This is a genomic window from Enterococcus sp. XAF26B05_ASV22 (assembly GCF_056727285.1).
In genome coordinates this window covers 749,727-980,412 of record NZ_CM161538.1, presented here as the reverse complement: position 1 = coordinate 980,412, position 230,686 = coordinate 749,727, and the positions used below count along the sequence as shown (strand labels likewise).

Genomic DNA, 230,686 nt, shown 5'->3' with positions numbered 1-230,686 from the left:
TGAAAAAGCAGAAGTCTCCAAACCCCAAAAAGCAAAAAAAGTCATGGATTTAAAAAAGAGCAAAGAAGAAATCAGCTGGACATATCCTAATGAACAAATAAAGGTCAAAATAAAAAAAGAGAAAAACCATCTTGCTGTTGCTCTTACTAGCTTGTCTGATGAAGATATCTCTTTTACATGGCCTAAACTAGATGCAAAAAATTATGTATTGCCAATTGCTGAAGGAAAAACGATTCCTAACAATCAAAACGAGTGGCTTGCTTACTTTAAACAAAATGAAGAATTATCGATGAGTGAAGCTTTTTCAATGAGTTTTTTCACAACCAACCAAGAAACATTCGCTACAACATTTGTCATGGACAATACTTTTAATAGTGATCTTTTAACGAAAACCGAGCCTCATCTTACGTTGGAAGCCAGTCATAATTTTATTGGCTTCGACAAAAATAAAACTATGAATTACCGACTTTATGTTACCGATAACGATCCTGTCGCTATCGCCAAAACCTACCAAATGGATAGAATTGATTTAGGTGAATTTAGAACCTTAGATGAAAAAGAAAAAGATATTCCTGAAATAAAAAAAATGCGTGGTGCTATCCAAGTTTATTACTGGAACAGTCGAATTTTAAACACAGAAGATATTACCTGGAGCAAATTACCTCAAGTAGTTGATGAACCTATTTTCCAATGGATCGGTGAATTATTAGCCCAATATGGCGAAGATGGTTCTGAGGAGTATCTAAAAGCACTAGCGGCATTTAAAAATGATGAAGGCTATAAATATGAAAAAAACACCTTCTTAACATCGATCAATTATGTCCTACTTTATCCACAATTTTACAATAAAGACATTTTCAAAAATCCCGATGCACAAGCGCAAAAACTGCTTAACAAAGGGATTGATAAACTAAGCGAACAAGAACGTTACGACTTAAATAAACATCTATTAGCTGGTGTACTTGATAATGTAACTCCACCACTTGAACACTGGGGACAAGCAACGTCATCTGATGTGTTTAAAGAAATGAAAGCATCTGGCATTGAAAATGCTTGGGTTGGTCTGCCAAATTGGGCAAACGGCTTAATGAATCCTGAGATGGTCAAAACAGCTGTTAAACAAGACTACCTGATCGGGCCTTATGATTCTTATCAATCGATTCAAGAGAATGCTAGCATCGATTGGAACACGGCTTCTTTCCCTAACAACACACTATATGAAAACGCAACAGTTACGAAGAAAAATGGTGAAAAAGTTGCTGGTTTCTTAGGCAAAGGCCGTAAATTAAATCCAACGCTGATTTTACCTGATGTTGAAGAACGATTTACTGGCATTATGAAAGAGAACATTCCATTTAATTCTTGGTTTTTAGATACGGATGCCGCTGGAGAAATTTATAACGACTATACCCCTGATCACTTAACAACACAAAGTGAAGATGTCGCTGGACGTTTGAAACGACTGAATTACTTTAATCAAAAGGGTCTTGTTGTCGGTTCTGAGGGTGGAAATGACTTTGCTTCAAAAGATATGGTTTTCGCTCACGGAATCGAAACACCTGTCATTATGTGGTCTGATCCTGATATGCGTGAAAACAAAGAAAGTGAATACTACGTAGGAAGCTATGCTTCATTAGATGGCGGTATTCCAACAAAATACAAAAAAGTTGTCCCCATCAAAGAAGAATACAAAGCAATCTATACAGATCCAGCTTTCTCTCTGCCACTTTATAAGCTTGTTTACAACCGTTCTGTAATCACTTCTCATCAATGGGAATGGGACAGCTATAAAATCAAAGATCAAGTTGGCGAGCGTCGTATGAAAGAATATCTATATAATACACCACCAATGATGCATATCGATAAAGCTACTTGGGATGAACAGAAACAAGATATTTCAGAAAACGCTAAAATTTGGAGTCCTTTCCAAAAAGCTGCTCTACAACACGAAATGACTGATTTCAAGGTACTGACAGAGGATCGCTTGATTCAAAAAACGGAGTTTGGCGAAAACTTGTCTGTCATTGCTAATTTCTCAGACCAAGATTATGAAGCGGATGGGCTAAAAATTGCCCGACAGACTGCTTTGATCATGAATGATGGGAAAGAAACCGTTATAAAAACGGAAGGATAATAAATTAAGCAAGAGCTTATAACGTAAGTTTAAATCTATAAAAAGCAGAAGTCTGGGACAGAAGCGTTTAATCGCATCTAGGGTGTGAAACAGAAGTGATTTTTACGTTTGTCCCACAGCCCTGCTTCTTTATATTTTGAAAGTCCACAGTTCATTTCCTTATAGTGTTTTTGAAAATGAGGTATAACTCAGAAATCCAGTTTATAGAGAATGCTTTGATGAATGCAATAAATACTTTCATTGCTAGTGCTATTTGAGAAGCTGTCCCTCTGGCTATACTAGAGCTCTATCTACAGCATCGAATACAATATTAGCTCATTTTAATAAAGGATTTAGACTTGCACATATCTTTGCATAATGTTTTGAAAAAATTGATGGCACTTGATCTCACTACATTCGTTGCTAAATTCTGAATCTTAACAATACTATTATTGTCCCAGTAACAATTTTTGTTGCAATATTATGACTTTGAGGTTTTCAAAAGTAATCGGATTCTTGAGTAGCAGGTAATAACTCAATGAGAGCATCTATCACAATAATTGAATCAGCCAAAGCTAAACTTGGAACAAAAAAGAACTAAGTAAATGACGACTGACAAACTAATTAACATTTTTTTAGTTTCAGGATTATATACCAACTTTTAGTTTATTTTCTCATTACGAATTAGACGACTTTACAATACTAAATATTCGTTTTAATGCAAAGCTTTTTCTGGCAATAAACTATAATAGGTAAACATTTATTGTAATCAATACTACTTTTAAACACATAATTTCATCCTCCTTCTATTTTATCTAGTCTTTTTACGCTAATAAATATATCCTAGTTCTACAAAAAAGATTCAGATACCAATCATTTTCGATTGCGACCTGAATCTTTTTTATTATTCCTTCTCATCCACTTCTATGGTTTCAGCTTAAACGTCATTTCAACTGGATTATGATCTGAATTGTTAAACTCAGCATCAATCACTGTTCCACTAACATTCTCAACATTATCTGAAACGATGAATCCATCGATTAACGCTACAAATGACTCGCCTTTTTTATAAGGTTTATCTAAATTGCGGACTGAAGGTATTGGAATTTTCATTTCACTCAACGTTGCAACTTGTAAATCTTTCGGTAGCTCTTGCTTTGGAAAAGGTTGTAACCATGTGTATTCTTCTGTTGTGTCATTTTTAAATGTTTCAGTTGAAGAATCGAGTAGATCATGATTAAAGTCTCCACCACCAACAACGTAATTCCCTTTTTTGTATTCATTTTCCATATGATCGAATAATTTATGCATTTGTTCTTTTTGGATTTTTTGGTCTTTGATATACGCTGATAAATGAACATTATACAGCATTAGATATTTGCCGTTCTTTGCTGGGATTTTTGATACGGTGAAGGCTCGATCTAAATCAAAAAATTTATTGAGATTCGTTTCGATCGGTAAACTATAGCGGGTGCTTGTTTCAATATCATTATTACTCAAGGTTAGGATACCAGATGTCGATTTTCCAATTGGATCTAGAATCGGGTACATTAAAAATGCTGAATCATAATTCGTGGCAAATACACTAGAATAATCGTTAAATTGCTGCTTGATTTGCGCTACTTCATCCACACCACGACTACGAGTGGCGTTTTTATCAACTTCTTGGAACAAAGCAAAATCTGGCTGTCTCTTTTTGGTCGTGTCGATCACGCCCGAGATATTTTCAATAACACTCTCTTTACTCACTGCTTTTGATTGTTTGCCACCATCCATAAAAAACGTGTAATCAGGCGTATAAGATCCATAGCCAATATTAAAGGTTGTGATTTTATATTCTTTATCAATTGCTACTTTTTTTCCTTTTGTCCTTTGATTAATTTCGACAGGTACATCATCAGCGATTCTAGAATAACTGAAATAAACATAGCCAATATAAGCTAAAATGATTGCGATAATTATGCCTAAAATCCCTAAAAAGATTTTAATACTTTTTTTTAACTTCATTATTTTCTCAACTTTCTATTGTGTACTTTCTTCCATCTACAAATAGTACTCTAGTTTTTTTGCTCTACAACGAACGAGCTATTTTTTACTTTAGTTTAACCATAATTGCTCTAACACTATACATGTAACCGTTCATTCTTTAAATCCATGTTCTCAAAGTGTTCTTTCAAGGTTGCCATGACTACTCGATTTTTCCCGCCGAGATTGACTCCTGGTAATAAAGCAATGTACCTTACCTTTATAAAAGCTTCCAATCTAATAAATCATTTTCTTCAACGGCATACCTATATTATAATAAAGAAAAGAATAACTAAAAAGAAAAGAGGGAAATAAAAATGAAAGATATAAATGAATTTTTATCAAACATTAGTGAACCAGCACATCGTGATCGAGTAAAAGAGTTATTTGGCTGGACGGAAAAAACATTTCCGCAACTTAAAGTCGTAATAAAGTGGAACCAACCTATGTTTACCGACCACGATACTTTTATTATTTCCTATAGCGCTTCTAAAAAGCACCTTTCAATTGCACCTGAAACAGCTACTATTACAGCATTCAAAGAGGACATTGCAAATTCTGGCTATCAACACACGGACAATATTATCAAAATCACTTGGGATCAAACGATCGACTATACATTATTACAAAAGTTAATCGATTTCAATGTGCAAGAAAAACTACATTATACCAAATTTTGGAGAGAATAATTTTTAATTAATGGAACCTTATTCAAAAAAGTTTCATCGATAAGAAATTATTGAAGTAGTAAAATAAGGTAAAATCTATTATGATTTAGACATAGAGAGTTACTTAATTATCTTCCCCAAAGATAAAATAAGAATTGATCCCACCTCAATAGAGATGGGATTTTTTTAACCGAACAAAAGATTAAGAATTTCTTTAGTAACAAAATACTCATTCTTATGATTCAAGGCTTTTTTTTACTCTCTCAATTTATTTTTTACTATTTCTAAAAATCCCATTGACTAAACTCCTACCTTTAAGTTAAGATAATATTACAAAATCAAATAAAAAAAGGCGCTCTGCAGGAGGACAGCAAATCATCCCGCAGAGCCCTGTATTATCAGCCAGAACTAATAATACAAGTTGCCTCCGTCAATAGTTTATTGACTATTATCATTGTACTAAAAGTAAGAAAAGATTACCAGTCTTTTTTACACATTCAATGTATTTAGTCGATGGTTATTTAGCGAACGCTTCATGGTATTGGTTCCTGACTAATACCATTTTTTTGTTTTGTATTTTTTGAGTAGATAATTAGAGCGAAAAACAAAATAAACAGGCACTCTAGTAAGAAGACAGCAATCCTCTTACAAGAGCCCTGTATCGTCAGCCAGAACTGACAATACAAGTTGCCTGAGTCAATGCGCATTGACTTATTCATTTTACCTAACTTTTGTAAGAAATACTAGTGTTTTTTTACAAAAATTTAGTAATTTGAATAGTTGATGGTTATTCATTGCACTCTTGCGCGGTATTGGTTGGTGGCCAATACCGTTTTTTTCGCTCTTTTTATAAATTGTAAACACTAAGTTCTCCTTTTTTCTTAACTCTTTCCAAAGAACTACCTTAGTGTTTACAAATTCGTGTTACTAGAATCAATCGTTCACCATGCTTTTCTATTCACTCTAAAGGTTGCCGTATAAATGTGTATAAAATAATTAAAAATAAACATGCAAACAAATAATTTCCTAGATCTACAAGATTGAATAATGAAAAGCAACGAATGATTTCTAGTGCACTAGTACTTATTAGAATCTATCTGGCGGAAGATACATTCTAATTCTCTAAAAAATAGCAGGTTTGCAGAGTCTGCTATTTCAAATAACTGTTTATCCAAAATGCTATTCCTTTTCTGTAGATTACCATCCCAACCATTTTATCAACAATAGGATAAGCAGTTGTTTGTTTTTTATACGATTTATTTATATCACTTCTTCTATAGTAATTTCAGAGTATTTATTTCAATATTCTCTATAAATTTTATCTTTATTCTCCTCAATATTTAGTTGCTACATTTTAAAGGTTACGTTAACCTCTTTGGGCTACCAATGTTCTTTGTAAGAATATTGATAGTCCATTTAATTTTTTACATAACTTTTCCACCACTACTATTGTACATATCATGTGTCGCTGTATATGTATCCATCCTTGCGCACTAAAAATGAATCACTGCTAGACTCGCTTCTGAAGCAAACTCTTCTCCCGAATACTCTTTCTTTAGTCCAAACCAAATTAAGGCGTTCACTAAAACAGATTAGAAAATAATAGCGACCCGTTTTCTGATAGGTAGATATAATTGAGCTTTTGTAGAATTTCTTAGTGTCCTCTATGTCGTTCGTTGGATAGTATAAAACAATTGAGAAAATTGCACTAGCAAAAAAGACCATAGCCAAACGAAATAATCTGAAGTAAGCCCCAATAGTTAGATCAGAAACTCTAACTTAGGGGGGCTCACTTCAATCCGTTCGACTATGCTCTTTAACCTAAATTTAAAGCAATGGGGTGTTGTTTATTTATTATAAATCTTCGGACCTTTACGCATGTTTTTACGATCATTTTTAGGCGTCTCCATTTGTTTCGAGCGACCGCCACTTTGTTTCTTCTTAATCAATTCTAGCATTTTTTTCTTTGTATCCATTATTGCACCGCCCTTGTCAAGAGAGTAACAGACTCGATATGAGTCGTTTGCGGGAAGTTATCCACTGGTTGCACTTCTTTGACTTCAAAGCCGCCTTCAACAAGTAGGGCAAGATCACGTGCTAATGTTGCAGGATTACAGCTTACATACACGATACGTTTAGGTTTTGTTTCGATCAAGGTTTCTACCAAACTTGCTTCTAAGCCTTTACGTGGTGGATCAACGATGACAACATCTGGTTTGATATCATTTTCGATCATTCGCGGTAAAGCTTCTTCAGCTAACCCTGCTGTAAATGTTGCATTTGTGATGTTGTTTAGTTTTGCATTACTTTCAGCATTTTTAGCCGCTTCTTCGATTACTTCCACACCATAAACGTGTTTTGCATCTTTTGCTAATGTTAAACCGATTGTACCGATCCCACAATATGCATCTACAACAATTTCTTCACCTGTCAACGCCGCGTATTCTTTAACTTTGTTATACATTACTTCTGTTTGTTGTGGATTTACTTGATAGAATGAACGAGAAGAAATTTCAAATTTCAAATCAAAAATCGTATCGATCATTTTATCTTCACCGTGTAATAGAATCGTCTCATCCCCAAAAATCACGTTTGTCTTTTTAGCATTGACATTTTGCACAATGCTAACAACTTCAGGCAACGCTTCTAGAATATCCGGAATAATTTTACTAGTTGGGAATAATTTTGGTGTTCTAGTAATTAAAACAATCATCATTTCCCCAGTGTGATAGCCACGACGAACAACGATATGGCGTAAGTTACCCGTATTATCTGATTCGTTGTAAGGTTTGATGCTGTAACGTCTCATGATATCACGGATTTTAATGACAGCTTCGTCAATTTTAGGATCTTGAATATAGAAATGTTCTAAGGGAATAAGATCATGGCTATTTTTTCTGAAAAATCCTGTTTGCAGTTTACCCTCGATTTTTCTCACTGGAATTTGAGCTTTATTGCGATATCCCCAAGGATTGTTCATGCCTAAAGCGTCTAAAACTGGAACGTCTGGTAATTTTGCTACACGTTGCATCACGTTTTTCACTTGGTCTGTTTTGAATGTCAACTGTGCACCATACGCTAAATGTTGTAATGGGCTGATACCGACTTTGGTAAAGTTAGCATCTTTGACTGGTACACGGTCTTCGCTTGATTTTAAGATAGTCAAGACTTTACCGTAACCAAAACTTTTACCGACTTTCAAGACTTTGATTTCGATTTTTTCACCTGGTAAGGCATTTTCTATAAAAAGTGGGTAGCCATCAACTTTAGCAACACCCATTCCTTCATGTGTCAGATCAATAATATCAACTTCGATTGTTTCATTTTTGTTCACTGGAAAATTATTCATAAGTCGCTCCTTCTTTTATGCGCTTCACTCATTCTAATGAAAAAATGCTAGAAAAGCAATAGAGAGTTTGTTTCGACAGCTAAAAGTAGCAAAATTTAATCTTAGAATCTAATCGATTTCAGCTAGTTTATTCTCAATAAACTGAATCACTTGTTTTTTTGCTTCTTCACTTTCGATAAAATCATACTTATCTCCATCAATTTGGATTTTAGGGCTCTCGTTGTATTCTTCAAACCATTTTTCGTAACGACTATTCAATTCTTTATAATAGTCATATAATGAAGGATCTTGTTCTACTTGCTCATAAGCACGTCCTCGGCGTTGAATACGTTCCAACATTTTCGGAAAAGATATTTTAATATGAACCAATAAATCTGGACGTTTTTTATGAGCCGCATAAGGTAATTCTTGCAGCATATTTTCTAATAAAGAATCATACACTTTTACTTCAGTCTCATTCGCTCTTCCTAAGTCAGCGTTTAAATGAAATAATAAAGAATCTTCATATATCGAACGATCCAATACATTATTTTCATGAGAGAGCGCTTGTTTAATACTATCAAATCGCTTATTTAGGAAATAAATTTGTAATAAAAATGCATATTTTTTAGGATCAGCATAAAATAACGGTAAGACTTCGTTATCATCAACGGATTCATAAAAAGCTTCTGATCCTAAATGTTCTGAAATAATTTCTGTTAAACTTGATTTCCCTGCACCAATTGTACCTGCTAAAACGATCACTGCCATCGAACTCCCTACCTAATTAATTATTGTTTTTTTGATTTTCAACCAATGAACCATGCCAAAAATAGAATTGACAGTATACATGCAGTACATGACAAATAAGGCATAATCTCCCCCTGCATGGGTTCCTGCTCTAAACCATAATACTATGGAAAAAAGATTACCTAACAACCAAAAAATAAATTGTGACTGGTACCTTTTGATCATCAATAACATCGCTGTGGCGGAAACGCTGAAAGTGATAGCATCAAGCATTTGTTGTGCATCATTGACAAACCCTAAAACTGAATAAGCAACCATTCCAATTCCTAACCACACGACACACGCATATAACCATTGAATTCCTTTCAACGTTTTTACCTCTGTGACATTACCTGACCCATCTTCGCTGACTTTTAACCATGTATACAAGCCTGCAATATCCATAATTACATAAAAGCTTTGAAGTAAAACCTCAGCATAGACTCGTGTTTTAAACCCAAAATAACCTATGATCAATGCACTTATAAACCCAAATAGGTAATTGCTAGCCTTGCCTTGAGCAATTAAATTGACGCAAACAATACCTGATATCCCAGCTACTAATGTAATCCAACTAGAAGGATTGAAAATGAACGCTACTAATTGTACAACAATCATCGCGAACAAAAAAAGATAGTTTTTTCTTTGCCAGCCTTTAAAATCATTTATAATAACATTTAAACCCAAATCAAACAAACCTTTCATTTGCCAGTATTTATCATTTTCTAATGAGATGACGACTTATTAAATTTACCTCTGTTTCAAGATCAAGTCAATCTGAATTCTATCCAATTATTGATTATGAGACATTTTTATACAATATATTGTGTTTCCTAATAGTTTACATCTATATATAGTATAAAGAAATTGCAATGATGCTTTCAATTTTTGTATTTTAAGTCTACTCAGCCAAAGCTGATTTTTATGCTGTTGTTCTATCTGAGTCGCTGCACCAAAAAAGCATCCGAGACAATCTTGTCTTAGATACTTTTTTTGGTGCTTTTAATGATCAGCCAATTTTTCCATTATGATCGATATCTTCATCGGTCAAACGCTCGACTTCTTTAACGAACTCTTTACTCGTTTCTAGATACTCATCTTCTTCATCATAATCATCCAAGATGGAGCCCATGATTGCATTCGATGGAATCGCATCTGCATTCGCAAACATTTCAATGTGCTGATGTAAATTTGTGAATTCCATTGGTGCATCACCACCATATTCGCCATCTAAGTTGATCATCATTCTACTGTTCGGTTCAAGCGTCTCTGCACGTAAATGACTCGTTTTCGTGTATATCAGTCGGTTATCTTCGATATGTTTACCACCGTTTAACATTAGTGCAGCTAAATGCAAAATCTCAAAAACATTGGCTGTTTTCACTATAATCAATGAAAATTTTCCATCATCAAGTTTTGCGTCTGGTGCAATTTTTTCAAAGCCACCAACAGAGTTAGTCAAGCCCAAGAAAAACATAGAAGCATTTCCTTCATAAACACCTTCGTCATACTCCATTAGCATTTTAACTGGTTTCACTCGAGGTAGCATTTCTGCACCTTTCGCTAAATAAGCAAGATAACCAAAAATACTTTTAAGTTCTGACGGGACTTCATAAGTCAATTCAGTTAAATGACCACCAGCCGCTATGTTGATGAAATAACTGTCTTTTGCTTTGCCGATATCCATTTTGACCGTTTGATTTTTTTTGATAACTTCTGCTGCTTTGACAATATTATCTCTTGGAATTTTTAAAGCTCTTGCGTAATCATTGGTTGTTCCAGCAGGAATGATTGCCATAGACGGCCGTTTTTCTAAAGGAGCAATACCATTAACGACTTCATTGATCGTTCCGTCACCGCCAGCCGCAACAATTAGGTCGAAACCTAATTCTGCAACTCGGCGAGCTTCGTTCTTAGCGGAATTTTCTTCTGGAGTTGTGGCAAAAGCACTTGCTTCATATCCGCATTCTTCCACAATAGAAAGAATATCAGCTAGATTTTTTTTGACTAGCTCTTTACCTGAAGTGGGATTATAAATGACTCTTGCTTTTTTCATAATCATCTGCTGCTTTCTAGCGTTTTGCCAATTCTTCTTGTAACAATTTGTTCACAACACCTGGATTAGCTTGGCCTTTCGTTGCTTTCATGATTTGACCGACTAAAAAGCCCACTGCACGATCTTTTCCGTTTTTGAAATCATCGACAGATTGTTGGTTATTATCTAAAACCTCATTGATGATTGGTAACAATTGTGATGGATCAGATAATTGAACTAAGCCTTTTGCTTCGACAACCTCTTTCGCATCGCCACCATTTTCAATCAATTCTTTGAACACTTTTTTAGCGATTTTAGAGCTAATCGTACCATCTTCGATCAACGTAATCATGCCTGCTAAGTTTGCAGGTGTTAATTTTGTATCCGGTAATTCGATTTTTTCACTGTTCAAATAAGCTGAAACTTCACCCATCAACCAGTTAGACACTTGTTTTGCATCTGCACCTTCAGTTAATGCTGCTTCAAAGAAATCTGACATTTCTTTTGTTAACGTTAGAACCATTGCATCGTATTCCGGCAATCCTAATTCTTTGATATAGCGGGCACGACGTGAAGCTGGCATTTCTGGTAGGCTGTGGCGAACACGCTCAATCCACTCATCATCGATTGCAAAACGTGGAACATCTGGCTCTGGGAAGTAACGGTAGTCACTTGATCCTTCTTTAACACGCATCAATAATGTTTTATTCGTTGTTTCATCGAAACGGCGTGTTTCTTGTTGGATTTCGCCACCAGATAATAACACTTTCGCTTGACGTTTTTCTTCAAAGGCAAGACCTTTTTTAACAAAACTCATTGAGTTCAAATTTTTAAGTTCTGCCTTTGTTCCAAATTCTTCTTGACCATACGGACGTAAAGAAATGTTGGCATCACAACGCATTGAACCTTCTTCCATTTTTACATCTGAAACGCCAGTAAATAGGATGATTGAACGAATGGCCTCTAGATAAGCATAGGCTTCTTCTGGTGAACGCATATCCGCTTCTGAAACGATTTCGATCAGAGGTGTTCCTTGACGGTTTAAATCAACGTATGAGTAACCTCCATCACCGTGAATATTTTTCCCAGCATCTTCTTCTAAATGCACACGTTCGATACGAATGCGTTTTGTTTTGCCTTCCACTTCAATATCGATCCAGCCATCATGACCAATTGGTTGATCGAATTGAGAAATTTGGTACGCTTTGGGATTATCTGGGTAAAAATAGTTTTTACGGTCAAAATGTGTATCTTTAGAGATTTCACAATTTAAGGCAAGTGCTGCTTTCATACCAAATTCAAGTGCTTGTTTATTCATAACTGGTAATACGCCTGGGTAACCCCAGTCGATCACGTTTGTATTGCTGTTTGGTTCTGCTCCAAAGTGTGCTGGTGCAGGCGAAAAGATTTTAGAGTTTGTTTTTAATTCTACATGGACCTCAAGTCCGATGACAGTTTCAAAGTTCATTAGTCATTCCCCCCTAAGATCACAGGTTTTTTCGTATGGAAATCAGTTGCTTGTTCAAACGCATACGCTGCTTTATACATCGTGCTTTCATCAAATGCTTTCCCAATGATTTGTAAACCAACTGGTAAGCCTTCTGAAAATCCTGCTGGTATTGACATACCAGGTAATCCAGCTAAGTTAACTGGAATCGTTAGTAAATCATTCATATACATTGTGATTGGATCATTGATATTTTCACCTAATCCAAAGGCTACTGTCGGTGAAGCTGGGCCAATGATGATATCATATTTTTCAAAGACATTGTCAAAGTCTTGTTTGATCAATGTTCGAACTTGTCCCGCTTTTTTAAAGTGTGCATCATAATGTCCAGCACTTAATGAGAATGTCCCAAGCATGATACGGCGTTTTACTTCTATACCAAACCCTTCAGAACGTGAATTTACATAAACATCTTCAAGATTTTTTACGTTTTCAGAACGGTAGCCATAACGAATCCCATCAAAACGTTGTAAGTTGGAGCTTGCTTCCGATGAAGCGATGATATAATACACAGCTACCCCATATTTAGAATGTGGTAAGCTCACTTCTTCTACAGTTGCACCAAGAGCTTTAAATGTTTCTGCTGCTTTAAGAACTGCTTCACGAACGCCAGCATCGACACCCTCACCAAGATATTCTTTTGGCAAAGCAACTTTCATCCCTTTGATATCTCCTGTTAATTCAGCAGTGAAATCAGGAACTGAAACACCAGCAGAAGTCCCATCTTTTTCATCATAGCCGCTGATTGCGCTTAAGGCTAATGCATTATCTTTAACATTTCTTGTCAAAGGACCAATTTGATCCAAACTAGATGAAAATGCGATCAACCCAAAACGAGACACACGTCCATAGGTTGGCTTCATTCCAACGATTCCGTTAAATGATGCAGGTTGGCGAATACTACCACCTGTATCTGTTCCTAAAGAAACGGGAACTTGACCAGTAGCAACCGCCGCAGCTGATCCACCAGATGATCCGCCAGGAACTTTCGTATGATCCCACGCATTTTTTGTTTTCTTAAAGTAGGATGTTTCAGTACTTCCACCCATCGCGAATTCATCCATATTCAATTTTCCTACTGGAATCATATCTGCTTGATAAACTTTATCCATAGCAGTTGCATCGTAAATTGGCTTAAAGTTATGAAGCATTTTTGATGCTGCAGTTGTTAAAATGTCTTTCGTTACAATATTGTCTTTGATCCCGATTGGAATACCTGCTAAAGGATTTGATTCAGTAATCCCTTTAAGATCGATTGCTTTTGCTAATTCAAGTGCTTTTTCATCATTGATTGTAATGAATGAATCCACATCTTTTTCCGTTTCGTTGATACGGCTCAATGTCGCTTGAGTCAAATCAGTTGCAGTGATTTCTTTTGAAACGAGTAAATCATGCAGTTCTGTTAGTGACTTATCATATAATTTTTCCATTATGCACCAGCCTCCCCGTTGTCGATAATCGCTGGCACTTTGATATAGCCATTTTCTGATTCTGGTACGTTTTTCATCAATTCACTGCGATCCATACCTGGCGTTGCTACATCTTCTCTCATTACATTGATTGATTGTGCCACATTAGAGGTAAATGGAATCCCCTCTGTATCTACTTCTTCTAATAATTCCACCATATCGATGATTTTGCCTAATTGATCAGTAAAGTCTTTTAACTCCTCATTTGAAAAAGACAGTTTAGACAATTTGGCTACATGTTTTGCTTTTTCTTCACTGATTGCCATGGATACCCTTCTTTCCTTTAGAAAAACTCAATCAAGAGTTCACTAGTTCATTTTTTATGACTGTTACACGATAGTTCACGTTAAAAACAGCTTTTTTCTTATTCTATCATAAATTTCTAAGAATTTTTGAAAGAGATTGAAGAAAATAGACTGAAAATGTAAAAATAGCGCTGAAACCCATTTTATTATGCTTTTTAGGCTATTCGTTTGTTTCTTTTGTATAACTATTATCCAATGCAGTCACCATTTGTTGTTCGTCCCATACCTCGATACCAAGGTCTTGGGCTTTAGTCAGTTTGCTACCCGCATCTTCACCTGCAACAACAATGTCCGTTTTCTTTGAAACACTACCGGTTACTTTGCCGCCTAGATTTTCGATTTTTTCTTTTGCTTCTTCTCTGTTATAATGGGTAAGTTTTCCTGTTAAAACGACTGTTTTATCTTTGAATGGTGATTCTACAGCATCTAACTGAGAGGTGCGAATCCCTTTATAATCAAAATTCACTCCAGCTTTTGTCAGTTCATCCATTAATTCATGGACTTCTTCATTTTCAAAGTACGTGACTAAACTATCCGCAATCGTCTCACCCATCGAATCTAGTGCTACGACTTCATCTTTAGTTGCTTTACTGATCGACCGTAGATCTCCAAAATGTTCAGCTAAAACCTTTGCAGCTTTAGAACCAACATGGCGAATACCTAATCCAAAAATCAACCGTTCAACAGAGTTATCCCGGCTTGCATCAATTGCTTTGTAAATATTATTCGCAGATTTTTCTTTGATTTTTTCCAATGTCATCAATTGCTCTTGGGTTAAAAAGTAAAGGTCAGCTACATCAGCGACTAACTCTTTATCATACATTTGTTCCAGTACACGAGGGCCTAAACCATCGATATTCATCGCATTTCTAGATACAAAATGATTAAGTCCTTCTTTGATTTGAGCTGGGCATTTTGGATTGATACAACGCAAAGCAACTTCCTCATCCAGATGCACTAATTCACTATTACAGACTGGGCAATGGGTTGGAATCAAATACGGCTGGCTGTTTTCATCCCGCTTTTCGGCCAAGACATGTGCGACTTCTGGAATAATATCGCCAGCTTTATAAATAATTACTGAATCATTCAACCGAATATCTTTCATTGCAATGAAATCAGCATTATGCAAACTTGCTCGACTAACTGTTGTACCTGCTACACGAACTGGCTGCATCACAGCAGTTGGCGTTACAACGCCTGTACGTCCAATCGTCCATTCGATTTCTTCCACGATTGTTTGAGCTTCTTCAGGTGGAAATTTATACGCAATGGCCCACCGCGGAGCCTTAACAGTAAAGCCTAATGCATCTTGAATCGTGAATTCATCTGTCTTGATTACAATCCCATCAATTTCGTATGGTAATTCTGATCGTTTTTCATGATATTCTTCTATATACGCCCAAACTTCATCAATTGTTTGGCATAGTTTCTTTTCAGGATTGGTTCTAAAACCAATTTCCGATAATTCATTTAACGCATCAAACTGAGTTTGTGCCGTCATTGGTCCAAAATCTGCCACTGTATATAAGAATGTGCTTAGATTTCTTTTCGCAACCATACTTGTATCTAGTTGGCGCAAACTACCTGCTGCTGCATTTCTTGGATTTGCAAAGACATCTTGTCCAGCTTCTTCGCGCTCTTTATTCAAATTGACGAATGATTGTTTTGGCATGTAACATTCACCGCGAACTTCAACTGATATTGGTTTTTTTAACTCTAAAGGAATCGACTTCACTGTTTTTAGATTTTCAGTGATATTTTCACCAACTGTTCCATCACCTCGGGTTGCCCCTTGAACGAATCTGCCATTCTCATATTTTAATGAAATAGCTAGTCCATCGATTTTCAACTCACAACAATAACTGACAGGCTTTCCAGCTAATTTTTGGACACGTTCATCGAAATCGTAAATATCTTCTTTACTAAAACCGTCATTCAAGCTATACATTTGCACTTCATGTGTCACTTTTTCAAATCCTTGTAAAATCTTCCCGCCAACACGTTGCGTTGGTGAATCAGAAGTGATTAAATCTGGATATTCGGTTTCTATGTCTGATAATTCTTTATAAAGCCGGTCATAAACATAATCTTCTACGGTCGGTTTATCAGCAACGTAATATTCATGGGAATACTGATTTAACTGTATCCGTAGTTCTTTTGCTTTCTCTGTCGCTTCGGCTAATGTTAACGGTATTTCTGCCATAATAACTCCTCCTAATTTAAAAGCATAACAGGCTCATATAGCCTTGACAGAAAAACAGGAAATTATGAATAAGGCGCTTTTTGCCTCTTTCACATTTTATATTTTTTCAATCGGAGCAAATGCTGCTAATAAGCGCTTAATCCCTTTTTCTGGAAAAGCGACGTCTAGTTCTAAGTCTTTCGCGCTACCGCCAACTCGAACAACTGTGCCTGTTCCCCACGCTTTATGTCTGACTTTATCCCCTGCCTGCCACGCCATTGATTCTCCACCACTGGCAACTTTATCTGTTACAGGTTGTTTCGTAGGCTGGGCATAGGCCGGTTTAAATACTTTGGGTTCAAACGTTCTTGATGGTGTTTTTGGTGCTGCAATCGATCCTTGTAAATCTAATAGTTCTTCATCGATTTCATCTAAGAAACGACTTGGACGATTATATTGTGTTTTCCCATATAAGGTTCTTGAAAACGCATTGGTGATAAACAATGTTTCTTCTGCTCGAGTAATACCCACATATGCAAGTCGGCGTTCTTCTTCTAATTCGCTTTCTTCTAACATCGCACGTGATAATGGGAAGACACCTTCTTCTAGTCCAATCAAGAAAACAACTGGAAACTCGAGTCCTTTTGCTGCATGCAATGTCATTAAGGTCACTTGAGACGTGCTCTCTTCTAAATTATCTAAATCAGACACTAACGCCAAGTCGTTTAAAAATACTGCTAGTTTTTCTTCTGGAGCATCTGCTTCTTCTTCACCTTGACGTTCATATCGTTTATCAAATTCTTGGGTAACCGTTAAAAATTCATCCAAGTTTTCTAAACGTGCTTGAGATTCTAAATTATTTTGTCTCACTAATTCTTCACGATACCCACTACGATCGAGCACTTCTTTCACTAGTTCAGTGATAGTTAAATACGGAATCATTTGTGTCAAATCTTGAATCATCATGCCAAAGCTGCCTAACTCTTTTCCTGCTTTTCCTGAAATATTTGCTAAATCCACATTTTGAGAAGCTTCGAGTAACGACCAGCCGTGCATCTGAGAAAAGCTTCTTAATTTTTCAACAGAGCTTTTGCCAATACCACGTTTTGGTTCATTCACTACACGCTCAAAACTAAGTGAATCCATAGGGTTAGAAATAATATTTAAGTAGCCTAAAATGTCTTTGATTTCTTTGCGATCGTAGAATTTATGTCCGCCGACCATCGTATATGGAATATTTGATTTTAGTAACATTTCTTCCATTACCCGTGATTGGGCATTCGTACGATATAAAACAGCAAAATCTCCATAAATGCGTTCGTTTTCACGCATTTCTTTTTGGATTTGGCCTACGATAAATTGTGTTTCATCTCGTTCATTGTCGCCTCGATAATAAACAATCTTTTCGCCGTCATTATTTTCTGTCCATAATTGTTTATCACGACGATTACGGTTGTTTTTGATCACATTATTCGCTGCATCTAAAATTTTCTTAGTTGAGCGATAATTTTGTTCCAACAGGATGACAGACGCATTTGGATAATCTTTTTCAAAATCCAAAATATTCTGCATATCTGCTCCACGCCAGCCATAAATACTTTGATCGGCATCTCCCACAACACATAGATTTTTAAAGCGCTCCGCTAGCATATTGACTAAGGTGTATTGAGCATGATTGGTATCTTGATACTCATCTACATGGATATAATGAAACTTATTTTGATAATAATTCAATGAATCTGGATGTTCGTTAAACAAACGTATTGTATTCATAATCAAATCATCAAAGTCCATACACTGATTGTTTCTTAATTCTTTTTGATACATTTTATAGCATTTTGCAACAACTTCTTCATACGGTGTGCCTTGCAATTCTTCAACCTTTTCAGGTGTCTGCAACTCATTTTTAGCATTACTGATCGTGCCCAGAATCGAGCGAGGATCGTATTTCTTTATGTCGATATTTAGTTCGTTTAAAATACGTTTCATCAACGTTCTTTGTTCAGACGTATCGATGATCGTAAAATTACGATTATAACCTATATGATCAACATCGCGACGTAAAATTCGTACACACATCGAGTGAAACGTCGAAACCCAAACATCGTTTCCACCGATTTCTAATAATTTCCCAACCCGTTCTCTCATTTCTTTTGCGGCTTTATTAGTAAATGTGATTGCTAAAATATTCCATGGATTCACATCTTTTTCTTCAATTAAATAGGCAATACGGTGTGTTAGAACTCTCGTCTTTCCGCTGCCTGCTCCCGCCATAACCAATAAAGGCCCTTCTGTATGTAGAACGGCTTCTTTTTGTCTCGGGTTCATACCTTGGATCAAGGCGTTTTCTTGTGCCATCATCAACGTCCTCTCTCTTTTTTCAATCTTATACATTATACCAAAAATAGGAAGAAAATTCTTTAATAATGATGGAATTTTGTAGAACAATATTTCTTTTTGATTTGACGAGTATCTTTTGATAAACGGGAAAGATAAATCGTTCTGTTTTAACGATTGGTAAATAGATGATTGAAGAAAAAATCTCACTCGATAAAGAGTGAGACAAAATAATTTACTAACTCCAGTCTACGATCGAAAAATTTCAATCCACTCACTCAATAAAGAGTGAGACTAGCTCGACTAGTTAGCACTAGCAAACAAACGATAATATTTCAATCCACTCACTCAATAAAGAGTGAGACGCTGTTTCTAATGAACGTCTGTTGACCAGTGCTATTTCAATCCACTCACTCAATAAAGAGTGAGACCGTGAAAAGGGACGAAATATATACATATCTGTCACTTTCCAACCATAATCATAGTAAAAAATGTGAATTCAATGAGAAATAGTCGCTTTTCCATTCCATTATTACCAAGAAATTGGTGCGGATCTCCTAGCGATTTCATGTGCACTTATTATTCGCACTTAAACTATATATAGTAAAACGCTTTAACTCTCTCTCTAATTATAAGTATTCTAGTAACAGAAGTCACGGTTAATTTCAAAAAGTTATCTTCTTTTCTCTACAATTATCTATTCAAATAATCATAAAATAATGAAATCAATGTCCCAAAGCTATCGATGTAATGCATCCATTTTCCAAGCCCACCATTCCAATAGTCTCCGACCATCAATAAATCCGTTTCTTTCCTTTTATTTTATGCAATTTTTTACTATTCCAGTCAAATATTACCAATGCTTGCCATCAGTTGGAAAATACCATTCAAATTCTTGCACTATTCTGCAAATACTCATACTTATCTCTATAATCTTACCTCAACTCGTTAGGCAAAAAAATAATCATCTTAGTCAAATGATAGAACTCTAAGTTTGAAACACCTGGGTTGATTGTTTTTATTTGAAAATGAATGTTTTTGACCGTTTTAGATTGCATCTACAAATTAAGTGTGCTATTATAATCAATGAAAAGAGGTGTGAAAATGCTTACAGAGGAAAGACATCAAGCAATTTTACGTTTTTTAGATCAACAATCTGTCGTCAAATCTCAAGAATTATCTACTATATTAAATGCCTCTGAATCGACTATACGTCGTGATTTACAGGAATTAGAAAATGCAGAATTATTAGAACGCGTTCATGGTGGTGCAAAACGTATTTTAAATTTAGGCTTTGAACAAGATATGACTGAAAAAACAGTCAAAAACACGCAAGAAAAACAGATTATTGCTTCATTAGCCGCTCAATTTGTTCATGATGGTGACGTTATTTATCTGGATGCAGGATCGACCACTTTGGAGATGTTGCCATTTTTATCGGGCAAAACAATCACAGTTGTTACAAATTCAGTCCATCATGCTGCAAAACTTGGTGATTTAAATATCAATACCGTTATTCTTGGTGGATCGCTAAAACTTTCAACAAAAGCAATCACAGGCGCAACTGGCATGGAGCAGACTTAGTCATTTCCGTTTCAACAAAGTTTTCATGGGCATGAATGGTGCTCATCTTGAATTTGGTTTAACAACACCAGATCCTGAAGAAGCCGCTCTAAAACGTTTGGCTATTGCTCAAGCTGAAGAAGCATATGTCCTGATCGATCAAACAAAATTAAATAAAGTAACATTCACAAAAGTAACCGAACTTGAGGATGTAATCATTCTCACGAATCATTGTTCACCAGAATTATTTGAACAATTTCAGAAAAAAACAACGATCAAGGAGGCAATACAATGATTTACACAGTAACTTTAAATCCTTCCATCGACTATATCGTTCATGTGAACGGACTTAAACTAGGTGACCTAAACCGTATGACCAATGATTTTAAACTACCTGGCGGCAAAGGCATCAACGTATCCAGAATCTTAAAAAGAATTCAAGCTGAATCAACGGCACTCGGATTCTTAGGTGGCTTTACAGGTAATTTCATTTCCGACTGGCTGAAAAAAGAAAAAATCCAGACAAAATTTACCACAGTTCAAGAAGACACTCGAATCAATATCAAATTAAAATCAGAATCCGAAACTGAAATCAACGGCTTGGGGCCAGCTATCAGCAACGAAGAAATGCAAGACTTAAAACAAACTTTAAGTATGATTTCAGCTGGAGACATTGTCGTTTTATCAGGAAGTACACCGGCTACACTTCGAGAAGGTTTTTACGAAGAGCTAATTCAAATTATCAAAGACAAAGGGGCTGATTTTGTCATTGATACCACTGGTAAAGACTTATTAAATGCTCTACCGCAAAATCCTTTGCTGATCAAGCCAAATAACCACGAATTAGCCGAACTGTTTGATGTAAAATTTAAAACTATGGAAGATATCTTACCCTTTGGTGAACGTTTATTAGAAGACGGGGCACAGCATGCGATCATTTCAATGGCTGGTGATGGTGCTTTGTTATTCACTAAAAACGGTATCTATCGTTCAAACGTGCTAAAACGTCCCTTAAAAAACTCTGTTGGCGCAGGGGATTCAATGATTGCTGGTTTTGTAGGAATATTTGCTAAAAAAGAAGATCCGATTGAGGCATTTAAATGGGGGGTTGCCTGCGGAAGTGCTACTGCTTTTTCAGATGACTTAGCATCTATCGATTTAATCAATGAATTAATCTCAGAAGTAGAAATAGAAAAAATCAAATAGGATTACTCTTATTTCGCTACATTGGCTACACTATAGAAATAGCTCATTCAGCTTTTACTTTGAAACATGATAGTGAAAAGTACAAGCTGAAGTGAAACGGAACACTGTTACTTATATATTTAGGAGGAAAAACAATGAACATCAAAGACTTACTAGTCAAAGACGTTATGATCATGGATCTGCAAGCTACTGATAAAAAAGCAGCCATTGATGAAATGGTTCAAAAAATGTATGATGGCGGTAGAATTTCTGATATTGACATCTATAAAGAAGGAATTCTAGCTCGCGAAGCACAAACATCAACTGGTCTTGGAGACGGTATCGCGATGCCCCATGCCAAAAATAGTGCTGTCAAAGAAGCTACTGTTTTATTTGCCAAAAGTAACAAGGGCGTTGATTACGAGGCATTAGATGGACAGCCAACCTATTTATTCTTTATGATTGCGGCTCCAGAAGGCGCAAATGATACTCATTTGCAAGCTTTAGCTGCCCTATCTCGCCTATTGATTGATCCTGATTTTGTTGCGAAACTAAAAGAAACAAAAACGCCAGAAGATGTTCAAAACTTATTTCAATCCGCTGAAGAAGCAAAAGAAGCTGAAGAAAAACAAGAACAATTAGAAGAAGCTTCTAATACTAATCACAATACAGATCGTAAATTCGTTGTGGCTGTTACTGCTTGTCCAACTGGAATCGCTCATACTTATATGGCAGAAGATGCGCTAAAGAAAAAAGCGAAAGAAATGGGCGTTGACATCAAAGTTGAAACGAACGGATCTGAAGGGATCAAAAATCGATTAACCGCTGAAGATATTGCTCGTGCTGATGGTGTTATCGTTGCAGCCGATAAAAAAGTTGAAATGAATCGTTTTGATGGTAAAGAATTAGTCAATCGTCCCGTTAGTGATGGGATTCGTAAAACAGAAGAATTAATTACGTTAGCAACTAGTGGGACAGCACCGACTTTCCATAGTTCTGAATCAGATACAAGTGAAGAGGATGGATCAGCTGACGGTTCAGTAGGTTCAAGAATTTACAAAGATTTAATGAATGGTGTTTCACATATGCTGCCATTCGTTATCGGTGGTGGAATTGCCATTGCCCTTTCATTCATGATCGACCAATTTATTGGTGTTCCACAAGACCAATTAAGTATGCTTGGTAATTATAATCAAGCAGCCTCTTGGTTCAATCAAATCGGTGCCGCTGCATTTGGTTTCATGTTGCCCGTTTTAGCAGGTTTCATCGCTTCAAGTATTGCTGATCGTCCAGGATTGATCGTCGGTTTTGCTGCTGGTGCGTTAGCGAATACAGGTGGTGCTGGTTTCTTAGGTGCTTTGGTTGGTGGTTTCTTAGCCGGTTATGTCATTATTTTCTTGAAAAAACTGTTCAAAGGATTGCCTAAATCTCTTGATGGAATCAAAACCATTTTATTTTATCCGGTATTTGGTTTACTGATTACTGGTGGTTTAATGCTTTTAGTCAATGTTCCAATGAAAGTTATCAATGATGGATTAAATAATTTCTTATTAAGTTTAGATGGAACTAATGCTGCACTTTTAGGAGCCTTACTTGGTGGTATGATGGCCATTGACCTTGGTGGTCCGATCAATAAAGCAGCTTATGTATTTGGTACAGCATCGATTGCTGCCACAGTTACTGAAGGTGGAAGTATTATCATGGCATCCGTTATGGCCGGTGGTATGGTTCCTCCATTAGCTATTTTTATTTCAACCTTGATCTTTAAAAATAAATTTACACAAGACCAAAAAGACGCTGGTTTGACCAACTTAGTGATGGGCTTATCTTTTGTAACTGAAGGTGCGATTCCTTTTGCTGCAGCTGATCCATTACGTGTTATTCCAAGTTTCGTCGTGGGATCTGCGTTAGCTGGTGGGTTAGTTGGTGGGTTTGGTATTCGCTTGTTGGCTCCTCATGGCGGTATCTTCGTAGCCCTATTGTTAAGTCACCCACTCTTATATCTATTGTTTATTGCCATTGGTGCAGTCGTTTCTGCAGTGATTTTAGGTATTGTAAAAAAACCAGTCGCTCAATAAATTTCTTATAACTACTCAAGCCTCAAATAATGTAGATTTCGGTCGCATTCATTTGAGGCTTTTTTCTTGATGAAAAACTTATCATTTTTTGGTCTATATCATTAGCTTAAAAAAAAATTCTATATTAAACTTATAAATAAGAAGTGCACATTCTTTACAAGTTAACCAGTTCATTTTTAACAAGGACACTATTTTTAAAATAATCAAGAGAGGATAACTATGATGATTTTACATTATAGCGGTTTTTATTATGAATAGATTATTAGGTAAAGTAATGTTGCTTACAGACGCCCAAAGTAGTATTGGTATTGCAACTGCTAAATCCGCTGCAAAAGAAGGAGCAATTGTAGTTTGTACAGCTAGACGTTTAGACAAGATCTCAACCGTTATTTCAGAAATAACGCAATCGGGTGGCATCGCAACTGCTTTCAAACACGATGTTAGCTCTAGTGGCAGCTGGCAAAAAGTCATTTCTAATACAATAAACAACTACGGAAAAATCGATATTTTAGTCAACAACGCTGGGGTTTCCTCCCCGAAAATGTTGTTAGATTTAACGAAGGAAGACTGGGAAAAAATTCAGGCTGTTGATATAAATAGTCTTGTTTTTGGTTTACAAGAAGTAATTCCACCAATGATAAAAAATGGTGGTGGCTCGATCATCACGATTTCTTCTCTGGAAGGATTAGTAAATTTATCGGATAACAATCCTTACGCAGCAGCCAAAGATGTTATTCGCTCACTTTCACTTGATGCAGCATTTGCATATGCTAAAGATAATATTCGGGTAAATTCAATTTGTCCTGGAGTTATTTATACGCCTATGATTGAAACTACTTTTCCAGCCATCAGTCAAAATTATAAAAAGTCCGTTCCATTTCCTTATATAGGAAAACCTGAAGATTTCGCAAATGGTGTTATTTACTTAGCCTGTGATGAAGCTAGTTTTGTAACTGGTGCTGAATTGGTGATAGACGGAGACCGTATTACAATGTAAATCACATCTCTATTTTGTAAATTAACAAAACTGAACCAATACGTCTTTAGACTTTTCACATTATTTATTCAAATTTTAAGGGGCTGTCATATAACTTTTTGCGTTATATGACAGCCCCTATTTAAAAAACTACTCACTGATATCGATTGTCTGATTAAGTGTTTCTAAATAACTCGAATCCAAAAATACAACACGCAAATGGTTCTTAGCCTTTTGCAAATCAAAACGTGTCGATGCTTCTTTTTTCTTTAAATTACTTATATTCACATCACATAATTTCTCCCACAGCGCTTCGAGTGGAACTTGCTGAATCGCTTCTTTTGGCAGATAAAAACGCAAGACCGAAACAAACTCGTCATATTTTTTATCCAAAACATCGATTTCTAAAAATTGTCGTATATAAAATTCATACGCGGAAAGTCCATCATCAATTGCCATTTCAGGGTTCAACACACGATAATTCATCATCTTGCGACTTTTCTCGTCGATCCAAGGGAAATAGGCTTGCGCATTTAATATCCCTTTTGTACGGTTTACTCTATATTTTTGATGAAGCAGATCGTAACTTCTCGTTACAAAATACGTTGCATTTCTCTTTTCAACTGGTTGATAGTAATTATTTTGGTATTGAACCGTCTGTGTAACCTCTTTAACAAAAGCATATTCAATGTATGGAGCACGTAAAACACCCGTTCCATTATTCCAAGCCAATTGGTCATACCCTAGCTGATCTCTGAATAAACGTTGATACTTTAAATTAACGGGCATATTCCAGTTAAATGGATTTTTGAATAAAGTAACTTTGATGACTTGATTCGCTATTTCCTCAACGGAATGAACTTGTTGCACTTCCAAAAAAATCGGTTTAGGAATAATTTGATAGTACAAACTTGAATAATACATTTTCCAACATGAAGTTAAACACAAACCTTTGAAATAAATATCATAACCAGCAAGTTGATTACAATCGACAATGATAGATTTTTTACTATCGTATCGTTTCGGTAGTTTAGCAATTTCAGTATCTGTTTCGAATGTCCTTTTTTTGATATTTTCAACATTATTATATAAATAGTCATCCAATGACCTAATATACCCATAGACGCCATTTTTAACCATACGAGTTTCACAATAATCTTCAATCATATTTTGATTCTCGATAAAAATTGTGCCATCTAAAATCGTCCGTTCATGAAGCGCCAACTTAGAAATATGGAGTTGGAATTCTCCCCCTCGGCTGTTCACTTTGAGCCATAAATTTTCTTCTTCTGTAAGTTGCTGAATTTGATAAATCAAGGCTTGCAGATCAAATTTTTGCGATTCTTCCTCACCAAAGCGATAACTTTTAGGATTTGTCACGATACGCAAAAAACTTAACCAATCAAAAATATCTTGTTTCAATTCTTCTAAAGAAAAATCAGCCCGAGCGAATACCATATATATTTTCTCTGTTTTCTCCATTTGCTCCACCTCATTTCTTTCATTAAGTATAACGAAAATAAAGTCAGACTTCATCTAATATACTTGAAGAATCGAAAAGTTGCCTCTAAATAGCAAAAAACATCTTTTTCTTTCATCTGGGGAAACGATAGAAAGAAGATGTCTTTTTTTATGTGTGATCAATCGAGGATTTTTTTCTTCTCTCCCATAAAACGATTAATCAAATAAAATAAACTAGTGCCAATTCCTATAATGAGAATCGCTAAGTAAAATGCATAAATCTTTGATCCAGTGAGATCAGAAATTTTTCCTGTTAAAGATGGAACAATGACTGAAGCTGACATACCAAAAAAATTAAACACGCCGTACATTGTTGCAATGCTCCCTTTTGGTGCTGATTCTCCTAACCAAGAAATAATGATTGGCTCAACTGCTAACTTTCCAAAAAATCCGTATGCCATAATACCAACTACTAAAATCGTTTGATTTGTTGTCGTCACAGTGATCAACAGCACACTAGCCGCTACTATCTCAAGCAAGATAATCAATTGGACTTTCTTTTTAGGTATACCATCTGCGATCCGGCTAAAAATAAGCGCACCAGGGATTGCTGTAAAAAATACTAATGAAGAAGCTAGACCGACAGAAGTACCAGAAAACCCTTTTTCCGTTTCTAAAAAGTTGGGTAGCCACGTATCAATCAAATAGTAAGTATACAACGTTGAAAAATACAATATATACGCTGAAATCATACGCGGTTTAAAAAGCTCTTTGAGTGATGATTGTTTTTTCACGTCTGCTTTTGTATTGTTTATAGTTTTTGGGTTTTCTATTCGAATAAAATAGAAAAACATAACCGTAGCTAACAGAATCAACATAACGGTTACAAAAATCAACGCTTGCCAAGGCAAGACACCCGTTCCAACTAAATAACTAGACGAAACCAGACCTAGACCGCTCCCTATCGCTGTTCCACTATTGACGATTGCTGTCGATAAGCTTCTTTTCGATACCGGTACATATTCAGAAGTTAATGAATACGCTACACCATAATAGGTACCACAACCTAATCCAGCTAAAACACTTCCAATAAAGACCAGGCCAATATTTTGTGCTACCCCAACAACCAATGCACCTAGACTAAATAATAAAAAACCAGGAATCAGAATTTGTTTTTTTCCTACTCTATCTACTAATATTCCTGAAGGTATTTGCATACAAACATAGCCTAAAAAATAGAAACTTGAAATATGACCAAGCTGAGCATCCGTCGCACCACCAAAATATTCACTAATAATCGGATAAATAGGCGTCAAAACTGTTCGATAAATCCAAATAACGATCCAACCAATCGTTAATACATAAATAATCTGTTTCCAATATGGCATTTGTCTGTTCAGTTTTTTTTGTCCCTCCATAGTTCACTCTCCTTGATTAAACTAGGCCACTATACGAGTCCTCATCACAAATAAGAAAGATCAGACATTAAAAACAACTATTTTCATGTCTGATCTCACTTTCATTCTATTCACTTGTTTATTTCTTGATAAAGTCCCCAACAAACTCATTCGAAACGCCAGTATCTTTCGAATAGATAACATGACCTCTTAAAACCGTTTGTACAACTTGCGCTCCAATTTCACGCCCGATATAAGGACTGATTTTATTGCGGTACTCCAAATCTTCTGCTTTTAATGTATAAGGAGCATTCGGTTTGATCAAGACAAAGTCAGCATCTTTGCCAATACTGATTCGTCCTTTTTGATCCAAATTATAACGATCAGCAGGATTTGTAGCAATAATATCTGCAAATTGTGTTAACGACATACCTCTTTTTTGAACCCCTTCATCAAAAAGAACATCAACATTATTTTGAACTCCAGAGATTCCACCCCATGCTTCAAAAGCATTTTCTTTGTCTTTTAAATCAGGTGTACATGGAGAATGGTCAGAAGTCACAAAATCGATTTCCCCTGATAGTACTTTTTTCCACATGCCATTTTGATTTTCCTTATCACGAATTGGCGGTGAACATTTTACCACAGGGCCAATTGCATCTAATTCATCTGTATCAAAGTAAAGATAATGAGTACACGTTTCACACGTCACATCAACACCAGCTGCTCTTGCCTTCGTTACTTCTTCCACACCTTCTGGACAAGCAATATGGCAAATATGGATGCGACAGCCAGTCTCTTTAGCTAATACTATTGCTCTGCGAATAGGTTCCACTTCAGTGAAAACTGGACGACTTGCAACATAAGCTTTTAAGGTTGTTTCTCCATTTTTATAAGCAAGTTCACCTAATTTATCTGTAATTGCAGCATTTTCCGCATGAATTGCTAGAACCTTACCTGTTTTAGCAACTTGTTTCATCCCCTCATATAGAGAATAGTCATCGACATTCATGAAATCACCATCAATGCTACGATCTCCACAAGTCGCCATAAAACATTTATACGCCGCAACTCCGCCATCATTTAATTCTTGAATACCACCTTTAAGATTAAATGGTACTAGACCACCAAATGAGCCAACGTCTGATTTCAATTTGCCTTTTCCAGCAGTATATTTTATTTCTAATGATTCACCATCCACTGTTGCTGGAACTTGGTTCAAAGGCATCTCCATAAATGATGTCACTCCGCCTTTAGCACATGAGGCTGTTCCCGTGATATATCCTTCCCATTGATCGCGATAACCACCGCCAGGATCTGTAATATGCACATGCGCATCCACCATACCTGGACTAACAACTAGACCTGTTGCATCAATGACTTTATCCGCCTCACTAAGATCATTCCCGATAGCTGCAATCAATCCATCTTTTACGGCAACATCTGTCTTAACCTCTCCCGACTCCAGAATAACTAAACCATTTTTGATCAATAAATCATATCCCATTTGCTTTCCTCCTAAATTTTAAAGCCAAAAGAACCTAACTATCCTTTACAAGAAAACAGAAAAATATCTAAGGAGTTGCTTTTCTCATTTTATTTTTCGCTTTCCCAAAGGCAAACTCTTTAAGCTACGTAATATAAAGTAACGACCTTCTATTTTACAAAAACTTGTTCTACTTTAGTTTTTATCAAATACTTTTCTTAATCCTAAATATAAACCAAAAGCAGATACAAAACCAGAAATCCACGAAATATCAGAAATCACTTTTAGAGCAGGAATAAAATTACCACTTAAACAAATAACTAGTGCCACAATCGTAGCAATATAAGCTGGCTTATTCAGACCTTTGTAAATATTATGACTATTATCAGCTTTTGGATTCATATACAATTGATTCAAGTCAATTTTTTGTTTCTGAACAAAATAGTAATTAGCAATCATCGTTCCAGCTACTGGACCTAATACGGCACCAATCGTGTTCAAGAAAATAAAAATACTATCTGCATTTTCCATTAGTTTCCAAGGCATGATCAGAAAACTTATTACACTGGCAATTAAGACACCTTTTTTATAATCGATTTTCTTAGGAAATAATGCACATAACTGATAAGCAGCAGGAATGATATTCCCTGTTGCATTAGTAGAAACCGTTGTTAATAAGAAGACAAGCATTGCAACAATAATTGCAAATGAATTATCCCATCGATCAACGATATTCAAAATATTCCATTCTTGAATTCCATAACGAATAGAACCCCCAATCAAAATCACAACACTTGAAAAAGCAAATATGCCATAACCGACTAGGAAACTAGCTGTTTGGCCAATCGTTTGATCTTTGGTAGATTTTGCATTTTGGGTAAAATCTGACACACTCGCACCAGGCGCTGCCCAGACTGCTAAAACTGAATTTATAATCATAAAATAAACAAAAACAGGCGAAATACTATGTGATGCTCCCGCAACATCATAAGATAAAATCGGTCCTAAACCACCTGCTGCTCCAATTGCCCAAATTGCCATACCACCGAACACAATATAAATTAGAGGACTTAAAATTGCTGTAAACTTATTCAGAATCTTTCCTCCACCGAAGCCAATCAACATATTCACTGCCCAAAAGATCGTGAAAGAAATTAACCCTGGAATAGAAATTCCCAAGATCATCGTATTTCCGCCAAGCGTTAAAAATCCTGGCCAAACCTTACCAATCAAAATCAGCAACGCTAACGAACCCGTATAATTCTGTAACCCAAACCAAGCGATCGCAGCTACGCACCCTCTAAGAAATCCTGGTAACTTTGCTCCAATATCTCCGTAAGTTGAGCGTAAATGAATGGCAAAAGGAATGCCATATTTTGATCCGGCACGACCGTTAAAGGTCATAAAAAAAGCAACAGCCAAAGCACTTATCACCAAAGCCAACATAATATTGATTGGTGAAAGTCCTAGAAATAAAAATCCTCCGACCGCTGTGTAGTTGGGGATATTATGAACTGAACCCATCCATAGCGTGAAATAGTTCAACTTTCCCATCATTCTTTTTGATAACGGTTTTGGAAGCAGATCTTCATTATAGCCCCGTTCTTGAAAACGTTGAAGTTCTTCTTCGGTAATTTGATAATCCTGGTTTTCCATCGTTTCGCCTCCTTCTAAGCGCTTCCATACACTATAGTTAAAACAGCACATTCTTTACCTATATCCCTTTAAAAAAATAAGATGCGCTTAGTTTCTATCCACTATATTTAGTTTCAGAAGCTAAACACATCCATTATTTATTTCTTAAGATTAAAAATGCTTACTCAGCAGTTGCTTTCTTTTTATTCAAGTTTGCTAATAAGAATAATGCCGTTCCAACTACTAATAAAATAACTGAAATGTAAAAGCCCATCTCTTTCGAACCAGTCGCATCAGATATAGAACCAGTCAATGTTGGTGCAATAACTGAAGACATCATTCCGAAAAAGTTAAATACACCAAGGGTTGTACCAATACCAACTTTAGGTGCATTTTCCCCAAGCCATGAAATAATGATTGGTTCTACAGCAAGTTTCCCTAGGAATCCGTATAAAATCAAACCAATTAATAACAGCGTTGAGCTTGTTGCTTGTACAGTTAATAATAACATAGCTGCTGCTAAAAATTCTAGTATAACAATAAATTGTACTTTTTTGTGCATAAATTTATCTGCTAAACGACTAAAGAAAAGCGCACCTGGAATTGATGCGAAGGCTACAAGAGAAGCAGAAAATCCAATTGCTGCTCCTTCGAACCCACGTTCTGTTCCCAAGAAGTTTGGTAACCAAGTAACCGTCATATAATACGCATAACAAGTAGCAAAGTATAAAATGTAGGCAAATAGCATTTTTGGAGAAAATAATTTTTTGATTGAAACATGTTCTTTTTCAACAACAGGAGCTTCTGGTGCAGCAGCCGCTGCTTCAGCTGCCTCTGCCGCTTCAGATTGTGCTAAAAATTCAGCATCTTCTTTATTATTACGAATAATTGCAACAAATGCCACTAACATCACAGCAATCAATGCTACAGAAATATACATCATTGTTTGCCATGGGAATTTTAATTGAACAACTAAAAAACTAGATAAAATCAAACCTAAACCAGAACCAACAGCTGATCCGCTGTTTACAATTGCAGTAGAAAAACTTCTTTTTTCACGTGGAATATTTTGAGAAGTTAATGAATAAGCTGATCCATAGAAAGAGCCACACCCTAAACCTGCAAAAACACTACCAACGTATATCATTTGAATATTCGTTGCTTGAGAAATCAATAGAGCTGCTAATCCAAAAACAATAAAGCCTGGAATCAGTACTTTTTTCTTCCCAATTTTATCTACTAAGAAACCTGCTGGGATTTGCATTGCTACATATCCAAAAAAGTAACATGTAGAAATAAAACCTAATGCTGTATCCGTAATATTACCGCCAAGTGATTCATTAATCTGTGGATACGCCGGTGATAAAGCTGAACGATATACCCAGATTGTTACCCAGCCAGCACATAACAAAATAACGATTTTTTTCCAATAATCCATTCCTGAACCCTTACTTTTTACATCCATGTCATTTCCTCCATATGTTATTTTTTTGTATGCTTGACGCCAAAAAAGTTTGTGCAATTTCGGAATTAAACATCAAAAAAATAACTTCTTATTCGTTTTAATTGTAAGCGGTAGCAAACTTTCACGCATCATTATTTTTCACAAACTTGTTAAAAAGTTTGTGCAAAACGAACAATCACTTGTTCTTTCACACAAACAATTTTAATTTTTTTTATTTTTTATAAATCGCTAATGCTGCTTTTACAGCCTCGCCTTTATTGATATTTGCACCATAATAATTAAGGGCGCCTTCTAAGGCAGATAATACATGGAGAACATTAGATTTTCTGCTGCTGTAGCCCATATTCCCGATACGCCACACTTTCCCTTGAAGTGCACCAAATGATGACGCAATTTCCACACCAAACTCGTCTAACATAAGAGCACGAACTTCTTCACCATCAATTCCTTTAGGAATCATGATTGGTGTAACAGTTGGCATCTTAGTCGTCAAATCACCGTAAAACTCTAAGCCCATCGCTTTTATCCCCGCAACAATTGCTTGATCATTTTGAGCATGTCGTGCATAAACATTATCCATTCCTTCTTTGATCATCATTCTAAGGCCTTCATGAAGTCCATAGACCATGCTTGTCGCTTCTGTGTGATGGTTGATTCGCTCTTCACTCCAATAACGCTGCAACTGGCTTAAATCAAGATAATTGCTACTGATATGGTTTTCATTACGAACATCCTTACTTAACCCTAATTCTTTTTGATAACGACTAGTAAGTACTTTTTCTACTCGATCATTGTAAGTAATCAAAGATAAACCTGAAGGGACACTCACACATTTTTGTGTTCCTGCAATTGCAATATCCACTCCCCACGCATCTACTTCTATAGGAACCCCACCGTATGTTGCAACCATATCTACAACAAAGAAAATATCATTTGTTTGGCAGTGTTGTCCGATTTTTTCCATTGACTGCATTTGTCCGTTAGCTGTTTCACCATGAACCATAGCCACTATTTTTGGTTGAACCTTTTTGATTTCTTCAATTATTGTTTCTTGCTCAAATGGTGCATCCCATTCTTTTTCAAGGTAATGAATCTCTGCTTTCGCACGTTCACAGATTTCTCCTAAAAGATAAGCAAACCGACCGTATACTGGAATCAAAACTTTGTCTCCTGGTTCGATCAATCCAATCAATGCCGCTTCGAGGCCAGAACGAGATGTTCCATCTACCGCAAATGCTTGCTCATTTTTTGTACCGAAAGGAATTTTGATCATTTCTTTGACTTCGTTCATAATTTGTAAGAAAGCTGGATCAAATTGACCCAAAATAGAAGCAGACATTGCTCTCAAAGCCACTGGATGTGCCTCAACTGGCCCTGGCGTCATGATTGTTCTGCTTGGCACTGATATTTCTGAAAACATAATTATTTCCTCTTTTCCGTTTTAATTTTATCCTACCCTTATATTTGAAAAAGTCATTGTCACTTTTGAATAAAAAAATAGAATTTCCAGTCATTATGTACAAACCTTTCTTGAATGTAAATACACTATCATTTAGAATAGAGATACGTAAATAAATACAACATCATTAAAGATTTATCATAAAAAACTATTTTACCTTACACTACCTAGCTTAACAGAAAAAATTAAAATTTGCTTGTAGCCAAAAGTAGTATACTGCTAGTTTTTAATTTCTCTGTTCAGACTGAACAAGCCTGTTTGACTTTTAACTTTAACTAGTTGCACAAATCATTTCTTGGGAGAGCTAGGAAATTAATCGATTTGTTCCACTTTTACTATTAGGAGGGAATCCAATGACAACTTTAGAAGATTTATTAAAAATACCAAGATTTTCTGATCTAAAATTATTAACAAATCCTACAAAAGCGAATACTATTGTTGAGAGTATCGAAATTTCTGAAACACCTGACGTAGCAAATTTTATTCCAAAAAAGATCTTCCTTTTGACAACTGCAATGGTTTATAAAGATAATCAACAAGAATTGATTACTTTAATTGATTCGTTAAAAGAACAAGAAGCTGCTGGAATCGGTATTAAAGTTGGCCGTTTTATTGAAACCATTGATCCTGAGGTCGTGGCTTATGCAAATAAAATCAACTTTCCTGTTGTTCAAGTGTCTAGTACTCAACCTTTAGGTGCTGTCTTGCATCAATTATTAAATTATTTATGGGATACTAAAACAGAGCAATTAAGCTACGCTTTAGACATTCAAAAACGATTTTCTAATTTGTTGATTCATGATGTGAGCATTGCACGCTTTGTCGCTGATTTCGGTAAAATGATCAATACTCCAGTGATTTTATTAAGCCCTTATCGTAAGGTCATTGCCCACTCTAAACACTTTACTCAGACGTCAAAACCAGCTGAATATTATGTTGAGCAACTTATTACTAAATATGCTAATTGGAATGAAGATAGCAACACTTCATTTATGATCGATGATTTAAATCGAGAGCCGATGCAGATTGCTGGTTTCCCTGTTACTGTGAATAGTTATTTCCCACACTACTTATTGATTTTAAATCCGCAACAAGTTCCATATCCAATGTCAGAATTCGCAGTAGAACAAGCTTGTTTGGTCTTGTCATTTATGTTGTATAAAAATCAAAAAGTGCAAGAATCGCTTGATTTTCTTAAAAGTGATTTTCTAGGTCAACTAGTAGAATACCAACAAGCGCCTCACCAGTCAAAACGAGATTGGCTTGATCTAGGTACAAATTATGGGTTAAAGAAAAGTACTCAATATCAAGTCGTCTACGCCGTTTGTAGTCAAACAAAAACCACTGCAACAAAGATCAAGTATCAACAAGAAGAAAGTGATGTTGCTTTTCAATGGCTATCTGAAGCACTACCTCCTAGAATCAAAAATATTAGTATTTTTAAAGTGAAGAACACGAACCACTTAGCCATTTTGATTCAAAGTAAAGTGGATGATTTAGAAAAAATTTTAACTGAGTTGTCATTAGAATTAACTGAAAAGTTGCCGATTACTTTGACTTTTGCGTTGGGAAATTCATATGAAACGGTTGAACAAATCGCAAGTTCTTTCATCGAAGCCAAAACTGCTTATGAAGAGATGCTAACAATGACTGACGTTGTGCTTACCCATGGCTATCATCCTAAAGGAATGAAAAGTTTATTTGAAAAAATGAGCCTTGAAGATATTCATTACTTCTGCGAAACGACGCTTAAAGAACTTGCCTATCCTGTTGAAGATTCATTTATCGAGCTTCGCAAAACACTTCAATGTTATTTAAGTTTTCAATGCGAAATCTCAAAAACAGCCAAAGAGATGTATCTACATCGTAATACGATCAAATATAGAATTGATCATTGTGCGAAGATACTTGGGAAAAGCATTCAAGATCCGACAAATAGTTTAAATCTGCGTTTAGCATTAGAGTTATCAGAACGATCGAATCAACATCAATAAATAAAAAGAGAAGTTGGAAGAAACAGGTAGCGTTTCTTTCAACTTCTCTTTTAGTGATTTAACCTACGATTCTTGTTCCTGCTCTTCCTAATAAAGCCTGGTCAGCATCTTCTAAAGAACAAATGATTGCTGTTTTTCCTTGTGATGCAAATCCGATAGCAGCTTCCATTTTTGGTCCCATACTACCGTCAGCAAAATGACCCTCGTCCATGTATTGTTGTGCTTGTTTTACAGAAATAGTTTCTAATTTTTCTTGATTTTCTTTTCCGTAGTTAATATACACATTGCTGACATCCGTCAACATCATGAAGACATTTGCATCGATTTGCTCCGCTAATTTTTTACCGGTACGGTCTTTATCAATAACAGCTTCGATTCCTTTTAATAATCCATTTTGATCACGAACGACTGGAATTCCACCACCGCCACCAGCAATAACGATTGTATTCCGATTTAATAAATTAACAATTGCATCTACACCATGGATCGCTTTTGGTTGTGGAGAAGGTACAACACGACGGTAACCACGACCAGCATCTTCCATCATTACCCAATTTTTCTCTTGTTCCATTTGTTTCGCTTCTTCTTCTGTATAAAAAATCCCGATTGGTTTGTTTGGATTATTAAACGCTTCGTCTTCAGCTGAAACTTCCGTTTGCGTTAATAGTGTAATAACATTACTCGTTAACCCTTTCGTTTCTAACGAATTTTTTAAGCTTTGCTCTAACATATATCCAATAAAACCTTGTGATTCAGCATTACATACATCCAAAGGAAATGGTGGAACTACATCTTTTGCTTCTTCATTTTGTCTTAGAATATTCCCAACTTGCGGACCATTCCCGTGAGTTAAAACGATTTCATAATCAATTTCTTCTATCTTTGCAACCAACTCTGCACTTAGTTTGACATTGTCTAGCTGTACCTCAAGTGTAGCTTCCTGGTTTGGTTTTAAAATTGCATTGCCTCCCAATGCGATTACGACACGATTTGCCATAAAAATCCTCCTTCATTTACTGCTTAGTATTTTAGTGGTCGTTATGAAGCCTGCCAATAAATCAACACCTGATGTGTGCCCTACCGAGATGACTTCTTTAACTATTTGTTCAATTTTTTCTTCACTGCTAGTTGTTGATAATCCTTCAATTAATTTAAGAACAGGTTCACTAAATCGCCCTGATAGTGCGCATAACAAATAATGCTTACTGATATCTGTTGTCACAGACTGTTCTGCTAACAGATTAGTAAGTAGTAAATTCATTAATAGAGAACTCTTTTCATTCAATAAAAACCTTGCAGCAAGGTGTCCAACGATCATGTCATCTCCAGACGGGGTTAAACCCATCCCTCTACCCATCAGAAAATCCAGCCCTGATTTTTGTTGTGAGTGATTTTCAGAACACAGCGCAACAATTGATTCTTTAAATGGATTTGCATCTTCTAAAAACTGAGCGATTGATTGCTGACTCCCAGTTTCTTTTACGAGTGAGTCTGAATAGGATAACAAGTTTTCTTTACTGGTTTCTATCAGGCTACTCGGTCCTGTATCTACTAAAGATGAATATGTTTTTGCGTGTATCAGTAATAAATGGTTTTTAGAAAAATGCACGCAGTTATGGTTCCATGTAATTTGTTCTCCAATTTCAATTGTGGATAACATTTGTGAAAAAGAATCGGCTTGTAAGTAAATACCGTTTGGCATAAAAGGATAGTTAGTGGTCGTGATGACCACTAACTGTTGTTTCCTCTCATCTTGAATATTGAAACTATTCTTATACTTACTGTGAACATGCCATTTTTTTTCTTCAAAGTTATCGGTTAAAAGAAACTGATCAATAAAACAAGCATTAACGAACAATATCTTCACCTTTTATTCTGTAAAACCTAATTTTTTCGCATAAGCTAAGACTGCTTTTTCAAAACAGTCGATCGGTGGCGTTACTGTACCTGCTCCGATTTGGCCTAAACCTGCTTTTTTATTTGCAATCCCTGTATTGATTACGGGAAGAATTCCTGTTTCTACCACTTTTCTCGCATCGATTCCTAAACAAATTCCTTTGAAGTCCCAAGTTGGAACTGGGAAATTAGGGTTAGTATCAATACAGATTTCAGTCATTTCATTACTTGTATTCAACGCATCATAAAAGCCGCCTGAACCAACAAAACGAGTAACAGCTGGGGCTGCGATCATCGCCATACCACCGACACCAAACGTTTCAGTGATCGCACTATCCCCCATATCAGGTGCAGCATCAGCTTCGCTAAACCCTGAGAAGTATAAGCCTTGAGGCGTGTTAACTGGTCCAGTAAACCATTCATCCCCCATTCCAGCAATACGAATACCAAATTCATGGCCATTTCTACACATTGCCGTTACAATTGTTCCTTCTTGAATTTGTCTTGCACCATCCATGACAGCTTTCGCTGATGCCATCATGATGTTTAAGAAAAATTGATCGGTATCTGCTAAGAACTGAACAACTTCTTCACGCTTCGTTTGGTCGATTTCTGTCAACCCAACAATGATTGGTGCCATTTCTTTCAAGAAAGCGAGAGATGCAGCAATATTACGTTGGTGGAATTCATCCCCCATTGCAATCGCTTTTGCAACTAATACATTGATGTTTAAGCCATCTTCTTTTGTTTTCAATGCCGCACTTAAAACAGGAGCTAAAGTATCTCTCATCCATCTTAAACGAGTAATTACTTCATCAGAATAGGCACCAAATCGTAATACTGCGCCAATCCCTTCGTTCATTGTGCAGAACGCACGATTCCCGTCTGTTTTGTTTTCAACAACTAAAACTGCCATATTCGCTGATGTGATCCCACCCATTGGTCCAACCGCATTTACATGATGACATGGAATTAATTTAACTTCACCAGATTCCAGCATTTTTCTGGCTTCTTCTTCGGTTTCACACCATTCTTCAAATAATGCTGCTCCAACACAAGCGCCTTGAATCGGGTCAACCATTTTATCATAAGTGATTGGAGGTCCTGCATGAAGTAATACTTTTCCTTCGTTTAATTCTGGAATTACTGATTTTGCTGGTACTACATCTAATAAGAAAGGAGAACCAGCAACGATTTTTGCTGCTACCGCTTGGTTTGCTTCATCGATTGTTTTATATGCCATTTTGATTTTCCTCCGTTAAAAGCTAAATGAGCTTGATCAGCTCCGACTGAAAAATAGGAAAAATAGAAGGTGGTGCTTTTTACCACAATCTATTTTTATCTTTTTTCTGAGGAGCTAGCTCAGTAAGCTGGATAATTTATTTAGCTAACGCTACTTTATTCAAGAACTGTAATGCTTTTTGCAGTGTAATGTTTCCGCCAGCAACTGGCTGCCAGTCGTATTGAACAACCTTACCACCATGATTGATGATTGCTTCAGAGAAACTACGTAAACCAATATTAATAAATCCTTGATTCGTTAATAATGCTAACATCGCTTCTGTTGGTTCAATCGCGATCGGATTCACTGCTGGTGCTGCTTCGATTGCTTTATCTGTTTGAGTCAATGGATGATCTAAAATAGCTAATGCTAAACGTACTGCTTGCGCGTTACTATCGCAAAGGATCACACCAGCCTCTTTCATAATTGTTTCTTGTTCATGAATATTCTGAGGATCTTCATCCGTTCCAACAATCGTACCGATCACAAATAATTCTCTGCCATCAGAAGCCGCTTTAGCTTTGATCTCTTTGATGGTTGGTGCTAGTTCTTGCGCCATGTTAGCATGAGAACCGTAGCCTAATACAACATCTAAAAGAATGATTGCTGTTTCAGGATCTTTTCCAGCTTCTTCTAACATTTCTTTGCGTTTTGTTGGATCGATCATTGGGTGAGGTTTGCCTTGAGTATAAACATCGTCCCCTAAGTCAATGATTTCATGACCTTGATTTTGTAAGATAAAACCTTCAGGGGCATGTTCGTCACCTGTTAATGCTAAACCTTCTTTGATCAACATTGCCGCTTCATAAGCAAGCGTTCCACCAGAGTATAAACCTTTAACATATTTTTGTTCTGGTTTGAAAGAATGTGTTGGTACAGATAGTGTTTCTTTCACTGCTGTAACAGCTTCTTTATTCAATAATTGAACTGCTGTTTGAGCCGCTTCTTCTAATGTATAAGCACGATAAAGGTTTTCTTCGTGAGACGTTGGTTTTTCGCCTAGGAAAATCGTTACAGCAGGTTTCGAGATACTTCTTAAAAGATTTAAAACTTCATCACGAACTTCTGGTGCAGGTGGTTTAGAAATCACAACAACCACTTCAGTATTAGGGTCTTTCTCTAATGTCATAATGCTGTCTTTTAAAGTGATTCCGCCAATTTCAGCTTTTAAGTCACGTCCGCCAGTACCGATTGCATTCGTTACTCCGCCCCCTAATTTATGGATAATTGTCGTTACTTCTTGAATACCAGTTCCAGAAGCACCTACAACACCAATTTTTCCTTTACGAACAGCATTTGTAAAGGCAACAGGAATACCATTGATGATACCAGTACCACAGTCAGGGCCCATCAATAATAGACCTGCATCATGTGCTTTTTCTTTGAGGCGTTTTTCATCTTCTATCGCAACATTGTCGCTGAAACAAAAAACATGTTTGCCTTCATCTAACGCTTTCTCAATTTCAAGTGCTGCATGCGTACCAGGAATCGAGAAGACAACTACACCAGCATCTTTACCAAGCTCAAATGCTTTATCCCAAGTTTTTACGACTTCTTCGCCTGAAGCGTCGCCGCCACCTTTTGTTTGTTCTTCTAAAAATACATCGATTTCTGTTAAGACTTGTTCGATCAACGAATCATCTTCAATGTCTAATACGATTACCATATCATTTGATGAAGCTTTTTCTAACTCGTCTGTGTATAAACCACCCGTTTTAAAGATATCTTTATTTGCAGGTGTCCCCATCATAACGGAAACATTATGAACGCCATCGATTGTATTTAATTTGTTCGTCAATAGCATCAATACGATTGAATCTTGATAGCTATTTGCTTTTATAATTGTGTGCAGCATTGAAATTCCTCCTTAAATTATATGAAACAATGTTCCGCTTTGTACTTTTCACCATTCGTTCATTTCATTCATTATGGTTCAAAGTAAACGTGTAGTGAGCTCGCCATGTCTCAACTAAAAATAGGAATTGACGAGACTGAAGCAGAGCGTAGTGACTTGAGCGCGAAGCTAGATAATTTTTTTAGCAAAATATCATTCCGCAAATTTATTTTTGTGATCATAACGATCATAATGAATAGCATCACTGATCAAATATTCGTAGATATCATCTACGATTTCAATGCCATTTTCTTCATAATTTTTTTCTCGTGCGCGTCCGCGTTCTCCAGGATAATTGACTTCTGTAAAACCAGGACTTGGGCTAATTTCTTTTAATTCGTCTAACATTGTCGAAATATTCTTTTTGAAAACATCTATTCCAATAAAGAAATCTGGGTTGATTACAATATGGAGCTGACCTAATTCACGCCCTTTTGATAGGTCATGATACATAGACGAAACATGTTTACCAAATGGCACTCCTAGTAAAATCCCAGATAGAATATCTACCATCATCATCAACCCATAGCCTTTTGGTCCAGCGATTGGAAGTAATGCATTGACTGCTGTTGAATCAGTTGTCGGATTTCCTTTGGCGTCAACTGCCCATGTATCTGGGATTGCTTCTTTTTTTGAACGAGCGTGAAGGATTTTTCCCCAAGCCTGAACAGTTGTCGCCATATCAAACGTAATTACACGGTCATCATTACTTGGGGCAGCAAAAGCAATTGGATTGGTTCCAAAATAAGGTTCACTTCCTCCAAATGGTACAACCATTGGATCAGATTGACAAACAGAAAGAGCTACCATGTTTTGTTTTGCTGCTCGTTCAACATAATAGGCAAGCGCTCCACTATGAGAGATATTACGGACTCCAACAACAGCTACCCCATTTTTCTTTGCCATTTCGATTGCTAGATCCATTGCTTTTTCTGCTGCAACAAACCCAGAACCATTGTCACCTTCAAACATACCACAACTAGGAGCTGTTTGGTTAAACGAAAAAGTCGGGTCGTTGGTGATACCGCCTTTTGCAATTCTTTCCGAATAATATTCCACGCGCATCGCACCGTGAGAATGAATTCCTCTTGCATCTGCAAAGGTTAAAACATCACTTACGATTCTTGCATGTTCTTCTGACAAACCAGCTTTTTGTATTTTTTCTTTGATTAGTTGATGTAAATCCGCTTTTTTTACTCTCATTTTAAAACGCCTCCTTATTTTAAAGCGAAGCGGGCTCGTTCAGCTTCGACAGAAAAATAGGAAAAATTGACTGAGGTGCTTTTCGCCTCATTCAATTTTTATCTTTTTTCCGAGAAGCTAGCCCGCGTAGCTAGATACCATACGACAACAATTCTCCGCTCCGCTAATACTTATAAAACCAAACAACACTTTTGTGAAGCATCATAGTTCAAAAAATTTTATTTTTTCTCACCAAAAGCATTCGTATTTTCATATCGATCAAAATGAAGTGTATCACTCTTTAAGTAGTCATAGATATTCTTAACGATTTCGATACCCTCTGACATTGATTTTTCATAATTGATTTGATTGATCTCACCTGGATAATACACTTGCTCAAATCCATCAGCTGCTGGAATTTCATGTAGCTCTTCTACCATACCGTCCACTGATTCTTTAAACATCTCTAAATCAGTGAAGCGTTTTGGATCAATCAAAATATACATTTGTCCAACATTACGTCCTTTACTAATATCGTCATACATTGAAGAAACGTGTTTTCCAAATGGTAAGCCTAAAAGCATACCTGATAAAATATCTACCATCATCATCAAGCCATAGCCTTTTGGTCCTGCAATCGGTAATAATCCATTGACTTTGTGAGGATCAGTTGTTGGTTTCCCTTCTTTATCAACTGCCCATGTATCGGGTATATCTTTATTTTTAGAACGAGCATCTAAAACTTTACCCCATGCTTGGACCGTTGTTGCCATATCAAAAACCACTGGCTCATGACCTTTTCTAGGTGCTGCAAAAGCAATTGGATTGGTTCCAAAATAATTTTCTTTGCCACCAAATGGTACAACCATCGGATCGGATTGACACATTGCTATGGCAATCAAATCTTGTTGCGCTGCTTTTTTCACGTAATAAGATAACGCGCCACTGTGGCTGATTTTAGAAATCCCGACTGCTGCAACTCCTGATTTTTTTGCCATGTCAATAGCATAACCCAATCCGACATCCGCAACGAATTGTCCAGCTCCATTTTTACCGTGGACGATTCCTGAACTTGGTCCAGTTTCTTCGAATTCTATTTCTGGTTCAAGCGTTACGCCGCCTTTATCGATTTGTTCTGCATAATATTCTACTCTAACAGCTCCATGTGAGTGGATGCCGCATGCATCTGCAAATACTAAATGTCTTGCCACTTCATCTGCATGTTCTTGTTTTAAACCAGCTGTTGTCAATTTTTTTTCAATTAAATCATGCAATTCTTCTGGTTTCACTAAAACAGTTTCATTCATTCTTAAACTTCCTCTTCAAATTAAATTTCTGGATCACGATTGCAATCTTTTGAATAAACGTACATTAAAGGCTCGTCACGACCTACAGCATACGCTGCTTGTTGAACATATGAACTCATGAAAATGTAGTCCCCTTTTTCGACTGGCATCCATTCATTGTCTAAGTTGTACATTCCTTGTCCAGAAAGTAAATATGCACCATGTTCTTGATAATGTGTTTCAATATAACCATGACTTGCTCCTGGTTCAAATGAAAGAATGTGGAAGTTCATATCAAAGCCTAAATCTTTAGGTAAGAAGTCCCATAAAAGTACGTCTTTCATGCCTTCGTACTCGATTGGTTCCATATCATTCACATTACCGACTACTTTATGCGCTTCGTAGCCTTCCAATGGTTGATAACGTTTTTTGTATAAGAAAATTTCAGTATCTGCATCTTGCCCATTTTCTAGGTACATCAACGTACTTGCAGGAAGATATGCATAACCACCTTTTGTTAGTTCATGTGTCTCAGAACCATCATTGACTTTTAAAATACCATCGATTACATAGACGATAGTTTCAACACCTTCTCCGCCGAAACCACGTTGGTTTTTTCCTTCTTTATGCATTGTAATGATATAATCAACAAAGTTTGCTCCTAATTGTTTAGAACCTAAAATCGAGCAGTCGCAATTTTCAAATCCAGGAATCACGTTATTTACTAAACCATCATGAGGAATCAATGCATAATTATTTTTTTTAATAACAGCTCTAGAGGATAATAAACCATCTAAATAACCTGTTTGATTATTTTTATAACCCATTTTTATTTCTCCTACTTTCTTTTATTTATAAGCTAATTCATATAATGTGCTCGCCAAAACTTTAACACCGTTCACTAAATCATCAATATCTGTCGCTTCTGCAGGATTATGACTGATTCCATTGATACTTGGTACAAAAATCATTGCTGTTGGGAAATTTGGCGCAATAATTTGAGAATCATGTCCAGCTCCGCTATGCATTACTTTGTATTTCATATTTTCAGCAATAGCTGCCGTCTCGATTGCTGTTACAATTTCTTCGTTCATTGGAACTGGTGCTTCGTCCATCCATAGGTCGATATCGATTTCTAAGCCATGTTTCGCCGCAATATCTTTCATTAGTTGTTCAATTTCTGCCGTAAATGAATAAAGTTCTCCACTGTCTGTATGACGACAATCCATTGTAAACAGAACTTCACCTGGTACTACATTAACTGTATTCGGTTTCGGTTCAACTTTACCGAATGTCAATACAAGAGGATCGCCAACTTCTAATGCACGATCGATCGCTTGTGAACAAATCTTAGCGAAAGCGTAAACAGCATCTTTACGGTATCCCATTGGTGTTGTTCCAGCATGATTGGCTTCACCTTTCAAGACAATCGTATAACGTCTTTGACCTGCAATATTATTCACGACACCAATTTGCAATTGCTCTTTTTCAAGAACCGTTCCTTGCTCAATATGAATTTCTACGAATGCTTTGATATCCTCTCTAGATGCTTTAGTCTCATCTCTAAAATCAAAACCATGACGTCTCATTTCTTCAACAAACTTCAATCCTTCAAAGTCAGCGATATCAATGACATCTTCTTTTTTCGCTTCGCCAACGAAATTTTTACTTCCCCAGAATACTGTTGGGAAACGGCTCCCTTCTTCTTCCGCCATTGAAATAACTTCTAATGAACGTTTTGGTTTACCGTGAGTTTCTAATAAATATTGAATTGCAACATACGCTGCGATTACACCAAATTGACCATCTAAATTCCCACCATTCACAACGGTATCGATATGCGAACCAGATAAAATCGTTTCTTCCGGATGTTCTGTACCTTCTACTCTACCAAAGAGGTTGCCGATCTCATCAAATGAAGCTGTCATACCGATAGCTTCTAATTTTTCTTTTACAGATTTTTGCGCTTCCAACCAAGAATCTGAATACAATAATCGTGTCATTCCACCCGTTGGATCGTTGCCAATACTTGATAAGTGATCAATATTTTCTTGTAAAACGTTTTTTAAATCCATTTGATACATCTCCCTCTTTTATTATCCTATTCATTGTAAGCGGTTGCCCGTTTTCATACACTATCCATATTTCACAAATTAACCACCATCTTTGTGCGCATTAAACATAAAGACTGGGGCTATTTGGGTTAAAATAGAAATAAGTTAGTGAAATTTATTTAGATTTGTAAACTAATTCTTCAAAAAATGGTAGAATGCAGATAAGTCAAAAAGCTTCTCAGTCATTTTTGAGAAAATGTTACCATGCTACTCATTTGCTTTGCAACGTGTAAAAAACACAATGTAATTAGAAATTGCTATTGATTGCGCCTGAGATTGTTCTTGCACCAAAGGACTTGGTACACGGTCTAGTAGAGCGGTGCGTTGTTACATAAAATTCAAGGAGGACTTTTAATGATAAAACAAACATTTCTTTACAGTAAACTAGATGAGTTAGATTTATCCATGACTTTTTACTCAAATCCAAACGGGTCTTCTGCAAAAGCGACTCTTCTCTACTTCCATGGTGGTGGACTTCTTTACGGAACCAAGGATGATTTGCCAGAAATTTATTGTAAACTTTTGGTAGAAAATGGTTATAACTTATTGGCTGTCGATTATCCATTAGCTCCTGAAGTAAAACTGCCAACTATTATTACTTGCATAAAAGAAGCAATTAATTGGTTCTTGGAACATTATCAAACAGCATTAGGTCTAGAAAATTCTGATTATTTCTTATTTGGACGTTCCGCGGGTGGTTTTCTTTCTTATTTACTATCTGCTCGCTATCCTTGTCCAGAACAAAAAGGCTTAATTAGTTTTTACGGCTATTATGATTTAACAAATTCGGCATTTAATCAGCCTAGCAGCTATTATAATCAATTTCCAAAAATAGCCCCTCTGACGGCCCAAGAGTTGATTTATCCTAACCCCATTACAGAAGTTTCTATTAATGAACGGTTCTCACTTTATTTATCTGGTCGACAGTTTGGCAATTGGTTAAGTTATCTTGTCAAAACTCCTAGTGAAAAAGAAACCTTTAGTCTAACGGACGTGGAACTTGCTAAACTTCCTCCTGCATTTTTAGCCCATAGTGCAGCCGATCAAGATGTGCCCGTTGAAGTTTCTCGTATTGCCAGTGAAAAACTTTCCAATGTAACGTACGAAGAAGTTGAGCATCTCCCCCATGATTTCGATGGTGACATTACTAAAAATGAAGGACTTCAAACTTATAATGCTCTAATTAAATGGTTAGATAGCCTAGTATCTACTGCTTGATTTTAACATAATTATTTCCTTCTATTAATCTAGAAAAAGACATTCCCGATTATTCAGGAATGTCTTTTGTAGTATCTTTATTTTTCAGTTGCAGTTTCAGTAATAACTTCTACTGCACGTTTCATGCGGATATCATGTTTCAACATATCTTCAGTTAAAACTTTTTTCACTTGATCGATTGGCATATTGTATTGTTCAGATAATTCTTTGATTTCATTGTCAATATCTTCTTGAGATACTTCAATATCTTCAGCTTTAGCAATTGCTTCGATCACAAGGTTTGTTTTCGTACGAACTTCTGCTTCTGCTTCAAATTGTTTGTGCAAGTCAGCTTCAGTTGTTCCAGTTAATTGATAATACATATCTGGAGCGATTCCTTGACGTTGCATGTTGTTTAAGAATTCATCCATTGAACGGTGAACTTCGTCATGTACCATTACATGTGGAAGGTCAACGATTTCAGCATTATCAACAGCCTGACGGATAGCTGCTTCGTCTTTTGCTTCTATTGCAGCAGCTTCTTTAGATTCTGTTAATTCTTTACGGTATTTTTCTTTTAATTCGTCTAATGATTCAACTGAATCGTCAACGTCTTTTGCAAATTCATCATCTAATGTTGGTAATTCTAATGCCTTCACTTCGTGAACTTTCACTTGGAAAACAGCTTCTTTACCTGCTAAATCTTCAGCTTGGTAATCTTCTGGGAATGTTACTTTTACTTCAACTTCTTCGCCTGCTTTTTTACCAACTAATTGTTCTTCAAAGCCTGGGATGAAAGAGTTAGAACCTAATTCAAGAGAATAGTTTTCGCCTTTTCCACCTTCAAAAGCTTCGCCATCTTTAAATCCTTCAAAATCGATTACGACAGTGTCGCCTTCAACAGCTGCTTCATCTTCTTTGATTACTAATTCAGCTTGTGCATCTAATTCACGTTGGATGCGTGCATCTAAGTCTTCGTCTGTTACTTCACGGTCTTGTTTTTCAACTGTTAAGTTTTTGTATTCGCCTAATTTAACTTCAGGTTTTACAGTCACTTCAGCAGTTACAACCCAATCTTCCCCTTTATTCATGCTTTCAACATCAATTTTTGGTTGAGAGACAGGATCAATTCCAGCTTCTTTCACAGCTGCTTCATATACTTCTGGTAATACTGCGTTCAAAGCATCTTCATACAATGCTTCTTCGCCATACATACGGTTGAATACTTGACGTGACACTTTTCCTTTACGGAATCCTGGGACGTTAAGATTTTTTTTGACTTTATCGAATGCTTGTTTCAAGCCTTTTTCAATTAGAGTTTGATCAACTGAAAAAGTTAACACACCATCATTGGTGCCTTTTTTTTCAAATTTCGCAGACATTTGTTTCCCTCCGAATAACTTAATTTTATACATGAATTTATGTTATGCATACCTTTAAATAGTACACTATCACTGGTTAAATGTAAACATTTTAGGTGAGAAGAAGGGAAATAATACCGAAATTTCTTTGATTGCTTTTAAAATTGATTCCTTCTATCTACTTTTACAGCAAATAGGATTGCTACATTTTAATAACTCCCTTCAGTTCATTGGCAGTTTAATAACAAGCGAGAAGTTCTACTATTTATTGGAACCCCAAACTTCATCAGCCACATCAATCACTAATTTCAGTTTCTTCCACTGATCCTCCTCCGTTAAAATATTTCCCTCTTCTGTTGAAGCGAACCCGCATTGTGGACTTAAACTCAAGCGTTCCAAAGGCACATATTTACTTGCTTCTTTGATTCTTTTTACTACTGTTTCTTTCTCTTCTAATTGCCCATCTTTACTTGTTACTAATCCAAGGACCACATGTTTTTCTTCTGGTACAAAGCGTAACGGCTCAAAATCTCCAGAACGTTCATCGTCAAATTCTAAGAAAAATGCTTCAACATTTTGATTCCCTAATAATGTGTCTGCAACAGGTTCATATCCACCAGAAGTGGCCCAAGTTGAATGGTAATTTCCACGACATACATGAGTTGTTACATGTAAATCTTCCGGTAAATCAACAATAGCATCGTTATTCAAACGCAAATATAACTCTTGTAATGCTTGCGTATCATATTCGCCATTGGTCATCGTTGTCCAAAAATTTTTATCTACTAACATGCCCCAAGTACAATCATCTAATTTTACATCTCGACACCCTAAATCATACAAAGCCAAAATCGTTTCGCGATATGCTTTTGCAATATCTTGATAAAACGCTTCTCGGTCTGGATAAAATTCATCGACTTTCTCTTCGTTAGAACCACGAACTAATTCCGCTACTAACTGGGCAGGTGCTGGAATACTCTGGCGAATTGGTGTCCCATCAGCAATTTCTGTTAAAAATTTATATTCTTCTAAAACTGGATGATCTGGATTAAACTCGACTTTTCCTGTTAGGCGAGCTGAATCTGCGCGTGTCTCTTCTCCATGAAATAAATAGCCTTGATCCATCACATTATGTTCGACACCTTTAAAGCCCCAGAAAAAATCAAGATGCCAATAACTACGACGGAACTCACCATCACTGATCACTTTTAATCCAATTTCTTTTTGCTTTGCAACTAGCTCACGAATCGCTTGATCCTCGATTGTTTTTAATTCATCTCCTGAAATCACACCAGAAGCAACATCTTCCCTTGCCTTTTTCAACGATTCCGGACGTAAAAAACTTCCTACGATTTCATAATGATGTACTGAATTTTTACACATAACTAAATTCCCCCTCTTTATTTAAATAGAAAACAAAAAAATCCCTAGAACAGTCAAAGACTCTTCTAAGGATGTATTAAACATACATGGTACCACCTTAATTCACAAAAATCCTACGATTTTTGCCTCTACTCTAATACGCCGCGAACGCTTTATATTAGGATTCTTGCTAACGGGAATAACCGTGCATCTCTAAATTAATATCTCGAAATGCCCACTCAAAAGCCATTTTCAAATTCGTTTTCTTTCACCTCTTTTCAGCTACCAAGGCTCTCTTTTAGAAATTCCACAGAATTTTACTTTCTTTTTCTACGTGTTTTTTTATTTATTTTTAATTATAATAGCAGATGAAGTGGTGGGTGTCAAATGGATCATTAAAAAAATAAAGCCACATAGCATAGTAATCGTTTATACTATGTATCAGGAGGATGAAAATGAACGATAAACTAAAAAGGAAAAAGATTTCCATCATTATTGGTTTGCTTGTAATAATAGCCACTAGCCTTTTTGCACATTATTACAGTACTTATCACTCTGTCGAGGAGCTATTTCTAAAAATCGATCTTGCTGATAACAATAGTACTAAGAACATCCAGGCATTGCAACGGTTTGGCGAAAAAAATAATTATTCCAGTATTATCCCAAATAAGCAAGAAGGAACGATTACATTGACTAATTTGGAAAAAGAAAATGATCTTTCAACATTTACTCAATTAAATTTTGATAGTTCAGAAGAAGATTGGGAAATCCTGACTTTTTCTATTACTGATCCAGAACATCTTTCGACTGTGAATGATGAAACAATTTGGAAAATTAAAGAAGGGGATTCCTTAAAAAAGGCAATCAATATCTTTGGTATTCCAAATAAGATGAGAAAAAATAAAGAAGGCATCATTAAAGCTACTTGGTTATGGGAAACTCAACTTTTTGGTGTCGAGTTGACGCTTGAAAATAATCGAATCACTAACATCATGATTTAATGGAAAAGTCCTCAATATGGGGCTTTCTTTTTGAATATAAAATAGCTTTTGTTTAGTTTTTAACTCTCTTTCGTTAGATTGAAAATAGAGCATAGAAAAAATTTTTTTGTTATTTTTTCTTATATATAAGGGAGAGGGTTTTAGGTGTTATTTAATTGAGGAATGTAAGATTTTTTATTGCGAACAGCTGTTTTTTTCGGTATACTAATAGCCATAGGATAGAAATAATTAACAATGAGAACAGCGATTATATACTTAGCCAGAAATAAGTGTACGATAAGGCTGTTGCTCCTAACGATAAAACTAAATAATTGGCACTTCCTGATCTGGCTACCAACCAAACTAGAGAAGTTTTGATTGAACAGTGCAACCTGCTTAAGCAAATCGCCAATAGTGTAAGTCATATTCTTATTTTTACATACTTTTGTCTACCAGAAGACCGCAATTCTTCTCCTTCCAAGCACAAATGCGTAAAAATAACCTTTTTTTGACGTGCCTATTGTCAACGATTGCAGGTGTAACTGTAGTCGTTTTTTTGTTGCTATCCTATAGACTTTGAGAAAAATAATTGACAATATGGTGACAACGTTCATTTTATTCACCTTGTACTTTTTATCATCTGCTCTGTCTTATTGCCAATCGCAGTGATTCAAAGCAAAATAGGCACTTCATTTACTGGTACCACCCTGTAAATGAAGCCCGGAATAGACATCACAACCTATCTATCCAAGTTGCCTGATTACTAGTACCGTAGCACTAGCTTCTTTATTGTACCTAATTTTTGTAAGAATTTCTAGACAGTTTTTGAAATTTCTTCAAATTGGGCTAAGAAACGCGCTATAGTCTGTTAGTCATCCCAACGATAGAGGCGGCAATCTCTATCGTTTTTTCTTTTTCTCATCTACTGATTGATGCTTAAATAAACTCTAAAAGGAGAATTTACTTATGAAAAATTCCGCACGTTGTATTAAAGCTGTTCCTTATCAGGAAATTATTGACCTTAGAGATACAGTTGAACGTTTACAATCATGGCAAGAACCGTTGGCGGTTTTGGAGAAGTATTTTACGAATCCAAATACGCCGATTAATAAGAAACAGGTTGTGAAAGATTATTATGCATGTTCAAAACTATTTCAAACATTTAACGCAGAATTTGAAAAGCTCAATTTGACTGCCGAAAAACAATTATCGAAAATTCAAGAAATTGGTACACTATAATCACTTATATAATAAAAGGGGCTCTATAAGTTAGCCCCTAAATTGTAGTTATTTATGCTCTGCCAAATAATCTCAAATAAACTCTAACGCTTAATGAATACATAATTTATTGTAATTACTCCTTCTATATATTAAATACTTTCTTATTTCTCAACCAAATTTCTAAATGCCTTATCATGCTTATTCATAAAAAAGTTTATATCATCAGAAAATTCATTAGAACTATTTTCTGGTTTGATCGCTAGAGATTTTTCCAACGAGACTTGTCCATCACAAACAATAAAATCTAGTCTATCCTCTTTCTCTAGAGACAATGCTTGGATTACTTCTTTAGGTAAGGACGTGATATATGTATCGCCATGCTTTTTTATTTGTTTAGATGTTCTTATTACTTCGGCTATTTTTAGTTCCTCCCTAGTCTTATTTATTAAAGCGTCACTCCTCCAACTTCTAAACGGTTCGTATTCTGTAACCAAGAAACGATTTGTTACAATACTTATGACAATGACGATTAAGATAAAACAACTACGACGACAAAAAAACGTCTTTTTCGTTTGCCCATTTAAAATTCTCCTCCTTCTTACATAGTATAAAAAAATTTGTCTGAAATCTAGCTAAAATCAATCTTGGCATAACAGATTGGTTCATTCCCTATTTGAGGTAAAAAGGCAGAATATCTAAAAATCGATTGACATTAAAATTCTTTTTGTGATATTATTCTTACATTAAACAGAAAAGGATGTTTTACTCGTGAAAAAATTTAGTTTGTCGTTCGTTGTTGTTGCGACTATTGTCCTGACGTTTATACCTACATTAGCGAATGCTGAAGAAGTTGGTGGTTGGTCAGAGGAAGACGGTAATTACTTAAATCCCAATGTACTCTTACCTCGTGCGGCGGTTAATCATAGAGGTAAAAGAGAATCTAAAGTTATCTCAAAAAATACTGCGTACAGAGCTCATGGTTGGACAACTTGGAAAGGCGTTTATCACTATACTACTGCTCGAATGGAAAAACACCGTGGTGGGATTGTTTTAACCACTTCAAATCGAAAATACGGTTGGAATGGAACGGAAGCTGTTTCACCTTGGTACAGAATGTCACACGGTGAAGATACAGCTGCTGCAAGAACTTACTATGGAAGATAAGCTTCTCCTCACGACAATTTAACGATTCTCAAAAGAGCTATTGCTGTTAGGATAGTTATTTCCATTAGCACAAGTGAGGTGGCAAATGAAAAAGAAAAGATTCTTCGTCTCAACTATATTGATCCTCTGCACTTATTTATTGCTCATATTTGTTAGCGAATATCAGAGACAACAGGATACATTATTTTTTGAAAGCAATGATTTATATTCAACAGATCATCTATTCGTAAAAGAGACGTTCCAAACCTTAATTAAAGAGACATTTAAAACCTCATCTGATCTTAGCGTATTTATTTCTTTAGAAAGTAAAAACAACGACAACGTACGAGGATACTTTTCAAAGGATTATTCTGATACCCATTTTCCACTTAGCAATGGCTCTTTTTTTTCAACATCGAATACTAAAGAAGCTTTGGTTGGAAAAGAGGTTGCTACGGTTTCAGAAAATGACTGCACTTATTATGAGTACAACAACAAAAAATATAAAGTTATCGGTTATTTAGGAATTACGAAGCCCAGTTTTTTAGATGAATCTGTGCTGATTAACGATTCCTCTCTTTTCAACATGCCAACAACCTACTTAACGATTGATGGAAAAAAATCAATACTATTTATTATGATCGATTCGGTAAAAACAATTCCTATCAAAAGAATATGGGATTAGATAGAAAAGTAAATAGTGATTATTTTTCTCCTCTTATTTATTCACTGACATTATTTATAGCAATTGTCTGTACCGTTTTGATCGCGTATCTTATTTTTACGGATTTAAAAAAGGAAAATTTCATCAAGTATATATTAGGTACATCTACATTAAAAAAATATAAATCGAGTCTATTTTATTTACTCTCTACTTGCATCATCCCTATGTTTTTTTGTTTATTGATTTTACCTTTGTTTCAACTCATTTCCATTCATTACTTCTTTATGTACAAACTTTTTTTGACGCAACTTTTATTAATGTGTTTTAGCTTCACATGCTTCTTTATTAAAGAAGAAAGGAGCAATTTACATGGAGTTAATTTATAATCTTAAAAAAAATGGTTTACTTATTTTATTAAAAACCACTATTCTTGCTGTCTTTTTCTTTCTCCTCTATCTATTTTTATTGTTTGCTGTAAACATCAATGTAGAGCTAACCAGCAACCTTGAGGAATCGTCCAATAAAAAATTATTTACATTAACCGACACACTGACGGAACCTGATGCTTTTTATCACTTCAGACAATCAAAAACATTGTTAACTACTGTGAAATCATTCTATGAACAGTTAAATACAAAGGAGAATCTACATTTCATCTCCTCCTTTGATCAACCTCTACAAATAGAAGATTTTAAAGGAGACATAGAATTCAATGAAGCATATGGTACAGATATGGAGATTATTGGCAATTATATTGACCCAATGACCAAAAAAGAGGTTTTTGACGCCAAATGCTTTCAAGTTAACAAAAATTTCTTTGATTACTATAAACTTGAAACAGAAAATAAAGCTTTATTCCCTTGGGATGACCTAGATATAGAGAATCATACATTACCGATATTATTAGGTTCAAATTATAAAAAGAGTTATAGTGTAGGCGAAACGATGAAAGGAAGTTTGTATTTAAAGCCATTCGATTTTAAAATAATTGGTTTTTTAAAAGAAAATACCTCTGTGTTTTACAAAAATGACCTAAACAAATACTTGGACAACTATATTATTCTTCCGTATCCTGAAAAATTAAGTACTGTATCCAAGGAGAATAAGGAATTTGTTGGTATGCTCTATTTTGCCATGTTAAATGGAGATATTAGTATAGATCAAAACAAAGGCCTTGACTACTTAACAAAACAGCTCTCAACCATAGCAAACGAAACTGGATTTTATGACTACACTTTACTCGGAGTCCCAACCTTCACTTTGCAATACAATAGAATGTATGAGCTGATCCATTATAATAGAACATTATTGATCTCACTGTTATTGTGTATCACGATTTGTCTTTTAGCAATCGTTCATTTTCTAACGTGTAGGATGTATGTGCACAGACGAACCAGATATTACTTATCCTTTGCTAACGGTGATTCGTTGAAGCACTTAACTACTTTACTTGTTTTAGATGTAACTGTTGGAAATGTTCTATTATTAGTAGTCTTCATTATCACTTATTTCCTGTCTCCCATTCAAGTTAGCACATTTTTCCTTATTGTAGTTCTAGGTATGGCTCTGTTTTCAATAATGGATATAGGGTTAATGAAACAGTTTCTAAATAAAGATATACGTTCTAGTTTTAATGATTTCTATTGATAGGAGTTGATTTACTTGATTCATTTACACGATATCCAAAAGAAACTACCGCAAACAGATACATTGCTTTTCGACAATTTGAACTTTGCCTTGAATGGTCATCAGTCTGTGGCCATTCAAGGACGAAGTGGTTCTGGGAAAACAACCTTATTAAAAATAGTAGCTGGCTTTGACACCCGATACAATGGTCTTTACGAATTCAAAGGTGTAACAATCAGTAAAAATCCCAAAAAAAATATAAAATTTAGAAAAGATACTATTGGCATTATCACACAAAATTACAATTTATTAGGTGACAGAAATGTTCAAGCTAATATTCAGCTTGGGCTAAATGAACAGTCCAAGAATCAAAATAAAGATATTGAAAAGATGCTAAGTCTCGTAGGACTACCAGGATACAGCACTAAAAAGATATCAGAAATTTCCGGTGGAGAAGCACAAAGGGTCGCTATAGCTAGAGCCCTCATCAAAAAACCGGCTATTTTGTTAGCGGACGAACCTACTGGGGCTTTAGATGAAAAAACTGAACTTGAAATCTTAGAATTATTTAAAAATATCCAGAACTTGGGAACTAAACTGATTATGGTTACGCATAGTAATGCTGTAGCCGAAGTTTGCGATGGAAAATATGTATTAGAAAATAAAAGATTAATTTCAAACTAATAGTAGATACATACTTTTAAATCACCGTTGTGAAACAGCATCGTTACACCCGAACAACCAATCAGAATCATTGTACTATGCAATACATCATCTTGATGGCCGCATTTTGATTTTTGATCTACTTCTTATCTTCTCTTTATTGACTTTATCCTTTTTCCAAACATTCAAAAGTGTCGTTTATTTCTTCACTTATTCACATTAAAAAAATAGGTGTGGGCCATGACTCTACAAGTCACATCCCGCACCCTTAAAAAATCTGGATCGGTGGATCAGAAGCAATGCCTATGAAAATAAAAACTTCTGTGCCAATCTCATCCAACTTCATTTCTTTTATTTCCCAGTAACCGAATCCCAAAGGCCACTGAAAAATCCTTTAATATTTTCCCAAAGTCCTTTAGATTTTTCTTGAATCTGCTCTTTCGTTTTGGACAAATCTAGTTGATTTACAAAATCTTCAAAAATATTTTTATCTTTCATATCACTCATCAGAGTCGTTAATTCTTTGACCTGATCTGATGACATGACATCTTTGATTCCTTGACTTTGCAACGCACTTTCAACGGTTTTTTGAATGTCTGCTTGGGTCAATGTTTTGCCATCTGCAGTTTTTGTAGCTAGTTCTTTTTTCGCTTGTTCTTGCGCTGCATTTAAAGCTTCATCGGAATAACCAGCTTTGTCTTTATTTTCTTCTGTGATCTTAGATAATACATCCATTTCATCTTGTGCTACGCCAACACGATCTCTATTGATAATGCCACCAGATTCTTCGACAATTTTGTAGACTCCAGCTAACGCACCAGATCCATCGATTGGTACCGCTGAAGCAACGGTTAGCTTAGCATCTGTTATACCAGCTGTCAGGGCTGCGTTTTGATATTGAGCTTCAGTAATTTTCGTGATATTTTTGGGTGTTGCAATATCAACCGAAATTCCTGATCCTTTCTTCTGTGTCTCCATGCGAACAGAGCTATAGACCGCCCATTCTGGCGTAAAGCCGCCATCAGGGATAAAACTCATCAAATCTTGTCCTGTCGTTGTATATTGTGGTGTCTCACCTTTGATACCTAGTTCTTTCAACGTATACTCTTTTTGCTCTTGCGTCAGTGCATTTCCTAAAGCAACTGCATTAATCTGCAGTACTTGCTCGGAGCTTTGAGTGGTTTCTGTATTACTAGCACTTACTGAAGTACTTTCAACCGTGCTACTTTGTGTAGCAAATGCTGTTTTTCCATTTGATAAACCTGTAGAAACCAAAAGAACTGTCATTGCTACAGCGAGTGTTGTTTTTGTCTGTTTCATAGTAACCTCCTAAAGATTTACTTGTTCATTACTATACAACAATACTTTTAGTTAGTCCCTAAGTATGCTCCGTTTTAAGAAAATTTTAGTATCTTGACCTTTTAAAGAATACGTTTCCTTTCCTAAGTGAATCAACTCTATACTCAGTTTTTCCAATAAAAAAGAACAAAAGCAACCACTTTTCGCGGTTGAATGCTTTTGTCCTAATTTTCTACAAACTATATACTCGTAATGACTCATTTTAGTTAGTACTGGATTCGAATACGTTTCTATCAAATTCACCTGTTTTAATTCCAACAATAATTGATGAGTAAACATTCCCCATTACGTTCAATGGTGCTCGTGTTAAAGAATAAAAATAATCCAAACCTGCAAAAATAGCTACTCCTTCAACTGGAATACCAATCATTTGAAAAACAATTGCCATAGATACAATTCCGCCACCTGGAACACCTGGATTCCCAAAAGATGCAACAACTGAGAATACGCCTAATAAAATAAGATTTTGTAATGTAAATTGGATGTCAAATACAGATGCACAAGCCACAGCCGAAACAATATTTGAAATTGGCGAGCCATTTGTATTTAATGCATTTCCTAAAGGTAAAACAAAATCAGATATTCGTTCTTTAACGCCCATCTTTTTAGGCACATCCTCTAAAGATACTGGTAAAGTTATCGCTGAGGAAGTAGTTGTTACAGCTATAACCATAATATTTAGACTATTTTTAAGAAGCGTAACAATGTTTAATCGATATCTGATAGCTACATAAAGTGTATAGAGCGTAAAGAAAATAATATCAAGTATACTTACGATTACAATGACCTGAACAAGTGATTTCAACGCATCTACTCCACTTGTGCCAATAACACCAGCAAGCATCGCTGAAATCCCAATTGGTGCATAGACCATCACAATAGAGACGATTTTCATTATTACTTTTCTTAAACCTAATATTAACTCATAGAGTGCGTTTACACTTTCAAAACTATCCTTCATAATATTTACAGAAATACCAAACAATGCTGCAAAAACAATGATTTGGACAATAACACCTTCTGCAAGTGCCCCAACTGCGTTATCTGGAATAAAATTTACAATAGTTTCTTGAATATTACCACCTGCAACCGTTCCTTTATATGCATCTGAACCAGGAGCAGTCAACGTTAAATTGATTGGGATGATTTTTACTGCAATAATTGACAAAACTGCCGCCAAAGACGTACTAACAAAAAATACCCCCAATGTTTTCAGTCCAACAGTTTTTAATTCTTTTAACGGTAAAGAGGCCGTTGCTTCAACAATAGAACAAAAAATTAATAAGGGAACGCACATCTTTACTGATCTTAAAAAGATATCACCTAAAAACTTTAAACTTTCAGCATTTTCTCCTAGCACAAAACCTATGATCAGCCCTATGATAGATCCTACGACAATCCTCATAGATAAACTAGAGTTCTTCACTTTATTTAAAATCATTCTGCTCGTACTCCTTTTCAGTCAACAAAATAGTCGCTTATTTTTTGTGGTGGATAATTAAATTTTCCAATCTTACTCTGTGATAGATGACACTCTACAAATAATTTAGCCAAATTTACGGATACTGAAACAGGGTCTATAACTGGAACACCTATTTCTTCGCTTAATGAATCCGCATACATCGCAAATCTAGCCCCACCTAATACAATTGCCTCAGCACCGTCTTCTTCAATCATCTTGATGATTGTGTTTTTTAGCGATTCTTTTACGGAACTGTTTTGGTTCACATTCTCCGTATCCATTTCAATCCCTCGTACTGAGGCAAGTTTTCCTTCTAAACGTAGTAAATGTGTAAGATCTTCTTGATAAGGTATATTTTGTTTGAAAACAGTTAAAATTGAATACTTATGTCCTAACATGGTCGCAATAACTTGAGATCCTTCTGCTATTGATATGACTGGAATATCTAATGCTTCTTTTAAAGCAAAAAAACCAAAATTCCCGAATCCAGCTAATACAATTGCATCTGGTTTCACTTCTTCTGTAAAATCAAGTAACCCTCGCACAAACGACCAAACAGATTGATAATCGCCAAAAGTACAATCTATATGTTTAGAGCCTTTAGGATTGGTATATGGGATCAATTCTGTAGATGAATCATTAAACCCTTTTTCTGCTGATTTCATTAAAACTTTTGTTAATTCTGTATTACTATTTGGATTAGCAACAATAATTTTCATTTGAATCTCCTTTTTTATAAATTTATTTATTTTTAGAATATAGATATGGCCGATTATCGACTAATTTGTCGTACGCTATTTTTCTGTCTAATACATCTCCTAGTATTAAATAATCTTGCCAACGATCAACCTCTTGGGACTCAATATTTATAGTCGGAGTCCACATTCCCTCTTTTATAAACAGATCAATTGTTTTAATACCGTCTTCTACGGAAATTGTAGGCCAATTATTTTTAATAATCGTGCTGCAGACTTTTCCTCCATGTTCTAATAAATATGACGTCCCTTTTTGAAGACCTACAGCGAATTTTTCAAATTCAACTAATTTATCTTCTATTATTTCAGGCAAACTATAGTAAACACTCCAAGGTATATTGCTGCCCTTTCTGGTTAAATCACAGAAGTTAAAACCTACTTGTCGATCAATCATGGAATGAGCTGTATCTGGTTGGACTACTATAAAGTCACCAAACCCTTTTTCAAAAAGATCGCAAATCATAGCTGTTGAAAAATCATGGATAAACCTAATTTTATTTGGATCAGCACCACCTTCTCGCGCGCTGCCAACCGTCATTAAATAATGACCTGCCCCATCGCCTCCTGATACAAGTACTCTTTTTCCTTCTAACTTTTTCCAATCAAATGATCCTGATATTTTTTCTCTTGAAAGAATAACTAATGGGCATTTAGACGCTATTTTTGCAACTGACGTGTATTTTTGAATATTCTGACAATAAATCATAGGCAACCACATTCCACCTAACACAACATCTGCTTGACCATTTTCTAAATCATCAAGTCCTTTTGTCCAAGGATCAGGTAAATACGAACATAATTTTAGCTTTTGTTCATCAAAAAAACCTTGTTCTTCTGCGATGTATTGTGGCATGTAGTTCATTGATAATCCTGTTGCAGCAATTGTAAATGTAGTCAATTTAGAAAATCTCCTTTTTGATTATATTTAGGTTTTGATAACAATATATGCTATATGGTCTCCTATGACCTTTTATCACGAGAATGTTCTACTTGATTCGTGTGATTATTGTTTGTAGACTCAGAATCAATGATTGCAAATCTTGCTTGCATGTAATCAACGTAGTTTCTTGAGTTTCACTACTTTTGAATCTTTTTGAACTATCACAAATCATATTGTAAGCGGTATCCATGTCCTTTTCATTGAACTTTTTAACATTTTATTTATATTTTTTGTTTAAAATAACTATTTATTACAAACTTTATATGAAAAACGACATAATAAACGAATAAAAATAAAGGAGTAGCAAAATATACTTGAACCATTTTATTGTAAAGGCCACCATAATTAACCAACGATTATCACGATAGTTTAAGAAGAAAATCCGACATAAAAAGTTTAAAAAAGTGTGAAAATAGTTGATTCTATTTCGAAATTAGTATTCATTCTAGACTTAATTACCAAACATTCACTAATAAAAAAAGCCTTCACCACTCAGAACAGACTCTGAATGGTGAAGACTTTAGAACTTATTTATTTCGTATAATCCTTAACTAAGTCAATAACTTCTTCCATTGTATCGCAGTCATTCAACGCACGATCTGCAAGTTCAGCCATTTTCTTAGTATCTAGACGTTTCATTAAGCTACGAGTTTGAAGAATAGATGTCGCACTCATTGAGAACTCATCTAAGCCCATTCCTACTAATAACGGTACAGCCATTTGATCGCCGCCCATTTCTCCACACATACCAGTCCATTTACCTTCAGCATGAGATGCGTCAATCACGTTTTTAATCAAACGTAGGATTGATGGGTTATATGGTTGGTATAAGTAAGAAACACGTTCGTTCATACGGTCTGCTGCCATTGTGTATTGAATCAAATCGTTTGTTCCAATACTGAAGAAATCAACTTCTTTGGCGAATTTGTCCGCAATTACAGCTGCTGCAGGAATTTCGATCATGATACCAACTTGAATCGTATCAGAAACTTTTGTTCCTTCAGAAACTAATTTTGCTTTTTCTTCTTCAAAGATTTTCTTCGCTGCTCTGAATTCTTTTAACGTTGCAACCATTGGGAACATGATACGTAAGTTACCATGAACAGAAGCACGAAGTAACGCACGCATTTGTGTACGGAACATTTCGTCGCCACGTTCAGATAAACTGATACGTAATGCACGGTAGCCTAAGAATGGGTTCATTTCATGCGGTAATTGAAGATAAGGTAATTCTTTATCTCCACCGATATCCATTGTACGAACCACGACAGGTTTACCGTTCATGCCTTCAAGTACTGCAGTGTAAGCTGTATATTGTTCATCTTCTGTTGGGAAATCGGGAGAATCCATGTAAAGGAATTCTGTACGATATAAACCAACAGCTTCAGCACCATTGTTGTGTACGCCTTCTAAATCTTTAGGAGTACCAATGTTTGCAGCTAACTCGATATGTTTACCATCAGCAGTGACTGTTTCAGCATGTTTTAATTTTTCCCATTCAACTTTAAGGTCAGCATATTCTTTGCCTTTCGCTTCAAAATCAGATTTTTCAGCGTCAGTTGGGTGGATGATGACATCACCATCAATTCCGTTAACAGCTAAAATGTCGCCTTCTTTCACTTTAGCAGTGATTTCTTTTGTCCCTACAATCGCAGGAATTTCAAGAGAGCGAGCCATAATTGCTGAATGTGATGTACGTCCGCCAATATCCGTTACGAATGCTTTTACATACGTACGATCTAATTGAGCAGTATCACTTGGTGTTAAGTCATGGGCAACCACAACAACCTCTTCGTTGATCATTGAAGGGTTAGGAAGAGTAACACCTAATAAATGAGCTAAAATGCGTTTCGCAACATCACGAATATCAGCAGCACGTTCTTGCATGTAGGCATTATCGTCCATCGCTTCGAACATACCGATGTACATATCTGTTACTTCTTTTAATGCAGCTTCAGCATTTACTTTATTATCTTGAATATTTTGTTTGATTTGACCAATCATTTCAGGGTCAGATAAAACCATTAAATGAGCATCAAATACTTGCGCTTCTTCTTCACCAAGGCTTTGCGCTGCTTTTTCTCTGATTGCTTGCAACTCAGTCGTAGATTTTGCTAAAGCGCCATCTAAACGGCTTTCTTCAGCAGATGTATCTTCTACAGATTTTTTGTCGAAAGATAAATCAGGTTGAACTAACAGGTAAGCTTTAGCGATAGCAACTCCATCACTTGCGGCAATTCCCTTTAGCATTTCAGACATTATTCTGACAATCCTTCTTTTTGCATTGTGTCTACGATTGCTGCTAATGCATCAGCTTCGTCAACACCGTCAACTGAGATAGTCACGTCTGAACCTTGACCAACGCCTAGAGACATAACGCCCATGATTGATTTAAGGTTAACAGATTTACCTTTGTATTCTAAGTTGATATCTGAGTTAAATTTACTTGCAGTTTGTACTAATAATGTAGCTGGACGAGCGTGAATCCCTGTTTCTGCTACGATGTGAAATTCTTTCTTTTCCATATGAATCGGTCTCCTTCGTAAATAAATTAATTTTTTATGTTAGGGTTTTCCTTTCTTGGTACGTTTCAATTGAAACTTGAATCTGGATAATACCCTTTCAATTTTTAAGATTACCATTTTTTGTGAGTAGTTACAACACTTTTAACCTATTTTTTATCAAATGAAAGGATCGATTAATCTTCTTCTTTCATATAATGATATATAATTCGTCCATTTAATCCGGCTTCTCCAACAATTGACATTCGATCCGGCAAATTTTTCCAAACTTCCCTAAAGGTTGTAAAGTCTTTTGGTTCTATAATCAGTTCAGAAATAGTTCCTTCCTTTAATGCGTTGATTTGTTCTTCAAATGGATTTTCATACATGGATTGATCACAGCTTTCACTTTTATTTTTCGACTGAAGTTATTGTATGATAAAAATAGATAATTGTCTAAATTATTCTCATTTTCTGTATAAATAAACGTATATAGTTTTACTAAGACTTAATAATTTACTATGTAGGTAATGAACATTCAAAGTAATATGAGTTTTTCTCTCTATTTATTGGCTTAAACCAGAGTTCAATTGCTTGATTCCTGCCAAAAAGATGCTATAATAATCTCAAAGGTCAAAAATGGTCAACTGTTTTTTGACCTTACTTATAAGGACTTTGAATTAAAATTAGTCTTATCTTGAAAGGACGTGTTTTATCCTATGATTTGTCAAAATTGTCAACAAAATCCAGCAACGATCCACTTATATGCAAATGTTAATGGTCAAAGAAAACAATTAGACTACTGCCAAAGTTGCTATCAAAAATTAAAAACAAAAGCAAACGATAATCAACCAACAATGTCTCAACAAGATCCATTTGGTTTTGGAAGTTTAGATGATTTATACCGCTCACTCTCTCGTCAAATGCAAGAACAACAAGGGAATCCTAATGGGCAAACTCCCCCAACTCAGTTTGGTGATGGGAATGGTTTTAACGGCGGTCAGCCACCTCGTGGAGGTGTTGGACAGTCCGATGGTTTATTAGGTGAATATGGTATCAACATCACGCAAGCTGCTAGAAACGGAGACGTTGATCCTGTTGTCGGACGTGATGAAGAAATCAAACGTGTGATTGAAATCTTAAATCGTCGAACAAAAAATAATCCTGTTCTGATTGGAGAACCTGGTGTTGGTAAAACAGCCGTTGTTGAAGGTTTGGCACAAAAAATCGTCGATGGCGATGTGCCACAAAAATTATTGGACAAAGAAGTTATCCGTTTAGATGTCGTTTCTTTAGTCCAAGGTACAGGGATTCGAGGTCAATTTGAAGAACGCATGCAAAAGTTGATCGATGAAATCAAACAAGCTGAAAATGTCATCTTATTTATAGATGAAGTTCATGAAATCGTTGGCGCAGGTGCTGCTGGTGATGGCAACATGGACGCCGGCAATATTCTAAAACCAGCGCTCGCTCGTGGTGAATTACAAATGGTTGGTGCAACTACTTTGAATGAGTACCGCATTATTGAAAAAGATGCTGCGTTAGAACGCCGAATGCAACCTGTCCGTGTCGATGAACCAACGGTAGACGAGACGATTGCTATTTTGCAAGGATTGCAAAAACGTTATGAAGATTATCACCATGTGAAATACACGGATGAAGCCATTAAAGCTGCTGCAACTTTATCAAATCGTTACATTCAAGACCGTTTCCTACCTGATAAAGCCATTGATTTATTAGATGAATCTGGTTCTAAAATGAACTTAACGATCCAAATCGTCGATCCTAAAACGATTGAGAAGAAACTCGCAGATGCAGAACAACAAAAACAACAAGCCTCTGCTGAAGAAGATTTTGAGAAAGCTGCGTACTATCGCGATCAAATCAATAAATTACAGACAATGAAAGAAAAGCAAATCAGTGATGAAGAAACACCTGTGATTGATGAAAAAAATATTGAAGCGATCGTAGAACAAAAAACAGGTATTCCTGTCGGTGATTTAAAAGAAAAAGAACAAACACAATTGAAAAACTTGGCGGTCGATTTAAAAGCTAGCGTTGTTGGTCAAGATGATGCAGTCGATAAAGTTTCTAAAGCTATTCGCCGTAATCGTGTTGGTCTAGGCAAGCAAAATCGCCCTATCGGTTCTTTCTTATTCGTTGGACCAACTGGTGTCGGTAAAACAGAATTGGCGAAACAATTAGCTTACGAATTATTTGGTTCAGAAGATTCAATGATTCGTTTTGACATGAGTGAATACATGGAAAAACATAGTGTCTCTAAATTGATCGGTTCACCTCCTGGTTATGTCGGTTACGATGAAGCGGGGCAATTAACTGAAAAAGTTCGTCGTAATCCATACAGCTTGATTTTATTAGATGAAATCGAAAAAGCACATCCAGATGTATTGCATATGTTCTTACAAATCCTTGATGATGGCCGTTTAACCGATGCACAAGGCAGAACAGTCAGCTTCAAAGATACGATCATTATCATGACAAGTAATGCAGGAACTGGTAATGTCGAAGCCAATGTTGGGTTTGGCGCTGCTCGTGAGGGACTTACAAAATCTGTTTTAGGACAATTAAACAATTTCTTTACACCTGAATTTTTAAACCGTTTTGATGGCATCATTGAATTCAAAGCATTGAGTAAAGAAAACTTAATGAACATCGTTAGCTTAATGTTAGATGATGTCAATAGTTTACTCGCTCATCAAAAAATTCATATCGATGTAACAACAGACGTTAAAGAAAAATTAGTCGATTTAGGTTACGATCCAGCTATGGGTGCTCGTCCATTACGTCGGACGATTCAAGAACAAATCGAAGACGGCATCGCTGAATACTTCCTAGATCATCCAGAGGAACATAAATTAATTGCTGAACTAGACGATGACGGAAAAATTATTGTAACTGGAAAAAACACCATAGATTCTAGTGACACCAGCGAAACCAATATAGAAGAAGAATAGAAAGTGAAGTCAATCAGGCAAACTGATTGACTTTTCTGTGTTTTTTAAGACAAATTTCTTTTTATTTACGCTAAAAAAATTTATAATTAAGATGCATAGAACGTATAGCAACGACTATTCCAGCTTTTTGAATCTGTGAATACTCTGTTTCTTATTAGTAACGGACAACTAAAGAATTATATTGAGGTGAAAAAAATGAAATTAGTCAATGTAACCAACAGCTACAAACAGTTAGTCAATAAACAACTAGAAAATACCGATGCATACTTTGTCAAAGTTTATTCAGCGGGCAATACGACCGTCGTTTATACAGAAGCTGCTCAACATGCTGAAATCTTGGTTGTAAATAAAAAACGAGCTGTTCGTAAAACAGAAATCAATGAAATTCTTACTTATTTCTTGAAACGTATTCCAAAAGAAAACTATGACCGTAATCAAATTTCGATCATTGAATTGAAAGATGTTATAGAAATTTCGATTCCGATGATATCTAATTTATCTGTCCGCTAAAATAGGCTGGGACAGAAGCGTTTAATCCCGAGAAATAAGAAGGAATTCACGAAAATTGTTTTTCAAATTTTTGTGACCAAGTAGGTACTGTGCGACATCATCTCGTTCCTTGTTGTGTTTTACAGCAATTTCAGCTTATTTCCGAAGGGATTGCTTCTGCTCCCACCGTTTATTCGCATTTAGGGTGTGAGACAAAAGTGATTTTTACTTTTTTCCCACACCTTTTTTTGAATTGGACTTTTCTTTAATTCTAACCTTAGATGCTATTTTTCAGATGCGTCACTCATTTTTTGCGTGAAAGATAATCCTGTTAAAAAATCTAAAAGTTCATATTTTTTATTCTCCGGTAACTTCATAATAACAGATAATAACTTTTGGTCTATTGAAGATAAATTATTGTTAAAAAATTCGGATAAACTCACGCCCAATGCTTCACAAATATGAGTCAACGTTAGTAAAGATAGTTTTGACGTATTATTTTCAATTGCAGAAATAAAGGAGGGCGAAATGTCGATTATTTCGGCTAATTGTTTTGCAGTCATATTATTTACTTTTCTCAACTCTTGAATTCTTTTTCCTATATCCAATTTATTCCCCCCTATCAAATTAAGTTATAGATAACTTTTTTTCAAAAAAAATACACTTATAGATTCATTTCCTCATTTAACTATGATACTATTATATAGTTAGTTATTCAAAAAAATTAAAAAAAAGGAGTGTCTATAACACGTGTTATTTAGTTTTCGTAAAAATGAATGGTTAGGTAATGAAAAAAATGATTTGTTTGCGGGACTTGTATCCTCAATCGCTATTCTTCCTGAAGTTATTGGATTTGCTATTATTGCCGGTGTTAATCCTATCTCTGCACTTTTTGCTTCTGCTATAACGCTATTGGTCATAACATTTACAGGTGGTCGTCCTGCGATGGTATCAGCAGCTGCGGGCTCAATGGCGCTTGTCATTGCTTCTCTTATAGAATCACATGGACTACATTACATGATCGCCGCGACTATTTTAACAGGATTTATTCAATTATTTCTTGGGTATATGGGGATTCATAGATTGATGAGGTTTATTCCTCAAACAGTTATGTTTGGTTTTGTAAATGCTTTAGCGATTTTAATTTTCTTAGCCCAAATCCAACAACTTCCTAATCAATCAATTTGGTCTTACATTATGATCGTTACAACAATTATTCTTATGTACATTATTCCTAAAATAACGAAAGTCGTTCCACCTGCTCTACTCATTATTTTATTTATGACGATTATTTCCTTTATATTTAAAGACAACTTGCAGACTGTGGGCAATCTAGGGGGTATGAGTGCTATTTCTCCAACTATTTCTTTACCTGCAGTTCCCTTAACACTTCAAACTCTTTTAATCATCTTACCTACATCCCTTGCTTTAGCAATGATTGGATTAATTGAATCGTTATTGACTGTTCCTATTATTGATAAAATGACAGATAGTCAAAGTGATAGTCAGCGAGAAGTTAAAGCACAAGGACTGGGAAATATTATTACAGGTTTTTTTGGTGGACAAGCAGGTTGTGCAATGATTGGACAAGCTGTAATTAATGTAAAATCTGGTGGAAGAAAAAAACTTTCTACACTTATTGCTTCTATATCGTTATTACTATTTATTTTTGTCTTTAAAGATATTATGATCCAAATTCCCACAGCAGCTTTGATTGGAATTATGATAACCGTTGCTCTGGATACATTTGAATGGGAAAGTCTTCAGTTAATACGGACCTTTGAAATCACTGAAAGTTTTATTATGATTGTAACGATTTCAGTTATTGTGTATACACATAATCTAGCAATTGGAATAATACTAGGTGTTTTGTTAAGTGGGATAGTTTACTACTTCTCAAAAAAAAAGCATAGTATCTAGTATCAAAGAGATCGAAATATTGTCTGTTTCGACTCAACATATGCTCTATTTTAGGTTTTGAGAGATATAACAACTAAAGTTATATCTCTCAGAACCTTTTATTTAGTTGTTGATTCAACTATCAGTTAATATCTTACATCAAACTCTTTAATTCAACATCCGGGTATTTATCTGCAAACCAACGCATCGCAAATTGATTTTCAAATAAGAATAATGGCTGATCAAAGCGATCTCTTGCCAAAATATTACGACTTGAACTCATACGTTCATCCAAATCAGCTGGATCGATCCAACGTGCGATTTTTGAACCCATTGGTGTCATAATAACTTCTGCATTGTATTCATTCAGCATACGGTGTTGGAATACTTCAAATTGCAATTGCCCAACGGCCCCAATGATATACTCTTCCGTTAAATACGTTTTATATAACTGGATCGCACCTTCTTGAACCAACTGATAAATGCCTTTATGGAATGATTTTTGTTTCATTACATTTTTGGCACTGACTTTCATAAACAACTCTGGTGTAAATGAGGGTAATTCTTCGTACTGAACTTTTAATTTCCCTTCAAATAACGTGTCTCCGATTTGATAATTCCCTGTATCATAGATCCCAATAATATCCCCAGCTACGGCTTCTTCGACATTTTCTCTAGCATCAGCCATAAATTGTGTCACATTACTTAACTTGATTTTTTTACCGGTTCTACCAAGTGTAACGTCCATTCCACGTTCAAAGGTTCCTGAACAGATACGAACAAAAGCAATACGATCTCGATGAGCTGGATTCATATTTGCTTGGATTTTAAACACAAAGCCTGAAAATTCTTCTTCATAAGGGCTGACTTCTTGTCCGTCTTCTGTCTTATGTCCATATGGTGATGGTGCAAATTGCAAGAAAGTTTCCAACATTGTTTGGACCCCAAAGTTGGTTAAGGCTGAACCAAAGAAGACTGGTGTTTGGTCACCGCGAGCAATTTTCTCCGTATCAAACTCGTCACCTGCTTCAACTAACAATTCAACTTCTTCTAATACTTGTTGGTAAACACTATCCTTATGCAATGGCAAATCACTTGGAATGTCACCATCCACTAATGGAATGAAACGTTCGCCATTATTGGTTTCGGGACGGTAAACTTCTACACGCTTATTGTAGATGTCATATAATCCTTCCAACCCTTTTCCCATACCAATCGGCCAATTCATTGGATATGATTCAATATCTAGCAACTCTTCTAATTCTTCAAGTAACTCTAACGGTTCTCGACCATCTCTATCTAATTTATTGATAAACGTAAAAATTGGAATCCCACGTTTTTTTACAACTTGAAATAATTTCTTGGTTTGGGCTTCGATCCCTTTGGCACTATCGATTACCATAACAGCGCTATCCACAGCCATCAAAGTACGGTACGTGTCTTCTGAAAAATCCTCGTGTCCAGGTGTGTCCAAGATATTTACGCGTTTCCCATCATAGTCAAATTGCATCACTGAACTGGTTACAGAAATTCCTCTTTGTTTTTCGATTTCCATCCAGTCAGATTTTGCAAAATTTCCTGTTTTCTTTCCTTTTACAGTTCCAGCTTGGCGGATTGCGCCTCCAAATAGTAAAAGCTGTTCTGTAATCGTTGTTTTACCAGCATCCGGATGGGAAATAATGGCAAACGTGCGGCGGCTATCTACTTGTTCTTTTAAATGCGGATTATTCATTCGTTGCTCCAATCTATCATTTTTTCTTAAAAGACTTCATTTATTTATCTTGGTTTATTTAAAGGCTATTTACATTGGAAAATTCTCCCTGCTCTTTATTCTTCAACTAATGTAGTATATCATGGAATTACCCTAGTTTTCAAAGTCTTTAACTAAGTTTCTAAAAAAATCGCAGAGACTAAATAAACACGCAACGAATTTAAGTCTCACTCCTAACTAGATGCAATAAAGCCTTAATATTCGCTTTTGATTATTTATCCGTTCATAAAATCATTGAAGCATTCTCTTACGTTGATTTTCCGGCTCTATAATATATTGTGTTTGTGGAAATCAAAAAAAGATTTTCTACCAGCACTTTTTTGAGCATTTAAATACAAAAAAGGAACAACTAACTGATAAAATGAAATCGACAAAAACCACAAATCATCAGAAAGGTTGTTCCCTAATGAATCGTACGTTGAACCAACTGCGAATTCAAACGACGAACCGTTTGAAAAGTTCTGAACCAAAACAATACCGTCGTTTAAAACGCTATTGGAAGTTACTATTGAAAGATTCCGATAAGTTAGATATAAACTGTCGAGCTTATCAGCCCTTATTTAAACGACCATTAAGTCAACAAGATATTGTCGATGAACTGTTGCACTATGATGATGTCCTACGAACAAACTATGATACGGTCCAATACTTAAAATATGCTCTTTCTCATCGAGAACATACGCTCTTTTTTGAGTATCTTCAACAGCTAGATTATCAGCTACCACACTGGTTCAAAAAGAAATTACTCTTCTTTATCAAATATAAAGAAGGCATTAAAAATTCTTTTCGCTTCCCTTATTCTAATGGTATTACTGAAGGCTTAAACAATAAACTTAAGGTAATCAAACGAGTAGCCTATGGCTATCGAAACTTTTATCATTTCGTTCACGTATTTATATTATTCAAGGTTTTACTTTTTCACAACAATAAAGGCTCTATACTTTCTGATGTTGGTGAACAATCACCGACATCTTTTTTAATGCAAAATACTAGAAAAGACACCCTGATATCCTTTAGAATTAAGTCGACCAAAACCAATCAAAAGGGGAAATCAAGATGTCCTATACAAATCTTATCAAAAATACCTTAGATATTCTAGACTTAAACATTACTTTTAATGAAAACTCTTTAAAAAAGGAACGCATCAAAGGACGGATCTGCCAAGTATTTTCTGGTACGCTAGTGGAGCTATCGCCATAGCTTACATGCCATTACTCGGTTCTGATTTGATTTTTAGTATTTGATAGTTTTGTCCATTATATTGTTTTATGCGCCCTTCTTTTATACTAGGGTCATAGTTAAGATGTTTTTGATCTAGCCAATAGACCATATCGCTAAACTAATCGTAATATTTTTCTTTTATTATAATATATATTTAACATAAATTTATAAAAAAGTTGCTTTTACTTTAGAAATGGTAATTCCATTTTTTGTATATTACTATCTTCAATTCCAATATCCCCTAGTTCATTTATTTCTTTCCAGTATCCATAGGTAAAAGAAACACGCTGATTATGTATGTCTGTCACTTTACAAATATTCTATATGATCCAGTTGACTGATTATGTCCAGTTTTATCTATTTTAACTTCCTTAATATCACTAAAAGTTTCTTTCAATACAACTATTGATTCTCTCTCTACTTCAATTAAATCTTTTTCTTGGTCTGCTTTTCTCTTATCCATATAATATTTCCCTCCAAAATCTAGGAACACTAACAAACATAAGACTGTAACGATAATAATATCTTTTTTTTCATTATAAGATCCTTTAGTAATAATAAATTAACTATACCATATAATTTCTGAACAATATATTCGTAAATTATTTTATATCAGTTACTTCTATAAATGTTGTTTAAAAGAATGAAAAGACACTACAATCTTCATCGCAGTGTCTTTTCATGTTTCTAAATTGTACATTGGATCCATCTCTATTATGCGTCAAATTAGTTTTCAGTTAAAATTAATACTAAAAAACCACTAGTATCAGCTCCAAGCAGATTCAAATTTGAGTATACTCATAATTTACATTATAAGCACAAACTTCTAATATGTTGAGAAGAATATTTTTTTACTTAAGTTCATCCATCTATCATGCCAAATAAGTTAAAAAAATTATGACATTTAAATAAAAAGATACAATTGTTCTTTTTATCTTTGAATGCTTAAAAAATGTTGGTAGAAAATCTTTTTTGATTTTCTACCAACACAATAAATTATAGAGTCAATTTTTACTAGCATTTCGAACACTCTGTTATCTAGTCTATGGTGTTACAGTCAATGTTTGGTATTCCCTAAAAATAATATCTCTTGTGGGATCATTTAAATTAGTTAAGTTAGAATAGTCCTTTTGATTAAAAAATTGATTTGGCGGATAATTCTGATTCTTAACAGATGAACTTCCAAATTTTGTTATAGTATATGTGTTCGGATTCGCAAACATGTCTACTGATAAAACTAAATCAATCCTTGGTGCTGAAGACCAATCAGCATTTACTTTTAGTGAGTTTTTAAATATAAATCTTACTAATTTACCATGTTGAGTTCTCTCTAGTTTTGCTGATATGTTGGCTTTATCATAGTTCATATTCACTAAATTAATCTCATCAGGCAATAGTACATAAATTTCAGGTTGTTCCCATGCTTCTGTTGGCTGCTCATAACCCTGTAGTCTCATATTTCTAGCTACAATATGAAAATTAAATTGGGTTCCTTCACTTGAAGAAATAGTACCTGGATCAATCCACGAACCTAAAAATGGTGCTGTCATAGCTTCAGCCTTAGTTGGCAATAGTACGAATAAAAATCCAAAAAAAGCAAAAATAACTATAGAAAACATTTTTTTTCTCATAACTCATCTACTCCTTTAATAATATACATTCTAGTATACAGCAAATATTTACATTAGTAAATAAATATTTATCTTTAGGTCCCTTATTTAATCTCTATAGGAATGAATTTCAAGGGAAATTTTCTTTTATATAAAAACTAACAAATAAACTTTCTAGAGTAAACGTCCTCAACAAATCTGATAAACTTTTGCCTTCAAATTTGTCATTTCACCAAAAATTCCTTCTTCTCATCGGAACCACGAACAGTAATAGTTACCGTATTCAGACACCTCTTTCTTCATTAGTATCTTAAATTACATCATGAACACAAAAGTTATAAACAGATTGTGTTCACTGTTTAATAAGGCTCTATACTTTCTGATGTTGGTGAACAATCACCGGCATCTTTTTTAATGCAAAATACTAGAAAAGACACCCTGATATCCTTTAGAATTAAGTCGACCAAAACTAATCAAAAGGGGAAATCAAGATGTCCTATACAAATCTTATCAAAAATACCTTAGATATTCTAGACTTAAACATTACTTTTAATGAAAACTCTTTAAAAAAGGAACGCATCAAAGGGCGGATTTGCCGTACATTGGACTATTTAGCCCACTCCTGTCCTCATTGTGGTGCCAAAGAAGACGGATCGATTATTCGTTGGAGCTTTACAACCTGTCAGATTTTAGTAAATGATGTTTCTGAATACCAAACGTATTTACGCTTATAGAAACAACCTTTCTTCTGTCATTCTTGTGAAAGAAACTTTGTCGCTGAAACAAATCTTATCGAAAAGTGTTGTTCGATCTCGAATAATGTAAAGCTCTCGATTGCCAATCGTTTAAGAAAAACTACGACTATGAACGAAATTGCCCGTCAAAAAAAAGGTCTCCGTTTCTTCTGTGTATCGCGTATTGAAACAGTTTTACGAACCGAAAAAAATCAATCGACTCACCTTGCCAGAAGTCCTTTCTTCCGTGCCTATTTAACAGAAATAGAACTCGTAGATCGGTTACTTGCTTATGTTGAAGAATTGAAAGCTGGCTACACCTGTTATCAGAATTTTCTCTATACCATAAAAACAAGAGATTACACACGGTTTCATGCGTTATTAGAACAAGATCATTCTAGGCTTCCAGCTTATTATCAAACGACCATTACTACCTTTAAAAAAGTTCAAACGGGCATTAAAAATGCGTTGGATTTGCCTTATTCCAACGGACCATTAGAATGCTTGAATAACCATATAAAAGTACTAAAGAGAAACGCCTATGGCTTCCGTAACTTCTATAATTTTAAATTGAGAATTACTTTATGCTTTGGCACTGTTCTTTTAAATCAAATAGAAAAACCTAGAGGAATTTCCCTCTAGGCTTCATTAGTGATTTAATTCTTTGGATTTTTTCACCAACATTAGTTGACAAAGAGCCTAAAAAAGCGGCTCTATAATATATTGTGTTGGTGGAAATCAAAAAAGATTTTCTACCAGCACTTTTTTGAGCATTTAAATACAAAAAAGGAACAACTAACTGATAAAATGAAATCGACAAAAACCACAAATCATCAGAAAGGTTGTTCCCTATGGATAAGAATACCAGATTATTGCTCGGACTTACAGACAAAAACCTCCGGTTTGAAGAAAATTTGTTGGAACAAAGACCAGTAAAAGGAGTGCAAGCTCAAGTAATTAAAGCCAAGCTGACCTATTCACCTACTCATTGCGAGAAATGTGGGCGCCTCAATCATGGACAAATCATCAAAAATGGCAGTCATACAACAACAGCTCAATTGCCTGTATTTAATGAGCGCTTCACTCTATTAGAACTAAAACGGACACGTTTTCTTTGTCATGAATGCGGTGCTACTTTCCACGCTCATACAGAGCTGATTGAAGAACATCATCACTTATCTAAACAGCTTCAATACCAAATTATGCTTGACTTGAAAAAGAATGTTTCAAGAAAAATGATTGCTCAAAAACACTTTGTTTCAGACATAACAGTCCTTAGAATGATGGAGAGACTATCAAAAAATTATCGAACAAACTGGAACTTCCTCCCTAAAATTCTATGTATCGATGAATTTAAATCCATGAAATCTTGCCAAGGAAGTATGAGCTTTATTTGTGTGGATGGAGAACGGAATCAGTTGTTAGAAGTGCTGGAAGATAGACGACTACACAAATTGACCGCTCATTTCATGCGCTTTACACGTGAAGCTCGGCTACATGTAGCGTATCTCGTAACAGACATGAACGCTAGTTACCATCAACTTCTTCGAACGGTCTTTCCGAATGCTCAATTAGTGACGGATCGCTTTCATATCGTCCAACAAATGAATCGTACGTTGAACCAACTGCGAATTCAAACGATGAACCGTTTGAAAAGTTCTGAACCAAAATAATACCGTCGTTTAAAACGTTATTGGAAGCTACTATTGAAAGATTCCGATAAGTTAGATATAAACTGTCGAGCTTATCAGCCCTTATTTAAACGACCATTAAGTCAACAAGATATCGTCGATGAACTGTTGCACTATGATGATGTCCTACGAACAGGCTATGATACGGTTCAATATTTAAAATATGCTTTTTCTCATCGAGAACATACGCTCTTTTTTGAGTATCTTCAACAGCTAGATAATCAGCTACCACACTGGTTCAAAAAGAAATTACTCTTCTTTAACAAATAGAAAGAAGGCATTAAAAATTCTTTTCGCTTCCCTTATTCTAATGGTATTACTGAAGGCTTAAACAATAAACTTAAGGTAATCAAACGGGTAGCCTATGGCTATCGAAACTTTTATCATTTTCGTTCACGTATTTATATTATTCAAGGTCTTACTTTTTCACAACAATAAAAAAGCCTGATAAGAATGTTCTATCCTTACCAGACTTAGATTTCTATTCAGCTTTTTGTTCACCAACACAATTTGACGTAGAACCGTTTATCTCCTTGGCTCGTCATCTTCCATTTCTTTACGGAAAAAACGACGGTATTCTTCAGGTTCTTCATCAACGATTTCTTCGTCATGGAAAACAACTTTTAATGCTAAAACTCTCGTTCCTTCCATTTCTTCAGAAGTCAGTGTAATGTTGCCAACATCAAATGACAATTTTTCCCCTTCATCAGGAATCGTACCTAAAGCGGTTATCAGATAACCTGCCATTGTATCGACATCACTCATATGCAAATCTGTGCCAAATGCTTCGTTGAATTCATCAATCAGCATTCTACCTTGAACTAAATACTCATGCTCACTGAGCTTATCATACAAGTTCTCTACTTCATCCGTCTCATCATCGATTTCTCCAACAATTTCTTCTAATAAATCTTCTAATGTAGCCAAACCAACGACACCACCATATTCATCCAATAGGATCGCCATCTGATTTTGAGTTCGTTTTAGTTCATATAATAAATCATCAATAAAAATCGTTTCTGGGACAAATAATGGTTCTTGGATAATATTTTTTAATTCAATTTTGTCAAAGCCTAATTTATGGGCTGCTTTTAATAAGTTTTTAGTATGAAGAACACCGATAATTTTATCTTTGTCTTCGTTATAAACTGGGATTCTTGAATAGTTTTCAGATAAAATAGCATTAATATTCTCTTGAATATCGTCTTCAATATTGATCATAAAAGCATCGGTTCGTGGAACCATAACTTCACGAGCAACTTTCGTATCTAAAGAAAAGACACCTTGAAGCATTTCTAATTCATCATTATCTAAAACACCTTCTGATTCCAACATATAACGCATTTCGTCACGTGTCATTTTTGAATCAGCATCATCAAATGTCATTGGTGTAATTTTTGAAAGTAAGTCTGTTGAAGCAGATAACAACCACACAAATGGTCGAGCAATTACGCCTAATACTCGCACGAATCCAGAAGTTGCTTGCGCTACTTCTTCTGACTTGTTCATGGCGATTCGTTTTGGATATAATTCACCAAAAACAATGGAAACATAGGTCAACATAGCTAAAATAATAATATTTGCTATACTTTTTGCAGCAGCTCCGCCACCAAGAACAGGTGCCAATCTTGCTGATAAAGTATCAGCTAAGGATGCTCCAGACAAGATATTAACTAACGTGATACCGACTTGAATCGTTGATAAAAAGCTCGTAGGATCTTGTAGAATCTTTAATAACTTCTTCGCTTTCGCGTCTCCTTCTTCTGCTTTTTGTTCGATACGATTCTTGTTGACTGAAACTACTGCTATCTCCGCCGAGCAAGAAACGCATTGATCAATGTTAAAACGATCAATAATAAAATTTGCGCGATAAGCGACTGACTCTCGGGGTCAGCATTCATAATGTGCACTCTCTCCTCTTAAAATTATTCGAAAAACGTTGTATTTCGTTTTCCAATTTCATTTAGTAATAAACTGTTTACTAATCCATTTGATAAAAAACGTGACCACTATAAGTAGTCACGCTAAAATCGTATCACAAACATCGATTAATTTCAATAATCGATGTCATTTTTCTTTCATTGTTATCTCATTTCCTTCACCAGACAATACAATTTTTTCACTTTTGCTTTCTCGAATCATTCCCATTACATGAATCACTACGGTTTTTACAATCGCATAAAATGGAACGCCTAAGAAAATGCCCAATAGTCCCGCGATGTTTCCGGCAACTAGTAAAACAATGATGATCGTTAATGGATGGATTTGTAAAGATTTTCCAATTACATTCGGATAAATGATATTGCCATCGATTTGTTGGACAATTAAAACAACAACACAACAAAATACGGCTTTGATCGGTTCATCAAAAACAGTTACAAAAACAGCTGGTGCCAGACCTAGATAAGGACCAAGATACGGGATCAGATTGGTGAACCCTGCAATTACACCGAATAAAAAGGCATAACGAACGCCAATCAAAGAATAACCAATCGCAGTAAAAGTACCGACGAATAAGCATTCAATCGCTTGCCCGCTAATATAATTTGCCAACGTTTTGTTGATTTTGTTTAACAAATCAGCGATGCTTTCTTGGCGTTTTTCAGGTAAAAAACGCTCGATCGATGGTCCTAATTGGTCCCCATCTTTTAACATATAAAATAAAATAAACGGTGCTGTGAAAATAACGATTGCCGTCGAAGCCACTGTGGACACAACTGAACCTAAGCTATTTGATAAGCCACTTAAAAACTGTTGAATAATCGTTCCATATGATATATCCAATTTCTCTATATAACTTGTTAAATCAACCTCTTTAAATAATGGTAGCTCAGCCATTCGGTAGACCCAAGCCTCTACATTACTGAAAACAGTCGGCATACTTGAAGCTAAACTAGCAAGCTGAGATGCTAACTTAGGAATCACACTGACTAGTATCAACACAATAGCTACTACTAATATCAATAAAACAAGAAGAACTGCAAAAATTCTTTTCATTTTCGTTTTCATTAGTAAATTGACAATTGGATTTAAGATATAATACAAAAATCCTGCTACTAATACTGGTGCAAATAAGGTTGAGAAAAATGTACCGATTGGTGCAAATACAAAATTGATTTTACTCGAGACAAAAATCAACGTTGCAATTACTAGTAATTCTGCTGACCAAAAAAATAATTTTGACTGTCTTAATTTTTCAAACAAAGAAGATCCTCCCTTAACATTAAAAATTGTGCTTTTTTGTTTTATTCATGAAATAATAATTGCTCCTTAATAGATTTTAGCATAACCTTTCCTAAATAACATAGCAATACTTCTTTGTACCTATTTTTATTTAAAGTATTGAATCAAATTTACAGAAGATTATTTTTATGCTCTTCAAAATAATATTTGGCTTTTCCTAAGTTGCCTTTGCCGATTACGTCTTTGATTTTTTATACGATTTCATTTGTAATCCTTGTAAACATGACTTTTCGAATTTTTTATTTATACTGCAAACTGCTTACGCCATTAAAAAAATAACCTTTCATTTTTAGTATCGTTCTACTGTCTGCTTATTTGATGTATAATAAATAAAATAATTATAATTGAGGTGCTATATGAAAATCGTCCACACTAGAGATACTATGAGTGCTATCTATTTAGATGCAGTGAAAATTCGCCGTCACGTTTTTATGTTGGAGCAAGGCGTTCCTGGTGAGATTGAACTCGATAAATATGAAGCAGCTTGTATTCATTTTGTTTTATATGATGATGATAATGAAGCAATTGCAACTTGCCGTTTATTACCCCTTGAACAGAATCTTATAAAATTACAACGAATGGCTGTCAAAAAAGGCTACAGAGGGAAAGATTACGGACGGTTGATCGTAAAAAATGCTGAGCAGTTCTCTAAAAAACAGGGATATAATACTATAACTTTAGGTGCTCAAATAACTGCACTTGGTTTTTACGAACGTATGGGTTATGTCAAAGAAGGGGACATGTTCCTAGATGCGAATATCGAGCATTATCAAATGACTAAGTCTTTATAATTATGAAAAATCTTGGGGTCGGTACATCCTTCAGGTATACTTTCAATTCATTGATCAAGGATAAACTCAATATTTTTCTAACTGAAATTAATACCTATATAAGAAGGCTCTATAATATATTGTGTTGGTGGAAATCAAAAAAGATTTTCTACCAGCACTTTTTTGAGCATTTAAATACAAAAAAGGAACAACTAACTGATAAAATGAAATCGACAAAAACCACAAATCATCAGAAAGGTTGTTCCCTATGGATAAGAATACCAGATTATTGCTCGGACTTACAGACAAAAACCTCCGGTTTGAAGAAAATTGGTTGGAACAAAGACCAGTAAAAGGAGTGCAAGCTCAAGTGATTAAAGCCAAGCTGACCTATTCACCTACTCATTGCGAGAAATGTGGGCGCCTCAATCATGGACAAATCATCAAAAATGGCAGTCATACAACAACAGCTCAATTGCCTGTTTTTAATGAGCGCTTCACTCTATTAGAACTAAAACGGACACGTTTTCTTTGTCATGAATGTGGTGCTACTTTCCACGCTCATACAGAGCTGATTGAAGAACATCATCACTTATCTAAACAGCTTCAATACCAAATTATGCTTGACTTGAAAAAGAATGTTTCAAGAAAAATGATTGCTCAAAAACACTTTGTTTCAGACATAACAGTCCTTAGAATGATGGAGAGACTATCAAAAAATTATCGAACAAACTGGAACTTCCTCCCTAAAATTCTATGTATCGATGAATTTAAATCCATGAAATCTTGCCAAGGAAGTATGAGCTTTATTTGTGTGGATGGAGAACGGAATCAGTTGTTAGAAGTGCTGGAAGATAGACGATTACACAAATTGACCGCTCATTTCATGCGCTTTACACGTGAAGCTCGGCTACATGTAGCGTATCTCGTAACAGACATGAACGCTAGTTACCATCAACTTCTTCGAACGGTCTTTCCGAATGCTCAATTAGTGACGGATCGCTTTCATATCGTCCAACAAATGAATCGTACGTTGAACCAACTGCGAATTCAAACGATGAACCGTTTGAAAAGTTCTGAACCAAAACAATACCGTCGTTTAAAACGCTATTGGAAGCTACTATTGAAAGATTCCGATAAGTTAGATATAAACTGTCGAGCTTATCAGCCCTTATTTAAACGACCATTAAGTCAACAAGATATTGTCGATGAACTGTTGCACTATGATGATGTCCTACGAACAGGCTATGATACGGTTCAATATTTAAAATATGCTTTTTCTCATCGAGAACATACGCTCTTTTTTGAATATCTTCAACAGCTAGATAATCAGCTACCACACTGGTTCAAAAAGAAATTACTCTTCTTTAACAAATATAAAGAAGGCATTAAGAATTCGTTTCGCTTCCCTTATTCTAATGGTATTACTGAAGGCTTAAACAATAAACTTAAGGTAATCAAACGGGTAGCCTATGGCTATCGAAACTTTTATCATTTTCGTTCACGCATTTATATTATTCAAGGTCTTACTTTTTCACAACAATAAAAAAGCCTGATAAGAATGTTCTATCCTTACCAGACTTTGATTTCTATTCAGTTTTTTGTTCACCAACACAATTTGACGTAGAACCTATAAGAAATGACTTAGATTTTTGTATACCTTTTAAATATAAGAAAATCCAGATGCCAATCGAATTGACTGGTATCTGGATTTTCTTTTAGTACGTATGCCCCACGTCAATTGAGTAATTAGACTATCTCATTTTAGTGGCGTTTGTTCCGTAAATATAACCCACTAGCCAACATCAGCACTACAATTCCAAAAAGTATTGACCCTATCGTCGTGACTTCTCCTAATGAAGGTATTATTGTGCCAATCTTCTTCGTCGGTTTAGTTGGTATTTCTTTCTCTGGCGAATCTGGAGTAGGAGGATCTGAGTGATACGTATTGGTCAAAAGGATTCCATGCTTGGTCACATCATTCATTGTCGCTGTATACCCTTCTGGAATATCCACTTCTTTGATTGTGTAGTCAATTTCTTTTCCTGCTACTTTTTCATCTAATTCCGTCCAAGAATACTGCCAGTTATTTGCGGAAGAAAGTGTTACAATTTCTCCGTGTTTTTCTCCGTTTGCATATAGCTGAACGCTAATTTTTTCCGGTCTTTTTTGCGCCTGATCATCAGCATCGTCCCAAGCTTTATTTACTGTTACACTTGTTTTCCCAGGAGTATAACGGTTTATTAAATCGATGCCGACAATTTCAGTTGAATACTCAGGCACTTGATTTTCCATTACCGTATAAATAATTTCTTTTCCATTATTATACTTAGGTAAGTTCGTAAACGTGTATTGCCAATTGTTTGCCGCGGTTACGTTTTGCTCATTTACTGGCACCCCATTTGCCAATAAGAGAACTGTAATGGACTCTGGACGTTTACCGTCTTGGTTGTCCTTATCTTCCCATGTTTTTGTACCTGTCAGCTCAATTGTTTCGGGTACGTGAGAGTTTGTAATGATGACATTGCCAAGATCTTCACTGTTGATTGTTATTCCATATTCTTCATCTATTGAAGTTTCTTTTACAGAATAAATAATATCTTGTCCATTGGCTTTTTCATCTAATTCTGTCCATGTGTGATGCCATAAATTTTTGTCGCTCAAGCTAACAGGCTCTCCCTGTTTCTTCTCATTGGCATACAATTGAACCATAATATTTTCTGGTCGTTTGCCATCTTGATTGTCAGCATCATTCCACGCTTTCGTCACAGTTACACTAGTTTGGCCCGGTGTATAATGATTGATCAAATTGGTTCCGTCGATTTCTACAGAATATTCTGGTACATGATTCTCTGTCACAGTATACTGTATTTCTTTCCCCTCTTTATATTTAGGGAGGTCTGAAAAAGCATATTCCCAATTGTCCGCTTCTGTCACCACTTTTTCGGCTACCTTTTCTCCATCAGCCAGTAAGTTTACTGTTACTTCCTTAGGACGAATGCCATCTTGATTATTTTTATCCTCCCAGGTCTTTGTTCCGGTGATCACTATTTTTTCTGGTACGTGCGTATTTTTTATGATGATATTTCCTATGTCGCTTGTATCCACCGCCATATCATAGCCATCAATCACATCTAATTCTTTCACAGAATAAATGATTTCTTTTCCATTTGCTTTTTCATCTAGCTCTGCCCAAGTATGTTGCCATTGATTTGCAGTATTCAATTGAACAGGAGCTCCGAGTGCTTTTCCATCAGCATAAAGTTGAACCATGATACCATTCGGCCGTTTGCCATCTTGGTTATTTGCATCATCCCATGCTTTTGTTACTGTTACACTAGTTTGTCCTGGAGTATAACTATTTTTTATCGAAGTCCCATTGATCTCTGTGGAATAATCTGGCACATGGTCTTCTGTCACTGTATAGTGAATCAATTGTCCCTCTTTATATTTTGGTAAGTTTGTAAATTCGTAGTTCCATTTATTATCTGCAGTTACTGTTTTTTGATCAATTTCTATGCCATCCGCTAATAGATTTACGATTATTTTTTCCGGTCGTTTGCCATCTTGATTATTTTTGTCATCCCACGTTTTTGTGCCTGAAACCTTTGTCGTCTCAGGTGTATGTGTATTCGTTATAACGATTGTACCCTCTTTATCTACCTTTGTAGTTGTTTGGTATCCTGAAACATTAGATATTTCTTTAACCGTATAAGAAACTAATTGTCCATTAGCTTTTTCATCCAAGTCAACCCATTCATACTTCCACTGATTAGAGTCATTTAATATAACAGGATCACCAACAGCTATATTATTACCATACAATTGAACAGTGATACTTTGTGGTCTTTTACCATCCTGATTATTTTGATCGTCCCAGACTTTGTTTACCGAAATAGCTGTTTTTGTCATTTCTGGTTCGTTTTTAAATGTTCCAACATTTTTGTAAGTAATGGATTGGTTTGGTTCCATTAAATCCTTTGATTCAATGGTAAAATATAAGTTATCTTTTGATTGTTCATATCCTGATGGAGCCTGTATTTCATTAAAATAATAATCACCAGTTGTTAAATTGTCTACTTTGACTTTACCATCTGTACCAGAAGTGATGTTACTTTTTACCTTAGTATAATTCCCAGTGATATTTTTTTTATACAAATCAAAAACTGCTGAGCCCAATCCCTGATTAGTGGTCCCATCAACTTTTTGAAATTCAACTCCTGCTGTTTTCCCGGTAATGGTCCCCTCAGCCACGTTGTACATTTGAGAATCAGATAATTTCCAAACTTTTTCAGAATTATCATTATATACAATGGTAATAGTCGCATCATTTGTAAATTCTGTGTCTTCCAATACTTCATTCAATGGTGTCGTATAATAATCCAATTTATATTGTTTAAATTCAGAATTGTTGTCTTGTGCAAGTTTTTCATATTTTTGAACAGTTGGTAAAATATCTGTTTTAAATCCAGAATAATATGTATTCAGTGGATCACGCATCAATCCCATTTTTTCTTGACTTACACCACCATATTCCCACGGTAGTGAGGTGAAAAATCCTCCTTCAAAAGCATACGAACCAGCCCACTCTGGTGAAATGTCTCCGAAAGAAACCATTTTTTGATCGTAGGGTGTATCTTCAATATAAATATGTTTAATTTCATCAAAAGAGCTTGCTTTGCCTAATAGCGTATTTCTCCCCAAACCAATATTCCACTTGAACACTGTACTTGTCTCATTCGGACTTTCTGGCAAATTCGCTAAAATAGCATCCCCTTCTTTTTTGTTCCAGTTTGTATCTCCCGCTCCTACACCAGTGCCCCCACCAGGAGTTCCTTCATCAGGTTTAGGTACATGGACCACTATTTCTTTATCCGGTAAAACAATTGTATTATCTCCATCTGTTTGGATGTATTTCTCATTTAATACATAACTCAAATTAAATGTTCCAGAAACTTCTGAATGCGTTTCAACATAATTCGTAGTAAACTGCATCTTGATATAATATCCAGCATCTTCGTTCCCTAAAATAGTGACGCGAGCCACTTCATTTCCATCCTTATACAAATTAAATTTAAAATTTTGTACAATTTTAAATTCTTTTGGAATAGAAAATTCTAAAATATCTCCATTTTTATACGTATTATCCGGAATACGCCACTCGTAATCTAAGTTATAAATTTCATTTATTTCCATAGTACCATTGTTTCCGATAATGGTACTTGAACTATCTGTGATTTGCGTATTTACCACATACTTGTCTCCGTTGTATTCACTCTTAGCAAAAATTGCTGATGTATTAAAGAAATAACACGTAACGGATAATAAGATTGATAGTAAGCTTATTGTAGAAAGTACATATTTTTTTTTACTCATTTAGTTAATCTTCCTCTTTCCTACTATAGTTTTTCTCTTTTCCTACTATAGTTTTTCTCTAGAATAATTGTGGAAAAATTAATTTACTCATTTAATTTCTATAACAATTGTTTAAAATGATAATTGACAACAATTGTTATTAAAATTCTTAATACTTTATAGTAAACAAACTTAATGTTTTCTTAAATTAACTAAATATATTTATAATATTAATATGAGATATTCCTTTAGATTTTTCATTCCAAAAATTACAAAATGGAGCCGTATTTTATAGAAAATTTGCCTATTAGATTAAGAAGAAAATATCCTGAAATTATAAGACTTATGTAATCGAAAATAGATATTTTACGAACAAAAGATAGGAAACACTTAATTAAAGCAAACTCTAGCTTGTTAAGAAAGCGACTGAGAATGTCCTTATACGCCTCTCTTCAAGTTGATTTTTTCAGAACTTAATATCCTTTTTAAAGCAGTTTATCAAATGATCACTACAGCTTATTAAACAGATTTCTCATCCTAAATTTTTAATTGATTTTAAAAAAAAACTGCTAAATTCATTTTTACTTGAATTTACCAAGAAGTGCTCTTTAATTGAAATATTAGGTTGCATACACACAGATAAAATCCCCTTTATTATCATTTTTTTGAAAAAAAGGATATCTTGATAGTGAAAAGTAAAAGAACACTATTCTGGAAAAATCTGAATAAGCTCATTTAGAACGATCGCACAACTTTTTTCGAACTGATAGCTAACGTTTTAAAGAAAAAAAACGTGGTTCATCATATAATTTTAACTAAAAAACATGCTTGTTTATTTTTGTAATTCCTTTTATTTTAACTAGGGATTCTATTTATGTACAAGAAAAAACCAGATGATAATCAATTTGACTAACATCTGGTTTTATTTAGGACTTACGTCCCAAGCTCTTTTTTGACTTCACATCTTACAATGGCTATTTTTTTGTTAACTCTTGGTAACGTTGATACCAGATATCTACATAAGCTTCAGAGAATGGACCTTTTCCATTATTAATCCAATCGACTAACGTCTTAACATTTTCTTTTAGAATAAAATCGATATCTTCTGGATAATCCATAATTTTACTGTGAAATTCGTATTCGTCCACATCCAATAACCGTTTTTCACCATCAGGAAAAACTTTGATATCCAGATCATAATCAATGTACTTCAATGCTTCATCATCTAAAAGATACGGTGACGCCAGATTGCAGTAATAAGAAACCCCCTTTTCTCTAATCATCGCTATTATGTTGAACCAGTATTTTTTATGGAAATAAACTATAGCTGGTTCACGAGTAACCCAACGACGCCCGTCAGACTCTGTTACCAATGTATGATCGTTGACACCGATTAAAGAATACTCGCTCGTTTTTAATACCATAGTATCTCGCCATGTTCGATGCAAATGCCCATCGTGTTTGTAACTTTGGATCGTTACAAATTCACCTTCTTTTGGAATTGCCATAGTCCCCCAACTTTCCCTAGTACGAAAAATCGCTTCTAAAAGCTGCTAATTTCTCGTTTGGGTGTTCATTACACCGATATCAACATAATTATATCATAATTTTCAACTTTGCATACTAAGTAGTTTGGTTTCTTACAGTAATGAGAAATATCTTTTAAAAATAAACCCTTCGATTTTAGTTTTTGGAGGCTGACATTGGAATAGATTTTAAGAAGGTCTAGCTTTAAACAGAGCTAGACAATTGATGAATTTCAAACATTTGTTGACGCTAACATTTCAATCCACTAGCTCTAAACAGAGCTAGACGATTTAATTAATCGTAGTTTTAAAGATATTCTTATTTCAATTTACTAGCTCTAAACAGAGCTAGACAGATCGAATCTATGAAGCGAATCATCGGATGGCTATTTCAATCCACTAGCTCTAAACAGAGCTAGACCCATTGCAATGATGTTTCCGACTGTATAATCGTTAATTTCAATCCACTAGCTCTAAACAGAGCTAGACTGTCAGGAGATGATTTTATTTTTATTTTACTCGTCATTTCAATCCACTAGCTCTAAACAGAGCTAGACATGGTGCGACTTACACAGATAATGTTTACTACTATATTTCAATCCACTAGCTCTAAACAGAGCTAGACCCGTTTGGGGGTAACGTATTTGGAGCAATGTGGATTTCAATCCACTAGCTCTAAACAGAGCTAGACTAATACAAAAATCTGAAAGAAGTAGAACGATCATAAATTTCAATCCACTAGCTCTAAACAGAGCTAGACCGTGTGGCTGTTCGATCAATGTACTTTTGCATAATTTCAATCCACTAGCTCTAAACAGAGCTAGACCCTTAGCCCAAAACAACGTTTTGATAACCAAAAAATTTCAATCCACTAGCTCTAAACAGAGCTAGACCGTGAAAATAGTTGAAATACATGACATATTCCCACTATTCCATCACTAAACACAGTATAACATTAAATTAAAATGAGAAAAAGTCTATTTCCTAGCTAAAACCAGTAAAATTTTGGTGCGGATCCCCTAGAGATTTTATGTCCACTTGGGGTTCGCACCAAAAATTATTCTGTAGTTCCAAATTCTTCTTTATATAGCTCTACCATTTTTTGTTGTGGTTTTGGAAAAACATAATTTGAAAATTCGTCTTTTGTTGCCCAAGCTTGATTTTCATCAGTAATAGTTTCTCCTGTTTTTCGTCCATAGAAAACTAAAATATGCCATTTTAAATGGCTGAAAATATGTGTTACTTCTCCCAATACTCGTTTTTGCCAAACTACATGAGAGTATTGGTCAAAAATTTCTGGATTTTCTTCCGCAACTAACAGTGATTCCTCAAAATCAAGTGATAATTGCTTTTCTTCTTTCACACCAGTTTTTTTCAGAAATTCAAAACGTTCTTTGCTAACTTCTTCTATCGGAAATAGCCACATATTTGCTAACAGCCCTTTGGTATTACGTTGCTGTAATAAAAATTCCTGCTGTTTATTTTCAATGATGCCACCGATATAGTAAATATCTTTAGGTTTTAACTTTTTAGTTTTGATTGGATAATTCGTCATTGTATTGTTCTTATAACTTAAACAATATGATTGAATCGGACACTCTTCACATTTTGGAGATGTTGGTGTACAAATCGAAGAACCAAGATCCATCATCGCTTGATTAAAGTCTCCAGGACGATGTTGATCGATGATTTTGTACATTGCTGCTTCAAAAACCTTACGACTACTAGGCTTGGCAATGTCATCACTGATTTCAAACAAACGACTGACCACTCGCATTACATTACCGTCGATTGCAGGTTCTGGGATTTGAAAGGCAATACTGCCAATTGCACCTGCAGTGTATGGCCCTATTCCTTTTAGCTGACGGATTTCATCAATCGTCTCGGGCATCTGACCGTCAAAGTCTGTCATGATCTGCTGAGCGGCTACTTTTAGGTTTCTGGCTCTTGAATAATACCCTAACCCTTCCCATGCTTTCAATAAACGATCATCTGGTGCTTCGGCTAAATCTTTGATTGTGGGAAACCACTCCATAAAACGATAATAATACTCGATCACTGTATCCACACGAGTTTGTTGCAGCATAATTTCGGAAATCCAAATACGATATGGATCTAAATTGACTCGCCAAGGTAAATTTCGTTTTTCTTTTTCATACCAAGCAATAAATTCCTCTTGGAATGAATAAAGTTCTTCATCACTCCATGTTTCCCAATTTTTTTTATTCTTCATTCTCTAATTCCTTTTCATCAAAATATTGCTGAATTAAATCTGAGTCAAAACGTTTTTGGAAAAGCCCTTGTTTGACTTTCATTAGGCGCTTATAGGCATCTAATTTACGGTGTTTCTCCCATAATTTATCGCCTTCTTTTCTGATTACATCTAATTCTTGATCTTCATCCTTTTCGAATGAGAGTTCTTCCAAAGCCAAATCGATCACTTCTCGATTAAATCCCTTCTGCATCAAATGCATTTGAACTTTTTGCAAGGCATCTTTGAAACTCTTTGTCCGATAACGTCTCATTGCCTTTTCAGCTGTTGCTTTTGCTACTTCTACTTGTTCATCCATAGTATAAAAAGTTAACCCATGTTGAATGTCTTCGTCATTCAAGCCTTTTCTTTTTAGTTGTTGTTCAATCATTTTGGGTCCTTTATCACTCGTGCGCATCAGCGTACGGACGTAACTTTCACTAAATATTTTATCATCTAGAAGGTTCATTTCTTCTAATCGAATGACGATTTTTTTTCGATCTTCTGGCAAAATTTCTTTGTCTTTCAAATAATCTAAAATTTCTTTTTTTGAGCGCAACTGATAACTTAAATAATTTAAGGACAGTTGTAAGCCTACATCATAAGATCCTGCTTTTTTTATTTTCTCGACCATTTCTTCAGACAATTCTTGTCCTTTTAACAACCGTTTTCGGACTAACGTATCCTCAGATACACGTAATTTTTCTCCTGAAGATAGCCAGATAAGATAAAATTGACCTTTGTCTTTTGTAATTTTTGTGATTGTTTCCATCTTTCTCCGCCTTTCTAGTGAGAACATATATTCTACTATAACATATATTTGACAGAAGCTAAACTAGGCAAAATGTGCTAAAATAATAATTATCGCTATATTTGATTAAGAGATCTGCGGATCAAAAGGATGGAACTATGACCACACAACTATTAAAAGAAGGACAAACGATTCCTTTAAAAATAAAACGTTTAGGTATCAACGGTGAAGGCATTGGCTACTACAAAAAAACGATTGTTTTCGTTCCAGGTGCATTACCGAAAGAAGATGTTTCTGTCGAAGTTACAAAAATAGCTCCTCGTTTTGTTGAAGGACAATTAAAAAAAATCGTAAAACCAGCACCTGAACGTGTCGTACCGCCTTGTCCTGTTTATGAAGCCTGCGGTGGCTGCCAATTACAACATTTAGCTTATCCAGCACAATTACTTTTTAAAAAAGATTTATTAAAACAGTCACTAAATAAGTTTAGACCCAGAAACTATGAGAATTATCAGCTACCCAAAACAATCGGTATGAAAAATCCTTGGAATTATCGTAATAAAGCGCAATTTCAATTAAGGAAAATTGATGGAGAAATTGAAGCTGGCCTTTATCAAGCGGATTCTCATCGCTTAGTTCCTATCACCGATTGTCTCGTTCAACAACCAGCTACAACGAAGGTAATGAATGCTTTAGTAGAGTTACTGAACAAATATCAATTACCAATCTACAACGAACGTAAAAATAGTGGTATCTTCCGAACTTTAATGGTTCGTGTCGGGGTCAAAACAAATGAAGTCCAAGTTGTTTTTATTACGCAATCCGTAAAATTTCCACAGAAAAAAGCCTTGATTGAAGAAATCACGCAACATCTTCCAGAGGTTGTTTCCATTATGCAAAATGTGCAAAATAAACGGACTTCGATTGTTATGGGTGATGAAACGATCCATGTCTGGGGGAAAGAAAGTATTGAGGAACAAATCAATGAAGTAACATTTGATCTATCACCTCGAGCTTTCTTTCAACTAAATCCAGAACAAACGGAAGTTTTATATAGTGAAGCCTTGAAAGCACTCGACTTACAGGCGAATGAAACCGTTGTGGATGCTTATTGCGGTGTCGGAACTATTGGTTTAAGTATTGCTAAACAAGCGAAAGAAGTTCGAGGAATGGATATTATTCCTGCCGCGATCGAAGATGCTAAAATGAATGCTAAACGTCTAGGGGTTACAAATACCCATTACGAAGTAGGTACTGCTGAAGAATTACTTCCCAAATGGCTTCAGAGTGGTTTTAAACCCGATGCAATCATCGTTGACCCACCTAGAACCGGTTTGGATCAAAAACTGCTGAGAGCCATTTTAAAGCAACCTCCTAAAAAGATGGTCTATATTTCTTGTAATGTGTCAACGCTGGCAAAAGATTTAGTTGATCTGGCTAAAGTCTTTGATGTGAAGTATCTACAATCTGTAGATATGTTTCCACAAACGGCGCGATGTGAAGTTGTCGTGAAACTGACTAAAAGATAGACAAATAGAGAAGAGGTTGGGGCAGAAGGGTTTAACTCCGAGAAATAAGAAAGAATTTACGAAAATTGCTCTTCAAATTTTTGTGACCAAGTAGGTACTGTGCAACATCAACTTGTTCCTTGTTGTGTTTTACAGCAATTTCGGCTTATTTCCGATGGATTTCCTTCTTTACCCACCGTTTATTCGGTTACTAAGAGCCTGAAACATACCCTTTTTAGTTATGTACCAGGCTCTTCTTTCATTTAAATGGATAAAATACTGATAAAAATAGTGATTATTTATCCTTTTCCTTCAAGGCTTCCACCTTTACTCTTTGCATAAAATCATCTACCACTTGCTGATTCTTTTTAGTGCTATTAAATTTCATAAACAATTTCCCTAAAAAATTAATCCCTTTATTTTGTCCACTATAAATCAACTTCGTTTCATTCTCTGAAATCTTGATCAACGTAATTGCCGATTCTACTGCAATCATTTTTGCTAAAGTAAAACCAGTTTTATTGTGCTTTTTAGATGGCGTGTCTTCATGTTCTAAGTCCGTTACGATATACGTTTCGGTACGTTTGCCTTCACGTTACACTTGTCGATAGGTGCTTCCAATAATTTCTTCCTTTTTTTCTAAAATCGTTGTTTCTACTATTTGTGGCATAATCAAATGCATCTGATCTAAATCAAATAAATGCCAATTTTTTTCAATATTAGAAGGAATAAGTAACTCCTCATACCATGTAATCATTCTTTCATTCTATACTTTTCGATTGCTGATGAACTTTCTAATCTTAGCAAAAAATACATGCTGATACAATTAGATAAGGAAAAATACTTATTTTATGTCAGAAATATTGGATTGGCCATATCATTTTTTGATTTAATTCTTTTACATAAAATAGTATGTGAAGTCAAAAATTTTAGCCCATAAGAAAAACCACTATAAATTTCTCTATAGTAGTTTTTCTTATGGTCTACATTTAATTTTTACCTACAAAGAACGATACAACTGCAACTAAAATCACAGCACCAATAATTGAAGGAAATAGTGCCATACCGGCAACTTGAGGTCCCCAACTTCCTAGAAGTGATTGACCGATCGATGAGCCTACAAGACCTGCAATAATATTAAAGATCCAGCCCATTGATTTTCCTTTGCTAGTGATTGCTCCAGCAATTGCTCCGATAACGCCACCTACGATTAAAACCCATAACCAATGCATAATATGACCTCCTTAAAATAAATAGAATAAATGTAATAATTATTACTTAATAATGCTAACAGATTATTTAATTTCATGCGAAAGAAATGCATTTTAAATTGGGTTTATATCATCTTTTTATCACTTTCATCTCATATCATTCGTTATTTGAATCGTATCAAAAAATTCAATTTGGGTAAACAAAAAAGCTAAAATCCAAATGGATTCTAGCTTGAAATCTAATCTTGAAAAGATTATTTTACTGTGATTGAAGCGCCAACTTCTTCTAAAGCAGCTTTTAAAGCTTCTGCTTCATCTTTAGAAACGCCTTCTTTGATTGGTGCAGGAGCGCCATCAACTACTGCTTTAGCTTCTTTCAAGCCAAGACCAGTTGCTTCACGAACTGCTTTGATAACTTTAACTTTTTGATCGCCTGCAGAAGTTAATTCTACAGTGAATTCAGTTTGTTCTTCGCCAGCTGCTGCTGGTCCTGCTGCTGCTGCTACAGGAGCTGCTGCAGATACGTCAAATTTTTCTTCAATAGCTTTTACTAAGTCGTTTAATTCTAAAATAGTTGCGCCTTCTAATTCTGCAACAATGTTTTCAATGTTCAATGCCATTATGGTTTCCTCCGTTTTAATAATTCATTATTTTTTATTTAGTGTGTCACTAGGCTGCAATTATGCAACTTCTTCTTCTTTTTCTGCCACTGCTTTGACAGCGTAAGCCACTTGTCTGACTGGCGCTTGTAATACAGATAATAGCATAGAAAGTAGTCCATCGCGACTTGGAAGTTTTGCTAAAGATGTCATTTCTTCTACTGAAGATACTTTACCTTCAATAACGCCACCTTTGATTTCCAAAGCTTTGGCAGTACTTGCAAATTCGTCGATGATTTTAGCAGGTGCTACTACATCGTCGTTACTGAAAGCGACTGCTGTAGGTCCTGTAAATACTTCGTCCAAGCCTTCTAGTCCAGCTTTTTTAGCTGCACGTGAAAGGATAGAATTTTTGATAACTTTCATTTCGACATTTGCATCACGCAATTGTTTACGTAAGTTCGTCACTTCTTCTACAGTCAAACCACGGTAGTCAACGATGACTACAGAAGCTGCTTCTTGAAACTTAGCTGTTGCTTCTTCGACTAGGGTTTCTTTTTTAGCGATTGCTGCTTCACTCATTTATTTTCACCTCCTGATAATTGATGGTGGAGTTTGGTTTACCATATGTTAGTTAAAAGCTTCTAAAGAAACTTCGCTCACTTTGTTCGCCAAGTATTGTTTTACATCGTCTTTTTTTCAAAAGTCGTGTAAAACAACAAAACTCCATGCCACCGTTGACATAGAGGGACGTAATTGTATGTATCAACAATTGTCCTCGGTAGGAAATTAAGACTTGCGTCACCTACTGTCTTCGGTACAGTTAATTATTAACCTCAACTACCTTACCATGGGAAAGGTAGTTGAGTCAATAATTTTTTTACTTATTTTCTATTAGTATGAGCAATTTGAGCTACTTTTCTAATTAAAATGAAGCTTGGTCAACATGGATTCCAGGTCCAAATGTAGTTGTTACTGAAATGTTTTTGATATATTGACCTTTTGCTGCTGATGGTTTAGCTTTCAACAATACATCGTTGATTGTATTGAAGTTTTCTAATAATTTTTCATTATCAAATGAAACTTTACCAATTGGTACATGGATGTTTCCAGCTTTATCAACACGGTATGTTACTTTACCAGCTTTTACTTCGTTAACAGCTTTTGTTACGTCCATTGTTACAGTACCAGTTTTAGGGTTAGGCATAAGGCCTTTAGGACCTAAGACACGACCTAATTTACCAACTTCAGCCATCATGTCTGGAGTTGCTACAACTACGTCAAATCCAAACCATCCACCTTGGATTTTTTGAACCATATCAGCGTCACCTACGTAATCAGCACCAGCTGCTTCAGCTTCTTTGGCTTTATCGCCTTTAGCGAAAACTAAAACGCTTTGTGTTTTACCAGTTCCGTTTGGTAATACTACTGCACCACGGATTTGTTGGTCTGCTTTTTTAGGATCTACATTTAAACGATAAGCAACTTCAACAGTTGCGTCGAATTTTGCAATATTTGTTTCTTTAGCCAAAGCGATTGCTTCTGCTACTGGGTAAACTTTTGTTGCTTCAACTTTTTTTAATGCATCTTGCATTTTTTTGCTTTTTTTAGCCATTTTGTTTCCTCCTTGATTGTGGTTATAACGGTCGAACCTCCCACGTAATTCATATCTTTGAATATGAAATAAACTGAGAAGCTACTTCTTTGGGTTCCTTAGAATAAAAAATTATCCTACAGTGATTCCCATGCTTCTTGCAGTTCCTTCAACCATGCGCATAGCCGCTTCAACGTCTGCTGCGTTTAGGTCTGCCATTTTAAGTTCAGCGATTTCTTTTACTTGATCTTTCGTAACATTCGCTACTTTATTTTTGTTTGGCTCACCAGAACCTTTTTCGATTTTTGCAGCTTTTTTCAATAATACTGCAGCTGGTGGTGTTTTTGTAATAAATGTAAATGAACGATCTTCATATACAGAAATTACTACTGGAATAATCAAACCAGCTTGATCAGCTGTGCGAGCGTTGAATTCTTTCGTGAATCCCATAATGTTGATACCCGCTTGACCTAATGCTGGACCTACTGGTGGAGCTGGTGTTGCTTTACCTGCAGGAATTTGCAATTTAACTAATTTTTCTACTTTTTTTGCCACGAGACATACCTCCTTGGGTCCGTGATGTGGTTAATTGGAGATGAAGATTTCTCCTCCCACGTCATTCTTTGACGAATCAAAGAAATTCTGCATGCAAAAAATGCACACTTAAATAGTATACTCTGCTTCTTATTAAATTTCAATACCTTTTCATTCTTTTTCCTCATAGATTTTCGTTTAGAAATGAGAGAAAGATAAATTTTTGTCGCATTTTTATTGCTGTTCTAGTTTATTCTTTGTAATTATGATAGACTTTCGTTAGAAAAATCCTGATTCACATTTAAATTAAAGGATAGGTGAACAGACAATGGAAAATCTACGTTATAAAAGTGTTTTTGATATCATCGGCCCCGTTATGATTGGTCCAAGTAGTTCTCATACTGCTGGTGCTGCCCGTATCGGTAAAATCGTCCGAAGTATTTTCGGTGAACAGCCAGATACTGTTGATATATATTTATATGAGTCTTTTGCGAAAACGTATCGCGGGCATGGGACTGATATTGCTTTAGTTGGTGGCTTATTGGATATGGAACCAGATGATGAACGTCTTGCTGATTCTTTAAAAATTGCGCATGAACAAGATATGGAAGTTTTATTTGTCCCACTAAAAGAAAAAGCTGAGCACCCAAATCTAGTTAAATTACTTGTTTCTAAAGGTGATCGAAAGCTTTCTGTTACTGGAATCTCAATAGGGGGAGGTAACATTCAAATCTCTGAATTGAATGGGTTCAAAATTTCTTTAACAATGGGGACTCCTACATTTATTATTGTCCATCAAGATGTGCCGGGAATGATTGCTAAAGTTACCAATCTACTCTCTGATACAGATATCAATATTGGCACGATGACTGTAACACGAGAATCCAAAGGTGAAAAAGCCATTATGATCATTGAAATCGACCATGCTGATATTGGTGATATTACAATGAAATTAGTTCAAATCCCTCACATTTACAGTGTAAATTATTTTGATTAACTTAAATTAAAGGAGCAAACTCGTTATGTTTCTATCTATAGAAGAATTAGTACAACAAGCAACAGATTTTCCATCCGTTGCTGAATTGATGATTGCAACAGAGATTGAAAATCACGGACATAGCCGCGAACGAATCATCGAAACGATGGAGCGTAATCTTGCTGTCATGAAGCAATCGATCCAAGAAGGTGTCGACGGTGTGACTTCGGTAACAGGCCTTACTGGTGGTGATGCAACTCGACTTGATGATTATATTCAAACAGGAAACTTTTTAAGCGGAGAAACAATTTTAACAGCGGTTCGAAATGCCGTTGCAGTCAATGAAGTCAATGCAAATATGGGGTTGATCTGTGCAACACCGACTGCTGGAAGCGCCGGTGTCGTCCCGGGTGTTTTGATGGCGGCAATAGAAAAATTACACCTTACACATGAACAACAATTAGACTTTCTTTTTACTGCCGGAGCTTTTGGACTCGTGATCGCAAATAATTCATCGATCAGCGGTGCCGAAGGCGGTTGTCAGGCGGAGGTTGGTTCTGCTAGTGCTATGGCAAGTGCCGCTTTAGTATGTGCCGCTGGCGGTTCAGCTGATCAAGCCGCACAAGCAATTGCAATTACTTTAAAAAATATGATGGGCTTGATTTGTGATCCTGTGGCCGGTTTGGTCGAGGTCCCTTGCGTAAAACGGAATGCTTTAGGCTCTTCACAAGCCTTTATTTCAGCTGATATGGCTTTAGCAGGCATCCGTAGTGTGATACCACCAGATGAAGTCGTAGCTGCGATGTACCAGGTTGGTCGTCAAATGCCCCAAATTTTTAAAGAAACAGCAGAAGGTGGCTTAGCTGTGACTCCCACTGCGCAACGATTAACAAAAGAACTATTCGACAATCAATCGGCAGCACCCACTAAATAATCAAAAAAGTTTGTAGCAATGATCAAAAGAAATGATGGTTGCTACAAACTTTTTTATTTAAAATAGATCAATATCCTCCAAGGTCGGCATCCCTGTTTGCGCCCCTAGTTTAGTCACAGAAAGTGTAGCACCTTTTCCAGCAATCTGAATGGCTTCTGAAACCGTCATTTCTTTTGCTAAGCATGCTGCTAAAATCCCATTAAATGTATCTCCGGCACCTGTCGTATCAACAACTGTTACTTCTTTAGCTGGAATCGTAATAACTTCATTCTCCGTTGTGTAAGAGATCCCATCTCCCCCACGAGTTACAATCAGTTGCGTCTTATGGGTTCTTGACCAGTTCAACATTTCCTTTTCAAATTGTCCCTCATCCGTAATCGAGTACCCTAGTAAGCCTTCAAATTCTGTTTCATTTGGTGTGATGATATCTACAACTGGTAGCATATCGATAACTTTTTCATCATAAGGCGCGGGGTTTAAAATCGTTACTGCCCCCTTCGCTTTCGCTAAGGACAGCCCTTTTTTTACTGTTTCGATTGGAATTTCCAATTGTGTCAATAGTATATCATCAGACTTAACGTTTTCAGTCAAGTTCGTCTCAATATCTTGTAACAACATATTTGCCCCTGGCAATACAACAATCGCATTGTCTTCCTTTAGTTTAAAAATCGAGGCAACTCCTGTAAAAATATTTTTTTCGGATGTCACTCCACTGACATCAATTTTTTCTTGTTCCAAATGTTTATAAACCTTAGAACCAAATGTATCATCACCGATTTTCCCAATCAATGACACCATTGCTCCTACACGAGCAGCTGCAACTGCTTGATTCGCTCCTTTTCCGCCGACATAATAGTCGATGCTTTGCCCCAAAAGAGTTTCTCCTACTTTGGGTAGTCGGTCTGTTTCCATAACCATATCCATATTGATACTTCCTAAAACTATTACTTTGTTCATCGCGGACTCTCCTTACTTATATTTTCTTCAAATACTCATAGAAAGAACCCAGATACTCTCTTTCAGCTTCAGTATACTCTGAAATTTTTTCAAAACCATGCTTCTTAAAAAAATAATGCATGTTACGATTAGAATGATTTGTACTTGAATAAATATGCTTTTCATTTTTTTCTTTTATTCTATTTATTATATCATTTAGTAAACTTGATGCATAACCTTTAGATAAATCATTTGGATTTGTTGCAATCCGTCTTAAACGATAAGCTTTTTGATCCAACTTATCTAAAGTAGCTACAGCAGTCAGCTTATGCCCCTCAATTAACTTATATAAAGATCCATTATAAATATCCTGCTGAACGATGTCTTCATTAGGATAAAGCTTTGTCCATTGATGCACATCCATTTGATTCATATATTTTTTTGCACATTCAAACAACTCATTGATTTCTCTACTATCTTTTAGTTCGGCTAACATTATTTTCATTTATGTTCATCTCCGAGAGGGTTCAGTTCACCAACTTAATAAGGAAGTAACAGAATCGATAATACAACAACACAAATAATTCCTATGATTGTCGGAACACTTGTCCGTTTCAAAATACGAACGGGGCTGACATCCACAGTCGATGCAACAATCATCACAACTGCCGCTACTGGAGAAATCGTTCTTGCTAAGTTTGCGATCATTTGCATTGGTAATGAAATTAAAATCCCATCAATTCCAGCCTTAGATGCTATATCTGGAATCAACTCGATCACAGCATAAAACATAGCCAATCCGCCACCACTTAAAATACCAAATAAAGTAGTTGCACCGCTAAAAATCAATGTGGTGACTAATCCAGCTGATGCAGATGATTCAACAGAGGCCATCAAACTATCAATAATCCCTAGAGACTGAACTGCTGTTGTGAATAAAGAACCACCGACAACGAGCATCACAACTTGACTAAAACCTTGTCCCATCCCTTTAAACATCTCAGCAGCAGAGTTTTGAATTTTTTTATACGATCTATGCCTAATTGTTTCAAATGCTACAGCAATGAAAAACGAAATGAATGTCAAAACAAAAATATCCATTTGAATCCCTTTCACAAACATGCTTGTAATCCCGACGACCAAAATTAAAATCAACGGTAACAAAGGTAAAAGAGCATAAATTTTCGGTGTATCTACTTCTTCTTTTTGAGCTAGTTCATCATTTTTGATTGCAACAAAAGCAGACTCACCTTCTTTTTTATCACAGTATTTTTGCCAGAAATAATGAGCTACAGCCATGATCAATAGAGTAGGTATCGAAATTTTAGCGTTCCATGCAACATAGGTCAATAAATCATAATCTAACGTTTGAGCTGCAATAACATTGTCTGCTCCAAGAGGTGTAGGCATGATTGTTGCTGTCATGGCAATTACACCCGCCGCAGTTAAAGAAGAAATTCCCATACTTGCTAACATTGGGTATAAAATCGCCATCAAAATAATCGCTAAGCTAGAAGCACTTGGCACAACCAAAGACATTAAGTTACCGACTAAGAAAACAAGTGGTACAAATAATGCTTTTGATTTTATTTTTTGTAACGGTTTAACCAAACTATTTACAGCAACTTGATTTGCGCCAATAACATTCATATAGCCAGAGTAACCAAACAAAATCATGATCACAATTCCTGCCGAACTAACTTGGGCAATGATCGTATCTTTAAATTTCAAGAAAATATCAAAAAATGCTAAGCCAGTTCCTTCACCTGCTGGGTATAATGGGTGCCCTAATAACACCGCAAACAGTAACAAAATCAATGCACCGCTGATCAAACTTAAGGCCGGATGATAATTTTTAATAATCAAATAAGCAACAAGAGCTAAAACAATTAATACTAATAATGACTCGATCATAGTATGACCCCTTTTTTAATTTATTTTTTCTAAATTCGTTACGACCCAATTCTGAAAAGCGGGGATATCGATAGCTAAACACGCTGTTGCATTTGTTGTATCATGGTATTTCATTTTCAAATCTGCTACGGTGGCACCTGCTGCTGGACCTTCTAAAGCGATTTCAATAAATGTTTCTTGAACTGTAAATAAATCTGGATCTGTTAAATAAGCAATAGCGCAAACATCGTGCATTTTCAACCCAGTCTGCAAACTACCACCGCGATAATGCTGGAATAATGAGTAGAACATGTTGCCAACTTTTCCAAATTCTTTGATTTTTTCTGTTTCATTTCTTGTCAGTACTGCAGTACTGGTTACGTCTAAGCCAACCATTACGATCGGAACGCCTGCTTGGAAAACAATTTGAGCTGCGTGTGGATCAACATACGTATTAAATTCTGCGCTTGTATTCGTGTTTCCTCTTGATAATGAACCGCCCATCATAACGATTTCTCTAATATTCTGCTTTACTTCTGGATACATATTAAAAAGTAAGGCAATATTCGTTAATGCAGCGATTGGAACTAGAGTAATGGGCTCCTTACTTCCAAGGATACACTCTTTCATTGCTTCAACAGCATGTACAGCAAGAGCTTTTGTTGTAGCTTGCGGGAAATCGTATCCGTCCATCCCACTTTCTCCATGAATTTCTGCTGAATCTTCAAGTTGGATCAATAAAGGTTTGTCACAGCCTTTTGCAACAGGTACTTGTTTATCAAAAAAGGACACTAGCTTCAAGGTATTCTCTGTCGTTTTGTTTGCGTTTACATTTCCTGCAACAGTTGTTAGCAACTTAACGTCTAATTCTGAATGATTAAGGGCAATCGATAAAGCTACTGCGTCGTCAATTCCTGGGTCTGTGTCGATGATGATTGGTCTTTTTTCTCTTATCATAAATCCTTCCTCCTTCTTAGGTTAAGCGCATTACCTAATTAGTATAAAAAAATACTTTTTCAGAAATAAAAAAGTATTTTTAGATTAACCGCTTAATCTATCTGCTCATTATGATAGCGCTTTATTTAAATTTCGTCAATACTTATTTTAAATTTTTGACACTTTCCCCTTTAAATAACGTTGGTTTCAAAATGATTGTTTCTGTTTTTACTTTTCGACTAGTTAGTATATTCTTCAGTAATCCAACAGCTTGTTCTGTTAATGCCAAACTATTTTGCTCTACTGTGGCTAATGAAATTCCAAGAATATCTGCTAACTCCAAACGGTCATACCCAATGATTGAAAGATCATCTGGAATCGTTTTCCCGTTGCTCAATGCCTGTTTCAATACACCAAAAGCAACCATATCATTGGAGGTGAGAACAGCTGTTACATCCGTTAACGCAAAAAGTTCCTTTGCTTTTTCCATACCGTAATTAAAACGATACCCCGTTTCAATGATGTATTCTTCTTTTACTTTTACACCATAACTTTCCAATGCTTGTTTATAACCATTAAGTCGATCCAGTGTACTCGGGACTTTAAAATCTCCCGTCATGAAGGCAATATTCCGATGACCATTTTTTAGAAGATATTCTGCAGAAAGTTTTCCACCAGCTTCGCTATCAAAATAGACTTGATTGACCCCAGAGAATGAAACGTGCCTATCAACTAAAACAAACGGTGCATCGATTTCTTTTAAAAACTGTTCTTGTTCTGCTTTAAATGAAAAAGACGCATTCGACAAAGCAATGATCAAGCCATCAACACCACGATTCAACAGCATTTGAATCAGATTTTTTTCAACAGTAAAATCATCATTAGAATTGACGATAATGGTTAAATAACCCAATGTTCTAAACCCTTCTTCTAATTGTTTGCAAAGCTTCGAAAAAAAAGGATTCTCAATATCTGGAATAACAACACCAATGGTCTGTGACGCTTTTTTGGCAAGGCTTTGAGCTGCGATATTCGGAACGTAATTCAATTCTTTAGCAATTGCTTTAATTTCTTGTTTCTTTTTTTCAGAGATTCTAGAAGGTTTGTCATTTAAAACTAAAGAAACCGCAGCTTCCGATACGTTGGCCATTTTTGCAATGTCTTTCATTCTAATTTTCATGACTTTCTCCTTTACCAGTAAGCTTGTTTTCGTGGTTTATTTCCATAAAAAATCTATAATACATTTATCGACTTCTGTATTTTCGTGCAGTTGGCTATGTTGCGCTGATTTTCCATAAAAAATTTTTTCTTGTACGTCATTTCCGTGTGCTTTAAGTAATGAAACCACACTTAATGCATCTGCTACAGGAACAGTTCCATCGCTTAGGCTGCCGTCTTCGATATCCCCTGCAATAATCATGACTTTCATATCTTTTGATACTTTCTTGATTCCGCTTAGATAGTCAGTATAGCGTTCACTCTGAACTTTAGGACCATTATTAAGAACATCTTCGATCGACTCTCCTTTAGATAAGTCTACAAAGTTATTAAATGGTGCTGCGATACCGACAAATTTATTGATTTTTGGAAGACTTGCATCATCACCATATTTCGTTAGATAACGCAAAGAGCTTGCTCCACCCATTGAATGTCCAACCAAATTAACATCTGTTATGCCATACTTATCGTGGATATACGCCAAACAATTTTTGATCCACTCTGCTTGATTCCACTCATTGTTTTTATTATCTTCAAACAAAATTTGGACACTAGGATTATTTTCTGTGCCAGTCAAGTTCCCTTGCGCCTGGACCTTACCAGTAGGACTAACAATCAAGACTAGCTCTTTTTTTGTAAAAGCATGCCTATCCATCCTTTTAATCATGCGACCAAAAGAATTTTCACCACCACTGTATCCGTGAATAAATAGTGTAGGGATAGCTGTCTTTTTCATTGTTTCACTTGTCGTTGAATTCTTTACAGCTTGTTGGTTTCCATTTTCGGAGACTTTTTTATTCGTACATCCAGCAAAAAATAAGAAGAAAAAGAGTATTGTTAATAAGTAATAGTTCGTTTTTTTCATTTTATCACCTTTTCAATCGTCACTATAGTAAGAAGAGAGTAGGGCAAAACAATCGTTCGTTTTGCTCCACTCTCTTAATGCCAAAGCAGGTCTGCTTCAGCTTTTTATTTTTTTAGATTGAGTCTACTTGTTCAAAGTCTAACTCTGTACTTGTTTCACGACCAAACATATCGATGTTCACTTTTAATTTTTGACGTTCTTCATCAACTTCTGTTACTTCACCTTCAAGACCAGAAAACGCCCCTTCAATAATACGGACTGTGTCACCTAAAGCAACATCCAAATCAGATTGACGTGTGCTCATGCCGATTGATCGCAAGATGTGATTGATTTCTTCTTGCAATAACGGCGCTGGCTTACTTCCGGCACCATGTGAGCCGACAAACCCAGTAACACCTGGTGTATTACGTACTACATACCAAGAATCATCTGTCATCGTCATTTCCACTAGTACATAACCAGGGAACGTTTTATGAACGATCTCCTTAGACTTGCCATTTTTTACTTCTGTTTCTGTTTCTTCTGGAACGACTACACGAAAAATGAAATCTCCCATGCCCATGCTTTGTGCACGTGATTCAATATTCGCTTTTACTTTGTTTTCGTAACCTGAGTATGTATGTAATACATACCAATTTTTTTCAAATGATTCCATTTCTGATTCGGCTCCTTTAGGGTTTATTGGTTGATGGAACAATACATTAAGAATCACAAGTACTGCCTTGCACTCATTTTCTTTTTCTCATGTGAAAATAAAAAAACCTCAGTCCCCCGAAGTTTTTTCTCATGTGCTATTATAGCACTGTTTGCAATGAAATACTAGTTTGAATTACTTAAGAATCCAACCAAAAGCTGTTTGGATCACTGTATCCATTACGAAGAATAATGCCGCAAAAATAATGGATGTTTCGATAACAACCAATGTGTCTTTGCGTAATTGTTTTTTAGATGGCCAAGAAACTTGTTTCATCTCATCTTTAACACTACGTAAAAATTTCATTTAAGCTCCTCCAATATCTATTTCGTCTCTTTATGTAACGTGTATTTTTGACAGTATTTACAGAATTTTTTGATTTCTAACCGTTCTCCACGTTTTCCTTCACTGACGGCTTTAGAATAGTTTCTGGAGCCACAATCTGAACAAGCAAGTGCTGATTTTTTTGTTGCCATTGTTCAACCTCCTCTATTCACAAATTTACTCAATAACATTATCATTCTTTCACCAGAATGTCAATGGATACTCAATAAACTATTGTTTTCTTTCAAATTATGTTATCATTACGTTGTCAGACGAATTTAACCTACGGGGGGTCAAAATATGTTATTAAAATCCGTTGTTATCAAAAAGAAAAATCTTACAACTGTCAATGAATCCTGCACTTTGGAAGAAGCGTTGACGATCCTTGAAGACTCAGGGTATCGTTGTGTTCCGATTTTAGATGAATCGGAAAAGATTTTTAGAGGAAATATCTATAAAATGCACATCTACCGCCATAAAGCAAACGGTGGAGACATGAGTTTGCCAGTAACTTATTTATTAAAAAACGCGACTAAATTTATTTTTGTAAACACATCATTCTTTAAAGTCTTTTTTACGATCAAAGAATTACCATATATTGCTGTACTGGATGAGAATAATTATTTTTATGGGATTTTAACCCATAGCACGTTATTGAATATCTTGGCTCAATCCTGGAATATTCAGCGTGGTAGTTATGTATTGACAATTGCGACAACAGGTAAGCAGGGCGATTTGGCTGCGATGACGAAAATCATTGCGAAACACAGCAGTATTGCCAGCTGTATTACGCTTGATATCGGTGAAGATGAATTTATCCGTCGTACCTTGATTACATTGCCAGCAGAAACAACTGAAGAGACTTGTGCCGTGATTGTTGAGAATTTAGAGCGTAAGAATCTTAAAGTCGTTGAAATTGAAGATTTACAAGCAAATGCTGAATAAAATAGTAAAAAAAGGAGCCTTTCAGTTGGAAGGCTTTTTTTATCTTCACTATCGATAGTAAATTGTATTATACATAATACTTTCTATAATACAATTTACTATCGTGAGAAAGGTTGGTACCGTATGAAACAAACTGTATATGTTGCAAGTGCATTTAGTAAAGATCATAAAGGCGGTAATAAAGCCGGAGTCGTATTTATAGAGTATCCATTGACTATTGCTCAAAAAATGGCAATAGCTAAACAACTGGGTTATGCGGAAACTGCATTTATCTCAGAATCTAACATTGCTGATTATAAACTTGAATATTTTACACCAAAAGAAGCGGTCGATTTATGTGGTCATGCTACAATTGCCTCTTTTACGATACTGATGCACTTAAATAAACTCTTCAGAAATCGTTATACGATTGAAACGAATAGCGGTGTTCTTACGATTACCATAAAAGATGACACTATATTCATGGAGCAAAACAAACCGATATTCTATGATGTTCTATCCCCAACAGCGTTCATCGATTGTTTTGACATTGAAGATATTGACACCAACTATCCAATTCAAATTGTCTCAACAGGCTTAAAAGATATTTTAATTCCTATAAAAACCGAAACACAATTACATGCTCTGAAACCCAATTTTGATAAAATCAAAGAAACCAGCAAGCATTATAAGGTTGTTGGAATGCATCTATATACGGTTAATGATGATCGAATAATCTGTAGAAATTTTGCTCCACTATATGACATTAATGAAGAAGCAGCCACTGGAACTTCAAACGGTGCGTTAGCTTGCTACCTTTATGAACAGTACTCACTGCAAAAAGATGTCTATGTATTTGAGCAAGGTTACTCTCTAGACTCGTCTTCTGAAATATTAGTTAAATTATCCACCAATAGCGAGAAGGATATAGAAAAAGTGTTTGTTGGTGGCAAAGGGTATTATTGTGAAACAAAGTGTTTAACTGTAGAAGATCATGAGTAAAAGTAGACTATAAAAAAAAGGGTGGGATATGACTCCACGAGTCACACTCCCTCCCTAAGACATCTAGATAATCGGTGAGAACAGAAGCGAATGTTTCTTTCTTAACGCTCTTCACCAATAATACGTACTTCTGTCTCCAATACAACATCAAATTTTTCTTTGATCACTTGTTGAATATGCGCAATCAATTCAACATAATCAGTAGCCGTAGCATGATCGATATTCACAATAAACCCTGCATGCTTTTCTGAGATTTGAGCGCCGCCCCATTGTAATCCTTGTAAGCCAGCATCTTGAATCAATTTCCCAGTAAAATGTCCTTCTGGTCGTTTAAAGACACTGCCGCAAGATGGGTACTCCAATGGTTGCTTCGATTCTCTTAAGGCAGTCAACTCAACCATCTGATCTTTGATTACGCTATTTTCCCCTTCGCTTAACGAAAAAGTCGCCTCTAATACAATACAGTGCATATCTTGAATCGCACTATGACGATAAGAAAATGCCATCTCTTCATTTGTAAAGGTTTGGATCGTCCCGTCTTCCAACAGCACATCAACACTTGTGAAAACGTCTTTAATCTCTCCACCGTAAGCGCCCGCATTCATATAGACAGCGCCACCGATACTTCCAGGAATCCCACAAGCAAATTCGAAACCAGTCAAATCATGCTCCAAAGCAACATAGGTTGTATCGATCAATTTTGCTCCTGCTTCTACAATGATCTGGTTTTTAGAAACAGAGATTTTTTTCATGTTTTCTAACATGATCACCATTCCGCGAATACCGCCATCTCGGACAATCAAGTTACTGGCATTTCCTAGGACAAGCCAAGGGATTTCATGACTTTTGCAGTATTCGACTAATGTCGCCACTTCCGCTTTTGATTTTGGAAAAGCTAGAACATCCACAGGTCCACCTGTTTTAGTAAACGTAAAATTCATCAAAGGTTCATCAAATAGTAAGGTTATATCTGTTAATTCATTCATCATTTCAATTTTATTCATCGAAAGTCGTTCCTTTCTTTCAAACATCCTTTTCATTCTAGCATGTCAAAGAGAAACTTTCTAGTCTGATTCTATAAAATATGTTCTTGATGCTTACGTAACATTTGAGCACATAGTTCATGACTTGTAAAGACTTTTTCTTGTTTTAAATACGTGCCATCATTAGTTTGAACTGCTTTGATAAATTCCTCCACCATTTGTTGAAAGCCGCGTTTTTCTACTGTAGTTATCCAATCGCCAAATTTTTTTTGTTGTGTCCCTAACGAGTTTTGGCTAGTTAAATCTGTTAGATTTTCCAATACTAACGTTCCTTCTGGACTTGTTACTTGGTAAGTTTCTGTATTTGCTCCTGCGTAGAGATTCATTGAAGCAATGGCTGTCGTAGTTTCTGTTTCTACGTGAAGAATCGCTCTTTTTAGTGAGCCATCTTCCTCAATGATTTTTGTTTGAACCTGGCGGATATCATCATCAAGGAGATAGACAAGTGTATCAGCTACATGTAAGAATAAATCGTAGATTACAAAATTAGCTGTAGATTCCGATGCTATTCGATTTTTTTGGATCAGCAGCATATTTTTATTGTCAACTGCTTTTAATTCGTCCACAAACGGTGCAAAACGGCGATTGAAGCCTACCATCAAAATCAGCTTTTTTTCTGCTGCTAGAGCTTGGATTTCTTTGACTTCTGCTAGGTTTTCACTTAACGGTTTATCGATGAACACGTGGATGCCCGCTTCTAGTAGTTGTTTTACTAGTTGACCGTGCACTTTGGTTGCCGCATGAACAAAACAAGCTGCTATTCCAGTCTGAATCAATTCTTCTGTTGAAGTGACCATTTCGTTGAAGCCGTATTTTTCACTGATTTCTTTTCGGGTTTGTTCATTTCGGGTGGATAATATAAACGTTGCTTGGTCTCTTAGTTGAGAGTACACAGGTAGATATGCTTTTTGCGCGATATTTCCTAAGCCGATGATTCCGATTTTCATATGAATTCCTCACGATCAATAGTTGATATATCCATCATACTATATTTTTTTAGGAATGGTTTAAAATTAGAGCTTTGCAACACAACTAAATCAAGATAGTCATCAGTTTCTATACTGTCTTAGTTTCATTCCGTTTTCATAGTCGACAACTTAACTAATTTCTACATCAAAAAAAGTCAAAAAGATTAAAAAAGTCCTTTGAATTTTTGTACAATAAATACAGCTAGCTGTTGGCAACTTTAGTAGTGAGTTATGGCTTACTAGTCAAGGCTTTATCATTTGATTACCAGTCTTGTGATAAAGTGCCTTTTTATTTAATTTGAATTATATTCTTCTAAATCTTTAGATACAGAAGAATATTCTTTTATAAATTCATTAATAATAGTTAGATCCTTTGACTTAACTAATAAAACTGTACCATCCCATGAAATAAATTCTGTATCTCCTAAAGGATGAATTATTTCTATTTTTGACTTCCACAAAGTTTCATTTCCATCTGCTATTGGTAGTGGAACATGTAAAACATCATTTAGTTCAGTATTACTTGGAAAACTTGTAAATACTCCCCAAATAAACATTATTTCTTCTTTATTAAAAAGCTCTTTTAGTTCAGTTCCCTTTCTCCAAACATAGTCTTTGTTTATTGGTATCTGTTCAAATGGATAAATATTACATTCGTAGTTACTAATAAGCCACATTTTTTCTAATTCTTTTTGCGGAAGTACATTAAATATTTCTGCCATATTTGCTACATAACCTGTTTTTAATTCACTAATTATTAATCCTTTCACAAACAATCTCCTATCCATTATTTTGATGGTTTTGGTTTTTTGGAATCTGACCAATCCCAAATATGTTCATGTGGAACTTTGGGATGCATTTTAGAATTGCCATGATCAGTATGATGAATATCTTTAATTACTCGTCCTTTATCATCAAAAATTCTTTCACTAATTAAATTACCATTTTTATCGACTCGTTTTATCACAGTATTTGGCTTGTGTATTGTAGGTATTTTACTATTCGTAGTTGTCTCTACTGTCAGTTTAGACCTACTAGGTTTCTTATACCCGGTTTTCCCTTTATTCTTCCCTCAATCCAGTGTATAGTTCTTACCACCTTTATTTCCCTTTAAAGTAGGCGTTTTGGGTGCGTTTGTCCCTTTGCCAGTAAACCCTTTTCTGGCTTCGTCAAAATATCTAGGTATTCTTTGTATTTTTCATTGAATTGAACGTCTGCTTGTGTGACTTTACTTGGATCAGTCATCCACATCCATACATAAGCGCCTGTGGCAAGTTGGACACGACAATGGTAACGACCTTTCATCCCTTCCGCAAATTCTTTTACTCGTTTGTTTTCGATTGCTTCAGTGCGATTTTTCCACCGTTCATCGATCGAAGTGGCCCAGGTCATATCTAATTTCCCAAGATCAAATGTACACAGTATAAATATCTTTATGAATAATTCCTTTAACTTTTTGTTCACTTTCTATTTGAATCTTTTTTACTACTTCAATTTTTTGACATACGAAAAAAACGGATCAGTGTTTTTTCACCCACTCATAAAAAAAGTCAAAAAGATTAGAAAAGTTTTTTGAATTTTTGTACAATAAATACAGCTAGCTTTTGTTAGCTATTAGCAACTTGATTAGTGAGTGTATTCTTACTAGTCAAGGCTTTATCGCTTGATTATCAGTCTCGTGATAAAGTGCCTTTTTATATGGTTTTCAAGTATTTTATTTCTTCATCTGACCATCTATCATAAAGCTTTTTCTTCAACTCATCAGACAATTCAAATATGTCTAACCACTCAGAACTTTGCCTTACACTATCAATATTCCATAAATCCGTATTATCAATATTTAATATTTTTTTTCTGAGGAGATAAGCCTTTTCTTCAATATCTTCATCAATTAATCCATTCTCTTTCAATTCAATTAGATTATTTTTACTAAAAAAAGAAGTAACACCCACAATTAAATCTTCAAAAATAAATGTTTCTATCTCTTCATCAGATAAATTTAAAATGAACATACCACTTTTATTTAAAGTATCTATAAACCAATCAAACTTTTCACCTAAAGATAATTTTTTCAACTGCTATTTACCTCCAAACTTTATAATGGTTGCTTTATCATTTGAAAAATTTATATAATCGTCTCCAACAATTTTAACTTTACCAGTATCTCCCGTTGAAAATCCATAATACGAACCTCCATGTATTCCGTCACCTGAGTGATAGAATACCATTCCATCCCCATCATTAGTAAACTTCCAACCATTACCTGCTGAACCATATGAAGCTTCAGTCCATCCCTCCCCTAGCATAGATTTGATTTCATTTTTAGTACTCCCGTATAATCTTTCAGGGTTAGAAATAATATCTTCTAACGAATTAGGTTTCCACTTAACATTTCCAGCACCATATTTATCTTTAAAATAATTATTCCAATCTTTTCCAGACACAGGATTCTCTGCGCCAAAATCTGTTTATGAGAATTAGCTCCACTAGGTTTCTTATACCCGGTTTTCCCTTTATTCTTCCCTCGATCCAGTGTATAGTTCTTACCACCTTTATTTCCCTTTAAAGTAGGCGTTTTGGGTGCGTTTGTCCCTTTACTAGTAAACCCTTTTCCTCCATAATAAGCACCAATTGCTAAGGCTGCAATCGCACTTGCTAGAGTCGACCATCGTTGCGCTTTTTCTAAATCCGTTAATGGCTTCCCTGTTTTTTGGTTGATCCCTGTTTTCAATTCTTCTGTAATTGTTTGAAAATACTCGTCAACCAAACCCTTTTCGGGTTTCGTCAATATATATCTTTGATTCAAATAATTCATTCATTCTTTGCTGAATTGACACTTGATTTACTTCCTTCCCAAATAATTATTTATGATATTAGTAATTTCACTCATTGAGTTCTCGCTTACGACGCCAATCGAATAGTAAAGTGCCTTTTTTATTTTATTTATCTACTTTATAATTTTTAATCCAATTAAGAATTTCTTTTTTGTTCGTGATTAGTTTGATAAATTTTTCTTCATCAAATTGAACTCGAGTATCTTTTATATTAACACCATGAGCCTCACTTAACATATCAATTATCATTACTTTTCCTTCTGAGCTAGATAATAAATATTGATTACCTTCTAAAAATACTCCTTCGTACTCGTTCCCATCATATAATTCATCACTAAAGTTAATTTTCTTACTAACATCATCAGAAACTACAAAATCTATTGTTTCTTGTAAATTATCTTCATCAATTTCTGAAAGTAAGAAGTCCTCTATTTTAAATATTTGTTGTTTTTTATACGATTGCAAAATATTCGTTATTTGCTTATCAATCACTTTGCTTACCTCCTATTTAAGGTTTTGGGACAGGATAGGTAGTCCACACATTTTTTAATTCATCATAAACTATTTTTATATGTGTTTCCCCTTTGGTTCCAATAACTTTCCCTGTATCAATAATACTAGAAAAAGAATTTTGTCCTTGGCTCCCTACTCCATTTGGTATAGTTTCTACAAGTTTTCCATTTTTTAATGCATCTTGAACTATTTTATTAGCTTCTTCGGCTGAAGAAACATTAAACTTTCTAGCTCGTTTAGCAGTTGAACTATTCAAATGTTTATTCTTAATTTCAAAATTTTTAATATTAATATCCAATCTACTTCCAGCCCCACTGGCTTTCTCTGAAACAATAACCTTCGTTGTTCCCTTCACAGGTTTAATTCCTTTATACGTTCCATATCCCGCTAATGCAACATCCGCAACTCCTGATAATCCTCGTAAGATACGATCTCCTGTAGACAGGTCTTTCCCAGTAAACAGGTCTTTTCCTCGCCAAGCCTCACTGATATTCTTTCCGCCAGAAGTCAGGCCTAACGCCACCATCAGTGGCCATAGCAACATTCCTCCGACCACTAGAACTGCACCATTTATCACTAAAGTCACGGCTAAATCTTTTACTTTTTCGTTCCTAGAATAGTAATCGAAAGAAGTATCCACAAATGCCATATTCTTATACTCTTCAAAACTAACATCACCGATTTGTTGCTTCATCTGATTATATTCTACACGAAGATAGTCCGCTAAGGGAGAACTATTGCCTAAAATATCTTCTAATGTCACTTTCATTAGTAGGCATGTGCTTTTATAAGTGCCCGAGGAACTCACAAAATAGCTATCACCTTGGCTAGTTCCTCGAGCTTTATAGTCTAACATGCCTACCGTTTTCTTTAACATTAAAATTTATTCTTCTAAATCCCTTATTTCTTCACCCTCAGAATCTAGCAAAATAGCAGTTGAAACCCTCTAAACCTTCTTCTTGTTTCGTAATTCTAACAACTGCTTTTCCATTTTTCGCATGGTTTGGTTAAAGTCTAGGTAAAACAACATAAAGACTTGTGAACAAGTATAGTATTTTCTGGCAATTTGTTGTTTGTTGACGGGTCTGTCTTTATCCTCAAAGAATTTTTCTAGTACGGATAACACTTCTTGCCATGAATGTAATTGTTCCCATACTTCATAAAGTGCGTAAATATCTTGGTGACTGATTTCTTTGATTGGTTGTTTATTTTCTGTTTGAATCATTTTTTCACTCCTTCAATTTTTTGATACACGAAAAAACGGTATCAGTAGTTGTTTCCTCACTAATACCGTTTCAATAACTTCACATTTACTATCTGAATTACTGTACTTCAAATAAACATTCGAAAAGACTAGAAAAGTCTCTTGAATTTTTGTACAATAAATACAGCTACTTTTGTTAGCTATTGGCAACTTGATTAGTGAGTTCGTGCTTACTATTCAAGGCTCTACTATCCGACTCCAATCAGATAGTAAAGTGCCTTTTTTATTTATTAAAAATTAATTTCTATTCGAAGTCTGGATGTACAATATTATTCACTTGAATAATATCTTTTCTAGTATACTTGTAATGTAACATTTTTTCTGAGCTGACGAACTCGCTTTCAGAAATTTTGCCAATGTAGTACACATCCCCTTTTTCGTTTATAATTTCTGATAAATCTCTATTCCCAATTTTTACATTTTTAATATATTTAAAGTTCTCGCCAGCATCATCAAATTCACCAAAAAGATAAATTTTGCAAATGTATACTTCATTGATTTCCATAAAATCGAAATTTTTAAAACTTGTTACAGCTGAATCATCGAAACATGAATCAATCGTTCCTGTATTCAAATTTTTCAATTCTAAATTTCTTGTTGCAACTGATTCGCTTATAGAAAGTAGTTTGTACATGAACATTCTCCTTTTGTAATTATTTACTTGGATAAAACGAAACTACAAATCCATTTTTTCCATATGCCAAAGTGTATTTTTGTCCATCAATAATATAAACTGAATACGGTCCTTTAGGTCCTGTTCCTTGTTTTATAGGATTTATTTTTAAAGTATCGTGTAAAAAATTAGGAATATCTTGAATGCCTTTAGCATTAAAATCTTCTACATGCCCATTAATAATATGCTTTAATCCTGCTTTATCATTTCCTTTTTCAAGCCAAAGTAGTTTTCCAGAAGAATCTTTTCCAACCATAACCACATCATCTGGATTGTACTTTACACCACTTTTTAAAAGATCATCTAATAAATTAGGTTTTAACAGCTTATCAGACCCACTAGGTTTCTTATACCCAGTTTTCCCTTTATTCTTCCCTCGATCCAGTGTATAATTCTTACCGCCTTTATTTCCCTTTAAAGTAGGCGTCTTAGGTACGTTTGTCCCTTTGCCAGTAAACCCTTTTCCTCCATAATAAGCACCAATTGCTACGGCTGCGATCGCACTTGCGATGGTCGACCAACGTTGTGCTTTTTCTAAATCCGTTAATGGTTTCCCTGTTTTTTGATTGATCCCTGTTTTCAATTCTTCTGTAATTGTTTGAAAATACTCGTCAACCAAACCCTTTTCTGGCTTCGTCAATATATCTAGGTATTCTTTATATTTTTCATTGAATTGAACGTCTGCTTGTGTGACTTTACTTGGATCAGTCACCCACATCCATACATAAGCGCCTGTGGCAAGTTGGACACGACAATGGTAACGACCTTTCATCCCTTCCGCAAATTCTTTTGCTCGTTTGTTTTCGATTGCTTCAGCCCGATTTTTCCACCGTTCATTGATCGAAGTGGCCCAGGTCATATCTAATTTCCCAAGGTCAAATGTCCCCGAAGCCCCATTCCAAGCTTTACATCCACTGACTTGTGCCATCCCTCGAGATAGCTCTTGTTGGCAAGCTTCGTATTCTGAAAAGAAACTGGCCGAGCTAAAGTTAGATGAATTTTTGATAGACGAAAAAAACAGTATCAGTATTTTTATCCACTAATACCGTTTTAATAAGTTCATCTACTTTTTTTATTTCTATTAGTGAGTTCGCTCTTACTAGTCAAGAATTAACTATATACATATAAATCAAATAGTTAAGCTTATTTTTTATTTAATTTAAATTAATTCGTTTATTCAAAATCCAGATACTAAAATAATTTTTATTGATCAATATACATTGGAGTGATATGCCCATCCACTTCTAATAAGTCTTTCCGAAAGAAATCAAATAAAATATATTTATCTTCATCATTGAAGAATATTCCATCTGCTACAATATAATATTCTTCCTTATCTAAATACACTTTTAAAAATTTGTATTTACCAATTTTTATTAATCTATCCTTTGCAAAAAATAATTTATATGCTTCCTCATTCTTTTCAGTTGTCTGATCACCGATTAATAAAATTCTACACTCGTACTTTGATCCAATTCGCATGAATAAGAAATTTTGATCATCACTGTAACCTATTGAATTATCAAAACACTCTTCGTCTTTTTCAGTAACAATATTTCTTAAATAAATATCTCTATCCATTATTCGTTCATCTATAGCCGTTACTTCAAACATAATCTATTCACTTCTCTTTCTAATTAAATTAAATTGGATATACAGAAACGATAAATCCATTCTTACCATAAGCAATTAAATATTTTTTACCATTTACTATGTAAGTAGCATTCATCCCCTTTGAAGATTCTACAATACTAATTGGCTTATTCTTTAACATATCATAGATAAATTCCGGAATATTCTTAATACCTCTTTTAAAAAAGTCGGTTGCATGGCGAATTTCAATATGATTTAAACCAGCTTTATTATTTCCGTATTCTAACCACAATAAATCTTTTTCAGTATTCTTTGTCACCATAACCACATCATCTGGATTGTACTTTACACCACTTTTTAAAAGATCATCTAATAAATTAGGTTTTAACAGCTTATCAGACCCACTAGGTTTCTTATACCCAGTTTTCCCTTTATTTTTCCCTCGATCCAGTGTATAGTTCTTACCGCCTTTATTTCCCTTTAAAGTAGGCGTTTTGGGTGCGTTTGCCCCTTTGCCAGTAAACCCTTTTCCTCCATAATAAGCACCAATTGCTACGGCTGCGATCGCACTTGCGATGGTCGACCATCGTTGTGCTTTTTCTAAATCCGTTAATGGTTTCCCTGTTTTTTGGTTGATCCCTGTCTTCAATTCTTCTGTAATTGTTTGAAAATACTCGTCAACCAAACCCTTTTCTGGCTTCGTCAAAATATCTAGGTATTCTTTATATTTTTCATTGAATTGAACGTCTGCTTGTGTGACTTTACTTGGATCAGTCACCCACATCCATACATAAGCGCCTGTGGCAAGTTGGACACGACAATGGTAACGACCTTTCATCCCTTCCGCAAATTCTTTTACTCTTTTGTTTTCGATTGCTTCAGCGCGATTTTTCCACCGTTCATCGATCGAAGTGGCCCAGGTCATATCTAATTTCCCAAGATCAAATGTACACAGTATAAATATCTTTATGACTAATTTCCTTAACTTTTTGTTTACTTTATATTTGAATCTTTTTTACTCTTCAATTTTTTGACATACGAAAAAAACGGATCAGTGTTTTTTCACCCACTCATAAAAAAAGTCAAAAAGATTAGAAAAGTTTTTTGAATTTTTGTACAATAAATACAGCTAGCTTTTGTTAGCTATTGGCAACTTGATTAGTGAGTTTAGGCCTTGCTATTCAAGGCTCTATTACTTACCAATCTCGTGATAGAATGCCTTTTTTATCTTATAAAAATCATATTCTTAAACTTTCTTTAACTTTTTTTAATAGTCCTATTAAGTCAGTTTCTTCTGGATTTTTTTCAATTTCTTTTTTTACATTTTCATCTAAATAATTATAAAAAGTTTTAAAGTCTAAATACGCTATTTGATCTACTTCGACAGCTGGAGAACCTAATTCAACTAAAATATGATTATCATCTAATGTTTTAGGTAATTGCATCATATCGTAGTCATCTAAATCATTTTTAAAAGAAACAAAAACTATTTCTATTCCATATCCTTTTTTTTCTTTAAAAGCAGATAAAGCTCTTTCTAAATCTTTTCCACTTACTATTGAAAAATAGGTTAACATTAATTGATCTATACTTTTCTTATCATTTAAAATTTGAAATTCATTTTCCATAGTATCACAATCCAATCATTCTAATTTAATACAGGGAAAAAATTAGTTACTTCTCCTGCATCATTTAAATAGCCTATAAATTTTACACCGTTTGGAGAAGTTCCAATAATTGTTCGACCGTCTGGTTGGATTTTCCCATTATTCATGGCAGTCTGCCCCCATTCATACATTTGATTATCACTAATTTTTGTTGGGTCATAAACTGTTTTTGGTTTTTCAATATACTTATAAGATATTGGTTCCGCAACATTACCAGCCATATCTTTTCTAGGTATTTTGTATTCAACTTCATAAATACCATCAATAGTTGGGTGTGGTTTTTTTGAAACAATCAAGTCTTCTGGATTAAATCCTTGATTTTTAAGTGCATTGTTGAAATCATCCATATTATGACCACCAACAACCCCTTTTTTAGTATTGACCACCTCTACATTTTTCAAATGATTCTTTGAATTACTTCCAAATTTAAAGTCATTAGCCCCACTGGCTTTCTTATACCCAGTTTTCCCTTTATTCTTCCCTCGATCCAGTGTATAATTCTTACCGCCTTTATTTCCCTTTAAAGTAGGCGTCTTAGGTACGTTTGTCCCTTTGCCAGTAAACCCTTTTCCTCCATAATAAGCACCAATTGCTACGGCTGCGATCGCACTTGCGATGGTCGACCAACGTTGTGCTTTTTCTAAATCCGTTAATGGTTTCCCTGTTTTTTGATTGATCCCTGTTTTCAATTCTTCTGTAATTGTTTGAAAATACTCGTCAACTAAACCCTTTTCTGGCTTCGTCAATATATCTAGGTATTCTTTATATTTTTCATTGAATTGAACGTCTGCTTGTGTGACTTTACTTGGATCAGTCACCCACATCCATACATAAGCGCCTGTGGCAAGTTGGACACGACAATGGTAACGACCTTTCATCCCTTCCGCAAATTCTTTTGCTCGTTTGTTTTCGATTGCTTCAGCCCGATTTTTCCACCGTTCATTGATCGAAGTGGCCCAGGTCATATCTAATTTCCCAAGGTCAAATGTCCCCGAAGCCCCATTCCAAGCTTTACATCCACTGACTTGCGCTATCCCTCGAGACAGCTCTTGTTGGCAAGCTTCGTATTCTGAAAAGAAACTGGCCGAGCGGGCGTTAAAAGCATGAAACTTCTCTAATTGTTCTCTTTTTTTGGCAATACTCTCACAAGCGTTGATATAGCGACGTTCTAAACTTGGCTGGACCTCTTTTGACACGGTCATCTGATGCTCTAACTGTTGTTTCAACTGTTCGAATCGGTTGATTTGACTCATGATTTGGTCTTCGTCTGTATCAATACTTGAAACGGAACTTTGATACTCGTTGATCAGTCGTTTGTGGGCACTTGCCATTGCTTCTCCTGTCATAGTAACAGAACGACAGATTGGTGTATAGACCACATTGAAATAACGCTTCGCCGAGTCATAGGCTTTTCCTGATAACGGTGCGAATAAAAATTGCGCGATACTTTTTTGAAGCGAAGCGATTGCTTGATTTGCTTCTTGGTTCATTCGTGAAGCGTCACTTGCTTGCGCCTGCATTTCACCAACATAAAATTTCAACCCCATTTACTGCTTCTCCTTTTCTTCCTCCAATAGCGCATTCCGTTGTTTCCGATAGGTTTCTTCTTCCGCTTCCAACAACTGCTTTTTCGTTTTGTTTAATTCTCTTTCTTTATCTGCTAGACGCTGTTGCGCTTTAGTTGATTGATCTCGACTATCCAGACCTCTATCTTGAAAATAGTGTCGTTCTTCCGGCGAAGAAGTTGCAACCACTTGAGAATATAAGCGCTGTTCTTCTTGATGGATAGAGTGAAGGTCCTCCAGTTGTTTACCTATTGTCCGGATTTCTCTTGTGACTAACTCTTGTTCTGCTTGAATCGTTTTAAGTGTTGCTTGGTCACTCACCTCTGTCATTAGAACCACCTACTCATTGGCGATGTGTTCGCTTGAAATTGATGTGATGCTTTTAAGTCGATTTCGGAAAAATCCTTTGCAACAGAGTGTATATTTTTCCCAGTAGCTACAATACTAGCTGAGAGTTTGTTGATATCGTTTCCAAAAATTGTCGCTGTTTCTTTCGCCTTCGCATTGCCCCTCACGTTCGTTCTCGTCGCGATATTGGTTGGTCCTTTTATGTTGTTTAAAGCATTGGCTGATTGGCTAAAAGAAGCGGATATATTTCCTGCTATAGATAGACTGCTTTTTATCCCCATATTTTCACTCCTTGTTAAATTTATAAAAGATAAGTATAACAAACCAAACACATAGACACAATTGTATTTTTAGATACTTTCTATATGAATTTCACGATAAAACGTAAATATATAAACTGATAGCTTACCATTCTCTAGCACTTACATAATAAAAATATTTTTTTGTTATTTATCTTATATATAAGGAAACGATTTTTCGTGTTATTTAATGGTGTTTAAGAGGAAAATTAGGTTGCGTGTTCGCCTTCTTTTCGTATATACTTAGGAGGTAGAATAGAACAAAGAAAACAGCCCATTTGTAAACGAGCTGTTAAAATCAGAATATAAAATAAATTGGCACTTCAATATTTGGCGACAACCAAATAATTGAAGCCTTGTAACGACAGCGAACACTGCCCAAACAAGTTGCCAATAGTGCTAGCAACATGTACTAGCTTCTTTACTTATACCTAAAGTTTCCCTATTTTGCCATAGGTTTGTTAACTTTTGGGCTATTTCAGAAGAAGTGGTAGATGATTTTTAGAGACTATTGTTGACGATATTGGGAAATTTCCTGATATCGTTTTTTCTATTCTACAAATTCAAGTAAAGGAGGTTCACTTCAAATTAAAACAAAAAAGGCACTTCATCACTTGGCGACAACCAACTGATGAAGCCTTGCATAGACAGCGAACACTATCTATACAAGTTGCCAATTGCTAGCACAAAGTCCTAGCATTCTTTATTGTACCTAATTTTACTGGAATTTTCTAGTCTGTCTGGAAACTTTTTGTTAAAATCATGTACTTAATAAAGTCTGCATACTTTTTCTAGATAATTGATGGCGGTATTGATAGTTTTAAGATGATAAAAAGTCATTAAGTTTTGAACAACTGGACTAAAAAGGAATCCATGCACTTTTCGGATTGAGGTATTTTTAGAACGTTGTTGAAAAAATAGCTTTTTCTCACTGACTGCTCCAATAGCGTTTTTGTTTTATCCCAAAAAAGGCGATAGAAATTCTACCAGACTGACAATGATCATCCACAAGTCATTTCTACCGCTAATTTAATAAGTTGCCTAAGTCAATGCGTACATTAAGAAGCGCTGAAGTACGAAATTCAGTGCTTCAAAAAAGGAGAGAACCATTATGAAAAACGAGCTACATACCCTAAAAGCAATCCCCTATCAAGATATTACTGATTTACAAGATTTACTAGATCATTTTGACTCATGGCAAGAACCTCTTGCCGTATTGGATCATTTCTTCCAATTCCGAACGGGTCCAATCAACAAGAAAAAAGTCATCAAAGAATATTATGCTTGTGGTCATTTGTTCCACGCTTTTTTCACAGAATTTATCCGTTTGGTGGAAGCTGAACAACTCAAAATTAAGAAATTAGATCGTGAAAGAAAAGTAACTACTCATTTTGTTAAGAAGTAAAAATGAGGAGGTGTCCTTTTAGTGGCATCTCCCTTAATAATAAGTCATGTTTGCTTGGATACAGAGTACACAAGTAAATATGCTTTTTGCGCGATATTTATAAAATCGATAACGCCTATTTTCATAATAACTCCTCTAGTCCGATACATGATATTTTATTCTAATTTTTGATTCACTGTTTTCTTTTGGATGAATCGATTTGACCCTTTTTTGGCGAAAAATAAAATAGTTGCTACCGCTAAAATGATTGGGCTTAGATTTAGTGGGAAAAACAACATCATAAACACACCTACTGGAAACGGCGAATTTATGATTGCAATTGCAATACTGGTACTCACGATTGCAACAATCAACAAACGATCTGTTTGAGGAAATAATTGCGATACAGCAAAGCCTTGAATGATTGCCGCAAATACGATAGGAAAAATATCGCCACCGATCCAGCCTGTATTAAGGCATAGTTGCAAGAATACTAATTTGATCAACGCAATCATCGTTAACACTAAAAATGAAGCTTGACTTCCAACAAATGGTGCCAATGAAAGCGATAGTTGCCCTGAAAAAAGTAAATTAGGTAGAAAAACACCTATTAGAAAAATTGCGATAGATCCAATCAATGCTTTACGAATCGGAAACTCATGCCAAAAATCTAACCGTTTCTTTAGAAAGGTTTTAAACAGAAGATAACATTTTCCAACTATTACCCCAAAAAGCATCAACGGCAAGCCTATCCACAGCTCTTTCCCTATCCAATTTGATTCGCCCATTTTAGAAATAAAAGAAGGTTGTCCTGTCAGTTTCATTAAAAGGAAAAAAGTGATCAAGCCATTAATAATAAATAGTAGATAAAAAAACTTTTTCTTCGACTTCTGGCCTGCATCAGCAGCTCTTTTTTCATCATACGTCAACAAATAGTTTTTAGGATGAAACAGACGTGCAATCTGCTCTTTTAGAGACAACTCTTCCAATTCGTTAAAGTGAAAGTAATAATAGCGCAGTTTATCCGCCTGCCATACAGATAAATAAATAACCGCACTTAGTAACCCCGCTTCTGGTCCTACGCCTGCACCAAAAATCAATACGACAAGAGCTATCAACAAACTACGGAAAACACTACTATGATCGAGTGTTTTTGTTTGTTTTAATTCTGTTACAGAATCATGAACTGTATGAGGCAAATTCCCCCATCTTGCTCGTAAAAACCCTAGTAAAACGCCACCTGTTAACGTAAGCCCTAAAATATAGAACACACGTAAAGGAGTATCCGGCGAAACTAAATTCCAAAGTAATTCAGAACCTATTCCTTCCACTCTTAAAAAGATAAACGATATAACCCCAATCATACTGCTTAGTACCACGCCATAAACCAGCAACCCAATTTCTTTTGTATTCAATTTGATAGTTCCTTTCAGTTCAAAATCTTTATAGTTTCCATGACTTCCCTTTCACTTTATCATAAATCTAAATACCTGAATACAAAAATGATACTTGTTGATTTCAATCAGAAAGTCGACACAGAATACCAAAATCTGGATTATGTATGTTAAACTAATCTAAAGTCTTACTTACAAAAATCAATAAATCGCGTCAATTTTGAAGGAGGTCCTCAAGATGAAATGTATTTCGTGGAATGTTAACGGCTTACGTGCTGTTGTTAAAAAGAACTTTATGGAAGTTTTCAACGAATTAGATGCAGATTTTTTCTGTCTGCAAGAAACTAAATTACAAGAAGGTCAAATTGACTTAGAGTTGCCAGGTTACCATCAATACTGGAATTATGCTGAGAAAAAAGGGTATTCAGGGACTGCCATTTTTGCCAAAGAAGAAGCACTCAGCGTACGATACGGCATGGGAATTGAAGAACATGATCAAGAAGGTCGTTTGATCACATTGGAATATCCAAACTTCTTTATGATTACTTGTTATACACCTAATTCGCAAAATGAGCTGAAACGATTAGATTATCGTATGACATGGGAAGATGCTTTTCGTGCTTATTTAAATGAATTAAGCAAAGAAAAACCAGTGATTTTATGTGGTGATTTGAATGTTGCTCATCAAAATATCGATTTGAAAAATTGGAAAACCAATCAAAAAAATGCTGGCTTTACACCGGAAGAACGTGGAAAATTTACAGAATTATTGGATAGTGGTTTTATTGATACTTATCGCTATTTCTATCCTGACCAAGAAGGCGTTTATTCTTGGTGGAGTTATCGTTTTAATGCTCGGAAAAATAATGCTGGGTGGAGAATCGATTACTTTGTTGTTTCTGATGGATTGAAAGAGGCTTTAACAAGTGCGAAAATTCATACGGAAATTACTGGCAGTGATCATTGTCCAGTAGAGGTTGATTTAACGATTGCTTAGTGAGTGGGACATAACTCTTCGAGTCATATCCCGCTCACGTGGAATCCGGATAAACGGTGGGAGCAGAAGCAATCCCTTCGGAAATAAGCTGAAATTGCTGTAAAACACAACAAAGAACGAGTTGATGTTGCACAGTACCTACTTGGTCACAAAAATTTGAAGAACAATTTTCGTGAATTCCCTCTTATTTCTCGGGGTTTAACACTTCTGTCCCATCCTCTTTTTATTTAATTTCTGTTAATATTACTGAATTGGACTTACCATGTATCTATTATTTTGTTATACTGCATGTATGAATTAATTTTGAACCGAAAGGGATAATGACTATGAATTTTTATTCCATAGACTTTGAAACAGCCAGTTACGCTAAACATAGCGCTTGTTCTGTTGCTTTAGTAAAAGTAGAGAATAGCCGCATCGTTGATGAATATTACTCACTAATTAAACCAGAAACCGACTTTTTCTGGAAAAATATCCAAATTCATGGAATCAAACCAGAAGATGTGGCGGATGCCCCTAAATTTCCTGATGTTTGGAAGCAGATCCAAGCCTGTTTTAAACCCAATAGTTTAGTGGTTGCTCATAATGCCCCTTTTGACTGTGGTGTTTTAGCTGGTTCCTTGGATTATTATGGGATCGAACAACCGAATTATCTTTCATTGTGTACAGTTAAAACGAGTCGCAAGTTATTTCCAGAGTTGCCGAATCATAAATTAAACACGATTTGTGATAATCTAGATATCCAGTTGAACAATCATCATGATGCACTAGAAGACAGCCGAGCTTGCGCTGAAATTTTACTGTATCAGGAAAAACATTTTGGTGTTGAACCGTTGAAAAAACTTGTTACAATCAAATAAAAAAAGCCGAATCAAGAACAGTTCGTTCTTTTGATTCGGCTTTTTCGTTATTTTTCTAAAATCTCAATGATCTCATCCATATTTTTAGAACCAAAAACAATGTCTTTATCATCAATGATCATCGCAGGAACACTCATGATTTTCTTCTCTGTTTTCAATTCTGGGAAAACACCAATATCGATCATTTCTGCTTCAACATTATGATTAATAGAAGCAATTCGTTGACACGCTGCCACGACATCTGGACAATAATGACAGGTTAATGAAACAAAAATCTGAACTTTCTTTTTCGGTAATTCTTTGATTTTATTCACTACTGGCTCTTCAATTGGCTGTCCAGCACTTCCTACATTATAGACAGCTAAAACGATTGAATTGACTTCATGCCCACTTGGAATACCGCTAAATTTGATTCCTGTGTACTCGCCTTGATCATTTAAGACAACAACACTTGGTAATTTATCAATGCCATATTTCGCTTCTACATCAGAGTCCGCACCTTTTTGAACAGTTTCCAACAAAATTTTGTCACTTAATGAGGCAAATTCCGTTAGGAAAGAATTCAATTCTAGCGATTTTTCTTCGCTGCTATCCATCACTTGTAATAAGGTTACATTTTTCGTTAATTTACCAAAAATACCACCCAATTGTTCTCTCATTGCATCTGGGAACCATGTGTTATTTCCGCTAGTTGCTTTAGCAGGTTTCTTTTCTGCTTTTGGTTGTGTTTCTTTCGTTTCGGCATGTTGCTTCGCTAAACGTTTTTCCATCCGTTCATTGACGATTGATAGGCCTGCTTTTGTTTTTTCTTCAGTGATGTATTTTTGCGCATTCGTTGCAGCGATTGCACCATCAGCAACTGCTGTAACGATTTGACGTAATTCTTTGATACGTAGGTCTCCGGCAGCATAAACACCAGGAACATTGGTTTCCATGTTTTCATTGGTTGGGACATAACCACGATCTAATTCGACTTTTCCTTCAAAAATTTCTGTGCTTGGTTTATTTCCAGCAAACACAAACATCCCAAATGTGCTGTCAGTTGGTGCTTCGTAAGTCGTTTCTTCGCCTGTTTCATTATTGACAAAGACCGCTTTACGAACAAAGTCATCACCTGTAATTTCTTTGACTTCTGTATTGTAGACGATCTTGATATCTGGATGTTGTTTGGCTGCTTCTGCTGTTAGTTTGGCACAAGTAAAATCTGGTTCACGAATGATCATTGTGACTGATTTACCGTAACGAGTTAAATAAACCGCTTCTTCTGCCGCCGCATAGCCACCACCAAGTACAAAAATATCTAAGCCTTGGAAGAATTCACCGTCACAAGTTGAACAGTATGCAATGCCACGTCCTGTAAATTCAACTTCCCCTGGAAAGCCGATTTTACGTGCTGATGCACCTGTTGCGATGATCACCGCATACGCTTGATAGGTTTTAGTCGCGGATTTGACTGTTTTGACCGTTTGGCTTAAATCGACATCAATGATTTCATCAGTTGTAAATTCAACCCCAAAATCTAGCGCTTGTAAACGCATATCTTCCATTAATTCAGGACCTGTAGTTGCTCGAATCGCTGGGTAATTCACGATTTCAGAAGTTGTGGTTACTTGTCCGCCAATCTTATCTTTTTCGATGATCAATGTATCTAACATCGCACGACCTGCATAAATTCCTGCTGATAATGCCGCTGATCCGCCACCAATTACGATCAAATCATATATTTCTTGGCTCATGTATGTTCTCCTTTTTGTCTATCTCATTATTTTGCTCTGTAAATTTTAAGAAAGACTTCCCAGAAAGGAAGTCTTAAGGTTGTCTATTCAAACGTTTAGATTTTACCAACTAAGTCTAAACTTGGTGCAATTGTTTCTTCGCCTGGTTTCCAGTTTGCTGGACAAACTTTATCGCCATGTTTTGCTACGAATTGAGATGCTTCTAATTTACGAACTAGCTCATCTGCATTACGGCCGATTCCCATATCATTGATTTCGTATGATTTGATTTCGCCTTCTGGGCTAACGATAAATGTTCCACGGTATGCTTGACCTAAATCTTCATTTAAAACGCCGAAGAAACGAGCAATTTTTCCATTTGGATCAGCTAACATTGGGTATTTAATTTTACCGATTGTATCTGTCGCATCTGCCCAAGCTTTATGAACAAAATGGCTATCTTCTGATACTGAGTATACTTCACAGTTCAACTCTTTTAGGTGATCATAATGATCTTGCATGTCGCCAAGTTCTGTTGGACAAACAAATGAAAAGTCAGCTGGATAGAAGAAGAAAATACTCCATTTACCTAATACATCTGCTGTTGATACTTTGATAAAATCTCCATCTTGATAGGCGTCACATTCGAAATCTAATAGTTTTGTGTTAATTAAGTTCATCTACATATTCCTCCTAATTTTTAAAAGCTAGCCTGTGTAGCTAGACATTTTTCTACACTCTTAGCGTATCAATTTAAAATTATTATGTCAATAGAATTATTATAGTTTAGTTATTTTATTTTTGCTATTTTCGGCTTTTCTTTGAGAAAATAGCTCTTTCATTCTCATTAAGCAAAAAAACAATCGTTTTTTACTTGTCTGATTATACTTACATCATAAAATGAAAACAGAACAAAGACAAGATTCTTTATCCTATTTCATTTTCATTCTATTCTACCAAAAAAAATCTTTCAATAATTGAACGACTTTCTGATTTTCAACTAACTCGCTGTGACTTGTATTTTCTCCTTCGATCAACACTTCCTGATACTCCGCTACTTGATCCTGATAAATGTACCTTCCAGAAAAGACGCTTTGCACAGGAACGGTATTATCAGATGCCGTATCATCAACCTCTCCAGCAATATTCAACATCTCAATTGTATCAGGGATATTTTCTAGATTCGTTAAATAGCCTTTAAGCAGGTCGCTAGTTTCTTTTAGTTGGGTAAATGAAGTCACCGCTTCATTATATTTTTTTGACGTATCATTATAAGGCGTTCCTAGTGTGATTAGTTTGGCTAATTCAGGGTCACCAGTTTGTTGAAATTCTTCCAGATAAGAGGTAATGACTAATCCGCCATTGGAGTGCCCTAAGTAATTGTATGTTTCAAATGAGTATTTTTCTTGGATATAATGTAATGCTAATTGATACCATTTTCCTTGAACGGGTAGTGTCTCATCACTACTGTCTTCAAACGCGATCACGATGATAGGATGTTCTGCTGCAGTTGTTAATTTTCCTTTAGAGGAAACCGTTCCGTCTGTTGCTACGGTCACTTTTAACACGTCAGCTTTTGAATCTAAGGCTTTGATCAAGCCATTGAATCGATTCACTGTCCCATTTGTGCCTGGAACAAAAATCGTTGGCGTTTGAATTGCCACGGGGGCACTTGTTGATGTAAATTTTTCGGCGAATGCCGTTAAGCTTTTTTGAAATAGAAGAAAGAGCATTAGAATAACACCTACAATCAAAAGTATTTTAGGAATCTTTCTTTTTATGTTTTTAGTAGTATTCATGACGTTTCCCTCCTCTTATAGAGAAAGTGTACGCCTTGAAACTTAAACGAACATTAAACACAATCGAAAGAAGGAAACTAAGCTTAGGAGATTAAAAATGATTCATCCATATTCTTGTCTTTGCCAAAATGCTTACCATGAACATCAATTGCTGCATGCCATTCTTTACATAAATCATGAGGAATTCCATCCGTCAAATGATTGAAGTCTTTCCGCATTTCTTCGTACGTCTTATAGGGACCAAAACCCAAACGATTAAACAAACGAATGGCATATTGATCCGCGATAAAAACATTTCGTTTAAAAATATAAAGGAGCATCGCATCTGCTGTTTCTGAGCCAACACCTTTGATCGTTAACAGCTCTTTTCTTAACGCTTCAGTAGAGTAAGCATGAAATTTATCAAAATCACTATCATGGGAAATAAACCAACTGATCAATGCTTTGATATAGTTACTTTTTTGAGTGAAAAATCCTGCTGGACGGATCAGTTCTTGAAGTGTTTCTAATTCCATTTCATGAAGATTTTCTACTGTTAGATAAGGTTCCAAATTAGCCAATGCTTTATGCGCATTTTTTTCAGTCGTCTGCTGGATCAAGATCATCGAAACCCAATCAGAAATCCGATTTTCATCTTCCCACCAATATTGAAAACCGTAATGTGCGACCAAATTATTTAACACTTGAAGCTTTTCTTTATCTGATTTCAACTTTATCTACTCCTTTATCGTCACATAAAAAAACTCAGATCAAAATAATTAAATCCTGACCCAAGTTGTCTATTCGTTATTCAGTTAGTTCTCTTTCTTTTGTGATCATGATCACGCCATCACCTAACGGCAATAATGTTGAGGTCAAATCTGGATGGGTCATAACTGTCTCTAAAAATTGATTCAATTTTCTATGAATCGTTCTTTGGCTACGAGGAATTTCTTCGATTGGGTCTAAAATCGTGCCTGCTTGGAAAACATCATCCACCATCAACACACCGCCAACGCGTAATAAGCGTAAGCATTCTGGTAAAAATTCGATATATTTAGATTTTGCACTGTCCATAAAAATAAAGTCATAAGGACCACTTAGTGTCGGCAAAATTTCCGCTGCTTGTCCTTCTAACAACGTCACTTTATCGGTCAATCCTAGGCGTTCATACGTTACTTTCGCTTTTCTGATCATTACATCAAATCGATCGATCGTCGTAACATGTCCGTCTTCCCCAACACATTGCGCCATAAGGCTAGAAGAAAAGCCGATTGCTGTCCCTATTTCTAAAATGTTCTTAGGTTTGATTTGACCTAAGAAAAATTGTAAGAACACTACTGTTTCATGGGGAATGATCGGTACTCCCGCTTCGTGAGCTTCTTCTTCGATTACGCCAAGTTCACCTTGGATTTTTTTTTGTTTATTTCGCATAAATTCAACAAGTTCTGGTTTCACAACTGGTCGATGCATCATTTCGTTGCGCACGTTATTCATCCTTCCAAAAGTCAATCATTTCTAGTTTTCACTACTAGTAATATAGCAGAAATCATTTTCGGTTAATAGCCTTTTTTAGCTGTTTTGAGAAAATAGTTTCGTTCATGTCTTTTAACAACGATGCATTCTTTTTAATCTACTACGATTTTACTAGACTTAAACTAAAAGCAATCATAAAACATTTAAAGGGTATCCATTATCCTATAATGTTTTCAAATAGTTTTTTGCTTTTTGGTACAATTCAAGTTGCTGACTTTTCTTCACGAAGTTTCTCTTATTAAAACATTGATAGTTGCTTTGCCTAACTGAATTTAAAATACCTTTGTAAAAATAGATAGATAGTAACAGCGCTTCTTGACAATCTTTGTGGATAGAAGCTAGCATTGTTTGGGCTTTTGAGTATAGTTGCTCAGCTCTTGTTGCCTCGTATTCCCATAATTCTATAAAAGAATCATTGATGATGCCTTTTTCCAACGAATCAAGTGAAACATCAAATCTTTCCATGATTTCCTTTGGAAGATAGATTCGCTGATTATTGTAGTCTTCTCCGATATCTCTTAAAATATTCGTGATTTGCATGGCTTCACCTAATTGGACTGCTTGGCTTCTTATTTCATCAGGACGATCAGAAAGAATTGGCAACAACATCAATCCGACTGATCCTGCGACATAGTAAGAATATTCTTCTAATTCAGTCTGTGTTTCAGGTTGTTGAAACGCCCAATCCATCTCTTGCCCCAATAACATATCATAAAAAGACTGTTGATTCATTTCATAGGTTTCGAATACTGGCACTAAGGCTCTCCAAAAATAACGATCTGGAATTTTCCCTGCTAAAAAGTCATCTAATTCACGTTTTAATTTGTTTAAACGATCCACATCACGGTATACATCAATGCTATCATCTGCTTCACGACAAAAAGAATAAATAGCAAAAATACTTAGTGCTTTTTGCTTTGGAAGTTTAGAAAAGGCTTTATAAAAACTTTTTGAATGATTGCGAATCGTTTCCTCACACAAAGCGAAATCTGATTCATACATTGAAAATAGTTTTGTTACGTCATCTTTTCTTTTTATCATCTTTCAACAACTCCTCCGCAGCTAACTTAGCGCTTGTTAAAACAATCGGAACTCCCGCCCCTGGATGTGTACTACTACCGCAAAAATAAAGGTTATCTGCATAATCGAATTTATTGTGAGGACGATAATAGTTACTTTGTTTTAAGGTCGGTTTCAGTCCGAATGTTGCACCATTATAAGCATTAAAATTTTGCTTGAACTCTTTAGGTGTATAGAGAGATTCATAAACGATATGTTCTTCTATATCAGAGAAAATAGTTTCTTTTTTGACTAAATCGAGAACGTTTTGTCGAAATGCCTGCGTTGTTGATTCGTTCCAATCCACTCCTTGTGAGAGTTCAGGAACAGGCACCAAAATATAAACTCCTTCATGTCCTTCTGGCGCTAAACTTTCATCGATTGAAGACGGAACATAAATATAAAATGAAGGGTCATCTGGTAATTTTCCATCTTCAAAAATATCATTAATATTTTTTTCAAAATCTTCAGCAAATCGAATCGTATGAAGTGAATCCACTGGATATTTTTTATCCAGACCAAGATAAAGAATGAAACATGAACAGGAATAATCCAACTTATCAATTTTTTTATCGGTATATTTTCCTCTAGTCTTTTCATCTGGTAACAATGACTTCATTGCATAAGGAAAATCAGCATTACACACGACGTAATCACTCGGGATAATGCCCTCTTCTGTCCTGATTCCTGTTGCTTGTTTATTTTCTATGATGATTTCTTTCACAGGTGTATTAAGGTGAATCGTACCACCAAGCTCTTCAAAAGCTTTGGCCATTCCTGTAGCCAAGGTATACATCCCACCTTCAATAAACCAGATGCCATAAATTAGTTCAATCATAGGAATAATTGTATAAAGAGAAGGACCATTATAAGGAGAAACCCCTATATAAAGAGTTTGGAAGGCTAATGCTTTCCGTAATCTTTCGTCTTTTACAAATTTTGAAATAGAACTATAGGCATCATTAAATGTGTGTAATCTAAACCCATCAATCAATGATCTCGGATTATAAAAATCCCAAAAAGAACGAAATGATTTCATAATGAAAGCCTTTTTCGCTATTTGATACCGTTTATAAATACTTGCTAAATATTCTAGATATCCTTGCATATCCTCTTCTGAAATACCTTCTAAAAGTGACGTTAAAGACACTAGATCCGAAGACATGTTCAACGTTTCTTCATTTGGAAAGTTCAAGGATAACATGGGATCAACTTTTTTCATCGGTATATATTGATCTGGGTCTTTCCCACATTGTTCAAAAACTTCACGATAAATTTCAGGCATCATTACGATGGTCGGACCTACGTCAAAGGTAAATCCTTGTTCTTTTATTTGGTACATTTTACCACCGACTTGTTCATTTTTCTCGTACAAATGAACATTATACCCTTCGTGTTGCAGACGAATAGCTGCTGCTAATCCTGCAGCTCCTGCACCAATTACTATAACTTTTTTCACTATTAGACACCACCAACTCGTTTTTTTAAGTATATCCTTATCAATTGATAATGTAAATTATTTAGATTTTTTAGGAAAAAATAGAAATAAACAAAATAAAACAAAACGTCTTCTCCTAGCTACTTAAAATCCGAGTAAATGAGATAAAAACAAAAGTGTACATTACTTGTTTTTATCTAAAAACAAGCAACACACACTTTTCATTATTCTTTCGTTTAATACAATAAACCGACTAAATCTTCTTTTTCAATGTTCCCAAAATAGTTTTTGATATCAATCTGATCAACTGCTGCTTCGATTGCTGATTTTTCATATTTTGTACCAGTTAAAATATCTTCTACATCTTTGATTTCACCGAGTCCAAAGAAATCGCCAAAGATTTTGATTTCTTTGATTTCTCCCTCTTCTACGTTCATTTGTGCATCAATAGAACCAATTGGAAAACGTTGATGACGCTCTAGATTGAAGGCTGGTGATTTGCCATAATTCCAATCCCAATTCCGATAATACTCGTCTGAAATTTTGTTGATTTTTTCCCAGTCTTCATCCGTTAATTCATACGTTTTTACTTGATCTACAGAGTCAACTCCGAAAATTTTCAATAAAATATCTTCACGAAATTCTTCTGTCGTCATATCTTGTTTGTCTGCTGGTAAGAATGGCTTGATATTAGTTACTCGTGAACGCACTGATTTAATGCCTTTTGACTCGATTTTATCTTTGCGAACTTTTAATGTATTCACAACTTCATCAATATTGCTGTCAAACATCAATGTCCCATGAGCAAACATTCTTCCTGCTGTAGCGTACATCGCATTTCCGGAAAACTTCATACCATCAATCACTAAATCATTCCGGCCTTTTAATTCTGCACCAGAAACCCCTAATTCATGTAAAGCTTGAATGATTGGTAGTGTTACTTTAGCAAAATCACGAAAAGAGTTCCCATCATCTGGCATGATAAAACTGAAATTCAAATTTCCATGATCATGATACACTGCACCACCGCCACTTAGACGACGAACGACATGAATTCCATGTTCATCTACATATTCTTTATTGATTTCTTCGATCGTATTTTGGTTACGTCCAATAATAATTGATGGATCATTGATATAAAATAATAGAATCGGTTCATCTAAAGGTTTTTCTTTTAATAAATAGGTCTCAATCGCTAAGTTGACTCTTGGATCGTTATTTTCGTTTGGTACAAAAATCACAGTTCACCACTCCTTAAATTTTGATAACTAAATTTTTTTCTGCTAAACGAACAGTTACTTGACTGCCCGCAGCTTTTTCAGCTTGCTGTCTTAGCTCTTCTAGCGAGCCATGTTGCGGTAAATGGGTCAAAATCAGCTGTTTAACCTGAGCTGCTTTTGCGATTTCACCTGATTCTTTAGAAGTAAAATGAGCATGATGATGTTCGTTGCCTTCAAATAGATACGTATCTGCTAAAATAACATCTGCATCTTTCGCAAAATCCACAAAACTTTCCAAGTAACCCGAATCACCAGTGAAAACAAACACTTTGCCTGTTTTTTCTTCGACAAAACGCATCGCGTAACAAGGGACAGGGTGGATTGTTTTCATAAATGTCACAAGAAATGGGCCTACTTTTAATTCTTCTGCTTCAAAATATGGGACCGCTTTTGATACACCTGACATATTTAACGCGTCAAAGTGAACAGGATCATCTGTATGTCCATAAATCGGCAAAACAGGTATCGGCTCCATCACTGGGTACAATTGGCGATAATACTGCAACACACCAAGATCAGCAATATGATCATAATGATAATGTGATAATATGACTGCATCTAACATTAATGGATCAAGATGTTCTTCTAAATTGACTAAAGTGGTGCTACCAGCATCTAGCAATAGCTTAAACCCATCTGATTCTAACAAATAGGAACTGGTTCCCTCTCCTTTGTAAGGATAAGCGCCTAAACAGCCTAATACGGTTATTTTCAACTTCATCGACCTCCCTGATTCGTCTTCACTTAATCGTAACATAAAAAAGGAAAATGAAGACAATTATTTATACTTGAATACCCACTTTTGCTACTTTTTCTCTAAAGTTCCCCTAATAAATCATTCAATGTTTTACAAAAAAACGGGTGTGGGACAAAAGTAAAATCACTTTTGTTTCACACCCCAGATGCGAATAAACGATGGGAGCAGAAGCAATCCCTTCTTATTTCTCAGGATTAAACGCTTCTGTCCCAGCCTCGCTTTGTTTCTGTTATTCAACTATTGCTGGTGCACCTTTTTCTTCACGAGCTGTGTCATAGAAACTTGCAATTGCAACATCGTGATACGGAATCACCCATAATAAACCGATTACGAAGACTAACGCTCCGAGGATAAACCAGCCAATAAAAGATAATTGTAGAAGTAAATATTGTCCAAAGCGGCCTTGCATCAAGAACAATGCATATTTAAGAGCATCTACTACTGATAATTCTGGATCATCAAGTTTTACCCAAACAGCAAATTGAAAGACGCCACTGACAAAAACACCGACTAAAATCATTAAAAATCCAAAAATAAGTAATAATAGAACAAAAAAGAGATCGCCACTCATTTCAGATTGAAGTCGTTCAACTGAAATACTATTGAACATCAATCCAAAGTACATGGTTACGCCAGAAGACAAGAGAACTGGCAGCAACACAATCAGATTCAATACTAATTCAATGAGGTACTGGATAAAATTGATCAACAACATAGGAAAATAAAACTTACCTTGAAAAATTGTCGTTAGCATTCCTGATTCAACTCTTTTACCACGTAATACCCGCAAAGCGCAATAATACGTACCATAAGAAATAGCAAAAAAGAGAAAGTTATTCAGTAAAAATGAGATAAAATTACTTCCTGCACTATCTTCTGGTAAATTAGCAATACCGCCTATTACCGATCCAATAATAAGACGAATAAATCCAGCTAGAAACGTGATCCAAGCCATCGTTCCCCAATGGTCTTTTAATGCTGTTCGAGCTTGTTCTCGGTGCATGCCATTTGTTATTTGATTTTTCATTTAAAGTATCTCCTTTTTAATAACTACGAAGTTTAGCGACTGTTTCTTTGTCTAAACGCTTCACTACTTCTGTAACCAGCTTCACAGTATTTAAATAATCATCTTCATGGATCATAGAGGTATGCGAATGTAAATAACGAACTGGAACTGTGATTGCCAGTGACGGCACTCCGTTTCGAGTTAAATGCATTCTACCTGCATCAGTCCCTCCACCCGTGATCACTGTATACTGGAAAGGAATATTATTTTCCTCTGCAACTTGGATCACAAAATCACGTAATTTTTTATGTGGAATCATTGACGCATCGAAAATTAAGATTTGCGGGCCTTTTCCTAGTTCAGAATCTGCTTCTTTTGGTGTCATACCAGGAGTATCTCCTGCTGTTCCCGTATCCAGAGCAAAAGCAATATCTGGATCAACTAGATGGGTACTGGTTTGAGCACCACGCAAGCCAACTTCTTCTTGTACATCGCTACCAGCAAATAGAATATTAGGATGTCCCTCTGTCGCTAAGTTTTCTAACACTTTTAAAGACACCGCTGTGCCAATGCGATTATCCCAAGCTTTTGCTAACATAAACTTAGTATCGTTCATTCGGCGATATTCAATGTACGGTGTTATCATATCCCCTGGTTTAATCCCCCACTCCGCTACTTGTTTATCACTCGAAGCACCAATATCAATAAACATATCTGCAACGTCATATGGTTGTTTTCTCGCCTCAACAGTTAATACATGAGGTGGTTTCGAACCAATTACACCATGAAACAACTCACCTTTACCTGTTTTGATCTGCACTTGTTGAGCTAACATGACTTGTCCCCACCAGCCACCAAGTGTTTGGAATTTGATAAACCCTTTTTCAGTAATTTGTGTCACCATGAAACCAACTTCGTCTAAATGTCCTGAGAAGAAAATTTTTGGTCCTTCTTTATCACCGACACGTTTAGCAATAATACTCCCTAAACCATCATACATGATTTTATCCGCAAAAGGTTCTGCATATTTTTTGAATAAGTCTCTAACTTCCTCTTCATTGCCGGGTACTCCTTTGGCACTTGTTAACGCTATTAACATTTTTTCTTCTTTGTGATCCACATTAAAAACTCCCTTCTAGTCATAAAAATTTCTATTTTATTATACCATTCATCTGTCATTAACATATAAAAGTTATCTAAATAAGATTCAGAAAATAAAATAGAGCTGGTCAAATAATCAAAAAAGCAAGAAGGGAACACTCGTATGTCCATTCTTGCCAAAACTAACTAACTAATTTTTTATATCATCTGGTTCTTTTTGCTGCCATTCTTTTGAGTAAAAAGTCTCATCAAGTCTATAGTTCGGCGTATTTGGTGATTTCTTTTCAAGAAATGGTTGAATGCGTTGATCCGCATCCAACCAACCTCGCCACCCTAAGTGAATCGTGTCGGCCATAAAATATTGCGTGTTACACTCTTTCGTCAAGTCCGCAATATTTGTAAATCCTTGTGAGGTTAATTGATACTTAACCTTTTTTGCAAATTCTTGCAACATATCTTGAGAAAGTCCTGTAAAGTCCGACCAATGCTTATTCACTGGCGGGATAATGAATAATACTTCAGCATTATCCTGTGCTAATTGACTTAACACTAGTTGCAAATCGGAAAATTCTGGTGAAAAACGATAATCCAAATCTGTTTGCGAATTTTCTAAATGGTTCAAATTCTTTTTTAAGCGTTTTGTATAAAAAGAATTTGAGATTTCAAACGAATTATTGCTAGTTGCCTTCTGACCTATTTCAGCAGCTAGTTGATCTAACTCATTCGCATTATACGTTTCTGGCAAAGCTTTTTCAGCTTTTTTGATTTCTTTATTTTTGCTTATCATACCAATTTTACCAAATAATTCATCCTCACGAGAAAACAGATTGATCATTAACTCGATATACTGCTTGTCAGATGAAATGGGTAATTTTCCAGAAATAATAGCGTTCAAAGCACTAGCTAAGCGTTTGTCTTCTTTTACTTTCGGAAAATCCATTAGGCGCTTTGCTAGATACACATCATCCGGTGTAACTTTTTTTAAATCACTGACCCATTGATACGTTTGTAACTCAGAATAATAAGCATCAAAATAATCATTGCTTACCCCATTTTTCACAAACCACTGTGGTGAAATAATGAAAACAACCTTTTTATGAGAAAGATCTTCCCCCATCGATTGCATCATCAACGCTTGTGTTAAAGATTGTGTTCCCGGTGCACCTAATAAAAACGGACGATAACTTCGATTATATTTATCCGCCAAAACAGAAGGGTGAAATGCGCTAATTCGACTCAGTTCTGAAGAGCCAAAAAATGGAACATATTCTTTTGAACCAATTGCTTTATTTTTAATTGCATTTCCTCTAAGCACATTTGTCGCCATAGAAGTGGAGGCATCTGCAAGAACATGTTTGCTCTCCAAATCTATTTTGAAAGGTGCAAAGAAGAAGACAACTAATAGTACCGCAGAAATCAGGATTGGCCCAAAGATTCCAAAGAGTTTTTTCTTCATGCTCATTATTGTAATGCTTTCACTTGTTCGATAACTTTATTTGGTGTGTTCCATAAATCGCGGTCAAATTCTGAAACTGGTACTTGTACACCTAATTGTCCATCGATTTCAACTAATAGCTGAACCGTTGCAAGTGAATCCATCAAGCCTTCTTCAAATAAATCAACTTCTCTATTTTCTTTCACTTCGTCTGTTCCGGCAATTTCTTCTAAAATATCTAAGACTGTTTCTTCTATGTTCATGTGTATTTCTCCTCTGTCGTACAGTTTTTAGCTGTATGTTATTTGTTTTTATTTAAAGAATAATGTATCTAAAAATCCTGAGAAAATCAAGAAACTGAAGCATACTGCATTAAAAGTTAAGAAAATCGCAAATACATGGGTGAATTTATTCGATGGAATATGTTCTTTGTGTTTTTTCTTAAAACGTAGCCAAGCATCCGTCAAACAAATCAACGCAGCGTGATAAAGACCATAGGCTAGATAATACCAGGTTAGTCCATGCCAAACACCCATCAATAAGAATAAAGCAAAGTACCCTACATTTGAAGCGACGATTCTACTTTTAAAGACTTTTTTCTTGATCAACGTAAACATCAAACGCATATAAACGTAATCGCGGAACCAAAATGATAACGTCATATGCCAACGATTCCAAAATTCTTTGATATTCCAACTCAAGAACGGCTTATTGAAGTTAATCGGCGTATCATAGCCCATCAAGTAGCTCGTTCCAACGGCAAACAAACTGTAACCGGCAAAATCAAAGAATAAGTACATACTATAAATATACATATACGCAACTAATTCCCAAGAAAAACCACCCGTTTTTAAGGCTATTTTCGCCACAACGGGCATCAACACTTGACCAAAATAATACCCAATAATAAATTTATACAAGAATCCTAAGAAAAAATTATGAATTCCTTTGCCTAAAAAGTCGACATATTTTTCAGGTGTTGGTGGATTTTCAACATCTTTTTCAAAACGACGATAACGGTCGATCGGTCCAGATGAAATCGTTGGAAAGAATAACAGAAATTCAATGTAGCGGAAGATGTTGTATTCTTTGATCGAACCATCACGCATTTCCATAATGATCTGAACAGACTTAAAGGTTAAATAGGAAATCCCTAGGAATCCTACCAATGATGCATGTCCAGAAACAAAAGGCATTACCTTTACTAATACCAATGGCAAAATCGCTAAAAATACAGCTAAGTAAAAAATCTTACTTGCATTTTTCTTTTGGCGATAATGAAAATAAAACCAGACCAAGATCGTCTGCCAAATGACATAACCGATCAACGCAACACCTTGTTTCCAATCTTCACCGCCAAAACTCATATACAAGAACAATAACGTTACTAAAACCTGATACCATGCCCACCGTTTGCCTTTGATCAATAATGTCAGAATCATCGGTAATAGTGCAATCAGTAAGTAAATAAAATAAATCGGATTCGCATAAGGAATCATGTGAGGAAAGTCGATCATGTTGCATTCACCTCATTCATCAGCCCTTTACGGTCGATCTTTCCATTGGCTGTCAGTGGTAGTTGCTCCACATAGATAAATTTCTGTGGAATCATATACTCCATTACTGACAAGCCTAATTCTGCTTTGATAGCTTTTGATAATTTAAATTCTTTTTCAAACGAATGAGGATTAGCGACGACAAAAGCGACGAGCTGTTGAACCTTATGATTTTGGTATTTAGGTACAACGGCTGCTTGTTTCACATAGGAAACTTCCGCCAGATGGTGATCGATATCTTCAAGCTCAATTCGATAACCATGAAGTTTTACCTGAAAATCGATACGTCCATCATAAATCAACATACCCTCTTTTAATTTTCCAGCATCGCCTGTGCGATATGCTGGTTGACCTTTGTATTCAAAGAAAGCAGCATCTGTTTTTTCTTGATTGTTCAGATAGCCTTTCGAAACGCTTGGTCCTGCAATCACGATTTCGCCCACTTCTTCAGCTGAAACCTCAGACTCATCATTCATGATGTAAACATTTGTATCATTTTTTACATAGCCGATCGGTACACGACTGTATTCCTCTAGAAGTTCATGTGTGATTTCTACACCAGAAATAGCAACTGTTGCTTCTGTTGGTCCATACGTATTAAAGACATGTGCTTTCGGAAAACGTTCCAATAACTTTTGTGCTGTGGCTTTAGGCAACTCTTCTCCACAAAAAAGAAATACTTTTAAATGATCCACATGCTCTCCATCAAACGTTGGTTCCATTAAACAGATATCCATAAATGAAGGAGTTGAAACCCAAACTTCAATTTCTAACGTTGGCAACACTGTAAATAATTGCTTGAAGTCATTGATAATTTCTTTTCGCATTGGCGTTAAGGAACCACCAGAAGTTAGTGCAGGATACAAATCCATCACGGATAAATCAAATGAATAAGGTGCTTGTGCCAAAAAACGCATCCCTTCAGTAATACCAAAATCCGAAAGTTCCCAATTAACAAAACTTAAAAGATTTGCATGACTGATTTGAACTCCTTTCGGGACACCTGTCGTTCCAGAGGTAAAAATAATATAGTAGGTTTCTGAATCAACAACTGGTTCAAACGGAACGTTTAAAGTCCACGATTGAGTACAAATCTCCTGAATTTTTTCAAGTGGAACAATTTCAGCCGCGGTTTCTAGATCTGGCCATTCCTTGACAGAAAAAATCACAGCTGGATCGGCTACTTCTAAAATCATTTCAACTCTGTCTTTTGGTGTATGTGCTTCGATTGGTATATACGCATGCCCAGCTTTTGAGGCGCCTAAAAAACACGCCAACATTTCAAATTCTAATTCACCATACACTACTACTGGACGACTATGTCCTATGTTTTTCTGCAAATATGCAGCCACTGCATCAGAGTCTCTTTTCAACTCTCCATAAGTATACGTTCGATTGGTTTCAATATAAACGGGGCGGTTTGGCTCCTTCATCCCCCAACGATCGATTGCATCAATAATATTTAAAATCGTCATGAAGTCTTCCTCCCTAAAACTCATTATAAATAAATGAGCCACCATCAATATTTTTGTAATGATATAAATAAATCAACATTAGCAGTATGCCAAAATAAAAAAGGGTTTTTCCAATGAATTTACCCCAATATTGAACATTGGGTTTATCAAAAAATTGTTTCATTTTATGCCTCCAAAAATTACACATATTCACGTTTTATACTGCTATTGTAATCAAAACAATCAAGAAAAGAAACTTAATTCGCAGATGAACGTTTTTTTTACACTAACAGTTTTGTCACTTCTGCATAAAAAGAAGGCGGGACAAAAATAAAACGTATTGTTCCACCCTCTTATAATAAGGAAAATACAAGAAAATTCTTTTTTTTATATAAATTTCCAGATATAAAATACTTAAAAAAAATTTAAATTATTATCGATCTTTCCCATGAATAATTCTTGAATAGATTGCTGATGTTAAGAAATAATAGGCTAAATAAATCAAAATCAACATCCCGCAAGAAAGATAGGCCAACCAATAACCAGAACTTGTGATATAGCGACTAAACACATAAATCGCAAAAGTTGCATGCAAGACACCAATGATCATTGGTGGAAAGAAAATAATACTATTTTGCTGGTAGACTAGCTTAGTAATTTCTTTTTGGGGAATCCCCATTTTTTTTAACAAAATATAGCTTTCTTTTTCTCGCTCCGCCTCAGAAAATTGCTGCAACATCAAAATACTACCCGTAATGATAAAGGCCAAGACACCTAAAAACATTGCCACATAAATAAACAATCCCATTACTCTTCTCTCATACCTTAATTCTGTAAAACGATTCGTATAATTTAGTTGAGAGTATTCCTGCTCATTTTCTTCTGAAAAATTTTGTTGACTCTTATTTTTAGGTTCTAAACTGGTTTTTGATGTATAACCTTCCAACTGACCATCTACCAAATCATACTTATAATAAACAGGTGATACCCAATTGGGTCTAACAACCTCTGACAACTTATTGGCTAAAGCTTCTTCATCTTTTGCTTGGACATTAAACGCTCTGAGCGCATAGGTAATACCAGAGTTTATCTCCTTAAACTGTTCATCTGATACTACAATGGTAGGAAGCGTGTACCTTAATAGATACTGCCCTAAGTAATCAGGACGAACGTCCGAAACATGAAGTTCTATTCCTTCAGATAAATGAATAGTCGAATCATAACGAATATACCCACTTAGAATATTTTGTAAACTATCTAAAATAACAATATCGTCTTTGTTTTTTAAATGAATATTCTTTAAATAAGGATTTATTTTTTGAAATTCACGATAATTTGAAAGTGCTAATAGGTTCATCGGACTAATTCTATTTTCTTTCTCATCCTGTCCAATTTTAAGATGAAATTGGCTACCCGTCAACTTATAATTCAATTTTACTAATGTATCAATGGTTGTATCCGGTTCCTTTTCAATTATTTGCTCGATTTTTTTAAAAGTATCCTCTGCAACAATAAAATCAGTAGGTGCTGTTATATTGACCGAATTCATACCAATAGTATAAATAGAGGCCGCACCGCCGATCATTCCTAATGCTATTGCAATAAAAATAGTCACTGTAGATAAGGTGTTTCCACTTCTTTTAATATGAAGTTTTGAATTTCCCAAAGCGAGCATATTCAAATTTCGATAATAATTGACTTTATTCTTTCCAAACAAAAATGCTATCAAATACATCGTATATTTAAAAAATAGATACGTTCCCACCATGCAGATAATCATAATGAGTAAAGGCGCAATGAAAAAACCAGCGAAGCCGAGAGATGTATGCGTTAAAACTGTACCAAACCGAATCACATTATACGAAAAAAAATACCCTGTAATAATAAGGACTAGCCCAAGAATCCCTAAACATCCTTTTAGCAAGGACAGCTTATTTGGATTCGTTGTATTTTTTTCAATTGGCTTAAGTAAATTTGTAACTTGATAACGATAAATCAGCCATGTACTTCGGAGTGAGACAGCCAACAACATAAAACCAAATACGATACTCGTTTGAATCATCGAAGGAATTGACACGAAAAACAGACTTTCTACTTGTAAAAACATAGCCTTTGCCAGAATCATGGAAAATAGCTTAGACAAGACAATACCTAATAGAATCCCCGTAACTAAAGAAATGGCTCCTAAAATCAAAGTCTCTACAAAAAACAAATATGAGATCCGTCCTTTTCGCATCCCGATCAAATGATACAAACCGATTTCTTTTCCTCTTTTCAATAAAAAGAAGTGATTCGCTGCAAACATAAACCCTAAAATCATGATCACAACGAGAACACCACCAAGATTCATCGCCCCACTGATATGAACCTCTTGTCCAACTCTATTTGCCAACGTTCTATTATAAGTGATTGCACTAAAACAATAGTAAACAACTACTGCAAATGTCATGCTAACAAAGTAAACTAAATAATTGAGAAATTGGCCTTTAAAGTTTTTCCAAGACAAATTAAAAATCATTCGCTCGACCACCTCCGCCAATCGTTGCTTGCATGTCGATCACCCGATTAAAAAATTCTTTTCTAGAGCCTTGCCGAACAACTTCTGAAAAAATCACACCATCTTTGATGAACAAAATGCGATTACAGTAACTTGCAGTATAAGGATCATGTGTGACCATCATAATCGTTGTATCATCTTGTATGTTCATATTTGTCATGTATTGTAGCAATTCAGCTGCTGATTTAGAGTCTAAAGATCCTGTTGGTTCATCAGCAAAAATTATTTTAGGTTTGGTAATCAACGCACGTGCTTCGAGCTACTCGTTGTTTTTGTCCGATCGAGATAGCATTTGGATAGGCGTTCATCAATTGTTCAATCCCCAAAACACTCGCAACATGTGCTAAGCGTTTTTCCATTTCAACCAAGGACATTCTATCAACAGTCAAAGGGAGCAAAATATTATCTTTTACAGTCAAGGTGTCCATTAAATTAAAATTTTGAAAGATAAAGCCTAGTTTTTTGCGGCGAAAATCACTGATTTGATTGTCTCTCATTTTTAAAATATCCTGACCATCGATTTGAACTGTTCCGATTGTCGGTAACGCAATTGTTGAGATCGTGCTCAATAAAGTGGATTTTCCTGCACCACTTGGCCCCATGATTCCGACAAATTCACCTTGATCAACAGAAAATGAAATATTATTCAATACCTGTACTTTATTATTTCGATAGCCGTATGATTTACTTAAATGATTCACTTCTAAAATTTTTTTCATGTTTTTCGCTCCAGTTTTATTCATTGTCCTTATAATATCAATATTTCGTGTTGATGAACATCGTTTCCTCTTACAATTCAGTAATAATAAATTTTTTTAACAATCATTTATTTTTCAGGTAAAACGTTGTGACGATTTCCACAAACCTTTTAGGCAGTCGTTTTCACTATTTTTTCATTTCTTATAAACACTACATGTAGTTGTAAACGTAGGTTTAATTTTGAATTAAACACTATATATAGTTGAAAGTTTTATTGAATTGTTTTATGATAGGTAGGAATAAAACTATGAGGAGATGGGTAGTACATGATGGAGATTAAACAAGCTAATAATGAAGTGAGTTCAACTGATTCAACCCTACACACGATAAAAATCGTTAAAAGAGATGGACGATTGGTTGATTTTGATGATCAAAAAATTTACGATGCCTTGATCAAAGCTGAACAAAAAATTCGCGGTTCTTTAGACCCGCTTGCCCATGAACGAATTCAAGAAATTGTTGAACGAATCGATCAGGAAATTTCAGCACGTTTCTCTGAAGATGTAAAAATATATGAAATCCAAAATATTGTCGAACATATTTTACTAGCAAGAAATGAATATGAACTAGCAGAAGAATATATCAATTACCGTACTCGTCGTGATTTTGAGCGTAGCAAAGCAACAGATATCAACTTTACAATCAGCAAATTGATCAACAAGGATCAATCTGTGGTGAATGAAAACGCGAATAAAGATAGTGATGTCTTCAACACACAACGAGATTTAACTGCGGGAATCGTCGGTAAATCGATTGGCCTGAAGCTCCTACCTCCTCATGTTGCAAATGCACATCAAAAAGGAGATATACATTACCATGACTTAGATTATCATCCATATACCCCAATGACAAACTGCTGCTTGATTGATTTTAAAGGCATGCTAAATAATGGATTTAAGATCGGTAATGCCGAAGTCGAAGCACCAAAATCGATCCAAACAGCTACTGCCCAAATTTCACAAATTATCGCAAATGTGGCATCTAGCCAATATGGTGGTTGCTCGGCAGACCGTGTGGATGAATTGCTAGCACCTTTTGCTGAATTAAATTATCAAAAACATTTAGTTGACGCAAAAGAATGGATCGAAGGAACTGACCGACAAGAAGCCTATGCTAAAAGTAAAACAAAAAAAGATATTTATGATGCCATGCAAAGTTTAGAATATGAAATCAATACATTATTCACTTCCAATGGTCAAACGCCTTTTACTTCTTTAGGATTTGGTCTAGGACTAAGTTGGTTTGAACGTGAAATCCAACGAGCAATTTTACAAATTCGGATCAACGGTCTAGGTAGTGAACACAGAACTGCAATTTTCCCTAAATTAATTTTCACACTAAAACGTGGTGTAAATTTAAATGAAACAGATCCAAATTATGATGTAAAACAATTGGCGTTAGAATGTGCCACAAAGCGTATGTATCCTGATATCCTAAGTTATGACAAGTTAGTTGAGTTAACTGGTAGCTTTAAAGTACCGATGGGATGTCGCTCATTCTTACAAGGTTGGAAAGACGAACATGGAGAAGAGATAAATGTGGGCCGTATGAATTTAGGTGTTGTGACCCTGAACCTTCCTAGAATCGCAATGGAAGCTCATGGTGATAAGGATAAGTTCTGGACCCTTTTAGATGAGCGCCTTGAAACAATGAAAGATGCTTTAGTCTACCGTGTTGAACGTTGTAAAGAAGCGACACCTGCAAATGCTCCAATTCTTTATATGTATGGTGCTTTCGGAAAACGTTTATCACGAAAAGAATCTGTGAATGAATTATTCAAAAATAAACGTGCTACGGTTTCGTTAGGTTATATTGGTTTGTACGAAGTTGCATCATCATTCTATGGTAGCAACTGGGAATCCAATCCTGAAGCGAAAGACTTTACCCTTGATATTTTAAAGGATCTAAAAGCTCATACTGATGAATGGGGTAATGACTATGGCTATCACTTTAGTGTCTATTCAACGCCTAGTGAGAGCTTGACCGACCGCTTCTGTCGTTTAGATACTGAAAAATTTGGTGTGGTAGAAAATATCACAGATAAAGAATATTACACAAATAGTTTCCACTATGATGTTCGTAAAAATCCAACACCTTTTGAAAAGTTGGACTTCGAAAAAGATTATCCACACTATTGCTCTGGTGGTTTTATTCATTATTGTGAATATCCTGTATTACAGCAAAACCCTAAAGCTTTAGAATCTGTTTGGGATTATGCATACGACCGTGTTGGCTACCTAGGAACAAATACACCAATCGATCACTGTTACGAATGCGATTTTGAAGGTGATTTCACCCCAACGGAACGCGGCTTTGAATGTCCGCAATGTGGCAACCACGATCCAAAATCTTGCGATGTAGTAAAACGAACTTGCGGCTATTTAGGTAACCCACAAGCTAGACCAATGGTTCATGGAAGACATAAAGAAATCTCATCACGAGTGAAACATATGAAATAAAAAGCAAAACAAGTCCACTTAGATCTCGAACAAATTAGGAAAAGGATGAAAAGATGGTCTTTATCTTTACAGCATTTTATCTATTTGTTGAGAGATCTGGCTTGTATCGCTAGATTCAATAAAAAGCAAAACAATCGTAAAAAAGACGATGTTTCTTGCAGTGTTTTGCATACATCGTTTTTATTTGAAAGGAGGACTAAACATGAGAAATCCTAAACCACAAGAATGGCTAGCAGAAGAGCTTAGTCAAAACTATATTGCTGATTATAAAGCATTTAACTTTGTAGATGGTGAAGGTGTGCGAAATAGCCTATATGTCAGTGGTTGTCTATTTGCTTGTGAAGGTTGCTTCAATCAAGCAGTCCAGAATTTCCGCTATGGTAAACCATTTACCAAAGAATTAGAAGATAAGATCATTGAGGATTTATCCCATGATTATGTGCAGGGACTAACTTTACTAGGTGGAGAACCCTTTTTAAATACAGAGGTTTGTTTGACCGTTGTAGATCGTGTTCATCAAGAATTTGACCTAAAAAAAGATATTTGGTCATGGTCTGGTTATACCTTTGAGGAACTATTATTAGAGTCTGACGATAAACTAGAATTATTAGGTAAAATAGATATTTTAGTGGACGGACGTTTTGAGCTATCGAAACGAAATTTGAATTTACAATTCAGAGGCAGTAGCAATCAACGAATCATCGATGTTAAAAAATCGTTAGATAGTGGACGAGCTGTCATTTGGGACAAATGTCATGATGCCGAACAAGCTTATGAACAAATTAAAAAAGGGAATTTGATTTAAAATGCTTGTCTCATAGAGCAACGTACTATTATTTGATACGATCGAATCAAAGTGTAGTCGTTACTTCTACTCACAACGTTTATCTGAATTTCTTAGGGGTGGGGAGTGACTTTTTGTCCCGTGTCCCACCCATCGTTTTTTGTATTTCAGTCTAATCAACCTATCGACTTATTGGCTCATATTTTATAAGTATATTACAATAAAAATGAACTAATTCATTATCAAAAAATAGGAGGATTAAACATTATGACAACAACTCAACTTTCATCTACTAAAAAAGCGATCATCACCGGAGCTGCTTCAGGAATTGGCTATGCTACAGCACAACTATTTATTGAACAAGGATTTACAGTTGGTTTGATCGATGCGGATCAATCTCGTTTAGAAACAATTTCTAAAGATTTCAAACGCGATGGTCATGACTGCTATTATCGAAGCGTGGATGTGTCGGATGAAACTAGTTTAAAAAAAGCGATTGACGCATTAGCCGATAGTCTAGAAGGGCTAGATATCCTTTTCAGTAATGCAGGCATCAATGGAACTTGGGCTCCCATTGAAACATTGACAATCGACGAATGGGACCGTACGTTAAACACGAATCTACGGAGTACGTTTTTATGTACAAAATTTGCAATTCCCCATATGAAAGAAAAAGGTGGCTCGATTATTATAACAAGTTCCATTAATGGTACTAGAATTTTCAACAATTTTGGTGCCTCTGCTTATAGCGCATCAAAAGCTGGCCAAGTTGCATTTACAAAGATGGCTGCATTAGAACTTGCTCGTTATAACATTCGTGTAAATGCAATCTGTCCTGGGGCTATCGATACGGCAATCAATGAAAAGACAACTTACTCTGATGAATTAAAAGAAGTTGAAATCAAAGTAGAATTTCCAGAGGGAGATCGACCTTTAAAAAATGAAACGGGGACAAGTGAGCAAGTCGCTCAATCTGTTTTATTTTTAGCAACGGATGCCTCCGCAAATATCTCTGGAACAGAACTTTATGTAGACGGGGCAGAATCTTTACTTTAACATTTAAGTAAATTAGAAAAAAATGATTTAGACTTACGTAATAAAACTAATCCCCACCTAATGCAACAGACGCATTAGGTGGGGATTAAAAAAACGCTAAAACCAAAAACTCGTATACTAAATTCTAAGAAGATGATTCTTTAAAAAATGTCAAAATCTCAGCACGTATTTTACTATGATCAACAATTTGAGTGGGGTATTCTTTCCCAATCGAAACATCAATGGATTGTTGAATATCTGCTGGCATTTTGCTAGGTTCATGGATATATTTATTTGGAACATCTTTCAATTCTGGAACAAACTGACGGATAAACTCCCCTTGCGGATCAAACTTTTCTCCTTGTGTCGTGGGATTGAATATTCGAAAATAAGGAACCGCATCTGTTCCCGTAGACGCTGCCCATTGCCAGCCCCCAATATTGCTTGCAGCATCATAATCAATCAGTTTTTCTTGAAAATATCTTTCCCCCATCTGCCAATCGATCATCAAATCTTTCGTCAAAAATGACGCTACAATCATTCGTAATCGGTTATGCATCCAACCCGTCTGGTTCAGCTGTCTCATCCCAGCATCTACGATCGGAAACCCCGTCTGACCATTCTTCCATCGCTCAAAAAACTCTTGATTATAGCTCCAGCTTAGTTGTCTATATTGCTCTTTGATTTCTTGTGTCTTCTGTTTTGGATTCTCATAATAAATCATATTATAAAAATCTCGCCAACATAGTTCCGAAATAAATGTTTGACGACCATCAGAATCTGGCTCAGCATTCAGAGCATGCCAAACTTTTCGAATCGACAATTCACCTGTCCTTAAAAATTTTGAAAGCTTACTTGTTTGATCTGAGGAAGGAAAATCTCGCATTTTTTGATACTCATGTAAATGATTTTTTATGAAATCTTTTAAACATTCCTCCGCTGCCGCCTCGCCACTTTCATAATCAAAAGGTAGTTTTATATTTTCTATTATCTGCCTGAACTGTTTTTCTCCTTCTTTAAACAAGGGGTGTGTAAGTTTGGCAAAAGAGCGATTCTTATTCTTTGTTCTTTCATAAGGTCGCTTAGGCATTGTCAGCCACTTTCTAAAATAAGGAGTAAATACTTTATAACTTTCACCATTTGGTTTTTTTATTTCCTGTACGCCATGTAAATGACTATCTTGAAACGAATGAACTTGAATTTGATGATTCTCAAAAAACGTAATCATTTTTTGATCACGTTCTCGCCCGAATCCACGCTCATCTTTATTAAAATATATCTTATTCCAATCTGGATAAGTCTTTTTTAATGCTGTAAAATTTTCTTCTACATCTCCATACACAAAATGAAGCCCTATATTGTTTGTTTTAGCATGTTCATAAAAAGTACCTAAACTTTGAAAAAAAGCATCGTGATTGTAACTGTTCTCTATAAATTGGAGTGGATTTAGTTGAAAAAGACAGATAAGTTCATCTGTAGCTTCACTGTCCTCTATCATTTTACTAAGTGCTGTATTATCATCTAAACGAAGGTCTTTGCGGAACCACATAATTGTTTTGCTCATCGACTCTTTCCTTTCGTATTTATGAATAGTAAGTTGATAGTACCATAGATTGTCATTTATCTCTAAAATTTTACCACTTCTGCTTGATTCAATTGAAAACGAATTGCTTAAATGATCGTTTACTCTTCGTTTCTTTCTGCTTTTTTCTTTTCCCATAAGGGTAAAACCATGTTCTCATAAGACATAGGATCAAGATTCGTCAGCGTTATTCCTAATAATCGAATCCCTTGCTCCAAGCCAAGAATCTCTTCCCAAATTAAATTTGCTTGATAATACAATTCTTCTTTTTTAGAAATATATTCTGGAAGTGTCTGACGTTTCGTCACTGTTGTATAGTCTGAATAACGCACTTTTAAAACAACGGTTTTCCCATGCTTTTGGACACGTTTCAATGATTCTTCTACTCGTTCAGCTAACTGTCGTAACTGAGCCGTCACCTGCGCTTCAGTTGTAAGTGGTGTCCCATATGTATGTTCTTTACCCACTGATTTACGATCTCTTGTTATATTAACTGGAGAATCATGGATTCCGCGAACTTTACGGTAAAGAGAATAACCCATTTTACCAAAATTACGAATCAGCTCCATCTCATCTTGCTTGTATAAATCCTCTCCTGTAAATATGCCTAAATCATGCATTTTAGGAACTGTTTTTTTCCCAACTCCATGAAACGCTTCAATCGGTAACGCCTTCAAAAATGTTTCAGCTTCATCAGGCATTACAACGGTCAAGCCTTTGGGTTTTTGAAAATCAGAAGCTAATTTTGCTAAAAATTTATTATAACTAACACCTGCTGAACAAGTTAAATGTAGTTCGTTCCATATATCATACTGAATCAATTTTGCAATCTTGATCGCTGACGTACTATTTATTTTATTCGTCGTCACATCTAAATATGCTTCGTCTATTGAAACAGGCTCTATAATATCTGTATAGCGATGAAAAATTTCTCGAATTTGCTTAGAAATGTCAGAATATTTTTCATAATTACCTGGTTTAAAAATTGCATCCGGACATAATTCATAGGCTTTTTGAGCGCTCATTGCAGAATGTATACCAAATTTACGTGCTTCGTAATTTGCTGTGGTCACAACACCTTTCCCACCTGTATCACTAGGATGACGTGCAATTACTAACGGATGTCCGATTAGTTCTGGATGATCCCGCTCTTCTACGGAGGCAAAAAAGGCATCCATATCGATATGAATAATCTTGCGAGAAGTATCCTTTTTTAAGGGAAAACGCAGTTCATTGATCATAGTCGCTCTTCTCCTTTCAATCAGGTCCAGTCTGCCTGTATTCTTTCATCAAGTTTCATAAAAGTGCCTTTTTCACTATCTGCCAGTATTTTTCAATCCTTATTTGAGCCATTTTTGAGACAGTTTAGACAGAAATAATTTCATTAGCTACTCTTACCAAAGGGGCAATGAACCTTGTGTTCTTTTTTTATGGCTATCATAACTATCCTTGTCGGAACAACTACTATATTTCTATGGGTGGTTTAGTTTAGCTAACAATTGTATGATATCAGTTGGGCCGGTCGATTTCAGCTTCTTGAGAAATACTGAATCTGTCATCGTCAAATTGCTCAAAGTATTGTCTTGCTTTTCCAGTCTTAGCTGGATAGCCTTTGATATTCATTCATCGCTACAACTATTTTGAGGATCATAAAAAAAGTCAATCACAACATAGTAATGGCGCTTCTCACTCCAAAAGTCTCCATTGTTCATCATCTCATAAAATCTATTGGTACTCAGTTCCATACCGCTTTAATGCAGCTGAAATAGACTAATGTTCAAGTAATTGTACTTTAATTTACTCATGGTAATTATCTGATTGATTAGCTAAAGTCAAAAGAAAATGCAGTATGTGACACATCATGTAGCAAACCTGCAATTTGTTCTTCTATAGTTCCGCCAAGTCTTTTGATCAATAACATCACACCGATTCATACGAACCACCTAGAAGATCCTCAACAATCATTTTTTCTCCCTTCAAAAACAACTATATATTATACACATTATATACGAACGTTTGTTCATTTACAACTTATTTTGTCTGAATAAAAAAGGAATAGTGCTCTTTCAGCTCTACTCCTTAATTAAAAATAATTTATATCGCTTGCGGGCCACGTTCACCCGTTCTAATCCGAATCGCCTCTTCTACATTGTAAATGAAGATCTTACCGTCTCCTACTTCTCCTGTCTGACAAATAGCCAAAATCAAAGAAATAATCTCTTCTACTTCCTCGTCTAAAACGACAAAACTGACTTTCACTTTAGGCAACAGTGTTGTGATAATTTCTTGACCACGGACATATTCTTTTAACCCTTTCTGGTTCCCAAATCCTAATACTTGGCTTACGGTCATTCCTAACGCTTCAAAACTATCAGCCATTTTGACTTTTAGCTCTTCTAGTTTTTCCTGCTGGATGATTGCTTCTACTTTTTTCATCTGTTTTCCCCCTAAGAATCTAGTCCCATAAATGTCGGATAAGCTGTTTCATCGTGTTCGATTCGATCTAGTCCTAACGCTTCTTCTTTCGCTGAAACTCGGATCGGCATAACTAACTGAATCCCTTTAATAATGAGAAAACTTGCAACTCCAGCAAATATGATCGTAAAAGCTATACTAGCGATTTGGGCTACAAACAGATCCGTTCCACCATAGATTAATCCTGTTTTTCCTCCTATAGTAGGATCTGCAAATATTCCTGTCATGATTCCACCAAAAATCCCACCAACGCCATGACAACCGAACGCATCTAGAGCATCATCGTACCCAAATTTATGTTTAACAAATGAAATAAAATAATAACAAAACGGACTTACTAAGGCTCCTAAGACAAATGAACTCCAAAGAGAAACAAAACCAGCACCTGGCGTAATGGCAACTAAGCCCACAACCGCACCTGTACAAGCTCCGACAACTGTAGGTTTTCCGATTGCTAATTTTTCAATCAGCATCCACGACAGCATCCCACTCGCTGCAGCCGTATTCGTTGTCAACATCGCGTGGATCGCCACCCCGTCAGCAGCTAATGCAGAGCCAGCATTAAAGCCAAACCAACCAAACCAAAGTAGTCCCGCCCCTAAAACGACGAATGGAATATTATGTGGACGATATTCTGTTTGTCGATATTCTCGACGTTGTCCTAAAACCATTGCCAATACAAGCCCTGAAATTCCAGAGCTAATATGAACAACATTTCCACCTGCAAAATCAATTGATCCGATCTCTTCTAAAAAACCACCGCCCCAAACCATATGCGCCATCGGATAATACACGATGATCGACCAAATCCCAATAAATAAAAAGATTGCAGAAAATCGCATTCGTCCAACAACAGCACCTGTAATAATTGCTGTCGTAATCAAAGCAAACATCATTTGAAAGCTCGCGAACAATCCTTCTGGAATTGTCTCTCCTTTTGTCATTGAAACATGATTAAAAAACATCTTGTCAACATTTCCAACGAATGACCCTTCTCCACTAAAAGACATTGAATACCCTAAGATAACCCATAAAACTGAAGCTAATCCCATCACACAAATCACCATCATCATTGTGTTAAGAATATTTTTTCTTCGTTCCAGTCCGCCGTAAAAAAATGCTAAGGCAGGTGTCATTAAAAAAACCATCGCAGAACAAATCATAATAAATGCAATATTCCCTGTTTCCATAAAAAACTCCTCCAATTCAAAAAAATAAGCCAACCTTCATTTTAGCTTTGTCGGTTATTTTAGCATCGTTTTTTGAATTATCCTAGCAAAACTCTCTTAAACAAGTAAAATAATTTCATTTTTCTGACAATTCACGTGATAAAAAATAACATCTATACCAATAGAACGGTTTTATTTTTGTGAATTTCGGCTTATTTCCGAAGGAGTTGCTTCTGGGCTCACCGTTTATTCGGTTACTAAGAGCCTGAAACATAACCTTTTTAGTTATGTACCAGGCTCTTCATTCTTTAATCTACATGGAACGCTTTATAAGCCTCTTGTTTTTTTAATCCGCGAAGCTTTGCAACCTCTTTGATTGCTTCTTTAGACGAACTACCCTTTGTTATAAATACCTCGATATGTTCTTTGATTGAAAGCTCTAGATCTGGATTTTCTACTACTTCTGGCCCATCTGCCCCTTCAACTAAAAGACAACATTCACCTTTTAACGTATTTTCAGCTAAATAATCTCTTAATTCAGCTAAAGTCCCACGAAGATATTCTTCATGAAGTTTCGTCAATTCACGACAAATCACAGCGTTGCGCTCTTCTCCAAATACTTCTGAAAAATGTTTGATCGTTGTGGCGATTCGATGGGGTGATTCGTAAAAAATTTGCGTTGGTAATGCTGTTTTCAATTGCTCTAAAATTTCTTTTTGTTCTTTTTTCTTCCTAGGTAAAAAGCCATAAAATGTAAATGGCTGAGGCGGTAATCCTGAAGCGATCAAAGCTGTGATTCCAGCTGTCGGACCAGGTAAAGCGATAACATTGATTCCCTTTTTTATACACGCTTCAACTAATTCATGACCTGGATCACTAATGGAAGGCATTCCAGCATCACTAACTTGAGCAATCCGTTCCCCAGCCTCTAAACGTTCGATAAATTGTGGAATCCGTTCTTTATAATTATGCTCATGGAAACTGATTTGCGATGTTGTTATCTCAAAATGATTCAATAATTTTTGCGTATTTCTAGTATCTTCACTAGCTATGATCGTTGCTTCTTTTAAGATATTGATACAGCGAAAGCTCATGTCTTCTAAGTTTCCGATTGGTGTCGGCACCAAATATAACTGCCCAATACTAGATGAATCGAAACTTTTTTGTTTTTGCATCGTTTCTCCTTTTCAACAGATAAGTTAATGTAAAAAGGGTGTGGGACAAAAGTAAAAATCACTTTTGTTTCACACCCTAAATGCGAATAAACGGTAAAAGCAGAAGCAATCACTGCGCTTCGCTTCGATCACATCAAATTCTAAGTGCTAAAGCACTAAGATTTGAAGGCTGCGGAAATGAGCTTCTGTCTCAGCCTCTCTAAATGTGAATCGTTCGACATTTATTTATATCTTTCTCCATAAATAACATCTAAGCAAAACGCACATTCTTCGTCATTTTCGCGACGTGAACCATACAAAATGTTGCAGACATGGAAGCCTTCTTCATAAAGTTTTTCCAAATTCATTCGCGATTTAGATAACTCTTGCTTTGCTGGATCATTTGGATCGCTAGCTAGTTTAGTCAATTCTTGTAAATGTTCACGTAAGCGTTGATTTTCGATTTCAAGTGTTGTATTTTTTTCAACTAACTCGTGAAGTGCTTCTTTAATCTCTGATAATTGACCCAAAGTTCCTTGTAGATCCGTCTCTAAAGAACTCAGACCATCATATAAAGAACGTTTATCCATTGTGATCACCTTTTTCGGCTTGAGCTTTTTGCGTTGCTTCTTTGATTTCTTCGTAATCATATTCTACAGCTGTTTCACGTCCAACTAAACGGACTTTGATGATGCGGCTTAATAAATTCAAACCGACTACTCGGCCCTTTCCGTCTGGCGTGATCACATCTTTACCATAATCAGGTAATTCTTTTTTTGCTGCTTCGTATTCATCATTTTCATATTTTAAACAGCACATTAAGCGCCCACACAAACCAGAAATTTTCACTGGATTTAACGATAAGCCTTGGTCTTTTGCCATTTTGATCGACACTGGCATAAAGTCACCTAAAAAAGTCGAACAGCATAGTTGTCTACCGCATGGCCCGATCCCACCTAAAATTTTTGCTTCGTCTCTGACACCGATTTGGCGTAATTCGATTCTCGTACGGAAAATCGCTGCTAAATCTTTGACTAGTTCACGAAAATCGATTCGACCATCTGCTGTAAAATAAAAAACCATCTTGCTGCGGTCAAATGTATATTCAACACGAATCAATTTCATTTCTAATTCATGTGCTCGAATTTTCTCTTTGGCCACACTTAATGCAGCTTTTGCATCATCTACGTTCTTTTGTTCTTTCTCTAAATCGGTTTCTGATGCTCTATTTAAAATGGGTTTTAAATCCTCAGGTAAATCTTCCGGATCAATAGTTTTTTTCGGTATCGCAACTGTGGCTAGCTGTTTAGATTGCTGTGATTCCACAAGCACTTTATCATTATAAAAATACTCTGATTTTCCAGGAGCAAAATAATAGATATGACCAGCTTCACGGAAGCGAACTCCTACTACTTCTACCATTTTCATCCTCCTATTTATGTTTTAGGGTGAATCATTCGTATCACTAATTGCTCACAAACACTTTGAAAGCTAACATTCGCTTCCCACTTTTGACGTGCTTTTAAAATAAGTTCAACTCGTTGTGCTTGTTGTTCTATCACACGTTTTAGTTGATCCGCTACTACACTTTCAGTGAGTTGTTTGCGGTAATAAGTAAGTAATAAATCAAAACTCAACGCTTGCTGATCTTTTTCTTTAAATGCTTTGATCATCTTTTTTTGAACATAGACAAAAGCTTGTAAATCATCTTTTATCATATAATCAAACCACTGCTGAGTTATTTCCCTAGCTTCATTAAACCATTCATCTTGAGAGATTTCAACTGCTTTGTCAAAACTATTTGTCAGTTCTGCCAAAAGACTTGCTGTATTTTTATTGATTCCAGATGCTGCCAAAGCATGAACTAGTTTTTCCTTGACTAAAGGTTGAAAATGAAGAACCTGGCACCTTGATTGAATCGTCGGTAAGATTTTTGCTAAAGACATTGTTTCTAATATAGCTAAAACTTTTCCTTCTGGCTCTTCTAAAAATTTTAATAAACTGTTTGCTGCACCAATACTCATCTTATCAGCTTGCTCAATCAAGAAGACTTTTTGAGCAGTCTCTACCCCGCTTTTGCTAAATTCTGCTTTCAATGCTCTAATTTGATCAACTTTGATTGTTTGACCATCTGGTGCGATCTGCAAAACATCTGGGTGTTTATTTTCATTGATTCGCAGACAATTATTGCACTGATTGCAAGGGTTATTCTCAGTCAGATTTGTACAGAAAATATGTTTTGCCATCCATAAGCCAAATTCTTTTTTACCAGTTCCTGTATCGCCTTCAAAAAGATAAGCATGGGCAAGACGACCATGCTCAAAACTTTTTTGAAGTTGCTGGTAAAGCAACGGTTGTTGCTCCTTTAATACTTGTGCTTCTTTCATCTTAATATTGATGGAATCCTTCTACTGGAAGAACAAAGACAGTTGCGCCTCCCACCTCAACCTCAACGGGATAAGGAACTTGTCCATCCATCGTAATATCTAGTGTTACAGGAGTTGACACATATTGTTTACGAGATTGACATGTTTTTTTGATCAATTCCAATGCTTCTTCTACGCGGTCATCATCGATTCCGACGATAAACGTACTGTTTCCAGCCTTTAAAAAGCCGCCTGTTGATGAAAGTTTTGTCGCACGAATATTGGCATCAATAAGTTCATTGGCTAAACGGTTACTATCTTTATCTTGGACAATTGCTAAAATAATTTTCATATTCGGTCACCTTCCTAGTTTCTAAAATATTCTGGATAACGGTTCACAATCGCTTGAAAGGTTGCTTCCACAACATCTTCCAAACTCATTCTGGCATCAATTTTCGTGATTCTTTCTGGATTTTCCTCCACTAATTTTAAATATTCGTGACGAACTCGTTGATGAAATTCAAGACCTTCTGAATCCAATCGATCGATTTGTTGTTGACGATGATGTTTGATACGGTTAAGCCCAGTATCTGAATCTACGTCTAAATAAATTGTAAAGTCAGGTATCGTCCCTTCAATTGCAAATTCATTGATTGCAGCTATAGCTTCCACACCAATACGTCGACCTGCTCCTTGATAAGCTAATGAACTGTCTACGAAACGATCACATAAAACGATTTTGCCTTCTTCTAATGCAGGTAAAACTTTTTCCATCAAGTGCTGACGTCTGGCCGCTGCATAAAGCAACGCTTCGGTCCGCTCATCCATCTCCTGATTTTTTGGATCTAAGATGATTTGACGAATTTTCTCAGCAATGGGAATACCGCCAGGTTCTCTTGTCTTAATAATACTTCTTTCCGCCGCCAGATCTAGCCTTGGATATAACTCATTCAATACACTTGTCTTTCCTGCGCCATCTGGTCCTTCGATCGTTATAAAAATACCTTGCACTTTACTAATCCCCTTACTTACTTTGATTCCTTTTACCCATTATACTTTATCTGCTACAATCAGTCTAATTGAATTCCTTATTATTAAAATTTTCTTGATGAATAAATAAAACTGGGATGAAAAGCCTAACAGACTTTGCCCCAGTTTCACTGTTTTAATTCTCTAAAATGACTGAACCTTTTTTACTTCTACTAAAAATACTTAGTATTTTCTCAATTTTTGGATAACATTTTATCTTTAAGTTGCTTTGAGTTATTCTTCTACTCGGCTTTTTACTGCTACTCTCTTTAGATCATACGCTATTTATTTAAACATAATAGAAACAAACCAGCTGCCATTCAAACTGACTACTGATTTTTTATATTTTAAAGTTCCCTCCGACCCTCTACAGCCTTTAACAAAGTCACTTCATCTGCATATTCAATATCGCTACCAACAGATAAGCCATGGGCTAATCTCGTCACTGAGATTCCCGCCGGTTTGATCAAACGAGAAAGATACATTGCTGTTGCTTCACCTTCTGTTGTAGCATTCGTGGCAATAATAACCTCTTTGACCTCATCATCATGAAGACGTTGAATCAATGAAGCAATATTGATATCTTCTGGACCTGTTCCTTCCATTGGAGATAACACGCCATGCAACACATGATACATCCCATGGTATTCACGCATCTTCTCCATAGCCATCACATCTTTTGGTTCCTCTACGACTAAAATGATACTGCGGTCTCTCGTCGTATCCTGACAAATTTCGCAAGGATCTTCTTCGGTAATATTGCCGCAAATACTACAAAAATGCAGATCACGTTTCACACTGATCAATGCTTTGGCAAACGCATTAACATCTTCTTCTTTCATATCTAGTGTATGAAAAGCGAGACGAACAGCGGTTTTTTGACCGATACCAGGTAATTTCATATAGCTTTCAACTAATTTAGCGATTGGTTCTGGGTAATGCATTTCAACAAATCCTTTCAAACACAAACGATGGACGATTGGTTGTAAATTATGTATTCATTGTAGAGCTAACATATATTATACCATTTTTTATACATGTTTTTACAGAATAAAAGCTTTACGTCGATTCTTCTTTCCCTTTGTTATATTAAAAATTAGAAAAAATGCTTCAATTGATGAATAAAAAGATACGTATTCTGTCAAAACGTCTAATTCAAAAGGGTTATTGAATCTATAATTTACTCTAACATTTTATTTTTTTTACTAAATAAATCTTGACATTTATTACAAGTGTTATATATTAAATAACGGGTGAGAAAATAAAAAGATGGAAATACAAAAGGGGAGTTTTTATGAAAAAGGGTTTAAAAATATTAACAGTATCATTACTGTTCAGTTCTGCTATCTTTTCAACACCAGCAGTCAATGCTGTTGTTCATGCTGAAGAAATAGGGGAAACAACAGTTGATGAAAGAGTAGATAATGATGAAATTCGTGGACGATTATTGACTTTAATAGCTGAAGCAAAATCAGTCATTTCATCTGAATCCTACACTGAAGCTTCTTTAGAAAGTGTAAAAGCTTTATTACCTAGTGCAGAAAAGGCTTTGGAAGATTTGGAGAATAACTTAGCAGGAAACTATGAAGAAATCGTTTTAAGTCTAAAAAATGCCTTAGATAATTTAATAGAGATTACTGAATCTAGTTCTTCTGAACCAGAGCCTAGCACGACTGATTCTAGTTCTACTATGCCTGAATCTACTGATTCTAGTTCCACAATACCTAGCTCGACCGACTCTAGTTCTACTGCACCTAGTTCAACGGATTCTAGTTCTACTATACCGAGCTCGACTGACTCTAGTTCGACCATTCCTAGTTCAACTGATTCTGATGTTACTGTGCCAACCTCTACTGACCTTAGTTCAACGGATGAAGCTAAACCAACGATTGAAATTACCGACCAAACAATGTACGTAGGTCAATCATTAACAGAAGAAATGATTTTAAGTTGGGCAACGTTTCACAATGCAGATGGCTATGAAGTAGGGTTTGAAATCCTTGAATCGCCTATTAAAGTTACAGCTATCGGCAACACGCTACTTGAAGTTGGAACATACAAAATTAGATATTATATCAGTCAATTAACACGTATGGCTACAAATGTTGTTGCTGAAAAAACAATTACTTTAACGATTCTTTCAGAAAGTGAAAACCCAATAAATCAGGTTACATCACTTGAAAAAAACAAAAATCCTAAAGCACCAACTAACAATATTTTATCACCAGTAGCGAATCCTGTATCTACTAAAAATCAAAAATCGATTACCTCAGCTCAAACAAAAGCAAAACAATTACCTGAAACAGGTGAAGTAAACAATGGTATGACGATTGCTTCAGCTGGCGTAATCTTGATTGCAGGAGCTTACATCTTTAGAAAAAAACAATTAGATAAATAACCAGCTAACTTTTTTTGATTTATTTGCCTGATAACTGTGTTGATATTCCATTAACTCTTGCCCTATCGCATAATTGTCACTGGTAAAATAATCATTAAATCTACAAAGGATTTCTCTCTGTTTGCTGAATATAGAACGAAGAAAAGAGCCAAAGAATAAATGTTTATTCATTTAATCCTTTGGCTCTTTTTCTTTAAGGTTACTCTTGATTAAAATCCAGGCATTCCCTTGGCATATTTGCCCATAGTTGCTTCTGTTTCTTTTTCCACTTTAGTTAAGGCATCATTGACCGCCATAATTACCAAGTCTTGAAGCATTTCTACATCATCTGGATCCACAACATCTTCTTTGATCGAAATATCTTTCATTTTACGATCGCCAGTAAATGTAGCTGTAACTAGATCATTACTTGAAGCACCTACAAACTCTCTTGAGTTTAATTCTGCTTGTGCTTTTTCCATGTCTTTTTGCATTTTTTGGACTTGTTTCATCATTCCTTGCATATTTCCCATGCCTCGCATCATAACTATCGTCTCCTCTTAATCGTTTATTACTTCAACTAGCGACTCGCCAAACATGGCAATCGCTTCGTCTACTACTTGATTGTTCACTTCTTTTACAGGTTCTTCCTCTGTTAATAAATGATTTTCTTCATTGTTAACAGATCGATCTTCATTTGTTGGATCTCCCGTACTTGATGTTTCTTTATTTTGGCTGATAAATGACTGACGTAGCTTTGGCCAGCTTTCTTTGGTGATACACACCATATCAGGAGCATAATTATTGACCAAACGGCTCAAGTTATTATGAACCGCTAACTGCATTTCCTCATCTTCCATAGCTCGACCGCATACAATTTCATACTCAAATGCAATCACTAAACCATTGGGACTAGCTGCAACTGGCTCGCTGGCTTTAAGCATCGCTCTTTGTGTCACAGACATCATCTGTAATAAATCATCCCAGACATTTTTGACGTTCAATAAATGATCTTTAGTTGCTTCATTCAACACTTTATACACTAGTTCTGTTGGAATCCGTAGCGTATTTTTGCTGCTTGTCGCTCGTGTTACTTTAACAGGTTCAGCTTCTTTAGCTGTCATACCATTTTTCTTCAACTCAGTTAATTCTTTTCGCAGATGTTCGATTTGTTGCTGCAACGTTGCAATCTCTTCTGGTGGAGTCGATTGGGTTTCGTTCGAAACTTCTACTGGTTTTTTAACAGATTTTGCTAATTTAACGGTCGCTACTTCAAGATAAATATTAGCATTATTGGTAAAACGAATGTCATTTTGAGTATCGCTTAGAATTTGAATCATTTGATAAATCTTTTCAGCAGCAGTATGTTTTGCTAACTCTTTGAAATTTTCTGTTAGATTTCCGACTTTTTCAGCTAACAAGTTAGGCGCTTGCTGGAACATAAGTACGTCTCGACAATATAATAACAAATCTTCTAAAAATCTTCTTGCTTCTTTTCCAGAACTGAGAATACTTTCCAACACTTCTAATGCTTGTTCAACATCACCTGACACACAGTTGGAAATATATTGGTCCATCATTTCATAAGTCAAGCTACCCGTGACCTGCATCGCATCAGTCAGTGTGACTTTTTCATCACTAAATGAAATCGTTTGATCCAAAATACTCAAAGCATCCCGCATGCCACCTTCTGCTGCTCGACCAATAACATACAATGCTTGTTCGTCAAACTCAACATTGATTTGCTTTAAAATATAGCCTAAATGATCTACGATGTCTTGCGTACTGATTCTTTTAAAATCAAAACGTTGTGTTCTTGAAATAATCGTTAACGGAATCTTATGAGGTTCGGTTGTCGCTAAAATAAAAATGACATTTTGCGGTGGTTCTTCTAACGTTTTTAGTAAGGCATTAAACGCACCTGTAGACAACATATGCACTTCATCGATGATGTATACTTTATAATCTGCTTGTGTTGGGGCATATTTTGCTTTATCTCGAATATCACGAATCTCTTCTACCCCATTATTACTAGCCGCATCGATCTCTATGACATCATTCAAACGCCCTTCTGTGATCGCAACACAAGTTTCACATTCGTTACACGGTTCTCCGTCTACGCTATGTTTACAGTTGATTGCTTTAGCAAAAATTTTTGCCGCACTTGTCTTCCCTGTTCCTCTAGGGCCGGTAAACAAATAGGCATGCGAGGTTTTCTTTTGTATGATCGCATTTTTTAAGGTCTGCGTAATTGCTTTTTGACCAACAACATCATCAAAACGCTGCGAACGCCAGACACGATACAAAGCTTGATAAGCCATAATTTACCCCTCCCTCGGAATTTCACTATGTTCTATTATACGTGATTTTTATGGATAAGGCATTAAAAAAAGCGAACACATTAATAATTTTTTCAAAAAAAGAGGCTGTAACATCACTCTATGAGTCACATCCCAGCCTTATTATCCTTTATTAAATGTGTGTATCTGTTTCTTCTTTTTTCGCTAATACGTCATTTGCTCGGAACATTTGATTATAACGTTCTTCATCTTCTTGATTGTCTCTGATCACTTTTGAAAGTGTAAATGAGGAAGAAATCAATCCTACTGATCCCATCAAATAGTATCCTTTAACCATTAATGGTTCTTTTAGTGTGTACAAACCAATCAACATCAGTGCCACAAAAAAGGCAAATGATCCCCAACTTAGAAAGACAAATGCAGGTGTGTTTCTGTAAGCTTTCTTTTTCATAATTCTCTCCTTTAATAAATAATAGTACTCTTTCAGTATATCATTATTATTTATTAAAGAACACTTAAATTTTTAATTTTCTAACCATTTATTGATCTTACCGATCATTTAATATAACTATCTAAGCATTTAAATACGCAATATCCTTCGGTAACACTAAGCGTCTTCTATCAATGTATTTTCGTAAATCAGTGAGATTTTTAAATGATGGAATATCTTCTACAATCATATTGATTTCCTCATCTACCGTTTCAACAGCATAGTTTGAAACATATAAATCGTAATTTCGATCAGAGCTACTTATTGTTTGGTCATAATAATGACTTTCTTGAACAAAGAGATCGACTTTGTTTCGGAAATTTTCTTTTAATACAGAACGAAGTAGTTGTGCATGTTCCTTGCCTAAATCACTCAAAACTAAAACAGATAGCTGGTGCCTCATTTCGTCGGTAAGTGTACTTAGATTTTCCCAACGAATCGCCATTTCATGAAGGATCTCATCTAAATACATTGTTTTCCACGGAAACTTCATTTTCGCTTCCAACACACTCAACGCTTTATTAACAACCGCTGTAAACACTATGAAATTTTGTTTGATGGCTCGGCTAGAATACAAGTAACGATCATAGACCATAAATTTCTTATAAGGAAACATTTTGTGCTTCGCATATATATATTCAATCAGGCGAATAATGCTTGCCTTACTCTGTTCTGAAATAGAAATAGAAAGGGCATTTTTGATCGTATTGACTAAATTTTCCGCCTGATTGATAACATTCACTTTTTCTTGTTCGTTGTCCCAACCAAAATCCCACCAAAAGATGGAATAACAAAAATCCTCATACCAATTATCAGGAAGAATAACATTTAATGGTTCCGCAATCTCCTCCACATCGGATTGATATTTTCTAATGTCGATTGTAGTTTTGACAAAACAATTGATTGGATCTTTTCGGTTCTGAATCAAAAAACCTTGTCGTTCTCTAATAATAGTTACCGCGATTGAATAGGCTAAATGAACGATTTGGCTATCATTCAATTCCAAATTAAATTTCTTATTGATCTTATTTGACAAGCGAAAAATCTTTTCTCGGTCTAAATGAAACGGCCATGCTCGAATCCCATAGACTTCCATAAAGTAGCAAATAAAAAAATAGCGAACTTGTCGTTCATCTTTTCCATGCACAAAATATGGCGAACGATTCATTTGAATATTTCGATCTTTTAATGCCGAACTGATCAAATTAGACAACCGGTATAAACTAGAGTTACTTAAATATAATTTTTTCTCCCAAAAAACTGCTGGTTGCATCGGTTCAAAGAAAATCGATTCTAATAAAGAAAAGGCATTTGATTCTTGAATGATCTCATTATAAATATCGTGGATCGATCGGTGGGGGGAGGCAATTAGCCGAATCCCATTTTTTCTGGATGTCTCTATCGTCAGATAGTCTGACCAGCGATCTTCTATGTACTGACAATCCAGCATGATTGTTTTCTTTGAACACTCAATACTTTCAGCGAGATACTCAGAGGTGACCCAGCTATTTGGCCCATTTAGTAAGTTCAACAACAACACTCTTCGATGCATAGATGGCGATAACAATCTCTCCATTTTCTCTCCTCATTTCACCTTTAATAAATTTTTCTTCAAAATTTTCCAATAGTTGAGCTTTTTTTGAAGAAATCCCTATTTAACAATAATTATAGCATCTTCTACCCCTTTTTTGAATTAATCTAAAGCGCAACTCAATTGGTTTATTTAAAAACAGGTACTATTATGAAAATATAAAAACGCGGATTTAAAATTTATCGATAAATGGAAAATCTCACCACATTTTTTGGAGGGATTCTACATGAAAAAAAACACAATTAAACACACTATCATCTTTGGTTTCATCAGTATTTTGGGTATTTCCCTAATTATTGGCGGGTATATTTTTAGTGATACTGCTAGTAAAGCAAATAGTTTGGCTAGTGAACCCAAAAAAGCAAAGTCAACCTTAATAAAAAATGTTCCAACAGGCAATGAGCTGGCTAAAATGGCGACAGCGCCTAAGAAAAAACAGAGCAAAGAAAAAATGATCACCTTAAATACGACCAAAGATACTACAGCTCCTACAATCAATACACCCGAAGAAACAATTGAACAAAATACTCAAATCAATATTTATGATGGAGTCACTGCATCTGATAATAAAGACGGAGATGTTTCGGCAAGTGTAACAACTGATTCAACACTTGACACATCAGTTGTTGGCACACAAATCATTCATTTTACTGCAACAGATACGAACGGAAATACTGGCACTTCCGATAGAATTTTCCATATTGTTCCAAAAAGCGAACCAGTAATAACGCCTCCTACGGAAACATCTCCCGTAGAACAGGCATCTACTGAACCTGCTCTAGCTCCCAGTGCACCAGAAGCACAAGCTGAGCCTTTATCTAGCGCAATGACGATCACCATGAATGGACAATCGATTCCTTATCAAAATGGCGGACAAGGTAGTGGCCAAAGTATTATCGATTCAAACCCTGGCGGTGTTGCTTCTACTTGGGGAGGAGCTGCAGTTCAATCAGGAGATGACGGCCAAAACACTCATTTTATTGGGCATAACCCTGGCGTATTCTCTGCTGTATTCTCTTTAGGGTCAGGTAGTCAAATCGTTGTAACAGATGGAAATGGCACCCCTACTACTTATACAGTTCGTACAATCCTTCAATTGGATGACTATGGAACAGAAGTTGGTACAGGAACTGATTATTGGGATCTTACCATTGGTGCAGGTGGCGGAGAACGCATTACTCTACAAAGTTGTATTAATGATGATATCAATTTATTTGCCATTGCATATAAATAGTGAAAAGGCTAAGACAGAAGCTCATTTCCGCAGCCTTCAAATCTTAGTGCTTTAGCACATAGAATTTGATGTGATCGAAGCGAAGCGTAGTGATTGCTTCTGCTCCCACCGTTTATTCCCATTTAGGGTGTGAAACAAAAATAATTTTTATTTTTGTCTCACACCCTTTTCATGGCTTTCGCTGCGATTATCATTTTCCTCATTACAAGTACTGAATTCTAAGTATTTGTAATTGCTCATTTTGTAATTGTTTGGCTACGCCAATTTTATAAACTATCAATAAATCGTTTAAAGTCCGCTTGCCCTTCTGGTGTTCGCTTATAAACACTGGCATCAGTTAAAGCATGTACTACGTTTTCTCCAACTGCTTTTTGGATTATTTCTTTAATATTTTTTTCATCAAAAGAATACATTTCTTTCAACTGATCTGCCCATGACTTATGACAATCTGTCATTTGGTTTTCTTGTTCTAAGACATATTTTTCCACTTCTTGTAGCTCATCATTTAAATATGAGGGTAATGAAACTAAGCCCATCACTTCTGCTAAACTTAGATTTTGTTGAATTTCTTTGTATAGAGAGAAAATGCCCTCTTGATAGTCGTCAGAAACTTTGTTATCACGTAAAACTAAATCCAATTCAAATAAATGCCCTTTACGACGAGCAATCGCCGCGATGCTATGCTGAGACGCTTCCTCTTTTGAAAAAGCCTGAATCGAACCCGTCTTATCAAAATAATTACGCCATTTTTCAAAAATCAATGTAGCCGCCTCAACTAAATCTTCTGAATTTGGACTTTGCAATCGAATCACAGACATTGGCCATTTAACGGTGCCGGCATTCATTAGAGGAAAATCACTTAACTCAAAATATTGTTCTATCTCAGCTTTCTCCAATGGGAACGCATGCCGTCCAGCTTGATAATGATCATGAGTTAAGGTAGTCTCCCCGACAATTGGTACATCCTCATTAAATCCAACAAAATAATGTGGCAATACTTCAACAATCTTCATCAACCGACGAAAAGTCTCTTTAGAAATAACCATCGGGCGATGTTCCTCAGAGAAAATAATCGACTGTTCATTATAATCAGGATGGGAGGAATACTGAAATCCCCAGCTTTCTCCATTTAAGTTCATTCGAATAATACGATGATTGGTTTTAGCAGGAAAATTCGTTCGACCTTTGTAGCCTTCATTCTCCATACAAAAAACACATTTAGGATAACCTACATGGGAATCTTGATCAGCAGAAGCAAGTTGGTGGGGAGATTTATCGGATCTTGATAAATTGATCGTAATCTCAAGCTGCCCGTATTCCGTTTCTACTGGGAAAACACTTTTTTTTGCACTAGTTCTTGTTTTAATCGAATCATTCTCTTGAGTCAATTTATGGAAATAATCCGTCGCATCCGCTGGGTCTTTCTCATAATGTTGCGCAAAAAGAGCATTCACAACTGAAGGCGGTGGCGTCAGAAAATCCATTATTTGCGCCTTGAAAATGGCTAACTCTTCTGGTTCTGCTTTGACTTTACCATTTTTTATCGCTTGAACCACTAATTCATCTAACAATTCCAAGGATGTTTTTGTCACTATAGTTGGAGTAATAGATTCTAACGATTCTTCACCAATCATTGCAAGTACACGATTTTGCAAGTAGAGACGATCCAGCTCCATCCAACCACCTGCTTGAATCGCTACTGTTACAAAGTCAGTAATAGTTTGACTAATTGACACAATGTTTCCCCCTAAATTTAAAAAGCTAACTGCACTGTTCTATAGAATTATTTGTACCCTTTTGGATGGCTGACATGCCAATCCCACGCTGTTTTGATGATCTGCTTGATATCTGTAACTTGAGGTTGCCAGTCCAAAATCATTTTTGCTTTTTCGCTTGAGGCAACCAGTTTGCTTGGATCACCTAAACGGCGTGGCAATACTTTAGCCGGAATTTCTTTACCAGTTACTTGTCGAGCTGCTTCTACCATTTCTTTGACTGAATAACCAGTATTACTACCTAAATTAAAAACGGTACTCTCATTCCCTTTTTGTAAATAGTCCAACGCTGCAATATGAGCTGCAATCAAGTCTTCAATATAAACATAATCACGGATACAAGTACCATCTGGTGTATCATAGTCATCTCCATAAATTCCTAGATAGTCTCGTTGCCCTAAAGCGGTTTGCAAGATGATTGGAATCAAATGCGTTTCTGGATCATGGTCTTCCCCGATGGACGCATCTGCTTTTGCTCCAGCAACATTAAAATACCGCAGTGCAACATAACGTAGGTCATAAGCGTTGTCGCACCATTTCATCATTTTTTCCATCATCAGTTTACTTTCACCGTAAGGATTTTCTGGATTAGTCGGCGTAGTCTCTACAATCGGCATCTCCTTAGGCTCTCCGTATGTAGCTGCTGTAGAAGAAAATACGATTTGTTTAACCCCAAATTCCTCCATTACTTCCAAAACGATTTGTGTCCCATGAACATTATTATTAAAGTAAACTAATGGCTTTTCAACGGATTCACCGACTAATGAACTTGCAGCAAAATGAATCACACCATCAATCGTTTCTTGTTTGAAGACATTTTGCATAAAGCCTTTATCTCTAATATCTCCTTGATAAAATACGGCATTTTTATGAATCGACTGTTTATGTCCCGTTTGAAGGTTATCAACTACTACGACTTCATACCCTTTATCAATCAGTTGATCAACCGCATGGGAACCGATGTAGCCTGCCCCTCCTAAAACTAAAATTGACATGTAACTGCCTCCTTATTTGAATAAAACATTTATTAATATCATGATATATATTCTTTATTCTACAGCTTTCTTACTCTATCATCAACATTTGCACTAGATAAATCTGCTAGGTATTCATTTTTCGTCTATTTGCTTGATAGAATAATCTAGTTTAGCTTCTTGTCTCACTAAGATTATGTATAAAAATGTGATTAGATCAGAAGCAGTTTTTTTTGCATAGTGTGTTTTACTCACTTAATCATTATTCCTATAATCCTAACCTATTTATTAAATTGTGCAACACATTTTTGAAACAAATTCATATTGCGATTACATCCTTTTTAAACAATAAGAATTAGATAACTATATAAGCATTTGTTACACTCTATTGGATTTTTTTCTTATTTTGGTTCATAATAGAAATGTATAAACAATTGAGAGGAGAATGTATATGAAAAAATTTATTTCAGGAATGCTTGTCGGAACAGCTGTAACTTGTGCTGCCGTTGTCGGTTTTGCGGCGACCATCAAAAAAACAGTTCTTGATCCAATCGAAGAAAAAGAAGATATGATTGAGGAAAACCGTAAAAAAGCAATGCGTAAACGTATTTCTAGATAATACAAATAGCGATATTATACCGTTTGACTTTAGCAGTAAATAGAAAATCCTGTTTGTGATGTTTTTTATCATAAACAGGATTTTTTTGAATAACAAAGGAGACTAAAAGATTGGAGCAGAAGCCCAACACAAAGAGAACCAAGTTGATGTTACATACTACCTACTTGGTTCTCGAGGTTAAACACTTCTGTTCCATCCTCCTTTCATATTTTGTTTTCCTTCAAAGATCGTTCCAGCTATCAAATCTGCTTCCCTAAGATTCCATGGATCTGTTCCAGGTCTGGCTGTTGCAGATGTCAACCAATGAATTCCTTCTGTTGGAATCCCGTAACAAAACAACCCACTCAGCACTTTTCCTGATTTCGACCGTATTTGATTGGTTTCTCGCTCTACTAAAAGTGCACCTGTTTGATAAACTTCTCCTGATGCTAATTCCAATTGATGTAAGTCTGCCATTTCATCTCTTAAAAGCTGTTGTACCAATGGGTTTAAACTAATCTGATTCGCTGTTTTGGGCAATCTCGCTTCAATTAAAAAGTGGCTTTTATATTTTTGATTCGAGTCTTTTTTAGAAGAGCCAATAAACCAACCTGCCTCTGTCGCTATCTCCATTTCTGGACTCAGAAGTGTTACGATTTCTGCTTTCATCAACGCGTTCAGTTCAGCAATTCTTTCTAAAGGGGGACCGATTGATAAAAAGGAATTCAACGGAGTAAACCAATCCCACAACCATTTTTTGTAGTCATCATTTGTAAATAATTCATGATCAAGCATAAAACGAACTTCATCCCGCAAATCTTTCAAACTATCCAATGCTCCTGCAAAAGGCCCTGAAATCGTCCCTTTTCTTGCCTGCTTGAGATCCCAATGTAAATATGTCTTAGCAAATTCTTGAAAAGAATCGGCTGGTCCTACCACTTGGTCTGGATGTTCAATAGCTGACCAATCCCAACGATCTTTTTGATGGATGCCATATTTTTCCAAAATCGAGTCAGCACCCTTTGTACGGATAAACTCTTCATTAAATCGGTTCTGATTTATTTGATGATAATTTGTCTTCACTAACGCCGAATAATAGACAAATTCTACTTCTTTTTTTAACAGCTCAAAAAATTGTTCCGCAGAAAATTTGCCCTTTCTTTTAAATTTATTTAGACTCTTTTCTTTTAAAAAGCGTGGTTGACACTCTTCACCATAGCCTTTTTGATTAGCCCCTCTGGCATGATACGGAATCCCTCGACCAGAGCCTGCAATAATCTTAGGTTCTTTTCCAGAAGGAAGGTAAACGAGTTCTTCATTTTGCTGTTTAAATACTCCGCCTCGCTCACTTGTCAGTAACGTAAGATAATCGAAAAAGACCAACCCAAGTCCTCTGATCAAAACTGGCGTGTTTTCTGTGATTGCTTCAAGATAAGCATCTGCAGCATTTTTTGGTGAGGAATAAAATAAACGATGCTCGCTCGCATATTCAGCTAACGCTTTTTCGTTTCCAACAAGTTCATTTTCTTGATGTCCTAAGGCCAAAATAACTGTATCCACTGTTGTCTCAACTGCTTTAGTATAGACTAAAAACGTATCATCTTGGGTTTTGACAGCCCTAACCGTATCTTTAAAGAATTTTACTGAAGTCTGTTCTGTCATTCGTGTTTGGACATATTCATAAAACCATCTTTGATATAATCCATAGAAAACACGTGAACAGTGATCATTTGGCCCTAAATTTTGACACTCTGCCAGTAATACCGTTCGATTTTCAACATTGTTTTTCTTGATAAATTCAGCAGCTTCTCCTTGCGCCCACTCATATAGGTTTGGACCTTTCGCAACAGGTCCTTTAGTACTTAATGTTTCGTCAGTAAATAACGTCACGTGGGAGGCAACTGAATTCATCAGCAAAGACAATGACTGATTTTCTCGCCAGACTTTGCCTCCTGGTCCATAAGGATCGAACATTGTAATTTGAATCACCTGTTCATCTCTTGACCACTCAACAATTCTCTCTAAAACAGAAAGCCCGCGAGGACCACCGCCAACAATCGCGATTTTCATGAAATTCCCCCTTTCAACTTATTTTCTACGATTTATTTGACTCATTTTTTCTACCATTTCTTTTAGTACTGCAGCATTATTATACACTTCATCCTTTGCCCCATAAATCAGCGTGATAGCAGGATACTCTCTTGTAATGTCTAAAAGTTTTTGACAAGCAATGTGTGCTTCACCTGATTGTAATTCAATTAAGTATTTTTCTTTGAATAGAGGAAATTTATCTGGTTCATGATTAAACCATTTTCGAAGGTCATTTGAAGGAGCAATTTCTTTCAACCACAAATCTAACTGCTCTTTTTCCTTTGACATCCCTCTAGGCCATAGGCGATCGACTAATATTCGATAACCATCATTAGGTCTTGCTTTTTCGTAAGCTCTTTTGATTTGAATCATTTTAGTCACCTCTTCTTTATTTTAGCCTAATTAAGAAAAAAAGAAACGATTTATCATTTGAATCATAAGAAAAAGCACAGAGAAGTAAACGTTGTCCAGATTCGAACCGTCGTTTCTCTCTGTGCTTAATTAGTTAAGCATTTTTCTTTTTCGTTTTACCAGTCCAGCCTTCATAGCCGCCTTTTAAAATATAAAGATCTTTGTAACCTTTTTTACGTAATTGATTTGCTGTACGAATACTTAATGATTTTTTTTGATCATAAATATAGACAGGTTGATCTTTACGAATGGAATTCAACGTTGTTTTGATCGTTGTATACGGCATACTGCGCGCACCAAGTATATGGCCTGCATCGAATGAGTCTTTTTCACGAACATCAATGATTTGCGCTTTTCTCATACCTTCTTTAAATTCTTCTTCTGTGATTGTTTTGGCAGAGCGTTTTGCCATAATTCTAAGGTATAACTCATTGATCCCCATTGCTAATAAAATTGTTACTAAAATTCCATTGATAATCCATAAAACGTTCATTCTAAAATCCCTTTCTTACTCTTTCTCCGAGAATTGTAATGCAAGTGAGGCAGCACCGATAACCCCGGCTTCATTGCCTAACTCAGCAAGTTTGACTTGCGTGCTAGTTCGAACTTCTGGGAAAGTAAATTCTTCAAAATAAGTTTGAACACGGCTGCGTAAAAATTCACCCGCTGCAGAAACGCCACCGCCAATTACGACACTAGACGGATTTAAGGTATTTCCTACGTTTCCGATGGCAAGACCTAAGAAATAACATACTCGATCCACTACCATCAACGCAAACGGATCATCTGTTAGGGCATAATCAAATACATCTTTACTTGACACATCTTGCCCATCATCGATTGCTTGTTTCAACTGAGAATCACCTGCATATTCTTCTGACATATGACGAGCAACTCGAACAACACCCGTTGCACTAGAAACAGTTTCTAAACAACCACGTTTGCCACATGTACATTCAAAACCACCAGGGTCAACCGTTACATGCCCAATTTCGCCAGCACAGCCGTTTACACCATGCAGTAAGTTACCTTCTGCAATGATCCCGCCGCCAACGCCCGTTCCAAGTGTAATGAAAACAACATCAGGATTGTTCTCCCCAGCACCTTTCCAGCGTTCACCTAAAGCCGCCACATTGGCATCATTATCTAAAACAAAAGGAATACCCGTTGCTTCTTCAATTTGTGCTTTTACATTTTGTTTTTTTGTCCAATTAAGATTGTATGCTCCGATTACTGTTCCTTTTTTTATGTCTACACTACCTGGAGTGCCCATGCCGATTCCGATAAAATCTTTCTGTTTCATTTCATAAAGAGAGATTCGGTGATTGATTGATTCGATGATATCCGGCACGATATGACGTCCTTCATCCAGAATATTGGTTTCAATACTCCACTTTTGCTGAACATCTCCATCCGTTGTTAAAATCGCAAACTTAATCGTTGTTCCGCCTAAATCAATCCCAATCAATTTCTTGTCCATTTACTCGGTTCCTTTCTCAGTTGCTCTGCTTTCTTCAATTCGATGTTCTCGTTGCAAAACACTCCTCGCATGAAGATACGTGTCTCTATCAATTAAGTGACCTTCATAAATATTTTTCAATTCAATCATCATCAACTCAATATCATAAATTCTTGCACCTACATAAATGTAAATACCGAATTGTTTAAATAACTGCTGTACATCATATAGCGTTTCCATTAAATGCACTTCCTTATTATACAAGTAAACCGAATTTTTTTAAACCCAAGACTAGACAAACGCCCAACAAAAATACAAAAATGATGCCAGATATGATCCGTTCATGAATATTGAACTCTTCTGAACGATCGGGTACCGCTAAAGCAGATGCTACCAAAAGCCCACCGATCAAGCCACCGATATGACCCATGATATCAACCGAACTGCTAAATAAGTTAAAAACCAAGTTGATTCCAATAAATGTTGCATAACGTTGAACCATAAATGAGACTGCTGGATTATTTTTAAAATGACGTCCTAAGATAACAAACGCTCCAAATAGTCCAAACAAAGCAGTACTAGCGCCTGCTGATATACTGTTTGGCGAACCAAACGTAAAACTAATAATATTTCCAGACACACCACTTAATAGATAAATGAGCAGATAACGCCAGTGACCGTAAATACTCTCAACTTGTGAACCTACATAATAGAGTGTCACCATATTTACCACAAAATGCAACCAGCCGATATGCAAAAACATCGGTGTGAATAAACGCCAATATTGATCTAAATAAAGAATCTCTACCCTGGACATCGCACCCCAACGAATCAGAACCTGACTGTTCTCTGAGCCACCTGACAGTTCCATTCCTAAAAATACGATTGTAGTGATGCCAAGTAACAGATACGTCACGAGTGGTTGTTTTAATAGTCTTTTTAATTTCATTTGTGCTTGATAATCCATGAGTTCCTCCTAGCTGATAAATAATCGTTTTACAGGTAAATCAAACGTTTCTACCTGCCAATGTTCTTGCATCTGCTCACTAAAGACCAAACTACATGATTCCCCTTTATACTGTTGCAGGAAACGATCGTAAAACCCACCGCCAAAACCAATTCGAAACCCCTCATGTGTAAATACAATTCCAGGTACAACGACTAAATCGATTTTTTCAGCAGATACAACAGGTGCCGAAATAGGTTCAGCCACACCAAATGCTGACTTTTTGAATTTCGTATCAGTCGTTACAGAATGAAACGTCAACTGTCGCTTACTACCAGCAATCGGCATTAACATATTTTTCCCTTCCAACCAGCCTTTTTCAAGTAAAAGATGTGTATTAAATTCAAAGTCTAGTGGTTTAGTAATCGCGATGGTTTCTGCACTCTGCCAATAAGGATCATTGAATAATGCTTGACTGATCTCTTGTTCTTTTTGCTCTTTTAGTATTGGGTGCTCGTGAAGCCATTTTAAGTTTGCTAAACCTAGTTTCCTCAATCGTTCTTTTTCCACGTTCATCCCTCCACACAGTAAATCGCTTTGATTTATAACGCCTATATCTTTTTAACCTTCCCTTGTAGTTTATAGAAAAACCCACTAAATAGCAAACAGATTTCTAGTCTATTATATCTGCATCAAGTCTTTTTTGCAGACCAAGCGCCGATTGCTTTATAGACCTCAGTTTTTTCATTTTCTAGTAAAATTTCATGACGCAATTCTGCAAATAAAACGAGCGAAACATCTTTGATTCCTGCTTCGTCTAATTCTTTTGCCACTTTTCTAGGTCCTTTGCCAAAATCTCCTACTGGATCTTGCTCACCACTAATCACTAAAATGGGTAAATCCTGATCGATATTCTGTGCCCAACCTTCACGATTCGCTCCATCAACTAAACGGAATAAGGTATAAAAACCATTATTTGTGAACGTAAAACCAGTTAATGGATCATTTTCATATTCTTTTACATTTTCTTGATTTCGGCTTAACCAATTGAAACGACTCTCTTCTGGAAATTGCTTACTAAAAGAACCAAAAGCCATATGATCCAGCCATTTATTTTGTTTTTCTGGCGCCGTTAGATTTAACCCTTTTGTTAAAGACAAAGCTAAAGACAACATGGCAGCATTTTTACCTGTTCCCATAAAAATAGCTCCACTGATTTCAGATCTATACAATTGTAAATAATTACGTAACGCAAATGAACCCATACTGTGGCCTAACATAAAATGTGGTAAATTCGGAAAGTTTTCTCCAATCCATTCTTCGACCTGATGAATATCATCTAAAACAAACGTTACAGGCTCTCCTTTTCCGAAGTAGCCATGTTTTGGCTGATCATGTAGAACAGACTCCCCGTGACCTAAATGATCATGACCGACTACAACAAAACCCAAATCATTTAAATACTTCGCAAAATCATGATAACGTTCGATATATTCTGCCATTCCATGAATGATTTGTACAGTTCCGATTGCCTCGCATGTAGGCTCCCAACAGACAAAATGACTCATTGTTTTTTGATCGGATGACAAAAAAGTGTTGTGTTTCATACTCTTACCTCTTCTCAATTGATACTATTTATTATAAAGTATTCTGATTAAATGAAGTAGTCAAATGTGCATTTTCTTTTTTTATTATGTTATAGATGTTGAAAGGTGCAACTGATGAACATTCAATCGATTAAAACTGAAAAAAACCTTTATGATCATCAAAATAGGATCATAAAGGCTTTTTTATTCTTATGTTTGAAGTGTAATCACTGGATTAATCGACTGATCGACAACAATTTCCTCTGTTCCATACCGTTCGCCTAAAACATATTTAGCCATATGAATCGTTCGATCGCTCATTCTCTCTAGATTAGATGCGATATCAATAAACAAAACACCATCGGCCGCACGACCTTTTCCACTATTCATAATAGAAATATATTTTTTGCGCAGCATTTTGACCATCTGATCAATTTGTTTTTCTCGACTTAACATGTGAGCTGCCATTTCTTTATCATCGTTTTCAAAGACGATTAAAGAATCTCGAATATTTTTAAGAACTTTTTCAAATAAATCTACAACATCTTCATCATATAAAATCAGTGTCTCACGCTCGGAAACTTTACCTGCTTTTTTCTCTTTGGCTTTTTGCCTCTTTTCAAGATGAATCGCTTCATTGAGATTTTGAATAATATTACGACAATGATCGCCAATTCGTTCTAAATCCTTTGTTAACTCTAACATCATTGTTTGTTCATGACTCTCAGAAATCGTTAGCTCCGTTGCCGACAGTTGCACCAAGTATTCTGTTAAGCGATTGTCCGTATCATTGATCGCAGTCTCATACTGGCTCGCATTTTCCTTATCGATACTGTCTTGTTTTGCATAATAAGATTTTGTTGCTTCAAAGGCCCCTAAAACATACTCGCCCATTTGAAGTAGTTCGATTTTCGCTTGATTCAATGCTAATGTAGCTGAATTTTGAATAATCGATTCATTCAGATTGGATGGTTTAAAATCAATACTTTTATCCTTACCAGGAATCATTTTCCGCACAAGCCACTCGATTTTATCAATAAACCAAAATTGGATCAATAAATTAGAAATATTAAATAACCCGTGGGCAAAAGCAATTTGCATTGCAGGTTTTAACTCGAGCCAACTGGATAGACGCACAACCACCGCTGTAAATGGTGTCAGCAATGTTGTAAAAATAACGGCACCCACTAAATTAAATATCACATGTGATGCTGCTGTACGCTTAGCAGCAAGACTGACACCTAATGCTGCAATGACGGCAGTGATAGTTGTACCGATATTATCTCCAAACAAAATTGGTAAAACTGCTTCAATTGCTAGACTCCCTTGACTGTATAATTGTTGTAAAATTCCGATCGTTGCACTTGAACTTTGCAAAACCATCGTAAGAATGGTTCCGATCCCTACGCCTAAAATAGGATGATGTGAAACATCCACCATTAAATCCGCAAACTGAGGTAACGTACTCAATGGCGCCATTCCTTCACCCATTAGCTTTAGTCCATAAAATAGACAACCAAAACCAAACAAAATTTGCCCCACATTATTGATTCGTTCTCTCTTTGAGAAGAACAGTAAAATAGAACCTACACCAATGATCGGCAACGAATACGAACTCAAATTGAATCCAATGATAAAAGCCGTCACTGTCGTTCCCACATTTGCTCCCATGATCACCCCGATAGCTTGGCGCAACGACATGAACCCTACACTGACCAATCCCACTGTTAAAACTGTAGTCCCCGAACTACTTTGAATAATTGCTGTAACAATCATGCCTGCCAATACAGACCTGAGCGGTGTCGATGTAAAAGTGTTCAAAATTTCCCGTAACGAATCACCTGCAGACTTCTGCAGACCATCCCCCATATACTTCATACCAAATAGAAAAATCCCTAATCCTCCGAGAAAAGGAAATAACATTTCTTGATAGGACACACCTGTTCCTCCTTTATTTTAGAAGCTGATTACGCTCGCTCAATCTTGACTAAAAAATAGAAAAATCGATTGTAATACTCTTTGTCACCTCAATCCTATTTAAGGGTACAAAAAAACAGCCCTCTTGTAAATAAAATATTTGTTTTTTCACACTAAAATTAATGCTGTCCTAATTAACCCAACAAAAAAAGAGGGTAGGAGATACCTCTACAAGCCATCTTCCCCCTCAAGGAATTTGAATAAACGGTGGGAGCAGAAGGAATCTCTTCGGAAATAAGCTTCTGTACCAACCTCTCGTAAACTTACAATAAAAATCAAACCATCAACAGATAAACACCAGAAGCCACTACCGCACCGACTAAAGGTCCAAGGATTGGAACCCATGAATAACGCCAATCCGATTCTCCTTTAGTTGAAATCGGCAAAATTTGATGTGCCAAACGAGGACCAAAATCACGCGCAGGATTGATCGCATAGCCTGTAGGTCCACCTAGAGATAAACCAATCGACAAAATCAACGCTCCTACAACTAATGGATTTAACCCGTCTGTAAAATTGTGTTGTGAAAATGACAGTAAACCTAACACTAAAACAAATGTTCCAATCACTTCCGTTACCATATTCGCTGGATAATTACGAATCGCAGGACTTGTAGCGAACGTCCCTAAAATCGCTCCTTGATCTTTTGTTACTTGCCAGTGTGGTAAGTAGGCTAACCAAACTAAAACAGCTCCTAGAACTGCTCCTAGTACTTGCGCTAAAATAAACGGTACAACTAAGCTCCATTCAAAACTTCCCGTCATTGCCATCGCAACCGTCACTGCTGGATTCAAGTGAGCAGGTCCCATATAGCCTGCAACGTATACTGCAATTGTTACTGCCATAGCCCACCCAAACGCAATCACGATCCATCCAGATCCTGCGGCTTTACTTTTCTTTAAATTAACTCCGGCACAAACACCGTCTCCTAAAAGAATCAATATCATCGTCCCTAAAAACTCACTGAAAATCTGTGTCATATTTGAAGTATCCATTTTACTTCTTCCCTTCTTTCAATGCACTCAAATCAGATTCAGCAATCAATTGATTTAATTCAGTTGTGTAGTCTTCTAGTTGTTTTTCGGTCCAATTATAATAATGACTCATTTCAGAAATAACTCCTCGTTTGACTTCATCCAGTGTATCTCTCATGAATAATAAGTGGTTCGTTCTACGGACAAGATAATCTGCTGGTGTCAGTATCATCTCATTATCCAACCCATAATGGAGCGCCAATGTTTCAGCTAAACTTAACCCTGTTACTGGTTCAGTCGTTGCAATTTTTTCAAATAGTTCGGTTACATTTGAACCGTACAAGTGAGCTAGATACTCGGATTCTTCTTGATCCAACCCTTTTTCTACACCGATTTTCGCAAGATTAGTTAGTTCTTCTTCAACATTTGCCACATTAAGATTTCCGCCAGAAACAGGGTATGTTTTAGAATCAATCAACTGAACGTCACGATTAAATTCTTCTTTCAAAATTCGTTGAATCTCTTTCAATGCCCCTTCCGCCATTTTACGATAATCTGTGATTTTCCCTCCTGATAATGTCAGTAAACCATCCTCTGAGCGTTCCAACAAACTGCCACGAGAAACTGCTGAAGGGTTTTCTTTGCTTTCAGCTAGTGATTCTTCTAAGTGATTCAATACATTTTCAACATCAAAACGCGTTGCTTGTTGATGTTTATACTTACCAACAATCTCGATTACTTGATCGAAGCTTTCATCAGAAACTTTGCCATTATTGCCACCGTTGTAATCTGATCCACCATTTTCTGAAATCAGTGGTCTAAGGCCTGCCCAGCTTGCTTCAATATCGTCTATGGTCACATTGGCTTTAGGATAATGGCTATTGACGATTTCCAACAAGTAATCGACATCTTCTTGTGTAACAGTAGGATGTTCATAATCCCCAGTATAATCTGTATCCGTCGTGCCAAAATACGTTTTCTTTTCTCTAGGAACAACGAAGACCATCCGACCATCATGTTTACCTGTATCAAAATAAGTTGGTTGTGGTACGTGTAATTTGCTATTGTCTACAACAAGATGGACCCCTTTTGTCGGACGCATTTGCGGCACTACATTTTCTTTTGTATCTAAACCTCGCACTTTATCAGACCAAGGCCCCGTCGTATTGATAACAATTTTTGCTTTGATGTCAAACTGTTCACCCGTCAGCAAGTCTTCTGCTTTTACACCAACGATTTTACCATGCTCATTTTGAATAAAGCCTACCGCTTTGACTTTGCTGACCATCAAACCATCATCAGAAGCCGCTCGTTTGATATTTTCGATAACAAGACGAGCATCGTTATTTCTAAAATCGAGGTAAACACCGCCACCTTGTAGCCCCTCACTTTTTAATTGCGGTTCCCGTTTTAACACTTCCTCTTTTGTTAACGTATAATTTTCATATTTTGTACCGATCACATTCGCCAAGCGGTCATATAAATCCATTGCAACTTTGACAGAAAACATATTAAACGTTGCTTTGGGCTCATCATAAATCGGTAAAAGCATTGGGTCTGGCTTTGGAATGTGAGGCGCTATCGCTTGAACGACAGCACGTTCTTGTACCGTGTCCGCCACAACTTCTACATCAAAATTTTTCAAATAACGAATCCCGCCATGGACTAATTTCGTTGAGCGAGAAGACGTTCCTTCGGCAAAATCTTGCATTTCGATCAACCCTGTTTTCATACCAGAAGCGCTTGCTTGTAGGGCGACGCCCGCACCTGTAATACCACCGCCAATGATCAATAAATCTAATTCTTCAGACTTCATCTTTTCAATAGATGTTTGTCTTGTTTTGATTGAAAATGACATACCACTCACTTCTTCCCTTATTTTGATTTATGTTTAAACATTTGTGTAGCAGCGACAGCTTGTTGCCAGCCTTCGTATAAATCATCCCGTTCTTCATCGGACATTTTCGCTTCAAACACTTGTCCATCTTCATAAAATTCTTTTAATTCATCTAAATCTTTCCAAAAGCCAACCGCTAAACCAGCTAAAAACGCAGCACCTAAAGCAGTTGTTTCTAAATTTTGTGCTTTTTGAACAGAAGTGTTTAAGATATCTGCTTGAAATTGCATCAATAAATCATTATTCGCGGCTCCTCCATCTACTTTTAAGATTGGAATCGCAATACCAGTATCTTTTTGCATGGTATCGATGATATCTCTCACTTGATAAGCCACCGATTGCAATGTAGCTTTTACAAAATCCTCTCTTGTTGTGCCTCTTGTCAACCCAAATACAGCGCCTCTTGCATCCGAGTCCCAATACGGTGCTCCTAGACCTGTAAAAGCAGGAACAACGTAAACTTCATTTTTATTATGAGATTCATTTGCTACAGCTTCTGACTCAGCAGCTGTTTGAATCATCTTCAAACCATCACGCAACCATTGAACGGCTGAACCTGCTACGAAAATACTTCCTTCTAAGGCATAATAGACTTTGCCATTGATCCCATAACCAATCGTTGTTAATAGATTATTATCAGAAAGCTGTGGCTTTTCACCTGTGTTCATGACAATAAATGAACCTGTACCATACGTATTTTTTACCATTCCCGGTTCAAAAGCCATTTGTCCAAACAACGCAGCTTGTTGGTCACCTGCCATACCTGAGATCGGAATTTCACTACCGTAGAAATGATAGTTTTTCGTCAACCCATATACTTCAGAATTCGATGTAGCTTTCGGTAACATCACACGTGGAATGTTCAAAATGTCTAAAATATCTTGATCCCAATCTAGATCATGAATATTGAATAACATGGTACGACTTGCGTTGGAATAATCCGTTACATGCGTTTCCCCACCTGTCAATTTCCAAACGAGCCATGAATCAATCGTTCCAAACAACAGATTTCCTTTTTCAGCTCGTTCTTGAGCTCCTTCAACATGATCTAAAATCCAACGAATTTTCGTTGCGGAAAAATAAGCATCTACGATCAATCCAGTTTTTTCATGAATTAACTCACCATGACCCTCTTCTTTTAACTGATTGGCGATAGATGAAGATTGACGAGATTGCCACACGATTGCATTATAGATTGGTAATCCTGTTTGTTTATCCCAAACGACCGTTGTTTCCCGCTGATTGGTAATACCGATGCCTGCGATATCAGAAGGCTTAACTCCTGATTCAATCAAGGCACCTGCAATGACTGATTGAACCGAGTTCCAAATTTCATTAGCATTGTGTTCGACCCATCCTGCTTTAGGAAAAATTTGAGTAAATTCCTTTTGAGAACTCCCGATATTATTGCCTTTTTTATCAAAAATAATCGCTCTTGAACTAGTCGTCCCTTGGTCGATTGCCATGATATACTTTTGCTCTGTCATAATGATTTCCTCCCTATTTTAAAAGCGTAGTGGGCTTGTTTAGCTTCGACTGATAAATAAACCCCGTAATGAAAACGCTTTATTTTATATATTAATAATAATCGCAAATCGTTTCCTAAAAATGTCATATTTTTTTTTATTTCAAAAATAATTGAAGGTTTTTGCTTCTTTCTTTGTCCTATCGACGAAAAGCCCAAACCAAAACAACGCACTCTTTTGGTTTTTGGGCTTTTTCACTCAATTCATCTTTTATTGTGTAATGCTCTGATTTTCTTCCTAATTTGATTGATATCGTAAGTTGAGCCTAACTCGGATAACACGTATACTTCCTTTACTGAACGATATACATTCGGCTTCATAACATTTGTGATCATCAAATCATAGCTTTTTTGGGCATTGTAAGTTTCAATCGTTAAGCCATTTAAATTCTTCAAACTCAAAACCAATACTTGCGTCATAACTTCTTTATATAAGTGGTCCATCTTTAAATCGATTCCAATTCGAGTTTCACCAACAATGTCAAAATCAATAATTGCCAGCACACTAAGATATTTCACTAACGACCATTCATGTAAGCTATTGCCTTTTTCATAATGACGATCAAAACATTCCAAACTTTTATCTAAAAGCACACGGGAGAAGTCCGCCAACTGATGACTGGAAAGACTTTGTTCTTTCTGCCAAATATTCTCGCGATCAAATAACTCCAACTCTCCTTTAAAAAAATAGAGCCGACTATGAATTTGAGAAAAATAATAGAAGATTTTTTTCTCCAGATCCGGGAAAAATTTTTTTGGCCGATAATATAAAATCACATGCTCCAACACGAATGTATCCGCTAATGAAGTCGGTGTACGTCTACCTCGAATCAAACTATACTCAGCGAAATCCGATTCAGCCAAAACGGACATACTCATTAAAAAAATATAATGCAATAGGCTTTCTTCTTCATCGATTTCAAGTGGATAGCGGCTAAAGAAACGCAAAACAAAAGAGCGCAATGTTTTAAAAAAAGGATCCTGTTCGTATCCCTGACTCTTACTAGATAATCCTTTGTACTCTTTCGGCTGTACCGCAATTCTTTTTTTACTGATCGTCAGCCACAAACTAATCTTCAATTTGCCTTGTTCTTCAAAAGAAAGCGATAAAGCTTTTTCGAGTGCTTCAATGATTCTTGCATTTTGAATGGTCAATGTTTTTTCTTGATGTACATCATAAGGCGTCAAAAACCAATAAATTTGAAAATAAAAATAGCGGATTTGCAACTCTTCCCCTTTTAGCTGACCATTACGAATTTTAAGATCAAATTCTTTTACTATTAAATTTAACTCTTTGATCTTTCGAAATAACGAAGATTCACTGATTATAAATTTTGTAGTGAGCTGAACGATCGTAAATTCTCGATAATGAAATAAATAATCGATCAATTGAAATTTGACTGATGCGTGGACATAATCATCCAAAACCTTACTAACCGAAAAATGATCAGACAAGTGAATAGCCACCCATTGTCCATCATAAAAAAGGGAACAGTCCTTTTCATAAGGTTTCAAGTAATAACTTAATTCCTTCAAATCACTTTCTAAAGAAGCCTTTGAAACCCCTAAATAATCTAGCAACTCATGATCTGCAATTCGACCGCCAGCCAAAATTACTTTCTTTAAAATCCCGATTTCTCTTGCTTCTTTCTTATCTAATAATTCTTCAATTTTCATCCGTATCACTCCACAATCCTTCAAATCCTAACTGATTCGTGATGTCAATCACGTTGGAATAATATGGATGATACAAGAAATCTTTTTGATAAAGCGCTTCAAGTTTTTGACCCATTTGAATACCAAGTGCTAGTGTGTTGATTTTCTCTAAAATATTCGCTTTGGAAATTAATTGTGCTCCCAAAATTTTGTGGCTCTCTTTTTCAAAAATAATTTTTCCACAAATTTTTTCACATCCTGAAAATTGAGCACTTTTTTGCTGAACATGGGCAACAGCAATTGACTGCCCGTGAAAGAGCCCCTCTGCTTCCGTCAACCCAGTACTTGCGATATAATAATCAACAAGTTTTGTTCCAATCGTTCGAAGCGAGCCGACAAATGGTGTTGTTGGTTCAACAAGATTTTGAGCTACAACTAAGCCCGCTCTAACCGCATTATTCACTAAAGGAATGTAAAAAGAGTCCTTTGACACGCCATACTGGACCTGAATACAGTCACCGATTGCAAAAATATCTGCTTGAGAGGTTTGCAAGTACTCATTTACAAAAACAGTCTGGTCTGTATGTGTTTGAATAGATTCATCCAAATAGCCTAGATCCGGACGGACATTCATCGCAAAAATCGCACTATCACATAACAGTTTAGATTTCTTTGTTTCAATCAGTAGACCTTCATCTGTGTCGATCGCTTTTTCAACCGTTTCATCAAAATGAAATACAACACCTCGAGACTCCATTTCGGCTTGTACTGGTCGTATCATCTCCTCATCGAAATACTTGAATAATAAATAATCCATCCGCTCAAAAAGATGCACTTCTTTTCCTTTTTTCAACAGCATATCTGCTGCTTCCCCACCGATTTGTCCACCACCGATCAAGGCTACTTTATCACTCCTTTCCAATCGTTCAATAGCTTGTAAAACGCCAGGTAAAAATTTATATTTTAATACCTTTTCTGAATCACTACCCAGAATTTTCTGCGACCATTGACTAGAACCTGTCGCTAAAATCAATTTATTGAAAGACATAATAAACGTTGCTGCTTGTTTTTCATACTTAACGATATACTGTTTCGAATCCATACTGACCACTTTGGCATTTAACAACAAAGAAATACCCTTTTCTATTAATTGTTGTTCTGAAATAAACTCTGCAGTTTGAATAGATTCGCTTGTTTTATTAAAATACCGGTTGATTCCTCCCGGCAAATAACCAATCGTTTCCTGTTTCTCGATTAAATGAATTTCTGCAACGGGGTGTTTTTTTCTAATAGCCAAAGCAGCCGACACGCCAGCAAAAGATGCACCAATGATCACAACTTTCATAGTAAACCCTTCCTTCTAAATAAAAAAAACGCTTTCTTAAAGAATAGCATACGCTTGGTCTAATCGCATAGAATTAAACTGATTTACTTTCCGTTTTTATAAAAAAATCCGTTTACCCACATCAAGGAGAGCAAACGGATCCATTATGTTATTCTTTGTCTTTCATAAAATTCTGAATCGCTTCAGCATTCGTTTGTTCATCTAATTCAATCACGCTTCCAGATTCAGTATAATCATTGAAGTTCCATGACCCTTCTACGGGAACAGATAGTGATTTTAATGGTTTCACTTTTCCAGTTAGAAAATCTTTTGCTAAATCGATTAGAAGACTTGTGGGTACATTTGTATCGATTTTTCCGACCATTTTCCCTGCTACTTGTGGTAATTCCCAAATTGGAATCAAATCTTTAGATTGCTCTACTAAAGCATCCATCACCTGTTGTTGACGTCTGATCCGACCGAAATCGCCTTCTTCATCCATTCTAAAACGAGCATACTGCAGTAAACTATTACCATGTAATGTTTGTTTCCCTTTAAAGATATCCACACCGTCTAAATTAATATCTTTTTCAGCGTCAATCGTTACCCCTTTTGGATAAAGCTCGTCAATAATATCACTAAATTCTTTAAAATCCATGACTACATAATAATTGATTGGTAAATCAAAATTCGTTTTCAGCACGTCTTTTGTCATTTGTGCACCACCATATGCATATGCGGCGTTTATTTTATCTTGTCCGCCATCTGGAAAAGTTACATAGCTGTCTCTCATAATCGAAATCAATTTAGGCTGCTTCGTTTTCCCATCATAGTGCGCTACCATAAGCGTATCTGAACGCCCTTGGTCTTCATCGTCATCTCTTGAATCATTTCCGACGATCATTACAGTCAACTCTTTATCACTTGCTTGTTCATCACCAGTGAAATTCTGGTTCTTATTGGACAATGTTGATTCACTTTCTTCCTTGGCTGTTTGGAATGAAATGGCTGCATAACATCCTACACTGACAACGACAAGAAGAATAGATAATACCGTGATAATCACTATTTTTACAGATTTCTTCATTGGTTATTCCTTTCTATAGCTCCGCTAATTCATTGGATAAAAACAAAAAACTTCACCAAGAGCACTCAGCGAAGGGATTAGATTATAGGCGTTTAAATTTATGACATTTGCCATTTCTTTAGAACGTACCTTACTCTTCTCTTCGTTGAGTTTTAGCACTATATAACGTAAAAAGCATTGCTTTTAGCTACTTTGAAAAACGCCTTAATTCGACGAATTTTGTCCTACCCATACCTGTCTTTCGACATTTCTGAGCAGTAGCCTGTGTTTATATAGGAGCCTCACCTAACAAGTATTTAATTCATTTTAAACTATAATCGTATCGAATCACAAAGTCAAATTAAATTTGATACACGTTATCCAACTTGTGTAGTTATGTTCCTAAACTAAACCGACTCTGTGCTTGTTCCCACGGTAAAATCCACGCTGGCTAATAAATCGTTTCACTAAAAATCTTTATATTTTCTTAAAAAATGACTATCCAACTAAAAAAAACAACTTTAGATAGACATTCTTTCTTTTATCTGTTTCAATGTTTAAAAGACCCAACTTTTGGAGGCTATAAATGGACCATTTTTTAGAAAAACAGCAAGAGTATTTTTTTAACTTTTTAACAGACAGCATTGACAATTTTTTACTAGATCATTCCGATGAACGATTTTATGCATTTGCTTTGGACTGCAATATTTATGAGGAAGGTGAAATCAACTTATGCTTTAATACAGTGAACCTTTGGCAAGAAACAACCAGTTATTACGCAACTAAAGGCTACACTAAAACACAATTGGAAGAAATGAAGTACAATTCCGGTGATTGGGATGAAAATCAGCGATTTGCCTCTCTTCATTTATTTGATGATTGGGTAGAAGATGAACAAGATATTGAGACAGTTCTTGAATGGCTTTGCCAGCAACTCATTCTTTTGACTGATAACGAAACCTTTGAACGAATTCCAAAAACAGAAGACTTCAAACTGCTCGTTTATGATCATGATGAAACGCCAGCCGACTCACAAGAACGATTTGAAAAAATAAGCATGTCAGATTTTTTTCAAATAGAATAGCGAAAAAATGCCTGTAGCTCAAAATTGCAACAGGCATTTTTATATACTTGATATTTTAATAAATTGCTAAATTGATACATTTAGGTCATTTTAAAACAAAATTCTAATTCTTCTACATTAAAAATGGTTCCTAAAATATCATTCACTTTCTCCACTAATTTTGTTTCAACGATGATTTGATCTTTTGTTTCAATTTTTACAGAATCAGTTGAATATGTCAAAAAATCATATTCTTCTTTAAGCGTAACTTGATACTCTTCTTTTTTATATAACGTATAATCATCGATTACATCCATCTGATATTCCCGTTTGAATCCATTTTTTAGTGCAATCGCTGATACTAAAGAATTGACCGTCAATGCTTCTAAAGAAATTGCTTGCTCGTCTATCGTCAGAGTATAATTTTCATCTTCAATAATTCCGCAAGCATTACAACCTCCATCTAATAAATTCACTGTTTTACTAATTATCGCTTTTTTCATTTTTTATAGATCCTTTCTTGCATCTCTATCTTTTTTTACTTATTATAGCAAAAACAAAGGAACAATAAAGTAACTAATTGATTTTAAGCGTTATAGTAACTCATTCTATCGAGGATAGATGGAAATCAATATAGAAGTTCAAATAAAAATCCTTACTCATTATCCTTGCAGAAAATAGGGATTCTATCTAGTTCACTCATTTTTTCCTTCGCCACAAACTATACGTCTGAATCACTACCAATAAAACCAACAGAATAATCACTAAAATCAACCAAATCGGAACCTTGCTCACAATTTTCGTTTCTTCATTTTCTTCTTTGATTCTCTTCGCTTGTCCTCTTGTAATCTGAAATTCATTCTCAAATGCCCATTTTTTCCCATCTTGATTGATTTGTGTTTGACTGATATATGTCCCAGGCCGCAACTGTCTTTTGATAGGTACTGGAAAATCCATCATGGAATTCGGCGCCATTTCTAGCGCCTCTTTTTCATACTTGATTAGCGCTGTCTCATCCCCTTTTTTTCGAACAATAAATTTTAGAGCCATTTTCTTTGAAATCGCTGCATTTACATTACGAATCGAATGGATCACGGCTATTTTCTTCCCTTGTTTGGATCTGGCAACATCTACTGTATCTATTTCATAATCAGGCAAAACCGAAGTATCTGTCTCTTTTAAGACTACACCCAATACATAATGGAATCGCTGTTGAACTGCCACCTCTTTACTTTTAGTTTCACTTTCAACTGAATTTTTGGTAAAACGCAGTCCTCCTGCAATCACACCATCATATCTTTCTTTTGGCATCTTCAAATGAAAATGAGCAATCTTTGTTTCATAAGGTTGTATGGACATCGTCGTTTCTAAAACCTTGATCAGAGATTCAAAAGGATATGCCAATGTTTCATCCTGGATCCCTTTCACTGTATAATCGATCATTCCTTCTTCCGTTGTCGTTGCATTTATGGCATTGATAGAAATAGAAATAGGTGAATCTTCTGGATTCACTAATTTAACGTGTAATTCTTGCTCTTCTTCCGGCAGCATTTTCAAATCAAAATAAGATTTGTTGATATCAACTTGATTCTGCGGAATGACCGCTTGCACATAAAAGCTATTTGTCTCTCTGCTATCAGTTTGTGCTAAAACTGTTTTTACATTCAAAACATTAAATAAAAAAATAAATCCAATAGAAAATAAGATAGTACTCCCTTTCGCCCCAGAAAAATCACACATTTAAGCCACTCCTTCCATGTTCATCAGAAAAAAAGAGTGAAATAAACGGATGCTCATCCCACTCTCTCAAAATCATCCTTTGATTCTATGGCGCATCGGCCAATGTCCAATCGATCGTAGATGTATGTTTCCCAAGCGTTGCCATTGCGGCAGGTACATCAAGTGTCACACCTTTACTTTCAGCATCTGGCCATGTAAAGGTCCAAGTTCCAGCACCTGCTCCTGTTGCGGCTGTTGCGAATGGTGTTGCCGTAGTAGCTCCACTCGCTAACTTGACTGTATTAACAGGTGTTGGTGCGTCCGCCTCACTATTGGTTCCTACTTGTGTATTTTTAAAATTCAAACTAGCATTCGGTAAAGAAGCTGCAGCGGAGCTGTCTTTAAATCCATTTAATTTCCCGCTTAGTTTCCATCCGGCATTTGTTCCTCTAGCATCTGAAACAACAACAGTGATTGCTTCAGGATTTGTGGGAATATATGAAGCATCATCGACTGAAATCGTTTGTGACGCATAGCTGATTGTAGAAACAGCCTCCAATGTTAAAGCGCCTGGTGTGAACGTAACATCCACATCAGTAGCCTTATTAATATCAGCAGCTGAAGCAGATTGACCTAAAAATAATGTACCAAAAACGACTGATAACAATAAAACGGTTGAACTCTTCATTTTGTACACCCTCTCTTTATTAGTAAACTTATAGTTATTTGGCACCGACAGAAACAATGATTCTACCACTTGATGCTGTCTCAGTCCCAAGTGTTGCTACCGTGCTAAAGGTGATTGCTGTACCGGCTGTTAACTGGCGACCAGAAATATCTAGTGAAAATAGACCGTCAGCATTAACTGGTACTTCTTCATAACTATTTCCTGGGAACCTCACTCTAACTCTAAATTGAGTTCCTTCAGGAGGATTCATGATCTTAACGCTTCCTTTGATTATTACATCACCAACGAAAATAGGCGCTACAACTGGTGTCGGAACAACATAACCTTCTAAAGATGGACTCTTCCCTACTGCAAAAACAATGCTGTCACTTTCTTTCCCTTTTAACGATTGAGCATGTTCTGCAATGGTTACTACTCTTATCGGATCGCCTTCTTTCAGTTTTTTATCAGCTACTGGGATTGAAAAAGTTCCATCATTTTCAAGAGCTACCCTTTTTATAGAACCATCAGCGAATTGAGCTTGCATAAATAGTTCAGTCCCAATTGGAACATTCGTTAATGTGACAGAACCTTTAAGCTCCTTACTTCCTTCATTTACACTTTTGACCTGTGGTTTTGGAACTTGATAGTTCTTCAAAGGATCAATGATTACTTGTAGGATTTCTGGTTCACTAACATTTATGCGGTTCCCATCACTCATTTCAACCACTACGTTCAGTAGATCATTCCCTTGAGCCTGATACTTGTCAAACGGGATTGTAAAGTTCCCCTCCTCATTGATTGAACTACTCACGGTAGTCCCATCAGGTAATGTCACTCTAGCTTTAAAAGTCACCCCATTTGGTACAGGTGAAGCCAGATCGACCCTACCACTAAGGCTAGTTACACCTTCTAGCACATCACTAAGTACTGGTTTTGGAACTACATAATGTATAAACGAATCTTCTATCACTTGTTTGATCTCTTGTTCACTGACTTTGGTCTGTTTTTCATTACTTGCTTCAATCACCACTTTTATTTGATCATTACGTTGTGGTTGATAGGAACCAAATGGAATCGTGAAAGTACCTTTTTCATCAATATTACCCATCAACCTTGAGCCATTGGGCAATTCAACGTTTACCTTAAATGTCACACCCTCCGGTACAGGTTGCGCTATTGCTACGCTTCCTTTAAGACTGTCTACACCTTCTAAAATATCCTCGACATTAGGTTTTGCAACGGAATAATTTGTTAAAGAATCTTCCTCTACTTTATCGAAATATAAATTGATCTCATCTCCATTTGCATGGATCGTATTCAATAACGCTACATCAATCACTGGTTTATTAACTGCCATAGCAGTCACCTTTGCTTTTTCAGCAGCTACATCAGAAACTTTCGTAGAAAAATTAAACGTAACATCACCAAGTACATTAGCCTGCAATGCTTGAGTCAACACATCCGATGTTCCATTAGCAATTTGCCCTACAAGATCAAGCAAACCATTAACGGCAGGTTTTAGTAACTCCAAAACTGGATTCAATATAGCCAAAAGACCAGTAAATTTTAATCCAGCAACTGCTTCTTTCAACGGCTCAAATAACTTTGCATACGTTGTACGAACATATTGGCCTAATCCATCAGTGAAATCGACCATCACATAATTACCATCTGGTGACAATTTCCCTTCAACTGTCGCTTCGTAGCTACCCAAATCTTGAAGAGAGTTAAGCCCTTCAAACGCCTTTTCTAATGAATCAAGTTGTAAGCCTAAAGGTTTCGCCAACCCAAGCAGTCTCGTTACAAGTCCACCTACTTTTAAAACTAAATCTTTGACTACTGGAACATCTCCAGGCACGATTGGAAGCAACTTGGCATTAGTATTAATCAAAATCGGTCCATCCATTTTCCCACGTAACTCCTCTGGAATCGCAAAAACAATAACCTTCGGTGATACTAAACCGACATCCGCAATTGCGGTTCCTTGAAACGAAAGATCTAAGTCATATGTAGAATCTGCATTTTTCTCCAACTTAACACCATTATTGATAACGGTTCCATTATTGGAAGATAATTGTGTTCCTTTTAAGATACTGACATCCACAAAATCTGTCGCATTTACTGACTCAGCAGCTTTCACTTCATACTGACCATTATCCCCAAAAATTGTCAGTGAACTTGGGATAACTCCAGCTAAAAATAAAACTGTAGTACCCACTAACGTAATAACAAAACTATAACGCTTTTTCATAATTGCCTCCTTTTTCTAGATTAACTCTTATGGGCAAATAAGTAATACATGATTAAATTGAATAATACTATCTATATAATAATATTTCAACTAATTTACTTTTAATTTTTGTCTAAAAATATATTTAAATCGTTAAAATTACACAACGTTATTATTTTCTTGAAATATCGTGTAAAATGCTTGTTTTTTATTAGGAAGAATCAAAAACTATTCAGCTGATTTCCTTTGAATATCCTCGATTTTTTTAAATAGATAAACCAGAAGCATCAAATACAGCCTTATTTATAGACTACAAACTGATTTTTTAAGTAAATAAAATAACATTCATTTTCCCGGGAAATTTCTTTCATTATTTTAAATTTCTCACAAAAAGCACCGTCTTGTTAGCTTATTTTTTCTATATTAAAATTGAATTAAGATACCTTACTACATTGTGGAGTATGAGAAAATACTTACATTCTGAGTTAAGGAATGTAAACCTAAATATTATGGTTCGTTTTGAACGTTACCCTCATCGTACAAAGATTCTAGATAAACACTCGACAACTGTGCTTTTTTTAAAGATCAAGGCCCTTCATTTTTAAGAACAGCTCTGACTCTTCAATTATTCACAAAATAGTAAATAAACGGTTGGAATAGGAGCCATTCCTATCTCAACCGTTCTCTTTTAATATAGTTTAGTAAAAATTAGTTTATTGAAATTTATTTGAATCAGCTCCATAAAAAATTAGAAATTATTTTATGGAGTTGATTCAGCAACCTATTGACCATGCCTAAATGAAACAATCATCATTCCTAAACACAAGCGATTGACTTGCTGCTAAGGTTTATACCTTTCATCAAGTTAGTTCCTTTTCGAAAAAATCAGCAACAACATCCATCATCTCACCTTTGACTAAATGTCCATCACCTTCACCTGTCATAAACTTGCTCTCTTTAGCATAAGGTTTATCTTCGATCATTTGATAAAAATCAGCCACGTCTTCATATGGGATTTTAGGATCTTTCGTGCCATGCCAAAATAAAACTGGACGCTCTGCCAATGTTTCAGGAGCCCTTGAAAGATCATAATTTGCTACCCAGCTAAGTAACAAAGGCAAATCTTTAGGAACGAAAAATTCCATTTCAGACGCTCGTTCCATTACACGTTCAATATACTTTTGCGGGGCTGGCGTCCCCATCATGCAAGCTGCTGTTTTAATTTCTGGATGCTGGGTCAATAAAGCACATGTCGTTATACCGCCCATTGAAACACCACCAACACCAATCTTTCCATCTTCAATCAACTCTTGTTTCTCAAAATGACGTACCAATTGCGTAAACTCAATGACATTGTATTGAATACTTGACCAAAAAGTCACTGAGGGAATCGGTGATATCGGTCCCGTTTTTCGTTCACCGTGGTTCATCGCATCAGGCAAAATCACACGAATCCCTTTTTTCGCTAATTTCCTAGCCTGAGTCAATGATAGCTCTTTGGCTGACTGCCAACCATGATAATAAATAACTAACGGTAACATACTATTTTTGTTTTCTTCTGAAACAACTTCCAAGACTGGAATTTTTTTGATATACCGATGTCTAATAATGATCTTCATCTTATTCTCTCCTTAAAAAAGGTTATTCTTTTTTAAGTATACACCTTAAACTAAAATCCACTACAATTTTAGTCTTACTGATAGCAATGTTCACTGCCATACTGTTGATTACTCTCTATTTTTTCTCAACCGTCTTCTTCTCCTTCTCCTCTTTAAAAGAACCCTTAAACGCAGTAATGTAAGGAGGACAATGATAGCACTTAACACTCGAGCCAAAATCCTAGCAACTAAATCTAGAAGAGTGTTTTTATTTTTGATTACCTTATAACTGTCTTCAATTGTCTTCAACTCATTTGGTTGAACATGATAACGTGAACTTCCTTCTTTTAGAATATCACTTGCATCCGCATAATTCCCTAATCCATCACTCGCTCTAAGGTACATTTCACCTTCGATACCTTCTCGATTTAAATCAATACTAAATTGGCCTTTTTTATCCACCGAAGTTTCTTGATAATGGTACTCATTATTATCTGTGTAAAACAGTTCGATTTGATACGTATTTTTAGAAGCTGGCATCTTAAGTTCACCAGAAATCTTTTTATTTTCTTTATCGAAATTAATCTCCGAAAAAAAGGCTGTCGGCTTATCACTACTCACTAAATAGGGCACATTTTTGTAATGATAAATAACACCTTCTTCAGAAGTAAAACACAAATCCGTTGAATACATACCGATTTTATCTGTTTTAACTGGATCATTTTCATAATACATATCTCTGATCTTGATCTTGTCACGATAAAAAATTGTTTCAATAAACCCAGCATATCCATTCGTTGGACCATATAAGACAAACTCTGAAAAGCTTACATATGGTCTATTTTTAAAAGGAAACTCCAAATAAATCTCTTCTTTTTTCTTTTTAATCTTTGTTGTTTTGCCATTTAACGTTTGCTTACGAGCATATTGATGCGACAATTCGTGTGAAGCATCAAAACTTGACTCATTCGTAGAAGATTCCCCAGTATCTTCTCCGTAACAAATAGTAGGTAAACATATCAACAATAAACCAACTATCACCATCATTTTTTTCATGAAAAAACTCCTTTAACAACCAAGTAATACATTAGTGTTGTAAATGACATTAAACCAATATTGTTTAGATTTTTTTGACCAGCTATTAAATAACTAAAATCATCTTTTCTAAAGTATAATGAAAGTTTACTCGAAAGGAAAGATTAATTTCTTCCTTTATGTCATTTTTATTATAAAAGTAACAAAAAACTCCAAATCCATGTACGACAAGGACTCAGAGTTTCGAGTTATAACCTTATTTTGTTTCACGGTGTAAAGTAACTTTTCTTTCACGTGGGCAATATTTTTGTTTTTCCAAACGATCAGGATTGTTACGTTTATTTTTGCTTGTTAGGTAGTTACGTTCTTTACAAGAAGTACATTCTAAAGTAATGTTTACGCGCATGTGTTTTCCCTCCTATATCTAATGTCATATTTCTAAGATATTTCTTAGCCTAAAATATCATATCATGTTTGTTCAAGAATTTCTACCCTTTTAGTGAAATTTGTAAAGGAAAACTACTTTACAAATCTTATTGTGCTTTGTATTCAGCATAGGCATTAACAATCGCCGTAACCATTGATTGATTAGGTCTTGTACTTTCACTGGTTAAGTGTGGTAAAACAACACTTATCGCGATTTCTGGGTCATCATAGGGTGCATAAGCTACTACGTTACTATTCACGGTAATGTGTTCTCCAACATTTGTTTCGGCTGTACCTGTTTTAGCCGCAATATCAAGTGCTGCTCCTTGCATATACTTCCCAGTGGTGAATACACCATTCCCGTGCACAACATCATAAAAACCATTTTGAATGAGTTGCATTTGTTCAGAACTGATGTCGACTTTATTTAATTCTTTTGGTTTTGTTTGCTCTTTCAATTCTCCTAGAGAGCCATCAGACTTGTTATCATAAATTCCTTCAACTACATGTGGCGCATAACGAGTACCACCATTTGCTACTGTTGAGGCATATTGTGCTAATTGCATTGCTGTGTACGTGTCATACTGACCGAAAGATAAATCGAGTAAATGCCCTGGCATTGGCGCTGCATCAGAATCAAAATCCTTATTTGATATCCCTGTTGATTCTCCTGGTAAATCGATTCCTGTCGAAACACCCATACCATATTCACCAAATGTTTTACGTAAAACATTAAATAAAGTCGGATCTCCCGTTTGATAAGGTAGCTTCATATTGTATTGATAATCTGTATTCATCATTTTTAATACTAGCTTCATCATGTAAGCATTCGATGAGTACTCTAACGCTTGTTCTGCGGTGAGCGGAATTTGATTTCCCGGAACTTTATTAAAGACAGACGATTTTTGCTCGCTTCCATAAATTTGTAAAGGCTCATCAATCAACACATCATTACCAGTGATCACGCCTTGTTCATAACCTGCTGATATCGTGGCTCCTTTTACTACTGAACCAGGTTCAAATGCTTTATTGATTGTAGCTAATGGATTAGAGGTCAATTCATTTGTTGCTGGATCACGATCCAGTGCAACCATCGCCATCACAGCCCCCGTCTTAGGATTCATCACAACGACATAGGCACCATCTGAATAGGCCGCATTTCCAGTGGCTAATAATTGTTGATATTGTTCTCTTACAACTTGCTCAACTTTCGCTTGAAAAGCCGTATCAATCGTTAGTTTTAAATTTTCACCTTTTTTACCTTCTGACACAGGTTTTTGTGTCACGATCTTGCCGTTGCTGTCTAACGTTACTTCTGAAATTGCTTTTTGACCTTGAAGAATATCTTCATATTGTTTTTCTAAATAGCTAGTACCTACTCGGTCATTTAATTCATACCCTTTTGCGATATACTCATCTGCTTCTTCAGCAGGTAATCCAGCCTTTTGTGACGATACTTTTCCTAAAAGACTTCTAAGATCTGTATCACTTGGATAATCTCGATCCCAATCCATTCCGGTTGAAACGCCAGCGATTTCTGAAGTATGTTCACCAATTATTGCAATCTCGTCTTGCGTAACTCCTTCATTTTTAATAAAGGCCGTATTCAACTCACCTACAGAATTCATTCGTTTAAAAATGGTGGCAGCCTGTAATGTATGCTCATCAAAGTTGATTTCTTCTGGCGTTACTTTTTCCACCGTTTTAACATACAATGTTCCTTCGTCGGTGATTTTATTGCCTTTTTCATCTACTTTGTCAGCATCAGTCAAGCGTTTTTGTGCGGCTTTTAGATTTTCAGGATTTGCCAACCAAAAATCTTTTTTGTCTCGTTCTGTCAATTCATCTGCTGGTACATTAATCAAATCATTGACTTTGTTTGCAATTGGTACTAGGTCTTTTGTCTGAACCTTTTTACCACGCGTATACGTAATAGCCAAATTAGCCTTATTCCCAGCTAATAAATTGCCTTTTGCATCATAAATCTGTCCTCTTGGCGCATTGCTTTTGATTTTTAAAGTCGAATTTTCTTCAGCTTTTTGTGCATACTCCTGCCCTTCTGCAATCTGCAGGTATCCCAAGCGAACAATCAATGCAACAAACAAACCGAAAATCACGAAAAATAGTAAGTTCAATCGGAACGGAATATGTGATTTTTTACTTTTTTGTGTCATAGGTTCTTCATTTTCTTTTTTTAATTTATCTAAAAAGCTCATTTTTTTCATTTATCCTTAATCCTCCATATGAGAAAAGTCTCGCTTCTCTATTGTAACGAAAAAACGTGAAAAAAAATAGAGGGAATCCTCTTACTAAGAAAATATTTAACTTTTACTGAATAAAAAGAGCCTGGTACATAATGATGTGCGCCCTAAAAGTTGTACGTAGATTAACTTGTCATTCGACTGGTATGAATTCGGTATTGAACCGGACTCATACCAGTCAATTTTGCTTTTATCCGATGATGATTGTAATAATCAATATAATTTGTAACTGCTCGGTTTAATTCCTCAAAGCTAGAAAAACTACGACCATAATACATTTCTTGTTTCATTAGACCAAAGAAATTTTCCATCAATGCATTGTCCAAACAATTTCCTTTTCGTGCCATACTCTGGTATAACTTTGCTTGCTTCAATTGTCTAACATACTGTTGATTTTGGTAATGCCACCCTTGATCGGAATGGATTGTTGTTCGAAAGTTGGTCTTTTTACTTTCTTTAATGGCTGTTTTTAAAGGAATCAATACACAATCCAACGTTGGTTTTTGCTGAAATTGATAGGCTATGATTTCTCCATTAAAACCATCAAGAAAAGGACTGAGATAGGCTTTTCTTTTTAGTTTAATTCCTTCGGAATTTCGTTCAGTATAGTGGAATTCTGAAATATCTGTAAAGATTTTTTGTTTTGGCATCGTGCTAAAAAAGCGACGATTCACCTTGTTCTTTGCCAAGGTTCCCACTAAACCTTTGTAAGATCGATACCTTCTTGAACGACGAGTAAAGCTTATACATACTAAGTTATATTTCTTCATAATTCGTCGGATTTTCTTATGATTGATTTGATAGCCCATATTCACTAAAGCCAGTTTGATTCGACGATAGCCATAATTGCGATCATTCTCTTCAAAAATTGTTTGAATCAATTTCTCTAGGTGAGTCATTTTTTCTTCGCTCATTATCTGTTTTTTCCAGTAATTGAAGGTAGAACGCGGTAGCTTAATCGCTTGTAATACGTGATCTTGACGATACTTTCCAATAAGTTCTATGGCTATTCTGGTTTGAACTCGTCTTTTCGCTTCGCCATAATAGTTTGTTGGAAAGTCCGTAGCTTTTTTAAATACTCGACCTCGATTCGCAAACATTCATTCTCACGCTCTAATTCCTTTTCACGAGATAGTTTGCTTGTTTCTTGCTGTTTTTTTGTTGGTTTATTCATCCTTTTTTTGGGTCTCCCTTTTTGATTAGACAGAGCCGTTTGACCACCAGCGATGTATTTCTTTTGCCAACGAGAAATCATCGACCCATTAGGCAGCTTGAATTGTCTTGCTGCTTCACCGAAAGAAGCACCTGTCGTTTCTATAAAGTGTAATACATCTCGCTTAAATTCACTAGTATATTTTGTCAGTGAACGGTGTCTTTTGAGCCCTTCTTTCCCAAATAATTGATAGGAGTGTTTCCAATTGTAAATTAAGGCATTTGATGGGAGTCCGTATTTTTTAGCCAAGGCTCGTCCTCCCAGAGGGCCTTCTAGGTACTCTTTCACTAGCTTTAATTTGAATTCTACCTCATAATAACTCATAAAAAATAACCTCCAAAAATTGTATTTTTCACGTACAACTTTTGGGGGTCACATCATAACTAAAAACGTTATGTTTCAGGCTCTTAGTAACCGAATAAACGGTGGGCGCAGAAGCAACTCCTTCGGAAATAAGCCGAAATTGCTGTAAAACACAACAAGGAACAAGTTGATGTTGCACAGTACCTACTTGGTCACAAAAATTTGAAGAGCAATTTTCGTAAATTCCTTCTTATTTCTCGGAGTTAAACACTTCTGCCCCAACCTCTTTTTCTAATTATTTTCTACTATAATTTGCTACATCAGCGACCATACTATCAACAAAGATATTTAAATCGATAACCTCTGTTTCTTTGCTTCCGTAACGACGGATATTGACTGTTGCATCATCCATTTCTTTATCTCCAACTACGATTTGATAAGGAATTTTTTGCGTTTGAGATGCTCGAATCTTATAACCCATTTTTTCATTGCGGTCATCTACTTCGATACGTAATCCTTGTTCTTGTAAACGTTTTTTCACTTCATACGCATAATCAGAATGTGCTTCAACAGATACTGGAATAATAGTTGCTTGAATCGGTGCTAACCAAGTTGGGAAAGCGCCTTTGTATACTTCAGTTAGGTATGCTACGAAACGTTCCATCGTCGAAACAATCCCTCTGTGGATAACTAACGGACGATGTGTATTTTCGCCATCTTCTCCTACATAAGTCAAATCAAAACGTTCTGGTAATAATGCATCGATTTGAATTGTAGACAGTGTTTCTTCCATCCCTAAAGCCGTTTTTACTTGAACATCCAGTTTAGGACCGTAAAAGGCTGCTTCACCTTCTGCTTCAAAATAATCGATCCCTGCTTCATCTGCCGCTTCTTTGATCATTGTTTGAGATCTTTCCCACATTGCATCATCATCAAAGTATTTTTCTTTGTTATTCGGGTCTCTTAAACTTAAACGGAAACGATAATCTGTCACATCAAAGTCAGCGTAAACTTCTACCATTAACTTCAAAGTGCGTAAGAACTCTTCTTTGATTTGATCTGGACGAACAAATGTATGCCCATCATTCAACGTCATTTCACGTACACGTTGTAACCCAGATAACGCCCCAGATTTTTCATAACGGTGCATCATACCAAGTTCTGCAATTCTAATCGGCAGTTCACGGTAGCTGTGGATATCATTTTTATAAACCATCATGTGATGTGGACAGTTCATTGGACGAAGAACTAACATTTCGCCATCTCCCATATCCATCGGTGGAAACATATCTTCATGATAGTGATCCCAGTGACCAGATCGCTTATAAAACTCAACATTCGCCATGATAGGTGTATACACATGTTGATAACCTAAGCTAATTTCTTTATCTGTAATATAACGTTCAATAGTGCGGCGGATGGTTGCGCCTTTTGGCAACCAGAATGGTAAACCCGAACCAACATCTGGATTAAGCATGAATAAATCAAGCTCTTTTCCTAATTTACGATGATCACGTTCTTTGGCTTCTTCACGCATCTTGATAAATTCTTTTAAATCTTTTTTATCGAAGAAGGCTGTTCCGTAAATACGTTGCATCATTTGGTTATTGGAATTTCCTCTCCAATACGCACCAGCAACTGATAATAATTGGAATACTTGAATACGTCCAGTTGAAGGCACATGGACACCACGACATAAATCAACAAAGTCGCCTTGATCATAAACAGTGATGACTTCCTCTTCTGGAAGCTCTGAAATCAATTCAACTTTATATGGATCATCCGCAAATAATTCTAACGCTTCGCTTTTAGAAACAATTTTGCGGACAATTGGATTATTCTCTTTGACGATTTTCATCATTTCAGCTTCAATTGCTGGCAAATCTTCTGCTGTAATAGGATTTTCACCATTATCTGTATCATAATAGAAACCAGAATCAATCGCTGGACCGACACCAAATTTGATTTTCGGGAATAAACGACGTAGTGCATTGGCCATTAAGTGGGCTGAAGAATGACGTAAAATTCCAAGGGCATCCTCGTGATCTGGCGTTACAATTTCGATTGACCCGTCTTCTTCAATCGGGCGAACTAAATCTATTAATGTACCATTGAATTTACCTGCTAATGCTTTTTTAGCTAAACTGTTACTGATGCTTTTAGCAATGTCCAATGTTGATGAACCAGTCTCAAATTCTTTGACTGCGCCATCTGGAAAAGTAATGTTGATTGACATTTTTGTTTCCTCCAATTTTTTTATCATTGATTATGAGAACCTTAGACTTTCCAACAATATCAATTCACTTGAGCAAAAAAATAAGTCCTAGTAGCTGATAAAATTATCAGCTACTAGGACGAAAAATCGTGGTTCCACCTATTTTTAAACACAGCAAACAGCCATGTTCCTCAAGCGTGTTAACGGTACGACCGCCTTTGTTTCGACAAAGGTTGGAAAAAGTGGTCATTCCTTGTGCGGGTCTGGAAAATTTTCAGCCGAGATTTTCCTCTCTAAAAGACTGCTTGCAAGTTCAGTTGTCTTTCTCATCAATCATTTATGTGTTAATTTAAACACTTCTTTAACTAAAAAGCAAGCATTTATTAAAAATGATTACTTTTTCCATTTTCCGCCTTGTGCGTAGCGATCTTTTTTCATCTCATTGACAATAACATGGATATTCTCTTGAGGAGCACCTGTATTTTTTGATACAACTTCTGTGATTTCTTTGACCATATTTGTCAGTTGTTCTTCACTGCGACCTTCAACCAGTTCGACATGAATAAATGGCATAACGTTTCCTCCGTTCAGTTTTTCTAGATACTACAATAATAACATGTTCTACTATAAATTTATGATTATTTTTCAGCATTCAAACAAAACATCGAGGCAGATTGTTTCATAACAGTTCTCAACATGATAAAGCATCCCTCTAGAAACTAACGTAAAACTTATCTCTTCCAGCTGTTCTTTTAACACAGTTTGTGAAAATCTGTTATGGACTTTCTCATGACTAATTTTTTCATTTTTATCAAAAGCACTAATCGAAAAGTGTCCTTTTGGTGGATAAACAAATATGTTCTTTTTAATCTATCTGTGATTTCTAAACCAATTAATCCACTACTACAACCATAATTTAGTACGATTTTATCTGTGGTCGCTCCTGATGCTACTTTGACTTCTCTTGTGATAATCTTGGCTAGCTCTAATTGTTTCAGTGAATCATACGCCCGTTCTCTTTTCTTTTTGCTAGTAAAAAGAAGCCCAAATTGGGCTTCTTTTAATAGTTCTTAAACGGGTTCACCATAATCGACTGGTTTATCAAATTCACCTGGTGCATCGTCATATATATGTCCATAAACGATTACCGGCATTCCAGCATACGCACCGTTGAAGATTTGCGCCACTGCGTCTCCAGGTGTATTGATACAACCATTACTCCCGAAGTTTGTTTTGTAGGCTTCTTTGTTTCCGAAATATTCTGCTTTGTAATCTGCATCATGAATTCCGATTTGAGTCACCACACCACCGAAACTCTTCAATGGCATCCAATATTTTACTGGTACACTGTATTTTGATCCATCCAGCATTTCGCCTTCTAATTTTGTATCCGTATCTTTGTATAAAATCGTGTGGAATCCAGGAACAGTCGCAGTTCCTTTATTATAACGACCAGTGATTACGTCTGTTTCGACAACTTTTACGCCGCCTTTGAAGAAATACATTTTTTGATCATTTAAATCAATCTCAACATAATCTTTATCAACTGTTGACGACTGATTGACATCGCCATCAATTGGTACAGTGATTGTCTCAGTATCTTTGTCACTATTGATTGCTTGCACAATCAAATCTCTTGTTTGCGGCATATTGATATCCCAGCCGTAACTGCCATTGTTTTTATATTTGGTGGTAACACCATGAACATTTTTAAAAATAATTGGTTGGAAAATCGAGCCATATTTTTGGTTTGTTTGCTCTACCCAAGCATAAACCTTATTTTGATCAACCTCACCTTTTGTATCCATAAATGACTGTAACTCTTCTTTTGTGAGAGCCAACTTTTCGCCATTAATATCAAGCGTGATCGCTTTGTTTTCTTTTTTCGACAATACAGCTAATCTCTCCTGTAGACCTTTGTCCTCTTTTGTCAATGTTGGTTTTTGATAAAACTCTTTCACATCATAAACGTAACTACCCTTGTTCGCATCAACATCTGTTAACACTTGGTTCATCAATGCTTCTTTATCCACAACCGTTCCAACTTGTTCTGGTATGATTTGATAGTTGCCATCCACTTTTTCGATCCGAGCATCTTGACTTGGAGTTCCTTCTTCGAAGGTAAGTTCGTTTAATTTATTTTTTAGTTCTGATTTGTAATTTTCATTGATTGGTAATTTAATTGAACGATCCCCAATATTTTGTTTTAAATACTCTTCTGTAATTTCATATTTTTCAGGTAATGTAATTTTTTCTTCTTTATCATTTACTTTGATGACAACAGATTCAGCTTTATTCAGTTCTTCTAGCTTCTTTTTCGCATCTTTTGTGTTTAGCAAGCTGATATCAACACCATTTGCCTTCGCACTGATAAAGAAATGTGATTGAAAGTAGACTAACCCGCCAGTAAATATCAATGCCAAAAAAATCAGCAAACCGACTACTGGGACTAACCATTTCTTCGTTTTATTATGTGAGTGATTATTGTTTTGAGGTGCCCTTGTATTTTTTTCTGAGCGGCTAACTGTTTCTTCGTTTTCCATTGAGCTATCTTCCTTTTTTATGATTTATATGCTTCCTTTGATTTTATGCTTTTCCCTGTTTTTGAAATAAAATAAAAGGAAGTAACTCTTCCTTAAATTGTCTAAAATTTTTATTAGTGCTTTTATTTTAAAGCTAGTTTAGTTAAATTCCTCTCATTCTTCAATTAATTTGCTTACATATGAGAAAAAATTCATATTTTTATGTATAAACGTTTAAATTTCAACTATTTCTACTAAACAGGAAACCACAACCATCAAAGTTCGATACAGTGCACTTATCATTCTACCACACATTAGGTAGAGGAAAAAAGACTATTTGGCATTATCTTTAGGGAAATTCTAATTTAATTACAATAAACTTTAAAAACGAACTCAAACCTTGTCTATTTTGTCGAAAAATCCCTTTAATTTAAGAACTTACATTAAAATTTGCTGTATACTCCAAGACTTTCTCTGCTGTTCTTTGATCATATTCCAAGCCATATTTTTGTGAAAATAGCTGGGCGTTATAATCAAATTGTTTTTGTAATGAGACCAAAGCGGACCAAGCCGCATGAATACTAGAAAAATCCATTGTTTTTAGAACAGCATCGTATTGTTCCTCCGTCAAATAATCAGGCAAATATTTATCATTTTTCCCAACACTAAACTGATACCCTTGTTCTGCCCCAACTTGCCAAGAAAGCAACCGTAAAAGTTCTTTTCGACAGTTTTCATTTAAATGGTCCGCCGCATAAAACAATTCATTCCGACACAACCCTTTGACCACATAAGTACTGACCCACCAGAACTCATTACAACAATCAAAAAATTCTGCCTGACTTGGAGGTTTGACCCAGTACTCTTGATCCGTCGCTTCTGGTAAGTTTGGCAACAATTGATGTTTATCCAACAAAATTTCAGCTAAACAATCTCCTTCGTTCCAAGTTTCTGCTTGCTCTTTTGGACACAAAGTAAGGTCGATTCGATTCCCATCTTCAAATAGCATCAAATAAGTATATCTTCCATTTTTAGTTGGCGAAAACAACACCATATCTTCTGGTGTCTGCATAATTAAACGTGTACCAAATCGATCGATCCACGACTGGTCTTTAAGAAAGCTATCCACAGATTCTACAATATAAACAATATCATAATCTTGAAATAGATCTTTTAGCACATTTTTGTTGGTTCGAGAACCGTTCATTCCAACAGCTAGCACTCTAGAATCATCTTTTGCAGTATCTAAAATCAAGGTAAACATTTCTTCTTCAGTTCGCATAGTTGCCTCCATTATTATGGTTTACAAAGAGTATAAGCTATTTTTACTCACTCTGTTATACTTTCTCTTGAAATCGTTAAAAAAACTTTAAATCAATGTTCGAATTCACTATTTTCACTGATTATCTAATACACTGGACAAGAAAGGGTGTGGTGTTATGAAATGGGTGAAACGAATGATGTTGATTATTATAGGCTTAGGAATTACATATACTGCTCTTGTTCTTTTCCTTATTTTAAGTGGAACAAAAGAGCAACCAACAGCAACGCCAGATACTGTGCTTATTTTAGGTGCACAAGTAAGAGGTACATCAAAAGATCATGCTTATCCAAGTACGGTTTTAAAAGAACGATTAGACGCAGCAGTCCCTTATCTAAAAGAGCATCCAGCGGCAACTGCTATTGTTTGTGGAGGTAAGGGATCTGACGAGCCTGACAGCGAGGCCAACGTAATGGCGGAATATTTAAGAGCGAACGGAATTTCACAAAAACAAATTTTAACTGAAGATACCTCTACACGTACTAAAGAAAACATCCAAAATGCTCAAAAGAAACAAGCGCTAGGGAATACCGTTATTGTTACAAGCGACTTTCATATGTATCGCTCAAAACTATTAGCAAAGCGTTTGGGTATTTCTGAAATCAGCGGACTACCAGCAGTTTCTAAATCTTCTGCTCGATTTAAAACATATGTTAGAGAAATCGTTGCTTTAGGATATGGTTTACTTTTTGATCATTAAGTTTCAAGACATTTATTTGCTCTCGTTGTCTTTTTGTACCCGTCATATATTTAAAAAAATTCAAATTGCTCTCTTCTTCTGAGATGGCTGAAAAAATTTGACTTATAAGTTCCTAGATCAATCTTCATCATTCTGGTTGATTTAGGAGTTTTTTCATTCCTCTGATTTCCCCTGTCCGTACTTCATTTTTTGATTAAAATAATAAATAATCCCTGAGATTATTGCTAGAATTATTACTCTAATTACAACAATGAATCTCCATAAAAATTGATGGCAGTCGCATTGTATTTTTTTGCTTCTTTTTCCTTTATTTCAAATTTTTTTCCTAAATCCAATTTTTATATCCGTTTTTCGTTCCACAGTGACAACTCTTTCTAACTAGTGACTATTTAGTCGTTTCAAAAATAATTATATGAGAATATACTAGTTTAAAAATAATATAAGATAAAACCAGTAATCACTTGAACACTTTTTTTACCTAAAATATATTATTCATAACAATATTCTCAATTTTTTATGTATAATTCGAAATATTTGAGAATTTAAAACAAAAATGGTATTATACATTTGTTCTTAGTTTTTTCATATTGTGTTTCCCTTCATATAGTGTGTGTATGAAGGGTTTATTTTTAGTTTAACTGAACGCGTATATCATACATTCATAAGTTCAAACAACTCGTTAAATATTGTTGGTTTGAACCTAAGTTCTATTCATAAAACCATCAAAGCAACCTGACCTTTTCATTATACTTCTTTGACGCTTGCTAAAAGAGTGCAAGAAGTACGAAGTAGCTGTAAAAAGAAGCCCTTACCGATGTTTTCTTCACTCAACAACGGTAAGGGCTTCTTTTACATTATATTTTGATTGTTCCATAATTTAGTCTCAATTGTTCAACTTTCCCCATCACTGATACTATCGGAGGTTCACTTTGTTCTGTTTCATAAAAGTTCATAGACATTACGGCTATTTCATTTGCAAATACTTCTATTGAAGATGTATCTCTAAATATTTCTAACACAAGTCTATCATTTAGTAAAGGAACACTTGCCGTACGCTTTGTTAATTGCTCTGTTTCATTCCCTGAGATTGTTAAACCAAAGCTATCACGACTAATAGATAAATAGTCAGTATTAGGATCGTAAATCAGTTCAATAGAAGACTCCTTCGTTCTAAGAACCTTTATTGTTAATGTTTTAGTTTGTCTCAAAATTCCACTAAACTCAATATAGAATTGCTTCGCGTCATTATCATCTAGTTCAACGGATGAATCCTCTAGTTTTTCTTTTATAATAGTTTTTTTATCCACAATCAATTCATATATTGTATTAATTGGTTGTTGAATTAATTTTTTATTGACCACATGAAGTTCACGTGGCAACGTCATAGCCCCTGCCCAGAAATGTCCTAAATCATTTGTCGGCATGTTACGTCCCCACATCTGCATCCAAGCAACCATGATCCGCCGGCCTTGGTCATCTACACAAGTTTGAGGGGCGTAAAAATCTAGGCCAAAATCAATCTCATGGTGATTTTCTACAATAAAACGGCCCGTTAACCAATCTACTTCACCTATAAAAGCTACTGTCGAGTTGATATTTTCATATAAATTATCTTTTTTCTTCATTTCAATCGGAGAAATCAACAAGACATCTTTTCCATCCAAATGAAATAAGTCTGGACATTCCCACATGATCCCTTGATCTCGTTTTCCTGTTAGCAATACAGAAGTAAATTTCCAAAGGAATAGATCTTCCGATTGAAATAATAAAATTTGTCCTCGTTGATCCGTTGTTTTTGAAGCAATGACACTGTAATAGATTCCATTGCGTTTCTCTATTTTAGGATCACGAAAATCTTCAATTGGCGCGATCCCCTTAATATGTTGATCCGAAATCACAGGATTTCCAGAAAATTTTTCAAAATGGATACCGTCATCTGATACTGCAATACACTGAACTTCTCGTTTGATTCCTTCACGTTCGTAATGGCCAGTGTACATTAAAAAGAGTTTTCCATCTTTTTCAATGGCACTTCCTGAAAAACACCCATCTAAATCATATTCTTCACTAGGCGCTAGTGCTACGGGTAGCTCTTGCCAATGTATCAAGTCTTTTGATTTAGCATGTCCCCAGTGCATTGGCCCCCAAACACTATCGTATGGATAATATTGATAAAACAAATGATACTCACCTTTGTAATAGACAAATCCATTTGGATCATTCATCCAACCGACAGGGGCCATCAAATGATAGCCTTGGCGATAAATATCATTGATTGTCTCTTTATTTTCTTCAATAAATTGATTTGCTTGTTCGAGTTTTTCTTTCATTCTATCTCTCCTATTTAATTCCTGTACCAGAACCGCCCAACCCTTGTAGGATATATTTTTGGGCGACAACGTAGATGATAATTAGAGGAATCGTCGAAATTGTTAAAACTGCCATAACTTGATTAATATACACAGGTTGTGTCGTGTTAATCGTCGTAATAGCCACTTGCATAGAAAATTTACTCTTATCTGTTAATACCATTAATGGCCAAATATAGTCATTCCAACTTCCAATAAAGGATAAAACCCCAACGGTAGCTACCGCTGGTTTTGACATTGGCAACATAATTGAGAAAAAGATTTTAACGATACTTGCACCATCGATTTTAGCAGATTCTATGATTTCTTCCGGTATTGCAATAAAGAAATTTCTAAATAAATAGATATTAAATGCACTAGCCATAGCTGGTAAAATCACCGCAATACGACTATTAACTAACCCTAATGTATTTACAATTGTAAACTGAGGAATCAGTACTGTTTCCATTGGGATAATCAAAAGTGCTAACAAGAATCCGAAAATCACTTTTTTTCCTGTAAAATTGATTTTTGCAAAAGCAAAACCTGCTAATGAATTGACAATAATCGATCCTCCAGCAAAAGTGATGCCATAAAAAATACTATTTAGTAAGTATGTCCAAATGCTGAATCGTTCAATAACTTCTTGATAGGTTTTAAACCAGTTTGCAGGATTTAGACTAGGTAAAAAAGCTTTAAAAGAAGAAAGGTTTGTGTAGACTTCTGCATTTGATTTCATAGCAGAAACAATCATCCAAAGCATTGGAAAAATAAAAAGTGCCGCTAAAATAAACAATAAAATATATTCAAAAATCATCAGTGGCCCAACCTTTTTTTTCATTCGTCTTTGTCCTCCTTAATTAATTTTCTTTGACCGATCGTAATCAAACCAATCATGGTTGTAAAAATCAACGCTATTGAACTAGAGTAACCGACCATTCGATCGGTGAAGCCTGTCTGGTAAATATAATAAACCATGGTCATTGTAGAATTCATTGGTCCACCTTGGGTCATAACCATTGGCTGAACAATCAACTTAAACGCTGAGATAAGCGTTGTTAATAAGACAAAGATGGCTGTTGGCTTTAATAAAGGCAGTGTTATATAACGAAATTGTTGAAATTTTGTGAAACCATCCATTTCAGCGGCTTCATAGACATCTTGCGGGATATTCTGCATACCGCCTAAAAACAGAAGCATTTGATAACCTGCCCCTTGCCAAGCAGAAACAAAAACAATCGTGTACATTGCCTGTTTAGGACTCGTTAAAAATGGTTGAGCTGAAATACCTACTTTCATTAATAATGAATTGATAAGCCCTTCATTTGGATTTAATAAATACAGCCACAAAATAGAAATAACAACCAAAGACATAACTACTGGCGCGAAAAATGCTACTTTAAATAATAAATTTCCTTTTCTTTTTTTGTTGATAATCAGAGCCATCCCTAATGCTGCTCCCAATTGAACTGGGATGATCCAAATAACAAACTTAGCTGTATTAACCATACTCTTGATAAAAATTGGATCGTTAAATAATTGTTTAAAGTTGTCTAACCCAATGAATTGACGATTGCCTGGTGTCAATAGATAATAGTCTGTAAAAGCGTAGTAGGCAACCATTCCCACTGGAATCAAAAGAAAAATCGTCAATAAAATAAGTGCTGGTGCTAAAAAACTATATCCTACTAAATTTTCCTTGAGTGTCGGTTTACGATTCATTCCGTTTCCTCCTTTATCGCTTCAACATTCTATCAATAACTTGCTGCATTTCTTCTGCGTGAACATCCACTATTTTTTGCACATCTGGATTTTCTTTATAATAACTAGCATCTTGAATTGATTGCTGAAATGCGCGGGAAACTTGTGGATACGCTACTACAACAGGACGCGCATGACCTGATTTTTGGTTTTGTTCCATTAGAAAGCGCATTTCCTTGGACACATCATTTTTGATCAATTCGATTGTTGATTTTCTAATAGGTAAAACACTATTCCCCAAACTCATGATTTTACTTGATTCTGTATTGGTGACATACTTTATAAATGTAGCCGATGCTTCTTTTTCTTCTGTTTTAGAAGACATTGCAACTTGCCAACTACCTGTTGGAGAAACTAATTTTTTCGTTTTATCAGATACAGGATACGGTAAAATACCATATTCAAGGCCTTTGTAATTTTCATTTAAATCAGCTATCGTCCATGATCCACTTAGAAGCATTGGATATTTTCCAGTTTCAAACCCCTTTTCAATTGGGGTATTGGTTGTATATCCTTTTTTCACTAAATCCTGAATAAATTGAATTGCCTCTGCACTTTTGGGATCATTAAAATACCCTAATGCTTCCGTACCCGCTTGATTTACAACTTCTCCTCCGTTTGACCAAATAAATGGCGTGTATGCATAGGTAAGCATTTCATCTTTGGATGCTAATTGAATATTTATTGCTGGTGACTCATATTTATTCACTAATTTTTGGCAAACCTCCTGAAATTCATTCCAAGTCCAAGGTTTATCTAAAGTTGGCAGGGACTCCTCTTTGATGCCAGCCTTTCTAAATAATTTCTTGTTGTAATAAATACCAACACTAGACTCAGAAAAACCAAATGCATAAAATTTCTTATTATAAGTTCCTTGTTGAATGATACTATCAAGTACATCATCCATATTTGCATCATCTAGATAATCATCTAAAGGTTCAATTACACCAGCGTTAGCATATGCTGCCGTATTTGGGCCATCCAGAGTGAGGACATCTGGCAAACTACTCGTTGTGATTGCAGCATTCACCTTGTCTTCATAGCCACCACCACTACCGCTTCTTGGAATATATTCAGTAATGGCATTATATTTACCCTGGTATTCTTGATTAAAATTATCCACAATTTTCTGCCAAGCTTTCCCTTCAGGCGTTTCATCCGAAAACTGAACCCAAATTTTTATGTCCCCTTCATTTTTCATTTGATTCTCAGATTTTTTTGAAACGTTTCCACATCCAGAAAAAATAAATAAAACGGCAACGACTACTGCTATGAGCTGGTAAAAATACTTCTTCATTTATCTAATCCCCCGAATCTGAAACGTTTCCATTTTATCCTAAAATCAACAATGGAAACGTTTCATTAATTGATAAAAAAAGGATACCATTGAAAACGTTTTCTGTCAACTGCATTTTAACTAGTATCCACTTCTAAATTTCAGATAAAAACAATAGTGTCTAGAATGAAGTAAGAAGTACCATCCTAAACACAAAAAATTGATTATTGCTATTCTATTCCTTTTCAATCGTCGTATCATTCGAAACAAACGTCACAGGCAAAATAATTCTCTTAGGAACTTCTACTCCTTTTATTTTATTCAAGATAGCATCAACTGCTGTAGTTGCCATCAATGGAACAGATTGAGCAATTGTTGACAGTGTATATTTTCTTTCTTGAGCCATTCTTACACCATCAAATCCTATTAACTGAAAATCCTTAGGTGCTGTTTTACCAATTGTTTCTAATGTTTCCAAAACGGTTAATCCCATGAAATCATTGACTGTAAAAATACCGTCAATCGTATCGTTTTCCTTGATAAATCGTAAAATTTGGTCTCGTAAATCTGTGATTGGTTCTGGCATATCCAGCATTTTGAACGGTATCTTTTTGTCTCTGCAATATGCTAAGAACCCTTCTCGCCGATTCACCGTTTCATTTGGAAATGGTGAGAAACCGCCTATATATGCTACGCTTTTACATCCTCGCATGACTAATTCTTTAGCAGCTAACATGCCCCCAGCAAAATTGTCTGAGGTCACATACGTCACGTCTTCTGAAAAATGTCGATCTATACTAACAAACGGTAAATTAGACGATACATATTTATCTACATCAGAATAAGTAATCCCGATGATTCCATCAACTTTATTTTGCTTGACCATTTGAATATATTCATACTCTTTTTCTGGATCACCATCAGCATTGCACAAATAAAGCTTATAGCCTTTTTTACTTAATTCTTCTTCAATGTAATAGGCAAGTTCTGAGAAAAAAGGATGCCAGATTGTTGGAAGAATTAATGCTAACGTATTACTTCGATTTGTTTTTAAAGCTCGAGCATATTCATCAGGTTCGTAAGATAATTCATTGATAGCAGCTTCAACTTTATTTCTAGTAATTTCTTTTACTTTTACACCATTAATGACTCTAGAAACAGTTCCAACTCCCACTCCAGCTAATGCGGCAACATCTTTCATCGTTGCTTTCATCCTATCCCTGCTTTCTTAATACTGATTAAAATTGTAACATATTATGTCAAAAATAGGGAAACGATTCCAAAAAATAGAAGCAAAAATCCTATAATTATTTTCTTATGCAAAATAAGCTATAACTTTATAGTAATCTCAAAATTAGATTTCTACAAAGTTATAACTTAAGATTCTAGAACTAATCTAGATCAACGTTATGATACACTTTTTGAACATCATCTAGCTCTTCTAAAACATCGATCATTCGTTCAAATTGCTCTAAATCTTCTCCCGTTAATTCCACGTCATTTTGTGCAATCATCTCTAATTCTGCTACGGAGAATTCTTCGATCCCTTTTTCTTTTAGCACTTCTTGCACTGCATGTAAATCTTCCGGCTCTGTATAAACGATGATTTGACCTTCTTCTTCGGTTACATCACGAACATCGATCTCTTTTTCCATCAAATATTCAAGGATTTCATCTGCATCATCGCCTGCAAATCCAATCACACCTGTATGATCGAACATATAGGCTACAGCACCGCTGACACCCATATTACCGCCGTTTTTACCAAATGCAGCACGGACATCTGAAGCAGTACGATTTACATTATTTGTCAAAGCATCTACGATGACCATTGAACCGTTTGGCCCAAATCCTTCATAACGCAACTCAGAATATTGCTCATCACCAGAACCTTTGGCTTTTTCGATTGCTCGATCGATGATATGTTTTGGAACATTATATGTTTTTGCGCGCTCGATAACAAACCGTAATTTCTGATTTGCTTGAGGGTCAGGATCACCCGATTTCGCTGCTACGTAAATTTCAATACCGAATTTTGCATAAACTCGACTGTTATTTGCGTCTTTGGCAGCTTTTTCTCTTTAATATTTGCCCACTTACGACCCATATTCTCACTTCGCTTTCATTCATTAGTATTTTTTTGATTGTATTGCCTTTCTTATTATACTTGGCAAATGAACTTTTGTTAAGTGTTTTTTGCTTTTAAGAGATACGAATTGGAAAACGACCAAAACTTTGTTCTAAAATGCGATGATCGCCTAACTGATAAACCTGGTTGCTGCGAATATCTACCGCTAATTTAGAATTTAAATTCTTGGACACTTTTGTAATTAGTGGTAAAGCAAGATCCTTCTTTTTTTCTCGCAAATAACGCTGACCTTTTTCAGTGAAACCAAGGACTTGTATAAAACTATGGTTCCAAGAATTTTCTATTTCCTGCTGTGTTACATTATTTAAACTGTACGTCGCTAATCGTTGTAATCGTGTCCAAGTATAGCGCTTTGTTTTTGCTTTTTCCATAAAAGCTTGAAAAGAATCAGAAGTTTTAGCAGCTTCTTGTAGGCGATACTCGATGCCCTCTTTCATTTGATAAATCGCTTTTAATTCTATAATCGAACTACTAATCAACTTGTATTTTAATAGCGGCCAATACGTTTCCCAAGAGACAGTCGCTGAATTCACTAAATCTATTGCCACTTGTGTTGGTAGCACTTGCCGGATTTGATCTAATTCATCAGAGAAAACCGCCTTTCGGATTGCAGTAGCGCTAGCAAAATTCTGATATATAGTAGTATCATGATACCCTGCTTGTTCTCTTTTTAACGGATACAACATCATCGGCTTTTCATACGTTGCATTTTCTTTGGCATAACTTAAGCCTAAAATGTGATTGGGAGAAGAAAAATCTAACCCATTTTTTGGATACAGCTTACGAAAAACTTCTGTCATTTGTTGTGGATAACTCAATCCATTGTTTTTAATTTGTTGATAAGCTTCGTCGATTTTTGTCTGATTCTTGTTCACAAACTCCCCAAACAACTTATAATCCATCTCTGCGTGGTTGTCTGTACCAAAACATAGTGCATCACACTGTAAAGCTTGAAGTAGCTTGACTCCGCCTGCAGCAAAATAATCTGCTGATTGTACAGCATATGCAAAGGGCAATTCAATAACTAAATCAACACCATGATTTAATGCTTCTTCGGCCCGTGTCCATTTGTCAATAATAGCAGGTTCACCTCGTTGTAAAAAGTTCCCACTCATCACAGCAATCACTACCTCTGCTCCACTCATTTCTCGCGCCATTTTCGCATGGTAGTGATGTCCGTTATGAAAAGGATTGTATTCCACAATAATACCGCAACTTTTCATTTTGATTCTCCTTCATTCAGATCATTTCTATTAGAACTCCATCATACCATGTTTAATTTATTACTGAAACCAAAGAAAAATAAGCAAGCAACACTTTTAAAAGTTCTGCTTACTTATCTTTTAACCTATTTTTTACAAACGAAAAACCAACGCTTACTTTCTTCTGTAGGTGCAGTGTCTGCGAAATCAGCGTAGACTTCAACATTCATGAACCCTGCACTCTCTAGCATCATTAAATAGTTTTCCATTGTATATGTCCGTTCTTGATGTAGTTCATCTTGACGGATAAATACTTCATCATTTTCTTGTTCTTTTACAAAGAACGTTAGAAAATGTTCAATACTATGTTCTTTCTCACCAGGATAACTATCCCATAAAAAGGCAAATTCTTCTGTTTGGTAATGATAACTGTATTCTGGAAATACTTTGTCTACTTGGTAAACCGAATGGACATCAAAAATAAAGACCCCATCTTCTTCTAGCGCTTGATAGACATCGTCAAATACTTGTTGAACTTCTTGACGGTTTGACATGTAGCATAGCGAATCTGAAAAACAAGTAATCGCATGATATTGACCCATTTCTGATAAATCCATCATGTTACCTTGAACAAACTGAACATAAACTTCCTCTTCAGCAGCTCGTTTGCTGGCCATCATCAACATTTCTTCAGATAAATCCAATGCGGTTACGGTAAACCCTGCTTTGGCGAAATTCACAGCTAACGCACCAGTCCCACAAGCCATTTCTAAAACATCCATTTTTCCTTCTGGCAAATGACGTTTTGAAAATGCTAGCCATTGATCATAGAGACTATCATCCATTACTTCGTCGTAAACAAAAGCAAATGTTTCATATGTCATATTACTCGACCCAAGCGTGTAGATCGACCATTGGAGCATCTGACCAAAGTTTTTCTAAATTGTAAAATCCACGTTCCGCTGATTGGAAGACATGAACAATGATATCACCTAAGTCGATCAATACCCACTTACCGCCATCTTTTCCTTCAATTCGTTTTACTTCTACATCTGCTTCTTCTTCTTTTTCAATAATTTCTTCCACGATGGCATTGATTTGACGTTCACTTGTTGCTTGGCAAATCATAAAGTAATCTGCTAAAAGTGATATTTCATGCACATCTAAAGCCACAATTTCCTCTGCTCGTTTTGAATCAGCTGCTTTTACAGCGATTTCTAAAATCTGTTGACTATCTATGATGGTTTCCTCCTATTATTAAATTTAATTTTTGTTTTTGATGCTGAAAGAGTTCTAACAGTGATGAACGAGCTCAATCAGCTTTTCTTTGAGCTAGTTTCTCAAAGTAGCTTTTCTAGCTACCCAGTAATTATATGTCTCAATTGTTTTGGGATAAATTTTTTGTTCTTTTTCAATAAGATGTAACAATGTATGTTTTGTTTCATATGCAACGGTTTCATCTAAATCGACTAAAGCCAATTCACGTGCTTCATTTACACCAGGAAAATTACGGCCTGGTTCGATGTAATCTGCAACATAAATGATTTTATCCAGCAAGCTCATTTTAGCTGCACCTGTCGTATGCAGACGAATCGCTTCTAAAATCTCTTCGTCCTCTATGCCTAGTTCTCGTTGAACCATGCTTGCACCAACAAGTCCGTGCCAAATTGCATTCCCATAATTCAATAAATCCTGATCATAGCCATCACGTAGGATAATCATTTCAAACTCTTCATCCGGACGTTCTTTCGCATAATCGTGAGTCAATGCCGCAATACTAGCCTTCTCCTCAGACTCACCGTATTTAGCTGCCAGAGCAATGGCCGTTTCTTCTACGCCTAAAACATGTTGAAACCGGCGCTCACTCATATGCATCTGAACTTCTTGCATCAATTCTTCGCGTTTAAACGATGTATACTTTCCGCTAAAATCCATCTACATACAGCTCCTTCTCTTCTATATAGTGTATCACACTATCAGGCAATAAGTAGCGCGTAGAACAACCATTTTTAATTTTTTCCCGAATCACTGTTGAGCTGATATCCATTTGGGGAACGTCTACCCAAATAATTGGATAAGGTGTGACCGTTCCATAATGAGGACGCCGAATCCCCACAAAATTAGTTAACGTCATCAATTCATCGATTTTATACCACTTTGGTAAATATTCTACCATGTCTCCGCCAATGATAAAATAGTAATCCGTATCTGGATTGTTTTGCGTTAAAGCTTTCATCGTATCATAGGTATAGCTTTTCCCCTTACGAAACAACTCGATGGGCTCAATCGCTAAATTATGATTATCAGAAATGGCTAATTCCAACATTGCTACTCGATGTTTGCTATCGATCGTCTTTTTTTCATCTATATGAGGCGGTAAATAAGTAGGCATCAAATAGACTTTGTCCAACCCAAGTTGCTGTTGCACTTGGTCGGCCATTACTAAATGAGCCACATGAACTGGATTAAAATTTCCACCTAATATTCCTACCTGTTTACGCTTTTGAAAAAGCTCTGCTTCTTCCACAATTACTTCTGCTTTTAATGCTGCATTCGTATTTGTCCCCATTTTTCTTACCTCCAAGTTTTTAAATTGCTTTAACTTCTTTAGAGATCTTTTGGTATTTTTCGTTAGATGATGGTTTAAATAACACTAATACGCGGCCGATAATTTGAACGATATCGCAATGAATATCTGCTTTTAATGCTTCTGCTACATCTTCAGCTATCTCGTCGGTATTTTGTAATAATGTGACTTTGATCAATTCGCGTTTTTCCAATGCTTCATTGATTTGTACCACCATCGCAGAATTTAAGCCGCCTTTACCAATTTGAAAAATTGGTTGTAAATGGTGCGCTTGACTGCGTAAAAAACGCTTTTGTTTTCCTCTTAAATCCACTAATTTTCCTTCTCTCTGTTCTCACTTATGGTTAAATCAACGCTTTTCTTCTTAAAACATCTACGCCTTTTGGTGCCCAGCCAGCAACGACACCGGGTTCGGTTACCGTGATCCAGCCCAGTCCCGCGAATACGATATCTGTTTTTTCTTTGATCGAAAATTCAAAACGGACTAACTCTGGAAATTCTGCTACTTCATCTGGACGCGGCGGTTGTAATAACCCACCAACATGTTTCTCATAGAAGCCGTCTGCTGTAACCAATTTCGTACGGTGGATCGATAAGTCATTTGACACATAGGCAATAAACGAACTACGTTCCCCTTGAATAAAGTCAAATCGAGCTAAACCACCTAAAAATAGTGTTTGCTCTGGATTCAGCTGATACACTTTTGGTTTGATCTCTTTTTGTGGTGCAATGATTTTTAAATCCTTTTTCCCAAGATAATGTGCCATTTGATGACGATGAATGATTCCTGGTGTGTCAATCAAGAAATGTCCGTCCTCTAAAGGAATTTCGATTTTATCCAATGTTGTACCTGGAAATTGTGATGTTGTGATAACATCTTGAACACCAGCTGTTTGTTTAATGATTTGATTGATTAATGTTGATTTACCAACATTTGTTACACCGACCACATAAACATCTTTACCATCACGATATTTTTCAATCGTTTCAAGTAAATTTTCCATTTCTTGTGGTTTCTTGGCACTAGTTAACAAAACATCGACTGGACGTAACCCTTCTTCATGAGCACGCTCTCTCATCCATTGGACCATTTTTGGTTTCTTCAATGATTTTGGTAGAATATCAACTTTGTTTCCCACCATCAATACTGGATTATCTCCGATAAAACGATGTAAACCAGGAATCAATGAACCGTTAAAATCAAAAATATCAACCACATTTACGATCAGGGCATCTTCTTTGCCCAATTCATTTAACAGACGTAAAAAATCATCATCTGTCAATTGAACATCTTGAATGTCATTATAGTGTCTTAAACGAAAACAGCGTTGGCAATACACTTCCCCTGTCTCCATCCCTTTTTCAAAAGCAGCCTTTGGCGTGTAGCCTAGTTCATCGGGCTGATCTGTTTGAATGATTGCACCGCAACCGATACAATGAATTGCTTCTTGCTCACTCATTCTAGTCCGCCTTTCCATACCATATCTGGATGTTTCTTCGCTAAATGCTTCATGATTTTTCGCTCAAAGAATCGATTGATTCTTGTATTCCAACCATCCGTATCAACAATTGGACGCACTAAAATATTTCTGATTCCTGCAGCATTTGCCCCCCGAATATCCGTCATGATCTGATCACCGACCATTACTAATTCTTCTGGCTTCATATTCAGTTTTTTTTCAGCTTCTCTAAATCCTCTTGTCGAAGGTTTCAACGCTCTAGAAACATACTCAAGATCAAATTTCTCTACTGCACGTTTTATGCGGCTAGATTTATTATTTGAAACGACCACAACAGGAATCCCGGCATTTTTCATTTCCAGAATCCATGTCAGCAATTCTTCGGTTCCATCTGGGTTATCCCACGCAATCAATGTATTGTCCAAATCGGTCAACACAGCTTTGATCCCTAATTTTTTTAATTGGTTTGGCGTTATTTTATAAATCGCATCAACCATCCAAGTTGGTTTAAATTTTGAAAACATAGTAACTCCTCTCATCTCCACGATGAACTTTTTCATAGTGAAAGGAGTACTAAGCTAGCACTCCTCCAATTTGTATTATACTGCATTTCCTTAAAAATTTCTATAAATGCTTATCATAAGTTTTCATAAGACTCAATAATGATTAAATAATCGAGATTACATGGTTTTGTCTTTCCACTGTTTTTCATGGTAAACTTTTTCATACAAATAAAAGAGAAAATTGAATGCCCGTCAAAATAGAACAATCATTCGTCAATCTTTTTGTTCTCGAAAAAAAAACAACGATACCGCTTTATAAAAAATCTTTGATACAACGTGAATAGAATTAACACACAGACCAAATAAAATCCGCATGTTTTAGTATTTGAAAAGGTCTATTTGCATTAACCAATGAAAAAACCTGAAAATGGTGGAAAATCACCTTTAATTTAGGGGTGACATCATAGTATATAAAGTTTATTCACAATAAAAAAGATAGGAACATAGCTCTTAGAGTCATGTCCCTATCTTATATAAAGTGAAAAGAGAAGCGACAGCTTTGTTACACTTCGATCACATCGAATTCTAAGTACTAAAATTTGATGGCTTCAAAAACAAACTGAAATTGACTGGAATCCCTCAAAAGCAAAGAAACAATCCCACCATTTTGTTGAATTCCCTCTTATTACATTAGAAGTTCACGGAGTACGAGTTGTTATTATACAGTACCTACCGTACTTCATTCCACTCTCTTTTTTATCCTTGATTAATATTTACGGAAACGTTGGTAACGATTTTCTAACAGCACATTTGTTTCTAATTTAGATAGCTCAGAGAACTTACTAATAAGTGCTTTTTGGATCATCCGATTGATTTTCGATTGTTCTAAGACTTCGCCATTCATTTCTTCTGGAATCACTCGATCAATAATCGTTAATTCTTTTAATTCTGTCGCTGTAATTTTCATTAGTTCTGCTGCTTCTTTAGCGCGACTGCCGTCTTTCCATAAAATCGATGCAAATCCTTCAGGTGAAAGGACAGCATAAATCGTGTGCTCTAGCATCCAAACTTCGTCACCTACTGCAAGTGCTAATGCACCGCCGCTTCCGCCTTCACCAATAATAATTGCAATAATTGGAACGCTCAAATCAGACATCTCGATCAAATTTCTTGCAATTGCCTCACCTTCACCACGTTCTTCTGCCTCAATACCACAATACGCTCCTGCTGTATTGATAAATGTTACCACTGGACGTCCAAATTTTTCTGCTTGTTTCATTAACCTTAAAGCTTTACGATACCCTTCTGGATGAGGAGCACCAAAATTTCGTTCGATATTCTCTGGTAAATTACGCCCTTTTTGAATGCCAACAACCGTTACTGGTTTTTCTTCCAATGTTGCAATGCCACCAACAATTGCCAGGTCATCACCAAAGTATCGATCACCATGAAATTCCATAAAATCATCAAAAATTGCTGCAATATATTCTAAAGTAGTATACCGATCCTGTGCTCGAGCTAAGGTGACAACATCATTGGCTGTTTTTTCCATCGCTATTTCCACCCTTTCATCGTGTGAATCTTTATTAATTTACTAAGTGTTTCTTGCAACTGATTTCTAGGAACAATTTTATCAACAAAACCATGATCTAATAAGAACTCTGCTTTTTGAAAATCATCTGGCAGCTCTTGACGGATCGTTTGCTCGATCACGCGACGCCCAGCAAAACCAATCAAACTTTGCGGTTCGGCTATTACAACATCGCCATCCATAGCGAAACTAGCAGTAACACCACCTGTTGTTGGATCAGTCAACACAGTAACATAAAGTAATCCAGCGTTGCTGTGACGTTTCAACGCACCAGAAATTTTCGCCATTTGCATTAAAGAAAAAATACCTTCTTGCATTCTAGCTCCACCTGAGGCGGTAAAAATAATCACTGGTAACTGTTGTTCTGTTGCTCGTTCAAACAATCGAGTAATTTTTTCACCTACAACAGTGCCCATACTACCCATAATAAAATTAGCATCCATTACACCAATACCAATTTCTTGCCCGTCGATTTTGGCTTTTCCAGTTAAAACAGCTTCATGTAATTCTGTTTTTTCCTGCATCTTAGTAATTTTATCTAAATAATCAGGAAAGTCTAATGGATCTTTCGTAATCAAATCTGTATCCCATTCTTCAAAACTTTTCTCATCTACCGTCAATGCTAGACGCTCCCAAGCACCAATCCTAAAGCTATAACCGCAATAAGGACAGACTTTTTCTGCCCCCATGTCTTTTGTATATAAGGTGCGTTTACAACAAGGACACTTCGCCCACATATTATCTGGAACTGCAGGTTTTTTTACAGAAGATTGGTCGCCCGCGCGATTCGGATTGATTCGAATGTAGTTTTTCTTTTTAAATAAAGCCATACACCTGCTCCTTTTTAATTATCGCTTTCTGGTTCCCAATTTGGTAAAAACGTTTCTTGTAAAAAGCTCGTATCATAATCGCCAGCCAATACACTTTTATGTGTAATTAAATCTAGTTGAAATTCCGAATTTGTGATGATACCATCCGTTACGATTTCATTAAGCGCCCGCTGCATTTTCATCAACGCATCCATTCGATCATTTCCATGAACGATTACTTTAGCGATCATCGAATCATAAAAGGGTGGAATCGTATAACCAGAATACATAGCACTATCCACTCTTAATCCCATTCCGCCGCTTGGAAGCAACAAATTGTTGATTTTTCCAGGAGAAGGAGCAAAATTAAACGCAGGATTTTCAGCATTGATTCGACATTCAATTGCATGCCCTGTGATTTTAATATCTTCTTGTGTATAAGGTAATTCTTCACCAGATGCAACTTTTAACTGTGCTTTAACAAGATCGATCCCCGTAACCATTTCTGTAACAGGATGTTCCACCTGAATTCGAGTATTCATTTCCATAAAGTAAAATTCACCCGATTGATCCATTAAAAATTCAATGGTTCCTGCGTTCTCATAGTGGACTGCTTTCGCTGCACGTACTGCTGTTTCACCAAGTAACTGACGTTTTTCAGGTGAGATTGCAATCGAAGGTGACTCCTCTAAAACTTTTTGATTATTCCGTTGTAACGAACAATCACGTTCTCCTAAATGAATCACATGACCATATTGGTCACCTAAAATTTGCACTTCGATATGACGTGCTGGATAGATAATCTTTTCTAAATACATATCATCATTACCAAATGCCGCTTTTGCTTCTTGCTGTGCTGAAGTGAAATGTTGAGGTAATTCTTCTTTACTCATCACTTTGCGAATTCCTTTACCACCGCCACCAGCAGCAGCCTTTAACATAACTGGATATCCAATATTATCAGCAATCGTCAACGCTTCTTCAACAGAACTAATCACACCAGTACTTCCAGGGATAACCGGAACATTCGCTTCTTGCATCAATTCACGTGCGTTGATTTTATTCCCCATCGCATCAATTGTTGCTGCCTTCGGACCAATAAAAGTAATATTACACTCTTCACACATTGCTGCAAACTGGCTGTTTTCTGATAAAAAACCAAAACCGGGATGGATTGCTTCAGCATTAGTAACGATTGCTGCACTTAGCACACTCTGTACATTTAAATATGAATCAGCCGCTTTCACTGGTCCGATACAAATCGCTTCATCTGCAAGCTGTGTGTGTAACGCTTCTTTATCTGCTTCTGAGTATACCGCAACAGTTTGTACCCCTAATTCACGACATGCTCGAATGATTCGAACTGCTATTTCTCCTCTATTTGCAATTAAAACTTTTGAAAACATAGCTCACCTATCCAATCATAAAGGTCAATTCTGCTTCCGCTACTTTTTTCCCATTCACAGTCGCAGTTCCTTTGCCGATGCCGGCTATTGATTTTACTTTCATAATTTCTACTTCTAACAGCAACGTATCACCTGGAACAACTTTTTGTCTAAACTTGGCTTTATCGATCCCACCAAAATAGGCTGTCTTGCCTTTAAAATCAGGCATCGACAATAACGCCACAGCGCCCGCTTGCGCCAATGCTTCAAGAATCAGAACACCTGGCATAACAGGCTCACCTGGAAAATGTCCTTGAAAAAATGGTTCATTGATCGTAACATTTTTCTTTGCAATAACTTTTTCCCCAACTACGATTTCTTCCACAGTATCCAATAATAAGAAAGGATAACGATGAGGAATAATGGCTTTGATCTCTTCAATATTCATAGCGACACTCCTTATTTGTTTTGGTTGTCTTTCTACATCAAATTTGAATTTAAGAAATAGCGACACGGAATAATGGTTGATTAAATTCCACAACATCTTCATTTTTTATCAAAACTTCCGTGATGACACCGTCTACCGTTGCAGTGATTTCATTCATCAGTTTCATCGCTTCTACAATACAAACGACGTCCCCTTTTTTCACAGAATCACCAACTTGTTTGAAGTTTTCTTTATCCGGAGCTGGTTTTAAATACACAACGCCCACGATTGGAGATATGATTTCTTCTGAATTTTCTGGTTTTACTTCTGCCATTACTGTTTCATTAACCGTTTCTTTTACTTCAATTGTTTGGCTCGCAACTTCTGTTGTCTCTTGATTCGTTGCATTATTGTTAGTTGCTTGTTTTGTTTCATCAGAAGATGATTTTTGCGTCACTTTATTTTTATTCATATAAAGACCAAAGGAACCTTCTTTAAGATCAAATTCCGTTAGTGTTGATTGGTCAAACTGCGTTAATAATTCTTTCACTTCATTGATATTCATTTTAATCCTCCCAACGTTTTAAACAAAGTACTGCATTGTGACCACCAAAGCCGAAAGAATTTGTTAAAGCATAATCAAATTCATGTTTTTGACTTTCATTTGTAACAATATTTATTTCAATTGCTTCATCAAGTTGATCAACATTGATTGTTGGTGGAATAAATTGATGTTGTAATGCATTTAATGTTGCAATTGCTTCAATACCCCCAGTTGCGCCCAAAGCGTGCCCCGTCATACTCTTTGTACTACTGACACGGACCTTTTGAGCAGTTTCGCCTAGAGCAGTTTGAATGGCTTTCGTTTCTGCAACATCATTGGATGGTGTACTTGTGCCATGGGCATTAATATAACCAATTTTATCAGTGTCAATAGCGGCTTCTTCAATCGCTAATTTCATCGCTTTAGCAGCGCCACTCCCATCAGGTCTTGGTGATGTCATATGATAAGCGTCACAGTTCGAACCATATCCAACGATTTCTCCTAAAATTTTAGCCCCTCTTTTTTGAGCGTGTTCTAAAGATTCCAGCACTAAAATTCCAGCACCTTCCCCCATCACAAAACCACTACGGTCTTTGTCAAAAGGAATCGACCCTCTCTTCGGGTCTTCCTCAGAAGTAACTGCTGTTAATGAAGCAAAACCTGCAATCCCGATTTCAGTGATAGAAGCTTCGGTTCCACCTGCTAATAGTACATCTGAATAACCGTGTTTAATATTTCTAAACGCTTCACCGATCGAATTATTCGCCGTAGCACAAGCTGTGACCGTTGCCGTACAGGTACCTCTTGCTCCCACACGTAGAGCGATATTACCAGCCGCCATATTTCCAATTGCCATCGGGATAAATAAAGGCGCTACTCGCTTAGGTCCTTTTTCACGCATTCGAGTTACTTGATCTTGAATCGTTTGAAGTCCACCAATACCTGAACCTACCATGACACCAAAACGGTCTACATCAATTTGATCCGTATCTAATTTACTCATTTCCATCGCTTCTAATGCTGCATAAATACCAAATAGAGAAAACATGTCCATTCGTTTAGCATCTTTTTTTGCAAAATACTTATCAAAAGGAAAATCTTTTACCTCTGCCGCTAATGTAATGCCTGTTTCACCCGCATCAAATTTAGTAATCGGACCAATTCCATTTTTTCCTACTTGTAAACTTTCTAAAAAGGTTTCTGCGTCATTCCCTATTGGGGATGCTACACCATAACCTGTAATCACTACGCGATTCATTCAACCGCTCCTTTCAAGATTATTCATTAGCCATTCATGACTAAACCACCATCTACATTTAAAACCTGCCCTGTAATATATGGACTTCTTGCTAAAAAGATAGCCGTTTTAGCCACATCCTCCACTTGACCAAACGATTGAAGTGGAATTTGCTGGCTCATTTGTTCTTTTACTTTATCAGATAAAATTTCTGTCATTTCAGTTTCAATAAAACCAGGTGCAATCGCATTACATGTAATTCCTCGTGCAGCAACTTCTCTCGCTACAGATTTTGTTAATCCGATGACTCCAGCTTTACTTGCCGCATAATTTGCTTGACCAATATTTCCCATCAAACCAACAACACTAGACATGTTAATGATACTGCCACTACGTTGTTTCATCATTTTTTTAATTGCATGTTGTGTCATGTTGAATGTTCCAGTTAAATTGATTTGGATACAACGTGTAAAATCTTCTTCTGACATTCTCAACAATAATTTATCGTTCGTAATCCCGGCATTATTAACTAAAATATCGATTGAACCTAAGCCTTCGATTGTACCTTGGATCATTTTACCCGCAGATTCGAAACTTGCGATATCTCCAGAAATACCGATACATTTAACACCAAACGATTCTATTTCAGTAATTAGTTCAGCGCTGATTTCTCCACGCCCATTCAGTACAATATTGGCCCCTTCTTTAGCAAATGCTAAAGCTACAGCTTTCCCTATTCCTCGAGTACTTCCTGTAACAAACACATTTTTTCCTTTGAGTTCCATTCGCTACCTCCCATTTAAAAGAGCTTCAGTTTCAGATAATGTTTTTTCATCTTCGACACGAGCCGTTTTTATTTCTTTGTCAATCTTCTTAATAAAACCAGTCAGTGTTTTACCTGGTCCAACTTCTATAATTGCATCAACATTCATTTTTTCTATCGTTTCGATACTATCAGCAAAACGAACAGCAGACATTACTTGCTTTTCTAATAATACTTTTATTTCTGCTTGCGCCATTACTTGTGCTGTAGTGTTGCTAATCACAGGAATCGTCATTTCTGCAAAATTTATATTTTCTAGTTCAATCGCTAATTTTTCAGCTGCCGGCTTTAAGAGGGCTGTATGAAAAGGACCACTAACTTTTAGCGGAATCATCCGTTTAACACCAGCTTCTGTTAACAAGTCTACCGCCTTATCAACTGCAGGTGTCTCACCGCCAATTACAATTTGTTGAGGTGTATTATAATTTGCGGGCGAAACGATTCCAAGGTCACTTGCCTTTTGACAACACGCTTCGATTAAGGATCGTTCAGCATTCATCACCGCAACCATTTTCCCAGTACCAGAAGGGGCAGCCTCCGTCATAAGCTTTCCTCTTTTTTCAACAAGTTGAACAGCTTCTTTAAAGGTAATCGCTCCACTTGCAACTAGCGCACTGTATTCACCTAAGCTAAGACCTGCCACAACATCAGGCTGATACCCTTTAGCTTGCAACAAACGATAAAAGGCAATACTAACTGTTAAAATCGCTGGTTGTGTGTACATCGTCTCGTTTAATCGATCATTTTCAGTAAAGCAAAGCTCTGCCATATCGTAACCTAGAGCATCACTAGCTTCTTGAAATGTTTCTTGAATAATATTTTCTTGATCAAATAATTCTTTGCCCATCCCAATATACTGAGCGCCTTGTCCACTAAATACAAAAGCTGTTTTCATTACGTTACTCCCTTACTTTAAAAGCTGAACGAGCTCGTTTAGTTCTGACTGGAAAATAGGAAAATTTGACTGTGATGTTCTTTATCACATTCGATTTTTATCTTTTTCCCTAAGAACTAGCTCGTGAAGCTAGATAGATTAAAAGCTGAACGAGCTAGTTTAGCTCTGACTGAAAAATAGGAAAAATTGACTGTGATGTTCTTTATCACATTCGATTTTTATCTTCTTCCCTAAGAACTAGCTCGTGAAGCTAGATAGATTAAAAGCTGAACGAGCCGTTTAGTCTCGACTGAAAAATAGGGAAATGTGTTTGTGACGTTCCTTGTCACATGCATATTTCATCTTTTTTCGGAGAGACTGGATCATAAAGCTAGATAAATTAAAAGCTGAGTGGGTTCACTTAGCATCAATGAAAAATAGGAAAACTTAAATGTGATGCACTTTATCACACTTAAGTTTTGTCTTTTTCTGAAAGATCTTCAATTCTTAAAGTTTTAGCTCTTAGTAATTGATAAGATCGATGTAGAATCGTTGTGTTCCACAAACTTAGATATATTTATCGTTTATTGACAAAAGATTCTGTGCTACAACCATCGACTACATTCAGCAGCCATGACTTCTTTTGTCTCACTAATATAGGATTCAATAATTTCTTTTGCTGTTTCTTCTTTTGTTACAAGACCTGCGATTTGTCCTGCCATGATCGAGCCATGATCTACATCGCCCTCTACAACTGCTTTTCGCAAAGCCCCTTGCCCTAATTCATCAAATTGCACAAGATCTGGATTAGCCTTTTTTAATTCGATTTTCTCTAATCGATCATATTCATTGGTCAACTTATTTTTGATTGCCCTTACTGGATGTCCAAAATGTTGACAAGTAACTGTCGTATCAATGTCTGTCGCTTTAATAATTCTGGCTTTATAATTTTCATGTACAGTACATTCTTTTGCAACTAAAAATCGTGTGCCAACTTGGACCGCATCTGCTCCTAACATCAATACAGCTGCCATACCACGACCATCACCGATGCCACCCGCAGCAATCACAGGAATTGTTAATGCATCTACAACTTGCGGTACAATACTCATTGTTGTCAATTTACCGATATGTCCTCCAGCTTCCATGCCTTCAACAATGACCGCATCTGCTCCTATTTTTTCCATTCTAGCACCTAGTGCAACAGAAGGAACCACTGGAATCACTTTAATGTTATGTTCTTTAAAACGAGCCATATATTTGCTAGGATTTCCCGCTCCTGTCGTCACGACCGGAACATTCTCTTCACAAACTAAATCTACGATATCCTGTGCAAATGGTGAAAGCAGCATAATGTTGACACCAAAAGGTTTATCTGTGATTTCTTTGATTTTTTTGATTTCAGTTTGAACGACTTCTTTAGGTGCATTACCACCTGCAATAATCCCCAGTCCACCAGCTTCAGAAACTGCTCCAGCTAATGAAGCATCTGCAATCCAAGCCATGCCACCTTGAAAAATGGGGTATTCAATTCCGATCAGTTCACCTATCTTTGATTGCATATATTACATCCTTCAAACTATAGAATAATTAGTCAAAAAAGGACTGGAACAAAACTCTGTAAGTTTAGTACCAGCCTTTCTAATTCCAACGAGCGGCATGAAAAAAACCAGGCTCTTCAGCAATTGTTGAGAATCGCACAGAGCCAGGCTCTTCCAACTTTTTTATTTTACCTAATCGCTTTGATTATTATGCTTTTTGTTTTTCTACATAAGTTACTAAATCTTGAACAGTCGTGATGCCGTCTTCAGATTCGATTTTTATGTCGAAAGCATCTTCGATTTCATTGATGATTTGGAATAAATCTAAGCTATCCGCATCTAATTCTTCTTGAATGTTAGTTGTTAATTTTACTTCCTCAGGCTCTTTACCTAATTCTTCTACAATAATTGCTTGAATTTTTTCGAATACCATGTGTATATTCCTCCAATAATTTTCTTTTTTAGTTTATATAGTTACAGTTTTACAGCGTTAAGAGAATCGATCCCCACGTTAAACCGCCGCCGTAGCCTGTTAACACAATTTTTTGATTGGAGCCTAATTCAAGTACTCCTTTTTCTACTGATTCATCCAATAATAGCGGAATGCTCGCAGCAGAGGTGTTACCATTATGTTCCATATTTGTGAGAAATTTATCTCTTGGTACTTTAAGTTTTTTTGATATTTTTTCGATGATTCGTTTGTTTGCTTGGTGTAGCAACAAATAATCTACATCTTCAGCTACGATTTCCCGAATATTGTTTGTCACATCATTCAATGAAAAATCATAAATATCTCTTCCAGTCATTTGTAGATAACTAGAGCTTTCAGATGTGCCCGAATAAAACGGACTCTTGTTTTCCATATAGCCAGAAGTCAATGACGTTGCTCTTTGTCCATCAGCTTGGAGTTTTTCATTTAAAAAATGTTCTTCATCACTTGCTTCCAATAGTACGCCAGCTGCTCCATCACCAAACAATACAGCCGTACTTCGGTCATCCCAATCTAGAACCTTAGATAATGTTTCCCCACCGATGACCATACCAAGTTTTTTTCCAGTACGAATCAATTTTTCACCCATGCTCAAAGCATAGACAAAACCACTACAAGCAGCGCTGATATCAAAAGCAAAAGCTTGATTAGCTGAAATACTTCCTTGAACTAGACAAGCAACTGAAGGTGTACCATAATCTGGTGTCATCGTTGCCACAAGGATAAAATCCAACTCTTCAGCATTCTTTCCAGATTTTGTTAATAACTTTTCAGCTACTTTGATACATAAGTCCGAAGTATTTTCATTCGTAACAATGTTTCTTGAACGTATGCCTGTTCGACTGGAAATCCAATCGTCTGAAGTATCCATCATTGTAGCAAGGCGATCGTTGGATACTGCATTTTCAGGAACATAACGGCTCGTACAAGTTATTTTTGCATGTTGATTCATCTTGGTCCTCACTTTTATTTATATTCCTTTAAGAAATCATGAAGATTCTTCAACGCTTTTAATAAAGCTTGTTCTTCGGCTTTACCCATTCCGTTTAGAATTCTCTTGACCATTTCTCTATGGAAGTGCTGATGAACACGGAAAAGTAGTTTTCCTTTTTTTGTCAAACCTAACTTTACTACTCGACGATCATCTTCACTTCGTATGCGTTCAACATATCCTTTTTTTACAAGATTATTGATTGCTACGGTCAACGTCCCAACGGTAATCGACAATTCTTTAGCAACTTCCGAAGAAGTTTTTTTCTATACATTCCAATTGCTTCAATTGTGTGCATTTCAGTAATGGATAAATCATTGAATTGTGATTTTTTTAATTCAGATTCTTCAATCGTCAAAATATCGTTAAAGACACTGACAAGATAATCATTGACTGTTTCTAAATTAGGTTCCATGTGTGCGCACCATCCATATACTTTGATTATCAAATCATTTGATGTTCAAACTATATCGCAAAAGAAAAAAGATTGCAAGTAAAAAAATCAATATTTTATTTTTCTTAATCAAGAAAGGAACAAAATACGCTATTTTACCTTGATAAATAAGGAGAATTCGAATTATTATTTTTTTTAGTTAAAAAAATTGGGTTGTTGATCCTTATCGTATACTCATCAAATTAGTTGGATTATCAAATTTTTTCTATTTTAATAGTAGTACAAACAAATGATTAACGAAAAATTTTACAATTATAAAAAAATCCTGTGGCGTACACTATATGTACGCCACAGGATTTTTGATAATTGTTATTAATTTTGTTGAATACTTACAGAAATTCACTAATTATTGAATTAAATCATAAATTTCCATCGCAACAATATCAATATTATCAAATTGATAGCTTTGTTGAGAGTCAGTTTCTGTTAATTCAAATGTTTCAGTTGATTTATCGTAAGTTACGATGCATTTTTCTGCACCTTCGCGTTCAAAACGGCGAACTTGAATTTCGTTGTCTGTTGCTTCAGTCATCGCTTCAAGTCGCTTGATAATCGCCACAAGTTGTGAATGTTTCATAATGGGCCTCCCTTTAAAAACTAGTTCTGTACCATTGTATCAAAACATTGTCTTTCTTGCATGATTTTTCGTCATTTTTTTTAATTTTTTTGCTGTTCTTTAATCTTTAGTCATCGGTTGCTTTCCATCTGTCCACCATAACTTGATAAGTGCTTGTGTTCCATCGTTTTCAAATCCTTTATTAGCAAGCTTTTCGTACAAATCTGTAGCTAATTTAGTTGCTGGTAAGTCAAGATTCATTTTCTCAGCTTCATCTAAGGCAATCTTTAAATCTTTTATAAAATGTTTGACAAAAAATCCTGGAGAATAGTTCTCTTTTAATATTCTCGGACTATAGTTACTTAATGACCAATTTGCCGCACTTCCACCAGATAGGGTCTCAATGACCTTATCCAAGTCTAATCCTGCTTTATTTGCATAAACCATCATTTCAGTCATCCCAGTCATTGTTCCAGCAATCATGATTTGGTTTGCCATTTTAGTATGTTGACCTTTTCCTGACTCACCTTGTAATGTAAAAGTTTTCCCGAAGGTTTTAAAAATCGGTAACACTTTCTCATATGCGGCCTGATCCCCACCTACCATGATTGTCAGTGTCCCATTTTTAGCTCCTAAATCGCCCCCAGATACAGGAGCATCTAATGCTATTCCGCCTAATTCATTTGCCTTTACCGCTATCTTTTCAGCCAATGTCGGTGTACTTGTAGTTAAATCAACAATTATCTTATCTGTAATATCTTTTGAAAAAATACCATTTTCATTAAAATAGATTGTCTCGACATCTTTTGGAAATCCGACCATAGTGAATATAATATCACTAGCCTCTGTAATAGCGGCAGGCGTTTCCTGCCAAACAGCACCTTCTTTTATTAATTCATCTGTTTTACTTTTGGTCCGATTATAGACATTTACATTCAAACCTTGTTTTATCATGTTTCTAACGATCGAAGCTCCCATAACCCCTGTTCCAATGAATCCAATTTGTGACATAGTCTTAATCCCCCTAATAATTTTAATAAAAAAACGGGTGTAAGACAAAAGTAAAAATTACTTTTGTTTCACACCCGAGATGCGAATAAACGCTTCAGTTCCAGTCCCTTTTTAACATTTATTTTCTCAAAGATGTAAACTTGACTTTGATTCGTTCAATAGAAGCTGCAGCTTCTTTTTCTATAGTAAGTTGATCATAGTATTTAATCATATCTTCATAAAATTCAAGCATTACATTTCCAAATCGAGTTGCTGATATTTCATAAAGTTTTTCCTTTAAAATAGCTTTATCTGGTGTGATACCTGATTCTACATATTCAATAAATGTCGGGGCAAAATCGACATCAGCTTTAAACGTCCGTCCCAGAGATTCATGATCAAATAAATTATTCAAATAAGCATTGCCCTCAACCACACAAGGAACTCCAGAAGCCATCGCTTCAGTGTATGTCAGCCCTTGTGTTTCTGAAGTTGAAGCACTGACAAAATAATCAGCAGCTTTATAGTAAATAGCTACCTGATCATTCGGCACTTCTCCGACGAATTGGATTTTATCACTTATCCCTAATTCTTCTCCCAAACAACGCAACTTATCAACGTAAGGGCCATCTCCCACAATAACGAAACGAGCACTTGGGAAATGTTCAAAAACAGTTGGTAAACCATTAACGATTGCTTGAATATTTTTTTCATAGGAAATACGACTCAAAGAGAGTAACATGATATTGTCATCATTTAATCCTAATTCATCTCGAAGAGCTTTTTGCATTTCAAGGGTAATATCAGGTCTTTCAAATTTTTGAATGTCAATTCCTGTTGGAATGATTCTCATTGGTGATGTTACGCCATATTCTTTTAATTTGTCAATGACTCTCTCACTTGGACACACTACACCTGTTGTGTGATTCGCAAAGAACCGAGAAAAATATTTCACATGTGTTGGACGTACAACTTTTCCTTTGGCAATATAATGCAAATAATCCTCATACATAGTATGATACGTGTGAATAACAGGAACTTTAAGTTTTTTGCCCACCATTTTACCTAATAATCCCGCACCGAATTCTGTATGCGTGTGAATCAAATCTAAATCCAACTCTTTTGCAATTAGATAAGCATACCACATACCGCGTACTACAATTCTGCGATCCTTGAATGAGACAAAAGGCACACTTGGCATCCGAATAACATCTTCTTCAAATTCTTTTGCATTCGGGTCAGTAGTTGTAAAAATATAAACTTGATGTCCTTTTTGTTCCAATTCATCTTTAAGCGTCTTAATAGATGTTGCAACCCCACTAACTTGGGGGAAATATGTGTCTGTAAAGAAACCAAATTTCACTTTGTTCCCCTCCATTAATTTTGATTTTCATGCTGTATACATTCTTTATTTTTTACTGGATCATTGCTTATCACTTTTTCATAAACTTTTTTTAGCTCATATCCGATTCGTTCAATACTTTTCTCCTTAG

207 protein-coding genes, 12 pseudogenes, 1 CRISPR repeat array, 1 riboswitch and 2 other annotated features (2 of these 223 only partly in view) are annotated in these 230,686 nt (G+C 35.8%); of the genes and pseudogenes, 41 read left to right on the top strand and 178 right to left on the bottom strand.

Going from position 1 to position 230,686, the window contains the following annotated elements; genetic code table 11:
• A protein-coding gene (locus AC1PU0_RS04845) for a glycoside hydrolase (protein WP_206848323.1) crosses the window boundary here: on the top strand, positions 1-2,134 show its 3' portion. Its footprint begins 203 nt before the window's first position; the window shows 2,134 of its 2,337 coding nt (coding positions 204-2,337); its start codon lies beyond the left edge, outside the window; its stop codon occupies positions 2,132-2,134.
• A gap of 903 nt (positions 2,135-3,037) precedes the next feature.
• Here the strand turns inward: AC1PU0_RS04845 and AC1PU0_RS04840 are convergent.
• Both AC1PU0_RS04840 and AC1PU0_RS04835 read right to left on the bottom strand, forming a co-directional pair.
• Entirely contained in the window at positions 3,038-4,120 is a 1,083-nt protein-coding gene (locus tag AC1PU0_RS04840) for an endonuclease/exonuclease/phosphatase family protein (RefSeq protein ID WP_206848322.1), read from the bottom strand.
• Between the two features lie 116 nt (positions 4,121-4,236).
• Positions 4,237-4,374 carry a DUF1697 domain-containing protein gene (locus AC1PU0_RS04835; protein WP_242596480.1) on the bottom strand — a complete coding sequence of 46 codons (138 nt, stop codon included), beginning with the start codon at positions 4,372-4,374 and terminating at the stop codon, positions 4,237-4,239.
• An 81-nt stretch (positions 4,375-4,455) separates the two neighbouring features.
• Here AC1PU0_RS04835 and AC1PU0_RS04830 point away from each other — a divergent pair, with 81 nt between their 5' ends.
• Positions 4,456-4,827 (top strand): iron chaperone, encoded by a 372-nt coding sequence (locus AC1PU0_RS04830; protein WP_111248800.1) that lies wholly within the window; start codon positions 4,456-4,458, stop codon positions 4,825-4,827.
• Between the two features lie 1,826 nt (positions 4,828-6,653).
• Here the strand turns inward: AC1PU0_RS04830 and AC1PU0_RS04825 are convergent.
• From AC1PU0_RS04825 to pcrA, 10 genes are all read right to left on the bottom strand, one after another.
• Entirely contained in the window at positions 6,654-6,782 is a 129-nt protein-coding gene (locus AC1PU0_RS04825) for a hypothetical protein (protein ID WP_010765698.1), read from the bottom strand.
• Positions 6,782-8,155, bottom strand: a complete 1,374-nt coding sequence (rlmD, locus tag AC1PU0_RS04820; protein ID WP_069655479.1) for a 23S rRNA (uracil(1939)-C(5))-methyltransferase RlmD — start codon at positions 8,153-8,155, stop codon at positions 6,782-6,784. The genes AC1PU0_RS04825 and rlmD (AC1PU0_RS04820) overlap by 1 nt, the downstream gene beginning before the upstream one ends.
• A 108-nt stretch (positions 8,156-8,263) precedes the next feature.
• Complete coding sequence (locus AC1PU0_RS04815; protein ID WP_206848321.1) at positions 8,264-8,905, bottom strand: deoxynucleoside kinase; 642 nt, start codon at positions 8,903-8,905, stop codon at positions 8,264-8,266.
• Between the two features lie 12 nt (positions 8,906-8,917).
• Positions 8,918-9,628 (bottom strand): nicotinamide riboside transporter PnuC, encoded by a 711-nt coding sequence (gene pnuC / locus AC1PU0_RS04810; RefSeq protein WP_422851641.1) that lies wholly within the window; start codon positions 9,626-9,628, stop codon positions 8,918-8,920.
• Between the two features lie 304 nt (positions 9,629-9,932).
• The gene (locus AC1PU0_RS04805; RefSeq protein ID WP_206848320.1) at positions 9,933-10,979 is read right to left on the bottom strand and encodes a diacylglycerol kinase; all 1,047 of its coding nucleotides are present in this window, start codon (positions 10,977-10,979) and stop codon (positions 9,933-9,935) included.
• A 16-nt stretch (positions 10,980-10,995) separates the two neighbouring features.
• Complete coding sequence (gatB, locus tag AC1PU0_RS04800; RefSeq protein WP_111248802.1) at positions 10,996-12,426, bottom strand: Asp-tRNA(Asn)/Glu-tRNA(Gln) amidotransferase subunit GatB; 1,431 nt, start codon at positions 12,424-12,426, stop codon at positions 10,996-10,998.
• A complete protein-coding gene (gatA, locus tag AC1PU0_RS04795) occupies positions 12,426-13,895 on the bottom strand; it encodes an Asp-tRNA(Asn)/Glu-tRNA(Gln) amidotransferase subunit GatA (protein WP_206848319.1) in 1,470 nt (489 codons plus the stop codon). The genes gatB and gatA overlap by 1 nt, the downstream gene beginning before the upstream one ends.
• Positions 13,895-14,200 carry an Asp-tRNA(Asn)/Glu-tRNA(Gln) amidotransferase subunit GatC gene (gene gatC / locus AC1PU0_RS04790; protein WP_206848318.1) on the bottom strand — a complete coding sequence of 102 codons (306 nt, stop codon included), beginning with the start codon at positions 14,198-14,200 and terminating at the stop codon, positions 13,895-13,897. Before gatC ends, gatA begins: the two co-directional genes overlap by 1 nt.
• Before the next feature lie 199 nt (positions 14,201-14,399).
• Complete coding sequence (ligA, locus tag AC1PU0_RS04785; protein ID WP_206848317.1) at positions 14,400-16,445, bottom strand: NAD-dependent DNA ligase LigA; 2,046 nt, start codon at positions 16,443-16,445, stop codon at positions 14,400-14,402.
• Positions 16,446-16,541: 96 nt separating this feature from the next.
• Positions 16,542-18,782 (bottom strand): DNA helicase PcrA, encoded by a 2,241-nt coding sequence (pcrA, locus tag AC1PU0_RS04780; protein ID WP_206848371.1) that lies wholly within the window; start codon positions 18,780-18,782, stop codon positions 16,542-16,544.
• Between the two features lie 1,083 nt (positions 18,783-19,865).
• Between pcrA and AC1PU0_RS04775 the strand changes: the two are divergent.
• From AC1PU0_RS04775 to AC1PU0_RS04760, 4 genes and pseudogenes are all read left to right on the top strand, one after another.
• A pseudogene (locus AC1PU0_RS04775) lies at positions 19,866-20,619 on the top strand (DeoR/GlpR family DNA-binding transcription regulator).
• On the top strand, positions 20,616-21,530 hold the full coding sequence (gene pfkB / locus AC1PU0_RS04770) for a 1-phosphofructokinase (protein ID WP_206848316.1): 915 nt from the start codon (positions 20,616-20,618) through the stop codon (positions 21,528-21,530). The pseudogene AC1PU0_RS04775 and the gene pfkB overlap by 4 nt, the downstream one beginning before the upstream one ends.
• A 134-nt stretch (positions 21,531-21,664) precedes the next feature.
• Complete coding sequence (locus AC1PU0_RS04765) at positions 21,665-23,587, top strand: PTS fructose transporter subunit IIABC (protein ID WP_069655488.1); 1,923 nt, start codon at positions 21,665-21,667, stop codon at positions 23,585-23,587.
• A 250-nt stretch (positions 23,588-23,837) separates the two neighbouring features.
• On the top strand, positions 23,838-24,584 hold the full coding sequence (locus AC1PU0_RS04760) for an SDR family NAD(P)-dependent oxidoreductase (protein ID WP_206848314.1): 747 nt from the start codon (positions 23,838-23,840) through the stop codon (positions 24,582-24,584).
• A 129-nt stretch (positions 24,585-24,713) separates the two neighbouring features.
• On the opposite strand, the gene AC1PU0_RS04755 is transcribed toward AC1PU0_RS04760, so the two are convergent.
• The 6 genes from AC1PU0_RS04755 to AC1PU0_RS04730 form a co-directional block, all read right to left on the bottom strand.
• On the bottom strand, positions 24,714-26,045 hold the full coding sequence (locus tag AC1PU0_RS04755; protein ID WP_206848313.1) for a hypothetical protein: 1,332 nt from the start codon (positions 26,043-26,045) through the stop codon (positions 24,714-24,716).
• 158 nt (positions 26,046-26,203) lie between these two features.
• Positions 26,204-27,442, bottom strand: a complete 1,239-nt coding sequence (locus tag AC1PU0_RS04750; RefSeq protein ID WP_206848312.1) for an MFS transporter — start codon at positions 27,440-27,442, stop codon at positions 26,204-26,206.
• A 118-nt stretch (positions 27,443-27,560) separates the two neighbouring features.
• Positions 27,561-28,928 carry an allantoinase AllB gene (gene allB / locus AC1PU0_RS04745; RefSeq protein WP_206848311.1) on the bottom strand — a complete coding sequence of 456 codons (1,368 nt, stop codon included), beginning with the start codon at positions 28,926-28,928 and terminating at the stop codon, positions 27,561-27,563.
• Positions 28,929-29,102: 174 nt separating this feature from the next.
• Positions 29,103-30,563, bottom strand: a complete 1,461-nt coding sequence (gene allW, locus AC1PU0_RS04740; RefSeq protein ID WP_206848310.1) for an allantoin permease — start codon at positions 30,561-30,563, stop codon at positions 29,103-29,105.
• 160 nt (positions 30,564-30,723) lie between these two features.
• A complete protein-coding gene (locus tag AC1PU0_RS04735; RefSeq protein WP_069655494.1) occupies positions 30,724-32,007 on the bottom strand; it encodes an MFS transporter in 1,284 nt (427 codons plus the stop codon).
• Between the two features lie 211 nt (positions 32,008-32,218).
• A complete protein-coding gene (locus AC1PU0_RS04730; RefSeq protein ID WP_206848309.1) occupies positions 32,219-33,427 on the bottom strand; it encodes a pyridoxal-phosphate-dependent aminotransferase family protein in 1,209 nt (402 codons plus the stop codon).
• A 392-nt stretch (positions 33,428-33,819) separates the two neighbouring features.
• On the opposite strand from AC1PU0_RS04730, the gene AC1PU0_RS04725 reads away from it, so the two are divergent.
• Positions 33,820-35,460: a PucR family transcriptional regulator gene (locus AC1PU0_RS04725; RefSeq protein WP_206848308.1), complete on the top strand. Its 1,641-nt coding sequence runs from the start codon at positions 33,820-33,822 to the stop codon at positions 35,458-35,460.
• Positions 35,461-35,518: 58 nt separating this feature from the next.
• Here AC1PU0_RS04725 and arcC read toward each other — a convergent pair whose 3' ends face one another.
• From arcC to allC, 8 genes are all read right to left on the bottom strand, one after another.
• Positions 35,519-36,457, bottom strand: a complete 939-nt coding sequence (gene arcC / locus AC1PU0_RS04720) for a carbamate kinase (protein WP_069655497.1) — start codon at positions 36,455-36,457, stop codon at positions 35,519-35,521.
• A gap of 12 nt (positions 36,458-36,469) precedes the next feature.
• Positions 36,470-37,327 (bottom strand): oxamate carbamoyltransferase subunit AllH family protein, encoded by an 858-nt coding sequence (locus AC1PU0_RS04715; RefSeq protein ID WP_340689567.1) that lies wholly within the window; start codon positions 37,325-37,327, stop codon positions 36,470-36,472.
• Positions 37,328-37,330: 3 nt separating this feature from the next.
• Positions 37,331-38,599: a YlbE family protein gene (locus AC1PU0_RS04710; RefSeq protein ID WP_069655499.1), complete on the bottom strand. Its 1,269-nt coding sequence runs from the start codon at positions 38,597-38,599 to the stop codon at positions 37,331-37,333.
• 136 nt (positions 38,600-38,735) lie between these two features.
• Positions 38,736-40,493: an acyl-CoA synthetase FdrA gene (fdrA, locus tag AC1PU0_RS04705; RefSeq protein ID WP_111248815.1), complete on the bottom strand. Its 1,758-nt coding sequence runs from the start codon at positions 40,491-40,493 to the stop codon at positions 38,736-38,738.
• A 192-nt stretch (positions 40,494-40,685) separates the two neighbouring features.
• Positions 40,686-41,735, bottom strand: coding sequence for an ureidoglycolate dehydrogenase (allD, locus tag AC1PU0_RS04700; protein ID WP_206848307.1), 1,050 nt, complete (start codon positions 41,733-41,735; stop codon positions 40,686-40,688).
• A gap of 218 nt (positions 41,736-41,953) precedes the next feature.
• On the bottom strand, positions 41,954-43,021 hold the full coding sequence (gene allD / locus AC1PU0_RS04695; protein ID WP_206848306.1) for an ureidoglycolate dehydrogenase: 1,068 nt from the start codon (positions 43,019-43,021) through the stop codon (positions 41,954-41,956).
• 20 nt (positions 43,022-43,041) lie between these two features.
• Positions 43,042-43,827 carry a (S)-ureidoglycine aminohydrolase gene (gene allE / locus AC1PU0_RS04690; RefSeq protein WP_206848305.1) on the bottom strand — a complete coding sequence of 262 codons (786 nt, stop codon included), beginning with the start codon at positions 43,825-43,827 and terminating at the stop codon, positions 43,042-43,044.
• 21 nt (positions 43,828-43,848) lie between these two features.
• Positions 43,849-45,075: an allantoate deiminase gene (gene allC, locus AC1PU0_RS04685; protein ID WP_206848304.1), complete on the bottom strand. Its 1,227-nt coding sequence runs from the start codon at positions 45,073-45,075 to the stop codon at positions 43,849-43,851.
• A gap of 393 nt (positions 45,076-45,468) precedes the next feature.
• Between allC and AC1PU0_RS04680 the strand changes: the two genes are divergently transcribed.
• Entirely contained in the window at positions 45,469-46,332 is an 864-nt protein-coding gene (locus tag AC1PU0_RS04680) for an alpha/beta hydrolase (protein WP_206848303.1), read from the top strand.
• A 77-nt stretch (positions 46,333-46,409) separates the two neighbouring features.
• On the opposite strand, the gene tig is transcribed toward AC1PU0_RS04680, so the two are convergent.
• The gene (gene tig, locus AC1PU0_RS04675; RefSeq protein WP_111247036.1) at positions 46,410-47,693 is read right to left on the bottom strand and encodes a trigger factor; all 1,284 of its coding nucleotides are present in this window, start codon (positions 47,691-47,693) and stop codon (positions 46,410-46,412) included.
• A gap of 240 nt (positions 47,694-47,933) precedes the next feature.
• The gene (locus AC1PU0_RS04670) at positions 47,934-49,055 is read right to left on the bottom strand and encodes a 5-methyltetrahydropteroyltriglutamate--homocysteine S-methyltransferase (RefSeq protein WP_206848301.1); all 1,122 of its coding nucleotides are present in this window, start codon (positions 49,053-49,055) and stop codon (positions 47,934-47,936) included.
• A 64-nt stretch (positions 49,056-49,119) separates the two neighbouring features.
• Positions 49,120-49,376, bottom strand: a binding site (T-box leader).
• A 113-nt stretch (positions 49,377-49,489) separates the two neighbouring features.
• Here AC1PU0_RS04670 and AC1PU0_RS04665 point away from each other — a divergent pair.
• The 6 genes from AC1PU0_RS04665 (at position 49,490) to AC1PU0_RS04640 (ending at position 55,352) form a co-directional block, all read left to right on the top strand.
• The gene (locus AC1PU0_RS04665; RefSeq protein ID WP_206848299.1) at positions 49,490-50,035 is read left to right on the top strand and encodes a hypothetical protein; all 546 of its coding nucleotides are present in this window, start codon (positions 49,490-49,492) and stop codon (positions 50,033-50,035) included.
• Between the two features lie 945 nt (positions 50,036-50,980).
• A complete protein-coding gene (locus AC1PU0_RS04660; RefSeq protein ID WP_206848298.1) occupies positions 50,981-51,253 on the top strand; it encodes a hypothetical protein in 273 nt (90 codons plus the stop codon).
• Positions 51,254-52,003: 750 nt separating this feature from the next.
• Entirely contained in the window at positions 52,004-52,399 is a 396-nt protein-coding gene (locus tag AC1PU0_RS04655; protein WP_258379261.1) for a hypothetical protein, read from the top strand.
• 85 nt (positions 52,400-52,484) lie between these two features.
• On the top strand, positions 52,485-53,063 hold the full coding sequence (locus tag AC1PU0_RS04650; RefSeq protein ID WP_206848296.1) for a hypothetical protein: 579 nt from the start codon (positions 52,485-52,487) through the stop codon (positions 53,061-53,063).
• A gap of 348 nt (positions 53,064-53,411) precedes the next feature.
• A complete protein-coding gene (locus tag AC1PU0_RS04645; protein ID WP_206848295.1) occupies positions 53,412-54,689 on the top strand; it encodes a hypothetical protein in 1,278 nt (425 codons plus the stop codon).
• Positions 54,690-54,704: 15 nt separating this feature from the next.
• Entirely contained in the window at positions 54,705-55,352 is a 648-nt protein-coding gene (locus AC1PU0_RS04640; protein ID WP_069655523.1) for an ABC transporter ATP-binding protein, read from the top strand.
• Between the two features lie 330 nt (positions 55,353-55,682).
• Here the strand turns inward: AC1PU0_RS04640 and AC1PU0_RS04635 are convergent, their stop codons facing one another.
• The 7 genes from AC1PU0_RS04635 to AC1PU0_RS04605 all read right to left on the bottom strand — a co-directional run bounded on the left by AC1PU0_RS04635 (position 55,683) and on the right by AC1PU0_RS04605 (position 62,737).
• A complete protein-coding gene (locus AC1PU0_RS04635; protein ID WP_069655524.1) occupies positions 55,683-56,651 on the bottom strand; it encodes a DUF1002 domain-containing protein in 969 nt (322 codons plus the stop codon).
• A gap of 241 nt (positions 56,652-56,892) precedes the next feature.
• Positions 56,893-58,131 (bottom strand): dicarboxylate/amino acid:cation symporter, encoded by a 1,239-nt coding sequence (locus AC1PU0_RS04630; protein ID WP_069655525.1) that lies wholly within the window; start codon positions 58,129-58,131, stop codon positions 56,893-56,895.
• A 17-nt stretch (positions 58,132-58,148) separates the two neighbouring features.
• The gene (locus tag AC1PU0_RS04625) at positions 58,149-58,871 is read right to left on the bottom strand and encodes an aspartate/glutamate racemase family protein (RefSeq protein WP_206848294.1); all 723 of its coding nucleotides are present in this window, start codon (positions 58,869-58,871) and stop codon (positions 58,149-58,151) included.
• 22 nt (positions 58,872-58,893) lie between these two features.
• Complete coding sequence (locus tag AC1PU0_RS04620; RefSeq protein WP_069655527.1) at positions 58,894-59,805, bottom strand: ABC transporter substrate-binding protein; 912 nt, start codon at positions 59,803-59,805, stop codon at positions 58,894-58,896.
• A gap of 573 nt (positions 59,806-60,378) precedes the next feature.
• A complete protein-coding gene (ptsP, locus tag AC1PU0_RS04615) occupies positions 60,379-62,106 on the bottom strand; it encodes a phosphoenolpyruvate--protein phosphotransferase (protein ID WP_206848293.1) in 1,728 nt (575 codons plus the stop codon).
• Entirely contained in the window at positions 62,106-62,372 is a 267-nt protein-coding gene (locus AC1PU0_RS04610) for a phosphocarrier protein HPr (protein WP_010760596.1), read from the bottom strand. Before AC1PU0_RS04610 ends, ptsP begins: the two co-directional genes overlap by 1 nt.
• A gap of 173 nt (positions 62,373-62,545) precedes the next feature.
• Entirely contained in the window at positions 62,546-62,737 is a 192-nt protein-coding gene (locus tag AC1PU0_RS04605; RefSeq protein WP_206848292.1) for a hypothetical protein, read from the bottom strand.
• 330 nt (positions 62,738-63,067) lie between these two features.
• Between AC1PU0_RS04605 and AC1PU0_RS04600 the strand changes: the two genes are divergently transcribed.
• Together AC1PU0_RS04600 and AC1PU0_RS04595 are read left to right on the top strand one after the other, a co-directional pair.
• The gene (locus tag AC1PU0_RS04600; protein WP_206848290.1) at positions 63,068-65,323 is read left to right on the top strand and encodes an ATP-dependent Clp protease ATP-binding subunit; all 2,256 of its coding nucleotides are present in this window, start codon (positions 63,068-63,070) and stop codon (positions 65,321-65,323) included.
• 195 nt (positions 65,324-65,518) lie between these two features.
• A complete protein-coding gene (locus tag AC1PU0_RS04595) occupies positions 65,519-65,833 on the top strand; it encodes a DUF1827 family protein (protein ID WP_206835695.1) in 315 nt (104 codons plus the stop codon).
• Positions 65,834-66,096: 263 nt separating this feature from the next.
• Here the strand turns inward: AC1PU0_RS04595 and AC1PU0_RS04590 are convergent, their stop codons facing one another.
• The gene (locus AC1PU0_RS04590) at positions 66,097-66,420 is read right to left on the bottom strand and encodes a helix-turn-helix domain-containing protein (RefSeq protein ID WP_111247002.1); all 324 of its coding nucleotides are present in this window, start codon (positions 66,418-66,420) and stop codon (positions 66,097-66,099) included.
• A gap of 142 nt (positions 66,421-66,562) precedes the next feature.
• Here AC1PU0_RS04590 and AC1PU0_RS04585 point away from each other — a divergent pair, with 142 nt between their 5' ends.
• Complete coding sequence (locus AC1PU0_RS04585; protein ID WP_206848289.1) at positions 66,563-67,732, top strand: SulP family inorganic anion transporter; 1,170 nt, start codon at positions 66,563-66,565, stop codon at positions 67,730-67,732.
• 133 nt (positions 67,733-67,865) lie between these two features.
• On the opposite strand, the gene AC1PU0_RS04580 is transcribed toward AC1PU0_RS04585, so the two are convergent.
• The gene (locus tag AC1PU0_RS04580; RefSeq protein WP_069654339.1) at positions 67,866-69,443 is read right to left on the bottom strand and encodes a peptide chain release factor 3; all 1,578 of its coding nucleotides are present in this window, start codon (positions 69,441-69,443) and stop codon (positions 67,866-67,868) included.
• Between the two features lie 445 nt (positions 69,444-69,888).
• Between AC1PU0_RS04580 and AC1PU0_RS04575 the strand changes: the two genes are divergently transcribed.
• Both AC1PU0_RS04575 and AC1PU0_RS04570 read left to right on the top strand, forming a co-directional pair.
• Positions 69,889-70,572, top strand: a complete 684-nt coding sequence (locus AC1PU0_RS04575) for a transposase (protein ID WP_479998762.1) — start codon at positions 69,889-69,891, stop codon at positions 70,570-70,572.
• Positions 70,539-70,667 (top strand): annotated as a pseudogene (locus AC1PU0_RS04570) (ISL3 family transposase); the annotation flags it as partial. The gene AC1PU0_RS04575 and the pseudogene AC1PU0_RS04570, both read left to right, overlap by 34 nt.
• Before the next feature lie 340 nt (positions 70,668-71,007).
• Here AC1PU0_RS04570 and AC1PU0_RS04565 read toward each other — a convergent pair.
• Both AC1PU0_RS04565 and AC1PU0_RS04560 read right to left on the bottom strand, forming a co-directional pair.
• Positions 71,008-71,166: a hypothetical protein gene (locus AC1PU0_RS04565; protein ID WP_242596673.1), complete on the bottom strand. Its 159-nt coding sequence runs from the start codon at positions 71,164-71,166 to the stop codon at positions 71,008-71,010.
• A gap of 580 nt (positions 71,167-71,746) precedes the next feature.
• The gene (locus AC1PU0_RS04560; protein WP_206850797.1) at positions 71,747-72,334 is read right to left on the bottom strand and encodes a hypothetical protein; all 588 of its coding nucleotides are present in this window, start codon (positions 72,332-72,334) and stop codon (positions 71,747-71,749) included.
• Between the two features lie 470 nt (positions 72,335-72,804).
• Here AC1PU0_RS04560 and AC1PU0_RS04555 point away from each other — a divergent pair, with 470 nt between their 5' ends.
• The 3 genes and pseudogenes from AC1PU0_RS04555 to AC1PU0_RS04545 all read left to right on the top strand — a co-directional run bounded on the left by AC1PU0_RS04555 (position 72,805) and on the right by AC1PU0_RS04545 (position 75,176).
• Positions 72,805-73,047, top strand: coding sequence for a hypothetical protein (locus AC1PU0_RS04555; RefSeq protein ID WP_242596672.1), 243 nt, complete (start codon positions 72,805-72,807; stop codon positions 73,045-73,047).
• Positions 73,048-73,176: 129 nt separating this feature from the next.
• Positions 73,177-73,641 (top strand): annotated as a pseudogene (locus tag AC1PU0_RS04550) (transposase); the annotation flags it as partial.
• Positions 73,642-73,898: 257 nt separating this feature from the next.
• A pseudogene (locus AC1PU0_RS04545) lies at positions 73,899-75,176 on the top strand (ISL3 family transposase).
• 87 nt (positions 75,177-75,263) lie between these two features.
• On the opposite strand, the pseudogene AC1PU0_RS04540 reads toward AC1PU0_RS04545, so the two are convergent.
• A pseudogene (locus AC1PU0_RS04540) lies at positions 75,264-76,639 on the bottom strand (hemolysin family protein).
• 166 nt (positions 76,640-76,805) lie between these two features.
• Positions 76,806-77,942, bottom strand: a complete 1,137-nt coding sequence (locus AC1PU0_RS04535; protein ID WP_206850806.1) for an AI-2E family transporter — start codon at positions 77,940-77,942, stop codon at positions 76,806-76,808.
• A gap of 395 nt (positions 77,943-78,337) precedes the next feature.
• On the opposite strand from AC1PU0_RS04535, the gene AC1PU0_RS04530 reads away from it, so the two are divergent.
• Together AC1PU0_RS04530 and AC1PU0_RS04525 are read left to right on the top strand one after the other, a co-directional pair.
• Entirely contained in the window at positions 78,338-78,772 is a 435-nt protein-coding gene (locus tag AC1PU0_RS04530; RefSeq protein ID WP_206850808.1) for a GNAT family N-acetyltransferase, read from the top strand.
• A 247-nt stretch (positions 78,773-79,019) separates the two neighbouring features.
• The gene (locus AC1PU0_RS04525) at positions 79,020-80,297 is read left to right on the top strand and encodes an ISL3 family transposase (protein WP_479998761.1); all 1,278 of its coding nucleotides are present in this window, start codon (positions 79,020-79,022) and stop codon (positions 80,295-80,297) included.
• Between the two features lie 218 nt (positions 80,298-80,515).
• On the opposite strand, the gene AC1PU0_RS04520 is transcribed toward AC1PU0_RS04525, so the two are convergent.
• The 6 genes and pseudogenes from AC1PU0_RS04520 to recX form a co-directional block, all read right to left on the bottom strand.
• A complete protein-coding gene (locus AC1PU0_RS04520) occupies positions 80,516-82,390 on the bottom strand; it encodes a Cna B-type domain-containing protein (protein ID WP_479998805.1) in 1,875 nt (624 codons plus the stop codon).
• A pseudogene (locus tag AC1PU0_RS04515) lies at positions 82,391-82,645 on the bottom strand (Cna B-type domain-containing protein); the annotation flags it as partial.
• Between the two features lie 93 nt (positions 82,646-82,738).
• Positions 82,739-83,947: pseudogene (locus AC1PU0_RS04510) on the bottom strand (SpaA isopeptide-forming pilin-related protein); the annotation flags it as partial.
• A gap of 1,133 nt (positions 83,948-85,080) precedes the next feature.
• The gene (bph, locus tag AC1PU0_RS04505) at positions 85,081-85,614 is read right to left on the bottom strand and encodes a biofilm phosphatase Bph (RefSeq protein WP_069654335.1); all 534 of its coding nucleotides are present in this window, start codon (positions 85,612-85,614) and stop codon (positions 85,081-85,083) included.
• 273 nt (positions 85,615-85,887) lie between these two features.
• Positions 85,888-86,525: a CRISPR direct-repeat array (repeat unit 33 nt; unit sequence ATTTCAATCCACTAGCTCTAAACAGAGCTAGAC).
• Between the two features lie 164 nt (positions 86,526-86,689).
• A complete protein-coding gene (gene mutY, locus AC1PU0_RS04500; RefSeq protein ID WP_206850479.1) occupies positions 86,690-87,865 on the bottom strand; it encodes an A/G-specific adenine glycosylase in 1,176 nt (391 codons plus the stop codon).
• Positions 87,855-88,655, bottom strand: coding sequence for a recombination regulator RecX (gene recX, locus AC1PU0_RS04495; protein ID WP_206850480.1), 801 nt, complete (start codon positions 88,653-88,655; stop codon positions 87,855-87,857). Before recX ends, mutY begins: the two co-directional genes overlap by 11 nt.
• 137 nt (positions 88,656-88,792) lie before the next feature.
• Here recX and rlmD (AC1PU0_RS04490) point away from each other — a divergent pair, with 137 nt between their 5' ends.
• Positions 88,793-90,163, top strand: a complete 1,371-nt coding sequence (rlmD, locus tag AC1PU0_RS04490) for a 23S rRNA (uracil(1939)-C(5))-methyltransferase RlmD (protein ID WP_206850481.1) — start codon at positions 88,793-88,795, stop codon at positions 90,161-90,163.
• 4 nt (positions 90,164-90,167) lie between these two features.
• A pseudogene (locus tag AC1PU0_RS04485) lies at positions 90,168-90,365 on the top strand (hypothetical protein).
• Between the two features lie 72 nt (positions 90,366-90,437).
• On the opposite strand, the gene AC1PU0_RS04480 reads toward AC1PU0_RS04485, so the two are convergent.
• From AC1PU0_RS04480 to rplK, 7 genes are all read right to left on the bottom strand, one after another.
• Entirely contained in the window at positions 90,438-90,638 is a 201-nt protein-coding gene (locus tag AC1PU0_RS04480; protein WP_206850482.1) for a hypothetical protein, read from the bottom strand.
• 99 nt (positions 90,639-90,737) lie between these two features.
• The gene (locus AC1PU0_RS04475) at positions 90,738-90,899 is read right to left on the bottom strand and encodes a hypothetical protein (RefSeq protein WP_167351515.1); all 162 of its coding nucleotides are present in this window, start codon (positions 90,897-90,899) and stop codon (positions 90,738-90,740) included.
• A gap of 232 nt (positions 90,900-91,131) precedes the next feature.
• Positions 91,132-91,374, bottom strand: coding sequence for a GlsB/YeaQ/YmgE family stress response membrane protein (locus tag AC1PU0_RS04470; RefSeq protein WP_010765775.1), 243 nt, complete (start codon positions 91,372-91,374; stop codon positions 91,132-91,134).
• A 233-nt stretch (positions 91,375-91,607) separates the two neighbouring features.
• On the bottom strand, positions 91,608-91,973 hold the full coding sequence (gene rplL, locus AC1PU0_RS04465; protein ID WP_010760579.1) for a 50S ribosomal protein L7/L12: 366 nt from the start codon (positions 91,971-91,973) through the stop codon (positions 91,608-91,610).
• A 60-nt stretch (positions 91,974-92,033) separates the two neighbouring features.
• Positions 92,034-92,534, bottom strand: coding sequence for a 50S ribosomal protein L10 (gene rplJ, locus AC1PU0_RS04460; RefSeq protein WP_069654331.1), 501 nt, complete (start codon positions 92,532-92,534; stop codon positions 92,034-92,036).
• A 126-nt stretch (positions 92,535-92,660) separates the two neighbouring features.
• Positions 92,661-92,788 (bottom strand) — a sequence feature (ribosomal protein L10 leader region).
• 89 nt (positions 92,789-92,877) lie between these two features.
• The gene (rplA, locus tag AC1PU0_RS04455) at positions 92,878-93,567 is read right to left on the bottom strand and encodes a 50S ribosomal protein L1 (protein ID WP_069654330.1); all 690 of its coding nucleotides are present in this window, start codon (positions 93,565-93,567) and stop codon (positions 92,878-92,880) included.
• A 111-nt stretch (positions 93,568-93,678) separates the two neighbouring features.
• On the bottom strand, positions 93,679-94,101 hold the full coding sequence (rplK, locus tag AC1PU0_RS04450; RefSeq protein WP_025872839.1) for a 50S ribosomal protein L11: 423 nt from the start codon (positions 94,099-94,101) through the stop codon (positions 93,679-93,681).
• Positions 94,102-94,408: 307 nt separating this feature from the next.
• Between rplK and sdaAB the strand changes: the two genes are divergently transcribed.
• Positions 94,409-95,077 (top strand): L-serine ammonia-lyase, iron-sulfur-dependent subunit beta, encoded by a 669-nt coding sequence (gene sdaAB, locus AC1PU0_RS04445; RefSeq protein ID WP_069654329.1) that lies wholly within the window; start codon positions 94,409-94,411, stop codon positions 95,075-95,077.
• 25 nt (positions 95,078-95,102) lie between these two features.
• Positions 95,103-95,990 (top strand): L-serine ammonia-lyase, iron-sulfur-dependent, subunit alpha, encoded by an 888-nt coding sequence (gene sdaAA / locus AC1PU0_RS04440; protein WP_069654328.1) that lies wholly within the window; start codon positions 95,103-95,105, stop codon positions 95,988-95,990.
• A gap of 57 nt (positions 95,991-96,047) precedes the next feature.
• Here sdaAA and rbsK read toward each other — a convergent pair whose 3' ends face one another.
• From rbsK to rpmG (AC1PU0_RS04395), 9 genes are all read right to left on the bottom strand, one after another.
• Positions 96,048-96,947, bottom strand: coding sequence for a ribokinase (gene rbsK / locus AC1PU0_RS04435; RefSeq protein ID WP_206850483.1), 900 nt, complete (start codon positions 96,945-96,947; stop codon positions 96,048-96,050).
• Between the two features lie 16 nt (positions 96,948-96,963).
• Positions 96,964-97,431, bottom strand: a complete 468-nt coding sequence (locus AC1PU0_RS04430) for a GNAT family N-acetyltransferase (protein WP_206850484.1) — start codon at positions 97,429-97,431, stop codon at positions 96,964-96,966.
• 35 nt (positions 97,432-97,466) lie between these two features.
• Positions 97,467-98,840, bottom strand: a complete 1,374-nt coding sequence (dcuC, locus tag AC1PU0_RS04425; RefSeq protein WP_206850487.1) for a C4-dicarboxylate transporter DcuC — start codon at positions 98,838-98,840, stop codon at positions 97,467-97,469.
• A 15-nt stretch (positions 98,841-98,855) separates the two neighbouring features.
• Complete coding sequence (gene rihC / locus AC1PU0_RS04420; RefSeq protein ID WP_206850488.1) at positions 98,856-99,776, bottom strand: ribonucleoside hydrolase RihC; 921 nt, start codon at positions 99,774-99,776, stop codon at positions 98,856-98,858.
• 142 nt (positions 99,777-99,918) lie between these two features.
• Positions 99,919-100,935, bottom strand: a complete 1,017-nt coding sequence (locus AC1PU0_RS04415) for a LacI family DNA-binding transcriptional regulator (protein WP_206850489.1) — start codon at positions 100,933-100,935, stop codon at positions 99,919-99,921.
• Between the two features lie 36 nt (positions 100,936-100,971).
• On the bottom strand, positions 100,972-101,838 hold the full coding sequence (locus AC1PU0_RS04410; protein ID WP_206850490.1) for an alpha/beta fold hydrolase: 867 nt from the start codon (positions 101,836-101,838) through the stop codon (positions 100,972-100,974).
• A gap of 112 nt (positions 101,839-101,950) precedes the next feature.
• Entirely contained in the window at positions 101,951-102,493 is a 543-nt protein-coding gene (gene nusG / locus AC1PU0_RS04405) for a transcription termination/antitermination protein NusG (RefSeq protein ID WP_010773265.1), read from the bottom strand.
• A gap of 174 nt (positions 102,494-102,667) precedes the next feature.
• Entirely contained in the window at positions 102,668-102,838 is a 171-nt protein-coding gene (secE, locus tag AC1PU0_RS04400) for a preprotein translocase subunit SecE (protein ID WP_025872850.1), read from the bottom strand.
• 17 nt (positions 102,839-102,855) lie between these two features.
• Complete coding sequence (rpmG, locus tag AC1PU0_RS04395; RefSeq protein ID WP_010760564.1) at positions 102,856-103,008, bottom strand: 50S ribosomal protein L33; 153 nt, start codon at positions 103,006-103,008, stop codon at positions 102,856-102,858.
• Between the two features lie 148 nt (positions 103,009-103,156).
• On the opposite strand from rpmG (AC1PU0_RS04395), the gene cbpA reads away from it, so the two are divergent.
• On the top strand, positions 103,157-103,801 hold the full coding sequence (gene cbpA, locus AC1PU0_RS04390; protein ID WP_069654322.1) for a cyclic di-AMP binding protein CbpA: 645 nt from the start codon (positions 103,157-103,159) through the stop codon (positions 103,799-103,801).
• 123 nt (positions 103,802-103,924) lie between these two features.
• Positions 103,925-104,782 (top strand): PhzF family phenazine biosynthesis protein, encoded by an 858-nt coding sequence (locus tag AC1PU0_RS04385; protein ID WP_479998760.1) that lies wholly within the window; start codon positions 103,925-103,927, stop codon positions 104,780-104,782.
• Positions 104,783-104,883: 101 nt separating this feature from the next.
• On the opposite strand, the gene murB is transcribed toward AC1PU0_RS04385, so the two are convergent.
• The 19 genes from murB to AC1PU0_RS04290 form a co-directional block, all read right to left on the bottom strand.
• Entirely contained in the window at positions 104,884-105,786 is a 903-nt protein-coding gene (murB, locus tag AC1PU0_RS04380; protein WP_206850492.1) for a UDP-N-acetylmuramate dehydrogenase, read from the bottom strand.
• 71 nt (positions 105,787-105,857) lie between these two features.
• Entirely contained in the window at positions 105,858-106,772 is a 915-nt protein-coding gene (locus AC1PU0_RS04375) for a Gfo/Idh/MocA family protein (RefSeq protein ID WP_479998759.1), read from the bottom strand.
• Positions 106,773-107,086: 314 nt separating this feature from the next.
• Positions 107,087-107,563, bottom strand: a complete 477-nt coding sequence (locus AC1PU0_RS04370) for a hypothetical protein (protein WP_340689595.1) — start codon at positions 107,561-107,563, stop codon at positions 107,087-107,089.
• Between the two features lie 17 nt (positions 107,564-107,580).
• Positions 107,581-107,760: a hypothetical protein gene (locus tag AC1PU0_RS04365; RefSeq protein ID WP_206850495.1), complete on the bottom strand. Its 180-nt coding sequence runs from the start codon at positions 107,758-107,760 to the stop codon at positions 107,581-107,583.
• A gap of 143 nt (positions 107,761-107,903) precedes the next feature.
• Positions 107,904-108,185, bottom strand: coding sequence for a hypothetical protein (locus AC1PU0_RS04360; RefSeq protein WP_479998758.1), 282 nt, complete (start codon positions 108,183-108,185; stop codon positions 107,904-107,906).
• A 302-nt stretch (positions 108,186-108,487) separates the two neighbouring features.
• Positions 108,488-108,868 (bottom strand): hypothetical protein, encoded by a 381-nt coding sequence (locus AC1PU0_RS04355; RefSeq protein ID WP_206850660.1) that lies wholly within the window; start codon positions 108,866-108,868, stop codon positions 108,488-108,490.
• Between the two features lie 3 nt (positions 108,869-108,871).
• Entirely contained in the window at positions 108,872-109,237 is a 366-nt protein-coding gene (locus AC1PU0_RS04350; protein ID WP_479998757.1) for a hypothetical protein, read from the bottom strand.
• Entirely contained in the window at positions 109,159-109,599 is a 441-nt protein-coding gene (locus AC1PU0_RS04345; protein WP_479998756.1) for a hypothetical protein, read from the bottom strand. The genes AC1PU0_RS04350 and AC1PU0_RS04345 overlap by 79 nt, the downstream gene beginning before the upstream one ends.
• 133 nt (positions 109,600-109,732) lie before the next feature.
• A complete protein-coding gene (locus AC1PU0_RS04340; RefSeq protein WP_113850084.1) occupies positions 109,733-110,119 on the bottom strand; it encodes a hypothetical protein in 387 nt (128 codons plus the stop codon).
• 16 nt (positions 110,120-110,135) lie between these two features.
• Entirely contained in the window at positions 110,136-111,017 is an 882-nt protein-coding gene (locus AC1PU0_RS04335) for a pre-toxin TG domain-containing protein (RefSeq protein WP_479998755.1), read from the bottom strand.
• A gap of 69 nt (positions 111,018-111,086) precedes the next feature.
• Positions 111,087-111,365, bottom strand: a complete 279-nt coding sequence (locus tag AC1PU0_RS04330; protein ID WP_206850704.1) for a hypothetical protein — start codon at positions 111,363-111,365, stop codon at positions 111,087-111,089.
• A 283-nt stretch (positions 111,366-111,648) separates the two neighbouring features.
• Entirely contained in the window at positions 111,649-112,038 is a 390-nt protein-coding gene (locus tag AC1PU0_RS04325) for a hypothetical protein (RefSeq protein ID WP_206850707.1), read from the bottom strand.
• Between the two features lie 19 nt (positions 112,039-112,057).
• A complete protein-coding gene (locus AC1PU0_RS04320) occupies positions 112,058-113,005 on the bottom strand; it encodes a hypothetical protein (RefSeq protein ID WP_479998754.1) in 948 nt (315 codons plus the stop codon).
• Positions 113,006-113,280: 275 nt separating this feature from the next.
• Positions 113,281-113,691: a hypothetical protein gene (locus tag AC1PU0_RS04315; protein WP_206850810.1), complete on the bottom strand. Its 411-nt coding sequence runs from the start codon at positions 113,689-113,691 to the stop codon at positions 113,281-113,283.
• A gap of 28 nt (positions 113,692-113,719) precedes the next feature.
• Positions 113,720-114,595, bottom strand: coding sequence for a hypothetical protein (locus AC1PU0_RS04310; protein WP_479998753.1), 876 nt, complete (start codon positions 114,593-114,595; stop codon positions 113,720-113,722).
• A gap of 313 nt (positions 114,596-114,908) precedes the next feature.
• On the bottom strand, positions 114,909-115,298 hold the full coding sequence (locus AC1PU0_RS04305; protein WP_069654315.1) for a hypothetical protein: 390 nt from the start codon (positions 115,296-115,298) through the stop codon (positions 114,909-114,911).
• A 20-nt stretch (positions 115,299-115,318) separates the two neighbouring features.
• Positions 115,319-116,884: an EndoU domain-containing protein gene (locus AC1PU0_RS04300; protein WP_479998752.1), complete on the bottom strand. Its 1,566-nt coding sequence runs from the start codon at positions 116,882-116,884 to the stop codon at positions 115,319-115,321.
• A complete protein-coding gene (locus AC1PU0_RS04295) occupies positions 116,885-117,232 on the bottom strand; it encodes a hypothetical protein (RefSeq protein ID WP_479998494.1) in 348 nt (115 codons plus the stop codon).
• Positions 117,232-117,531, bottom strand: coding sequence for a TIGR04197 family type VII secretion effector (locus AC1PU0_RS04290; protein WP_479998495.1), 300 nt, complete (start codon positions 117,529-117,531; stop codon positions 117,232-117,234). Before AC1PU0_RS04290 ends, AC1PU0_RS04295 begins: the two co-directional genes overlap by 1 nt.
• 1,129 nt (positions 117,532-118,660) lie before the next feature.
• Here AC1PU0_RS04290 and AC1PU0_RS04285 point away from each other — a divergent pair.
• On the top strand, positions 118,661-118,954 hold the full coding sequence (locus AC1PU0_RS04285) for a hypothetical protein (RefSeq protein WP_111248185.1): 294 nt from the start codon (positions 118,661-118,663) through the stop codon (positions 118,952-118,954).
• Between the two features lie 155 nt (positions 118,955-119,109).
• Here AC1PU0_RS04285 and AC1PU0_RS04280 read toward each other — a convergent pair whose 3' ends face one another.
• Positions 119,110-120,348 (bottom strand): chloride channel protein, encoded by a 1,239-nt coding sequence (locus tag AC1PU0_RS04280; RefSeq protein ID WP_206849320.1) that lies wholly within the window; start codon positions 120,346-120,348, stop codon positions 119,110-119,112.
• 217 nt (positions 120,349-120,565) lie between these two features.
• Between AC1PU0_RS04280 and AC1PU0_RS04275 the strand changes: the two genes are divergently transcribed.
• Entirely contained in the window at positions 120,566-121,324 is a 759-nt protein-coding gene (locus tag AC1PU0_RS04275) for an exodeoxyribonuclease III (protein ID WP_069653398.1), read from the top strand.
• A gap of 326 nt (positions 121,325-121,650) precedes the next feature.
• Positions 121,651-122,184: a 3'-5' exonuclease gene (locus AC1PU0_RS04270; RefSeq protein WP_111248188.1), complete on the top strand. Its 534-nt coding sequence runs from the start codon at positions 121,651-121,653 to the stop codon at positions 122,182-122,184.
• Positions 122,185-122,231: 47 nt separating this feature from the next.
• On the opposite strand, the gene AC1PU0_RS04265 is transcribed toward AC1PU0_RS04270, so the two are convergent.
• The 18 genes and pseudogenes from AC1PU0_RS04265 to AC1PU0_RS04180 all read right to left on the bottom strand — a co-directional run bounded on the left by AC1PU0_RS04265 (position 122,232) and on the right by AC1PU0_RS04180 (position 141,575).
• Entirely contained in the window at positions 122,232-123,920 is a 1,689-nt protein-coding gene (locus AC1PU0_RS04265) for an FAD-dependent oxidoreductase (RefSeq protein WP_206849322.1), read from the bottom strand.
• Between the two features lie 95 nt (positions 123,921-124,015).
• The gene (gene ahpC / locus AC1PU0_RS04260) at positions 124,016-124,579 is read right to left on the bottom strand and encodes an alkyl hydroperoxide reductase subunit C (protein WP_010760552.1); all 564 of its coding nucleotides are present in this window, start codon (positions 124,577-124,579) and stop codon (positions 124,016-124,018) included.
• 273 nt (positions 124,580-124,852) lie between these two features.
• Entirely contained in the window at positions 124,853-125,698 is an 846-nt protein-coding gene (locus AC1PU0_RS04255; protein WP_206849323.1) for an alpha/beta hydrolase, read from the bottom strand.
• A gap of 83 nt (positions 125,699-125,781) precedes the next feature.
• Complete coding sequence (locus AC1PU0_RS04250) at positions 125,782-126,408, bottom strand: endonuclease III domain-containing protein (protein WP_206849324.1); 627 nt, start codon at positions 126,406-126,408, stop codon at positions 125,782-125,784.
• Between the two features lie 76 nt (positions 126,409-126,484).
• Entirely contained in the window at positions 126,485-127,165 is a 681-nt protein-coding gene (locus AC1PU0_RS04245; RefSeq protein WP_069653392.1) for an O-methyltransferase, read from the bottom strand.
• 210 nt (positions 127,166-127,375) lie between these two features.
• Positions 127,376-128,254 carry a phytoene/squalene synthase family protein gene (locus tag AC1PU0_RS04240; RefSeq protein WP_206849325.1) on the bottom strand — a complete coding sequence of 293 codons (879 nt, stop codon included), beginning with the start codon at positions 128,252-128,254 and terminating at the stop codon, positions 127,376-127,378.
• Positions 128,235-129,731, bottom strand: coding sequence for a phytoene desaturase family protein (locus AC1PU0_RS04235; protein WP_069653390.1), 1,497 nt, complete (start codon positions 129,729-129,731; stop codon positions 128,235-128,237). The genes AC1PU0_RS04240 and AC1PU0_RS04235 overlap by 20 nt, the downstream gene beginning before the upstream one ends.
• A 215-nt stretch (positions 129,732-129,946) precedes the next feature.
• Complete coding sequence (gene lplA / locus AC1PU0_RS04230; protein WP_206849326.1) at positions 129,947-130,951, bottom strand: lipoate--protein ligase; 1,005 nt, start codon at positions 130,949-130,951, stop codon at positions 129,947-129,949.
• A 13-nt stretch (positions 130,952-130,964) separates the two neighbouring features.
• Positions 130,965-131,705: an MBL fold metallo-hydrolase gene (locus AC1PU0_RS04225; RefSeq protein WP_206849327.1), complete on the bottom strand. Its 741-nt coding sequence runs from the start codon at positions 131,703-131,705 to the stop codon at positions 130,965-130,967.
• A gap of 271 nt (positions 131,706-131,976) precedes the next feature.
• On the bottom strand, positions 131,977-132,774 hold the full coding sequence (locus AC1PU0_RS04220) for a DUF975 family protein (protein WP_206849329.1): 798 nt from the start codon (positions 132,772-132,774) through the stop codon (positions 131,977-131,979).
• A 16-nt stretch (positions 132,775-132,790) separates the two neighbouring features.
• Positions 132,791-133,873 (bottom strand): M20/M25/M40 family metallo-hydrolase, encoded by a 1,083-nt coding sequence (locus AC1PU0_RS04215; protein ID WP_206849331.1) that lies wholly within the window; start codon positions 133,871-133,873, stop codon positions 132,791-132,793.
• A gap of 171 nt (positions 133,874-134,044) precedes the next feature.
• A complete protein-coding gene (gene dltD / locus AC1PU0_RS04210) occupies positions 134,045-135,316 on the bottom strand; it encodes a D-alanyl-lipoteichoic acid biosynthesis protein DltD (protein WP_206849333.1) in 1,272 nt (423 codons plus the stop codon).
• The gene (gene dltC / locus AC1PU0_RS04205; RefSeq protein WP_069640965.1) at positions 135,316-135,552 is read right to left on the bottom strand and encodes a D-alanine--poly(phosphoribitol) ligase subunit DltC; all 237 of its coding nucleotides are present in this window, start codon (positions 135,550-135,552) and stop codon (positions 135,316-135,318) included. The genes dltD and dltC overlap by 1 nt, the downstream gene beginning before the upstream one ends.
• A 48-nt stretch (positions 135,553-135,600) precedes the next feature.
• Positions 135,601-136,806 carry a D-alanyl-lipoteichoic acid biosynthesis protein DltB gene (gene dltB, locus AC1PU0_RS04200; RefSeq protein WP_069653386.1) on the bottom strand — a complete coding sequence of 402 codons (1,206 nt, stop codon included), beginning with the start codon at positions 136,804-136,806 and terminating at the stop codon, positions 135,601-135,603.
• The gene (gene dltA / locus AC1PU0_RS04195) at positions 136,803-138,320 is read right to left on the bottom strand and encodes a D-alanine--poly(phosphoribitol) ligase subunit DltA (protein ID WP_206849335.1); all 1,518 of its coding nucleotides are present in this window, start codon (positions 138,318-138,320) and stop codon (positions 136,803-136,805) included. Before dltA ends, dltB begins: the two co-directional genes overlap by 4 nt.
• A gap of 13 nt (positions 138,321-138,333) precedes the next feature.
• Positions 138,334-138,483: a teichoic acid D-Ala incorporation-associated protein DltX gene (locus tag AC1PU0_RS04190; protein ID WP_069645430.1), complete on the bottom strand. Its 150-nt coding sequence runs from the start codon at positions 138,481-138,483 to the stop codon at positions 138,334-138,336.
• Between the two features lie 249 nt (positions 138,484-138,732).
• A complete protein-coding gene (locus tag AC1PU0_RS04185; protein WP_206838214.1) occupies positions 138,733-140,817 on the bottom strand; it encodes an ABC transporter permease in 2,085 nt (694 codons plus the stop codon).
• Positions 140,807-141,575 (bottom strand): annotated as a pseudogene (locus tag AC1PU0_RS04180) (ABC transporter ATP-binding protein). The gene AC1PU0_RS04185 and the pseudogene AC1PU0_RS04180 overlap by 11 nt, the downstream one beginning before the upstream one ends.
• A gap of 306 nt (positions 141,576-141,881) precedes the next feature.
• Between AC1PU0_RS04180 and nrdD the strand changes: the two are divergent.
• The 3 genes from nrdD to AC1PU0_RS04165 all read left to right on the top strand — a co-directional run bounded on the left by nrdD (position 141,882) and on the right by AC1PU0_RS04165 (position 145,914).
• A complete protein-coding gene (nrdD, locus tag AC1PU0_RS04175) occupies positions 141,882-144,074 on the top strand; it encodes an anaerobic ribonucleoside-triphosphate reductase (RefSeq protein WP_206849337.1) in 2,193 nt (730 codons plus the stop codon).
• Between the two features lie 202 nt (positions 144,075-144,276).
• Positions 144,277-144,879: an anaerobic ribonucleoside-triphosphate reductase activating protein gene (gene nrdG, locus AC1PU0_RS04170; RefSeq protein WP_206849338.1), complete on the top strand. Its 603-nt coding sequence runs from the start codon at positions 144,277-144,279 to the stop codon at positions 144,877-144,879.
• A gap of 246 nt (positions 144,880-145,125) precedes the next feature.
• The gene (locus AC1PU0_RS04165) at positions 145,126-145,914 is read left to right on the top strand and encodes an SDR family oxidoreductase (protein WP_206849340.1); all 789 of its coding nucleotides are present in this window, start codon (positions 145,126-145,128) and stop codon (positions 145,912-145,914) included.
• A gap of 124 nt (positions 145,915-146,038) precedes the next feature.
• Here AC1PU0_RS04165 and AC1PU0_RS04160 read toward each other — a convergent pair whose 3' ends face one another.
• The 11 genes from AC1PU0_RS04160 to recR form a co-directional block, all read right to left on the bottom strand.
• Positions 146,039-147,457: a cryptochrome/photolyase family protein gene (locus tag AC1PU0_RS04160; RefSeq protein ID WP_206849390.1), complete on the bottom strand. Its 1,419-nt coding sequence runs from the start codon at positions 147,455-147,457 to the stop codon at positions 146,039-146,041.
• Positions 147,458-147,576: 119 nt separating this feature from the next.
• Complete coding sequence (gene dinB, locus AC1PU0_RS04155) at positions 147,577-148,716, bottom strand: DNA polymerase IV (protein WP_069653378.1); 1,140 nt, start codon at positions 148,714-148,716, stop codon at positions 147,577-147,579.
• Between the two features lie 853 nt (positions 148,717-149,569).
• Entirely contained in the window at positions 149,570-149,911 is a 342-nt protein-coding gene (locus AC1PU0_RS04150) for a P-II family nitrogen regulator (RefSeq protein ID WP_206849342.1), read from the bottom strand.
• Between the two features lie 11 nt (positions 149,912-149,922).
• Positions 149,923-151,140 carry an ammonium transporter gene (locus tag AC1PU0_RS04145; RefSeq protein WP_206849343.1) on the bottom strand — a complete coding sequence of 406 codons (1,218 nt, stop codon included), beginning with the start codon at positions 151,138-151,140 and terminating at the stop codon, positions 149,923-149,925.
• A gap of 287 nt (positions 151,141-151,427) precedes the next feature.
• Positions 151,428-152,294 carry a 16S rRNA (cytidine(1402)-2'-O)-methyltransferase gene (rsmI, locus tag AC1PU0_RS04140; RefSeq protein WP_206849344.1) on the bottom strand — a complete coding sequence of 289 codons (867 nt, stop codon included), beginning with the start codon at positions 152,292-152,294 and terminating at the stop codon, positions 151,428-151,430.
• Between the two features lie 221 nt (positions 152,295-152,515).
• On the bottom strand, positions 152,516-152,863 hold the full coding sequence (locus tag AC1PU0_RS04135) for a DNA replication initiation control protein YabA (RefSeq protein ID WP_010773302.1): 348 nt from the start codon (positions 152,861-152,863) through the stop codon (positions 152,516-152,518).
• Positions 152,856-153,695, bottom strand: coding sequence for a PSP1 domain-containing protein (locus AC1PU0_RS04130; protein ID WP_206838194.1), 840 nt, complete (start codon positions 153,693-153,695; stop codon positions 152,856-152,858). The genes AC1PU0_RS04135 and AC1PU0_RS04130 overlap by 8 nt, the downstream gene beginning before the upstream one ends.
• A 14-nt stretch (positions 153,696-153,709) precedes the next feature.
• Positions 153,710-154,660 carry a DNA polymerase III subunit delta' gene (gene holB, locus AC1PU0_RS04125; RefSeq protein WP_206849345.1) on the bottom strand — a complete coding sequence of 317 codons (951 nt, stop codon included), beginning with the start codon at positions 154,658-154,660 and terminating at the stop codon, positions 153,710-153,712.
• Between the two features lies 1 nt (position 154,661).
• Positions 154,662-154,991, bottom strand: a complete 330-nt coding sequence (locus tag AC1PU0_RS04120; protein ID WP_069653372.1) for a cyclic-di-AMP receptor — start codon at positions 154,989-154,991, stop codon at positions 154,662-154,664.
• Between the two features lie 14 nt (positions 154,992-155,005).
• Complete coding sequence (gene tmk, locus AC1PU0_RS04115; protein WP_069653371.1) at positions 155,006-155,650, bottom strand: dTMP kinase; 645 nt, start codon at positions 155,648-155,650, stop codon at positions 155,006-155,008.
• 365 nt (positions 155,651-156,015) lie between these two features.
• The gene (recR, locus tag AC1PU0_RS04110; protein WP_069653370.1) at positions 156,016-156,612 is read right to left on the bottom strand and encodes a recombination mediator RecR; all 597 of its coding nucleotides are present in this window, start codon (positions 156,610-156,612) and stop codon (positions 156,016-156,018) included.
• 350 nt (positions 156,613-156,962) lie between these two features.
• Here recR and AC1PU0_RS04105 point away from each other — a divergent pair, with 350 nt between their 5' ends.
• Positions 156,963-158,066 (top strand): LPXTG cell wall anchor domain-containing protein, encoded by a 1,104-nt coding sequence (locus tag AC1PU0_RS04105; protein ID WP_206849346.1) that lies wholly within the window; start codon positions 156,963-156,965, stop codon positions 158,064-158,066.
• 209 nt (positions 158,067-158,275) lie between these two features.
• On the opposite strand, the gene AC1PU0_RS04100 is transcribed toward AC1PU0_RS04105, so the two are convergent.
• The 4 genes from AC1PU0_RS04100 to AC1PU0_RS04085 all read right to left on the bottom strand — a co-directional run bounded on the left by AC1PU0_RS04100 (position 158,276) and on the right by AC1PU0_RS04085 (position 162,411).
• Positions 158,276-158,590, bottom strand: coding sequence for a YbaB/EbfC family nucleoid-associated protein (locus AC1PU0_RS04100; protein ID WP_206849347.1), 315 nt, complete (start codon positions 158,588-158,590; stop codon positions 158,276-158,278).
• Between the two features lie 15 nt (positions 158,591-158,605).
• The gene (gene dnaX / locus AC1PU0_RS04095) at positions 158,606-160,366 is read right to left on the bottom strand and encodes a DNA polymerase III subunit gamma/tau (protein WP_206849348.1); all 1,761 of its coding nucleotides are present in this window, start codon (positions 160,364-160,366) and stop codon (positions 158,606-158,608) included.
• Positions 160,367-160,517: 151 nt separating this feature from the next.
• Positions 160,518-160,796: a YiaA/YiaB family inner membrane protein gene (locus AC1PU0_RS04090; protein WP_069653365.1), complete on the bottom strand. Its 279-nt coding sequence runs from the start codon at positions 160,794-160,796 to the stop codon at positions 160,518-160,520.
• A gap of 121 nt (positions 160,797-160,917) precedes the next feature.
• Positions 160,918-162,411 carry an AcpB/EbpR/MafR family transcriptional regulator gene (locus tag AC1PU0_RS04085; protein ID WP_206849350.1) on the bottom strand — a complete coding sequence of 498 codons (1,494 nt, stop codon included), beginning with the start codon at positions 162,409-162,411 and terminating at the stop codon, positions 160,918-160,920.
• Between the two features lie 241 nt (positions 162,412-162,652).
• Between AC1PU0_RS04085 and AC1PU0_RS04080 the strand changes: the two genes are divergently transcribed.
• The gene (locus AC1PU0_RS04080) at positions 162,653-163,660 is read left to right on the top strand and encodes an immunoglobulin-like domain-containing protein (protein ID WP_206849351.1); all 1,008 of its coding nucleotides are present in this window, start codon (positions 162,653-162,655) and stop codon (positions 163,658-163,660) included.
• Between the two features lie 266 nt (positions 163,661-163,926).
• Here the strand turns inward: AC1PU0_RS04080 and AC1PU0_RS04075 are convergent, their stop codons facing one another.
• Positions 163,927-165,396 (bottom strand): UDP-glucose--hexose-1-phosphate uridylyltransferase, encoded by a 1,470-nt coding sequence (locus tag AC1PU0_RS04075; RefSeq protein ID WP_479998751.1) that lies wholly within the window; start codon positions 165,394-165,396, stop codon positions 163,927-163,929.
• A gap of 47 nt (positions 165,397-165,443) precedes the next feature.
• Positions 165,444-166,430, bottom strand: coding sequence for a UDP-glucose 4-epimerase GalE (galE, locus tag AC1PU0_RS04070; protein ID WP_069653361.1), 987 nt, complete (start codon positions 166,428-166,430; stop codon positions 165,444-165,446).
• A gap of 430 nt (positions 166,431-166,860) precedes the next feature.
• On the opposite strand from galE, the gene AC1PU0_RS04065 reads away from it, so the two are divergent.
• Entirely contained in the window at positions 166,861-167,028 is a 168-nt protein-coding gene (locus AC1PU0_RS04065; protein ID WP_010760505.1) for a DUF3042 family protein, read from the top strand.
• A gap of 177 nt (positions 167,029-167,205) precedes the next feature.
• On the opposite strand, the gene AC1PU0_RS04060 is transcribed toward AC1PU0_RS04065, so the two are convergent.
• The 15 genes from AC1PU0_RS04060 to AC1PU0_RS03990 form a co-directional block, all read right to left on the bottom strand.
• A complete protein-coding gene (locus tag AC1PU0_RS04060; protein WP_479998750.1) occupies positions 167,206-169,077 on the bottom strand; it encodes an FAD/NAD(P)-binding protein in 1,872 nt (623 codons plus the stop codon).
• 18 nt (positions 169,078-169,095) lie between these two features.
• Positions 169,096-169,470, bottom strand: coding sequence for a DUF488 domain-containing protein (locus AC1PU0_RS04055; RefSeq protein WP_206849354.1), 375 nt, complete (start codon positions 169,468-169,470; stop codon positions 169,096-169,098).
• A gap of 133 nt (positions 169,471-169,603) precedes the next feature.
• Complete coding sequence (locus tag AC1PU0_RS04050) at positions 169,604-170,002, bottom strand: rhodanese-like domain-containing protein (RefSeq protein WP_206849355.1); 399 nt, start codon at positions 170,000-170,002, stop codon at positions 169,604-169,606.
• A gap of 15 nt (positions 170,003-170,017) precedes the next feature.
• Positions 170,018-170,989 carry an ROK family glucokinase gene (locus AC1PU0_RS04045; RefSeq protein ID WP_206849356.1) on the bottom strand — a complete coding sequence of 324 codons (972 nt, stop codon included), beginning with the start codon at positions 170,987-170,989 and terminating at the stop codon, positions 170,018-170,020.
• A complete protein-coding gene (locus AC1PU0_RS04040; RefSeq protein ID WP_010760500.1) occupies positions 170,990-171,208 on the bottom strand; it encodes a YqgQ family protein in 219 nt (72 codons plus the stop codon).
• Between the two features lie 16 nt (positions 171,209-171,224).
• Positions 171,225-171,935 carry a rhomboid family intramembrane serine protease gene (locus tag AC1PU0_RS04035; protein WP_206849358.1) on the bottom strand — a complete coding sequence of 237 codons (711 nt, stop codon included), beginning with the start codon at positions 171,933-171,935 and terminating at the stop codon, positions 171,225-171,227.
• A 9-nt stretch (positions 171,936-171,944) separates the two neighbouring features.
• Positions 171,945-172,490, bottom strand: coding sequence for a 5-formyltetrahydrofolate cyclo-ligase (locus AC1PU0_RS04030; protein ID WP_430598134.1), 546 nt, complete (start codon positions 172,488-172,490; stop codon positions 171,945-171,947).
• A 116-nt stretch (positions 172,491-172,606) separates the two neighbouring features.
• A complete protein-coding gene (locus AC1PU0_RS04025) occupies positions 172,607-173,521 on the bottom strand; it encodes an alpha/beta fold hydrolase (protein WP_479998749.1) in 915 nt (304 codons plus the stop codon).
• A 189-nt stretch (positions 173,522-173,710) separates the two neighbouring features.
• A complete protein-coding gene (locus AC1PU0_RS04020; protein ID WP_069653353.1) occupies positions 173,711-175,438 on the bottom strand; it encodes a Na/Pi cotransporter family protein in 1,728 nt (575 codons plus the stop codon).
• Between the two features lie 314 nt (positions 175,439-175,752).
• A complete protein-coding gene (locus AC1PU0_RS04015) occupies positions 175,753-176,472 on the bottom strand; it encodes an MIP/aquaporin family protein (RefSeq protein ID WP_206849361.1) in 720 nt (239 codons plus the stop codon).
• A gap of 1 nt (position 176,473) precedes the next feature.
• Positions 176,474-178,309 (bottom strand): type 1 glycerol-3-phosphate oxidase, encoded by a 1,836-nt coding sequence (gene glpO, locus AC1PU0_RS04010; RefSeq protein ID WP_206849362.1) that lies wholly within the window; start codon positions 178,307-178,309, stop codon positions 176,474-176,476.
• A gap of 17 nt (positions 178,310-178,326) precedes the next feature.
• The gene (gene glpK, locus AC1PU0_RS04005; protein ID WP_111247384.1) at positions 178,327-179,835 is read right to left on the bottom strand and encodes a glycerol kinase GlpK; all 1,509 of its coding nucleotides are present in this window, start codon (positions 179,833-179,835) and stop codon (positions 178,327-178,329) included.
• A gap of 242 nt (positions 179,836-180,077) precedes the next feature.
• Complete coding sequence (locus tag AC1PU0_RS04000) at positions 180,078-181,550, bottom strand: AcpB/EbpR/MafR family transcriptional regulator (protein WP_206849363.1); 1,473 nt, start codon at positions 181,548-181,550, stop codon at positions 180,078-180,080.
• Positions 181,540-182,874 (bottom strand): FAD-dependent oxidoreductase, encoded by a 1,335-nt coding sequence (locus tag AC1PU0_RS03995; RefSeq protein ID WP_479998748.1) that lies wholly within the window; start codon positions 182,872-182,874, stop codon positions 181,540-181,542. Before AC1PU0_RS03995 ends, AC1PU0_RS04000 begins: the two co-directional genes overlap by 11 nt.
• Before the next feature lie 148 nt (positions 182,875-183,022).
• Complete coding sequence (locus AC1PU0_RS03990; RefSeq protein ID WP_069653347.1) at positions 183,023-183,940, bottom strand: LCP family protein; 918 nt, start codon at positions 183,938-183,940, stop codon at positions 183,023-183,025.
• Positions 183,941-184,071: 131 nt separating this feature from the next.
• Positions 184,072-184,240: riboswitch (M-box (ykoK) riboswitch) on the bottom strand.
• Positions 184,241-184,505: 265 nt separating this feature from the next.
• On the opposite strand from AC1PU0_RS03990, the gene AC1PU0_RS03985 reads away from it, so the two are divergent.
• Positions 184,506-185,003: a DUF4303 domain-containing protein gene (locus AC1PU0_RS03985; protein ID WP_206849365.1), complete on the top strand. Its 498-nt coding sequence runs from the start codon at positions 184,506-184,508 to the stop codon at positions 185,001-185,003.
• 80 nt (positions 185,004-185,083) lie between these two features.
• Here the strand turns inward: AC1PU0_RS03985 and AC1PU0_RS03980 are convergent, their stop codons facing one another.
• The 15 genes and pseudogenes from AC1PU0_RS03980 to AC1PU0_RS03910 form a co-directional block, all read right to left on the bottom strand.
• Entirely contained in the window at positions 185,084-185,485 is a 402-nt protein-coding gene (locus tag AC1PU0_RS03980; RefSeq protein WP_206849366.1) for a DUF4809 family protein, read from the bottom strand.
• 196 nt (positions 185,486-185,681) lie between these two features.
• Positions 185,682-186,722, bottom strand: a complete 1,041-nt coding sequence (locus tag AC1PU0_RS03975) for a WxLIP family cell surface protein (RefSeq protein WP_206849368.1) — start codon at positions 186,720-186,722, stop codon at positions 185,682-185,684.
• Between the two features lie 85 nt (positions 186,723-186,807).
• On the bottom strand, positions 186,808-187,389 hold the full coding sequence (locus tag AC1PU0_RS03970) for a WxL domain-containing protein (RefSeq protein ID WP_069653343.1): 582 nt from the start codon (positions 187,387-187,389) through the stop codon (positions 186,808-186,810).
• 34 nt (positions 187,390-187,423) lie between these two features.
• Entirely contained in the window at positions 187,424-189,622 is a 2,199-nt protein-coding gene (locus AC1PU0_RS03965) for an adhesive domain-containing protein (RefSeq protein WP_479998747.1), read from the bottom strand.
• 839 nt (positions 189,623-190,461) lie between these two features.
• The gene (locus AC1PU0_RS03960) at positions 190,462-191,220 is read right to left on the bottom strand and encodes an alpha/beta fold hydrolase (protein WP_479998746.1); all 759 of its coding nucleotides are present in this window, start codon (positions 191,218-191,220) and stop codon (positions 190,462-190,464) included.
• 108 nt (positions 191,221-191,328) lie between these two features.
• On the bottom strand, positions 191,329-192,255 hold the full coding sequence (locus AC1PU0_RS03955) for a hypothetical protein (protein WP_479998745.1): 927 nt from the start codon (positions 192,253-192,255) through the stop codon (positions 191,329-191,331).
• A gap of 235 nt (positions 192,256-192,490) precedes the next feature.
• Positions 192,491-192,640, bottom strand: coding sequence for a 50S ribosomal protein L33 (gene rpmG, locus AC1PU0_RS03950; protein ID WP_002296119.1), 150 nt, complete (start codon positions 192,638-192,640; stop codon positions 192,491-192,493).
• Between the two features lie 127 nt (positions 192,641-192,767).
• A complete protein-coding gene (locus tag AC1PU0_RS03945) occupies positions 192,768-194,885 on the bottom strand; it encodes a penicillin-binding transpeptidase domain-containing protein (RefSeq protein ID WP_069653339.1) in 2,118 nt (705 codons plus the stop codon).
• Between the two features lie 161 nt (positions 194,886-195,046).
• Positions 195,047-196,021, bottom strand: a complete 975-nt coding sequence (locus AC1PU0_RS03940) for an IS3 family transposase (protein ID WP_479998612.1) — start codon at positions 196,019-196,021, stop codon at positions 195,047-195,049.
• A complete protein-coding gene (locus tag AC1PU0_RS03935; protein WP_479998306.1) occupies positions 195,928-196,458 on the bottom strand; it encodes a transposase in 531 nt (176 codons plus the stop codon). The genes AC1PU0_RS03940 and AC1PU0_RS03935 overlap by 94 nt, the downstream gene beginning before the upstream one ends.
• Positions 196,459-196,533: 75 nt before the next feature.
• A pseudogene (locus AC1PU0_RS03930) lies at positions 196,534-196,719 on the bottom strand (hypothetical protein).
• Between the two features lie 13 nt (positions 196,720-196,732).
• Positions 196,733-198,673 carry a threonine--tRNA ligase gene (thrS, locus tag AC1PU0_RS03925; RefSeq protein ID WP_206849372.1) on the bottom strand — a complete coding sequence of 647 codons (1,941 nt, stop codon included), beginning with the start codon at positions 198,671-198,673 and terminating at the stop codon, positions 196,733-196,735.
• A gap of 372 nt (positions 198,674-199,045) precedes the next feature.
• The gene (locus AC1PU0_RS03920; RefSeq protein WP_069653337.1) at positions 199,046-199,225 is read right to left on the bottom strand and encodes a 2-hydroxymuconate tautomerase; all 180 of its coding nucleotides are present in this window, start codon (positions 199,223-199,225) and stop codon (positions 199,046-199,048) included.
• 497 nt (positions 199,226-199,722) lie between these two features.
• Positions 199,723-201,195, bottom strand: coding sequence for a L,D-transpeptidase family protein (locus AC1PU0_RS03915; protein ID WP_069653335.1), 1,473 nt, complete (start codon positions 201,193-201,195; stop codon positions 199,723-199,725).
• A gap of 409 nt (positions 201,196-201,604) precedes the next feature.
• A complete protein-coding gene (locus tag AC1PU0_RS03910; RefSeq protein ID WP_479998744.1) occupies positions 201,605-202,456 on the bottom strand; it encodes an aminoglycoside 6-adenylyltransferase in 852 nt (283 codons plus the stop codon).
• Positions 202,457-202,613: 157 nt separating this feature from the next.
• On the opposite strand from AC1PU0_RS03910, the gene AC1PU0_RS03905 reads away from it, so the two are divergent.
• Positions 202,614-203,195, top strand: coding sequence for a YdcF family protein (locus tag AC1PU0_RS03905; protein ID WP_206849374.1), 582 nt, complete (start codon positions 202,614-202,616; stop codon positions 203,193-203,195).
• Positions 203,196-204,049: 854 nt separating this feature from the next.
• Here the strand turns inward: AC1PU0_RS03905 and AC1PU0_RS03900 are convergent.
• From AC1PU0_RS03900 to AC1PU0_RS03755, 30 genes and pseudogenes are all read right to left on the bottom strand, one after another.
• Positions 204,050-205,525 (bottom strand): glycoside hydrolase family 32 protein, encoded by a 1,476-nt coding sequence (locus AC1PU0_RS03900; protein WP_206849375.1) that lies wholly within the window; start codon positions 205,523-205,525, stop codon positions 204,050-204,052.
• Positions 205,526-205,535: 10 nt separating this feature from the next.
• Positions 205,536-206,384, bottom strand: coding sequence for a carbohydrate ABC transporter permease (locus tag AC1PU0_RS03895; protein WP_206838339.1), 849 nt, complete (start codon positions 206,382-206,384; stop codon positions 205,536-205,538).
• Positions 206,381-207,265: a carbohydrate ABC transporter permease gene (locus AC1PU0_RS03890; protein WP_069653330.1), complete on the bottom strand. Its 885-nt coding sequence runs from the start codon at positions 207,263-207,265 to the stop codon at positions 206,381-206,383. Before AC1PU0_RS03890 ends, AC1PU0_RS03895 begins: the two co-directional genes overlap by 4 nt.
• Before the next feature lie 13 nt (positions 207,266-207,278).
• The gene (locus AC1PU0_RS03885) at positions 207,279-208,601 is read right to left on the bottom strand and encodes an ABC transporter substrate-binding protein (protein ID WP_206849377.1); all 1,323 of its coding nucleotides are present in this window, start codon (positions 208,599-208,601) and stop codon (positions 207,279-207,281) included.
• 214 nt (positions 208,602-208,815) lie between these two features.
• The gene (locus AC1PU0_RS03880) at positions 208,816-209,793 is read right to left on the bottom strand and encodes a LacI family DNA-binding transcriptional regulator (RefSeq protein ID WP_479998743.1); all 978 of its coding nucleotides are present in this window, start codon (positions 209,791-209,793) and stop codon (positions 208,816-208,818) included.
• 178 nt (positions 209,794-209,971) lie between these two features.
• Positions 209,972-210,687 (bottom strand): annotated as a pseudogene (locus tag AC1PU0_RS03875) (YebC/PmpR family DNA-binding transcriptional regulator).
• Positions 210,688-210,782: 95 nt separating this feature from the next.
• Positions 210,783-211,952, bottom strand: a complete 1,170-nt coding sequence (locus tag AC1PU0_RS03870; RefSeq protein ID WP_206849379.1) for a nucleotidyltransferase — start codon at positions 211,950-211,952, stop codon at positions 210,783-210,785.
• A gap of 125 nt (positions 211,953-212,077) precedes the next feature.
• Positions 212,078-212,815 (bottom strand): class I SAM-dependent DNA methyltransferase, encoded by a 738-nt coding sequence (locus AC1PU0_RS03865; protein ID WP_069653325.1) that lies wholly within the window; start codon positions 212,813-212,815, stop codon positions 212,078-212,080.
• Position 212,816: 1 nt separating this feature from the next.
• Complete coding sequence (gene rsfS, locus AC1PU0_RS03860) at positions 212,817-213,155, bottom strand: ribosome silencing factor (protein WP_034682970.1); 339 nt, start codon at positions 213,153-213,155, stop codon at positions 212,817-212,819.
• A 108-nt stretch (positions 213,156-213,263) separates the two neighbouring features.
• A complete protein-coding gene (gene yqeK, locus AC1PU0_RS03855; protein WP_479998742.1) occupies positions 213,264-213,866 on the bottom strand; it encodes a bis(5'-nucleosyl)-tetraphosphatase (symmetrical) YqeK in 603 nt (200 codons plus the stop codon).
• A complete protein-coding gene (locus AC1PU0_RS03850; RefSeq protein ID WP_206849381.1) occupies positions 213,856-214,500 on the bottom strand; it encodes a nicotinate-nucleotide adenylyltransferase in 645 nt (214 codons plus the stop codon). The genes yqeK and AC1PU0_RS03850 overlap by 11 nt, the downstream gene beginning before the upstream one ends.
• Positions 214,501-214,519: 19 nt before the next feature.
• Positions 214,520-214,831, bottom strand: a complete 312-nt coding sequence (gene yhbY / locus AC1PU0_RS03845; RefSeq protein WP_010773359.1) for a ribosome assembly RNA-binding protein YhbY — start codon at positions 214,829-214,831, stop codon at positions 214,520-214,522.
• 31 nt (positions 214,832-214,862) lie between these two features.
• Positions 214,863-215,978, bottom strand: coding sequence for a ribosome biogenesis GTPase YqeH (yqeH, locus tag AC1PU0_RS03840; protein ID WP_069653322.1), 1,116 nt, complete (start codon positions 215,976-215,978; stop codon positions 214,863-214,865).
• A complete protein-coding gene (locus AC1PU0_RS03835) occupies positions 215,975-216,502 on the bottom strand; it encodes a YqeG family HAD IIIA-type phosphatase (RefSeq protein ID WP_069653321.1) in 528 nt (175 codons plus the stop codon). Before AC1PU0_RS03835 ends, yqeH begins: the two co-directional genes overlap by 4 nt.
• Before the next feature lie 745 nt (positions 216,503-217,247).
• Entirely contained in the window at positions 217,248-218,033 is a 786-nt protein-coding gene (locus tag AC1PU0_RS03830; protein WP_479998741.1) for an acetyl-CoA carboxylase carboxyl transferase subunit alpha, read from the bottom strand.
• Between the two features lie 2 nt (positions 218,034-218,035).
• On the bottom strand, positions 218,036-218,902 hold the full coding sequence (gene accD / locus AC1PU0_RS03825) for an acetyl-CoA carboxylase, carboxyltransferase subunit beta (protein ID WP_479998740.1): 867 nt from the start codon (positions 218,900-218,902) through the stop codon (positions 218,036-218,038).
• A gap of 14 nt (positions 218,903-218,916) precedes the next feature.
• Positions 218,917-220,287, bottom strand: coding sequence for an acetyl-CoA carboxylase biotin carboxylase subunit (locus AC1PU0_RS03820; protein ID WP_206849385.1), 1,371 nt, complete (start codon positions 220,285-220,287; stop codon positions 218,917-218,919).
• 7 nt (positions 220,288-220,294) lie between these two features.
• Positions 220,295-220,714: a 3-hydroxyacyl-ACP dehydratase FabZ gene (gene fabZ, locus AC1PU0_RS03815; protein WP_069653317.1), complete on the bottom strand. Its 420-nt coding sequence runs from the start codon at positions 220,712-220,714 to the stop codon at positions 220,295-220,297.
• A gap of 49 nt (positions 220,715-220,763) precedes the next feature.
• Complete coding sequence (gene accB / locus AC1PU0_RS03810) at positions 220,764-221,258, bottom strand: acetyl-CoA carboxylase biotin carboxyl carrier protein (RefSeq protein WP_430598118.1); 495 nt, start codon at positions 221,256-221,258, stop codon at positions 220,764-220,766.
• Position 221,259: 1 nt separating this feature from the next.
• The gene (gene fabF / locus AC1PU0_RS03805) at positions 221,260-222,495 is read right to left on the bottom strand and encodes a beta-ketoacyl-ACP synthase II (RefSeq protein ID WP_069653315.1); all 1,236 of its coding nucleotides are present in this window, start codon (positions 222,493-222,495) and stop codon (positions 221,260-221,262) included.
• A gap of 26 nt (positions 222,496-222,521) precedes the next feature.
• The gene (fabG, locus tag AC1PU0_RS03800) at positions 222,522-223,259 is read right to left on the bottom strand and encodes a 3-oxoacyl-[acyl-carrier-protein] reductase (protein WP_206849387.1); all 738 of its coding nucleotides are present in this window, start codon (positions 223,257-223,259) and stop codon (positions 222,522-222,524) included.
• A 3-nt stretch (positions 223,260-223,262) separates the two neighbouring features.
• Entirely contained in the window at positions 223,263-224,192 is a 930-nt protein-coding gene (gene fabD / locus AC1PU0_RS03795; protein WP_206849388.1) for an ACP S-malonyltransferase, read from the bottom strand.
• Positions 224,193-224,776: 584 nt separating this feature from the next.
• On the bottom strand, positions 224,777-225,733 hold the full coding sequence (gene fabK, locus AC1PU0_RS03790; protein ID WP_479998739.1) for an enoyl-[acyl-carrier-protein] reductase FabK: 957 nt from the start codon (positions 225,731-225,733) through the stop codon (positions 224,777-224,779).
• A 187-nt stretch (positions 225,734-225,920) separates the two neighbouring features.
• Positions 225,921-226,145 carry an acyl carrier protein gene (locus AC1PU0_RS03785; protein ID WP_010760445.1) on the bottom strand — a complete coding sequence of 75 codons (225 nt, stop codon included), beginning with the start codon at positions 226,143-226,145 and terminating at the stop codon, positions 225,921-225,923.
• Between the two features lie 49 nt (positions 226,146-226,194).
• Positions 226,195-227,154, bottom strand: coding sequence for a beta-ketoacyl-ACP synthase III (locus AC1PU0_RS03780; RefSeq protein WP_069653311.1), 960 nt, complete (start codon positions 227,152-227,154; stop codon positions 226,195-226,197).
• A gap of 14 nt (positions 227,155-227,168) precedes the next feature.
• Positions 227,169-227,608: pseudogene (fabT, locus tag AC1PU0_RS03775) on the bottom strand (fatty acid biosynthesis transcriptional regulator FabT).
• Positions 227,609-227,993: 385 nt separating this feature from the next.
• Entirely contained in the window at positions 227,994-228,224 is a 231-nt protein-coding gene (locus AC1PU0_RS03770; RefSeq protein WP_010760442.1) for a YkuJ family protein, read from the bottom strand.
• A gap of 99 nt (positions 228,225-228,323) precedes the next feature.
• Positions 228,324-229,214, bottom strand: coding sequence for an NAD(P)-dependent oxidoreductase (locus tag AC1PU0_RS03765; protein ID WP_069653309.1), 891 nt, complete (start codon positions 229,212-229,214; stop codon positions 228,324-228,326).
• Between the two features lie 118 nt (positions 229,215-229,332).
• Positions 229,333-230,556, bottom strand: coding sequence for a glycosyltransferase family 4 protein (locus AC1PU0_RS03760; protein ID WP_069653308.1), 1,224 nt, complete (start codon positions 230,554-230,556; stop codon positions 229,333-229,335).
• Positions 230,557-230,570: 14 nt separating this feature from the next.
• A protein-coding gene (locus AC1PU0_RS03755; RefSeq protein ID WP_206849389.1) for an LTA glycolipid anchor biosynthesis glycosyltransferase, IagA/BgsA family crosses the window boundary here: on the bottom strand, positions 230,571-230,686 show its 3' portion. The gene runs 937 nt beyond the window's last position; only the last 116 of its 1,053 coding nucleotides appear in the window; its start codon lies off the right edge, out of view; it ends in the stop codon at positions 230,571-230,573.

Excerpts from the sequence above, each read along its gene's own strand:
- rihC (WP_206850488.1), bottom strand. The coding sequence starts at position 99,776 with ATGATAAGAGAAAAAAGACCAATCATCATCGACACAGACCCAGGAATT.
- AC1PU0_RS04825 (WP_010765698.1), bottom strand. The coding sequence starts at position 6,782 with ATGGATACAAAGAAAAAAATGCTAGAATTGATTAAGAAGAAACAAAGT.
- nrdG (WP_206849338.1), top strand. The coding sequence starts at position 144,277 with ATGAGAAATCCTAAACCACAAGAATGGCTAGCAGAAGAGCTTAGTCAA.
- AC1PU0_RS04270 (WP_111248188.1), top strand. The coding sequence starts at position 121,651 with ATGAATTTTTATTCCATAGACTTTGAAACAGCCAGTTACGCTAAACAT.
- AC1PU0_RS04295 (WP_479998494.1), bottom strand. The coding sequence starts at position 117,232 with ATGACAGAGGTGAGTGACCAAGCAACACTTAAAACGATTCAAGCAGAA.
- AC1PU0_RS04285 (WP_111248185.1), top strand. The coding sequence starts at position 118,661 with ATGAAAAACGAGCTACATACCCTAAAAGCAATCCCCTATCAAGATATT.
- AC1PU0_RS04375 (WP_479998759.1), bottom strand. The coding sequence starts at position 106,772 with ATGAAAATCGGAATCATCGGCTTAGGAAATATCGCGCAAAAAGCATAT.
- AC1PU0_RS03865 (WP_069653325.1), bottom strand. The coding sequence starts at position 212,815 with ATGACATATGAAACATTTGCTTTTGTTTACGACGAAGTAATGGATGAT.
- AC1PU0_RS04525 (WP_479998761.1), top strand. The coding sequence starts at position 79,020 with ATGGATAAGAATACCAGATTATTGCTCGGACTTACAGACAAAAACCTC.
- AC1PU0_RS04320 (WP_479998754.1), bottom strand. The coding sequence starts at position 113,005 with ATGGCACAAGTCAGTGGATGTAAAGCTTGGAATGGGGCTTCGGGGACA.
- AC1PU0_RS03885 (WP_206849377.1), bottom strand. The coding sequence starts at position 208,601 with ATGAAGAAGTATTTTTACCAGCTCATAGCAGTAGTCGTTGCCGTTTTA.
- AC1PU0_RS04130 (WP_206838194.1), bottom strand. The coding sequence starts at position 153,695 with ATGGTAGAAGTAGTAGGAGTTCGCTTCCGTGAAGCTGGTCATATCTAT.
- AC1PU0_RS04065 (WP_010760505.1), top strand. The coding sequence starts at position 166,861 with ATGAAAAAATTTATTTCAGGAATGCTTGTCGGAACAGCTGTAACTTGT.
- AC1PU0_RS04565 (WP_242596673.1), bottom strand. The coding sequence starts at position 71,166 with ATGGATAAGAGAAAAGCAGACCAAGAAAAAGATTTAATTGAAGTAGAG.
- cbpA (WP_069654322.1), top strand. The coding sequence starts at position 103,157 with ATGTTATTAAAATCCGTTGTTATCAAAAAGAAAAATCTTACAACTGTC.
- AC1PU0_RS04725 (WP_206848308.1), top strand. The coding sequence starts at position 33,820 with ATGACAACTTTAGAAGATTTATTAAAAATACCAAGATTTTCTGATCTA.
- recX (WP_206850480.1), bottom strand. The coding sequence starts at position 88,655 with ATGGAAACAATCACAAAAATTACAAAAGACAAAGGTCAATTTTATCTT.
- AC1PU0_RS04335 (WP_479998755.1), bottom strand. The coding sequence starts at position 111,017 with ATGTTAAAGAAAACGGTAGGCATGTTAGACTATAAAGCTCGAGGAACT.
- pcrA (WP_206848371.1), bottom strand. The coding sequence starts at position 18,782 with ATGGCACAAGAAAACGCCTTGATCCAAGGTATGAACCCGAGACAAAAA.
- AC1PU0_RS04815 (WP_206848321.1), bottom strand. The coding sequence starts at position 8,905 with ATGGCAGTGATCGTTTTAGCAGGTACAATTGGTGCAGGGAAATCAAGT.
- AC1PU0_RS04560 (WP_206850797.1), bottom strand. The coding sequence starts at position 72,334 with ATGAGAAAAAAAATGTTTTCTATAGTTATTTTTGCTTTTTTTGGATTT.
- AC1PU0_RS03980 (WP_206849366.1), bottom strand. The coding sequence starts at position 185,485 with ATGAAAAAAGCGATAATTAGTAAAACAGTGAATTTATTAGATGGAGGT.
- mutY (WP_206850479.1), bottom strand. The coding sequence starts at position 87,865 with ATGAAGAATAAAAAAAATTGGGAAACATGGAGTGATGAAGAACTTTAT.
- allD (WP_206848306.1), bottom strand. The coding sequence starts at position 43,021 with ATGAATGAAACTGTTTTAGTGAAACCAGAAGAATTGCATGATTTAATT.
- AC1PU0_RS03915 (WP_069653335.1), bottom strand. The coding sequence starts at position 201,195 with ATGGAAAACGAAGAAACAGTTAGCCGCTCAGAAAAAAATACAAGGGCA.
- AC1PU0_RS03835 (WP_069653321.1), bottom strand. The coding sequence starts at position 216,502 with ATGTTTTCAAAATTTAAACCAACTTGGATGGTTGATGCGATTTATAAA.
- dltC (WP_069640965.1), bottom strand. The coding sequence starts at position 135,552 with ATGAACATAGAAGAAACAGTCTTAGATATTTTAGAAGAAATTGCCGGA.
- gatC (WP_206848318.1), bottom strand. The coding sequence starts at position 14,200 with ATGGCAATCAGTGAAGAAAAAGCAAAACATGTAGCCAAATTGTCTAAA.
- AC1PU0_RS04605 (WP_206848292.1), bottom strand. The coding sequence starts at position 62,737 with ATGTATGAAAATCCATTTGAAGAACAAATCAACGCATTAAAGGAAGGA.
- AC1PU0_RS03995 (WP_479998748.1), bottom strand. The coding sequence starts at position 182,874 with ATGAAAGTTGTGATCATTGGTGCATCTTTTGCTGGCGTGTCGGCTGCT.
- AC1PU0_RS03780 (WP_069653311.1), bottom strand. The coding sequence starts at position 227,154 with ATGAATCAACATGCAAAAATAACTTGTACGAGCCGTTATGTTCCTGAA.
- AC1PU0_RS04430 (WP_206850484.1), bottom strand. The coding sequence starts at position 97,431 with ATGAAAATAATGTTAGCCGAACTAAAAGATAGTAGAGAAATCAATGAG.
- AC1PU0_RS04635 (WP_069655524.1), bottom strand. The coding sequence starts at position 56,651 with ATGAAACAGACAAAAACAACACTCGCTGTAGCAATGACAGTTCTTTTG.
- arcC (WP_069655497.1), bottom strand. The coding sequence starts at position 36,457 with ATGGCAAATCGTGTCGTAATCGCATTGGGAGGCAATGCAATTTTAAAA.
- AC1PU0_RS04300 (WP_479998752.1), bottom strand. The coding sequence starts at position 116,884 with ATGGGGTTGAAATTTTATGTTGGTGAAATGCAGGCGCAAGCAAGTGAC.
- fabD (WP_206849388.1), bottom strand. The coding sequence starts at position 224,192 with ATGAAAACAGCTTTTGTATTTAGTGGACAAGGCGCTCAGTATATTGGG.
- AC1PU0_RS04475 (WP_167351515.1), bottom strand. The coding sequence starts at position 90,899 with ATGATTACATGGTATGAGGAGTTACTTATTCCTTCTAATATTGAAAAA.
- AC1PU0_RS04805 (WP_206848320.1), bottom strand. The coding sequence starts at position 10,979 with ATGAAAAAAGCAAGAGTCATTTATAATCCCACTTCAGGTAAAGAGCTA.
- AC1PU0_RS04730 (WP_206848309.1), bottom strand. The coding sequence starts at position 33,427 with ATGTTTTCAGAAATATCAGTGCCAAGCAGAACAATCATGACGCCAGGG.
- AC1PU0_RS04530 (WP_206850808.1), top strand. The coding sequence starts at position 78,338 with ATGAAAATCGTCCACACTAGAGATACTATGAGTGCTATCTATTTAGAT.
- AC1PU0_RS04575 (WP_479998762.1), top strand. The coding sequence starts at position 69,889 with ATGAATCGTACGTTGAACCAACTGCGAATTCAAACGACGAACCGTTTG.
- AC1PU0_RS04415 (WP_206850489.1), bottom strand. The coding sequence starts at position 100,935 with ATGAAAATTAGAATGAAAGACATTGCAAAAATGGCCAACGTATCGGAA.
- AC1PU0_RS03880 (WP_479998743.1), bottom strand. The coding sequence starts at position 209,793 with ATGAAAGCAACGATGAAAGATGTTGCCGCATTAGCTGGAGTGGGAGTT.
- allD (WP_206848307.1), bottom strand. The coding sequence starts at position 41,735 with ATGAGAGTAAAAAAAGCGGATTTACATCAACTAATCAAAGAAAAAATA.
- AC1PU0_RS04315 (WP_206850810.1), bottom strand. The coding sequence starts at position 113,691 with ATGTTTGAAGTAACGGCTATAGATGAACGAATAATGGATAGAGATATT.
- AC1PU0_RS04650 (WP_206848296.1), top strand. The coding sequence starts at position 52,485 with ATGAAAAAGAAAAGATTCTTCGTCTCAACTATATTGATCCTCTGCACT.
- AC1PU0_RS03965 (WP_479998747.1), bottom strand. The coding sequence starts at position 189,622 with ATGAAAAAGCGTTATAGTTTTGTTATTACGTTAGTGGGTACTACAGTT.
- fabG (WP_206849387.1), bottom strand. The coding sequence starts at position 223,259 with ATGGAACTCAAAGGAAAAAATGTGTTTGTTACAGGAAGTACTCGAGGA.
- AC1PU0_RS04080 (WP_206849351.1), top strand. The coding sequence starts at position 162,653 with ATGAAAAAAAACACAATTAAACACACTATCATCTTTGGTTTCATCAGT.
- allW (WP_206848310.1), bottom strand. The coding sequence starts at position 30,563 with ATGGAAAACCAGGATTATCAAATTACCGAAGAAGAACTTCAACGTTTT.
- AC1PU0_RS04160 (WP_206849390.1), bottom strand. The coding sequence starts at position 147,457 with ATGAGCAAAACAATTATGTGGTTCCGCAAAGACCTTCGTTTAGATGAT.
- AC1PU0_RS04015 (WP_206849361.1), bottom strand. The coding sequence starts at position 176,472 with ATGGATACTTCAAATATGACACAGATTTTCAGTGAGTTTTTAGGGACG.
- rbsK (WP_206850483.1), bottom strand. The coding sequence starts at position 96,947 with ATGAACAAAGTAATAGTTTTAGGAAGTATCAATATGGATATGGTTATG.
- fabF (WP_069653315.1), bottom strand. The coding sequence starts at position 222,495 with ATGAATCGCGTAGTGATTACAGGTTATGGTGTAGCATCCCCAATAGGG.
- fabZ (WP_069653317.1), bottom strand. The coding sequence starts at position 220,714 with ATGAATATTGAAGAGATCAAAGCCATTATTCCTCATCGTTATCCTTTC.
- allC (WP_206848304.1), bottom strand. The coding sequence starts at position 45,075 with ATGGATTTAAAAAACGTTTTACAAGAAAATATTGATCACTTATCAAGT.
- pfkB (WP_206848316.1), top strand. The coding sequence starts at position 20,616 with ATGATTTACACAGTAACTTTAAATCCTTCCATCGACTATATCGTTCAT.
- accD (WP_479998740.1), bottom strand. The coding sequence starts at position 218,902 with ATGGCTTTATTTAAAAAGAAAAACTACATTCGAATCAATCCGAATCGC.
- murB (WP_206850492.1), bottom strand. The coding sequence starts at position 105,786 with ATGAATAAAATTGAAATGATGAATGAATTAACAGATATAACCTTACTA.
- AC1PU0_RS04580 (WP_069654339.1), bottom strand. The coding sequence starts at position 69,443 with ATGAATAATCCGCATTTAAAAGAACAAGTAGATAGCCGCCGCACGTTT.
- rplJ (WP_069654331.1), bottom strand. The coding sequence starts at position 92,534 with ATGAGTGAAGCAGCAATCGCTAAAAAAGAAACCCTAGTCGAAGAAGCA.
- rplL (WP_010760579.1), bottom strand. The coding sequence starts at position 91,973 with ATGGCATTGAACATTGAAAACATTGTTGCAGAATTAGAAGGCGCAACT.
- AC1PU0_RS03920 (WP_069653337.1), bottom strand. The coding sequence starts at position 199,225 with ATGCCATTTATTCATGTCGAACTGGTTGAAGGTCGCAGTGAAGAACAA.
- AC1PU0_RS04060 (WP_479998750.1), bottom strand. The coding sequence starts at position 169,077 with ATGAAAATCGCGATTGTTGGCGGTGGTCCTCGCGGGCTTTCTGTTTTA.
- fabK (WP_479998739.1), bottom strand. The coding sequence starts at position 225,733 with ATGCAATCAAAGATAGGTGAACTGATCGGAATTGAATACCCCATTTTT.
- recR (WP_069653370.1), bottom strand. The coding sequence starts at position 156,612 with ATGCATTACCCAGAACCAATCGCTAAATTAGTTGAAAGCTATATGAAA.
- AC1PU0_RS04385 (WP_479998760.1), top strand. The coding sequence starts at position 103,925 with ATGAAACAAACTGTATATGTTGCAAGTGCATTTAGTAAAGATCATAAA.
- gatA (WP_206848319.1), bottom strand. The coding sequence starts at position 13,895 with ATGGAAAAATTATATGATAAGTCACTAACAGAACTGCATGATTTACTC.
- AC1PU0_RS03945 (WP_069653339.1), bottom strand. The coding sequence starts at position 194,885 with ATGAAAAAAATGAGCTTTTTAGATAAATTAAAAAAAGAAAATGAAGAA.
- holB (WP_206849345.1), bottom strand. The coding sequence starts at position 154,660 with ATGAAAGAAGCACAAGTATTAAAGGAGCAACAACCGTTGCTTTACCAG.
- AC1PU0_RS03870 (WP_206849379.1), bottom strand. The coding sequence starts at position 211,952 with ATGAAAAGTTGCGGTATTATTGTGGAATACAATCCTTTTCATAACGGA.
- AC1PU0_RS03990 (WP_069653347.1), bottom strand. The coding sequence starts at position 183,940 with ATGAAGAAATCTGTAAAAATAGTGATTATCACGGTATTATCTATTCTT.
- AC1PU0_RS04760 (WP_206848314.1), top strand. The coding sequence starts at position 23,838 with ATGAATAGATTATTAGGTAAAGTAATGTTGCTTACAGACGCCCAAAGT.
- rpmG (WP_010760564.1), bottom strand. The coding sequence starts at position 103,008 with ATGGCAACAAAAAAATCAGCACTTGCTTGTTCAGATTGTGGCTCCAGA.
- AC1PU0_RS03910 (WP_479998744.1), bottom strand. The coding sequence starts at position 202,456 with ATGCGAACTGAAGAAGAAATGTTTACCTTGATTTTAGATACTGCAAAA.
- yqeH (WP_069653322.1), bottom strand. The coding sequence starts at position 215,978 with ATGAGTGAGCAAGAAGCAATTCATTGTATCGGTTGCGGTGCAATCATT.
- AC1PU0_RS03765 (WP_069653309.1), bottom strand. The coding sequence starts at position 229,214 with ATGTCACAAATTGGATTCATTGGAACAGGGGTTATGGGAGCTTCGATC.
- allB (WP_206848311.1), bottom strand. The coding sequence starts at position 28,928 with ATGGGATATGATTTATTGATCAAAAATGGTTTAGTTATTCTGGAGTCG.
- AC1PU0_RS04410 (WP_206850490.1), bottom strand. The coding sequence starts at position 101,838 with ATGAAAAAAACGAACTATTACTTATTAACAATACTCTTTTTCTTCTTA.
- sdaAA (WP_069654328.1), top strand. The coding sequence starts at position 95,103 with ATGTTTCTATCTATAGAAGAATTAGTACAACAAGCAACAGATTTTCCA.
- ligA (WP_206848317.1), bottom strand. The coding sequence starts at position 16,445 with ATGGCAGAAATACCGTTAACATTAGCCGAAGCGACAGAGAAAGCAAAA.
- gatB (WP_111248802.1), bottom strand. The coding sequence starts at position 12,426 with ATGAACTTTGAAACTGTCATCGGACTTGAGGTCCATGTAGAATTAAAA.
- AC1PU0_RS04325 (WP_206850707.1), bottom strand. The coding sequence starts at position 112,038 with ATGTACAAACTACTTTCTATAAGCGAATCAGTTGCAACAAGAAATTTA.
- AC1PU0_RS04055 (WP_206849354.1), bottom strand. The coding sequence starts at position 169,470 with ATGATTCAAATCAAAAGAGCTTACGAAAAAGCAAGACCTAATGATGGT.
- secE (WP_025872850.1), bottom strand. The coding sequence starts at position 102,838 with ATGAAATTTTTACGTAGTGTTAAAGATGAGATGAAACAAGTTTCTTGG.
- AC1PU0_RS04755 (WP_206848313.1), bottom strand. The coding sequence starts at position 26,045 with ATGGAGAAAACAGAGAAAATATATATGGTATTCGCTCGGGCTGATTTT.
- AC1PU0_RS04255 (WP_206849323.1), bottom strand. The coding sequence starts at position 125,698 with ATGAATACTACTAAAAACATAAAAAGAAAGATTCCTAAAATACTTTTG.
- nusG (WP_010773265.1), bottom strand. The coding sequence starts at position 102,493 with ATGGAATCATTTGAAAAAAATTGGTATGTATTACATACATACTCAGGT.
- AC1PU0_RS04165 (WP_206849340.1), top strand. The coding sequence starts at position 145,126 with ATGACAACAACTCAACTTTCATCTACTAAAAAAGCGATCATCACCGGA.
- AC1PU0_RS04120 (WP_069653372.1), bottom strand. The coding sequence starts at position 154,991 with ATGAAAATTATTTTAGCAATTGTCCAAGATAAAGATAGTAACCGTTTA.
- rlmD (WP_069655479.1), bottom strand. The coding sequence starts at position 8,155 with ATGAATAATTTTCCAGTGAACAAAAATGAAACAATCGAAGTTGATATT.
- dinB (WP_069653378.1), bottom strand. The coding sequence starts at position 148,716 with ATGATCAATGAACTGCGTTTTCCCTTAAAAAAGGATACTTCTCGCAAG.
- AC1PU0_RS04765 (WP_069655488.1), top strand. The coding sequence starts at position 21,665 with ATGAACATCAAAGACTTACTAGTCAAAGACGTTATGATCATGGATCTG.
- AC1PU0_RS04145 (WP_206849343.1), bottom strand. The coding sequence starts at position 151,140 with ATGGAAACAGGGAATATTGCATTTATTATGATTTGTTCTGCGATGGTT.
- AC1PU0_RS04045 (WP_206849356.1), bottom strand. The coding sequence starts at position 170,989 with ATGGACAAGAAATTGATTGGGATTGATTTAGGCGGAACAACGATTAAG.
- bph (WP_069654335.1), bottom strand. The coding sequence starts at position 85,614 with ATGGCAATTCCAAAAGAAGGTGAATTTGTAACGATCCAAAGTTACAAA.
- AC1PU0_RS04310 (WP_479998753.1), bottom strand. The coding sequence starts at position 114,595 with ATGACCTGGGCCACTTCGATCGATGAACGGTGGAAAAATCGCGCTGAA.
- nrdD (WP_206849337.1), top strand. The coding sequence starts at position 141,882 with ATGATGGAGATTAAACAAGCTAATAATGAAGTGAGTTCAACTGATTCA.
- fdrA (WP_111248815.1), bottom strand. The coding sequence starts at position 40,493 with ATGCTGCACACAATTATAAAAGCAAATAGCTATCAAGATTCAATCGTA.
- dnaX (WP_206849348.1), bottom strand. The coding sequence starts at position 160,366 with ATGGCTTATCAAGCTTTGTATCGTGTCTGGCGTTCGCAGCGTTTTGAT.
- yqeK (WP_479998742.1), bottom strand. The coding sequence starts at position 213,866 with ATGGATTTTAGCGGAAAGTATACATCGTTTAAACGCGAAGAATTGATG.
- AC1PU0_RS04220 (WP_206849329.1), bottom strand. The coding sequence starts at position 132,774 with ATGAAAAATCAAATAACAAATGGCATGCACCGAGAACAAGCTCGAACA.
- AC1PU0_RS04050 (WP_206849355.1), bottom strand. The coding sequence starts at position 170,002 with ATGAACGTTTTATGGATTATCAATGGAATTTTAGTAACAATTTTATTA.
- AC1PU0_RS03770 (WP_010760442.1), bottom strand. The coding sequence starts at position 228,224 with ATGAAACATTCACAACTTGTGGCGATTATCAAGCGACTTGAAGCGATG.
- AC1PU0_RS04135 (WP_010773302.1), bottom strand. The coding sequence starts at position 152,863 with ATGGATAAACGTTCTTTATATGATGGTCTGAGTTCTTTAGAGACGGAT.
- AC1PU0_RS04105 (WP_206849346.1), top strand. The coding sequence starts at position 156,963 with ATGAAAAAGGGTTTAAAAATATTAACAGTATCATTACTGTTCAGTTCT.
- AC1PU0_RS03905 (WP_206849374.1), top strand. The coding sequence starts at position 202,614 with ATGAAATGGGTGAAACGAATGATGTTGATTATTATAGGCTTAGGAATT.
- AC1PU0_RS03960 (WP_479998746.1), bottom strand. The coding sequence starts at position 191,220 with ATGAAGATCATTATTAGACATCGGTATATCAAAAAAATTCCAGTCTTG.
- glpK (WP_111247384.1), bottom strand. The coding sequence starts at position 179,835 with ATGACAGAGCAAAAGTATATCATGGCAATCGACCAAGGGACGACTAGT.
- dcuC (WP_206850487.1), bottom strand. The coding sequence starts at position 98,840 with ATGATCGAGTCATTATTAGTATTAATTGTTTTAGCTCTTGTTGCTTAT.
- AC1PU0_RS03785 (WP_010760445.1), bottom strand. The coding sequence starts at position 226,145 with ATGGTATTCGAAAAAATTCAAGCAATTATTGTAGAAGAATTAGGTAAA.
- AC1PU0_RS03985 (WP_206849365.1), top strand. The coding sequence starts at position 184,506 with ATGGACCATTTTTTAGAAAAACAGCAAGAGTATTTTTTTAACTTTTTA.
- AC1PU0_RS04670 (WP_206848301.1), bottom strand. The coding sequence starts at position 49,055 with ATGTGTAAAAATTCAGTACATCATTATGAAATCGTAGGAAGTTTTTTA.
- AC1PU0_RS04680 (WP_206848303.1), top strand. The coding sequence starts at position 45,469 with ATGATAAAACAAACATTTCTTTACAGTAAACTAGATGAGTTAGATTTA.
- AC1PU0_RS03890 (WP_069653330.1), bottom strand. The coding sequence starts at position 207,265 with ATGAATCGTAAACCGACACTCAAGGAAAATTTAGTAGGATATAGTTTT.
- ptsP (WP_206848293.1), bottom strand. The coding sequence starts at position 62,106 with ATGTCTGAAATGCTAAAGGGAATTGCCGCAAGTGATGGAGTTGCTATC.
- AC1PU0_RS04100 (WP_206849347.1), bottom strand. The coding sequence starts at position 158,590 with ATGATGCGAGGCATGGGAAATATGCAAGGAATGATGAAACAAGTCCAA.
- AC1PU0_RS03830 (WP_479998741.1), bottom strand. The coding sequence starts at position 218,033 with ATGGAAAAAACAGCCAATGATGTTGTCACCTTAGCTCGAGCACAGGAT.
- AC1PU0_RS04030 (WP_430598134.1), bottom strand. The coding sequence starts at position 172,490 with ATGAACGTGGAAAAAGAACGATTGAGGAAACTAGGTTTAGCAAACTTA.
- AC1PU0_RS04480 (WP_206850482.1), bottom strand. The coding sequence starts at position 90,638 with ATGATTGCAGTAGAATCGGCAATTACGTTGATCAAGATTTCAGAGAAT.
- AC1PU0_RS04735 (WP_069655494.1), bottom strand. The coding sequence starts at position 32,007 with ATGGATGTAAAAAGTAAGGGTTCAGGAATGGATTATTGGAAAAAAATC.
- AC1PU0_RS04830 (WP_111248800.1), top strand. The coding sequence starts at position 4,456 with ATGAAAGATATAAATGAATTTTTATCAAACATTAGTGAACCAGCACAT.
- AC1PU0_RS03820 (WP_206849385.1), bottom strand. The coding sequence starts at position 220,287 with ATGTTTTCAAAAGTTTTAATTGCAAATAGAGGAGAAATAGCAGTTCGA.
- AC1PU0_RS04645 (WP_206848295.1), top strand. The coding sequence starts at position 53,412 with ATGGAGTTAATTTATAATCTTAAAAAAAATGGTTTACTTATTTTATTA.
- AC1PU0_RS04625 (WP_206848294.1), bottom strand. The coding sequence starts at position 58,871 with ATGAAAATTATTGTTGCTAATCCAAATAGTAATACAGAATTAACAAAA.
- AC1PU0_RS03900 (WP_206849375.1), bottom strand. The coding sequence starts at position 205,525 with ATGAAAGAAAAACTCGAACAAGCAAATCAATTTATTGAAGAAAATAAA.
- AC1PU0_RS04710 (WP_069655499.1), bottom strand. The coding sequence starts at position 38,599 with ATGGCATATAAAACAATCGATGAAGCAAACCAAGCGGTAGCAGCAAAA.
- AC1PU0_RS04600 (WP_206848290.1), top strand. The coding sequence starts at position 63,068 with ATGATTTGTCAAAATTGTCAACAAAATCCAGCAACGATCCACTTATAT.
- AC1PU0_RS04035 (WP_206849358.1), bottom strand. The coding sequence starts at position 171,935 with ATGGATTATCAAGCACAAATGAAATTAAAAAGACTATTAAAACAACCA.
- dltB (WP_069653386.1), bottom strand. The coding sequence starts at position 136,806 with ATGATCGACTTTCCTCACATGATTCCTTATGCGAATCCGATTTATTTT.
- AC1PU0_RS04630 (WP_069655525.1), bottom strand. The coding sequence starts at position 58,131 with ATGATTTTAAATAAAGTGAAGAACTCTAGTTTATCTATGAGGATTGTC.
- AC1PU0_RS04190 (WP_069645430.1), bottom strand. The coding sequence starts at position 138,483 with ATGAAACAATTTTTTGATAAACCCAATGTTCAATATTGGGGTAAATTC.
- AC1PU0_RS03955 (WP_479998745.1), bottom strand. The coding sequence starts at position 192,255 with ATGAAAAAAATGATGGTGATAGTTGGTTTATTGTTGATATGTTTACCT.
- AC1PU0_RS04040 (WP_010760500.1), bottom strand. The coding sequence starts at position 171,208 with ATGGAAACGCTATATGATGTACAGCAGTTATTTAAACAATTCGGTATT.
- allE (WP_206848305.1), bottom strand. The coding sequence starts at position 43,827 with ATGGGTTATAAAAATAATCAAACAGGTTATTTAGATGGTTTATTATCC.
- sdaAB (WP_069654329.1), top strand. The coding sequence starts at position 94,409 with ATGGAAAATCTACGTTATAAAAGTGTTTTTGATATCATCGGCCCCGTT.
- AC1PU0_RS04025 (WP_479998749.1), bottom strand. The coding sequence starts at position 173,521 with ATGAAACACAACACTTTTTTGTCATCCGATCAAAAAACAATGAGTCAT.
- AC1PU0_RS04555 (WP_242596672.1), top strand. The coding sequence starts at position 72,805 with ATGTCCTATACAAATCTTATCAAAAATACCTTAGATATTCTAGACTTA.
- AC1PU0_RS03895 (WP_206838339.1), bottom strand. The coding sequence starts at position 206,384 with ATGAAAAAAAAGGTTGGGCCACTGATGATTTTTGAATATATTTTATTG.
- ahpC (WP_010760552.1), bottom strand. The coding sequence starts at position 124,579 with ATGAACTTAATTAACACAAAACTATTAGATTTCGAATGTGACGCCTAT.
- dltA (WP_206849335.1), bottom strand. The coding sequence starts at position 138,320 with ATGACGATTTTAAATATTATTGATGCAATCGATCGTTGGGGGATGAAG.
- rplA (WP_069654330.1), bottom strand. The coding sequence starts at position 93,567 with ATGGCTAAAAAAAGCAAAAAAATGCAAGATGCATTAAAAAAAGTTGAA.
- AC1PU0_RS04595 (WP_206835695.1), top strand. The coding sequence starts at position 65,519 with ATGAAATTAGTCAATGTAACCAACAGCTACAAACAGTTAGTCAATAAA.
- AC1PU0_RS04750 (WP_206848312.1), bottom strand. The coding sequence starts at position 27,442 with ATGGAGGGACAAAAAAAACTGAACAGACAAATGCCATATTGGAAACAG.
- galE (WP_069653361.1), bottom strand. The coding sequence starts at position 166,430 with ATGTCAATTTTAGTTTTAGGAGGGGCAGGCTACATCGGTTCCCATGCG.
- AC1PU0_RS04150 (WP_206849342.1), bottom strand. The coding sequence starts at position 149,911 with ATGAAAAAAGTAGAAGCAATCATCCAGCAGGAAAAACTAGAAGAGCTA.
- AC1PU0_RS04000 (WP_206849363.1), bottom strand. The coding sequence starts at position 181,550 with ATGAAAATTGAAGAATTATTAGATAAGAAAGAAGCAAGAGAAATCGGG.
- AC1PU0_RS04085 (WP_206849350.1), bottom strand. The coding sequence starts at position 162,411 with ATGGAGAGATTGTTATCGCCATCTATGCATCGAAGAGTGTTGTTGTTG.
- AC1PU0_RS04840 (WP_206848322.1), bottom strand. The coding sequence starts at position 4,120 with ATGAAGTTAAAAAAAAGTATTAAAATCTTTTTAGGGATTTTAGGCATA.
- AC1PU0_RS04470 (WP_010765775.1), bottom strand. The coding sequence starts at position 91,374 with ATGCATTGGTTATGGGTTTTAATCGTAGGTGGCGTTATCGGAGCAATT.
- AC1PU0_RS04305 (WP_069654315.1), bottom strand. The coding sequence starts at position 115,298 with ATGGAAAATGAATTTCAAATTTTAAATGATAAGAAAAGTATAGATCAA.
- AC1PU0_RS03935 (WP_479998306.1), bottom strand. The coding sequence starts at position 196,458 with ATGAGTTATTATGAGGTAGAATTCAAATTAAAGCTAGTGAAAGAGTAC.
- rpmG (WP_002296119.1), bottom strand. The coding sequence starts at position 192,640 with ATGCGCGTAAACATTACTTTAGAATGTACTTCTTGTAAAGAACGTAAC.
- AC1PU0_RS04240 (WP_206849325.1), bottom strand. The coding sequence starts at position 128,254 with ATGATAAAAAGAAAAGATGACGTAACAAAACTATTTTCAATGTATGAA.
- AC1PU0_RS03850 (WP_206849381.1), bottom strand. The coding sequence starts at position 214,500 with ATGGGGACAAATACGAATGCAGCATTAAAAGCAGAAGTAATTGTGGAA.
- rlmD (WP_206850481.1), top strand. The coding sequence starts at position 88,793 with ATGACCACACAACTATTAAAAGAAGGACAAACGATTCCTTTAAAAATA.
- AC1PU0_RS04265 (WP_206849322.1), bottom strand. The coding sequence starts at position 123,920 with ATGAGCCAAGAAATATATGATTTGATCGTAATTGGTGGCGGATCAGCG.
- pnuC (WP_422851641.1), bottom strand. The coding sequence starts at position 9,628 with ATGAAAGGTTTGTTTGATTTGGGTTTAAATGTTATTATAAATGATTTT.
- accB (WP_430598118.1), bottom strand. The coding sequence starts at position 221,258 with ATGAATATCAATGAAGTGAAAGAATTATTAACGCAGTTTGACCAATCA.
- AC1PU0_RS04665 (WP_206848299.1), top strand. The coding sequence starts at position 49,490 with ATGAACGATAAACTAAAAAGGAAAAAGATTTCCATCATTATTGGTTTG.
- AC1PU0_RS04290 (WP_479998495.1), bottom strand. The coding sequence starts at position 117,531 with ATGGGGATAAAAAGCAGTCTATCTATAGCAGGAAATATATCCGCTTCT.
- glpO (WP_206849362.1), bottom strand. The coding sequence starts at position 178,309 with ATGTCATTTTCAATCAAAACAAGACAAACATCTATTGAAAAGATGAAG.
- AC1PU0_RS04330 (WP_206850704.1), bottom strand. The coding sequence starts at position 111,365 with ATGATTCAAACAGAAAATAAACAACCAATCAAAGAAATCAGTCACCAA.
- AC1PU0_RS04275 (WP_069653398.1), top strand. The coding sequence starts at position 120,566 with ATGAAATGTATTTCGTGGAATGTTAACGGCTTACGTGCTGTTGTTAAA.
- AC1PU0_RS03975 (WP_206849368.1), bottom strand. The coding sequence starts at position 186,722 with ATGTGTGATTTTTCTGGGGCGAAAGGGAGTACTATCTTATTTTCTATT.
- dltD (WP_206849333.1), bottom strand. The coding sequence starts at position 135,316 with ATGAGCATGAAGAAAAAACTCTTTGGAATCTTTGGGCCAATCCTGATT.
- thrS (WP_206849372.1), bottom strand. The coding sequence starts at position 198,673 with ATGTCAATCAACATTACTTTTCCAGATGGCGCAGTCAAAGAATTTGAG.
- AC1PU0_RS04185 (WP_206838214.1), bottom strand. The coding sequence starts at position 140,817 with ATGATTTTTAATTTGTCTTGGAAAAACTTTAAAGGCCAATTTCTCAAT.
- AC1PU0_RS04610 (WP_010760596.1), bottom strand. The coding sequence starts at position 62,372 with ATGGAAAAGAAAGAATTTCACATCGTAGCAGAAACAGGGATTCACGCT.
- AC1PU0_RS04090 (WP_069653365.1), bottom strand. The coding sequence starts at position 160,796 with ATGAAAAAGAAAGCTTACAGAAACACACCTGCATTTGTCTTTCTAAGT.
- AC1PU0_RS04360 (WP_479998758.1), bottom strand. The coding sequence starts at position 108,185 with ATGACCTGGGCCACTTCGATCGATGAACGGTGGAAAAATCGCACTGAA.
- AC1PU0_RS04660 (WP_206848298.1), top strand. The coding sequence starts at position 50,981 with ATGAAAAATTCCGCACGTTGTATTAAAGCTGTTCCTTATCAGGAAATT.
- AC1PU0_RS03940 (WP_479998612.1), bottom strand. The coding sequence starts at position 196,021 with ATGTTTGCGAATCGAGGTCGAGTATTTAAAAAAGCTACGGACTTTCCA.
- tig (WP_111247036.1), bottom strand. The coding sequence starts at position 47,693 with ATGTCTGCGAAATTTGAAAAAAAAGGCACCAATGATGGTGTGTTAACT.
- rsmI (WP_206849344.1), bottom strand. The coding sequence starts at position 152,294 with ATGCAAAAACAAAAAAGTTTCGATTCATCTAGTATTGGGCAGTTATAT.
- AC1PU0_RS03970 (WP_069653343.1), bottom strand. The coding sequence starts at position 187,389 with ATGAAGAGTTCAACCGTTTTATTGTTATCAGTCGTTTTTGGTACATTA.